Origin of the sequence: Acinetobacter sp. TTH0-4 (assembly GCF_015602665.1) — a bacterium.
In the GTDB taxonomy this organism is placed as follows: domain Bacteria; phylum Pseudomonadota; class Gammaproteobacteria; order Pseudomonadales; family Moraxellaceae; genus Acinetobacter; species Acinetobacter albensis.
Map to the genome: position 1 here is coordinate 459,797 of NZ_CP059079.1, position 230,686 is coordinate 690,482.

General features: G+C 40.3%; 184 protein-coding genes, 7 tRNA genes, 3 rRNA genes, 6 pseudogenes, 1 riboswitch and 2 other annotated features (2 of these 203 cut by a window edge). Of the genes and pseudogenes, 122 read left to right on the plus strand and 78 right to left on the minus strand.

Going from position 1 to position 230,686, the window contains the following annotated elements:
- Together H0S58_RS02210 and radC are read right to left on the minus strand one after the other, a co-directional pair.
- On the minus strand, positions 1-305 hold the 5' end (the start) of the coding sequence (locus H0S58_RS02210) for a bestrophin family protein (RefSeq protein ID WP_053579568.1). The gene continues 607 nt to the left of window position 1, outside the view; the window shows 305 of its 912 coding nt (coding positions 1-305); the start codon lies at positions 303-305; the stop codon falls past the left edge of the window.
- A 72-nt stretch (positions 306-377) separates the two neighbouring features.
- Positions 378-1,070, minus strand: a complete 693-nt coding sequence (gene radC, locus H0S58_RS02215) for a RadC family protein (RefSeq protein ID WP_195727003.1) — start codon at positions 1,068-1,070, stop codon at positions 378-380.
- 109 nt (positions 1,071-1,179) lie between these two features.
- Here radC and coaBC point away from each other — a divergent pair, with 109 nt between their 5' ends.
- Together coaBC and H0S58_RS02225 are read left to right on the plus strand one after the other, a co-directional pair.
- A complete protein-coding gene (gene coaBC / locus H0S58_RS02220) occupies positions 1,180-2,448 on the plus strand; it encodes a bifunctional phosphopantothenoylcysteine decarboxylase/phosphopantothenate--cysteine ligase CoaBC (RefSeq protein ID WP_195727004.1) in 1,269 nt (422 codons plus the stop codon).
- A 135-nt stretch (positions 2,449-2,583) separates the two neighbouring features.
- A complete protein-coding gene (locus tag H0S58_RS02225) occupies positions 2,584-2,961 on the plus strand; it encodes a cytochrome b562 (RefSeq protein ID WP_195727005.1) in 378 nt (125 codons plus the stop codon).
- 106 nt (positions 2,962-3,067) lie between these two features.
- On the opposite strand, the gene dusA is transcribed toward H0S58_RS02225, so the two are convergent.
- From dusA to H0S58_RS02240, 3 genes are all read right to left on the minus strand, one after another.
- Positions 3,068-4,093: a tRNA dihydrouridine(20/20a) synthase DusA gene (dusA, locus tag H0S58_RS02230; protein ID WP_195727006.1), complete on the minus strand. Its 1,026-nt coding sequence runs from the start codon at positions 4,091-4,093 to the stop codon at positions 3,068-3,070.
- 163 nt (positions 4,094-4,256) lie between these two features.
- On the minus strand, positions 4,257-5,447 hold the full coding sequence (locus H0S58_RS02235; protein ID WP_195727007.1) for an MFS transporter: 1,191 nt from the start codon (positions 5,445-5,447) through the stop codon (positions 4,257-4,259).
- A 180-nt stretch (positions 5,448-5,627) separates the two neighbouring features.
- Positions 5,628-6,554: a DMT family transporter gene (locus H0S58_RS02240; protein ID WP_195727008.1), complete on the minus strand. Its 927-nt coding sequence runs from the start codon at positions 6,552-6,554 to the stop codon at positions 5,628-5,630.
- Between the two features lie 939 nt (positions 6,555-7,493).
- Here H0S58_RS02240 and H0S58_RS02245 point away from each other — a divergent pair.
- From H0S58_RS02245 to H0S58_RS02255, 3 genes are read left to right on the plus strand one after another with little or no spacing between them, the layout of a single operon-like run.
- Positions 7,494-8,621: a Re/Si-specific NAD(P)(+) transhydrogenase subunit alpha gene (locus H0S58_RS02245; protein WP_092720860.1), complete on the plus strand. Its 1,128-nt coding sequence runs from the start codon at positions 7,494-7,496 to the stop codon at positions 8,619-8,621.
- Positions 8,622-8,632: 11 nt separating this feature from the next.
- Entirely contained in the window at positions 8,633-8,959 is a 327-nt protein-coding gene (locus tag H0S58_RS02250; RefSeq protein ID WP_195727009.1) for a proton-translocating transhydrogenase family protein, read from the plus strand.
- Positions 8,960-10,414: an NAD(P)(+) transhydrogenase (Re/Si-specific) subunit beta gene (locus tag H0S58_RS02255; RefSeq protein ID WP_195727010.1), complete on the plus strand. Its 1,455-nt coding sequence runs from the start codon at positions 8,960-8,962 to the stop codon at positions 10,412-10,414.
- Between the two features lie 62 nt (positions 10,415-10,476).
- Here H0S58_RS02255 and H0S58_RS02260 read toward each other — a convergent pair.
- The 6 genes and pseudogenes from H0S58_RS02260 to H0S58_RS02285 form a co-directional block, all read right to left on the minus strand.
- Positions 10,477-11,298: pseudogene (locus H0S58_RS02260) on the minus strand (SDR family NAD(P)-dependent oxidoreductase).
- A 157-nt stretch (positions 11,299-11,455) separates the two neighbouring features.
- A complete protein-coding gene (gene rsfS / locus H0S58_RS02265; protein ID WP_053579598.1) occupies positions 11,456-11,857 on the minus strand; it encodes a ribosome silencing factor in 402 nt (133 codons plus the stop codon).
- Between the two features lie 77 nt (positions 11,858-11,934).
- Positions 11,935-12,729, minus strand: coding sequence for a hydroxypyruvate isomerase family protein (locus H0S58_RS02270; RefSeq protein ID WP_193891439.1), 795 nt, complete (start codon positions 12,727-12,729; stop codon positions 11,935-11,937).
- Between the two features lie 31 nt (positions 12,730-12,760).
- Positions 12,761-13,627 carry an NAD(P)-dependent oxidoreductase gene (locus tag H0S58_RS02275; RefSeq protein WP_195727011.1) on the minus strand — a complete coding sequence of 289 codons (867 nt, stop codon included), beginning with the start codon at positions 13,625-13,627 and terminating at the stop codon, positions 12,761-12,763.
- A gap of 38 nt (positions 13,628-13,665) precedes the next feature.
- A complete protein-coding gene (locus H0S58_RS02280; protein WP_195727012.1) occupies positions 13,666-14,454 on the minus strand; it encodes a crotonase/enoyl-CoA hydratase family protein in 789 nt (262 codons plus the stop codon).
- Between the two features lie 117 nt (positions 14,455-14,571).
- Positions 14,572-17,382 carry an ATP-binding protein gene (locus tag H0S58_RS02285; RefSeq protein ID WP_195727013.1) on the minus strand — a complete coding sequence of 937 codons (2,811 nt, stop codon included), beginning with the start codon at positions 17,380-17,382 and terminating at the stop codon, positions 14,572-14,574.
- A gap of 417 nt (positions 17,383-17,799) precedes the next feature.
- Between H0S58_RS02285 and cysM the strand changes: the two genes are divergently transcribed.
- The 4 genes from cysM to H0S58_RS02305 are packed head-to-tail and all read left to right on the plus strand — an operon-like array spanning position 17,800 to position 23,311.
- Entirely contained in the window at positions 17,800-18,729 is a 930-nt protein-coding gene (gene cysM / locus H0S58_RS02290) for a cysteine synthase CysM (protein WP_053579603.1), read from the plus strand.
- Positions 18,730-18,752: 23 nt separating this feature from the next.
- Positions 18,753-19,577 carry a 3'-5' exonuclease gene (locus tag H0S58_RS02295; protein ID WP_195727014.1) on the plus strand — a complete coding sequence of 275 codons (825 nt, stop codon included), beginning with the start codon at positions 18,753-18,755 and terminating at the stop codon, positions 19,575-19,577.
- Between the two features lie 6 nt (positions 19,578-19,583).
- Entirely contained in the window at positions 19,584-20,987 is a 1,404-nt protein-coding gene (gene rlmD, locus H0S58_RS02300; protein WP_195727015.1) for a 23S rRNA (uracil(1939)-C(5))-methyltransferase RlmD, read from the plus strand.
- A gap of 17 nt (positions 20,988-21,004) precedes the next feature.
- Positions 21,005-23,311, plus strand: a complete 2,307-nt coding sequence (locus H0S58_RS02305) for a RelA/SpoT family protein (protein WP_053579606.1) — start codon at positions 21,005-21,007, stop codon at positions 23,309-23,311.
- Between the two features lie 253 nt (positions 23,312-23,564).
- Here the strand turns inward: H0S58_RS02305 and secF are convergent, their stop codons facing one another.
- From secF to queA, 7 genes are all read right to left on the minus strand, one after another.
- Positions 23,565-24,536, minus strand: coding sequence for a protein translocase subunit SecF (secF, locus tag H0S58_RS02310; protein WP_053579607.1), 972 nt, complete (start codon positions 24,534-24,536; stop codon positions 23,565-23,567).
- Between the two features lie 11 nt (positions 24,537-24,547).
- Complete coding sequence (gene secD, locus H0S58_RS02315; protein ID WP_195727016.1) at positions 24,548-26,449, minus strand: protein translocase subunit SecD; 1,902 nt, start codon at positions 26,447-26,449, stop codon at positions 24,548-24,550.
- Positions 26,450-26,501: 52 nt separating this feature from the next.
- Positions 26,502-26,831, minus strand: a complete 330-nt coding sequence (gene yajC / locus H0S58_RS02320) for a preprotein translocase subunit YajC (protein WP_053579609.1) — start codon at positions 26,829-26,831, stop codon at positions 26,502-26,504.
- A gap of 103 nt (positions 26,832-26,934) precedes the next feature.
- Positions 26,935-28,065, minus strand: coding sequence for a tRNA guanosine(34) transglycosylase Tgt (gene tgt, locus H0S58_RS02325; RefSeq protein ID WP_195727017.1), 1,131 nt, complete (start codon positions 28,063-28,065; stop codon positions 26,935-26,937).
- Between the two features lie 339 nt (positions 28,066-28,404).
- Positions 28,405-28,971, minus strand: a complete 567-nt coding sequence (locus H0S58_RS02330) for a LemA family protein (protein WP_195727018.1) — start codon at positions 28,969-28,971, stop codon at positions 28,405-28,407.
- Between the two features lie 27 nt (positions 28,972-28,998).
- Positions 28,999-30,027, minus strand: a complete 1,029-nt coding sequence (locus H0S58_RS02335; RefSeq protein WP_195727019.1) for a hypothetical protein — start codon at positions 30,025-30,027, stop codon at positions 28,999-29,001.
- A gap of 26 nt (positions 30,028-30,053) precedes the next feature.
- Complete coding sequence (gene queA, locus H0S58_RS02340; protein ID WP_195727020.1) at positions 30,054-31,091, minus strand: tRNA preQ1(34) S-adenosylmethionine ribosyltransferase-isomerase QueA; 1,038 nt, start codon at positions 31,089-31,091, stop codon at positions 30,054-30,056.
- Between the two features lie 192 nt (positions 31,092-31,283).
- Here queA and H0S58_RS02345 point away from each other — a divergent pair.
- The 9 genes from H0S58_RS02345 (at position 31,284) to H0S58_RS02385 (ending at position 41,241) form a co-directional block, all read left to right on the plus strand.
- Positions 31,284-31,370, plus strand: a tRNA-Leu gene (locus tag H0S58_RS02345).
- Between the two features lie 243 nt (positions 31,371-31,613).
- Positions 31,614-32,885, plus strand: coding sequence for a sensor histidine kinase (locus H0S58_RS02350; RefSeq protein WP_195727021.1), 1,272 nt, complete (start codon positions 31,614-31,616; stop codon positions 32,883-32,885).
- Positions 32,886-32,952: 67 nt separating this feature from the next.
- Positions 32,953-35,712 carry a bifunctional [glutamate--ammonia ligase]-adenylyl-L-tyrosine phosphorylase/[glutamate--ammonia-ligase] adenylyltransferase gene (glnE, locus tag H0S58_RS02355; protein ID WP_227592251.1) on the plus strand — a complete coding sequence of 920 codons (2,760 nt, stop codon included), beginning with the start codon at positions 32,953-32,955 and terminating at the stop codon, positions 35,710-35,712.
- Positions 35,713-35,746: 34 nt separating this feature from the next.
- Complete coding sequence (locus tag H0S58_RS02360; protein WP_195727023.1) at positions 35,747-36,673, plus strand: branched-chain amino acid transaminase; 927 nt, start codon at positions 35,747-35,749, stop codon at positions 36,671-36,673.
- 89 nt (positions 36,674-36,762) lie between these two features.
- The gene (locus H0S58_RS02365) at positions 36,763-37,656 is read left to right on the plus strand and encodes an ELM1/GtrOC1 family putative glycosyltransferase (RefSeq protein ID WP_195727024.1); all 894 of its coding nucleotides are present in this window, start codon (positions 36,763-36,765) and stop codon (positions 37,654-37,656) included.
- On the plus strand, positions 37,657-38,685 hold the full coding sequence (locus tag H0S58_RS02370) for a glycosyltransferase (protein WP_195727025.1): 1,029 nt from the start codon (positions 37,657-37,659) through the stop codon (positions 38,683-38,685).
- Positions 38,682-39,437 (plus strand): polysaccharide deacetylase family protein, encoded by a 756-nt coding sequence (locus H0S58_RS02375; protein ID WP_195727026.1) that lies wholly within the window; start codon positions 38,682-38,684, stop codon positions 39,435-39,437. The genes H0S58_RS02370 and H0S58_RS02375 overlap by 4 nt, the downstream gene beginning before the upstream one ends.
- The gene (locus tag H0S58_RS02380; protein ID WP_195727544.1) at positions 39,431-40,210 is read left to right on the plus strand and encodes a glycosyltransferase family 2 protein; all 780 of its coding nucleotides are present in this window, start codon (positions 39,431-39,433) and stop codon (positions 40,208-40,210) included. The genes H0S58_RS02375 and H0S58_RS02380 overlap by 7 nt, the downstream gene beginning before the upstream one ends.
- Positions 40,207-41,241, plus strand: a complete 1,035-nt coding sequence (locus tag H0S58_RS02385; protein ID WP_195727027.1) for a glycosyltransferase — start codon at positions 40,207-40,209, stop codon at positions 41,239-41,241. The genes H0S58_RS02380 and H0S58_RS02385 overlap by 4 nt, the downstream gene beginning before the upstream one ends.
- Here H0S58_RS02385 and H0S58_RS02390 read toward each other — a convergent pair whose 3' ends face one another.
- Positions 41,242-42,126 (minus strand): hypothetical protein, encoded by an 885-nt coding sequence (locus tag H0S58_RS02390; protein ID WP_195727545.1) that lies wholly within the window; start codon positions 42,124-42,126, stop codon positions 41,242-41,244.
- A gap of 79 nt (positions 42,127-42,205) precedes the next feature.
- On the opposite strand from H0S58_RS02390, the gene H0S58_RS02395 reads away from it, so the two are divergent.
- From H0S58_RS02395 to H0S58_RS02425, 7 genes are read left to right on the plus strand one after another with little or no spacing between them, the layout of a single operon-like run.
- Positions 42,206-42,967 (plus strand): glycosyltransferase family 25 protein, encoded by a 762-nt coding sequence (locus H0S58_RS02395; protein ID WP_195727028.1) that lies wholly within the window; start codon positions 42,206-42,208, stop codon positions 42,965-42,967.
- Between the two features lie 22 nt (positions 42,968-42,989).
- A complete protein-coding gene (locus H0S58_RS02400; protein WP_195727029.1) occupies positions 42,990-43,763 on the plus strand; it encodes a glycosyltransferase family 25 protein in 774 nt (257 codons plus the stop codon).
- Positions 43,764-43,796: 33 nt separating this feature from the next.
- Positions 43,797-44,864: a dTDP-glucose 4,6-dehydratase gene (gene rfbB / locus H0S58_RS02405; protein ID WP_195727030.1), complete on the plus strand. Its 1,068-nt coding sequence runs from the start codon at positions 43,797-43,799 to the stop codon at positions 44,862-44,864.
- Complete coding sequence (gene rfbA, locus H0S58_RS02410; RefSeq protein ID WP_195727031.1) at positions 44,861-45,733, plus strand: glucose-1-phosphate thymidylyltransferase RfbA; 873 nt, start codon at positions 44,861-44,863, stop codon at positions 45,731-45,733. The genes rfbB and rfbA overlap by 4 nt, the downstream gene beginning before the upstream one ends.
- 2 nt (positions 45,734-45,735) lie before the next feature.
- Positions 45,736-46,596: a WxcM-like domain-containing protein gene (locus tag H0S58_RS02415; RefSeq protein ID WP_195727032.1), complete on the plus strand. Its 861-nt coding sequence runs from the start codon at positions 45,736-45,738 to the stop codon at positions 46,594-46,596.
- Complete coding sequence (locus H0S58_RS02420; protein WP_195727033.1) at positions 46,593-47,720, plus strand: DegT/DnrJ/EryC1/StrS family aminotransferase; 1,128 nt, start codon at positions 46,593-46,595, stop codon at positions 47,718-47,720. Before H0S58_RS02415 ends, H0S58_RS02420 begins: the two co-directional genes overlap by 4 nt.
- A complete protein-coding gene (locus H0S58_RS02425; RefSeq protein ID WP_195727034.1) occupies positions 47,720-48,544 on the plus strand; it encodes a glycosyltransferase in 825 nt (274 codons plus the stop codon). The genes H0S58_RS02420 and H0S58_RS02425 overlap by 1 nt, the downstream gene beginning before the upstream one ends.
- Positions 48,545-48,575: 31 nt before the next feature.
- Here H0S58_RS02425 and H0S58_RS02430 read toward each other — a convergent pair whose 3' ends face one another.
- From H0S58_RS02430 to H0S58_RS02445, 4 genes are all read right to left on the minus strand, one after another.
- Positions 48,576-49,445 carry a lysophospholipid acyltransferase family protein gene (locus H0S58_RS02430; protein WP_195727035.1) on the minus strand — a complete coding sequence of 290 codons (870 nt, stop codon included), beginning with the start codon at positions 49,443-49,445 and terminating at the stop codon, positions 48,576-48,578.
- Positions 49,446-49,637: 192 nt separating this feature from the next.
- The gene (locus H0S58_RS02435) at positions 49,638-49,859 is read right to left on the minus strand and encodes a hypothetical protein (protein WP_053579628.1); all 222 of its coding nucleotides are present in this window, start codon (positions 49,857-49,859) and stop codon (positions 49,638-49,640) included.
- A gap of 120 nt (positions 49,860-49,979) precedes the next feature.
- Positions 49,980-51,764 carry an aspartate--tRNA ligase gene (gene aspS / locus H0S58_RS02440; RefSeq protein ID WP_195727036.1) on the minus strand — a complete coding sequence of 595 codons (1,785 nt, stop codon included), beginning with the start codon at positions 51,762-51,764 and terminating at the stop codon, positions 49,980-49,982.
- Positions 51,765-51,929: 165 nt separating this feature from the next.
- Positions 51,930-52,694, minus strand: a complete 765-nt coding sequence (locus H0S58_RS02445) for a DUF4184 family protein (RefSeq protein ID WP_195727037.1) — start codon at positions 52,692-52,694, stop codon at positions 51,930-51,932.
- Between the two features lie 143 nt (positions 52,695-52,837).
- Here H0S58_RS02445 and znuD point away from each other — a divergent pair, with 143 nt between their 5' ends.
- Complete coding sequence (gene znuD / locus H0S58_RS02450; RefSeq protein WP_195727038.1) at positions 52,838-54,907, plus strand: zinc piracy TonB-dependent receptor ZnuD; 2,070 nt, start codon at positions 52,838-52,840, stop codon at positions 54,905-54,907.
- 106 nt (positions 54,908-55,013) lie between these two features.
- Complete coding sequence (locus tag H0S58_RS02455) at positions 55,014-56,477, plus strand: phospholipase D family protein (protein ID WP_195727039.1); 1,464 nt, start codon at positions 55,014-55,016, stop codon at positions 56,475-56,477.
- 83 nt (positions 56,478-56,560) lie between these two features.
- Here H0S58_RS02455 and H0S58_RS02460 read toward each other — a convergent pair whose 3' ends face one another.
- The gene (locus tag H0S58_RS02460) at positions 56,561-57,019 is read right to left on the minus strand and encodes a hypothetical protein (RefSeq protein ID WP_195727040.1); all 459 of its coding nucleotides are present in this window, start codon (positions 57,017-57,019) and stop codon (positions 56,561-56,563) included.
- A 197-nt stretch (positions 57,020-57,216) separates the two neighbouring features.
- Between H0S58_RS02460 and H0S58_RS02465 the strand changes: the two genes are divergently transcribed.
- The gene (locus H0S58_RS02465; protein ID WP_195727041.1) at positions 57,217-57,675 is read left to right on the plus strand and encodes an RcnB family protein; all 459 of its coding nucleotides are present in this window, start codon (positions 57,217-57,219) and stop codon (positions 57,673-57,675) included.
- An 81-nt stretch (positions 57,676-57,756) separates the two neighbouring features.
- On the opposite strand, the gene H0S58_RS02470 is transcribed toward H0S58_RS02465, so the two are convergent.
- The 4 genes from H0S58_RS02470 to H0S58_RS02485 form a co-directional block, all read right to left on the minus strand.
- Complete coding sequence (locus H0S58_RS02470) at positions 57,757-58,254, minus strand: phosphate-starvation-inducible protein PsiE (protein WP_053579635.1); 498 nt, start codon at positions 58,252-58,254, stop codon at positions 57,757-57,759.
- A gap of 165 nt (positions 58,255-58,419) precedes the next feature.
- On the minus strand, positions 58,420-60,201 hold the full coding sequence (locus H0S58_RS02475) for an acyl-CoA dehydrogenase C-terminal domain-containing protein (protein WP_195727042.1): 1,782 nt from the start codon (positions 60,199-60,201) through the stop codon (positions 58,420-58,422).
- A 162-nt stretch (positions 60,202-60,363) separates the two neighbouring features.
- Entirely contained in the window at positions 60,364-62,166 is a 1,803-nt protein-coding gene (locus H0S58_RS02480) for an acyl-CoA dehydrogenase C-terminal domain-containing protein (protein ID WP_053579637.1), read from the minus strand.
- Positions 62,167-62,464: 298 nt separating this feature from the next.
- Entirely contained in the window at positions 62,465-63,103 is a 639-nt protein-coding gene (locus H0S58_RS02485) for a hypothetical protein (RefSeq protein ID WP_195727043.1), read from the minus strand.
- A 136-nt stretch (positions 63,104-63,239) separates the two neighbouring features.
- On the opposite strand from H0S58_RS02485, the gene baeS reads away from it, so the two are divergent.
- Together baeS and H0S58_RS02495 are read left to right on the plus strand one after the other, a co-directional pair.
- Positions 63,240-64,901 (plus strand): sensor histidine kinase efflux regulator BaeS, encoded by a 1,662-nt coding sequence (gene baeS / locus H0S58_RS02490; RefSeq protein WP_195727044.1) that lies wholly within the window; start codon positions 63,240-63,242, stop codon positions 64,899-64,901.
- Positions 64,902-64,913: 12 nt separating this feature from the next.
- Positions 64,914-65,600, plus strand: a complete 687-nt coding sequence (locus H0S58_RS02495) for a response regulator (RefSeq protein ID WP_053579640.1) — start codon at positions 64,914-64,916, stop codon at positions 65,598-65,600.
- A 53-nt stretch (positions 65,601-65,653) separates the two neighbouring features.
- Here the strand turns inward: H0S58_RS02495 and H0S58_RS02500 are convergent, their stop codons facing one another.
- The 6 genes from H0S58_RS02500 to H0S58_RS02525 form a co-directional block, all read right to left on the minus strand.
- Complete coding sequence (locus H0S58_RS02500; protein WP_195727045.1) at positions 65,654-66,025, minus strand: MmcQ/YjbR family DNA-binding protein; 372 nt, start codon at positions 66,023-66,025, stop codon at positions 65,654-65,656.
- 74 nt (positions 66,026-66,099) lie between these two features.
- On the minus strand, positions 66,100-67,545 hold the full coding sequence (locus H0S58_RS02505; protein ID WP_195727046.1) for a protein adenylyltransferase SelO: 1,446 nt from the start codon (positions 67,543-67,545) through the stop codon (positions 66,100-66,102).
- 304 nt (positions 67,546-67,849) lie between these two features.
- On the minus strand, positions 67,850-69,016 hold the full coding sequence (locus H0S58_RS02510) for an acyl-CoA desaturase (protein ID WP_195727047.1): 1,167 nt from the start codon (positions 69,014-69,016) through the stop codon (positions 67,850-67,852).
- Between the two features lie 373 nt (positions 69,017-69,389).
- A complete protein-coding gene (locus tag H0S58_RS02515; protein WP_195727048.1) occupies positions 69,390-70,106 on the minus strand; it encodes a glycerophosphodiester phosphodiesterase in 717 nt (238 codons plus the stop codon).
- A gap of 113 nt (positions 70,107-70,219) precedes the next feature.
- Complete coding sequence (locus H0S58_RS02520; protein WP_195727049.1) at positions 70,220-70,798, minus strand: cob(I)yrinic acid a,c-diamide adenosyltransferase; 579 nt, start codon at positions 70,796-70,798, stop codon at positions 70,220-70,222.
- Positions 70,799-70,897: 99 nt separating this feature from the next.
- Positions 70,898-72,718, minus strand: a complete 1,821-nt coding sequence (locus H0S58_RS02525) for a TonB-dependent receptor plug domain-containing protein (RefSeq protein ID WP_195727050.1) — start codon at positions 72,716-72,718, stop codon at positions 70,898-70,900.
- A gap of 36 nt (positions 72,719-72,754) precedes the next feature.
- A riboswitch (cobalamin riboswitch) is annotated at positions 72,755-72,963 on the minus strand.
- A gap of 154 nt (positions 72,964-73,117) precedes the next feature.
- On the opposite strand from H0S58_RS02525, the gene H0S58_RS02530 reads away from it, so the two are divergent.
- The 4 genes from H0S58_RS02530 to H0S58_RS02545 all read left to right on the plus strand — a co-directional run bounded on the left by H0S58_RS02530 (position 73,118) and on the right by H0S58_RS02545 (position 77,018).
- Positions 73,118-73,762, plus strand: a complete 645-nt coding sequence (locus tag H0S58_RS02530; protein WP_195727051.1) for a phosphoribosylanthranilate isomerase — start codon at positions 73,118-73,120, stop codon at positions 73,760-73,762.
- The gene (gene trpB / locus H0S58_RS02535; protein ID WP_092720919.1) at positions 73,758-74,987 is read left to right on the plus strand and encodes a tryptophan synthase subunit beta; all 1,230 of its coding nucleotides are present in this window, start codon (positions 73,758-73,760) and stop codon (positions 74,985-74,987) included. The genes H0S58_RS02530 and trpB overlap by 5 nt, the downstream gene beginning before the upstream one ends.
- A 344-nt stretch (positions 74,988-75,331) precedes the next feature.
- Positions 75,332-75,841, plus strand: a complete 510-nt coding sequence (locus tag H0S58_RS02540; protein ID WP_195727052.1) for a DUF1543 domain-containing protein — start codon at positions 75,332-75,334, stop codon at positions 75,839-75,841.
- Positions 75,842-76,025: 184 nt separating this feature from the next.
- Complete coding sequence (locus H0S58_RS02545) at positions 76,026-77,018, plus strand: DUF2804 domain-containing protein (protein ID WP_053579650.1); 993 nt, start codon at positions 76,026-76,028, stop codon at positions 77,016-77,018.
- A 63-nt stretch (positions 77,019-77,081) separates the two neighbouring features.
- Here H0S58_RS02545 and H0S58_RS02550 read toward each other — a convergent pair whose 3' ends face one another.
- On the minus strand, positions 77,082-77,960 hold the full coding sequence (locus tag H0S58_RS02550) for a metal-dependent hydrolase (protein WP_195727053.1): 879 nt from the start codon (positions 77,958-77,960) through the stop codon (positions 77,082-77,084).
- Between the two features lie 145 nt (positions 77,961-78,105).
- Here H0S58_RS02550 and H0S58_RS02555 point away from each other — a divergent pair, with 145 nt between their 5' ends.
- From H0S58_RS02555 to H0S58_RS02575, 5 genes are all read left to right on the plus strand, one after another.
- Positions 78,106-79,158: an AraC family transcriptional regulator gene (locus tag H0S58_RS02555; RefSeq protein WP_195727054.1), complete on the plus strand. Its 1,053-nt coding sequence runs from the start codon at positions 78,106-78,108 to the stop codon at positions 79,156-79,158.
- A gap of 437 nt (positions 79,159-79,595) precedes the next feature.
- A complete protein-coding gene (trpA, locus tag H0S58_RS02560) occupies positions 79,596-80,399 on the plus strand; it encodes a tryptophan synthase subunit alpha (protein WP_053579653.1) in 804 nt (267 codons plus the stop codon).
- Positions 80,396-81,292: an acetyl-CoA carboxylase, carboxyltransferase subunit beta gene (gene accD, locus H0S58_RS02565; protein ID WP_195727055.1), complete on the plus strand. Its 897-nt coding sequence runs from the start codon at positions 80,396-80,398 to the stop codon at positions 81,290-81,292. The genes trpA and accD overlap by 4 nt, the downstream gene beginning before the upstream one ends.
- Positions 81,289-82,572 (plus strand): bifunctional tetrahydrofolate synthase/dihydrofolate synthase, encoded by a 1,284-nt coding sequence (gene folC / locus H0S58_RS02570; protein WP_195727056.1) that lies wholly within the window; start codon positions 81,289-81,291, stop codon positions 82,570-82,572. The genes accD and folC overlap by 4 nt, the downstream gene beginning before the upstream one ends.
- The gene (locus tag H0S58_RS02575) at positions 82,563-83,594 is read left to right on the plus strand and encodes an SPOR domain-containing protein (protein WP_413784409.1); all 1,032 of its coding nucleotides are present in this window, start codon (positions 82,563-82,565) and stop codon (positions 83,592-83,594) included. Before folC ends, H0S58_RS02575 begins: the two co-directional genes overlap by 10 nt.
- Positions 83,595-83,640: 46 nt before the next feature.
- Here the strand turns inward: H0S58_RS02575 and H0S58_RS02580 are convergent, their stop codons facing one another.
- From H0S58_RS02580 to H0S58_RS02590, 3 genes are all read right to left on the minus strand, one after another.
- A complete protein-coding gene (locus H0S58_RS02580) occupies positions 83,641-84,222 on the minus strand; it encodes a dual specificity protein phosphatase family protein (RefSeq protein WP_195727058.1) in 582 nt (193 codons plus the stop codon).
- Positions 84,219-85,034, minus strand: coding sequence for an MBL fold metallo-hydrolase (locus H0S58_RS02585; RefSeq protein WP_195727059.1), 816 nt, complete (start codon positions 85,032-85,034; stop codon positions 84,219-84,221). Before H0S58_RS02585 ends, H0S58_RS02580 begins: the two co-directional genes overlap by 4 nt.
- A gap of 384 nt (positions 85,035-85,418) precedes the next feature.
- Positions 85,419-86,060: a peroxiredoxin gene (locus H0S58_RS02590; protein ID WP_193892167.1), complete on the minus strand. Its 642-nt coding sequence runs from the start codon at positions 86,058-86,060 to the stop codon at positions 85,419-85,421.
- Between the two features lie 341 nt (positions 86,061-86,401).
- Between H0S58_RS02590 and secA the strand changes: the two genes are divergently transcribed.
- The 20 genes from secA to hisC all read left to right on the plus strand — a co-directional run bounded on the left by secA (position 86,402) and on the right by hisC (position 106,313).
- Positions 86,402-89,131, plus strand: a complete 2,730-nt coding sequence (secA, locus tag H0S58_RS02595) for a preprotein translocase subunit SecA (RefSeq protein WP_092720914.1) — start codon at positions 86,402-86,404, stop codon at positions 89,129-89,131.
- Between the two features lie 186 nt (positions 89,132-89,317).
- Positions 89,318-89,677 carry a hypothetical protein gene (locus H0S58_RS02600; RefSeq protein ID WP_195727060.1) on the plus strand — a complete coding sequence of 120 codons (360 nt, stop codon included), beginning with the start codon at positions 89,318-89,320 and terminating at the stop codon, positions 89,675-89,677.
- A 330-nt stretch (positions 89,678-90,007) separates the two neighbouring features.
- Positions 90,008-91,228, plus strand: a complete 1,221-nt coding sequence (argJ, locus tag H0S58_RS02605) for a bifunctional glutamate N-acetyltransferase/amino-acid acetyltransferase ArgJ (protein WP_195727546.1) — start codon at positions 90,008-90,010, stop codon at positions 91,226-91,228.
- Positions 91,229-91,376: 148 nt separating this feature from the next.
- Complete coding sequence (gene nadA, locus H0S58_RS02610) at positions 91,377-92,444, plus strand: quinolinate synthase NadA (protein WP_195727061.1); 1,068 nt, start codon at positions 91,377-91,379, stop codon at positions 92,442-92,444.
- 151 nt (positions 92,445-92,595) lie between these two features.
- Positions 92,596-92,672, plus strand: a tRNA-Pro gene (locus H0S58_RS02615).
- Positions 92,673-92,715: 43 nt separating this feature from the next.
- Positions 92,716-92,792, plus strand: a tRNA-Arg gene (locus H0S58_RS02620).
- A gap of 36 nt (positions 92,793-92,828) precedes the next feature.
- Positions 92,829-92,904: transfer RNA gene (locus tag H0S58_RS02625), tRNA-His, on the plus strand.
- Between the two features lie 4 nt (positions 92,905-92,908).
- A tRNA-Pro gene (locus tag H0S58_RS02630) sits at positions 92,909-92,985 on the plus strand.
- Between the two features lie 735 nt (positions 92,986-93,720).
- Positions 93,721-95,260 (plus strand): 16S ribosomal RNA (locus tag H0S58_RS02635).
- A gap of 58 nt (positions 95,261-95,318) precedes the next feature.
- Positions 95,319-95,395, plus strand: a tRNA-Ile gene (locus H0S58_RS02640).
- An 86-nt stretch (positions 95,396-95,481) separates the two neighbouring features.
- Positions 95,482-95,557: transfer RNA gene (locus H0S58_RS02645), tRNA-Ala, on the plus strand.
- 405 nt (positions 95,558-95,962) lie between these two features.
- Positions 95,963-98,856 (plus strand): 23S ribosomal RNA (locus H0S58_RS02650).
- Positions 98,857-99,046: 190 nt separating this feature from the next.
- Positions 99,047-99,161, plus strand: a 5S ribosomal RNA gene (gene rrf, locus H0S58_RS02655).
- The 16S, 23S and 5S rRNA genes sit together here with 2 tRNA genes alongside, the layout of an rRNA operon.
- Positions 99,162-99,347: 186 nt before the next feature.
- Positions 99,348-100,808, plus strand: a complete 1,461-nt coding sequence (locus H0S58_RS02660; RefSeq protein WP_195727062.1) for an RNA polymerase factor sigma-54 — start codon at positions 99,348-99,350, stop codon at positions 100,806-100,808.
- A gap of 166 nt (positions 100,809-100,974) precedes the next feature.
- Positions 100,975-101,310: a ribosome hibernation-promoting factor, HPF/YfiA family gene (gene hpf / locus H0S58_RS02665; RefSeq protein WP_053578677.1), complete on the plus strand. Its 336-nt coding sequence runs from the start codon at positions 100,975-100,977 to the stop codon at positions 101,308-101,310.
- A 134-nt stretch (positions 101,311-101,444) separates the two neighbouring features.
- On the plus strand, positions 101,445-101,696 hold the full coding sequence (ibaG, locus tag H0S58_RS02670) for a BolA family iron metabolism protein IbaG (RefSeq protein WP_053578676.1): 252 nt from the start codon (positions 101,445-101,447) through the stop codon (positions 101,694-101,696).
- A gap of 6 nt (positions 101,697-101,702) precedes the next feature.
- Positions 101,703-102,962, plus strand: coding sequence for a UDP-N-acetylglucosamine 1-carboxyvinyltransferase (murA, locus tag H0S58_RS02675; protein ID WP_092720923.1), 1,260 nt, complete (start codon positions 101,703-101,705; stop codon positions 102,960-102,962).
- On the plus strand, positions 102,959-103,654 hold the full coding sequence (gene hisG, locus H0S58_RS02680; protein ID WP_195727063.1) for an ATP phosphoribosyltransferase: 696 nt from the start codon (positions 102,959-102,961) through the stop codon (positions 103,652-103,654). The genes murA and hisG overlap by 4 nt, the downstream gene beginning before the upstream one ends.
- Positions 103,655-103,849: 195 nt before the next feature.
- Positions 103,850-105,151: a histidinol dehydrogenase gene (hisD, locus tag H0S58_RS02685; protein WP_195727064.1), complete on the plus strand. Its 1,302-nt coding sequence runs from the start codon at positions 103,850-103,852 to the stop codon at positions 105,149-105,151.
- A 73-nt stretch (positions 105,152-105,224) separates the two neighbouring features.
- A complete protein-coding gene (gene hisC, locus H0S58_RS02690; RefSeq protein WP_195727065.1) occupies positions 105,225-106,313 on the plus strand; it encodes a histidinol-phosphate transaminase in 1,089 nt (362 codons plus the stop codon).
- 75 nt (positions 106,314-106,388) lie between these two features.
- Here the strand turns inward: hisC and H0S58_RS02695 are convergent, their stop codons facing one another.
- On the minus strand, positions 106,389-107,726 hold the full coding sequence (locus tag H0S58_RS02695) for an anthranilate synthase component I family protein (protein ID WP_195727066.1): 1,338 nt from the start codon (positions 107,724-107,726) through the stop codon (positions 106,389-106,391).
- A 258-nt stretch (positions 107,727-107,984) separates the two neighbouring features.
- Between H0S58_RS02695 and H0S58_RS02700 the strand changes: the two genes are divergently transcribed.
- The 6 genes from H0S58_RS02700 to H0S58_RS02725 all read left to right on the plus strand — a co-directional run bounded on the left by H0S58_RS02700 (position 107,985) and on the right by H0S58_RS02725 (position 116,197).
- On the plus strand, positions 107,985-109,019 hold the full coding sequence (locus H0S58_RS02700) for a DUF6160 family protein (RefSeq protein ID WP_195727067.1): 1,035 nt from the start codon (positions 107,985-107,987) through the stop codon (positions 109,017-109,019).
- 196 nt (positions 109,020-109,215) lie between these two features.
- Positions 109,216-110,049: a C39 family peptidase gene (locus H0S58_RS02705; protein ID WP_053578669.1), complete on the plus strand. Its 834-nt coding sequence runs from the start codon at positions 109,216-109,218 to the stop codon at positions 110,047-110,049.
- A gap of 46 nt (positions 110,050-110,095) precedes the next feature.
- Positions 110,096-111,310 carry a hypothetical protein gene (locus H0S58_RS02710; RefSeq protein ID WP_195727068.1) on the plus strand — a complete coding sequence of 405 codons (1,215 nt, stop codon included), beginning with the start codon at positions 110,096-110,098 and terminating at the stop codon, positions 111,308-111,310.
- A 12-nt stretch (positions 111,311-111,322) separates the two neighbouring features.
- On the plus strand, positions 111,323-112,987 hold the full coding sequence (locus tag H0S58_RS02715) for an OmpP1/FadL family transporter (protein ID WP_092720928.1): 1,665 nt from the start codon (positions 111,323-111,325) through the stop codon (positions 112,985-112,987).
- Positions 112,981-114,225 carry a putative pilus assembly protein FilE gene (gene filE / locus H0S58_RS02720; protein WP_195727069.1) on the plus strand — a complete coding sequence of 415 codons (1,245 nt, stop codon included), beginning with the start codon at positions 112,981-112,983 and terminating at the stop codon, positions 114,223-114,225. Before H0S58_RS02715 ends, filE begins: the two co-directional genes overlap by 7 nt.
- 22 nt (positions 114,226-114,247) lie before the next feature.
- Positions 114,248-116,197 carry a hypothetical protein gene (locus H0S58_RS02725; RefSeq protein ID WP_195727070.1) on the plus strand — a complete coding sequence of 650 codons (1,950 nt, stop codon included), beginning with the start codon at positions 114,248-114,250 and terminating at the stop codon, positions 116,195-116,197.
- A gap of 68 nt (positions 116,198-116,265) precedes the next feature.
- On the opposite strand, the gene H0S58_RS02730 is transcribed toward H0S58_RS02725, so the two are convergent.
- Positions 116,266-116,814, minus strand: a complete 549-nt coding sequence (locus tag H0S58_RS02730) for an NUDIX hydrolase (protein WP_195727071.1) — start codon at positions 116,812-116,814, stop codon at positions 116,266-116,268.
- A 125-nt stretch (positions 116,815-116,939) separates the two neighbouring features.
- Between H0S58_RS02730 and H0S58_RS02735 the strand changes: the two genes are divergently transcribed.
- The 7 genes from H0S58_RS02735 to fghA all read left to right on the plus strand — a co-directional run bounded on the left by H0S58_RS02735 (position 116,940) and on the right by fghA (position 122,939).
- Positions 116,940-117,557: an NUDIX hydrolase gene (locus H0S58_RS02735; RefSeq protein WP_053578664.1), complete on the plus strand. Its 618-nt coding sequence runs from the start codon at positions 116,940-116,942 to the stop codon at positions 117,555-117,557.
- A gap of 23 nt (positions 117,558-117,580) precedes the next feature.
- Positions 117,581-118,111 (plus strand): gamma carbonic anhydrase family protein, encoded by a 531-nt coding sequence (locus H0S58_RS02740; RefSeq protein ID WP_195727072.1) that lies wholly within the window; start codon positions 117,581-117,583, stop codon positions 118,109-118,111.
- 130 nt (positions 118,112-118,241) lie between these two features.
- Positions 118,242-118,907, plus strand: a complete 666-nt coding sequence (tsaB, locus tag H0S58_RS02745) for a tRNA (adenosine(37)-N6)-threonylcarbamoyltransferase complex dimerization subunit type 1 TsaB (RefSeq protein WP_195727073.1) — start codon at positions 118,242-118,244, stop codon at positions 118,905-118,907.
- Positions 118,908-118,919: 12 nt separating this feature from the next.
- Positions 118,920-119,744: an undecaprenyl-diphosphate phosphatase gene (locus H0S58_RS02750; RefSeq protein ID WP_053578661.1), complete on the plus strand. Its 825-nt coding sequence runs from the start codon at positions 118,920-118,922 to the stop codon at positions 119,742-119,744.
- Entirely contained in the window at positions 119,738-120,556 is an 819-nt protein-coding gene (locus tag H0S58_RS02755; RefSeq protein ID WP_413784410.1) for a class I SAM-dependent methyltransferase, read from the plus strand. Before H0S58_RS02750 ends, H0S58_RS02755 begins: the two co-directional genes overlap by 7 nt.
- 121 nt (positions 120,557-120,677) lie before the next feature.
- A complete protein-coding gene (locus H0S58_RS02760) occupies positions 120,678-122,090 on the plus strand; it encodes a C13 family peptidase (RefSeq protein ID WP_092720934.1) in 1,413 nt (470 codons plus the stop codon).
- A gap of 12 nt (positions 122,091-122,102) precedes the next feature.
- The gene (gene fghA / locus H0S58_RS02765) at positions 122,103-122,939 is read left to right on the plus strand and encodes an S-formylglutathione hydrolase (RefSeq protein WP_195727074.1); all 837 of its coding nucleotides are present in this window, start codon (positions 122,103-122,105) and stop codon (positions 122,937-122,939) included.
- 54 nt (positions 122,940-122,993) lie between these two features.
- Here fghA and H0S58_RS02770 read toward each other — a convergent pair whose 3' ends face one another.
- Positions 122,994-123,269, minus strand: a complete 276-nt coding sequence (locus H0S58_RS02770; RefSeq protein WP_195727075.1) for a DUF2218 domain-containing protein — start codon at positions 123,267-123,269, stop codon at positions 122,994-122,996.
- A 189-nt stretch (positions 123,270-123,458) separates the two neighbouring features.
- On the opposite strand from H0S58_RS02770, the gene rpe reads away from it, so the two are divergent.
- The 7 genes from rpe to H0S58_RS02805 all read left to right on the plus strand — a co-directional run bounded on the left by rpe (position 123,459) and on the right by H0S58_RS02805 (position 129,587).
- Positions 123,459-124,145 carry a ribulose-phosphate 3-epimerase gene (gene rpe, locus H0S58_RS02775; RefSeq protein WP_053578656.1) on the plus strand — a complete coding sequence of 229 codons (687 nt, stop codon included), beginning with the start codon at positions 123,459-123,461 and terminating at the stop codon, positions 124,143-124,145.
- A gap of 410 nt (positions 124,146-124,555) precedes the next feature.
- Positions 124,556-125,008 (plus strand): hypothetical protein, encoded by a 453-nt coding sequence (locus H0S58_RS02780; RefSeq protein WP_195727076.1) that lies wholly within the window; start codon positions 124,556-124,558, stop codon positions 125,006-125,008.
- Positions 125,009-125,053: 45 nt separating this feature from the next.
- Positions 125,054-126,907, plus strand: a complete 1,854-nt coding sequence (locus H0S58_RS02785) for a copper resistance system multicopper oxidase (RefSeq protein ID WP_195727077.1) — start codon at positions 125,054-125,056, stop codon at positions 126,905-126,907.
- Positions 126,894-127,838 (plus strand): copper resistance protein B, encoded by a 945-nt coding sequence (locus H0S58_RS02790; protein WP_195727078.1) that lies wholly within the window; start codon positions 126,894-126,896, stop codon positions 127,836-127,838. Before H0S58_RS02785 ends, H0S58_RS02790 begins: the two co-directional genes overlap by 14 nt.
- A 215-nt stretch (positions 127,839-128,053) precedes the next feature.
- Positions 128,054-128,371, plus strand: a complete 318-nt coding sequence (sugE, locus tag H0S58_RS02795) for a quaternary ammonium compound efflux SMR transporter SugE (protein ID WP_193892332.1) — start codon at positions 128,054-128,056, stop codon at positions 128,369-128,371.
- Positions 128,372-128,404: 33 nt separating this feature from the next.
- Complete coding sequence (locus H0S58_RS02800) at positions 128,405-128,884, plus strand: methylated-DNA--[protein]-cysteine S-methyltransferase (protein ID WP_195727079.1); 480 nt, start codon at positions 128,405-128,407, stop codon at positions 128,882-128,884.
- A gap of 52 nt (positions 128,885-128,936) precedes the next feature.
- The gene (locus H0S58_RS02805) at positions 128,937-129,587 is read left to right on the plus strand and encodes a nuclease-related domain-containing protein (RefSeq protein WP_195727080.1); all 651 of its coding nucleotides are present in this window, start codon (positions 128,937-128,939) and stop codon (positions 129,585-129,587) included.
- Positions 129,588-129,657: 70 nt separating this feature from the next.
- Here the strand turns inward: H0S58_RS02805 and H0S58_RS02810 are convergent, their stop codons facing one another.
- The 5 genes from H0S58_RS02810 to H0S58_RS02825 form a co-directional block, all read right to left on the minus strand.
- Entirely contained in the window at positions 129,658-130,596 is a 939-nt protein-coding gene (locus tag H0S58_RS02810; RefSeq protein ID WP_195727081.1) for a tRNA dihydrouridine synthase, read from the minus strand.
- Positions 130,597-131,045: 449 nt separating this feature from the next.
- Positions 131,046-131,630 carry an MFS transporter gene (locus tag H0S58_RS13855; RefSeq protein WP_265088233.1) on the minus strand — a complete coding sequence of 195 codons (585 nt, stop codon included), beginning with the start codon at positions 131,628-131,630 and terminating at the stop codon, positions 131,046-131,048.
- A gap of 20 nt (positions 131,631-131,650) precedes the next feature.
- Positions 131,651-132,199 (minus strand): MFS transporter, encoded by a 549-nt coding sequence (locus tag H0S58_RS13860; RefSeq protein ID WP_265088234.1) that lies wholly within the window; start codon positions 132,197-132,199, stop codon positions 131,651-131,653.
- A 76-nt stretch (positions 132,200-132,275) separates the two neighbouring features.
- Positions 132,276-132,878, minus strand: coding sequence for a TetR/AcrR family transcriptional regulator (locus H0S58_RS02820; protein WP_195727082.1), 603 nt, complete (start codon positions 132,876-132,878; stop codon positions 132,276-132,278).
- 227 nt (positions 132,879-133,105) lie between these two features.
- Positions 133,106-133,915 carry an inner membrane protein YpjD gene (locus H0S58_RS02825; RefSeq protein WP_195727083.1) on the minus strand — a complete coding sequence of 270 codons (810 nt, stop codon included), beginning with the start codon at positions 133,913-133,915 and terminating at the stop codon, positions 133,106-133,108.
- A 137-nt stretch (positions 133,916-134,052) separates the two neighbouring features.
- Between H0S58_RS02825 and ffh the strand changes: the two genes are divergently transcribed.
- On the plus strand, positions 134,053-135,462 hold the full coding sequence (ffh, locus tag H0S58_RS02830) for a signal recognition particle protein (RefSeq protein ID WP_053578645.1): 1,410 nt from the start codon (positions 134,053-134,055) through the stop codon (positions 135,460-135,462).
- A 164-nt stretch (positions 135,463-135,626) separates the two neighbouring features.
- Positions 135,627-136,193, plus strand: coding sequence for an RBBP9/YdeN family alpha/beta hydrolase (locus tag H0S58_RS02835; protein ID WP_195727084.1), 567 nt, complete (start codon positions 135,627-135,629; stop codon positions 136,191-136,193).
- Here the strand turns inward: H0S58_RS02835 and H0S58_RS02840 are convergent.
- Entirely contained in the window at positions 136,179-136,928 is a 750-nt protein-coding gene (locus H0S58_RS02840) for a type III pantothenate kinase (RefSeq protein WP_195727085.1), read from the minus strand. The genes H0S58_RS02835 and H0S58_RS02840 overlap by 15 nt on opposite strands.
- A gap of 9 nt (positions 136,929-136,937) precedes the next feature.
- On the minus strand, positions 136,938-137,696 hold the full coding sequence (locus H0S58_RS02845; RefSeq protein ID WP_195727086.1) for a biotin--[acetyl-CoA-carboxylase] ligase: 759 nt from the start codon (positions 137,694-137,696) through the stop codon (positions 136,938-136,940).
- A gap of 29 nt (positions 137,697-137,725) precedes the next feature.
- Here H0S58_RS02845 and H0S58_RS02850 point away from each other — a divergent pair, with 29 nt between their 5' ends.
- The 6 genes from H0S58_RS02850 (at position 137,726) to ftn (ending at position 147,436) form a co-directional block, all read left to right on the plus strand.
- Positions 137,726-138,535: a sulfite exporter TauE/SafE family protein gene (locus H0S58_RS02850; protein WP_195727087.1), complete on the plus strand. Its 810-nt coding sequence runs from the start codon at positions 137,726-137,728 to the stop codon at positions 138,533-138,535.
- A 418-nt stretch (positions 138,536-138,953) separates the two neighbouring features.
- A complete protein-coding gene (locus tag H0S58_RS02855; protein ID WP_053578640.1) occupies positions 138,954-139,649 on the plus strand; it encodes a GntR family transcriptional regulator in 696 nt (231 codons plus the stop codon).
- Between the two features lie 10 nt (positions 139,650-139,659).
- Complete coding sequence (gene smc, locus H0S58_RS02860) at positions 139,660-143,115, plus strand: chromosome segregation protein SMC (protein ID WP_195727548.1); 3,456 nt, start codon at positions 139,660-139,662, stop codon at positions 143,113-143,115.
- Position 143,116: 1 nt separating this feature from the next.
- Positions 143,117-144,115 carry a cell division protein ZipA C-terminal FtsZ-binding domain-containing protein gene (locus H0S58_RS02865; RefSeq protein WP_195727088.1) on the plus strand — a complete coding sequence of 333 codons (999 nt, stop codon included), beginning with the start codon at positions 143,117-143,119 and terminating at the stop codon, positions 144,113-144,115.
- A gap of 92 nt (positions 144,116-144,207) precedes the next feature.
- Entirely contained in the window at positions 144,208-146,244 is a 2,037-nt protein-coding gene (ligA, locus tag H0S58_RS02870) for an NAD-dependent DNA ligase LigA (protein ID WP_195727089.1), read from the plus strand.
- A gap of 727 nt (positions 146,245-146,971) precedes the next feature.
- Positions 146,972-147,436 (plus strand): heteropolymeric bacterioferritin subunit Ftn, encoded by a 465-nt coding sequence (ftn, locus tag H0S58_RS02875; RefSeq protein WP_195727090.1) that lies wholly within the window; start codon positions 146,972-146,974, stop codon positions 147,434-147,436.
- 70 nt (positions 147,437-147,506) lie between these two features.
- Here the strand turns inward: ftn and H0S58_RS02880 are convergent, their stop codons facing one another.
- A complete protein-coding gene (locus H0S58_RS02880; RefSeq protein WP_195727549.1) occupies positions 147,507-148,097 on the minus strand; it encodes a peroxiredoxin in 591 nt (196 codons plus the stop codon).
- Between the two features lie 539 nt (positions 148,098-148,636).
- On the opposite strand from H0S58_RS02880, the gene H0S58_RS02885 reads away from it, so the two are divergent.
- From H0S58_RS02885 to bioD, 5 genes are all read left to right on the plus strand, one after another.
- Positions 148,637-149,356, plus strand: a complete 720-nt coding sequence (locus H0S58_RS02885) for a hydrolase (protein WP_195727091.1) — start codon at positions 148,637-148,639, stop codon at positions 149,354-149,356.
- A 95-nt stretch (positions 149,357-149,451) separates the two neighbouring features.
- On the plus strand, positions 149,452-150,747 hold the full coding sequence (gene bioA, locus H0S58_RS02890) for an adenosylmethionine--8-amino-7-oxononanoate transaminase (protein WP_195727092.1): 1,296 nt from the start codon (positions 149,452-149,454) through the stop codon (positions 150,745-150,747).
- Positions 150,744-151,901, plus strand: coding sequence for an 8-amino-7-oxononanoate synthase (locus tag H0S58_RS02895; protein ID WP_195727093.1), 1,158 nt, complete (start codon positions 150,744-150,746; stop codon positions 151,899-151,901). The genes bioA and H0S58_RS02895 overlap by 4 nt, the downstream gene beginning before the upstream one ends.
- Before the next feature lie 7 nt (positions 151,902-151,908).
- Positions 151,909-152,682: a malonyl-ACP O-methyltransferase BioC gene (gene bioC / locus H0S58_RS02900; RefSeq protein WP_195727094.1), complete on the plus strand. Its 774-nt coding sequence runs from the start codon at positions 151,909-151,911 to the stop codon at positions 152,680-152,682.
- Positions 152,679-153,320, plus strand: coding sequence for a dethiobiotin synthase (gene bioD / locus H0S58_RS02905; RefSeq protein WP_195727095.1), 642 nt, complete (start codon positions 152,679-152,681; stop codon positions 153,318-153,320). The genes bioC and bioD overlap by 4 nt, the downstream gene beginning before the upstream one ends.
- Before the next feature lie 538 nt (positions 153,321-153,858).
- On the opposite strand, the pseudogene rluB reads toward bioD, so the two are convergent.
- The 3 genes and pseudogenes from rluB to H0S58_RS02920 form a co-directional block, all read right to left on the minus strand.
- A pseudogene (gene rluB / locus H0S58_RS02910) lies at positions 153,859-154,716 on the minus strand (23S rRNA pseudouridine(2605) synthase RluB); the annotation flags it as partial.
- Between the two features lie 41 nt (positions 154,717-154,757).
- The gene (scpB, locus tag H0S58_RS02915) at positions 154,758-155,348 is read right to left on the minus strand and encodes an SMC-Scp complex subunit ScpB (protein ID WP_092720959.1); all 591 of its coding nucleotides are present in this window, start codon (positions 155,346-155,348) and stop codon (positions 154,758-154,760) included.
- Positions 155,345-156,139 carry a segregation and condensation protein A gene (locus H0S58_RS02920; protein ID WP_092720960.1) on the minus strand — a complete coding sequence of 265 codons (795 nt, stop codon included), beginning with the start codon at positions 156,137-156,139 and terminating at the stop codon, positions 155,345-155,347. The genes scpB and H0S58_RS02920 overlap by 4 nt, the downstream gene beginning before the upstream one ends.
- 292 nt (positions 156,140-156,431) lie before the next feature.
- On the opposite strand from H0S58_RS02920, the gene H0S58_RS02925 reads away from it, so the two are divergent.
- Positions 156,432-157,163 carry a GNAT family N-acetyltransferase gene (locus H0S58_RS02925; RefSeq protein ID WP_195727096.1) on the plus strand — a complete coding sequence of 244 codons (732 nt, stop codon included), beginning with the start codon at positions 156,432-156,434 and terminating at the stop codon, positions 157,161-157,163.
- A gap of 138 nt (positions 157,164-157,301) precedes the next feature.
- Here the strand turns inward: H0S58_RS02925 and H0S58_RS02930 are convergent, their stop codons facing one another.
- Both H0S58_RS02930 and H0S58_RS02935 read right to left on the minus strand, forming a co-directional pair.
- Positions 157,302-157,919: an L-threonylcarbamoyladenylate synthase gene (locus H0S58_RS02930; protein WP_053578618.1), complete on the minus strand. Its 618-nt coding sequence runs from the start codon at positions 157,917-157,919 to the stop codon at positions 157,302-157,304.
- A gap of 82 nt (positions 157,920-158,001) precedes the next feature.
- Positions 158,002-158,664: an elongation factor P hydroxylase gene (locus H0S58_RS02935; RefSeq protein WP_195727097.1), complete on the minus strand. Its 663-nt coding sequence runs from the start codon at positions 158,662-158,664 to the stop codon at positions 158,002-158,004.
- Between the two features lie 97 nt (positions 158,665-158,761).
- Here H0S58_RS02935 and H0S58_RS02940 point away from each other — a divergent pair, with 97 nt between their 5' ends.
- The 5 genes from H0S58_RS02940 (at position 158,762) to acpP (ending at position 161,779) form a co-directional block, all read left to right on the plus strand.
- Positions 158,762-159,319, plus strand: a complete 558-nt coding sequence (locus H0S58_RS02940) for a YceD family protein (RefSeq protein ID WP_053578616.1) — start codon at positions 158,762-158,764, stop codon at positions 159,317-159,319.
- A 77-nt stretch (positions 159,320-159,396) separates the two neighbouring features.
- The gene (rpmF, locus tag H0S58_RS02945) at positions 159,397-159,579 is read left to right on the plus strand and encodes a 50S ribosomal protein L32 (RefSeq protein ID WP_004279227.1); all 183 of its coding nucleotides are present in this window, start codon (positions 159,397-159,399) and stop codon (positions 159,577-159,579) included.
- 158 nt (positions 159,580-159,737) lie between these two features.
- Complete coding sequence (gene fabD, locus H0S58_RS02950; RefSeq protein ID WP_195727098.1) at positions 159,738-160,724, plus strand: ACP S-malonyltransferase; 987 nt, start codon at positions 159,738-159,740, stop codon at positions 160,722-160,724.
- Positions 160,721-161,458, plus strand: coding sequence for a 3-oxoacyl-ACP reductase FabG (gene fabG, locus H0S58_RS02955; RefSeq protein WP_195727099.1), 738 nt, complete (start codon positions 160,721-160,723; stop codon positions 161,456-161,458). The genes fabD and fabG overlap by 4 nt, the downstream gene beginning before the upstream one ends.
- An 84-nt stretch (positions 161,459-161,542) precedes the next feature.
- Positions 161,543-161,779: an acyl carrier protein gene (gene acpP / locus H0S58_RS02960; RefSeq protein WP_004651013.1), complete on the plus strand. Its 237-nt coding sequence runs from the start codon at positions 161,543-161,545 to the stop codon at positions 161,777-161,779.
- Positions 161,780-161,972: 193 nt separating this feature from the next.
- Here acpP and H0S58_RS02965 read toward each other — a convergent pair whose 3' ends face one another.
- From H0S58_RS02965 to H0S58_RS02975, 3 genes are all read right to left on the minus strand, one after another.
- Positions 161,973-163,448 (minus strand): amino acid permease, encoded by a 1,476-nt coding sequence (locus H0S58_RS02965; protein ID WP_195727100.1) that lies wholly within the window; start codon positions 163,446-163,448, stop codon positions 161,973-161,975.
- 9 nt (positions 163,449-163,457) lie between these two features.
- The gene (locus H0S58_RS02970; RefSeq protein WP_195727101.1) at positions 163,458-164,483 is read right to left on the minus strand and encodes a class I SAM-dependent methyltransferase; all 1,026 of its coding nucleotides are present in this window, start codon (positions 164,481-164,483) and stop codon (positions 163,458-163,460) included.
- A 65-nt stretch (positions 164,484-164,548) separates the two neighbouring features.
- On the minus strand, positions 164,549-165,919 hold the full coding sequence (locus H0S58_RS02975; RefSeq protein WP_092720967.1) for a uracil-xanthine permease family protein: 1,371 nt from the start codon (positions 165,917-165,919) through the stop codon (positions 164,549-164,551).
- Between the two features lie 175 nt (positions 165,920-166,094).
- On the opposite strand from H0S58_RS02975, the gene typA reads away from it, so the two are divergent.
- Together typA and mscL are read left to right on the plus strand one after the other, a co-directional pair.
- A complete protein-coding gene (typA, locus tag H0S58_RS02980) occupies positions 166,095-167,930 on the plus strand; it encodes a translational GTPase TypA (protein ID WP_053578610.1) in 1,836 nt (611 codons plus the stop codon).
- 215 nt (positions 167,931-168,145) lie between these two features.
- The gene (mscL, locus tag H0S58_RS02985) at positions 168,146-168,583 is read left to right on the plus strand and encodes a large conductance mechanosensitive channel protein MscL (protein WP_195727102.1); all 438 of its coding nucleotides are present in this window, start codon (positions 168,146-168,148) and stop codon (positions 168,581-168,583) included.
- 120 nt (positions 168,584-168,703) lie between these two features.
- Here mscL and H0S58_RS02990 read toward each other — a convergent pair whose 3' ends face one another.
- Together H0S58_RS02990 and mutM are read right to left on the minus strand one after the other, a co-directional pair.
- Positions 168,704-168,985 carry a peptidylprolyl isomerase gene (locus tag H0S58_RS02990; RefSeq protein ID WP_195727103.1) on the minus strand — a complete coding sequence of 94 codons (282 nt, stop codon included), beginning with the start codon at positions 168,983-168,985 and terminating at the stop codon, positions 168,704-168,706.
- Positions 168,982-169,839, minus strand: a complete 858-nt coding sequence (gene mutM / locus H0S58_RS02995; protein WP_195727104.1) for a bifunctional DNA-formamidopyrimidine glycosylase/DNA-(apurinic or apyrimidinic site) lyase — start codon at positions 169,837-169,839, stop codon at positions 168,982-168,984. The genes H0S58_RS02990 and mutM overlap by 4 nt, the downstream gene beginning before the upstream one ends.
- Positions 169,840-170,135: 296 nt before the next feature.
- On the opposite strand from mutM, the gene H0S58_RS03000 reads away from it, so the two are divergent.
- Complete coding sequence (locus tag H0S58_RS03000) at positions 170,136-170,576, plus strand: GNAT family N-acetyltransferase (protein WP_195727105.1); 441 nt, start codon at positions 170,136-170,138, stop codon at positions 170,574-170,576.
- 77 nt (positions 170,577-170,653) lie between these two features.
- Here the strand turns inward: H0S58_RS03000 and H0S58_RS03005 are convergent, their stop codons facing one another.
- From H0S58_RS03005 to H0S58_RS03020, 4 genes are all read right to left on the minus strand, one after another.
- Complete coding sequence (locus H0S58_RS03005) at positions 170,654-170,989, minus strand: hypothetical protein (protein WP_195727106.1); 336 nt, start codon at positions 170,987-170,989, stop codon at positions 170,654-170,656.
- A 200-nt stretch (positions 170,990-171,189) separates the two neighbouring features.
- A complete protein-coding gene (locus H0S58_RS03010; RefSeq protein ID WP_195727107.1) occupies positions 171,190-173,325 on the minus strand; it encodes a 3-hydroxyacyl-CoA dehydrogenase NAD-binding domain-containing protein in 2,136 nt (711 codons plus the stop codon).
- 11 nt (positions 173,326-173,336) lie between these two features.
- Positions 173,337-174,542, minus strand: a complete 1,206-nt coding sequence (locus H0S58_RS03015) for an acetyl-CoA C-acetyltransferase (RefSeq protein WP_195727108.1) — start codon at positions 174,540-174,542, stop codon at positions 173,337-173,339.
- A gap of 257 nt (positions 174,543-174,799) precedes the next feature.
- The gene (locus H0S58_RS03020; protein WP_092720974.1) at positions 174,800-175,810 is read right to left on the minus strand and encodes an AraC family transcriptional regulator; all 1,011 of its coding nucleotides are present in this window, start codon (positions 175,808-175,810) and stop codon (positions 174,800-174,802) included.
- 210 nt (positions 175,811-176,020) lie between these two features.
- Here H0S58_RS03020 and H0S58_RS03025 point away from each other — a divergent pair, with 210 nt between their 5' ends.
- The 5 genes from H0S58_RS03025 to H0S58_RS03045 all read left to right on the plus strand — a co-directional run bounded on the left by H0S58_RS03025 (position 176,021) and on the right by H0S58_RS03045 (position 183,517).
- Positions 176,021-177,139: a CaiB/BaiF CoA transferase family protein gene (locus H0S58_RS03025; RefSeq protein WP_195727109.1), complete on the plus strand. Its 1,119-nt coding sequence runs from the start codon at positions 176,021-176,023 to the stop codon at positions 177,137-177,139.
- Positions 177,140-177,320: 181 nt separating this feature from the next.
- Positions 177,321-178,502 carry a carbohydrate porin gene (locus tag H0S58_RS03030; protein WP_227592268.1) on the plus strand — a complete coding sequence of 394 codons (1,182 nt, stop codon included), beginning with the start codon at positions 177,321-177,323 and terminating at the stop codon, positions 178,500-178,502.
- Positions 178,503-178,667: 165 nt separating this feature from the next.
- Complete coding sequence (locus H0S58_RS03035) at positions 178,668-181,070, plus strand: glucose/quinate/shikimate family membrane-bound PQQ-dependent dehydrogenase (RefSeq protein WP_195727110.1); 2,403 nt, start codon at positions 178,668-178,670, stop codon at positions 181,068-181,070.
- 325 nt (positions 181,071-181,395) lie between these two features.
- Positions 181,396-183,039 carry a nitrite/sulfite reductase gene (locus H0S58_RS03040; RefSeq protein ID WP_053578599.1) on the plus strand — a complete coding sequence of 548 codons (1,644 nt, stop codon included), beginning with the start codon at positions 181,396-181,398 and terminating at the stop codon, positions 183,037-183,039.
- Positions 183,032-183,517, plus strand: coding sequence for a DUF934 domain-containing protein (locus H0S58_RS03045; protein ID WP_195727111.1), 486 nt, complete (start codon positions 183,032-183,034; stop codon positions 183,515-183,517). Before H0S58_RS03040 ends, H0S58_RS03045 begins: the two co-directional genes overlap by 8 nt.
- A gap of 65 nt (positions 183,518-183,582) precedes the next feature.
- Here H0S58_RS03045 and H0S58_RS03050 read toward each other — a convergent pair whose 3' ends face one another.
- From H0S58_RS03050 to H0S58_RS03060, 3 genes are all read right to left on the minus strand, one after another.
- Positions 183,583-184,029: a VOC family protein gene (locus tag H0S58_RS03050; RefSeq protein ID WP_195727112.1), complete on the minus strand. Its 447-nt coding sequence runs from the start codon at positions 184,027-184,029 to the stop codon at positions 183,583-183,585.
- 132 nt (positions 184,030-184,161) lie between these two features.
- The gene (locus H0S58_RS03055) at positions 184,162-185,337 is read right to left on the minus strand and encodes a thiolase family protein (RefSeq protein ID WP_195727113.1); all 1,176 of its coding nucleotides are present in this window, start codon (positions 185,335-185,337) and stop codon (positions 184,162-184,164) included.
- Positions 185,338-185,452: 115 nt separating this feature from the next.
- Positions 185,453-185,974, minus strand: coding sequence for a GspH/FimT family pseudopilin (locus tag H0S58_RS03060; RefSeq protein WP_195727114.1), 522 nt, complete (start codon positions 185,972-185,974; stop codon positions 185,453-185,455).
- A 371-nt stretch (positions 185,975-186,345) separates the two neighbouring features.
- Here H0S58_RS03060 and omp38 point away from each other — a divergent pair, with 371 nt between their 5' ends.
- Positions 186,346-187,383: an outer membrane protein Omp38 gene (gene omp38 / locus H0S58_RS03065; protein WP_195727115.1), complete on the plus strand. Its 1,038-nt coding sequence runs from the start codon at positions 186,346-186,348 to the stop codon at positions 187,381-187,383.
- A gap of 215 nt (positions 187,384-187,598) precedes the next feature.
- Here the strand turns inward: omp38 and H0S58_RS13865 are convergent, their stop codons facing one another.
- On the minus strand, positions 187,599-188,069 hold the full coding sequence (locus tag H0S58_RS13865; RefSeq protein ID WP_265088219.1) for a transposase family protein: 471 nt from the start codon (positions 188,067-188,069) through the stop codon (positions 187,599-187,601).
- Entirely contained in the window at positions 188,017-188,475 is a 459-nt protein-coding gene (locus tag H0S58_RS13870) for a transposase family protein (RefSeq protein ID WP_265088218.1), read from the minus strand. Before H0S58_RS13870 ends, H0S58_RS13865 begins: the two co-directional genes overlap by 53 nt.
- 169 nt (positions 188,476-188,644) lie before the next feature.
- Between H0S58_RS13870 and lysM the strand changes: the two genes are divergently transcribed.
- Complete coding sequence (lysM, locus tag H0S58_RS03075; RefSeq protein ID WP_092720981.1) at positions 188,645-189,118, plus strand: peptidoglycan-binding protein LysM; 474 nt, start codon at positions 188,645-188,647, stop codon at positions 189,116-189,118.
- A 233-nt stretch (positions 189,119-189,351) separates the two neighbouring features.
- Here the strand turns inward: lysM and H0S58_RS03080 are convergent, their stop codons facing one another.
- A complete protein-coding gene (locus H0S58_RS03080; protein WP_227592252.1) occupies positions 189,352-189,951 on the minus strand; it encodes a helix-turn-helix domain-containing protein in 600 nt (199 codons plus the stop codon).
- Between the two features lie 121 nt (positions 189,952-190,072).
- Between H0S58_RS03080 and H0S58_RS03085 the strand changes: the two are divergent.
- A pseudogene (locus H0S58_RS03085) lies at positions 190,073-191,306 on the plus strand (IS3 family transposase).
- Positions 190,348-190,464, plus strand: a sequence feature (AL1L pseudoknot). (Overlaps the previous pseudogene by 117 nt.)
- 40 nt (positions 191,307-191,346) lie before the next feature.
- Complete coding sequence (locus tag H0S58_RS03090; RefSeq protein WP_195727551.1) at positions 191,347-191,922, plus strand: M48 family metallopeptidase; 576 nt, start codon at positions 191,347-191,349, stop codon at positions 191,920-191,922.
- Positions 191,923-192,098: 176 nt separating this feature from the next.
- Here H0S58_RS03090 and H0S58_RS03095 read toward each other — a convergent pair whose 3' ends face one another.
- Positions 192,099-193,136 (minus strand): L,D-transpeptidase family protein, encoded by a 1,038-nt coding sequence (locus tag H0S58_RS03095; protein ID WP_195727116.1) that lies wholly within the window; start codon positions 193,134-193,136, stop codon positions 192,099-192,101.
- Between the two features lie 99 nt (positions 193,137-193,235).
- Entirely contained in the window at positions 193,236-193,889 is a 654-nt protein-coding gene (locus tag H0S58_RS03100) for an IS1595 family transposase (RefSeq protein ID WP_195727117.1), read from the minus strand.
- A gap of 247 nt (positions 193,890-194,136) precedes the next feature.
- On the opposite strand from H0S58_RS03100, the gene H0S58_RS03105 reads away from it, so the two are divergent.
- From H0S58_RS03105 to H0S58_RS03120, 4 genes are all read left to right on the plus strand, one after another.
- Positions 194,137-211,206: an immunoglobulin-like domain-containing protein gene (locus H0S58_RS03105; protein ID WP_195727118.1), complete on the plus strand. Its 17,070-nt coding sequence runs from the start codon at positions 194,137-194,139 to the stop codon at positions 211,204-211,206.
- Between the two features lie 100 nt (positions 211,207-211,306).
- Positions 211,307-212,701 (plus strand): TolC family outer membrane protein, encoded by a 1,395-nt coding sequence (locus H0S58_RS03110; RefSeq protein ID WP_195727119.1) that lies wholly within the window; start codon positions 211,307-211,309, stop codon positions 212,699-212,701.
- 266 nt (positions 212,702-212,967) lie between these two features.
- Positions 212,968-215,103, plus strand: coding sequence for a type I secretion system permease/ATPase (locus H0S58_RS03115; RefSeq protein WP_195727120.1), 2,136 nt, complete (start codon positions 212,968-212,970; stop codon positions 215,101-215,103).
- The gene (locus tag H0S58_RS03120) at positions 215,100-216,539 is read left to right on the plus strand and encodes an HlyD family type I secretion periplasmic adaptor subunit (protein WP_195727121.1); all 1,440 of its coding nucleotides are present in this window, start codon (positions 215,100-215,102) and stop codon (positions 216,537-216,539) included. Before H0S58_RS03115 ends, H0S58_RS03120 begins: the two co-directional genes overlap by 4 nt.
- A 126-nt stretch (positions 216,540-216,665) precedes the next feature.
- Here H0S58_RS03120 and H0S58_RS03125 read toward each other — a convergent pair whose 3' ends face one another.
- Positions 216,666-217,283: a CAP domain-containing protein gene (locus H0S58_RS03125; protein ID WP_195727122.1), complete on the minus strand. Its 618-nt coding sequence runs from the start codon at positions 217,281-217,283 to the stop codon at positions 216,666-216,668.
- A gap of 356 nt (positions 217,284-217,639) precedes the next feature.
- Between H0S58_RS03125 and H0S58_RS03130 the strand changes: the two are divergent.
- The 5 genes and pseudogenes from H0S58_RS03130 to H0S58_RS03150 all read left to right on the plus strand — a co-directional run.
- Positions 217,640-217,792: pseudogene (locus H0S58_RS03130) on the plus strand (erythronate-4-phosphate dehydrogenase); the annotation flags it as partial.
- A 77-nt stretch (positions 217,793-217,869) separates the two neighbouring features.
- Positions 217,870-218,046: pseudogene (locus tag H0S58_RS03135) on the plus strand (helix-turn-helix domain-containing protein); the annotation flags it as partial.
- 149 nt (positions 218,047-218,195) lie between these two features.
- Positions 218,196-218,324, plus strand: a pseudogene (locus tag H0S58_RS03140) (IS21 family transposase); the annotation flags it as partial.
- A gap of 54 nt (positions 218,325-218,378) precedes the next feature.
- Positions 218,379-219,311, plus strand: coding sequence for an IS5 family transposase (locus tag H0S58_RS03145; protein WP_195727123.1), 933 nt, complete (start codon positions 218,379-218,381; stop codon positions 219,309-219,311).
- A gap of 79 nt (positions 219,312-219,390) precedes the next feature.
- Positions 219,391-220,167, plus strand: a complete 777-nt coding sequence (locus tag H0S58_RS03150; protein ID WP_195727124.1) for a hypothetical protein — start codon at positions 219,391-219,393, stop codon at positions 220,165-220,167.
- Here the strand turns inward: H0S58_RS03150 and H0S58_RS03155 are convergent.
- Positions 220,118-221,283 (minus strand): IS3-like element ISAba21 family transposase gene (locus H0S58_RS03155; RefSeq protein ID WP_085940850.1). Its coding sequence is split into 2 segments (ribosomal slippage): positions 220,118-221,025 and positions 221,025-221,283, totalling 1,167 coding nucleotides; the frame shifts between segments, so codons are not numbered across the junction. The genes H0S58_RS03150 and H0S58_RS03155 overlap by 50 nt on opposite strands.
- Positions 221,284-221,351: 68 nt before the next feature.
- Here H0S58_RS03155 and H0S58_RS03160 point away from each other — a divergent pair.
- Positions 221,352-222,248, plus strand: coding sequence for a hypothetical protein (locus H0S58_RS03160; protein WP_195727125.1), 897 nt, complete (start codon positions 221,352-221,354; stop codon positions 222,246-222,248).
- Positions 222,249-222,419: 171 nt separating this feature from the next.
- Here the strand turns inward: H0S58_RS03160 and H0S58_RS03165 are convergent, their stop codons facing one another.
- Positions 222,420-223,283 carry a hypothetical protein gene (locus tag H0S58_RS03165; RefSeq protein ID WP_195727126.1) on the minus strand — a complete coding sequence of 288 codons (864 nt, stop codon included), beginning with the start codon at positions 223,281-223,283 and terminating at the stop codon, positions 222,420-222,422.
- 91 nt (positions 223,284-223,374) lie between these two features.
- Positions 223,375-224,594, minus strand: a protein-coding gene (locus H0S58_RS03170; RefSeq protein ID WP_195726236.1) for an IS3 family transposase whose coding sequence is annotated in 2 segments (ribosomal slippage) — positions 223,375-224,318 and positions 224,318-224,594 — 1,221 coding nt in all. Because the reading frame shifts where the segments join, the coding sequence is not laid out codon by codon here.
- Positions 224,203-224,319 (minus strand) — a sequence feature (AL1L pseudoknot). Its footprint overlaps the gene before it by 117 nt.
- A 398-nt stretch (positions 224,595-224,992) precedes the next feature.
- Here H0S58_RS03170 and H0S58_RS13875 point away from each other — a divergent pair.
- Together H0S58_RS13875 and H0S58_RS13880 are read left to right on the plus strand one after the other, a co-directional pair.
- A complete protein-coding gene (locus H0S58_RS13875; protein WP_265088218.1) occupies positions 224,993-225,451 on the plus strand; it encodes a transposase family protein in 459 nt (152 codons plus the stop codon).
- Positions 225,399-225,869 (plus strand): transposase family protein, encoded by a 471-nt coding sequence (locus H0S58_RS13880; RefSeq protein WP_265088219.1) that lies wholly within the window; start codon positions 225,399-225,401, stop codon positions 225,867-225,869. Before H0S58_RS13875 ends, H0S58_RS13880 begins: the two co-directional genes overlap by 53 nt.
- A 657-nt stretch (positions 225,870-226,526) precedes the next feature.
- Here the strand turns inward: H0S58_RS13880 and H0S58_RS03180 are convergent.
- From H0S58_RS03180 to H0S58_RS03190, 3 genes are all read right to left on the minus strand, one after another.
- Complete coding sequence (locus tag H0S58_RS03180) at positions 226,527-227,810, minus strand: ribonucleotide-diphosphate reductase subunit beta (RefSeq protein ID WP_195727127.1); 1,284 nt, start codon at positions 227,808-227,810, stop codon at positions 226,527-226,529.
- Positions 227,811-227,951: 141 nt separating this feature from the next.
- Positions 227,952-228,080, minus strand: coding sequence for a preprotein translocase subunit YajC (locus H0S58_RS03185; protein ID WP_092717440.1), 129 nt, complete (start codon positions 228,078-228,080; stop codon positions 227,952-227,954).
- 163 nt (positions 228,081-228,243) lie between these two features.
- Positions 228,244-230,686 carry the 3' portion of a ribonucleoside-diphosphate reductase subunit alpha gene (locus H0S58_RS03190; protein WP_195727128.1) on the minus strand. Its footprint extends 389 nt past the window's final position, so only the last 2,443 of its 2,832 coding nucleotides appear in the window; its start codon lies beyond the right edge, outside the window; it ends in the stop codon at positions 228,244-228,246.

Here is a 230,686-nt window from a genome sequence, read left to right on the forward strand (position 1 = left end):
ATTCGACAATCCCGATCAAAATGTCGGGCATTGGCAATTAACATTCCCCAGAGCTTACGCGCTTCCCACCAACGGTCATAGCATGCAGTATTTTTAAAGCCTAAGAAGATAGACAGGACTACGCCAATTAAAGTAAAGCCGACCAAAGGAAATTCTGGAAAGTGAAAATAACCAATATAAGATAGTCCACCAATTAAAGCCGAGATCAGCATGACCACGCCTAAAGGAGGTAAGACCTTTGGAAGGATCGTCCCTCGCCAAGAAAACAACAGCTTAAATACGCTGGGTTGGTCACGCACAATCATGTTTTAAGAATCATTTATATTTTGAATGATCTTCAGTGTTAGAGGGCTTTTTGTCAATCGTTGTTCGTATGATTATGGCGCTTGAATCAAACCATGCTCGGCAAATGAGCAAGTTCCTTCGGGTGAAACAATACAGTGATCAATTAAGTGAATGTCGACCAAATGGCAGGCCTGTAAAATTCGCTCGGTTAACTCTAGATCTGCTTGCGATGGAGTAGCTTTACCCAAAGGATGATTATGTGCAATTACAATATGACTGGCATGCTCATGAATGGCATGACGTAGCAATTGGTTAATCGAAATTTCACATGAATGTACTGAACCATAAAACATTTTTTTAAAACTAATTTTTCTTAAATGTGCATCTAAGCAAAGCACTGCAAAAACTTCTTGACACTCCCCCAATAATTCAAATTTTAAAAAATCTAATAAGAGGGTGGAGTGATTTAATTCGATTTTTTCCTGTCTTAAATGTTGAGCAATATAACGTCGCCCCAACTCTTTAACTGCCATAAGCTGTGCGTATTTCGTTTCTCCAATGCCATGAAACTGACTTAAATCTTCAAGTCTGGCATCAAAAATAGGATTTAAGCCGCCAAAATGCTGTAACAATAGGCGGGCAAGCTCAACTGCAGAATGTTGTTTTGAGCCTGAGCGTAGAAAAATAGCCAATAACTCGGCGTCAGATAAACTTGCTGCACCTTGCCGAATGAGTCTTTCGCGTGGTCGTTCTTGTTCTGGCCAATGTTTAATCGATAAGTTCATTATTTTTAGACTTTTTTATAAGTAATAGTGGTTGACCCAATGCGGATACTTGGGGCTAACATTATTTAATGATATTGTGGGCGCCACTGCAATAGAAAGGTAGCTTGTTGTGAGCTTCAATTTGAGTGTAATTTCCAACAAAAATATTGTATTGGCTGTAACTGGTGGTATTGCCGCGTATAAAAGTGCAATTTTAGTTCGCCGTTTAAAAGATGCGGGCTTTAATGTACGCGTCGTCATGACACAAGGTGCTCAAGCTTTTATTACACCACTCACATTTCAAGCTTTATCTGGAAATCCAGTTCATACAGAATTACTTAACCCAGAAGCTGAAGCGGGAATGGGGCATATTGAGCTGGCGCGTTGGGCAGATTTATTATTGGTTGCACCTGCCAGTTGTGACATCTTGGCAAAATTTGCAGCAGGTTTGGCCGATGATTTACTCAGTACCTTATATCTTGCGACTCCTTGCCCAGTTTGGGTTGTACCTGCAATGAATCAGCAAATGTGGGCAGCCAAAGCCACGCAGCGAAATTTAAACACCTTGGTTGAAGATGGCGTGCATGTGATTATGCCAGACGCAGGTTCACAAGCTTGCGGCGATGTGGGGTTGGGGCGTATGCCTGAACCTGAAGATTTGGCTGTGCAAGTCACACAATATTTTCATCAAGCACAACGCGCGATTGCTGAAAAGTTTGGTTTGTTGGCTGATAAGCATGTGGTCATTACAGCAGGTCCTACTCGTGAGGCAATGGATCCGGTCCGTTATATTTCCAATCACAGTACAGGAAAAATGGGCTTTGCTTTAGCCGCAGCATGTTATGCAGCTGGTGCAAAAGTCACCTTAATTGCAGGGCCTGTAAGTCTAGATACTCCGAATGGGGTACACCGCATTAATGTCTCTTCTGCAATCAAAATGTTAGAAATCAGCATGCAGATGCTTGATGAAGGTTGTGATATTTTTATTGCGACAGCAGCGGTGGCAGATTATCGCGTTGCAGAAGTGGCTGAACATAAAATTAAAAAATCGGGTGACGAATTAAATGTTGCCTTAATCAAAAATCCAGATATCGTGGCAACGATTGCCCAACAACAAAAACGGCCATTTATGGTGGGATTTGCTGCGGAAACCCGCAATGTCGAGCAATATGCGGCTGGAAAATTGGTGGCAAAAAAACTGGATATGATTGCCTGTAATGATGTGTCACGTTCAGATATTGGTTTTGCATCAGACGAAAATGCCATGACGGTATTTTTTGCAGAACGCTATCACATGGAAAAACGGGATTTAGATAAAGCATCGAAACAAGAGATTGCTCAACAGTTGGTTGATGCCATACATGATGCTTTAAATCATGCTCTAGCACCTACTTTGTAACAGGTTTTATGGTATAAAATTCAGTGATTCGGTTGCATGGTTGATAAATTTTAGACTCTGTTTTAAGACTTAAATTTCAAAATAATTCAACAACAAGAGCCACAGTTTTAAATTGATCTAAAAAAGGATATCCGCATGATTAAAAAAACGTTAGCCATCGTTATTTTTGCAACGACTTTGTCGTTCAGTAGTTTCAGTTTTGCCGCTGATCTTGAACATAATATGGAAATATTGGGGAAAAACTTTAAAGCATTTAACACGACGGATAATCAAAAAGATGCTCTAAAAGCACTCAGTAATATGAAATCAGCTGCTTTAGATGCAAAAAAAGTGAAATTAAAAACCAAAGATGCTAAAGCACCGACTTCAGATGCTTTATTTGATCAATTGGTGGCACAGATTGATCAAACCACTAGCCTCGTGCAAGCAGGCAAACTGGATCAAGCTAAAGTTGAAGCTAAGAAAATCGCGGTGATGAAAGCTCAAGGACATGGAATTTATAATCATCACTGATGTGAAGCAGATTCAAGCTTTGAAGGGTAAATACAGATTGAAAGCGATATTAAAAATGCCCGTCAGTTTAAAAACGGATGGGCATTTTTAATGACCATGAAAATGATTAAACCTCTTTCACTATTTCTTGGACTTGATTTTCTTTTAAGTAGTCTTCAGTGCGTTGTATCGCATCTTGAATATTTAGCAATGCAATTTCTACATCTTTTAGGGTTTTGGCATTTCCCCCACTTAAAGCCTGACGCCATTTTCGTGCACCTGGTAAGTTTTGAAATAAACCTAAAATATGACGGGTGATGATGGAAAGTGGCGCACCTTCTGCCATGCGCTTAGCAATATAAGGCATCATTTCTGCCATAATATCAAAACGATTGGGAGTATTTATATTCCATAATTGCGTCAATTCTGCCAATAAATAAGGATTGTGATAAGCCTCGCGTCCAATCATGACCCCATCAACATGTTTTAAATGTTCTTGAGTTTCAGCAAAGGTTTTTATACCACCATTTATCTCAATCATTAAATGTGGACGATCTTGTTTTAAGCGATAGACATCTTCATAACGTAAGGGGGGAACATCACGGTTTTCTTTCGGTGATAAACCTTGTAATAAGGCAATGCGGGCATGCACGATAAAATTATTACATCCCGTTTTAGCAACGGTATCAACAAAATGCAGCATTTCTTCATAGGAGTGCATGTCATCAATGCCAATACGATGTTTAACTGTGACAGGAATATCGACAGCATTTTGCATTTCAGCAATACACTCTGCAACCAAGTCAGGTTCTGCCATTAAACAGGCACCAATTTTATTATTTTGCACTCGATCACTCGGACAACCCACATTGAGATTGACCTCATCATAGCCCCAATCCTGTGCCATTTTGGTACATGTGGCTAAATCTTTTGGATTTGAACCACCAAGCTGTAACACAATTGGGTGTTCTTCAGTATTAAAGTCTAAATGACGTGCTGCGCCGCCAAATAAAATCGCACCTGTCGTGACCATTTCGGTATACATGATGATATTGGGATTAAATAAGCGTGCAAAAAATCGGTAATCACGAGTGGTCCAATCCATCATCGGTGCAACGGATATGCGAGGCTGTAAAGATGGGAGAGCAGTCATGAATAAACCTAAAAATAAGGAAAAAACCAAAGCAGAGATTATACGTGCTTTCGGATGAAAGAAACACCAAAGGTGGCCGACCAATACAATCGACTGAGCTCAATAAAATTATTTTTACCCAAGACATGATAAGCCACTTTGATAGAGTTGAACGCTACATAGATTACGCTGCGAGGGATTTAGCATGATAGCGCATATCGATAAATGCAAATAAGGCTGAGCAAATCACCAGACAAAGACCGGCAATACAGGTCATCAGCCACCCGCCGTGATGCCATGAATAAACCCCAACAGCAGAACCACACGCCCCCCCAATAAAATAAGTGGTCATATAGATGGAGTTGATGCGTGATTTAGCATCGGGATGTAAACGGAAAATAATACTTTGATTGCTGGTATGTACAATAGTTAAGCCCAAGCTAATTAATCCATAGCCGAAGATGTAACTGATTAAATGCTGTCCGCCAAAATAAAGGAAAATCCAACTGATGGCTAAAATAAATAGTCCAATCCAAGTTAACACCAAGGTATGACCTTGATCTGCAATTTTACCAATTTTAGCAGTAGAGAGTGCGCCAAAGACTGCCACTAAGGTGACCACACCAACCAATACATCAGAAAAGTTATACTGAGGCGACGTTAATAAAATGGCAATCGTAGAGAATAAAATACTCATTGCAGCAAAAGCGAAACCACCAATGATTGCACGAAAACCTAAGCGGGGTTGTTGCTTTATTAGGAGTGCCATCGATTTGAAAATATGAATATATTTTATTTTTGAAATAGGAATATTGGGCAATTTAGCTTTAAGTAAAACGGCTAAAACAATCATCATCACTGCACTGATTGCATAGATAACTTTCCAGTGAAATAAATGAGACAAGAGTCCAGCAAGGCTTGTGGAAAGTAAAATGCCGACTAATAAGCCACTCATCAGAAAGCCCACCACTTCACCCGTTTTTTCAGGTTTGACCAGAATGGTTGCAAGCGGAATTAATATTTGAGCAGCGACTGAAAATAGACCCGCTATAATCGTTCCGATCCAAAGCATGGGTAAATTGACTGCAAAAGTACACAGCAATAATCCAACAGCTGCTAAAAGCATCAATAAAGGAATAAATTTGGTTTTGTTAACAATATCGCCAATAGGCACGATAAAAAGTAAACCGAGTGCATAAGAGATTTGAGCAAAGGTGACCGTTAATGCCACTTGCGACTCAGGCACATCAAAATACTGTTGGATAGAGTGAACTAAAGGCTGGCTATAATAATTTGCTCCTGCACAAATACCGCAAGCAATAGTCATGAGCCACAATAATGATTTGTCTCGGCTAATATCGAGAGGAGCAGACATAAAATCCCTTGTTGGTTTGATGAAATGAGCATATTTTAAAATAGGTTCAGTACTATAAAAGCTTTGGATATTTTTAACAAACATTCAAAAAGACTTTAATGGCAGCATTATGTTTTAAGCTCATATGCAAGGTGATTGCATAATGAAAATGTGCTCAATACTTCACTGACTCACTTGTTTTTAATGGGCAAGTTTCTTCTTGGAAAGCGTAATCATCATGACGCCAATAATATTCAAAGCACAGCCGAGCCATTGAATATTATTCATTTTTTCACCTAAAAAAAATGTGGCTAAAATAAGCGTGAGAATAGGCCCAATCGATGCAATCATGGCAGACTGTGAAGCACCTAAGCGTTCTATACTTTGAATTAGCAATACGGTTGGCAATACGGTAACTAAAAAACCCAACGCAACACCGTACCAAATAACAGTACTTGGAAGTTGAGTTAGAAGCAGAAAGGGCTGCGGAATTGCAATAAAATAATGCACCAGTGTTCCCATGCAGGCGATCATAAGTGCCAAACCCGTAAAGTTCCAAGAGCCAAATTTTTGAATTAATTTTGGGGTTAACAGTAAATAACCAGCAAAAGCCACGGCACTCGCAAAAACTAAACTCGCGCCCAACCAGAAATTGCCTTGATGCGGAACATTACTTTGTTCTTGCAACATGACCAAAACAGTGCCGCCATAACTCAGACCAATGGCGAAAAAACTTTTCCAATTTAAGCGTTGTTTATAAATGATGCTCGAAGCCAACACCGTTAAAGTGGGATATAAAAATAAAATAATGCGTTCTAACGAAGCGCTGATATACATTAACCCAGCAAAGTCGAGCCAACTGGCAAAGTAATATCCGAGTAATCCTGCAATAATCAGTAATATCCAATCTTTTTTCTCAATCTCGCGGGCTTGACGGCGCGAAAATAAATAAATTAAGAAAAAGAAAGGCAGTGCACTGACCATTCTTAAGGCCATTAATACTGTACCGTCGACCAAGGGAGAAAGTGCGTAGGTCTGCTTAATAAAAATAGCTTTGGTACTAAACAAAAAAGCGGCACAAACAGCAAACAATGAACCCAATTGTGTTCTTGTGAGATGAAGTTTCATTTTACCTACTTCATCAGAGTTTTTTACTCGAATGAATAAAGAGAAGAAGCGTGAATTATAAAGTTTTTAGTCGGGCAGGTGAAATGCAAAAATATGATGGTGGTAATTCCAGAATGGAATGAATCAAATTTTATTTAATCACATAGATTCTTGAGTCAGATTTCACTGGCGAGAAAAGCTCAAAATATGGATTTAAAATTTAGATTGAAGCAATCATCAATTCTAAAACAAGTTAAAACAGCTAAACTTCAGAGAAAAGAGTATGGATAGAGCAAAGCGCACCAAAAAAAGGCATTTTTTGTTTTTTTATGCTATTTTGTCTAAATCATCATCAACCGAAATGACCAATAAAAAAGATAATTTATTTTTTTCATAAAATAAAACATTTGGAGTTCCATTTTAGAAAATTTAAATAAAGAAGAAGACTAAAGTCACAGTCATTAAAAAATAAACCATTTGTATCTTTGTTAACGTGAAATACTGTCTTAAATTCAAAAAAATTGTTCATACTGACAATGTTGAAATTTGTCATTTCGGTCAATTGAGCAAAAAATTATAGTAACTGACTACGAATATACCAAGTTATCTATTTAAAAGTTAAATGCGGGTCTCCAGTGGTGGATCGGCAGAATCATCAATTTGAAGATTTAAAGGTTTTTAAAATTGTGTTATCTGCATCTTAAAATTGATCACTTATGCAACTTCTAAGTACAAATATGAAGATAATTTTTGACTTTCATTAAAGCAAAACGAATGAATGATATATCGAATGATCATATTTATGAATCATCAGTTCAAAATATAGGTATTTATTAAATAAATATTGGGTGGTAATTTACAGAGGTTCAATTAGAATCCAAAAATTCAATAAGAATGTGTCCTGCGGGAATATCGCTCATCGCGATGTTTACTTAAGAAAAATTAGCTTGAGGAAGGCTCATGCAAATCGGAATCCCAACCGAAACTGTGATCGGTGAAAGCCGTGTGGCAGTTACGCCAGAAACAGTAAAAAAGTTGATCAGTACTGGTCATACCGTTGTCATTGAACGTAGAGCAGGTGTAAAAGCAGCTTATATTGACAGTGCCTATGAACAAGCTGGTGCCAAAATTACGGATGATGCCTATACAGGCAGTCAAATTATTTTGAAAGTTCGTGCACCTCAAGGTGAGGAAATTAAAAAAATTGCAGCCAATACAGCCGTTATTGCAATGTTTGATCCTTACCGAAACACTGAACTTGACCAATTTGCTTCGAGCCAAATCTCTGCATTTGCGTTAGAACTTTTACCGCGTACACTTTCTCGTGCGCAAAATATGGACGTGTTGTCTTCTCAGGCAAATTTAGCTGGTTATAAATCAGTGCTTTTGGCTGCAGCAGAATATCAACGTATGTTCCCTATGTTGATGACAGCAGCAGGTACAGTAAAGCCTGCGCGTGTCGTCATTATGGGTGTTGGTGTTGCAGGTTTACAAGCCATTGCCACTGCAAAACGTTTAGGTGCTATTGTTGAAGCAACCGATTTACGTCCAACCGCTCGTGATCAAGTCGAGTCTTTAGGCGGTAAATGGCTTGATGTACCGATGTCGGATGAAGAAAAGCAAAAAGCTGCGGATGCCGCTAAAAACGGATATGGCTGGATGCCTGGTGAACAATACATCAAAGACCAAGCGACTATTGTAGATAAAGCGGTTTCTAATGCAGATATTGTGATTACCACTGCGCTATTACCAGGTCGTGATGCACCACGTTTAATCAAAGCTGAAACAGTCGCAAAAATGAAACCAGGCTCAATCATCCTTGATATGGCAGTTGAATCTGGTGGAAATGTCGAAGGCTCAAAATGTGGCGAAAATGTCTTTACCGATAATGGTGTGACTATTTTGGGAATTCCGAATATTCCAGCGACAGTTGCAACTGAAGCTTCGGCACTTTATGCACGTAATGTCTTTAATTTCTTAGAAACGCTTTTTGATCAAGATAAAAACTTTAGCATCAATCCTGAAGAAGAAATTCAAAAAGCATTACTGGTCACTCATGGCGGCCAAGTGCTGTTAAAGCGTGGTTAAGGAGAGAGATCATGGTTGAAACAATTACAATTTTCGTCCTTGCCATCTTCGTAGGTTACTACGTCGTTTGGGGCGTAACACCTGCTTTACATACACCGCTTATGGCTGTGACCAATGCACTGTCTTCCATTATTGTGGTGGGTGCAATGATTCAAACTGTAGGCCTGCCAGTCATTGGGATGGAGGCAAACGTCGCTTTCCAAAGTGTAAATATCGTCAGTATTTTGGGTGCGATTGCTGTGTTCTTAGCCAGCATCAATATTTTTGGTGGCTTTGCTGTGACTGCGCGCATGCTTGAAATGTTTAAGCCGAAGCAAAAGAAAAAAGAGGGTTCATAAATGGAATTTATTCGAGACTATGCGGATTGGTTCTACTTAGTAGGCGCCGTACTTTTTATTTTAACGCTTCGTGGTTTATCTGGCCCTAAAACAGCTATTCAAGGTAACCGTTACGGCATGATCGCGATGGCAATTGCTGTACTGACGACCTTCTTTGTTGCTGATCATCCTGTTGTCTGGATGATTGTTGGTGCGATGGTATTGGGTGGGGTAGTGGGTATTGCACGTGCGCGTACAGTGCCAATGACACAAATGCCAGAAACCGTAGCACTCATGCATTCACTGGTGGGTTTGGCTGCTGTTTTGATTGCAATTGCTGCGATTTTGCATAACAACCAATTGACAGATTTGTTCACTCAAAATGAAGCAGCTTTAACTGCGGCAGGTGTTCAACATGCGCATATGAGCAAAGTTCATTTATTTGAATTGTTTGTGGGCTGTTTCGTCGGTGCGATTACCTTTACTGCTTCTGTATTTGCCTATGGTAAATTGGCTGCAAAAAAATGGGCAAAAACGATTTCTGGTGCTTGGGTTAAACCAGTACAGGCCATTATTTTCCTTGCGATGTTAGCCACAGGTTTCATGTTCTTCTCCACAGGAAACATGCAAGCTTTCTGGGCAATGACTGCTTTGGCACTTGCATTTGGCTGGGTGTGGATTGCACCTGTCGGTGGTGGTGATATGCCTGTTGTGGTTTCATTGCTGAATTCATTTTCAGGTTGGGCAGCAGCAGGAATTGGTTTTACCCTTGAAAATAACATGCTGATTGTTGCAGGTTCACTGGTCGGTTCTTCTGGTGCTATTCTGTCTTACATTATGTGTAAAGCGATGAACCGTTCAATCATTAACGTTTTGTTTGGTGGTGCAATGGGCGGTACAGCAGTTGCAGCAGTAGACAATGGCGAGAAGGCACAACGTAATCATCGTTCAGGTTCAGCGGATGACGCAGGCTTCCTGATGTCAAATGCTGACAGTGTTGTGATTGTACCGGGTTATGGTATGGCACAAGGTCGTGCACAGAATGCAGTGAAAGAATTGTGTGAAATTTTGAAAGAACAAGGTGTGAAAGTTCGTTTTGCCATTCACCCAGTGGCAGGTCGTATGCCGGGTCATATGAACGTTTTGCTGGCTGAAGCAGATGTAGCGTATGAAGATATTTTAGAAATGGATGAGATCAATTCAGACTTTCCAGCAACCGATGTAGTTTTGGTGATTGGTGCAAATGACGTGGTCAATCCTGCAGCAAAAGATGATCCAACTTCACCGATTTACGGTATGCCCATTTTGGAAGCACATAGAGCACGTACGATCATGGTGATTAAGCGTTCTATGGCAACAGGTTATGCAGGTCTAGATAATGACTTGTTCTATAACGAAAAAACCATGATGGTGTTTGGTGATGCGAAGAAAGTCGTTGAAGATATGACCAAAGCCATTAATGGTTCAGGTCACTGATTTAACAGTCAATCAGAATTAAAAAAGCCACCTTTGAGTGGCTTTTTTATTTGATGGCTTGTTTAAAGAAATTTTTCAACCAGCGTCATAGATTGAGCATATAATTCACGTGCAAGTTGCTGGTTTTTGGCATGAGGCGATTTCCAGTTTGGCATATGTGCACTGACATATTCAGCATTACGATTGGCCCATTCATCTCCAATCGCCATTTGGCAAATCAGCTTTGCCGGTACAGAGGTGGGTACTAATCCGAGTTTCATCACTCCATATACAGGTTTAGGTAGGTCGCGATAAATATCAGAAGCGACACCACCAGGGTGGAGAGCATTATTGGTAATCGAACTGCCTGCCATTTGCTCTGCCAGTGCGTTACTGAACAGTAAGTTTGCCAATTTAGATTGACCATAATAGAACACAAGATTGTAAAACCCTTTAGCATGAAAAGTATGAGGTTTAATTGAACCTGCCCAATGCGCAATTGAAGCAATATGAACAATACGAGCTTGTGGTGCTTGTCGTAAAACAGGAAGTAATTTTTGGGTCAGTAAAAAATGACCGAGATAATTCACTCCGAACTGTTGTTCAAAACCATCTTTAGTTCGTTGTTTAGTTTTGGAAAATATCCCCGCATTATTGATCAAAACATCGAGTACACCATAACGATCAGCAATTTCATCTGCCGTTTTCTGAGTCGATACAAGGCTATTTAAATCAAGTGAAACGATATCGACTTGTCCCTGATTGAGTGAGCGTAATTTTTTCTGTGCATCTTGCGCTTTTTGTAGGTTTCAACAGGCTAAAATGACATGTTGCCCTTGTTTAACCAGTTGCTCTGCGCTAGCAAAGCCGATACCTGTATTGGCACCCGTAATGAGTATTTTCATGCACGATTTCCCGTTATTATATTTTTAAGGTGTATTGTTTTAATCGAAAATATAATGCTTGAGTTTTAATCATTTGTCATTGCAATTCATTGAATATTTGTAGGTTTATAACACATAAAAAAGCGACCTGATTCGGTCGCTTTTTTATTGGATCATTTTAAGCTGTCGCTTCTGGCGTTGTACGCCATAAGCTTTCAAGGTCGTAAAATTTACGTGCAGCTGGCAGCATAACGTGAACGACCACAAAACCGAGATCAATTAAGATCCATTCTGCATCACTTTCACCTTCAACACCGATAGGGCGAAAACCTGCTTTACGTGCTTCTTCAGCAACATTATTCGCAAGGGCTTTAAGATGACGGGTCGATGTACCGCTAGCAATAACCATGACATCTGCCACGTTGCTAATTGCGCTAACATCTAATTCAAGGATATCTTTTGCTTTTACATCTAATAAGGCTTCATGTACAACTTTTAAGCAAGCTTGTACATCTTGAGCTTGAGAATTCATTGTGAGATCGAGAGAATTAGAAGCGCTGGGCGATGGTTCTAAATTCATAAAGGGTTTTATTTCCGGACTATTACTCATCGTGTAATATAGCGGTTTTGGAGCAGAATTTCAATTCTGTAGAGAATTTAACTTTGCGGATGTTTTGCAAAATATTTATCTTTCCAAGCAAAAGAATCTTGGGAAGTGACCTGCGGTCGATACTCCGCAGCGACATAACCTGTGTACGCACTTTGATCAAGCCATTGAAAAATTTCAGTATAAGCAATTTTTGCTGTATCAGGCTCATGTCGTCCTGGACAGTCTGCAAATTGAATATGTCCAATATTCTGAATATTTTCTTTTAATGTTTCTAAAATATTTTCATCCATCATCGCCATGTGATAGCAGTCATATTGCATCTTTAGGGCGGGATGTTGAACAGCTTCAAGCATTTCTTGTGCCTGAGCAATATTCTGGACTAAAAAACGTGGCATATCTGTGCCATTAATCATTTCAAAAACGGGTTGAATTTGATGGTCAGACAACATAGAACAAGCCAGTTTTAAATTTGTAGCCAAGGTCTTTAAACAAGGCAGAAGGTCGCAGTCAAGTGGTTGCTTCCCTGCGAGGATGTTAACACTAGGCACATTTAAAGCTTTGGCATATAAAATGGCTTTTTCTACCCCACGATGAAACTCAAGTTCCATTCCCGGTATACCTGCAAGCCCATTTCCACCTTGCATTAAATCGCCAGCAGGAACATTGATCAGGCAAAGCTCAAGATTATGTAAGCTCAGTTGGGTTTGAATTTGTTCGATACTCAGTTCATAAGGAAATTGAATTTCAACAGATTGAAAACCATGTGCCCGTGCCTGTGCAAAACGTTCAATCAGCGGCATTTCAGTAAAAATCATCGATAAATTAACCGCTAATTTCATCATCATTTATTCCTTTGCTTCAAATTGATGTGAATTAAGATTCAACCACCTGAATCACTGTGGCAAGATCTGCTTCAGCATAGCCTTTATTTTGGTGGGCTTTCAATTGTAAAAGTGCTTGTTTTGCGACAGGAATATTTAACTTAAAGTGCTCAGCCAGTTGTACCGCATTATTTAAGTCTTTAGATAAGGTTTGTACCTTCCACTGTACAGGTTCAAAAGTGTGGCTTGCCATGCGTGGGGCTAAAATTTGAAAAGGTTTAGAGTCAGCAAAACCTCCAGCAAGTGCAGGCGCGAGAAGCTTAGTATCAACACCTGCTTGTGCAGCAAGTGCAACCGCTTCAGCAATCAAAGTGCTATTTGCGGCAACAATCAATTGATTACAAATTTTGGTGGCTTGGCCCGTGCCTGTTTCACCCATTCGGGTGACACGTTGTGAAAGTACATTATAAATCAGCGATAAATTTTGGATGGTTTGCAGATCACCTCCTGCAAATATCACCAAAGTGCCTTGTTCAGCCCCCATTATTCCACCTGAAACGGGGGAGTCAATCCATTTGACCTGACGAACTTGTGCTTGAGAGGCTAATTTTTGGGTTTGTGCCACGGAGAGACTCGAAAAATCTACAAGCACTTGATCAGGTTGGAGTTGATTTTGAATATGTTCATAAACGGTTTGTACCGCACTATCATCCGCAAGACAAGTCAAAAGAACAGGGTAGGCTGCAATATCTTGCAAGTTTAGAAGTGTAGCCCCCATATCCACCAGTATGTCGCAGCTTGACAGAGTTCGGTTCCAGACAGCCACTTCAAAACCTGCCTGAATCAAACGGGCAGCCATTCGGCTTCCCATGAGGCCCATACCTAAAAATGCAATTTTTGTATTACGGTCAAAACACATGTATTTTTTCTCTGGATGAATCCAATTCTCTGGTTATTTTACTTATATTGGCGGGGTAAAAATTGAACCTCTGGTTTTTTGTCTTTTTGACGCGCTAACTTACTATTTTTACCCAAAAGTAATTTAAGTTGCCAGATTTTTTCTAAGCGTAACGATTTTTTCGGTGCATGTTGCATGGCATCAAGAACGCGTTTGGCTGCAATCAGCGCATCTGGAGAGCGTTGTTGCATTTCTTCTGCAAGCAGTTGGGCTCTGTGCATCGGTGATTCATCTAAATGCGTTACTAAACCAATTTCTTTGGCATATTTGGCATCGAAAATACGTCCTGTTAGTGTAAGCTCTTTGGCAAGGTCAAGGCTAATAATGCCTTTAATCGAGCGAGTCAGTCCCATATCTGGAACCAATCCCCAACGACTTTCCATAATTGACATTTTGGTGTCAGGATGAGCAATACGAATATCTGCAGCTAATGCCAGTTGCATACCTGCGCCTAAACAATAACCTTCAATCGCTGCAATAACAGGAACAGGTAAGTCTTGCCAAATTAAAAATGCTTTTTGAAATAAGCTTTGTCCCGGTTTAATCAGTTCCCATGCCGCATACACCGTATTTTTAGGTGCATTTAAATCCGCAAGATCAATTCCTGCACTAAAGACATCTGCTTCACCTGTTAAAATGACACAACGAATAGATCGATCTTTTTTTATCTGATTGGCTGCACAAACCAGTTCACGTAACAGTGCAAAACTCATGGCATTACGTTTTCCGGGACGGTTTAAAAAAACTGTTGCAATTCCATTGTTTTTTTCTATACGCAGTAATGTCATTGGATTGACCTATATTTTTCTATGGCTTTGAGCATAACAGAGTCATTGAATCGATTCATGACAGATGAGTCACATCTAAAAAGTGGATATGCTTCACCTCTTTCAGTTCTCATTCGATTATATATTTTGTTTATTCAAAACTTGTTGTGCTGCCTGTTCAAATTGTTGCATCACGGATTGCAGTTCATCAAAGCGTTTTAAGGTTTCTTGAATGAAACTTTCATCTGCTTTACGCCGTTCTTTGCGTAAAGAGGAAACAAACTGTTCAAATCCGCCTGTAACTTGTTGCAAATTTGGAGCGCCGACGTAACGCGTTGCACCATACAAACGGTGTAAAACATGCTCTAATTGAGGAAAGTCTTCCATTTCAATTAATTGCTTCATTTCATTCAATTCGGTTGTAAAACTGTCCACCAGCATATTGAGTAAGTCGACAGCCAAATCTTCTTTATTGGCCGCAAGCTGTAAGCTTTGTTGCCAGTTTAAAATTTCTGGATCGAGGGCTTCAATGAGAATAACTTTCTCGACACTTTTGGTTTTTTTGAAATTTTCTGAGGTCCATTGAGTCAAAATTTGAATGATCTGTTCCATCTGAATAGGCTTGGTTACATAATCATCCATACCCACTTGGAGTAACTTTTGTTTTTCATCCGCCAATGCATGTGCGGTCAAGGCAATAATGGGTAAGCGTTTATGATTTTCTAAAGTTGATTCTAACGAGCGTATAGCACGTGTCGTATCAATACCGGACATCACGGGCATTTGAATATCCATAAATACAACGTCAAATGCAGCCAAATTTTGGTCGATTCTATTTTGAATAATGTCTAGTGCTTGTTGACCGCTCAATGCTTTGGTGGTTTTAACATTCAATTCACCCAAGAGTGCTTCTAAAACAATCAGGTTAGGCAGATGATCATCCACAGCCAAAATATGTAGGCCTTGTCCATTAAATTCTTGATGAACCTCATGATCGAAAATCGGCTGATTACTTAACAGCTGCATCAATGCACTACGACTGAGAGGTTGATAGAGAGGACGAGCCCGATACACATTCAACATGTCGGGATCCAGTGACATCTGATAGCCATAGACTGCAATATTGCCCGTATAGCGGTTACGAATTTCTTTAAGTAAAGCTTCCCCATCACCACTGTGATCAACAATCAACCAAGTATTTTCATCACAGTTTGAAAGTTGATTGAGTTGACTGAATAAATCTAGAATAGAACTGGTTTCAATATGATCAACTGCATAATTTTCAAGATAATGACGCAGAATGTTGGCGGTTGCAGGATGTGCCAAATAAGACACAATTTTCATCGTATTAAAGCGAGGATGGATGGTTTCAATTTCATCATCTACGCTAAACATTGCAGTAAACCAGAAGGTAGAGCCTTTTTCCGTGGGTGCGCGTTCTTGGTTATCTTCAAAACCAATTTGACCTTGCATCAGATGCACCAATTGTTTGGAAATGGCCAAGCCCAAACCGGTTCCGCCAAATTGACGAGTGACCGAAGCATCCCCTTGTGAAAATGATTCAAATAATTTTTTACGATCTGTTCCACTTAAGCCGATGCCGCTGTCTTGGACACTAAAGTGCAATAAACATTGTCCAATATCGTCGTGTTCCATGCGAGCCCGGACGATAATTTCTCCATCGGGAGTAAATTTAATGGCATTGGAAATTAAGTTGGTTAGGATTTGTTTAAAACGTAAAGCATCGCCCACGACCTGAGTCGGAATATTATCGGCATAGTAAAATGCCATATCGATGTGTTTTTGCGCAGCCAGAGGCGAGAGCATATCCATCACATCAAAAATCGCTTCTTCTAGGTCAAACGGAGCGGTATCGAGTTCCAATTTGCCTGCATCAATTTTTGAAAAATCCAGTACGTCATTAATCAGCGCTAAAAGATGTGCGGAAGATTTACGGATAGTTTGCAAATATAAATTTTGTTCATTACTCAGATTGCCCTGACGCAGCAATAAATGAATAAATCCATCAATACTATTTAACGGAGTACGTAATTCATGACTGATATTGGCCAAAAAAACTGATTTGGACTGATTTGCTGAAATAGCTTGGTCGCGTGCTTGGCGATAGGTAATATTTTGAACTTCTAAAGTATCTAAGGTTCGACGTAAATCATCTTCTGTTTGTTCGGTGTGTTCTTTTAATTCTAAAAAACTAAAATGCAAACGTTTCACGACATTGGCAATATCACGTTGTAATAAACGCAATTCACCTGTGCTGTTAATGACCATATGCTGATCAAGTGTATCGGCACTTAAGCGCTGTAATTGCATACGAATTTCGTACATGGGCGCAATCCAGCGACGTGAATAAAAATTCAAACACAGTAAAAGTAATAATAAAGTAAGTAGGCCCGTGGTGATCAACACAATCATGACCCGATAATGAGCAATTTGTAAGGGTTGATTATCCAGCTCAATGATCAGTCTGGCAGGACTTTGCGAATTTTCATTAATTCTTAAGGCATAAATATTGTTTTGATGATAGGTAATGGGTCCTGTAAAAGCATTTTTGTCCTCAATTGCAGGCCATGATTCTTGATCCTGAAACCCGATACTTAAGCGCGTCCGACCTTTTTGATCAATAATCGCTGCACGGACTAAATGTTTTTCATTCAGCATACTCTGCATTGCATTGCGAGCTTGATCATATTGCCAAGGATAACGATCCAGTAAATCTAGAGCTGCTTCAGAGGTAAGTTGATAGCGGGTCATAATGGCAATCGCCATTTGTTTTTGTTGAGCGCGTGAAGCATTTGAAGTTTCTGATAAAACCAGCAAGGCACCAACGCATGCCAAAACCATAATCGGCACAAAAATCAATGCAATCAGTTGTCCATAAGCATGATTTAAGTGAAGACGTTTAAATAATTTTTTATTGATATTTGACATGGTTAAGCAGTTTATTTCCTGTGCAATGCAGTTTAGCATGCTTTAAACAGCCTGTTAAAAATTCATGGAATAATTGACTGACTGAGTTAATTCTAACTTTAAAATCAAAGTCATAAACAGTGAATAAGCAAGTGTAATTGACCAAAAATATTTCAAGGACTCCGAGTTTTAGTCAAGTATTTTAAATGAGTATAAAACTGTCTGAACATCACCACAGATTAAGTATTTTAATATTTATCATTAATCTTGAATATCTGATAAAAATAAATTTTCTTACTTTATGGTGAAATTGGATGGCGTGCTAGAAACGGCAAAAATCATTTGTAATTTCAACAGTTTTAATAAAAAGACTGCTAAATGGGTGCAGCACGGTACATTTTTTCATACAATAGCCGCACCTCGATATAGGTACACACCATGATGAAGCCGATTCCTAATTTTCAAGCAGACGAATTTTTGTTAGACCACTATGTGGGAAATACTCCGTTGGTGCGTTTACAGCGTCTAGCCAGTCACACTCAAGCAACGGTATTGGCCAAACTTGAAGGAAATAATCCAGCTGGTTCGGTCAAGGATCGCCCAGCCTACAATATGATTATGCAGGCTGAAAAGCGCGGTCAAATCACACCTGGTGATACCTTAATTGAAGCAACCAGTGGAAATACAGGTATTGCCTTGGCCATGGTTGCAGCGATGCGCGGTTATAAAATGACGCTCATCATGCCCGACAATATGAGCCAAGAACGCAAAGATGCTATGCAGGCTTATGGTGCGACTTTAATTGAAGTGACTAAAGCACAAGGCATGGAAGGTGCACGTGATTTAGCGTTGCAAATGGAAAAAGACGGCAAGGGTTTTGTGCTAAATCAATTTGGTAACCCTGACAATGTTGAGGCGCATTACCTCACGACGGGGCCAGAAATTTGGCAACAAACTGGCGGAAAAATCACTCATTTTGTTAGTTCGATGGGCACGACTGGCACGATTATGGGCGTGTCAAAATATTTAAAAGAACAGAATCCTGAGATTCAAATTGTGGGTTTACAACCTGAAGATGGGGCAAGCATTGCAGGTATTCGTCGCTGGCCTGAGGCGTATTTACCGACCATTTTTGATCGTCGCCGTGTTGATTTGGTGATTGATATTCCACAAATTGCTGCAGAAAAAACCATGCGTAAACTTGCACAACAAGAAGGTATCAGCGCAGGTACATCTTCTGGAGGCGCAGTGTGGGCAGCGATTCAATTGGCGCAAGAAAATCCTGAAGCTGTTATTGTGTGTATTATCTGTGATCGAGGAGACCGTTACTTATCTACGGGTTTATTCTCGGTACAAGATTCCGAATAACACTGGCATTTTTGTGAGTAGATATGCGCTTACCTGTTTTAGTTTTCGATATTGAAACCCTGACCGATTTAAAATCGGGAGCGCATTTATTTGGTTTAGATTTGCCAGAGGCAGATTTGGCGCAAGCGTTGATGAAATTACGTCGTCAAGAATCGGGAACAGATTTTCAGCGTTTGGCTTTACATGAAATTGTCTGTATTTCTGGTTTCTGGATCGATGAACAAGGCAGTATGAAAATATTTTCATTTAGCCGAGAGCAACATAGTGAATCTGAAATTTTGACCAAATTTCTTTCTATTTTTGATAAGCGCAATCCTACACTGGTGAGTTGGAATGGTTCGCAATTTGATTTGCCCGTCATTTTATTTCGTGCCATGTATCATGGTTTATCTGCTCCAAGTTTGTTCGATCAGGGCGAAATAGATCAGCAAAAGCGCTATAATAACTATCAGAATCGTTATCATCATCGACATGTCGATTTAATGGACATCATGGCGATGTTTAATGGTCGCCATTTCCAGAAATTAGATGATGTTGCGCATTTACTCGGCTATCCAGGTAAACGCGGTGATGGTGCTTATCATGTCCCCGAATATGTGCATCAGCAAGAATGGCAAAAATTGACCAGTTATTGCGAAGCTGATGTATTAAATACTTGGTTGGTATATTTGCGGTGGTTATTGTTAAAAGGTCAGCTTTTACTCAATGATTACCGTGATTTGGTTCAACAGACCATTCAATTTTTATCTACTCAAGCTCAACATGCAGATTTTTTAGCTATTTGGCGTGACACATCGCAGCGAACTGAATTTACAGCCGTTGATTTTATTTCTTTTCCTACACATTAGGTATTCATGAAACAGAGAAGCAAGCCACGTCCAACTCAACATCCTATTTATACTTTTAAAGTTGAGTCACTTTCCCATGAAGGACGAGGAATTGCACACTACGGTACACATCCTGATCATCCCAGTGAGAAGCAGGGTAAAAAGGTATTTATCCGCTACGCTTTGCCAGGCGAAACCGTAAAAGCGCAAATTACCCATGTGGCAAAACGTTTAGAAGAAGCAGATTATCTTGAGTTGTTAAGTGAACCTGCTGCTATTCGTATTCAACCTGAGTGCCCACACTTTACAGTGTGTGGGGGCTGTAATATGCAACATATTCAACAGGATGAACAAATTAGACTTAAACAAGAGGTCTTGAAGTCACATCTGCAACATTTTGCAGGTATTCAGCCTGAACAGTGGTTAGCGCCTTTACGTTCAGAACGTCAGGACTACCGTCGTAAAGCCCGAATTGGGGTACGTTATTTTCCCGCCCAAAATAAATTAATCGTGGGCTTTCGTGAAAATCAAAGCAATAAATTGACTTCAATAGATCGCTGTATGATCTTGGATCAGCAGTTTTGTTCTATTACGGCACTTAGGCAGTTACTCGAAAGTCTAAAAGCCAAAAGCAGCATTGGTCATATAGAATTAGCAATGGGTGATAATGATATTGCACTGGTGGTGCGCCATCTGGACAAATTGTCACCAGACGATGTCAACCAATTGAAACAATTTGCGTTAAGTAAACAATGGCAACTGTATTTGCAACCTACAGGTAGCGATAGTTTGCATCGTGTGGATGATCCTCACGCTGCAATGCGTTTACATTATCGGTTGGATGAATTTAATTTAAATTTTGCTTTTAATCCACTCGACTTTACTCAAGTGAATTCGACAGTTAATCCACAAATGGTCAAACTGGCATGTGATTTGCTTCAACTGCAAGCAGGAGAACGTGTTCTCGATTTGTTTTGTGGGTTGGGGAATTTTTCGTTACCACTTGCACGTTGCGTGGGTTCGACCGGTGAAGTGATTGCGGTTGAAGGAAGTGAAGAAATGGTACAACGCGGTCAAGAAAATGCGAAAAGCAATCATATTGATCATGTCCATTTCTATTCACAAGATTTAACAAAAGATTGTTCGCATCATTCTTGGGCAAATCAAGGATTTGATGCATTATTGATTGATCCTCCGCGCTCAGGTGCAGAAGAAATAATGCTTTATGTACCGCAATTTGGTGCAAAAAGAATCGTTTATGTGTCATGTAATCCTGCAACATTGGCAAGGGATGCTGGTGTATTGGTGAAACAAGGTTATCGATTAAAAAAAGCTGGGGTAATGGACATGTTTACTCACACTGGACATGTCGAATCTATTGCCTTATTTGAAAAAGACAATCAAATAAACGATTTAGAATATGATAAGTAAAGAGGTAGGAGAAGGGTATGGTCACAGTACGTGAACAACTTCCAGGACGACTCAATGAGTTGTCTGAGGAAGCGACTGTAGAGCATGCCGAACAAGCTCGACAAGATTTGACGCAATGGTTAGATCGTGTACGTGGCATATTAGATGACGCAGCCCTTAAACAACTCGAAGAAGTTGCGCATTTGACGTTACACAAAGAGTTACAGTCGAGGCTAAACCACCGTTCAAATACTTTTTATACCGGTATTGAAATGGCGGATATTTTGGCCCATCTGCATGTTGACGAAGATACTTTATCCGCTGCGATGCTATATCGTAGTGTGCGTGAAGGTGTGATGACCCTTGAAGAGGTGCGGAATCATTTTGGAGAGCAAGTTCATAGTTTAGTCCAAGGCACACTGGCTATGGGTAAACTTTCAGAACTGATTGAGAAAAACAAACGTCTAGAAGATCATTTCAATAATAATCAGAGAGAACATTTGAACGGCATTTATAAAATGCTGATTTCTGTCACGGAAGATGTTCGGGTAGTATTGATTAAACTTGCGGAACGGACGTATGCATTACGTGAACTGGCCAATTCTTCTAAAGAACGTCAGGAACGGGTAGCACGCGAAATTCTCACGATTTACTCACCATTAGCACATCGTTTGGGAATTGCCCAGTTAAAATGGGAACTTGAAGATTTAGCTTTTCGTTATTTAGCGCCTGAGCGTTATAAAGAAATTGCCTCTCTTTTGAATGAAAAACGTTTAGAGCGCGAACAATATATTCAGTTTGTAATTGATAAGCTCAAAAAAGAACTGGCAAACTATGATATCGAAGCTGAAATTAATGGCCGAGTAAAACACATTTATTCGATTTATCGAAAAATGAAAAGTAAAGATCTGAGTTTTGATCAGCTTTATGATATTCGTGCTGTGCGTGTTTTGGTTAAAAATGTGCCTGAATGTTACCACTCACTGGGTATCGTACATCAAATTTGGCGGCATATTCCACATCAATTTGATGATTATATTACCAATCCTAAACCCAATGGGTACCGCTCATTACATACAGCTGTGATTGCAGAAAATAAATCGCTTGAGGTACAAATTCGTACTAAGGCGATGCATGAGGAAGCAGAGCTGGGTGTTTGTTCACATTTCAATTATAAAGAAGGCGGAAAAAATACCGACCATTCTTTTAATCATCGTTTGCATTCTTTACGTGCGGTTTTAGAACATTACCAAGAACGTAATGATGCCAGTGCACATAAATCAGATTCTGAAGAGGAAAGTTTTGAGCAAATTCAGGACTTGGAAGGTTTTGAAAAAATTTATGTGTTTAGCCGTGATGGAGATATTAAAGAATTACCGCGTGGTTCAACCGTTTTAGATTTTGCCTACCATGTACATACTGAAGTAGGGAATAAGTGTTATGCGGCACGGGTCAATCAGCGTTATGTACCTTTAACCTATACGCTCAAAACTGGCGAACAAATTGAAATTTTAACTAAAAAAGATCGTGAACCAAATCGAGATTGGCTGGTTAATTCGCTCGGTTATATCAAAACCTCGCGTGCACGTGACAAACTGCGTCATTGGTTTAGACAACAAGATCGCAGTAAAAATTTGGAAGTTGGACGTGATATTCTCAACAAAGAACTTTTACGTTTGGCTATTCATCCAAAAAGCATTGATTTAAATGATTATTGCAATCATTTTAATGTCAAATTGGGTGAAGATATTCTGATTGGATTGGTCAATGGAGACTTAAGTCTGCATTCATTGATTAATCAAGTCAATCGACATATGCACTTGGGGCAAGATGAGCCCGAACTGGTACTTAAACCGACATTAAATCCACGCGCCAGTCATACGTTGTCTGCGCATGGCATTTTGATTGATGGTTTAGATAATGTGGAATTGCATGTGGCTCAATGTTGCCAACCTGTACATGGTGAATCGATTGGTGGATATATCACTTTAAATCGTGGTGTGAGTATTCATCAAGTTGTTTGTCCTGACTATGTGCGTATGATTTCTCAGGAGCCTGAACGTGCAGTTGAAGCTGACTGGGAAATGCAGCCAACACGTGGTCAGAGTGTACAGATTGTAGTAGAGGCTTACGATCGTCGTGGATTGCTTAAAGATTTAACGCAAGTGATTTTTTCTGATCAAATCAATATTCGTCAAGTAAATACCATTTCGGAGTCCGATGGAATTGCGAATATGAAGCTTTTGATTGAAGTCAAAGGTCTGGCACAATTGTCACGCTTATTGGCGCGTTTAGAGCAGCAACCAGGAATTATCAGTGCACGTCGAGTGGTGCAGGGCAATTAAGCTAGAGATGAAGTGCAGATGAGAAAATTGCTATAAAGTTTGTTTTTTCATCGTGTGAAATGAATGGAAAAGGTCTCACTTGAACGTGGGACTTTTTTATTTCTTAGATTTTAGTTTGTGTTCACATGACTATTTTTATACTACAGGATAGAGATAAGATTTTTTAGTCGAATTTAAAAGAAAGAGGCTCAAAAAATAAACCCCTTCAAATGAAGGGGTTTATTTGCTTATTAGGCACAGCTGTCCAAGATTTTTATCTCGGAATTTCTTCTTCCTCTTCAAATTCAGGTTTAACCTGAACAATGAAGTCTTGACGATTTAGCCCGCGCCATAAGGCAAAAGCAGTACCAATATAAATAGAAGAATAGGTACCTACAAATATCCCGACAAACATTGCCACCGAGAACCATTTCAAACCATCACCGCCCAAAAGCATCATTGCAACAACCACCAGCATTAATGTCATAGAGGTGTGGATGGTACGACGGAGCGTTTCGGTTAAAGCGATATTAATAATTTCAACAGGCTCTGCACCACGAATTTTTCGGAAGTTTTCACGGATACGATCCGATACCACAATATTATCGTTCAGTGAAAAACCAATCAGGGCAAGAATAGCGGCAAGAACCGTTAAGTCGAATGGCCATTGCATCATCGCAAAAATACCCACTGCGACAATAATGTCATGGAATAATGAAAGTACTGCTCCCATCGCGAGTTTAAATTCAAAACGGATGGTCACGTAAATCAACATTAAAATGAGGGCCAAAGCGACCGCGCCTGCCGAGCGAACATAGAGTTCATTACCCACCTGACCACCGACCGAGTCAACTTTATGGACTTGGGCTGGGTTATTCGGTAATTGAGCGGCTTTGGTAATAGCATTACTCAAATCTTCCACTTCAATATCTTGAACTGGCATACGCACTAAAAGGTCTTTATTACTTCCTAACGTTTGAACGACTGCATCTTTAAAACCAGCTTGGTCTAAGGCTTTAACCACATCAGTTTGACTAGCCGCTTGTGCATAATTCAACTCGGCAGAAACACCACCCGTAAAGTCTAAACCGAGGTTAAGCCCTTTGGTGGTGATAAAAAAGATACTGGCAATGGTCAAAATGATGGAGAAAATTGCTGCTGGTTTAGCAATTTTCATAAACGGAATGACCCGTTCATCATCTGGACGACCGTATTTTCTAGAATCGGGTTGAGTCATATCAGTCATTGTAGATCTCCTTAAATGCTCAACTTCTTCAAGTTACGTTTTTTGCCATAAATGAGTTGTACCACTGCACGAGTAACAGTAATCGCTGTAAACATTGAACAAACAATACCAATCATTAAGGTCACGGCAAAGCCTTTAATCGGACCTGTACCAATCGCAAATAGAATGAAAGCGACCAAGAATGTAGTCAAATTCGAGTCAAAAATGGTGTTATAGGCACGATCATAACCCGCCACAATCGCTTGCTTGGGCGATGCACCCCACTTCATTTCTTCTCGTATTCGCTCACAAATCAGAACATTGGCATCGACCGCCATACCAATGGTAATAACGATACCTGCAATACCCGGTAGGGTAAGAGAGGCGCCAATCCAAGACATCACCGTTAATAGCATTGCTAAGTTAACCACAAGGGCAAAATTCGCAATAAGACCGAATAGACGGAAGAAAACCACCATCCAAATGGCCACGAGAATGAAACCAATTTGGGTAGAGAGTACACCTTTGTCAATATTTTCTTGACCAAGACTTGGACCGACTACGCGTTCTTCTACAAAGTACATCGGTGCAGCCAGCGCACCTGCACGAAGCATTAAGGCAAGTTCAGCCGCTTCTTGTGGTGAATCTAGACCAGTAATACGGAATTGTGAACCCAGTACAGCTTGAATAGTAGCAGCATTAATCACGACAGATTCTGCATAAGGGGTACGTACTTCTGTCTGTGCACCTGTTACAGGATCTGGGACATAACTAATTCGTTGTTTATTTTCAATAAACAATACTGCCATGCGTTTACCCACTGCATTACGGGTTGCATCAGCCATCAGCTTGCCACCAGCACTGTCTAAGGTAATGTTAACCTCAGCGCCGCCCGAATCTTGACTAAAACCAGAGGATGCATTTTGTACACGCTCACCTGTCAAAATACGATTACGGTTTAACAATAATTGGCGACCACTCTCAATGGATTCATAAGCAAACGCTTCTGTACCTGGTGGTAATGCTTGACCATTCAATTTACCCGTATACGGATCAATATATTGGTCATTTAAGTCAGAAACTAAACGGAATTCCAAGTTTGCAGTACGACCTAAAACACGTTTTGCTTCAGCGGTATCTTGAACCCCTGGAAGTTCAACCACAATACGATTACTACCTTGAGTTTGAACCAAAGCTTCGGCAACACCTAACTCATTAATACGGTTACGTAACGTGGTTAAGTTCTGATTAACAGCATACGACTGAATTTCTTGTTTGCGTACATCGGTATAGTTCAAACGTAAGGTGGAACCAGAGCTAGCTGCAATAGCCTGTTGTGTAAACTCATTGCCATTACGACGTAGGAAGTCCATAGCCACATCACGGTCAGCATTATTGGCAAACTGTACAGTAATGGTGTTGGCATTTAAGGCTAAACTGTTAAATTTCAGTTTGTTGTCACGGAACTGTCGACGTAAGTCTGTTGCTGAGGTTTCCATACGCTGACTAATGGCTTTATCCATATCCACTTCAAGTAAGAAGTGAACACCACCACGTAAGTCTAGACCTAACTTCATTGGTTTTGCACCAATTTTTTGTAGCCATTCTGGTGTGGTAGGCGCAAGATTCAGTGCAACAACATAATTATCACCAAGACCACGACGTAAGACTTCTTTGGCTTTTAACTGTGCTTCGGATGAGTCTAAACGTAAAAGGGCAGCATTATTACTAAAGCTGTTGTCATGACTGGGAATGCTTTCACTTTTTAATAATTGCTCTGCTTTTTGTACGATGCTCTGGTCAATTTGGGTACCAGCTTTGGCACCCGAAATTTGAACAGCAGGTTCATCTGGATACAAACTAGGCAGGGCATATAATGTACTAATCACCAAGACCACAATGATCAGCAGATATTTCCATGCTGGGTAACGCATTTGTTTTCTTCTTAAAATGAAAAAGTCGTGCTAGGGCACGACTTTTTTTTGATTAAAAGTTATTTAAAGTGCCTTCAGGCAAAACTGAAATCACACTTGCGCGTTGAACTTTTACTTCTACGCCACGGCTTAATTCAACCACGACAAAATCACCTTCAATTTTAGTGATTTTCCCCATAAGACCGCCAGCAAAAACCACTTCACTTCCTAGCCCTAAACTTTCAACCAAAGAACGGTGTTCTTTGGCACGTTTTGCCTGTGGGCGCCAGATTAAGAAGTAGAAAATTGCAACAAAAACGGCAATCATTAAAAGGTTAGTCATTAGACCGGGTTGTTGTGATGCTTCACCTGCTGCGTGTGCAGTAGAAATAAAAAGGCTCATTTCAATTTCCTAAACTAAAAAATGTATAATCAACTTAATGATAAATAAACGGACTTGCTGTGCAATTTACCTTGTCTTTTTCCTCAGCGCAAATGCTGAAAGATTAATCTTCAGGACAAGGCGGAACTTCTAGACCACGACGTGCATAAAAATCGTGAACATAAGCATCAAAAGTACCATTATCTAAGGCATCACGAATATCTTGGGTAAATCTTTGGTAATAACGTAAATTGTGAATAGTTCCAAGCATAGAGCCCAACATTTCACCGCATTTTTCTAAATGGAATAAATAAGCTCGCGTGAAATTTTGGCAGGTATAACAATCACAATGTGGATCGAGTGGGCTTTGATCATGGCGGAATTTGGCATTGCGAATACGAACCAAACCATCTGTCACAAAATAGTGACCATTACGTGCATTACGGGTTGGCATGACGCAGTCAAACATGTCTACACCACGACGAATGGCTTCTACAATATCTTCTGGTTTACCCACACCCATTAAGTAACGTGGTTTTTCTTCAGGCATTTTTACAGGAAGATAATCTAGAACCTTAATCATTTCTTCTTTCGGTTCACCAACGGACAAGCCACCAATCGCGAACCCATCAAAATCAATTTCTTTTAAACCGTTTAAAGATTCGTCACGTAAATCTTCATACATGCCGCCTTGGATAATACCAAACAAGGCATTTTTATTTTTTAATATCTCATGATGCTGTGTTTTGCAGCGTTTTGCCCAACGAAGTGACAATTGTAGTGATTTTTGCGCTTCTTCATGGGTCGCTGGGTAAGGCGTACATTCATCAAAAATCATCACGATGTCAGAATTCAAAGTATATTGAATATCCATTGAAATCTCAGGGGATAAAAAGACTTTTGAACCATCAATTGGAGAGCGGAAAGTTACGCCATCTTCTTTGATTTTACGCATAGCGCCTAAACTAAAAACTTGAAAGCCGCCTGAATCGGTGAGAATGGGTTTGTTCCATTTCATGAATTTGTGTAAGCCACCATGTTCACGAATCACATCTAGACCAGGACGCAAGTAAAGGTGAAAAGTATTACCTAAAATAATTTGCGCTTTAATATCTTCAATGTCACGCGGCAACATGCCTTTGACTGTACCGTAAGTACCGACTGGCATAAATACAGGCGTTTCAATGACGCCATGTTCAAGCGTTAAACGACCACGACGGGCACGACCCGACTGACCTAGTTTTTCAAACTTCATACATTATCCTGAACGAGAGCAAAGCACTGTCTTACTTCCAGTGCAAAGGCGAATAAACAGTTCGCTGCTAAAAGTTCGCTATTTTCCTAGATTACGCAGATAAACACCAGTGTTGTCGAGTTTTAACTCAATATTTTCTTTGTAAACAGAAGAGATGATGGGTGACTATTTTATTGAAAAATCAGGAAGTAGTTTAGAGTGGAAGGTTTTTGGTTGCAGTAAATTCGAATAAGTTAAGTATAAATAATTGAATCGCAGGGAATTAAGATAGGAAAATATTGGTATAAAAGAGGAAACTTCTTGCTTTTCTCAGAATCGAAAAATAAGAAGTCTGATGTCTTAAAAATTAGGACGATAATCAAAATTTTGAGTTGCAGCATGATCACGAAAAGGGCGAATGGCTTTTTTACCCAATGTCATGGTGTTAACGATATTGTTTGGGAAAATTTGAATGTGATTGTTAAAGAGCTCTACATTACGGTTAAAGATGGTAATGGCTGCACCAACATTTTCATTTTGTTCTTCAATTTCACTCATCATTTTAAGATAAATTTCATTGGCTTTTAGTTCAGGATAGTTTTCAACCACTACATTTAAACTGCGCATCAACTCTTTATTTAGGCTTTCAATACGCTGTAATTGAGAAACATCTGCGCTATTGATGTTTAGGTTTAAAATATTTTGACGTAGTTCGGTCACTTTTTCTAAAGTACCTTGTTCAAAACTCGAATATTGTTCCACAAGTGGTTGTAAATCGTCCAAAATTTTAATTTTCTGGCGTTCATAGGTAGCAACATCAGACCATGCACGAATTGACGCATTATGATGACGTACAATATTGTTACGAATCATGATACAGGTAATGACTATTGCAATGATCAAGACGAAAAAAATCAACAGTCCCATCAATATTTCCCCAAAAATAAATATTTTCTATTTTAAAAAATGCGTTAAATCATCTTGTAATCTTTCAAGATAAGGTAATTTAAAAGTTCGTAAGTGTCCACGTAATGTCGAAATATCTTGAATATTTTTTGCTTGAGTCGAAATTTTAAATAAATTCAAAGGACCTAAAAAACACAAAGTAGAACGGGTAGGATGAAACATGAGATCGCCTTGACGCTGCTCAAAAAAATCAGCCAGTTTTAACACAAAGGCAGGGGTGAGTAATTTAGCGGTTTGCATTTCATCACTACCAAAAATATTTAGTTTTTGATTGGTTTGAATATCACTGGTATGCCAAGGAAAACGATAAGAATGATCAAAAGTTTTGTTGCCTGTGGTGACAGCAAGCCCTTGTATGGCTATGTCAAAAATAAACACGCCCCATAAATCTTTATGTATTTCTTTAACTTTGACATCATTCCCATTTTTATCCCTTACTCGGACTTCATTGACATAATGATATTGAAAAACCATGACTTGGTGTTGCTGCTCATTTTCATCTGTCCAAATGGTGCTGGCGTAATAGGGGAAATGATTGGAAATACTGCCCTGATTAAATACAGGGAACAAACGTTTTAAATGTGCAATAAATAAAACGGGTTGCAATGGAATGGAAATATGTTGTGGTTGTTGATGTGAGGCCAGTTGATATTTTTTAGCTATACTTTGTTGTTCTAAAAATTGTATAACTTCATGGATCGGGGCTTTGTCTTCATAACTGATATAAGCCCAGAACACCATCATCAATCCACAAAAACAGCTTACTTGGGTCCAAATATTCGCTGGATTGACCCATAAAATGAGAATAAAAAATACGCCTGTGGCAGCCAAAAATAACGGCAAGACATTTTCAAATTTAAGTATAATCGGGGCATTCCATGGGTGAAGTGCATCTAAAATATCTTGATGGCTTTGTGCCTTACGCCCAATTTCCCAAAGCCGCGTAATATTACTAAAAACCCGTTCATTTTTCTTTCGACGTATATGAATGGACTGTCTAACAGTATCAAGCGGCATGGTCTGCTTCTTTTTATCAGTAAAGTTTAAGGATGGATTTGATCAATTAACATGGCATCGCCATAACTAAAGAAGCGATACTGTGCTTCTACCGCATGCTGATAGGCATTCAAAATAGCATCACGATTAGACAAGGCAGAAACCAACATTAACAAGGTGGATTCTGGTAAATGAAAATTGGTAATTAAACGATCAATGACTTTAAATTGATAGCCGGGATAGATGAAAATTTGAGTATCACCTGTCCATGCAGCGAGTTTTCCACCATGGGCTTGCGCTGCACTTTCAACAGCACGTGTTGCAGTGGTGCCCACTGAAATGACTTTATTACCACGTGCTTTGGTTTGACGAATCAATTCAACTGTGTGTTCTGGAACATCACACCATTCGCTGTGCATAATATGATTGGCAATATCGGTGGTACGTACAGGTAAAAAAGTGCCTGCGCCGACATGTAAAGTGACAAAAGTTTTCTGAATCCCTTTGGCTTCTAATTTTTCGAGTAAGTTCTGATCAAAATGTAGACTCGCCGTCGGTGCTGCAACACTGGCCAGTTTGGTTGGGTCATTAAACACAGTTTGATAACGTTCTGTATCAATTTCTTCTGCTTCACGGTTAAAGTAAGGTGGGATGGGTAAAGCACCATACTGATCAAGTACATCTAAAATCGGTTGTGAAAATTCGACAATAAATAAATTTTCATGACGACCTTGTATGGTTACTTTTATTTCGTCTTCACCTACAAAAAGTTCAGCACCTGCTTTAGGGGAGTTACTGGCTTTAATATGACAATGCGCAATAAATTTATCTTGCATGCGTTCAACTAAAACTTCTACTGCACCGCCTGTTGCACGTTTGCCTTTTAAACGCGCTTTCATGACTTTAGTGTCGTTAAGGATGAGTAAATCACCTGCATCAAGTAAATTCAAAATATCGGTAAAATGACCATCGTGATATTGCCCTTGAGCATCTAAGTGTAAAAGACGTGAAGCACTACGCGTATTTAAAGGGTAGCGAGCAATGAGCGCATCAGGGAGAGCGAAGTTAAAGTCAGAAAGTTGCATTTTCACTAAATAAGAATAAAAAAAACAGCTGTATTATAGTCTTGAAAAAGCAATACAAGATCATATCTGGCGTTTTTTAAGACAAAGTTTTTGATTTTGCTTTAAAAGTGAACGATTGATGAGGCTGGATAATTGACAATTCAAAGTTTGATAGTAATATAGCCTCACAAGTTAACAGCTTGCAGCCCCTTTCCCGAGGTGGTGAAATTGGTAGACGCGGCGGACTCAAAATCCGCTGTCAGAGATGACGTGTCGGTTCGAGTCCGACCCTCGGGACCAGATTCAAAACCCCAAACCCGCACTAAAGGTTTGGGGTTTTTATTGGCCTAATGAAAAATTTACTAAATTTAAAAAACTCAAATATAGTGAAAATGATCAATACAAAATAAATCTGACTAAATTTTTCACCTTAATCTGCTTACACTGTTTTTGATTGTAATTTATGTGAAAATTTGTTAATACAGTTAAGGTGAGAGTTCGGTTTTTTATCCATAAAAAGTAAAACAGTTTGACGAGGCCGAGATGAATATGCAGTTACTTGAAATAGGCTTAGAAACTGAGCAGCTCAGTGCATGTCAAATATCATTATTGCTGGGTGTATTTACTTCAGATAATCGTATTGATCGTTTTTTAAAAACTGCCTGCAAAATGTTAGATGCCCAGAATGGTTTTCTTGCTTTTCACAATGAACCCTACATTTGGTATTCTTCTTCTGACTGTTTTAAAGCATTTCATACGAAAAAAGAAGCCAACTTACTCTCGTTTTTTGATGGGCAAAGTGTTCTGACCCAGCAACATCAGAATTATGCAGCATTTTCTGAACATGTGCAGGATTTAGGCGTACCTCATCAACGTATTATGGCTTTTGATTTAAAAATCAATGAAACAGAATCGATTGGCCAATTTTTGTTATTTGATGATCAGTTAAAATCTTTTGATGATCAAAATTTAGAGTTTGTTCAAGAATTTGCTGCAAGCCTCATTCAGTCAATTGAGTTGGGTTTAGAACATTCACAATTAAAAGAAATGTATGAGCAACAATCTGCTTTAAATATCAGTAAAACCAAGTTTTTTCAAATTATTGCCCATGATTTACGTGCACCCTTTCATGGGTTAATTGGTTTTTGTGAAGTTCTGGCACAGGAACGCGATACGCTCGATGATACCAATATTCAGAGTATTGCCGATTATTTACTCGATACATCACAATCGACCTATAACCTTTTAGAAAGTTTATTAAATTGGGCAATGGCAGCGGGTGGCCGTTTTGTGTATCACCCAATCAATTTTAATTTAAAACAGTCCTCTAAAATTGTTTTTGATGTCTTGAATACTTTGGCCATCAAGAAAAATATTCAGTTAATTGATTTGGTGCCAGATGATTTAAAAGTTTATGCCGATATCAATATGGTAACTTCTGTTTTACAAAATTTAGTTTCAAATGCGCTGAAATTCACCTATGTCGATGGTTCGGGTACAGTCACCATTCGTGCAGAGAAGTCTGAATATACCGTCAATATTTATATTCAGGACACGGGTTTGGGTATGTCGCAAAGTCAAATTGATGCACTTTTTCAACCGCGGCTAACAGCAAGTTTTAAAGGTACGGCAGGTGAAAAAGGCATGGGCTTGGGCTTGGTTTTGTGTCAACGCTTTGTCGACTTGAATCAGGGTAAAATTTCCGTACAGTCTAAAGAAGGTGAAGGAACTACGTTTAAGGTGTCTTTACCGCTGGCTTTGAATGAGCATCAAGCTTTGTCAGTAGAAAATATCAAACACGTTGTTCTTGAATAAAAAACATAAAATTTAAGATTTATTTTCCACGCATTCATTTTCAACTGCTATAAATAGAAAAAACCAAGTGGAAGATGTGAAAATGAATGCGGAACAATTGCATAGAACATTACGTGCGAGCCAATATGCCGAGTTGGTATTGGGAAATCACGCAGTTTTATTAGAACAAGACTATGCTGTTGACCAATTTCTAAGTCCGTTAAGCACGACTCAAATTCAAAATTCCGTTCAAATCTGTTTGCATCAAATTACCGATGAAACTGTATGGATGCGAGAAATTCGTATTCTACGTGCGCGACTGATGTTTCGTTGGATTTGGCAAGATGCAAATCAACTTACCGATGTCGTCACATTAACACGTGAGCTTTCAGACTTTGCTGATGCTGCTATCTGTGCTGCCAAAGATTTTGCCCGTATCCCATTAGTTGCTAAACATGGTGAACCGATTGGATACAATGGGGCAATGCAAAACTTAATTGTGATTGCAATGGGGAAATTGGGCGCACAAGAATTGAATCTTTCGAGTGACATTGACCTGATTTTTGCCTTCGATGAACAAGGAGAAACCAATGGACGTAAAGACATAGATGTACAGCAGTTTTGTATTTTATGGGGGCAAAAACTGATTTATCTACTGGATCACATGACTGCAGATGGTTTTGTTTTTCGGGTAGATATGCGTTTGCGTCCGTGGGGAGATGGTTCAGCTTTGGCGATTAGCCACGTGGCATTAGAAAAATACTTAAGTCAGCATGGGCGCGAATGGGAGCGTTATGCTTGGATTAAGGCGCGTATTGTGACGGGTGGAAAAGAAGGTGTAGAACTGCTCGATATGACACGACCTTTCGTGTTTCGAAAATATGTTGATTACACTGCTTTTGAAGCCATGCGTGAAATGAAAGCCATGATTGAGCGTGAAGTATTACGACGTAATATTGAAGATGATATTAAGCTTGGTGCAGGGGGAATTCGCGAGGTTGAGTTTATTGTGCAAGTCTTTCAGCTGATTTATGGGGGAGCTAAATTTGAACTCCAAGACCGTCAATGCTTGGTTAGTCTGCATCATTTAGGTGAGTTTGGTTTACTCGAAGCGGATGCAGTGACTGAGTTGGAAGATGCATATTTATTCTTGCGTCGTGTTGAGCATGCCATTCAAGCATTGAATGATCAACAAACCCAGTCCTTACCAAGTGAACCAGATTTACGCCATCGCATGATTGAAACTTTAGGCTTTAATGATTGGGAGGCGTTTATTTCTTTTCTCAATCAGAAACGTGCCAAAGTCATTTATCAGTTTGAACATTTAATTAAAGAAAAAGAACCTGATCCACAGCTAGAAAGTTTTAGCCAACTCGAAAAACAATTAGATAACGTGTTGGATGCAAGTGCTAAAAATTTGGTTCATGAATTCTGGCATGGGCATGCCTTAAAAAAATTGCCCGCAAAAGCAGTACAACGTTTAAAAACCTTTTGGCCGCATTTGATTGAAGCTATTTTACAATCCAATAAACCACAAATTGCACTGCTGCGCTTAATGCCTTTAGTGGAGTCGGTGATGCGGCGTACTGTGTATTTGGTGATGCTGATTGAAAGTAAAGGAGCCTTGCAGCGCTTGGTCAAAATGGCGACTGTGAGTCCATGGATATGTGAAGAATTGACTCATTATCCTGTTTTACTTGATGAATTTTTATCGATGGATTTTGAATTGCCTCGACGCAAAGATTTAGAAGATTCTTTACGTCAGCAATTATTACGGATTGAAATTGATCAAGTTGAAGATCAGATGCGAGTATTGCGTTTATTTAAAAAATCTAATGTTTTAGCTGTGGCTGCAAGTGATGTATTGGCTGAAAGCCCACTGATGAAAGTGTCTGATGCCTTGACTGATATTGCTGAAGTATCGGTGAATGCGACCTTGAACTTAGCTTATCAAATCACAGCAAAAAAACATGGCTATCCGCTGGATGCAGAAGGACAGCGTTGTTCGCTCGATCATATGGCATTTGTGGTTGCCGGTTATGGCAAAGTGGGTGGAATTGAACTGGGTTACGGTTCGGATTTAGATCTGGTGTTTATTCACTATATGAGTGAGCAGGGCGATACCGATGGAACCAAGCAAATTAGTGGTTTTGAGTTTGCCATGCGAGTTGGACAAAAATTTATGTCCTTAATGACCACGCAAACTTTAGATGGACGAGTTTATGAAATTGATACCCGTTTACGTCCCTCTGGCGAAGCGGGTTTATTGGTGACCAGTTTAAAAGCTTTTGAACAATATCAGTTGAAAAGTGCGTGGTTATGGGAGCATCAGGCCTTGGTACGGGCACGTTCGATTGCGGGCGAACAAAGTCTGCGTGAAAAATTTGAATTACTGCGTTGTCGGATTTTAATTCAACCGCGAGAGGAAACAAAAGTTCGCGCAGAAGTGCTTAAAATGCGTCAAAAAATGAAAGACCATTTGGGCTCTTCCAAAGAACAGCAAAAAGATGGAATTTTTCATTTAAAACAGGACGCGGGTGGTATCGTTGATATCGAATTTATGGCACAGTATGCGGTGTTAGCTTGGAGTGGGTCGAATCCTGATCTCGCCCATTATTCCGACAATGTACGAATCCTTGAAGATGCCGCAAAAGCCAGTTGCTTATCCAGTGACGATGCGACCGCATTGATTCAAGCTTATCTCAGTGAACGAGCCGAGAGCCACCGTTTAGCACTTGCAAATCAATCCATGCAAGTGAATGCTGCGGATTGGCACGATACCCGCGTGATCGTTTGCAAGTTATGGCAAAGATTAATTGATCCAACTGCAACTATTTGCATTGGATAAACATGACTGTGTATAAAAAAATGGAGAGTGCGCCATGAACTTGGCTGATCGTGATGGTTTTATTTGGCAAGATGGACAAATGGTTGATTGGCGTGAGGCAAAAATTCACGTCCTAACACATACCTTGCATTATAGTATGGGTGTGTTTGAAGGTGTCCGTGCCTATGAAACTCCGAATGGAACCGCGATTTTCCGTTTGCAGGATCATACAAAACGTTTGCTTAACTCTGCAAAAATCTATCAAATGAAAGTTCCATTTGACCATAAAACATTAGAGCAAGCCCAAATTGATGTGGTGCGTGAAAATAAATTAGCATCATGCTATTTACGTCCAATCATTTTTATCGGTTCTCAAAAATTGGGTATTGCTGCAACGGATAATACGATTCATGCCACTGTTGCTGCTTGGAGCTGGGGTGCTTACCTTGGTGATGAAGCGATGGCAAAAGGCATTCGCGTTAAAACTTCATCATTTACTCATCACCATCCAAACGTGACCATGTGTAAGGCAAAAGCCTCGGGTAACTATACCTTGTCTATTCTTGCACATCAGGAAGTGGCTCATTCGGGTTATGACGAAGCGATGTTAATGGATCCACAAGGCTATGTTTGTCAAGGTTCTGGCGAAAATGTATTTTTGGTGAAAGATGGTGTATTGCATACACCTGATATCTCAGGTGGTGCACTCGACGGTATTACTCGCCAAACGATTATCACCATTGCCAAAGATTTAGGTTATGAAGTGGTTGAACGCCGTATTACACGCGATGAGTTCTACATTGGTGATGAAGCTTTCTTTACGGGTACAGCTGCTGAAGTAACGCCAATTCGCGAATATGATGATCGTGAAATTGGTTGTGGTTCACGTGGTCCAATTACCACACAAATTCAAAAAGCATTCTTTGATGCAGTTCAGGGTAAAGACCCTAAATATGCACACTGGTTAACTTACGTAAAATAAGCTGATCGGTTAAGATGAAAAGGCGAAACAATAGTTTCGCCTTTTTTATTGATTGAAATTTGAGTTTATATTCTTTTTAGGACACTTTTATGCATATTGTCTATGTGAGTGATTGTAAAGCAGGGCACCGTTCACAAGCTGTAGGATTGTATAAAGCGATGCAGCGGCAAAGCAATATTGAAGTGACTTTTCAAGAAATATCTATACAGGAACTGTCTATTTTTTCACTTTTAAAAGCGATATGGGCAGGACGCTTTGGGTTATTTGAAAAAAAACCAGATTATATTTTTGGAGTGGGGAGTCATACCCAAGCACGTGTTTTATTGCTGGGGAGAGTTTACCCTAAAGCCAAAACTGTGATTATGATGAAACCTAACTTTCCAGTGAATTGGTTTGATTATGCCATTATTCCACAACACGATCGTGTGAAAGAGTCTATGCATGTCATTACCACACAAGGGGCTTTAAATCCGATTGTGAATGAAAATCGTCATCAACCAAATAGAATATTAATTGCATTAGGTGGAAATTCTAAGCGACATCAATGGAATGATGAAAAAGTTTTATCGAGTATTCAGCGGCTAGTAGAAAATAATGTTCACGCAACGTTTATTTTAACCACTTCACGACGGACACCTGATACGTTTTTGGAAACGTTGGCTCAGCAAAATATTTATTCAAAATTGCAGATTTTTCCAGTTGAGCATACGCCACAAGGGTGGGTGTTTGAAGAAATGCAAAAAGCAGAAACCGTTTGGGTGACAGAAGATAGTGTTTCGATGATTTTTGAGGCTTTGACCGCAGGTTGTCAAGTAGGAATCATTGAAATAGACCGTTTGAAATCTGATAGAATTACCCAATTATTAGATCAGCTTTTATCTAATGATCTATTAGATAAACAGCATATTAAATTATTAAATTTAAAATTGGATGAAGCGTCTCGCGTCGCTGATATTTTATTAAAACATAGAGATGTTTTTTAGATGAAAATTTTACATATCGCAAACTTTGGTTTTAATAAACAAGGTGCACATTTTTATTGTACAGACCGTAAGATTTCCGCTGGTCTCATTGAGAATGGCCATTTTGTTTATGATTTTAGTTTCCGTGATATGGCGCGAATGGGTACGGTCTTTAAAACTAAAAAATTAGGTGCAAGTTGGGCCAATAAAGAAATTTTAAAAATTGTGGATCATATTGAACCAGATTTAGTGCTGATTGGTCATAGTGACTTAATGAGTCCAGAGGTTTTAAAAAAAATTAAGCAACACTATCCAAAAACTAAAATAGCTTTTTGGTATGTCGATCCCTTGTATCTAGAGCATAAACTGGGCTTTGTTCGTGAATTTTCACCTTATTTGGATGCAATTTTTTGTACCACGGGCGGTAAGTATCTTGAAAAACTCAAGCAACCGCATTTAAAAGTGGCGTATATGCCGAATGTTGGACATCGTAATGTTGAACAATTAAAACAATTTGAATCGACCAATATTGATAAAGAATTTATTTTCTGTGGTGTCGTGTATAAAGAGCCTGAGCGTGAAAAGTTCTTAAAAGAATTAGCCGATATTTTAAAAAATAATCATATTCAATATCAATACTATGGTTGTTTTGAGCAACCCGGAGTGTATGGAAAAGGCTATTACAAAGTTCTTGCCCAATCGCGTATGGGCTTAAATTATTCACGCAAAAATGATGTGACTTTGTATAGTTCAGACCGAATTGTGCAACTCACAGGCAATGGTTTATTGACGTTTAGTCCACGCATTCCAGGCTTCGATCAACTATATACTGAACAAGAAGTGGTTTATTTTGATGATCAGTTCGATTTAGCTGAAAAAATTCAATTCTATGCTGCACATCCTGAAGGTGCGAAACGTATTGCCGAAGCGGGTTGGAATAAAACACGCGCCAGTTTCAATGCTAAACGGATTACACAGTTCATGGTTGAGGTGACTTTTGATCAACCTTTGTCTGAAGCCTATGAATGGGCAAATGAGGTTTATGCATGATGTGGCTGCTTTATATGGTGATTGGCATAATGGCTCTGGCTGCGATGCTCTATCTCTTAGGTAACTATACTTTCTGGTTACCTTTTCGTGGTGCGAAGTTACCTAGAATTGTGATGCTGCATCAAGTTACACCCCATGAAGCCGCCTCGGGGATGAATATGCCCCCACAAAAGTTTGAACAGTTACTGCAATATCTGGCTAAAAAAGAAACTCGTTTTTGTTTTGTCTCTGAACTCGATCAGTATCGGGGGCAAAAAAATGTTGTAGCGTTATCTTTTGATGATGGTTTTTTGGATAATTATCAATATGCTTATCCGCTACTGAAAAAATATCATGCCAAAGCGACCATTTATTTAGCCACGCAAATTGAAGGCATTGAAAAATTAGCGCCTGAACACATTCGCGAAATGGCAGAATCAGGTTTAATTGAGTTTGGCGCACATACCCAGCATCATGTGAACTTACTGAAATTAAGTGATAATGAAGCTTATCAAGAGATGCAAAATTCCAAACATGATGTTGAAGCGTTGGTTGGACATTGCTCAAGTTTTGCTTATCCTTTTGGGCGTTTTAATGAAAAACATCAACAAATGGCTAAACAGATTGGCTTTAAAAATGCCGTCTCAACACGCAAAAAAGTTGAAACCTATACTGAATTAAATCAATTTAATATTCCCCGCGTCAGTACCCATGGGGCAATGAATGCGGTGCAAATGCGGATTGCTTTAGCCAAAGGACGTTATAAATTATGAGTATTTCATGTAGTGTTTATATCGTCACTTTGAACTGTGCGGCTTGGCTTGAAGACACTTTAAATAGTGTTGCTGATTTTGCAGAAGTGATTATTTTGGATTCAGGTAGTACCGATGATACCTATAAAATTGCCCAAAACTTTCCAAATGTAAGCATTAGCCATCAAGATTGGCAAGGTTATGCAGCCCAAAAAAGTCTCGCTTTGGCACAATGTCAGCAAGATTGGGTACTGAATTTAGATGGTGATGAAGTTTTATCTGATGAGCTCAAACACGAGATTGAAGCAACTATTCAAGCCAATCATATTGATGCTTTAATTACCCCGATTAATGATGTATTTTTAGCTGTACCGAATAGTAAGCATACGAAAAAACATGCCAAAGTGCGCTTTTTCCGTAAAAGTAAAGGACAGTATGATCTTGCCAATAAAGTGCATGAAAATGTGATTGTTGAAGGGATAAGTGTTCGTGCCAGCGGTGATATTTATCACTATGGTGAGTCGAGTATTTTTGTCAAAGTTGAAAAAAATAACCAATACTCCAACTTAAAAGCCGCTGAAAAATTTCAGAAAGGTAAAAAACCGAGTGTATTAAAATTAACTTTGGTGATGCCTGTCACCTTCTTAAAGTCGTATTTTATTCGACGTAGTTGTTTGAATGGTTGGCGTGGTTTTGTAAATAGCATGATCAATGCTTTTTATGCTTTTTTAAAAGAAGCCAAGCTATTTGAACAGCACTTGCAGTCTAAAAAAAATAATAGAGATGAGAGATGAAGATTGTTCAGGTTTTAGCCACCAGTGGCGGTATAGGAGGGCTTGAACAACACACGTTTAACCTTGTGAATGAACTCTCTTTATTTAATGAGGTGCATATTATTGCGCATCCATGCTATGCCGAAAAATTTAATCCAAATGTTCGATTTCATGCAATTGATTTTTCGCGTAGCCGTTGGAATATTGTTTTACTTTGGCAGCTAAAGCGTTTGATTAATCAAATTCAACCCGAGATCGTACATGCTCAAGCAGGTAAAGCGTCTGAGTTAATCGCACGAATTCATCCATATTTAGCGAATGCTAAAATTGTGACCACAATACATGGTACTAAAAAGAATAAGTCTGCCTATTTAGTGGGTGATGCCGTGATTGCAGTAAGTCAGGCATTGACCCAAGGCATTCCAGTCAGTAAAGCCAAGGTGGTTTATAATGGGGTTTATCCACAACCTATCTTATCCCTTGATAAAAAACTAAATTTAAAAAAAAGCATTGAAACACAATTTCCAAACTTAGATTCCAATAAAAAAATAGTGATGTGTATTGGTCGCTTAGAGTCAGTGAAGAATATTGCTTTACTGATTCAGGCGATGCAGAAAATTGATGCAAATTTATGGATTGTAGGTAATGGTTCTTTACGCCAATCACTGGAAGCACAAGTTAGCCAACAACAGATACAAGATCGGGTCGCATTTTTGGGTTTTAGAACCGATGCACGTGATTTACTGCAACTTGCCCATGTTGTGGCGTTGTCTTCAGATCGGGAAGGTTTCCCTTTGGTCATGGTGGAAGCGCTGCAAAGCGATAAGGTTATGGCGTCAACCAAAGTCAATGGGGTTATTGAATGGTTGCCTGAGATGTATTTAGCCGATATTGGGGATGCGCAAGGTTTAAAGGCTGCTATTGAAAATGCCCTAAATCAAACATCACAATTGGATTTTCAGCCTTTATTTTCCCGTGCTAAAGCGGAGTTAACGGTTGAAGCCATGACACAGCAAACACTACAGGTTTATCAGCATTTGCTGTCTGTATAATTACATTTTAGGTGTAAGACGAATAGCATCGAGAACCACAAAGTTATTTTCAGCATTAATGGTATGACAGCCGTCATCTTCACTATGCCAATGCGGTAAAATAACCTCGAATAACTGTTCTTGATATTCAGTGGGGCTTAATTTAATAATTTCTTTTAGTTCAATATTGCCGCCATAACGTTTTAATGAATCTTGACTCGGGCGTACCAGTTTGCCGTCATAGACAAATGGTTTACCTGCCATGCGGAATTGTTGTTGGCCTGTGCAGACCGGATTTTTAGGATGCTCTTTCCAATCAGGTTGCAAAATATGATGGGTATAAAATAAATCTAAACGATCACCAAATTTTTTACAATTGCGCCGTGTTGAGGTAAATAAATACCACATGCCTTCATGATAAAAAGGCGTTGTATCAACAGCTTCAATACCTTCTAAAAGGTTTGAATGTTTCTCCCATTGCATCGGAAAATCTTTACATTTCCAAAGTTCAACGGTTTTGTTGGCACTGGTTTCAGGAATCATATACCAGTCATTTTCAACTTTGAATACACAGGGATAAGACAGGTGGTAATCCAGTTTTAAAATCGTCTGTGGTTCTGTATAGGTACCATCTTTAAAGACTTCTAAAACCGATAAAAAACCAACAGGGTGTTGATCATCGACCTCTTCAAAAAAGATAAAATGACGATCATCATTTTGTATATAAAAACAATCGGCAAAAGTAAATTTTTGGGGAGAATGAATTTCGAATAAATGAGTTAATTGATTTTGATTATTTAAGGGCTCATTAAGCCAACCAAAACGAATATACCAATGTGAGTCAAAATTTTTGGCCTGTTGATTCTGTTGGTATTTGTACCATTTTTTTAAGAAGATGCGTTTCATTGCCAAGGAAAAATATAAAAAACTATCCATCTAATTCTACATTATATATCATTCAACAAGTGTGAAAAGGTGAGCCTCAATGAAAATTTATGTCATAAGTATTGAAGATGAAAAATCTCTCCGATTAAAGAAATTTTTAGATCAAGATTTTTTTAAAAATGGGCAATTGTCTTTGACAAAAATTGGTATTAAAGGGGGAGATCTTTCTGCAAAAGAATATTTCGAAAAAGCAGTGCGAGGCCGTTCAAAGCCATTAACTCCAGCAGAGCTAGGCTGTACCTTGTCTCATTTAACAGCACTGAAATCCTTTTTAGCTACAGATGATGAGTTTGCTTTAATTTTTGAAGATGATGCTATTTTACCAAAGCAGCTGACTCTGAAGAGTTTAGAAGAAGAAATTAAAAATTTTAATTTACCTAAGAATGTGCTGTTTAGTTTAGGCGGCATACAAATGAAAGAAAGCCTGAAAGTCAGAGGTACTTTAAGAGATCAGCTGTTTCTAGACAAGCAAGTATTAGAGGTACATCCTCATTTTTATAATAGGGTGAATTACGCTGTTGCTTATGTTGTAGATCGTGATATGGCGCAAAATCTACTTGATTATCATCGGCAAATTAGAAAAGCGGATGACTGGAGTTTCTTATTTGATTTTAATAAGAATTCAAATATTTTAATGACTCATATTGTTGATCATCCCGTTATTGAAGCCGGAGAGACAAATACTCAGTTAAGCGCAATCGAGGGTGAACGTGTAAAATCCACCAATTTACCTCAAAGTATTTATGGTAATTCACTCGGGTATAATTTTGCAAAATTAAAGTATAAAACTTATCCCCGATAAGAGTAGATGTGAGAGAGCGAGTTTGAAAAAATATTTAATCAGTATTGAAAATAACGAAAGTCAAAGACTTAAAGTTTTTTTTGATCAGCAAATTTTTAATTCATCCAGAAATGAATTTAAGAAATTTGGTATAAAAGGTATTGATTTAACCGTCAAAGAATACTTTGAATTGGCTGTTGCAGGACATGCCAAAGCACTTACTCCAGGCGAACTTGGCTGTACTTTATCTCACCTTGAAGCTCTGAAAGATTTTTTAAAGACAACGGATAAATATGCCATCATCTTTGAAGATGATGCTCTACAGGATGGAGACTTTTCTTTCGATGATATTGAAAATAATCTAGAGCATCTTGGTTTAGAAAATTGTTTCTTTTTTAGTTTGGGTGGAATTCAATTAGTGCATAGCCAAAAGGTTAAGGGAAATTTTTATTCTAAACCTATGTTGGAACGCAATATTTTAAAAGTTCACCCTTACTATTATCATAAATTTGTGTCTGCATATGCCTATATTGTAGATCGAAAAATGGCAGAACTCTTATTACGTTATCATTCAACGCCACAAGTTTTTGATCATTGGGCTGGAGTGGCTTGTTTGGAACCAAATATTAATCTTTATGCTACATATCTCTTTGACCATCCCCCTGTGAACCCTACTGAAACAGCCAGTTATTTAGAAATGGAAAGAATTCAAAATTTGAGAGTTCTTAATCAAAATCATGATCCGCATAAATTTTATCAACCGCTTTTAAAGCTACTGGTTAAATTATCTTTAAAAAACTATCGCGTGAAATCCTAAGATCTCATTATAAAAACTCTGAATTGGTGTTGTATGAAATATTTAATCACAGGTGGTGCGGGCTTTATTGGTTCGGCCGTAATTCGTCATATTATTCACAATACTAATCATGAAGTATTAAATGTAGATAAACTTACCTATGCAGGGAATTTAGAGTCTCTTATTTCAGTATCTGAAAATCCACGTTACCAGTTTAGTCAAACTGATATTTGTGATCGTTCAGCGCTAGATCAAATATTTAATGAATTTCAGCCAGATGCAGTAATGCATTTAGCTGCTGAGTCTCATGTAGATCGTTCGATCGATGGTCCAGCAGCCTTTATTCAAACTAATATTGTGGGAACTTATACACTTTTAGAAGCAACCCGAAAATATTGGTTAGCTTTAGATGAACATAAAAAGCAAAGTTTCCGCTTTCATCATATCTCTACCGATGAAGTTTATGGTGATTTAGAAGGAACCACTGATTTATTTACCGAAAAAACTTCCTATGAACCAAGTTCACCTTATTCTGCAAGCAAAGCCAGTTCAGACCATCTGGTTCGGGCTTGGAATAGAACCTATGGTCTACCAACGATTGTAACCAACTGTTCGAATAATTATGGACCTTATCATTTTCCAGAAAAACTGATTCCTTTGGTGATTTTGAATGCCCTAGAAGGTAAAGCCTTACCTATTTATGGCAATGGCCAACAAGTACGTGATTGGTTATTCGTAGAAGATCATGCTCGTGCCCTTTATAAGGTTGTGTCTGAGGGCTTGGTTGGGGAAACGTATAATATTGGCGGACATAATGAAAAAGCTAATATTGAAGTTGTCCAATATATTTGTGAATTACTCGAAGAATTAATTCCAATTAAGCCAGAAGGTATAGCGAAATACGAAGATTTAATTACGTATGTAAAAGATCGTCCAGGGCATGATGTTCGTTATGCAATTGATGCGAGTAAAATAAAGAATGAACTTGGATGGGTGCCACAAGAATCTTTTGAAACAGGGTTAAGAAAAACGGTATATTGGTATTTAAGTCATTTAAATTGGTGCCGTAGGGTTCAAGACGGTAGCTATCAACGCGAGAGACTAGGAGTACGTCAATCATGAATACAAAGGGAATCATTCTCGCAGGTGGTTCGGGAACACGCTTATATCCGATTACCAAGGGAATATCAAAGCAACTGCTACCTATCTATGATAAGCCGATGATTTACTATCCGTTATCAGTTTTGATGTTGGCGGGTATTCGTGAAATTCTTATTATTACTACACCCGAAGATGTAGAAAGTTTTAAGCGCTTATTGGGAGATGGTTCAATTTTTGGTATTGAGCTAAGTTATGCGATACAGCCAAGTCCAGATGGTTTGGCACAGGCATTTATTATTGGTGAAGAGTTTATTGGTCAGAGCAATGTATGTTTAGTGCTTGGCGATAATATTTTTTATGGTCAAGGCTTTACACCAATGTTGAGACAAGCGATTACACGTGAAAAAGGTGCAACGGTATTTGGTTATCAGGTAAAAGACCCTGAACGTTTTGGTGTGGTTGAGTTTGATCAAAATAAGTGTGCGATTTCCCTTGAAGAAAAGCCAAAACATCCGAAGTCTAATTTTGCGGTGACTGGCTTATATTTTTATGATAATGACGTTATTCAAATTGCCAAACAGGTGAAGCCATCTGATCGTGGTGAGTTAGAAATTACTACTGTAAATCAGATGTATCTTGAACGTGGTGATTTAAATGTAGAGTTATTGGGTCGTGGTTTTGCATGGCTAGATACGGGTACGCATGAAAGTTTATTAGAAGCAGCACACTTTGTTGAAACCATTGAAAAACGTCAGGGTTATAAGGTTGCGTGCTTGGAAGAAATTGCATTTAACAATGGCTGGCTGACTGCGATACAAGTTTTAGAAATTGGTCAAAGCATGAGTAAAAATGACTACGGTCAATATTTAATTTCGTTGGTAAGTGAATAAAGATGAGTTTGATAGAGTGGATTGAATTACCTAGTTTAGGTGACCAACGGGGTGGATTAGTCGTTGCAGAGTCATGTAAAAACATCCCTTTTGATGTAAAACGAATTTACTATATTTTTGATGCAAAACCGGATATTCCTCGCGGGTTTCATGCTCATAAAGAACTACACCAAATAGCATTTTGCATCAAAGGTAAATGTAAGATGTTGATAGATAATGGTTTTATAAAAGAAGAAGTATGGCTTGATCAGTCCAATAAGGGATTGCGCATTCCTCCAATGATTTGGCATGAAATGCATGATTTTTCAGAAGATTGTGTTCTACTTGTTCTAGCCAGCGAACACTATGATGAGTCGGATTATATTCGTGATTATGCTGATTTTATCAAAGCGGCCCAAAAACCATTTATCCACCCTTTGGCTGATGTGCATAGTTCACAAATAGGTGAAGATAGTCGTGTTTGGCAATATAGCGTGATCCTAGCACAAGCCATTATTGGGAAAAACTGTAATATTTGCGCCCATACACTTATCGAAAATGATGTATCTATCGGTGACAATGTGACTGTGAAATCGGGTGTCTTTATTTGGGATGGCATTACGATTGAAGATAATGCATTTATTGGCCCGAATGTTACATTTACCAATGATAAAAACCCGCGTTCAAAGCAATATCCTGAAGCATTTTTAAGAACAGTCGTAGAAGCAGGAGCGAGCATTGGTGCCAATGCTACAATCTTGCCGGGTATTAAAATTGGCAAAAATGCAATGGTTGGCGCAGGTGCGGTCGTGACAAAAGATGTGCCTGAAAATGCAATTGTTGTAGGTAATCCAGCTACTGTGAAAGGTTTTATAGAAGAATGATCCCATTTTTAGACTTAAAAAAAGTAAATCAACAATATCAAGATGAATTAAAAGCAGCATGTAATCGTGTGATTGATTCGGGTTGGTATATTGGTGGTCAAGAACTCGGAACATTTGAACAAAATTTTGCAACTTACTGCGGTACGAAGTTTGCGATAGGTGTTGCAAATGGACTGGATGCACTTATTTTGGTACTTCGTGCGTGGAAAGAGTTAGGCAAGTTAAGAGATGGAGATGAGGTCATTGTTCCTGCGAATACCTATATCGCAAGTATATTGGCCATTACCGCAAATAATTTAAAAGCGGTATTGGTTGAACCTGACAGCAAGAGTTTAAACATTTCTGTAGAAGCGCTTGAGCAAGCCGTTACTCTGAAGACAAAAGCGATTCTGGCCGTCCATTTGTATGGACAGTTAGCCAATATGCCAAAAATAATGCAGATTGCTAAACAACACAATTTATTGGTTCTAGAAGATTCAGCACAGGCTCATGGTGCTGAAATAGAAGGTATTCGTGCTGGGAATTGGGGGGATGCTTCAGGTTTTAGCTTCTATCCAGGAAAAAACTTGGGTGCTTTAGGGGATGCCGGAGCTGTAACTACCAACGATATTGAATTGGCAAATATGTTGAAAGCCTTGAGAAATTATGGCTCGCATGAAAAATATAAAAATTTGGTTCCGGGAGTAAACAGCCGCTTAGATGATATACAGGCCGCAATGCTAGATGTGAAATTAAAATATTTAGATCAAGAAACGACTCATCGTCGACGGATTGCCGATTTATACTTGTCTAAAATAAAAAACTCATATATTAAATTGCCTTTAGAGAAAACGAATGTACTCCAATATAAGCAACATGTATGGCACTTATTCGTGCTTCAAACTGATTATCGGGATGAGCTACAACAATATTTACTTGAAAATGGCGTGCAAACCTTAATTCATTATCCAATTCCTCCCCATAAGCAACAAGCTTATAAAGAATGGAACGATTTGAATTTTCCTTTGACTGAAAAAATTCATCAACAAGTTTTAAGTTTACCAATGGGGCCGACTCAGACTTTAGAAGAAACAGAAAAGGTGGTTGAGTTATGTAATGGTTTTATACCTCAAGGACTAAATTAATGCAGCCTTTAGTATCAGTAATTATCCCTTGTTATAATCATGAAGCTTATATTCAAGAGTGTATTCAGAGTGTTGTAAATCAAGATTATAAAAATATCGAATTAATTGTGATTGATGATGGATCTAAAGACAGTTCAGTGATTAAAATTGAACAGATGTTAGAGCAGTGCAAAATACGTTTTGAAAATTTTTATTTTAAAGCGCGTGAAAATAAAGGTCTATGTAATACATTAAATGAAGCATTAGCACTTTGTAAAGGAGAGTATGTTAGCATTATTGCATCAGATGATAAAATGACTCAAAACAAAACTCAAATTCAAATTGAATATGCATTAAAAAATCCAGATGTCAGTTCTTTCTATGGCGAAGTGCAGTTAATAGATAATTTAGGTCAGTTAAAAGAAAAAAAAGATCTTCCTCTGCAATATTATAATTTCGAAGATATTTTTATGCATAAATTTATTTTATATGCACCTACTCAAATGCATAAATTAAAAGATTTACAGGAAGTTGGTGGTTTTGATCCAAATGTTAAGATTGAAGATTGGGACTTATGGTTAAGATTAACAAAAATGGGTAAGAAAATATTATGTATCCCAGAGTTTTTAGCTTATTACCGAATACATGAAAATAATATGTCAGCTGATTTAGATTTTATGTTCACTGAGCTTGTTAAAATATTAAACAAGTATAAAGATGAAGTATTATTTAAAAAAGCAAAATTTAATATGGTTAAGCAATATAAGTTAAAACCGATCAAAAAATTAAGTAAACTAAAATATTACTCTAGGAAAATTTCTTATCTAATAACTGGAGATATATAAACTTAAATATATTAAATTCAATAGAATATTACTATTTTATTTTCTGATAAATATTTTCTTGCCCTTCAACTTTACGAAAACGTTTGTATCCCCATAAATATTGTTCAGGTGCAAGATTAATCATTTTTTCCAACTCCTTATTTAAACTATTTACAGAGGTTTGTAAATCTCTAGAAAGAATATCAGAGGAGAGTGGTCTGCAATGGACATTAAATCCAGAAGTGTGATTACGAATACAACTGAGTCCAATGATATTACATTGGGTTTTACTGGCTAATTTTGAAACCAGTGTGGTTGATAATGTATTTTGATCAAAAAAATGAGAATAAATACCGCCCGATTCTTTGGGTAGATGATCGGGTAATATTACAGTCAAACCGCCTTGTTTAAGGTGCTTAAATATTGAACGCACACCATTTTCATCGGTTGGCACGAGGGTAGCATTCAGTCGTTGGCGTGCTTCTAACATAAAGCGATCAAGGCCTTTGTTTTTATTCGGTTTATACATAATCATTGGAGAGGCATACTGATTAAGCCATGCATTTAAAAGCTCCCAACAGCCAAAATGCGCAATTACCACAATTACACCTTTTTTATTAGCCAGAGCTTCAGTAAAGTACTGTTCGCCATAAATATTTTTGAACAAAGCTAGATTATATTCAGCTGGCATACCCCAACATTTAATCGACTCAATATAAGTCATACACTGGCTTTTTAAGCTGTTTTTGATCAATATTTTATATTGCTCAGCGTTTAAATCAGGATAAGCCAATTGCACATTTATACGTGTAGTGCGTTTTATAGAGGATTCAAAGCTATTGAGTAAAAGAGCAAACCAAGAAGCAATAAGCTGTAACAGAGAAAGAGGAAGTAATGCGACTAGCTTTAATAAAAAATACATAATAGCGCAACTCATTTATATTGAATATCATTATAAAAAGAATAATTCTGGAAAGAGTTTTGTCGCATGAATGCGGCCGCACCATTTCTAAAGCATAAAAAATGGGGTTAAAAGTCTTGAGAACAAAATAGAGAAATGAAGTATAACCATTAGGCAATAAGATCAGGTCAACCTAATGGTGTAGAGAAAATGTTATTTAGCTTTATCAGCATTACCTTTTAAAACCATATAAATCAAACTAACGAAAATAATTAAGGCGCCACCTAAACTACTGACACAAAAGTACAAAATTCGTTGATTAGTGTCTATATTAAATAAACCATTGGCTAGAATGTAACGCATAAATAACCACTGAGCGATAGCGAATATCATTAATACAAATGCACGACGACGAACAGCAGGACGCATAGCCATAAGGTTTAGCTCACACCAAAGGAGAAAATAAGACGCTATTATGCCACTCTCGCTGTTCGATCTCAACGCAATAAAAAAACCCCGCATTTTGCGAGGTTTTTTTAATAAAAGAATCCGTTATTATTTAGATTCTTCTGCTTTTGGTTTTTCACGTAAACGAATACCCAAGTCACGTAATTGATTTGCTTCAACTGGTGCAGGTGCTTGAGTTAATGGACATTCCGCAGTTTTCGTTTTCGGGAAGGCAATCACATCACGAATAGAAGTTGCGCCCGTCATCAACATCACTAAACGGTCAAGACCAAATGCCAAACCACCGTGTGGAGGCGCACCAAATTTAAGTGCGTTTAATAAGAAGCTGAATTTTTCTTCTGCTTCTTCTTCATTAATCCCTAAAGCTTCAAAAATTGCTTTTTGCATTTCAAGATTATGAATACGTAAAGAACCGCCACCGACTTCAGTACCGTTCAATACCATGTCATAGGCTACAGATAACGCAGCACCAGGATTGCTCTTGACCTCTTCAACGCTTGATTTAGGGAGCGTGAATGGGTGATGCACAGACGTCCATTTACCATCATCAGTTTCTTCAAACATTGGGAAGTCTACAACCCAAAGCGGCGCCCACTCGCAAGTCGCAAGCTTCATGTCGTGACCGACTTTGATACGAAGAGCGCCCATTGCATCGTTTACAACTTTCGCTTTATCTGCACCAAAGAATACGATGTCACCATTTTCAGCACCTACACGTTTTAACAAATCCAGCACGATTGGCTCGATGAATTTAACGATAGGCGATTGTAAGCCTTCGATGCCTTTTTCAAGTTCGTTGACTTTGATGTAAGCCAAACCTTTCGCGCCATAAATACCTACAAACTTGGTGTATTCATCGATTTGGCTGCGTGGAAGTGAACCTGCACCTGGTACGCGAAGCGCTACAATACGACCTTTAGGATCTTTAGCAGGGCCAGCGAAGACTTTGAACTCAACGTCTTGCATCATGTCTGCAACGTCTACAAGTTTCAAAGGAATACGCATGTCTGGTTTGTCAGATGCATAGTCACGCATTGCATCGTTATATGTCATACGTGGAAATTTATCGAAATTCACGTTTAGAAGTTCTTTGAACATCTTAACGGTTAATGTTTCCATTAAATCCATGATGTCATCGTCACTCATGAACGATGTTTCAACGTCGATTTGGGTGAATTCAGGCTGACGATCAGCACGCAAGTCTTCATCACGGAAACATTTAGCAATTTGATAGTAACGATCGATCCCGCCCACCATCAACAACTGTTTAAACAATTGTGGTGATTGTGGAAGGGCATAGAAACTACCGTTAGAAACACGGCTTGGCACTAAATAATCACGTGCACCTTCAGGCGTTGCACGAGTCAAAATAGGCGTTTCAACATCTAAGAAACCATTGTCTTCGAAGTAGTTGCGAATCAGGTTGGTCAGTTTAGAGCGGAAACGTAAACGATCTAACATTTCTGGACGACGAATGTCCAAGAAACGGTATTTCAAACGAATTTCTTCTGAAATATTGGTATTTTCATCATTCAATGGGAATGGCGGAGTTTCAGAAGCAGCCAAAACTTCAATGTCTTTGCCCAATACTTCAATTTGACCACTGACGATATTTGCGTTTTCAGTACCTTCGTAACGACGACGTACGCGGCCTGTAATTTTTAATACGAATTCTGAACGTGCTTTGTCTGCAGTTGCAAAAGCTTCTGGGGTATCTGGGTCGATAACCACTTGAACAACACCATCACGGTCACGCATGTCAAGGAAGATGACACCACCGTGGTCACGGCGACGATGTACCCAACCGCATAATGTAACGGTTTGGTCAATTTGAGCTTCGGTTAAAGAACCGCAGTAATGAGTGCGCATCATAGCGTTAATAATCCAACTATATGGGTTAAGGAAGCGAATACGTAAACAGCGCATCGCCTAAAAATAATGTGAGATTATGCCTCTTTGGACATTTTGTCACAACAAATAGATGTAAAAATACAGCTAAATTGGCAAGATTGAGGGTTTAAAACAAGATTTTGTGGATTAACCCAAACGACGGTCACGGTCAAAAAATAAGAACATCAAACAGCCCAGGCTAAACACGATTAATGCTGCTTGGCTAAATTCATTAATCGATTTGCCGGTAAAAAAATACAGATTGGATTGCCAGACTGTTGCTGAGAAATAGCGTGCATAATCCCAAGCAGAAAAACAACCCGCTATAACAGTGAAAAACAATAAAATGACCGCAAAAGTTTTGACCTGAAGACTGACTGGAAAATGCTGCTGATGTCGTCGGTAATACTGCATAGACATCCACAATAAAAATGGTAAAGCCAAAATTGAGCTGCCGATTTGAAAAATAAGATGTACAGGATAGGTGTGGCCAAACAAAACCATGTTCTGACTTAAAAAATCTTTAAAGGCAAAAGTTCTAAAGTCAACATGGGTCAAGCCATCCCAAATAAGATGCGTGGCGGTACCTACAAGAATTGCCACCATTACACCAAGTGAAAATTTAATCGCGCTCCAAATACTCTGAATACCCAAATCGTGCTGTATACCTAAAAAACGATACAACACAGGTCGATAGAGCAAATACCATACCAAACAAAAGCTTAAACCAATCCATAGGTTTGGATGGATCATTGAACGCCAAAGGTGGTTGTGCCCCCCTTGATCATGACTAAATAATCGAATTAAATCCGGCACCATACAACCAATAGCCAGAGCAGCAATCGGTAAAATATTGCCTGTTATTTTAGAAAGCGGAGGTGCAAGTACAGCGTGAGATAAAGTAAAAGGCATCTAAACTCTTTAGATTTGAATCGTGATTGAGTGGGTCAAAATGTAGTTTAGTTCAAGCATAAGAAAAGGAATGTTTTTTATTGCAAAAATAATGAAATGTTATATTATAACACAAATTAAAAATGTAGCCTTGAGTCTGTTCCATGCGCCTCCACAAGAATTTTATGACCTTATCTATTTTTGCAGTTGTTGCACCTTCTGTTTTTGCCGATAGTTCTGCTCAGAATCAACAATTAGAAACCATACAATTACAAGCACACCCTTTGGTTCAATCGGCTGCAGATTTTGCTGTTGCAGATCATGTTGTAGAGCATCAGGTTTTAACTGAGCGTGGAGCGACCATTGGCGATGCTTTAGCCGATGAGTTGGGGGTCTATTCTAATCAATATGGTTCGGGTTCAAGTCGACCCGTGATTCGAGGTCAAGATGGGCCAAGGGTAAAAGTTCTACAGCATGCCTCAGAAACGGCCGATGTTTCAGCTTTATCTCCTGATCATGCTGTAACAGTCGATCCAATTATAGCCAAACAAGTTGAAATGATTCGAGGGCCTTCAACTTTATTGTATAGCGCAGGCACAGTCGGTGGTTTGGTCAATGTCACGGACAATAAAATTCCGACTCAAATGCCAGAAAAAGTTATCGAGGGGCAGGCAGGGTTTCGTTATAACTCAGGCAGTGATGAAAAATTAGCCAGTGCTGGTGCCACTGTGGCTTTGGGTCGTCAAGTCGCACTACGTGTAGAAGGGTCTAAACGCGATGCCAACAGTTATATTGTACCGAACTATTTTCATGAGCATGATGGTGAGTTAGAAAAAGAGCGTCGCATGGATAATACTTTTGCGAAAGCTGAAACGGTAAATGTGGGTTTATCCTGGATTCACGACCGAGGCTTTAGCGGTATTTCATATAGTAATCGTCAAGATCAGTATGGTTTGCCGGGACATAGCCATGAATATGAAGATTGTCATCCGCATGACAATGAACTTTTTTGCGGCGATCATTCAGGTCATACGTTAAACCATGATGGGCATGATCATGATGAAGAACACGCTCATGCCGCTGGGCCATGGGTCGATTTAAAATCAGAACGTTATGATTTCCGTACCGAACTCAGCGATCCGTTTGCCGGTTTTCAAAAGCTTCGCGCCCATGCCAGTTATACCGACTATAAACATGATGAAATTGAAGAAAATTCAGTCATGACCAATTTTAAAAGTCAGGGTTATGATGCACGTTTAGAACTGGTCCACAATCCTGTTGCGAATTGGGAAGGGGTAATTGGTGCTCAATATAACCAGCAAAAGCTGAATATTACTGGCGAAGAATCTTTACTTGATCCGACCAAAACCCAAAAGTGGAGCCTGTTTGCCTTAGAGCATAAGCAGTTTAATGATGTTCATGTGGAACTGGGCGCACGTTTAGATCAGCAGAAAATTGCTATTGATTCGAACAAAAAAGATTTTGATGATTATGGTTTCTCTTATTCAGGCGCCGTGAACTGGGAATTTGCACCGAGTTATAAATTGTCGCTGGTTGGCTCTCATCAAGCACGTTTACCTTTGGCGCAAGAACTATATGCCAATGGCAAACATTTCGCGACCAATACCTATGAACGCGGCAATGAAAACTTAACTGCGGAAAAATCGAACAATCTTGAGTTGGGTCTGCATTATGAACAAGATAAGTTAGACTACCATGTGCATATTTATCACAATTGGTTTGATAACTATATTTATGCAGCAACCACAGATCGTTATGAAAACTTCCGTTTAGTCGATTATACCCAAGACAAGGCAAAATTTTATGGGGCAGAAGCACAAGCGTCTTATGCTCTAACAGATGTGTATAAATTAAGTGTGTTCGGTGATTATGTGCGTGGTAAAATTGACAGTGAAAATGCACCACGCGTTCCTGCTGGTCGCCTAGGAACCAAAGTCAATGCCAGTTTTGATGATCGTTGGTCAGGTTTGGCTGAATACTATCATGTGTTTCAGCAAGAGAAGATTGCCAGTTATGAACAAGAAACGGATGGCTATAATATGGTCAATGTAGGCGTTTCTTATACAGGGCAGTATGCAAAAAACAACGACTATCGTGTCTATTTTAAAGCCAATAATTTATTGGATGATCAAGTCTATTCACATGCTTCATTCCTGTCGAATATTCCGCAAGTAGGACGTAATTTCACTGTAGGATTAGAATTTGCTTTTTAAGTTTAGTCATACCAAATAGCATGACTTTAAGTTGAAATCACAGAAAAGCGCTTGAAAAATCAAACCATAAAACCTAGTCTGATACTATTGGATTAGGTTTTTTGTTATGCGTATTTTTCAGCGAATTCATCAAAAATTAAATTGGTCACGTCGTCATTATGTGACTGTGATTGTCGGCTTACTGGCTTTGGGTTATCTCTCTTCAGCCCTTTATCATACGTATAAGCCTTTGCCTGAAGGTTTAAACTTTAAAGGCAAATTGCGGCATGCAGAAGTCAAATTTATTGCAGATCAAACTTATTTGGATGTGCAAGGCAAACAACAACAAAATCATCATATTTTTAATGAAATGTTAAACCTGATTGACGCAGCGCAAACGACCATTGTGCTTGATATATTTTTATTTAATCAAGAAGTCGGTGAGTCAAATCTGAGCCATCGGCCATTGGCTCAGCAGTTAACAGACGCCTTAATTTTAAAACGTAAAGTACAACCCAATATTGATATTAAGGTGATTACAGATCCAATTAACTCGGTCTATGGTGGTGTGGCTCCTGAACATTATCGTCAGTTACGTAAAGCGGGTATTGAAGTGATTGAAACTGATCTTAGACCCTTACGTGCATCGAATCCACTATGGTCTGGCTTATGGTATATCTGCTGTCAAGACATCGGTAATAATGCTGAAAAAGGCTGGCTTGCCAATCCTTTTGGTCATGAAAAAATTACTTTAAGAAGTTATTTAAATCTCTTTAACTTTAAGGCCAATCACCGTAAAACATTGGTGGTTGATACAGAAGAAGGTTGGAAAACTCTAGTCACTTCTGCAAATCCACATGATGGTAGTTCACGTCATTCTAATGTGGCCTTGGTGGTTGCAGGCAATACCGCGATTGATGTATTGAAAACTGAACAAACGGTGGGAAGAATGTCTAAAGGTGACATTCCAATGGTGGTTGTCGGGGAGTTTGAAGCTGAATCCTCTTTACCTCAAGTTCAAGTATTGACTGAAAAAGCGATTTATGAGGCTACTTTAAAATTAATTGAAACAGCGCAACCGCAAGATCAGATTGATCTGGCCATGTTTTACTTATCTGAACGTCACATTGTGAAAGCTTTAATTGCAGCACATCAACGTGGGGTAAAACTTCGAGTGTTATTAGATCCCAACAAAGATGCATTTGGACGTCAAAAAAATGGCATTCCCAACCGTCAAGTGGCGTCTGAATTACATGCTGCTGGTGTCGCTGTGCGTTGGTGCAATACTCAAGGAGAACAATGTCACAGCAAAATGATCATCAAACATGATGCACAGCAGGCAGAATTAATTTTAGGTTCAGCTAACTTCACTGCACGTAACATAAAAAATTATAATTTAGAAACTGATTTCCGTGTGATCGGAACATCAAAAGCGCAGGTTTTTAAAGATGCTAATCAATATTTTAATACCGCTTGGTCAAATTTAGACGGTAAAAATATGAGTGTGGAATATCGCACTTATGCAGATGAATCGAAACTTAAATATACGCTTTACCGCTTTATGGAATGGAGTGGAATCTCTACGTTTTAAAGATCAATTACGCTAAATTGCACCTGTTAAATATAAAGAAAACCCCACTTTAAAAAAGGGGGTTCATTGGATCAAAGGTTTGATTATTTTGAAGGCTGTGGATGAGGTGGAATCAGTTTATCCAAATCCGCATCTTTCATTTTATCCAAATCGGCCAAATCAGTTTTAATTTTCCATTGCTTTTCATCTTCAACAGGCTGCGGTAAGCGTGCTTCGAGCCAGTCACACACTACGTCAGGGCTAAAGTCAGGATGATTACATTGAATCACCCATGCTAAAAAATCTTTCGCTTCACCATTCATGTAGGGTGGAGGAGATACGGGGAGGAATTGTGTAGGTAATCGTTCATTTTTAGAAATGTAATTCAAAACATGACCCAGTTCTTGAACCGTTTGCCAAGCAAATGGATGTTCAATATTAATCTGAAATTTAAACCACCATGCATGCTGACCATCTGACCCATAAGCATCAATTAAAGATTCTTGTACGCTGGGTACTTTACAAAAAAATTGATGGAGGCGATCAAAACTTAAATCAGTCACGCTGTGTCATCCAGTAATAAAAACAAGAGGGAAGTATAAACCCGATCTTTGGCGTGATGTATATAAGGATGAAATTATATAAAATTTTCATTTACAAAACGTTGCACTAGATGGTTTTTTATTCAATTTTTATTCTCATCTTCGGCTTAAAATAGATGTTAAATAAATGATGTGATCAATAGGGTGTGGAGGTTGTTATGAGAACTGCAACTTTAGCGATACTGAGTGGGATGATACTTTTAGGGGCATCTTTACAGGCTCAAGCAGAAAATCAGTGGTCAAAGTATCAAGGGGTTGATAGCAAAAAATATCAGCACAAACCTAGTTATCCTCAAAATAGCGCTCCATACAGCAATAATTTACAACATCATCGCCCTTATCCTCAACCATTCGCACGCCCGTATCCATCTCGCCCACGACCGAATTATTCTCCAACCATCCAAAATGGCGTGAGTATTCAATATCAGGCACCAACCATCATTAACCAACACTCTCAGAGTTATCATTGGGTGAATGGCGACCCCAATACAGCCCGAATTGAGAGCTCAAATGCGATTTTAATTACAGATTGGCAACGTTTGGGTTTACCTGCACCACCGACAGGCACCTATTGGACTTATGAACAAGGTCGCTACGTTTTGGTGCCCAATCGTTAGTCGTGATCGGGCATTTGCCTTTTTATCTCCAGCATAAAAAGCATTGGTGTTTAACGTATTCAGCCAAATGATAAGCCTATATTATGCCAACTCATCATCTTGTGGACGCGGTGTTTTCGCTTCAACCAAGGGTTTTTCACTATGCTTATCTCGAATGACTGAGGGATAATTCCAAGATGCAAAGCGCACCACTAAAATGGCAAAGGCAAGAATTAAAATTGAGCCAGTAATAATCACCAAATCCATATCAGCTTTATGGTCGTGCTGGATGTCTGAAATCAGCAAACGGGTGAGTGCTGTAATAGCGACATAAATCAAAAATCGTACTGGCATATGATTGGTTTTGAAATAAATTCCGACCATTGCTCCCAGTTCTAAATAGATAAATAATAATAAAATGTCATCAATAGTGGCATATTGTTTGACGGTTAAAATATCAATAACGGTATGAACAGCTGACCATGCCACCATACAGCCAATAATAAATAGGGCGATATAATGAAAAGTTTCGACGGCTAAATTGCCTAATTTATCGAGGAATGTTTCAATCATTTCAACTTTTGGATTTCGCTTCGTCATAGTTTATTCACTTGTGTATTACGCCATTTATATTCATTAAAACGCATGCAAATTTCATGCACATGAATACCAGACAATAAAAAAAACATCATTCAACAGGAGGTGGAGGACGAATACGCGCAATAAAAAACGCCTGCATTTGCAGGCGTTTGATGTCATTTTATTTTAAGATTGGTTTGTGAAGTAGTCTTCAGAGAAGTTCATAATTACTTCTGCGCCCGCTTTTACTTTATGAATGCGCATATCCAGTTCAGGCAAAATACGTTGTACAAAATATTGTGCAAGCGCCAGTTTATTTTGATAAAAATCACCTTCTTTGGCTTGAGCAGCATTCGCAATTTTTGCAAACATATAAGAGAAGCTGAGAAGACCGACCGCGTGTAAATAATCTACTGCGGCTGAATTCGGAAACTCAGCATTTTCACGCGCAGCTTCGATAATATACTCAGTTACTGCTTCAACTTCAGTTGCTGCATCAAGTGTCGCATCTTTAATAAAGTTAAGCGTTGCATCTAAACCATTGGCAAAATCGCGAATTTCAGTAATATATTCCGCCATAAAAGTACCACCGCATTTAATGGTTTTACGACCAATTAAATCTTGCGATTGAACGCCATTGGTTCCTTCATAAATTTGTGAAATACGAAGGTCACGTACACATTGCTCCATTCCCCATTCACGAATATAACCATGTCCACCAAAGACCATTTGTGCATCAATGACTGCATCAAATGCGGTATCAGTTAAATAGGCTTTGGCCACTGGCGTCAGCAGGGCTACACGATTATTTGCAGCTTTTACCGCTTCGGCATCAGTAGAGAACTTGGTAATATCCAGTTGTTGACCGACATAAACGGCAAATGCACGCGATGCTTCATTATTTGCTCGTGCATTTAACAACATACGACGCACATCGCCATGTACTAAAATGCTATCTGCTGCTTTTGCAGGAGATTTAACCCCAGTTGCACTGCGTCCCTGAATACGGTCAGTGGCATACTGTGCTGCATTTTGATACGCAAATTCAGATGCACCTAAACCTTGAAGGCCCATAGATAGACGTTCGTAGTTCATCATCACGAACATGGCAGCCAAACCTTCATTTTCTTTACCAACAAGATAGCCTGTTGCACCATCAAAGTTCATCACGCAGGTCGCGGAGGCTTTAATCCCCATTTTGTGCTCAATAGAACCTGGACCTGCCGCATTGCGTTCCCCTACAGTACCATCTGCATTGACGATAAATTTAGGCACGATGAATAAGGAAATACCACGTGAACCTGCAGGTGCATCAGGTGTTTTTGCAAGAACTAAATGAATAATGTTTTCAGCTAGATCATGATCTCCACCTGTAATGAAGATTTTAGTTCCTGTAATCGCATAAGTACCATCAGCATGAGGTTCAGCTTTGGTTTTGATAATCCCCAAGTCAGTACCTGCATGAGGTTCTGTTAGGCACATCGTCCCCGACCATTCACCTGAATAAATTTTCGGCAAATAGGTTTGTTTTTGTTCTTGAGATGCATAACTATTTAATGCCATACCTGCACCGACAGAAAGCAGCGGGTAGAGCAGAAAAGATGGATTGGTCGCGAATAGCATTTCATCAGCAAGCACAGTCAGCATTTTTGGCATGCCTTGACCGCCCCATTCTTCATCTGCACCTAAACCAATCCAGCCGCCATCTGCATATTGTTTAAAGGCTTCTTTAAAACCAGCAGGTGTAGTGACCTGACCATTTTCAATTTTTGCGCCTTCTTCATCACCGCTTCGGTTCAGTGGTAAAGTCACATTTTGTGCAAACTTTGCCATTTCTTCAAGAATAGCTTCAGCTGTTGCTGCATCTATGTGAGCAAGGTTTTCATTGGCTTGCCAGAATTGCTCTGCATTAAAAACATCATTTAGGATAAATTTCATATCTGCAAGCGGTGCATTATAAATTGGCATTGTTTTTTACCTATGTTGTGCGTGTACTAAATAATGAATAAAACGCAATGTCACGTTGTATCGAATGACATAAATGTAGCATTGATTGCATAAAAAAAGGACGGTCAAAACTGACCAGTCCTCCTTTGTTAATTTATCGTTGCAAGCAACATTAAATTATGATTAAAACGCGAAATGTTCAGCATCTAAAGCCAGTAATGGCTCTACACCACCTGCAATCACGTCCACATGTGAACGTACACGTGGCAAAATTTTCTTGAAGTAGAAACGAGCTGTAGTCACTTTTGCATTATAGAAATCAACGTCTGTTGTCCCTTCAGCAAGTTTTTCTTGAGCGACCAAAGCCATACGTGCCCAAAGGTAAGCCAATGTCACATAGCCTGAGAAGTAAAGATAATCTACAGCAGCAGCACCCACTTCATCTGGGTTTTGCATGGCACGCATGCCAATCTGCATAGTTAAATCACCCCATTCTTTGTTAACAGCAGCCAACGGTGCAACAAACTCTTGCATTGCCGCGTTATCTTTATTGCTTTCAACAAATTTATGAATGATTTTGGTGAAATCTTTGAGCATTGCACCTTGAGTACCCAAAACTTTGCGACCCAACAAGTCCAGTGCCTGAATTTCAGTAGTGCCTTCGTACAAGCAGGCAATACGGGTATCCCGAACAATTTGTTCCATACCGTGTTCTGAAATAAAGCCGTGACCACCAAACACTTGAACACCGTGTTTTGCAGACTCAGAGCCAGTTTCAGTCAAGAAGGCTTTTGCAATTGGAGTAAGCAGGGAGAGAATATTGTCAGAAGATTTACGTTCTTCCTCCGTTGCTCCTTTTTCTACCACATCCGCATGTAAAGACAACAAGTACACCAATGCGCGTGCGCCTTCAGCAAAAGATTTTTGCGTTAAAAGCATGTTACGCACAGCAGGATGGACAATAATAGGATCTGCTTCTTTTTCTGGGGATTTAACACCAGAAAGTGAGCGCATAGCTAAACGGTCTTTTGCATAGGCAAGAGCCCCTTGGAAAGCACCTTCAGAGGCTGCAAGACCTTGTACCGCTGTACCAATACGTGCAGTGTTCATAAAGGTGAACATACAGTTTAGACCACGGTTTTCAGGTCCAATCAAGAAACCTTGAGCTTTGTCAAAGTTAATGACGCAAGTTGCATTGCCATGGATTCCCATTTTGTGTTCAATTGAACCACAACGAACGGCATTGCGTTCACCGACTGAACCATCGGTGTTTAAATTGAACTTAGGTACAATGAATAATGAAATCCCTTTGGTGCCCTTAGGCGCACCTGGTAGACGTGCAAGAACAATATGAATAATGTTCTCAGCCATATCATGTTCACCCGCAGAGATAAAAATTTTCTCGCCAGTGATTGCATAGCTACCATCTGCATTCGGTTCAGCTTTGGTACGAATAATCCCTAAGTCAGAACCTGCATGTGATTCCGTCAAGCACATGGTGCCTGTCCAAACCCCTGAAACAAGGTTGGGTAAATAAGCATCTTTTTGTTCAGCAGAACCGTGGTGTTCTAAAGTACGTACTGCACCATGAGAAAGACCCGGATACATACCCCAAGCCCAGTTTGCAGTACCCACCATTTCTGAAATAACGTTGCCTAAAGAGACCGGCAAAGCTTGGCCACCGTACTGCTCTTCCGCAGAAAGAGAAGGGAAGCCCAGTTCGATATATTTTTGATAGGCTTCTTTAAAACCAGTAGGGGTTGTTACAACACCATCATTCCAAGTACAACCTTCACGGTCGCCTGCTTGGTTAATCGGAGAAAGTTCATTTTCACAGAAATCAGCAGCAGCTTCTAAATATTGATCAACCAGCTCACGGCTTACGGTGTCTTGAAAGGCAGGAAGTTTTGCATAATGTTCTTCAGCATTTAATAATTCATGTAGAACAAATTGCATATCACGTAAGGGCGCTTTGTATTGTGGCATATCATTTTCCTCAATACTGGTTTAACCAGCTTATAATCTTAATAAAAATTTGAAACATGCCTAAAAGGACACGTATTTCTATGGCTTAATCGTGCAACATCTTCTGGTTTGGTACAAGCGTTTGCATGCTTTTTCTTGGTGACTGTAAAGTCAAAGATTTATAACTTGAAATAGCTAAGTATATTGAGTGTAAATGCTTTTCTGTTTTTTTGAATGTGATAAATAGTCAAATACGTAAATTTTTATGTCCAATAAAAAAAGGCGCATTTATGCGCCTTTACATATTTGAATTCAATTTTTATAGCATTGCTTTTGCGCTAGGCGAGTGATTGGCCGTAGGTTTTGACTGGAAACGAACTTCACATTTCCCATTAATCGTTTGCGTGTTCAATTTGACCTGAACGGTCTTGCCATGAGTTTGACCCTGACACGCTTTGAATAAGGCTTGTTGTTTCGCTTGGCGTTCAGCTAAACGTTGATCAAACTGCTTGGTCAATTCGGCTCGTTTGGCATCAGTAATCGGTTCACCGCGTTGCAGATGAATGGAACCAGTTTGATCAGCACGCATTGAACGGTATTCGCCTTTTATATGATGTTTTTGTCCATGCTGTTTCATGGCTTTGTGATCAGCTTTAAATGTCATGGCACATGTACCATCCAACGTTTTATCGCCTGCTTTAATTTGCACGATTTGTCCGGCAGCTTTGCCATCACACGCTTTTTTAATTTGCTCGAAAACTTGTTTACGTTCACCCCGTGCTTGGCGGAATTGTTCGCGTTGCTCAGTTGTAAGTTTATGCTCATGTTTCGATGAATGATCTTTCATCATACGCGGATGATGATTTCCTTTGGCCGAATCGGTAGATTGGCAGGCTGTTAATGCACCGATACTGACGATACTGGCACCCACTAAAGCAAGTTTTGTCATGGTATTCATTGTTTTTATCTCGAATGAAAAATAATATAAATAGATGAGTTAAAGAATAAATAATAATGATGAAGAAACAATGAAGAGTTTTTTAAGACAGGGTTCGCTACAATCATAAACTGAGAAAAATACTGAGACCTTGCTTTTGAATATTCGCCGTATTCCAATTGCCCTACGCTTATTTTTGACGGTACTGCTGAGTACATTAGTCATTACCACCATTAGTTTGGGGGTGCTGCATTGGACCATGCAAAAGAATTTTGCCAAATATGTGGCCGATGTTGAAATGCAAAAGCTGGATCATGTCATGAATAATTTGGCAGGGGTGTATACGGTTTATCATGACTGGGGCAATGCCATTCAGGCACAAATTCTTCAAATTGAAGGTAAAGCTGATCCAGATGATTATGACAAGTTATCTCGGTGGTGGTTGCGTCGTCAGTACGATATTGCGTTGCAACAACGATATTTTCAAGATAACTCAATCTTGAATGTATCTCCCAACTTAGACAAAACTGGACAACCTAAGCCGATTCTAGATGAAGCAGAGCTTAAGATGATTGAGTTGAACTTACCCTCAGAATATCAGCCTTTCGAGGGACTCAAGTTTCCTTTAAGCTCCAATAAGAATATGTTTCGCTCGGATAAAAAAGCGGAACAGCCATCGCCTGAAGCCATTCCAAATCAAAACAAAAAAAAGCAGTTTATTTCTTTGCCTGACCGTTTAGGCCTCAGTTCACGATTGTCTTTGTATGATGCCAATAAGCAATTTGTGGTGGGTGAACCTTCAGATATTCCAGTGTCTTATCGCCCCATTTTAGTCGATGGAAAAGTGGTTGGTTATTTGGGCTTAAAGCCAGTGCTTGATCAAGATGATGCCCTAAGTATTAATTTCTTTAGTAATCAAAAACGTTATTTATTATTGGTTTATGCTTTAACCTTTTTAACCAGTTTAATCGCGGCTTTGTTGCTTGCCACCTATTTTAAAAAGCCGATTCAACGCTTGCTCAATGCAACCCGTGAATTGACCAAAGGGCATTATCAGCATCAGGTCAAAATCAATCGTAATGATGAATTGGGTGATTTATCCAATGAAATTAATCAACTGGCTATTATTTTAGATCAGCATGAACAATCACGCCGTCAGTGGGTAGCTGATACTTCACATGAGTTAAAAACCCCACTGGCTGTGTTGCAAGCACAAATCGAAGCGATGCAGGATGGTATTCGTAAACCCACCCCTGAGCATTTTGAGTCGATGCTGCGTCAAGTGACCAGTTTGAAAAAGCTGACACAGGATTTGGCTGATTTAGCGCAAGCTGAAGCACAGCAATTGACCTGTTATTTGGCTGATGTTAATCCATGGCATGTGGTGTTACAGGAAGTTGAAAACTTTAAACCTAAATTTGCCCAAGCTGATTTAGCCATTTCTATTCAAGGCACTGGCGCAAATTTACAATTAGATATAGATCGCTTTAAACAAATTATGGTCAACTTGCTGGGCAATAGTATTCGTTATACCGAAGCGGGTGGAAAAGTACATATTCATACACAACAAACCGCAACGGAATGGAGTGTGATTGTAGATGATACGCCACTGGGTTTAAGTGATGAGCAGTTGACGCGTTTAGGCGAACGTTTCTATCGAGTTGATGATTCACGAACGCGCAGTACAGGTGGCACAGGTTTAGGTTTGGCATTATCTGTTAAAATTACCCAAGCATTGGGTGGGAAATTAAGTTTTGAACATTCTCCATTGGGTGGTTTGCGATGCAGACTCACTTTTCCAAAACAATTAGATTCATAAGGAATTAGATTCATGAAACATGTCATGCTGGTTGAAGATGAAGTTGAACTTGCACAATTGGTGCGAGATTATCTGGAAGCTGGAGGGTTTGAAGTCAGCATGTTTCATGATGGCCAAGAAGCCTATGAGAGCTTTATGCAGCGTAAACCGAGCTTAATGATTTTGGATTTGATGGTGCCGCGTATGGATGGTCTGACCATCTGCCGTAAAGTACGTGAACAGTCAGATTTACCGATTATTATGGTGACTGCACGAACCGAAGAAATTGACCGTGTCTTGGGTTTAAATATGGGTGCGGATGATTATATTTGTAAGCCTTTTAGCCCAAAAGAGCTGGTGGCGCGTGTGCAGGCGGTATTACGACGTTTGGATCGTCAAGCTGAACCTGAGCAAAATAGTCTATTTCGTATGGACAAAGCCCAGCAACGGATTTGGTATCAACAAAAGACTTTAAATTTAACTCCAACGGAATTTCGTTTATTGGAATTATTTCTTGAACATGTGGGGCAAGTCTATTCACGTGCGCAATTGCTTGATCATATTAATCCAGACAGTTTTGATGTTGCAGACCGTGTCATTGATAGTCATATTAAAAATTTACGTCGCAAAATTTCTGATGCTGCAGAAACGGGCAACCGTCATGAATGGATTCAGGCCGTTTATGGGGTAGGTTATCGATTTGAATATCCTGAAGATTGATCGCCTTTAAAGAAGAATTAAAAGGTAGATACGCTATGCTTATCTGCCTTTTTTTATGGCGCCGATTTTAATAGAGCAATCCGTTTTTGCTGCATTTTGTTGAGTTTGTTGACCACCAAATGGTAAGAGTTTAGAACTAAGTCTTGAACCAAATCTTCATCCAAATGCTCATCTTCAAATACAGAAATCCAGTGCTGTTTATTCATGTGCCAACCGGTATGGATGTAAGGATAAATATCTCGTAGCATGGCCCCATGATCAGGATCAACTTTTAAATTGATTGCGGCTTTATTATGTAAATGAAAGCTCAACATAAACACTTTATCAATCACTTTAAAGACATCATAACCCTCACCAAAAGGCTGAGTCACAGTTACTTCAGGTAAGCTTCGTGTTGTTTTTAAGGCAAGTTGATGTAAAAACATAAGCTCACTCTACTCAATGGAGTTGTGGATAATGTCTAAATGATCCACAGTTGATCCAGCTTTTGTGAATAAGTTTAAGATGAACAACTCACCATAATTTCTGCTACATCACTAGGTAAGGGTTTTAAATCTTCAACTCGCTCTAAATCTGATTGTTTTAAATAGGGTTGGCTGAGTAAGTTAAACAACCGATCTACTTCCGAGAAGTCGTTACGTTCTGCACGTTCTATCGCAATTTGTAGCATATGATTGCGTAAAATATATTGCGGATTGGCAAGTTGCATCTCTTGGTCCAATTCAGCAATTTCCTGATGCCCACGAATTGCTTGATATTGTGTCAGGAAGCTTTCAAATTGACGTCGGTCTAAGCAATCATCTTTAATCGCTTCATATTCTTTATTTTGCAAGCGCAGGAAGCTACCTGTGTAATCAAGCTGCTCCGTTTGTAAAATTTGCAAAAATGCTATGCCACAATTAAAACTGTCTTTATGGATGGGTGGAAGTCCCATTTTTTGACATAAACCCAAAGTATAGTGTTCTAAAAAGGTGGTTTCAAAATGTTCTAAACATTGAGCCAAGTCAGCTTTGAATTGCTCTTTTTCAGCAGAGTCTTTTTTGAGTGGAATGAGATTATTCAGCCAGTTCCATACATTCCAGTGTCCGATACTCGGTTGTTGTTGATAAGTATAACGGCCTTGATGATCTGAATGATTGTTGATCCAATTCGGTCGAAATCTTTCCATAAAACCATAAGGGCCAAAATCCAGTGTTGAACCTGTGATGTTTAAATTATCAGTATTCATTACACCATGTGCAAATCCCACCAATTGCCATTTTGCAATCATGACAGCAGTGCGTTGTATCACTTGAGTCGCAAAAGCGAGAACCGGCTGTTCTGCTTTAAGACAATCTGGATAATGCCATTCAATACATTTATCGACAAATTCTGGCAGTAATTCAGGCTGATATTGATTAATCCATTCAAAATGACCCAAGCGAATATGACAGTCTGAAGTCCGTAACATCATGGCGCCAAGTTCTAATTTTTCACGTTGTACCCCTTGTTCTGATGAGGTAAAACCGACTGCATTACTAGAGGGAACACCTAAGGCATTTAAGGCATGACCTGCTAAATACTCTCGAATGACTGAACGTAATACCGCTCGTCCATCGCCCATACGTGAGTAGGGCGTAGCGCCAGCACCTTTTAAATGTAAGTCAATGGTTTGATGGTTTTGATCCAGTATTTGAGCAATCAGTAAACCACGGCCATCACCGAGTTGTCCTGCCCATTGACCAAATTGATGGCCTGCATACACCATCGCGAGTGGTTCAAATTCAGTAAACGTTTTTTGTCCGCTACAAATTTCTACCCATTGGGCTTTATCTTGATCTGACCACTGGAGTTGATGCGCTAGTGCTTCATTAAAATGGCCCGCTTTTGCACTTTTTAATGGTTTCGGCAATTGATGATGAAAGAGCTTGGGATTGAGCAATACATAACGCGGATTAAATTGCATAAGACAATCTAAAGATAAAGAAGATGAGGTTGACTATAGCAAACTTGCAATCTGACGAAAGAGAATTTAGGGATAAAAATGTACAATACAACGTCGCATGATGTGATTTCATTTTATGTTCAAACACAAAGTTGTATTTCTGTATCAATCAAAAAAGTAGGTCGTCATTACTTAGAAGATTTAATCTAAGTTTTTACGTATTTTTGCTCATTTGGACGAACGCCTCAGCCTTATTTTTATGCAGCTTATTTTATTCTATAAATAAATAAGCCCCCAAAAATGGGGGCTTATTCTTATTCTTTATTTATTCAGATGCAGGATTCTTTTTGATGCTACGAACCAAGATTTTTAAGCTATTGCGATGATGGGCCAGACGTTGTTCAACCAACTGATAGTCCACTTTAAGCTTGTGGTCTATTTGGTGAATTTTTTCGGCTACAGATGCTTTTTTGGCTTGAATTTCTTGCTCTTTGAGCTTCGCCCAGTCATTTAAGGTATGTGTAAATGCTTCATACTCTTGTGCGATACGAAGTTTTGCAGTGGCTAAATCTTCATTCACATTATGACCATACACCGCTAAATCTTGTTCTGCGTATTTAAAACGCATCGCCAATTCAGCTTTTTTAATATTGAAGCTTGGAATACGACGTAAGTTTTTGGCTAAGCCTAATTTTGAACATGACCAAATCAGCCATTTCGTTGGATCATACTGCCACCATTTTACGCCATTACGGTAGTCGTATTGGAAGATGTGATGATAGTTATGGTAGCCTTCACCCCAAGTGGCGATGGCTAACCAGAAATTATCACGTGCAGTATTTTCGTCGGTATATGGACGTTTGCCCCACATATGACAAAGTGAATTAATAAAGAAGGTCACATGATGGCTTAAAATGAGACGAAGTAAGCCACCCAATAATAATACACCCCACATATCACCCACAGCCCAACCCACTGTGGTTAAAATAACCGCATGGACTGCAACGACAAGGGGAATATAATATTTATCTTGGAACATGACGACTTTATCATTGAGTAAGTCGGGTGCATTTTTATAATTTGATTCTGCTGCTGGATAATTGCGAAGCATCCATCCAATATGCGCATACCAAAAACCATTATTAATTGAATAAGGATCTTGATCGATATCATCGACATGGCGATGATGCGTACGGTGACCCGATGCCCAGAACAAAATACTATTTTGAACGGCAAAAGTCCCCATTAGCATTAAAATAATTTTTAATGGCAAACTGGCTTCATAAGCACGATGTGCCCACAAGCGATGATAACCCGCAGTAATTCCCAAACTACTCACACCAAGTAGTACAAATAAGCTGATCCATGCGCCTAAGCTAAAATCATGATGATAAGCATACAAAGGGAGAGCAATTACAGCCACGATTGGTAAAAGAACCAATGCGAATACTGCAATCCAGTTAATTGGGGCTTTGGGTAAGGGAGCATTCATCTCCAACAGCACTCCTAGAACCTTTTAAAGGTAAGGTAAATAAATGTCTTAATTCAATACATTTTATAAGGATTAAGATTCATCGATATTAACATGAGCGAATAAATTTTCACTAACATTATTGTACAGTTGTATTGTACTCAACAGTAACAGAATCACAGCAGGAATTGATTGATTTTACCGAAGAATAAGAGGACTTATTTGCATCTCAGCGATAGGACGATAAAGCAAATTAAAAATACAACCACAAGGATTATTTGATTTGAGAGTGTATGTTATTTGATCACACCAAGAGGATCAATGCTTTATCAATGATTGTTGTAACAATACATATAGGTTGTGAATCCAAAAACCAAATATATTTTTATCTTTTTTAAGGGTGTAGGTTCTCTAACATCATTTTGGGGAAATCTGTGATTAGCCCATCAATGCCAAGTTTTTGAAGCTGCTTTGCACGTTGAATATCATTGACTGTCCAAACGCTCATAGATAATCCCGCTTTTTGTGTGGCTTGAATCATCTCATCGGTTGCAAGTTGATTCATCCAGCCTATTTGACAACAACCCAGCTGTAAAGCTTGTTCAATGGCAAGTTCCCTAATATCTTCTTCAATTAACAGGCCGCGTTTAAAGCTCGATTTTTGCTGCTCTAAAGCTTGATGAATTTTTAAATCAAAACTGGTAATTACGGCAGTTTGTTCAAAACCTTGCAGTTGTTTTTGTAACGCTAAAACGAGTTTTTCCGCTTCAATTTTGGTTGCAACAGCTTTGACTTCCACTTCAATATGTTCAAAATCATGAATAATATTTAGAGTTTGCGTTAAAGTTGGAGTGATTTGTGTGTCCCAATCCATCCAGATATTGGCTTGGTTATAGGCCTCTAATTCAGTGCTGTTTAAATCATAAAGTGCTTGATCTATTCCGGTCGTTCTTAAAAAATTATCATCATGCATGATAATGAGTTCATCATCTTTTAATTGTCGAACATCGAATTCAACTGCACGGATGCCTAAAGCGTGAATATATTGAAATCCAGCTAAGGTATTTTCAGGTGCTTCACCACGCGCGCCACGATGTCCGATAATTCTCATAATGAACTCACATATTCATTTTCATCTGTCTAGTAATTGTTTAAATCTTAGTTTTAGCAATAACTTCATTTTATCATACTGTTAAAAATTTACTTTTAGACAGTGATTTATCATTAAATCGTGTCATTGATGTTCTTTTGCCAAAGCACTTCACTGCCACCTTCTGCACGTTGTAAAGCACGTGAAGCGACAAAGAGCCAGTCTGAAAGACGATTTAAAAGTTGTAATGACGCAGGTTGAATGTTTTGGTCACGGCTCTGAACCGTCATGAGGCTTCGTTCTGCACGACGGCAAACTGAACGCGCTTGATGTGCATAACTACAAGACAGACTGCCTGAAGGTAAGATGAAATCTTTGAGCATAGGGAGCGTTTCATTCATACGGTCTATTTCAGTTTCTAAAAACTCTACAGAAACAGGCAAAACCAAATGATAATTTGGAATACACACTTCACCACCAAGATCAAATAACCAGTGTTGGATTAAGCTTAAAGACTTATCCCACATTGTTTTATCTTGAATTGAGCTTGCTGTAATTTGGGCACGTAGCACACCAATACAAGAGTTGAGTTCATCGACATCGCCTAAAGCAGCAATACGCAAATCATCTTTGGCAACACGTGAACCATCACCAAGTCCTGTTGTGCCTGAATCGCCTGTACGGGTGTAAATTTTACTTAAACGGTGGCCCATAGTGTTTCCTAGAATTTTAAAGTTATAAAAAAGGATAATGTCGGTCAAAACATTATCCATAAACTGCGCTGTTTTAAATGTATTTTTTGAGTTTAGATCTTAGTAACGGAATGTCACACCCGCAGAGGCTAGGCGACCACCGTTGATGTAGTAACTGCCACTACCAGAAGCCGTACGATATTTTGAATCGCTTACATTTTGGATATTTGCAAAAATATCTATATTTTTACTGACTTTGTACTGTCCATGCATATCTACGCGGAAATGTCCTGGAATTTGAACATTGTCAAAGGCACTATTATCATAATCACCATTTGCCAGTAAAGTCGTTGAGAATGTATAGCGCTCATCTGCCCAACCTGTTGTTAAAGAAATATTTTGGCGAGGGCGACGACTTAGGTCTTCATCAGTCTTTTTATCTTTAGCACGGACATAGTTATAGCTTAAATTTGTAAACAGATTTTCACCTTGCCATTTTACATAAAGCTCACTACCTTCCATTTTGGCTTTTTCAAGATTTGTCATTTGGTTCAGAACATTATCAAAATCAATTAGATTGTCGACTTCTGTTGTATACAGTGATAAACCCGTTGAAATGTTATAAGCTAGTTTCTGGTCTATACCAACTTCGTATGAAATGCTTTCCTCTGGTTTAAGCTCAGTATTACCACCATAACCGTACATATCATTCAGTGTCGGTGCTTTGAAGGCAGAACCGACATTTGCATAAATACTTGTTAATGGTAAAACTTGATAACGAACAGAGCCTTGAGCAACAGTATGTGTATCGAACTTTTCATTGTCTTCAACGCGGATACCGATTTGGGTATTTAATCCAGCTTGATTATATTTGTGCTGAATATAATAGCCTGTTGAATCAATATCTTCTTGGTAAGGTGAACCAAATGAAAGGATATCACCATCAATATTCCGCTGTGTCAAACCAACTAAGATATTTTGATGTGGTGTAAAGTCCCATTGGCCATAAATTTCTGATTCTTGGGTTTTGCTATGTACAAAATCGGGTGAATTATTTTGATCTATTTCGTCTTTAAATTGAGAAAAACGCGCATGTAGCGCTAGATTTTCAAGAACATTTAAACGACCTTTGATATTAATGATTTCATTGTTGAAGTCTTGAGAAACGAGAGCGCCGTAGTTATCGTAATCGCTATAGCCTTTATTCTCACTATAATCAACGGAAGCTGCATAGCGCTCTTTATCAACACCTACTTTTGCACTATAACCTTTTTGATTAAATGAGGCATCAGGTGCATTCTTTACGTCTTTTACAGGTGTGCCATCAGTTTCTAAGCGTTGACCACGAATTTGTGCGTAGAAACCATTTTCTGCTAAGTCAGCACCAACAACTGATTTATAAGTTTTATCTTCGCCGATTTCACCTGTCACAAAAGCTGAAATTTTTTCAGGTGTTTTTGAAATGAGTTGTACAACGCCAGAAATTGCATCAGTACCATATAAGACAGATGCAGGTCCTTTTAGTACTTCAATTTGTTTAATATCTGTTGTATCAATAAATGCTAGGGATGCAGTACCAGAGGTTGCTGAATTTAGTCGCACACCATCTCTTAAAACAAGGGTTTGATTTGAATTACCACCACGTAGGAAAATAGAAGCTGTTTGCCCATAGCCACCGCTTTGTACCATATTGATAGAAGCATCGGTCTGTAATAGTTGTGGTAAAGAGGCAATAGGTGATTGTTCAAGAATTTTCGGCTCAATAATGTTGATGCGCGCAGGAACCTCACTGATTTTTTGCTCTGAACGAGAAGCAGTAACCACCAAAGTTTCTAAAGAAGCCTTTACAGAAGAATCAGTATTCGCTTGTGCAGATACCGAAAAACCCATAGCAATAGCGATTGCACCCACAAGTGCCGTCGGTTGAAATAAATTAGACATATTTTAGGCTCCATACATTCACCCCCCGTGAATGATTGAGTTAAAGGCGCAACAAGCAGGTTTCCGGACTTAAATGTAATATCTAGGATATTTGCATATCCACCTTCCCACACGGTCGTGCAGTGGTGTCAATCTTAAAAAAGATTTCATTGATATGCTTTTCATTTTTACCGTTGCGGGGGCAGTATTGGACTTTCACCAACTTCCCTAAAGCGAATGCTTAGACTTGCTGCATTTTGCGCGCAGTATAAAGTTTGTATGTGAATTACACAATGTATGTAAATAATATTGAGGATGAACTTTACTCAAGTTTTTAAAATTGCATTACAATGATTTGCCTCCAATCTTTAGACTGGTTGATTTAGGCTAAATTTAAAACCAAAACATAGAGCGACTTGTATGCGGACTCGTGCCAAAATTTGTGGAATCACGCGAATTGAAGATATTCATTCAGCCGTACATGCCGGTGTAGATGCGATAGGATTTGTATTTTATGCGCCTAGTCCTCGTTATGTGACATTCGCGCAAGCGCAACAACTGGCCCATCACATACCCGCTTATGTTCAGTTGGTCGGCTTGTTTGTAAATGCAAGCAGCGACGAAATTTTGCAAGTTTTAAAAAATGTGCCTTTGGATATCGTACAATTTCATGGCGATGAATCTCCAGAACAGTGCCACGATATTGCAAAAATTGTAGGACGCCGTTGGTACAAGGCCATTCAGGTTAAACCAGACCTTGATATTATAAAAATTATAAAAAACTACCAACATGCGGGTGCAAGTGCCGTATTATTGGATGCTTGGCATCCTGATCTTAAAGGCGGAACTGGGCATCAATTCGATTGGTCGCAGTTCCCGAAATTGGATATTCCTTTAATTTTGGCAGGTGGACTGAAACCTGACAATATTGAAGAGGCTATAAAAACGACTGGTGCTTATGCAGTCGATGTGAGCGGAGGCGTAGAATCCGCAAAAGGTATAAAAGACCAACAACTCATTGAACACTTTATGCAAGGAGTCCAACGTGGATCAGCAAAGTATTAATCACGACAATCAGGTGATTGACTATACCCAATTCCCGAATGACAAAGGGCATTTCGGTATCCATGGCGGACGTTTTGTGTCAGAAACACTGATGGCGGCTTTGGAAGACTTAGAAAAGCTTTATTTCCGCATGAAAGATGATCCACAGTTTCTGGCAGAATTCGACCGTGATTTAGCCTACTATGTGGGACGTCCTAGCCCACTTTATCATGCTGAACGTTGGTCAAAAGAGTTAGGCGGCGCGCAAATTTATTTAAAACGTGAAGACCTAAATCATACCGGATCACACAAGGTCAATAATACGATTGGTCAAGCATTGCTCGCAAAGTTGTCGGGTAAAAAACGTATTATTGCGGAAACAGGTGCAGGACAACATGGTGTAGCGACTGCAACAATTGCTGCACGTTTAGGCCTTGAATGTGTCGTATTTATGGGTGCTGACGACGTCAAGCGTCAAGCTATGAATGTATACCGTATGCGTTTACTTGGTGCGACTGTCGTACCCGTACAAAGTGGCTCTAAAACATTGAAAGATGCCATGAATGAAGCGATGCGTGATTGGGTGACTAATGTAGATTCCACCTATTATGTGATTGGTACTGTAGCGGGACCACATCCTTATCCACAATTGGTTCGTGATTTCCAATCCATTATTGGTCGCGAAGCACGTAAGCAAATTCAGGAACAAGCAGGTCGCCTGCCAGATGCACTGGTTGCTTGTGTCGGTGGTGGTTCAAATGCAATGGGCTTGTTTTACCCATTCTTGAATGATGAAGATGTGAAAATGTATGGGGTGGAAGCCGCAGGTCATGGTATTGAGACAGGAAAACATTCTGCACCTTTAAATGCAGGTCATGTGGGTGTATTGCATGGCAACCGTACTTATCTCATGTCAGATGAGCAAGGTCAGATTATGGAGACGCATTCAATTTCGGCGGGACTTGATTATCCTGGAGTTGGCCCTGAACATAGTTTCTTGAAAGATATGAATCGCGTTCAATATGTGCCGATTACTGACAATGAAGCTTTACAAGGTTTCCGTGATTTGACGCAAATTGAAGGCATTATTCCTGCACTTGAAAGTGCACATGCGATGGCGTATGTGACGAAACTTGCACCAACCATGTCTAAAGATCAAATTATTATTGCGACCGTTTCAGGTCGTGGTGATAAAGATTTAATGACGGTTGCACGTATTGATGGTGTAGAAATGGTTGAGATGTAATTTCTTAACATTCTTGAATTTAAGAATCGTGTTGGGTGAAAGCTCAGCACGTTTTTTTTGTCATGTATAGCATTCGGATTAAAAAATTAAAGCTGAAAATTTTGAAAATTAATATGGTTATTGGATGAATGAAAAGACCATTTGCAATTGTTTGGGGTAGACGGTCAGTTGAAATATACAGTTTTTGCGATAGAGTGAGCTGAAAAGATAGGGTGTACCGAGTTTCGCAAACATAAAAAATGTCTTTGACGACTTTGAGCGAAACCAAAGTAATATGATGATCTACTTGAACTATAAATTGTAAAACTTCCGCATGTGCATTTTAATTTAAAAAGGAGCAGAAAATGCCTAGCCTATTTATTGTCATGCTCGGTGGCCGTCATGCTCGTGCCAATACAGAAGTCCACGATGTGGTCTTGGCCGTGGGCGACTCTCTTGAGGATGTTTATCCACAATTAAAACAAGCATGGTTTGCTGAACAAAAAGGTCTACATATTGATGCATGGGCGCAAATAAATGGCATCGAATTTGAAGGTAGACACTACCAAATCCAATTCACAAATACTCAGCCGAATCAGGCCCATGATAAACTTTGGCTGATCAATTTAGGTGGCTATGATTCGCGTGAATTTGGTGAATTACATCGTTATATTTTAGTCGTTGCACAAAACAGAATGGTCGCAAAACAGCGTGGTAAAGCGTATTTTTCTGCGCAATGGCAGAAGCCGCACACTGATCGAGTTTTAGAGATTGATGATTGTATTGCGATTGATCAAATTCACGGACGTTATGTTGAATTAAAAGAAGGCACATTTTGTGGCAATCGTTGGGAAAACACCTATCTCACAATCTAAATGTCTGACTTTGAGTTTGATTTTAGGGTTCAGCCACTTATTTTTATTTAAGTTTGAAATTGAATAACTTAAATTTTTTTGTATTTTTTCGATGAAATAAAAGCAGGAGTCATTTTAAATGCGCATTATCAGGGCATAATTAGACCAACAACTTATAATCTCTTTGCTAGATGGAATTTAATAAATGGATTTGATTGAATCAAATGGGCAACTTAATTATGGACGCTTTAGTACACTTCCTCGAAGTATCGATTTAAATAAGTATCAATATAAAACGCCCTATGGCGATGTACTTAAAGGCTGGCGTAAAAAATTAAAATATAAAAAATTTAAGTTTTGTTGTATTCAGCATGAGCATTACACGATTGGCTTGGCAATTGCCGATATTGCTTGGGCAGGACATGGTTTTATCTATATTTATAATCATCAAACCGATGAAGTTTTAGAATGGAATGCCACACATTTCTTGGCACGTCATACCTCGGTCGATGAGCAACCGTTGTATAGCCAAAGCTTTTTTTCAAAGTCACCTTTTCAAATTGAAATGCAACATGCCAACGGTGTGCGTTATATCCATGTCACCAAACATGGTGAAATTAAACTGAGTGCACGTATTTTTTGCGCTGGAACAGACCCTTTAAGCATGTGTAGTCCAACGGGAACCAATGGTTGGACATATACCCAAAAGTTAACCACCTTAACTTGTGAAGGGTATTTTATGAACAAGCAGGGAAAAACCATTCAATTCAATGAAAAAACCTTTGCTTCTTTAGATGATACCTGTGGTTTTCTGCGACCAGAAACGGCTTGGTTTTGGTTATCTTGCAATTTTTGGGATACACACAATAATCGTATTGGTTTAAATTTAGCCTCGGGTGTCAATGAAAGTTTTGGCAATGAGAATTGTTTATGGATCAATGGGATTTTATATCCGCAAAGTGATGTTTTATTTCAATTGCAATCTGAAGGATGTTGGACCATTCGATCGCTTGATCAAAAACTTAATTTGACGGTAGAAACAGGTTGGCGTCGTTATGAAAACCTCAATTTAAGATGGGTTGGAAGTCAGTTTAGCCAGTGGCAGGCCAAAATTAGCGGTAGTATCCAGCAAGATGATCAAGAAATTATACTTTCCAATGAATATGGTTTAATAGAACAACATTATGCCAAATGGTAATGGATCAAGTTAAACCTAAAAAAACCAAGTGATGAAAACTTGGTTTTTTTCGCTTGGAAATGCTTAACCTTTTGCGGCTTGCCAAAAAGCTTCACCGGCCTGAATTGGATCATTTGTTTCTGCTAAGGTTTTTACCCAAACATCATACTGGGCAATAATAGGATGCTGACTTGGATGAAAGTCTGGGTCAAACCAATCTCGATATTGTTGTTTCATTTGTACAATACAGCCATTTTTCCCAAAAAACCAAGGCAAGCCTTTGATATTCATTTTAAGGCGCTCTAAGGCAGTATATCCATCGTATTTAAGCATAATATTAGTACGGTACAGAGTGAATCCAAACATTAGAAATGTGGTCCAGACCAAGGTGAATTTACGCAATGATTCAGGTACATCACCCACTTGCTTCATGACATCAAAAGCTACATCGCGGTGTTCCATTTCTTCAATGGCATGCCAAGCGAGTAAAGCACGTACATAGGGATGTGCATCTTTGAGGGTATTTTTATTTCCATAAAAAGTTTCTGCCATCAGTGCGGTCAAATGTTCAGCTGCTGCAGTCATAGCAATGTTGTATTGCGGAGAACGCTGTTCCAATTCAAATTTGAATATTTTTTTTAAGCGCTGAATAAATTGGTCCACAGGCATGCCTTGATCTTTCATGACCTGATTCATTTTGTCGTGTGCAATACCATGCTGAGCTTCCTGACGAATAAAATCAGCGACACGCATTTTTAGATCGGGGTCGCTAATTTGGTCACGAAACAAACGCACAGATTGGATGAAATAGCGTTCGCCATCAGGGAAGGTCAAGCTTAATGCATCAAACATACGGGTAATAAATGGATCTCCGCCAAACCAAAAACGGGGAATCTCATCGAGCTTAAAGTCAAGATCACTTCGAACCACAGGATTTACTTGATATTGCATAATGGCATTCATATTATTTTACTTAAATGGCCTGAGATAAACCCAGTATGTCGGGCTTTTAAAATTTTGTTTTGACAGTACTTGCCATTTTTTATACATTTTATGACAAAGTGAAAATGTCGTATGTCAACATTACTAATCAATATTGAGTTGGGTCATGCAAGAAATACAAATACCGAATGGTTATTTTCAACTCTGGCAAATGTATTTGATCGAACGTGGTCTAAATGGCTTACAGCTTGATTTCATGCACAATCAGCGTGAACAATTAGAGTATATTTTAAGCTTGCCGATAGATACTCAGTCTTCGTATACCTTTTTTTTAGAGGTGGTGCAGCGCACCCAACAGCATTTGGACTGTCCGCAACTCATTTTTGACATGGCACGTTATATTCGTCCAGAACATTTTGGATTATTGGGTTACATGGCTTCTCGAAGTCATAGCGTGGCCGAGGCGATTCATTATGTCATGCGATTTAGTCGTTTGGTGATTGATGGTTCGGCTGCAACGACTTTGCAAGTGTATCAGTCGGGAGATGAAATTCATTTATCTTGGCCATGTATTCATGAAAAATACGCTTTAATACATGAAATGACATTTGCCTGTATTGTCGCCTTGGCGCGTCAAATTTTTAATTTTAATCAACCTTTATTGAAATCTATTCATTTTGCCCATGCAGCACAAAACAGTATCTATCACTATCAAAAATTTTATAACGCTGAGGTTTTGTTTAAACAGTCCGAATATCAACTTGTTTTAAGTTTGGAAAGTTTAAAGTTACCGTCACAACAAGCGGATCCTTCGCTAATTCATTTATTGACCAAGCAGGCAGAAGAAGCAATTGCCGCAAAGCCCAATGAGATCAGTTTGGCGCAATATATTCATACTTGGGCGGCTGATTATTTACGGACAGAAAACAAGATCCCTAAAATTGAACAAATAGCGGCAGAACTGTATTTATCGACACGAACATTACAGCGACAGCTTGATCAGCTAAAGACATCATTTAAAAAAATTATTGAAATTGAAAGAATGAAGCGTTGTGAACAGCTCTTATTGCAAAATATGAGTCTGACTGATTTGGCGATGCACCTAGGATATTCAGACCAGTCCGCTTTAACACGGGCTTATAAAGCCTATACGGGGCACACGTTGTTACAACGTAAACAACAAATTAAGCTATTTAGACAAGTGAGAAATGATAAATAAAAGTGCTTAAAAATATAAGAATAAGTCGCAGTGATCATCGATAAGTTGATCATTGAGTGTGAAGATCGCATGTCATAAAAAGGAAAAAAACGAAATCGTGCGCAAGGTAATGCAGGTTTTGCTATTAGATGAAAGATGAAAAGTATGAGCTAACTTAATTATTTTTATCAGATTTTTGTGGATTAAAATAAGTTTATCTTTATATTGAATATTTTTTTAAAGCGCAAAATTAGGCATCTTTGATCATTGAGTAAAAGTCATAAATATCGGTAAATGGGTTTCTCGGATTGTTCTGAAAAAATGAGATTGTCAGTTTAGCGTAGCGTGAATATTTTAAGCTCTATTCAATGGGCAAAAAATAGCGTTACAATGCGTTGTCTTGTATTTCTACAAAGCCAACTCCTCAGTTTTTAAATAATTCAAGGAAAGTACACCTTATGTCACGTTTAGCCACTCGTTTTGGACAGCTTAAATCTCAGCAACGTAAAGCGCTTGTTTCTTATGTAATGGCTGGTGACCCTCATCCTCAAGTAACAGTTCCATTGTTACACCAAATGGTTGAGGCAGGTGTAGATGTGCTTGAGCTGGGTCTTCCATTTTCTGACCCAATGGCAGATGGTCCAGTGATTGCTCTTGCAGCAGAACGTGCCTTGGCAGGCGGAACCAATACTTTAGATGCTTTAAACATGGTCAAAGAGTTTCGCCAAAAAGATACAGAAACGCCTGTCGTTTTAATGGGTTATTTAAACCCTGTTGAAGTGATTGGTTATGAAAAATTTGTATCCATTGCCAATGAATGTGGTGTTGATGGAGTGCTTTTGGTCGATTTACCGCCTGAAGAAGCAAAGGATTTTGATCAAGTATTAAAGAAATTTGATATGGACCAAATCTTTTTACTTGCACCGACATCAACCGATGAGCGTATTCAGCATGTTGCCAATCAAGCCAGTGGTTTTATTTACTACGTTTCCTTGAAAGGGGTAACGGGTGCAGCAACTTTAGATGTGTCTGAAGCTGCGGCTCGTATCCAAAAAATTAAAACTGTGACTGATATTCCTGTGGGTGTGGGTTTTGGTATTAGCGATGCTGCATCTGCAAAAGCAATGGGTGTAGCCGCTGATGCAGTGATTGTAGGCAGTGCTTTTGTCAAACAATTTGCAAACCTAGCGCCAGAACAAGCCGTTTTAGAAACGGTTAATAAAGTCAAGGAGCTTCGAGCTGCGCTCGATGAGTTAGTATGAATCAAGAAGTGAAATCAGGCAAAATCCTGAGCCCAGCGACGCCATGGACGGAACGTCATGTTCCAGGTATTCACATTCCCGATGAGCAAACTGCACTCAAGGCAACATTTACAGAGCCAACAATCGAATGCCCTGAATGTCATGCCTTAGTGACACGTACAGCCATGTCATTTAATGCCTATGTTTGTCCGCAATGTGATGAGCATTTGCGTATGAAGGCTCGCGAACGTTTGAACTGGTTTTTTGATCAGGTAAAAAATGAATTTGGTCAAGAATTTGTCGCGAAAGATCCATTAAAATTTGTAGACAGTAAGCCCTATCCAGAGCGGATGTCTGAAGCGCAAAAGAAAACCGGTGAAACTGAAGCCTTGGTGGTAATGCAAGGTGTACTGAAAGGAATTCCTTTAATTGCATGTGCGTTTGAATTCGACTTTATGGGCGGTTCAATGGGTACAGTGGTAGGTGACCGTTTTGTACAAGCAGCTGAACGTGCGATTAAAGATAAACAGCCTTTAATTTGTTTTGCTGCATCAGGCGGTGCACGTATGCAAGAAGGCATGTTGTCACTGATGCAAATGGCGCGTACTTCAGCAGCCATTCAACGTATGAAAGATGCAGGTTTACCGTATTTAGTGGTTTTAACTCATCCAGTTTATGGTGGTGTAACCGCTTCACTGGCCATGTTAGGTGATGTACATATTGCAGAGCCTAAAGCCATGATTGGTTTTGCGGGTAAACGTGTGATTGAGCAAACAGTTCGTGAAAAATTGGAAGAACCGTTCCAACGTGCTGAATATTTGCTTGATCATGGTGTGGTCGATCAGATTGTTCATCGTCACGCATTACGTGATACTGTATATCGTATTGTCGCGAAACTGATGAATTTGTCTTGAACACAGCTCCACTTGCAACAGATGATTTAAACACATGGCTCAATTATTGGAGCCATGTTCACGTTACGGGTATTGATTTAGGTTTAGAGCGCGTTATTCCAGTTGCAGAAAAACTCGGAGTAACTCGTCCAAATGCCCAAGTTTTTACTGTAGCGGGTACCAATGGTAAAGGATCAACCACCACCACTTTGGCCGCTATTTTAAATGCACAAGGCTATCAAGTTGGATTATATCAATCACCGCATATTTACCGTTTTAATGAACGAGTGAAGTTATCTGGGATTGAAGTGGATGACCAAACTTTGGTGGATGCGTTTGTACAAGTGGATCAAGCACGTCGCGCGTGTGATTTAAGCTTATCGTTTTTCGAAGCAACCACGCTGGCTGCTTTTGTCATTTTTAAAAATAAACAATGTGATGTTTGGGTGCTTGAAGTCGGTCTAGGTGGTCGCTTAGATGTGGTGAATGTTGTTGATCCAGATGTAGCTGTAATTACCAATATTGGACTCGACCACATTGATTGGCTGGGCGATACCATTGAAAAAATTGCTTTTGAAAAAGCAGGGATTATCCGACCAGATATTCCTGTCATTTTTGGTGGTTTACAGTCACTTCCGCATGCTATTCAAAATAAAGTGAAAGAATGTGAGGCGAAACTTTATGTCGCTGATCGTGATTATTTCTATCAATATACCGACGATGGTCAGGCGTGGATGTTTGCATCCTCAGGCACGACCTTAAAACTCCCGATGGGTTCCTTAGCACTTGAAAATATTGCAACAGCAGTTGCTGCTATTTTAGTGAGTGATTTAACGGTTAGCCAAGCCGCAATTACTCAAGGCATTCAGCAAGCACACTTACAAGGCCGTTTTGAAATTCGTCAAATTCAAGGTAAAACGGTGATTTTTGATGCTGGACATAATCCGCATGGCGTTGAGTTTTTGTTAAAGCAGTTGCGAAAATTCTTGGAATACCATAAACAGTACACAGAAGTGATTAGTGTTTTTTCCATGTTGGCCGACAAAGATATTAATTCCGTCGTAAATTTATTGAAAGATACGATTTCAACATGGAAAATTGCACCCTTAATAGCTCCGAGAGCAGCTGAAATAGCGCAGCTTGATGACGCATTACAAGGTGAAACAGTACAACACTTTAAAAGTGTTCAATTGGCTTTTAAATCAGCGCTGAATGAAACAAAGAATAATCAGCTGATCTTGGTATGTGGTTCGTTTCATACCTTAGAAGCCGTATGGGAGTATTTGGAAGAATGTCAATGAATAACAAACAACGCTGGATGGGTGGTGTTGTTTTATTAGGTGGCGGTGTGTTGTTGGCCGCTTTGCTTTTAAAAGGCAAAGAAGAAATCTATCAAAATAATCATTCAGCTCCAGAAAAAGCGGCTTTGATTGAGCCACAAAAACCTGTAGCAGAAGGTGAAATGGTTCAACTACAACCGTTAACAGTGGATGTAGAAACAGAAAAACGTTTGCTTGAAGAACAGCGCCGTGGTCGTGAAAAAGCGGTGGCAGAGCAAGAAGCACGTGCGGCTGAGTTTTTGGTCATGCAGCAACAAGCGGAAGCTGATGCAGCACGAAAAGCTGCCGAAGAATATGCGGCATTAAATGCACATCGTTTAGGTGCACAGCAAAGTTCAGACAATATTCCACCTGAGTTGATAGAAGATGAAAAGGTCAAACAGAAACGTTTGGCTGAAGAAAAATTGAGTGCCGAAAAAAAGTTACAACAACAGCAAACTCAAAAACAAAATACTGAGGCTAATCAGAAACTAGGCGAAGATAAACGTATAGCTGAAGAAAAACGCAAGGCTGATGCCGCAAAAAAGTTAGCTGAACAAAAGGCGATTGAGAAAAAAGCCCTTGAGAAAAAAGTAGCGGATGAAAAAGCCAAAGAAGCTGAAAGTAAACGTAAAGCTGCCGAACAGAAAGAATTAGAGCGTAAAGAAGCAGAAAAGAAAAAAGCACAAACGCAAGAAGCCGCTGCTAAGAAAAAGGCAGAAGCTGAAAAAGCACGTGATTTATTGGAAAATGGTGAGAAGCAATGGATGGTACAGGTGGCTTTGGCTGCCAATGAAGCGAATGCAGATGCAGTTGCTTCTAAACTACGTGCTAAAGGTTATAAAGTCACCAAAAGCCCAACCTCGAAAGGGATTAGAATTATGGTTGGCCCTTCTAAAGATAGAGATGCAGCAGATGCTGCACGTAAAAAAATTAATACAGACGACGGTTTAAATATGAAGTCGGCTTGGGTCATTGAGTGGGTGCCGTTAGATAAGCGCTAAACTGTTTTAAGTCAGTCATTAGGCAGTATTTTGCTTAAATCGACTTTTAAGATGGATTTGACAGATGATGTTGAATCCATTTTATATTTTCAGGGCTGAATAGTTTTTCAATATGGATCCAAATTGGATGAAAACCATAACCACCATGCTTCATTTCATTTAATGCATCTTCAATTGACCAGTCCTCAAAAATAATACGATACATGGCAATCGTAGCACCAGTCCGATCGGAGCCATGATAACAATGAATGAGCACCTTTTTATTCAATGTTTTTGCCTGTTGAATATGTCGCATGACCAGTAATAAATCTTCTCGAGACATGGCCCATGTGTGAATTGGAACATGAATCAATTGAAAGTCAGTATTTGGAAGAATCTTTAAGTCAGGATTTCTCGACCTTAAATTTAGAACGACATCAATTTGGTGGGCTTTTAATTCAGCGATCAATTCTGGTTGCGGTTGCTCACTACGAAAGACTTGCTCACTAATTTGATAAAAATTACGTTCACTATTTAAGGATTTACCCCAGTGGGGTGGACGATGGTCTACTGGTATGCTCGAGGTGCTGACACAACCGCTTAAATAAGCACTACTGATTAAAATGGCAAGAACAGTTTTTTTGATCATGCTTGATACCTTGCCAGTTCAATGGGGTCGTGGGCGCAAATAATCTCAATATTTGTCGTAATTTGAGCCAAGGATTGAATTTTGTGTAAATTATCCAAACGCATAGCGTTATTTTCGGCAAAAATACGTTCCAATGTATCAAGTGTTCGAAGCTTATTTTTAGGGTTGAGTTGTAGGTGTGAATAATACGCATCTCCGCAAAAAAATAACCAGCCCTCCTGTTTTTTTATGGCAATTCCGCAATGACCTTGGGTGTGACCCAATAAGGGAATCATTAAAATTTCATCCTGAAATAAACTAAACCCTTGAACCTGATGTAAGTTAAACCAAGCATCACCTTGAGTAGGTTCAATAAAATTCCAGTAACGATGTTGTTTGAATTGTTGGGGTTTATAGCGCATTCGATTCTTAACAGAGAGCAAATTTTGTGTTGCATTAAATTCATTGGATAATACATGGACGATCGCATGAGGAAAGACAGAAATTCCTCCAGCATGATCAAAATCGAGATGGCTCACAAGGATATGCTTTACATCTTTGGGGTTAAATCCCAAACTTTGAACTTGTGCAATTGCTGTTAAATCGAGATTCTGCTCAATACGTCCTAAGCGTAAAGCCATATGACCTAGACGTGCTTGGGGATATAAATAGTCCTGAATACCTAAACCGGTATCAATTAAAACCAGACCTTGATCAGTTTCAACAAGAAGGCAATGGCAAACTACTTTGGCATGTAATCCTTTTTGACCAAATAAGGGGCCACAAATTGGGCACAAAGTGCCACAATGCAAATGATGAATATTGTAAATCACGCGCTTTATTCTTAACGTTAAGTGAGTCTAGTTATAAACGGACTATCACTGAAATACCAACTTGATTTTGTAATTCAAATGCTTAGTGAAATAAAAAAACCTGTCATTAGACAGGTTTTTTTAAAGAAATCAGGATTTGGCTCGTCATTTAAATCCTCTATTTCAGCAAGTAATACTGGCTTTATTTTGATACTCCGTTTGCTTCACGCTTTAATTAAAGCAGTGTATTTTTATCCGAAACTACGCTCGTCTTGAGACAAAATAAGACAGTGTCTTATTTTTAACTCGAAGCACAGCTTCTTGTCTTGCGTTCAGGTGGAACGGTGCTCCACTTATCCATTACTACGCACTTCGTTTGCCTTGCGCTGCAACCAAAGCAGTGCTTTAGTTTTGCTCAGGTTGCGGGGTTAAGCGTAAATAAGGTGTCACTGCTGTATAACCTTTAGGAAAGCGCTGCTTCAATTCTGCTTCGTCTTTTATAGAGGGTACAATGACAACATCTTCACCTTGTTGCCAGTTTGCAGGGGTAGCGACTTTATAGTTGTCGGTCAGTTGAAGAGAATCGACCACACGTAAAACCTCATGGAAATTACGCCCAGTAGATGCAGGATAAGTAATAATTAAACGCACTTTTTTATTTGGGTCAAGAATGACCAAAGAGCGTACAGTTAGCGTCTCGCTGGCATTGGGATGAATAAAGTCGTACAGGGTAGAGACCTTACGATCTTGATCGGCAAGAATTGGAAAATTGACTGTGGTATTTTGCGTTTCATTAATGTCATTAATCCATCCTTTATGGGATTCGACATCATCCACCGAGAGTGCAATCGCTTTTACGTTACGCTTGCTAAACTCGTCTTTTAATTTTGCGGTAAATCCAAGTTCAGTGGTGCATACAGGGGTATAGTCAGCAGGGTGTGAAAATAAAATCCCCCAACTATCACCTAAATAGTCGTAGAAATTAATCAGACCTTCACTTGAGTCTTGCTCAAAGTTTGGTGCAATATCGCCTAAACGTAATGTCATTTTAACCACCTCAAATGATGTATTTATAATTTTCTTAAGCCTCAATATGGCGTATTTTTTTTTGCAAAGAAAATAGCATTTTTGTATTTCTTTGTGAAAAATTGGAATATAGCGTTATGGAAGAATTTGTAAAATGTTTATAAATGACAAATTTTATGACTATATTGGCTGTTTAAAATTTGTTACATTGTGTTCCCTTGGCTGTCATGTGCTAGATTCTGTGAAGCAAGAATTTTTTGATGGGTTTTGTGCAAAACCCTTGTACTTCAAATTTCTAGCACCATAATAACGACTGAGAAAAAATTTATTCATTCGACAAGCAAGATTTAGAGAGTCTATTCATGTTGGCAAGTCTGATCGGAGGCATCTTCGGTACCAAAAATGAGCGCGAACTCAAACGCATGCGTAAAATCGTAGATAAGATTAATGCGCTCGAGCCGACGATATCTGCACTAAACGATGCAGACTTATCTGCAAAAACCGAAGAATTCAAACAACGCTACAATAAAGGTGAAAATCTCGATAAGTTATTGCCTGAAGCTTTTGCTGTATGTCGTGAGGCTGCAAAGCGCATCATGGGCATGCGTCACTATGATGTGCAATTGATTGGTGGTATTACACTTCACGAAGGTAAAGTTGCAGAAATGCGTACTGGTGAAGGTAAAACCCTGATGGGGACTTTGGCTTGTTATCTAAATACGATTGGTGGTCAAGGTGTGCATGTCATCACCGTGAATGATTATTTGGCACAGCGTGATGCTGAGTTAAACCGCCCGTTATTTGAATTCTTAGGTTTAAGCATTGGTATTATTTATTCCATGCAAAATCCGACCGAAAAAGCAGAAGCTTATCGTGCTGATATTACCTATGGGACCAACAACGAATTTGGTTTTGATTATCTACGTGACAACATGGTGTTTTCACTGGCTGAGAAAAAGCAACGCGGCTTAAGCTATGCCATTATTGATGAAGTCGATTCGATCTTGATTGATGAAGCACGTACTCCGCTCATCATTTCTGGTCAAAGTGATGATTCTTCACAATTGTATGCAGCAATCAATAGCATTCCTCCACAGTTAAAAACTCAAAAAGAAGAAAAAGTGGCCGATGGTGGGCACTTCTGGATTGATGAAAAACAACGTACTGTTGAAATGACTGAAATTGGTTATGAAACAGTCGAAGACGAATTAATTCGTATGGGCTTACTTGCAGAAGGCGAGAGCTTGTACTCATCAGCGAACTTGAACTTGGTTCATCATGTGTCCGCAGCGATTCGTGCTCACTATTTATATCAGCGTAATGTGCATTACATCATCAATGATGGTGAAGTCATTATTGTCGATGAAAATACGGGTCGTACTATGCCTGGCCGTCGTTGGTCAGAAGGTTTGCATCAAGCTGTTGAGGCAAAAGAAGGTCTAGAAATTCAACCTGAAAACCAAACGCTTGCAACCACAACGTTCCAGAACTATTTCCGTCTGTATAAAAAGCTTTCAGGTATGACAGGTACTGCCGATACTGAAGCTGCGGAAATGAAAGAAATTTATGGTTTGGATGTCGTATTGATTCCAACCCATCGTCCGATGATTCGTAATGACATGAACGATTTGATTTATTTAAATCGTAATGGTAAATACGATGCGATTATTCAAGAAATTAAAAATGTTCATGAAGCGGGCGTTGCTCCTATCCTGATTGGTACTGCGACCATTGAAGCATCAGAGATTTTGTCTGATAAATTGAAAGAAGCAGGCATCGTTCACGAAGTATTGAATGCAAAACAACATGAACGAGAAGCAGACATTATCGCTCAGGCGGGTTCGCCTAATGCAGTAACGATTGCCACCAATATGGCGGGTCGTGGTACCGATATTTTGCTTGGCGGTAACTGGAAAGCAAAACTGGCTAAAATTGAAAATTATACCACTGAAGATGAAGCGCGTTTAAAAGCCGAGTGGGAACAGCAGCATGACATGGTGTTAAGCTCAGGCGGTTTGCACATTATTGGTTCTGAACGTCATGAATCGCGCCGTATTGATAACCAGTTACGTGGTCGTGCAGGTCGTCAAGGTGATCCAGGTGTTTCACGTTTCTACTTATCGCTTGAAGATGATTTGATGCGTATCTTCGCTGGTGATCGCGTGGTCGGTATGATGCGTGCAATGGGTCTAAAAGAAGATGAAGCGATTGAACACAAAATGGTTTCACGTTCTATCGAAAATGCGCAACGTAAAGTGGAAGCACGTAACTTTGACATTCGTAAGAACTTGTTAAAATACGATGATGTCAACAATGAACAACGTAAGATCATTTATTCTCAACGTGATGAAGTACTCACCGAAAGTACTTTACAAGATTACATTGAAGGAATGCATCACGAAGTCATGAAAGGTGTGATTGAAAATTATATTCCACCTGAATCAATTCATGATCAATGGGATATTGATGGTTTAGAGCGTGCTTTACGTGATGATCTAAGTATTGATTTGCCTGTAAATCAATGGTTAGAGGAAGATCGTCGTTTAGATGAAGAAGCTTTGGTTGAACGTATTTCAGATGAAATTGTAAAACGCTATCGTGATCGTCGTGGACAAATGGGTGATGAATCGGCAGCCATGCTAGAACGTCACTTTATGCTGAGCGCATTAGACCGTCATTGGAAAGAGCATTTGGCAGCTATGGACTATTTGCGTCAAGGGATTCATTTACGTGGTTATGCGCAAAAAAATCCTGAACAAGAGTATAAAAAAGAAGCTTTCAACTTGTTTGTAAATATGCTTGCTGTGATTAAATCGGATGTCATTACTGATTTATCGCGTGTACATGTGCCGACTGCTGAAGAGCTGGCGGAAATGGAAGCTCAGAAACAAGCACAAGCCGAGTCTATGCAATTGAATCTTTCACATGCTGATTTTGATGGCTTAGCAATTGAAAATAACGACAATTTGTTAAGTGATGAAAGTCAATTCGAACCGATTGATCAACAAAATATTGTTCCACCTGCAAGTCGTAATGCACCGTGCCCATGTGGATCAGGTTTAAAATACAAACAGTGTCACGGTAAAATTTAGTTTAAGTTAAATGAATTGGTCACTTTAGGTATTTCTCTGACTCATGTTGGACGGATATTTAAAGTGGCTTTTTTATGTCTATGGATTGTGAAAGTTTTATTTTACAAATATTGAATGGGATTGCAGCCTATGCGATTAAATGTTATTTAGTGAGTTGCATATCTAACTCTGAAAAGCGGAAAGACAATGAAAAAAGTATTACAGCCCTTGATAATTGCAGCTTTGGCTCTTCCTTCTTTGGCCTTTGCAAACAGTCCATCTCAAACCACGACATTAGATAAAGTTCAAGCAGCTCGTGGTGCAACAACTGCTCAAGCTGTAGTGAAGGATGATAACATCACAGTGATGAGTCCTCGCACAGGAATTAGTTATACTTTTGCTAATCCGAATCAACGTCCTATTGTATTGAAAACTACGGCAATTACTGCTGCAAATGCAGCCAATGTAGGTCGTATCGTAGCCGCTAATCCTGCATTGTCGACTGCAAGCCAAGAAAAAGCGAAACAAACATTGTTAGGTGAATCTGCTCAATTGGCTTCAAATTAAATTTCTTGTGTTGTATTAATTCGTCTTCGGATAAATATCAGCCAGTTAAGCCGTTAACTGGCTTTTTTTATTTTAAAGCCATGTGGTTATTTAATAGCTATAAATATCTTTATAGCTTTTTTGAGTGAAGATTTTGTTGTTAATTTCTCAAAAATGAAAAGCATTTATTATGCTTATTTTTCACTGCTTCACATAACAGGTGGTGACTGATTTTTATCAACATACATCACGCTAAAATAAAAACTAAAGCAAAGCGGGTGTTACGCTCGATTTTTTATTGAATTTCTACTAAGCTGTCTTTTTCTGATGAATTTATTTGGACGTTTAAAAATGGCGGTGGGCGACGTAACAATGCCACAGATGCATGTGGTTAAAGGGGTTAAAATTGGTTCAGCTGAAGCGTATGTGCGCTATCAAAACCGACGCGACCTTGTCATTTTTGAACTTGCTGAAGGTTCTCATGTTGCAGGGGTATTTACCCAAAATGCATTTTGTGCTGCGCCAGTACATGTCTGTAAAGCCCATTTACAGGTCACCAATCCCCGCTATTTAGTAATTAATACAGGGAATGCCAATGCTGGAACAGGAAAAGTGGGCTTAGCAAATGCTGAGGCAACCTGCATAAAACTGGCTGAACTCACGAATATATCTCAAAATGAAATTCTGCCTTTTTCAACAGGTGTCATTGGTGAGCAACTTCCTATTGAGCGTTTGACCGCAGGTTTGCAACCCGCGCTTGATTCTTTAAAAGAAGATGCTTGGTTAGATGCTGCGACTGGTATTATGACCACAGACACCTTGCCTAAGGGTGCATCTGAGCAATTTGAAATAGATGGCATCACTTATACCATGACGGGTATTTCCAAAGGTGCAGGTATGATTCGTCCAAATATGGCGACTATGCTCAGTTACGTGGCGACCGATGCACCGATTAGTCGTGAATTGGTACAACTGTTATTAAAAGAAACGGTTGATGTTTCTTTTAACCGCATTACCGTAGATGGGGATACATCAACCAATGATTCATGTATTTTGATTGCTACCGGTCAAGCGGGTGGAATAGAAATTTCATCTATTGATGATTCACGCTATGCAGTGATTTTGGATGTTTTGACTCGCGTGATGACACGCCTTGCACAACTCATTATTCGTGATGGCGAAGGCGCGACCAAATTTATCACCATTACCGTTGAAGGTGGTTTAAATACACAAGAATGCTGTGATATTGCGTATAGTATTGCCCATTCACCTTTGGTGAAAACCGCCATTTTTGCTTCTGATCCAAATTGGGGGCGCATTCTGGCTGCAATTGGTTACGCAGGCGTTAAAAATTTAGATGTTGAAAAAATTCAAGTTTGGTTAGATGATGTGCAAATCTGTAAAGATGGTGGTGCGGCAGCGGACTATACCGAAGAAGCGGGTGCGCGTGTAATGTCGCAAGCTGAAATGTTGATTCGTGTCAATCTAGGCCGAGGTGATGCAAAAGATACGGTCTATACATGTGACTTATCTTACGATTATGTCAAGATTAATGCAGATTACCGTTCTTAAATTGATGGAATGATAAAAGCCTCCGTTGTGAGGCTTTTTTATAATGGAATGATTTTACCCCTTGGTCAAAAAAGCATATCGCCATTTTGATGGGGGATTAAAGATACTGTTTGTGGTCAAGCAAGTATGAAAATTAGAGAGCATGTTTATGAGTGATGCGACCAACTTAATTGCCAATGACGCTAAATCGATTGTGCAGGCGCATTTAGATCGTTTAGGTGAGCCTAAAAATATTCATTTAAGTGAAGCATATAAACAGGAAAAATTTACGCAAATCTTAGCGGAACTCAAAAAGCGTGATGCTGTTTTGGTCGCCCATTATTATTGTGACCCTGAAGTGCAGGAACTGGCTGAGTTATCAGGAGGATGTGTTTCTGATTCCCTAGAGATGGCACGCTTTGGTCGTGACCATGAGGCATCAACTTTGGTGGTTGCTGGGGTGAAATTTATGGGGGAAACTTCAAAAATTCTTTCGCCAGAAAAAACTGTGCTCATGCCTACGCTAGAGGCAACCTGTTCACTCGATTTGGGTTGTCCTGTAGACGAGTTTTCTGCATTTTGTGATGCACATCCAGATCATACCGTTGTTGTATATGCCAATACTTCTGCTGCGGTTAAAGCCCGTGCTGATTGGGTGGTCACTTCAAGTTGTGCGGTCGAAATTATTGAGCATTTGGATAGTTTAGGTGAAAAAATTATTTGGGCACCTGATCAGCATTTAGGGCGTTATATCCAGAAAAAAACGGGCGCAGAGATGCTACTTTGGGATGGCGCATGTATTGTTCATGAAGAATTTCGTGCCCGTGGAATTACCAATATGAAAGCAATCTATCCAGATGCAGCAGTATTGGTCCATCCAGAATCACCAGAATCAGTGATTGCAGTTGCAGATGCGGTCGGGAGTACTTCACAATTGATTAAAGCTGCAGCAACTTTGCCACAGCAAACTTTGATTGTAGCCACAGATCGAGGTATTTTTTATAAGATGCAGCAAGCTGTACCGAATAAAACCTTGATTGAAGCACCTACCGCAGGTGAGGGTGCGACCTGTCGATCATGTGCACACTGTCCATGGATGGCTATGAATGAGTTGGATGGAATTTTATCTGTTTTGCAAAAGGGTGACCAAGAAATACTGGTTGATCGTGATCTTGCAAAACGTGCAAAACTACCGCTTGATCGTATGTTGGACTTTAGTGCGAGTTTAAAACGTTAAAAATTGATTGAAAAATATCTAAGGTGTTTGATAAATATACATTTGAAGTGGTTTTTTAATTTTTTTTGAATATAGGTGTTGACGTCTTGTAGCGTCACGCCTAGAATGCACACCGTACCGCACAATGTGTAGTACGAAAGCTAAGATGAATCGGAGCATGGCGCAGTTTGGTAGCGCACCTGGTTTGGGACCAGGGGGTCGTAGGTTCGAATCCTACTGCTCCGACCAATTCTTCAAGGCAAAGTTCCGTGGTATTTATATCATTGCTCATGCGCCTGTAGCTCAGTCGGATAGAGCATCCGCCTTCTAAGCGGATGGTCACAGGTTCGAATCCTGTCAGGCGCACCATTGGTAGCTTGATATCATAGAATCTAAGTTGTAATGGTGGATGTAGCTCAGTTGGTAGAGCCCTGGATTGTGATTCCAGTTGTCGCGGGTTCGAATCCCGTCATTCACCCCACTTTCGGAGCATGGCGCAGTTTGGTAGCGCACCTGGTTTGGGACCAGGGGGTCGTAGGTTCGAATCCTACTGCTCCGACCATTTATATAGCTTAAAGTAATCAATCCGCTTAAATGCGGTTTTTTTATGTCTAAAATTTATAAAAATTATCTTTCATATAAAATAACGTTGGTTTTAGGTGGATTCTTTATAGCTCTACTAAGTTAAAAATTTCCTTATATGTGTTTATGCTAAATGAAAAATATTAATTCGACTCTAAATCAGGTATAGAAGTCTATTGTTGCCAAAATAGTATTTATTTATTGACTAATTAAACAAACAAGCAAAAATAAAAGATAATTTTGCACATTCTGTACCTTTTGCATGCAAAACCTAGTATTTAATTTAACAAATAGAAGAATAAATAAACATTTGAAGCATTTTTAATAAAATAAAATAAAAAAGGGGTTGTGTGGTGATTAAAATGCTGTAGAATGCACATCCATCGGCGGTGATGTTGATTAAAACTTGTTGAGAAACAAGGATTTAGCTTAAAGGGTTAAATCTAAGGATCTTAAAGAAGTTTAAAAATAATCAATAAAACCAGTTGACTCTTTATGAATAAAGAGTAATATAGCCGACCTAGCTTGCTGGTGACGAATCAGCAAGAAGATCATTAAGAGCTTATGAAGAACAACTTGTGTGGATTTTTACTGATTGATTGATCGAAATTATTTTCATTGATTGATGGTAGAAATTACTCGAAGTTTATTTGAGAAATATTTGTCAGAAAATTGATGAGCCAAGATTGGTGCCCTATAGGTACTAAGCAATATTAAACTGAAGAGTTTGATCATGGCTCAGATTGAACGCTGGCGGCAGGCTTAACACATGCAAGTCGAGCGGGGAAAAGTAGCTTGCTACTTAACTTAGCGGCGGACGGGTGAGTAATACTTAGGAATCTGCCTATTAGTGGGGGACAACATTTCGAAAGGAATGCTAATACCGCATACGTCCTACGGGAGAAAGCAGGGGATCACTTGTGACCTTGCGCTAATAGATGAGCCTAAGTCGGATTAGCTAGTTGGTGGGGTAAAGGCCTACCAAGGCGACGATCTGTAGCGGGTCTGAGAGGATGATCCGCCACACTGGGACTGAGACACGGCCCAGACTCCTACGGGAGGCAGCAGTGGGGAATATTGGACAATGGGGGGAACCCTGATCCAGCCATGCCGCGTGTGTGAAGAAGGCCTTTTGGTTGTAAAGCACTTTAAGCGAGGAGGAGGCTACTCTAGTTAATACCTAGGGATAGTGGACGTTACTCGCAGAATAAGCACCGGCTAACTCTGTGCCAGCAGCCGCGGTAATACAGAGGGTGCGAGCGTTAATCGGATTTACTGGGCGTAAAGCGTGCGTAGGTGGCCAATTAAGTCAAATGTGAAATCCCCGAGCTTAACTTGGGAATTGCATTCGATACTGGTTGGCTAGAGTATGGGAGAGGATGGTAGAATTCCAGGTGTAGCGGTGAAATGCGTAGAGATCTGGAGGAATACCGATGGCGAAGGCAGCCATCTGGCCTAATACTGACACTGAGGTACGAAAGCATGGGGAGCAAACAGGATTAGATACCCTGGTAGTCCATGCCGTAAACGATGTCTACTAGCCGTTGGGGTCTTTGAGACTTTAGTGGCGCAGCTAACGCGATAAGTAGACCGCCTGGGGAGTACGGTCGCAAGACTAAAACTCAAATGAATTGACGGGGGCCCGCACAAGCGGTGGAGCATGTGGTTTAATTCGATGCAACGCGAAGAACCTTACCTGGTCTTGACATAGTAAGAACTTTCCAGAGATGGATTGGTGCCTTCGGGAGCTTACATACAGGTGCTGCATGGCTGTCGTCAGCTCGTGTCGTGAGATGTTGGGTTAAGTCCCGCAACGAGCGCAACCCTTTTCCTTATTTGCCAGCGGGTTAAGCCGGGAACTTTAAGGATACTGCCAGTGACAAACTGGAGGAAGGCGGGGACGACGTCAAGTCATCATGGCCCTTACGACCAGGGCTACACACGTGCTACAATGGTCGGTACAAAGGGTTGCTACCTAGCGATAGGATGCTAATCTCAAAAAGCCGATCGTAGTCCGGATTGGAGTCTGCAACTCGACTCCATGAAGTCGGAATCGCTAGTAATCGCGGATCAGAATGCCGCGGTGAATACGTTCCCGGGCCTTGTACACACCGCCCGTCACACCATGGGAGTTTGTTGCACCAGAAGTAGGTAGTCTAACCGCAAGGAGGACGCTTACCACGGTGTGGCCGATGACTGGGGTGAAGTCGTAACAAGGTAGCCGTAGGGGAACCTGCGGCTGGATCACCTCCTTAACGAAAGATTGACGATTGGTAAGAATCCACAACAAGTTGTTCTTCATGATGTATCGATGGGTCTGTAGCTCAGTTGGTTAGAGCACACGCTTGATAAGCGTGGGGTCACAAGTTCAAGTCTTGTCAGACCCACCAAGTCTACTAACTGAAATAATGAAGAGATGAGAGTCTTGGAGTTGAGTTACAAACGAGAGATACATAAAGCTAATAAGTGATAAGCTGGGGACTTAGCTTAGTTGGTAGAGCGCCTGCTTTGCACGCAGGAGGTCAACGGTTCGACTCCGTTAGTCTCCACCATATATTGTTCTTCAATATATAAGCTAAGAAGTTAGATTATAGAATTTAATAAATAAGATCATGATTAAATGATTTTTTAATTTATTAAGTTCTGTGATTTATCACAGTTACCTACGGTCTGACGAAGACGTAGTTAATCATTAACAGATTGAGAATTTGAGTTGAAATAATTGTTTGAACTCAGAACTAATTCAGCATTGACTGTAATACGCAAGTATTTCATTTCAATGACGAAGAAGAACTGAGAACTAGCGAAATTAACTGAATCAAGCGTTTTGGTAGATGAATTTAGATTGAAGCTGTACTGTAGTTAAATCTACAGACCACAAACTGTATGAGAAGGTCGTAAGGCTGACTCTGTTGTTACATCACTTGTAGGGTGTTAACGACTGTTTGGGGTTGTATAGTCAAGTAATTAAGTGCATGTGGTGGATGCCTTGGCAGTCAGAGGCGATGAAAGACGTAATAGCCTGCGATAAGCTCCGGGGAGGCGGCAAATATCCTGTGATCCGGAGATTTCTGAATGGGGAAACCCACTTACCATAAGGTAGGTATTGCATGATGAATACATAGTCATGCAAGGCGAACGAGGGGAAGTGAAACATCTCAGTACCCTTAGGAAAAGAAATCAATTGAGATTCCCTTAGTAGCGGCGAGCGAACGGGGATCAGCCCATTAAGTTATCTAAGTTTTAGTGGAATGCTCTGGGAAGTGCAACCGTAGTGGGTGATAGTCCTGTACACGAAAGGGCTTAGATAATGATGACGAGTAGGGCGGGGCACGTGAAACCTTGTCTGAATATGGGGGGACCATCCTCCAAGGCTAAATACTCCTGACTGACCGATAGTGAACCAGTACCGTGAGGGAAAGGCGAAAAGAACCCCTGTGAGGGGAGTGAAATAGATCCTGAAACCGCATGCATACAAGCAGTGGGAGCCGACTTGTTCGGTGACTGCGTACCTTTTGTATAATGGGTCAGCGACTTACATTCAGTAGCAAGGTTAACCGCATAGGGGAGCCGTAGAGAAATCGAGTCTTAATAGGGCGTTTAGTTGCTGGGTGTAGACCCGAAACCGGGTGATCTATCCATGAGCAGGTTGAAGGTTGGGTAACACTAACTGGAGGACCGAACCCACCGTCGTTGAAAAGCCGGGGGATGACTTGTGGATAGGGGTGAAAGGCTAATCAAACTCGGTGATAGCTGGTTCTCCCCGAAAGCTATTTAGGTAGCGCCTCGGACGAATACCATTGGGGGTAGAGCACTGTTTCGGCTAGGGGGTCATCCCGACTTACCAAACCGATGCAAACTCCGAATACCAATGAGTACTATCCGGGAGACAGACTGCGGGTGCTAACGTCCGTAGTCAAGAGGAAAACAATCCAGACCGCCAGCTAAGGCCCCAAAATTATAGTTAAGTGGGAAACGATGTGGGAAGGCATAGACAGCTAGGAGGTTGGCTTAGAAGCAGCCACCCTTTAAAGAAAGCGTAATAGCTCACTAGTCGAGTCGGCCTGCGCGGAAGATGTAACGGGGCTAAAACTATATGCCGAAGCTGCGGATTTGCAATTTATTGCAAGTGGTAGGGGAGCGTTCTGTAAGCCGATGAAGGTGGATTGAGAAGTCTGCTGGAGGTATCAGAAGTGCGAATGCTGACGTGAGTAACGACAATGCGAGTGAAAAACTCGCACGCTGAAAGACCAAGGGTTCCAGTCCAACGTTAATCGGGGCTGGGTGAGTCGACCCCTAAGGCGAGGCCGAGAGGCGTAGTCGATGGGAAATTGGTTAATATTCCAATACTTCTGTGTAATGCGATGAGAGGACGGAGAAGGTTAAGTCAGCCTGGCGTTGGTTGTCCAGGTGAAAGGTTGTAGGCATGCATCTTAGGCAAATCCGGGGTGCTCTATGCTGAGAACTGATAGCAAGCTGTACTTGTACAGTGAAGTGGCTGATACCATGCTTCCAGGAAAAGTCTCTAAGCTTCAGTTACACAGGAATCGTACCCGAAACCGACACAGGTGGTCAGGTCGAGTAGACCAAAGCGCTTGAGAGAACTCTGCTGAAGGAACTAGGCAAAATGGTACCGTAACTTCGGGAGAAGGTACGCTGTCGACGGTGATGGGATTTACTCCCTGAGCGGTTGACAGCCACAGAAACCAGGCCCCTGCAACTGTTTATTAAAAACATAGCACTCTGCAAACACGAAAGTGGACGTATAGGGTGTGATGCCTGCCCGGTGCTGGAAGGTTAATTGATGGGGTTAGCGTAAGCGAAGCTCTTGATCGAAGCCCCAGTAAACGGCGGCCGTAACTATAACGGTCCTAAGGTAGCGAAATTCCTTGTCGGGTAAGTTCCGACCTGCACGAATGGCATAATGATGGGGGCGCTGTCTCCAGCAGAGACTCAGTGAAATCGAATTCGCCGTGAAGATGCGGTGTACCCGCGGCTAGACGGAAAGACCCCGTGAACCTTTACTGCAGCTTGACATTGAACTTTGATCTTACTTGTGTAGGATAGGTGGGAGGCTTTGAAACCGAGACGCTAGTTTCGGTGGAGCCAATCTTGAAATACCACCCTGGTAATATTGAGGTTCTAACTCTGCTCCATAATCTGGAGCGAGGACCATGTCTGGTGGGTAGTTTGACTGGGGCGGTCTCCTCCTAAAGAGTAACGGAGGAGTACGAAGGTGCGCTCAGCGTGGTCGGAAATCACGCGTAGAGTATAAAGGCAAAAGCGCGCTTAACTGCGAGACCCACAAGTCGAGCAGGTACGAAAGTAGGTCTTAGTGATCCGGTGGTTCTGTATGGAAGGGCCATCGCTCAACGGATAAAAGGTACTCTGGGGATAACAGGCTGATACCGCCCAAGAGTTCATATCGACGGCGGTGTTTGGCACCTCGATGTCGGCTCATCTCATCCTGGGGCTGAAGCAGGTCCCAAGGGTATGGCTGTTCGCCATTTAAAGAGGTACGCGAGCTGGGTTTAGAACGTCGTGAGACAGTTCGGTCCCTATCTACCGTGGGCGTTGGAAATTTGAGAGGATCTGCTCCTAGTACGAGAGGACCAGAGTGGACGAACCTCTGGTGTACCGGTTGTAACGCCAGTTGCATCGCCGGGTAGCTATGTTCGGAAGGGATAACCGCTGAAAGCATCTAAGCGGGAAGCCTACCTCAAGATTAGATTTCCCTGTGACTTTATGTCACCTAAAGAGCCGTTGAAGACTACGACGTTGATAGGTTGGATGTGGAAGCATAGTGATATGTGAAGCTGACCAATACTAATTGCTCGTGAGGCTTGACTATACAACACCCAAACAGTTGTATTGCATCATCTAAGTGATTCAAAACCAAGCAATATACCCTTGATTTAGTTAACGCTACAAACTAAAATCTCAACTCAAATTTAATGTCTGTTAATAACTCTTTTGGTACAAAGTAAGGCTTACGAAATAAATCCCGTAAATAAGACCCGAACAAGTCCATAAACAGTTGTGCTGGCGACAATAGCAAGAGTGAACCACCTGATCCCTTCCCGAACTCAGAAGTGAAACCTCTTCGCGCTGATGGTAGTGTGGGGTTACCCATGTGAGAGTAAGTCATCGCCAGCTCATTATTCTAACCCCCCCTCAGTCTTAAGACTGAGGGGGGTTTTTCTATACATAATTTAAAAAGTAAAAAGTGAAATAAATTTAGAAAATGAACAGCATTTGTAGGAATTTTTTAAGTTATATGCTATAAAAATATAATTAGGCATAAAAATTGCTTGTAAATTATTTTAAAAATTTAGGAATTGTATGAAGTTATCGATTGGATTAAAAGTTGCTAACTCTTTATCGCTTACACCGCAGTTACAGCAGGCCATTCGTTTACTTCAATTATCTAGTTTGGAACTTGAACAAGAAATTCAACTTCAACTCGATAGTAATCCGCTATTAGATAAAGTAGAAGATCAGTTAAATATTGAGAGTTTAGCTTCTTTAGAGCAGAAAGAAAATGAACATGAAAATAAAGATCTTACCAATGAATTAAATGCAAATACACTTCCTGATGAATTGGCTGTAGATACAGATTGGGATGATATTTATACCCATCAACCAACAAATTTAGGTTCACCCGAATATGAGGAGCGTGAAGATAATCGTCACGGTCATCTGGGTTTAAAAGAACATATGCTTGAACAAATTAATTTATTACATTTTTCGCCAGTGGATAATTTAATTGCCCATTGTATTGTGGATGCTTTGGATGAAAAAGGCTTTTTAGATGCTGATCTCGATGAAATTACGACATCCGTTCAGTATTTACTGGACTCTATGGATTATGCGGCTGAAGTCGAAAATGATGAAGTTGTTGTTGTCTTAAAGCATATTCAACGACTTGATCCGCCTGGTGTCGCATCGCGTAATTTGGCTGAATGCTTATTGGTACAATTGGAAAGTTTGCCATCAGAAACACCATATCGTCGTGAAGCAATCATTTTATTGGCTCATTATGAGTTATTAATTTCAAATGAATTACAAAAATTGATCAAGCAAACAGGTTTAAATCAAGAACAATTGAAATCTTCGGTGGAATTATTAAAAACGTTAAAAGCTTATCCAGGAATGGAGTTTGAGAATAAAGATTCAGACTATCAAATACCCGATGTAGTGGTGATGAAAAAGAACAATCATTGGCAGGTCAAATTAAATCCTGATGTCATTCCAAAATTAAGAATCAATTCGTTTTATGCCAATATGATTCGACGCGCTGATCAAAGCAATGACAATCAATATTTGCGTAATCAAATGTTGGATGCCAAAAATTTTATTAAAAGTGTAGATGAGCGTCATAAAACTTTATTAAAAGTTGCGACTTGTATCGTGGAGCATCAGAAAAGATTTTTGGAAATCGGTGCTGAAGGGATGAAGCCTTTGATACTGCGTGATATTGCAGAGGAAGTAGAATTACACGAATCTACGGTTTCACGAGTCACGACCAATAAATATATGCTCACTCCGCGTGGTTTATTTGAATTAAAGTATTTTTTCTCCAGTCATGTTTCTACAACCACTGGGGGAGAGGCTTCGTCAATTGCCATTCGCGCTAAAATAAAAAAATTAATTGCTGAAGAAAATCCGCGTAAGCCTTTGTCAGATAATATTATTGCTAATTTATTAAAAGATGATGGTATTGATGTCGCGCGAAGAACAGTCGCAAAATATCGAGAGTCGTTACATATTCCCTCATCATCTGAACGAAAAGTCTTGATCTAAAATTTAAAATATGACTATTCTAGAGATTCATTATGACAACCTAATGAATCTCTTTTTACTTAAGGAATAGTTGCAATGATTTAATGTGAAGCAGATAAAATTTTACTTTCATTAACTCAGCCCGATTATTCTTTTATTATCCTAAAAGAAGGTGAGGGATAGAATTATGCAAATAACAATTCGTGGTCACCATTTAACGATTACTCCTGCCATTGAAGAAGATATTCGCCTTAAATTTGGGCAAATGATCAAACATTTAGATCAAGTTAATAGTATGCAGGTGAAGCTTTCAAAAGATCATCAGATTGATAAACATTCTAAAAAAGGCAGTGCTAACCATATTGCGGAGGCAATTATACGTTTGCCTGGGATTGAAATGTTTGCTCAGGCCAGTGCTGATGATATGTATACTTCGATTAAAAAATTAACAGATAAATTAAAAAGACAACTTCATAAGCATCGTGAAATGCAGGCTATTGTTCCCCCCTTAGTGAATATTTGATTTATTTTGAATAAAAGAGGTTTTATAAAGACCTCTTTTTTTATATATAAAATGTAAGACATTCCTGATTTATTTTACATATTTATAGTAAAATGGCAGGTTTTACACCGTTGATCCTATAAGAGGTCTTTGTGATGAATAGTGAACAGCTCACTGAAATTTTAAAAGCTGCTTTTCCAGAGGCTGAAGTTGCAGTTAGTGGGCAAGGCGGTAAGTTTGATCTTCGAATCGTAGATGCACAATTTGAAGGAAAGCGCCCAGTTGCACGTCAACAAACGGTTTATGCTCCGTTAAATTCATATATTGCCAGCGGCGAAGTACATGCCGTCACTATTCGTGCAATGACTCAAGAAGAATGGCGTAAAGCAAGCTTATTCGGAGCTTAAAAATAAATGGATAAATTTTTAATTCAGGGCGGTGTTACGCTCGAAGGTGAAGTGCGTATATCGGGTGCAAAAAATGCAGCCTTGCCTTTACTTGCAGCTATGATTCTGGCTGATACACCAACGACGTTGACCAATGTTCCACATTTAAAAGATGTAAGTACATTAGTCAAACTGATTGCTGGACTTGGCATTCAGATGTCGTATGAAGGTGATACGGTAAAAGCCGATACTTCAACACTGGATAATCAGTTTGCACCTTATGAGTTGGTGAAAACCATGCGTGCTTCGATTTTGGTGCTTGGCCCGTTGCTTGCACGTTATGGGAGTGCGCAAGTGTCACTTCCAGGTGGCTGTGCGATTGGTTCACGTCCCGTAGATCAACATTTGAAAGCCTTAGAGGCTTTAGGTGCTGAAATAGAAGTTGAAAATGGTTATGTGCATGCCAAAGTTAATGGACGTCTTAAAGGCGGTGAAGTTATTTTTGATATGGTGACCGTGGGTGGAACAGAAAATATTCTTATGGCTGCGGCTTTGGCTGAAGGTGTCACCACCATACGCAATGCTGCTCGTGAGCCTGAAATTACTGACCTTGCACAAATGCTGATTGCCATGGGTGCAAAAATTGAAGGTTTAGATACTGACACTTTGGTGGTGACTGGTGTAGAAAGCTTACATGGTTGTGAATATGCTGTGGTGGCTGATCGTATTGAAACAGGTTCATATCTTGCTGCTGCCGCAATCACTGGTGGTAAAATTAAAACTACCCATACCGACCCATCTTTACTTGAAGCTGTTTTAGATAAATTCGAAGAAATGGGCGCAGAAGTAACGCGTGGTGATGATTGGATTGAGCTGGACATGATGGGTAAACGTCCGAAAGCTGTGAGTTTTCAGACACTTCCACATCCAGAATTTCCAACGGATATGCAAGCACAGATCATGGCTGTAAATGCGATTGGTCGTGGATTTGCCACTATTTCAGAAACGATTTTTGAAAACCGTTTTATGCATGTGCCTGAATTGTCACGTATGGGCGCAAATATTCAGGTTGAAGGTAATGATGCCGTAGTGACAGGCGTAGAAAAACTGTCTGCTGCTCCTGTGATGGCAACAGACTTACGTGCTTCATTTTCTTTGGTTCTAGCGGCTTTGGCTGCGGACGGAGAAACATTGATTGACCGTATTTATCATATTGACCGCGGTTATGAAGATATTGAAGCGAAGTTACAGGGTTTAGGTGCCCGAATTAAGCGAGTAAGTGCATGAGCGATATGAGAAACGATGATCCAAACTTTGACGTAATCGGCAATTTTGATCATGGTTTAACTTTAGCATTAAGCAAAGGGCGTATCTTAAAAGAAACTTTACCATTGCTTGAAACAGCAGGCATTAACTTGCTGGAAGATCCAGATAAATCACGTAAATTGATTTTCCCTACTACACATAAGCAAGTCCGTATTTTGATTTTACGTGCTTCTGATGTACCGACTTATGTAGAGAACGGTGCAGCTGATTTAGGTGTGGCAGGTAAAGATGTGCTGATGGAACATGGCGCGCAAAATGTATATGAACCGCTGGATTTAAAAATTGCCAACTGTAAACTCATGACAGCAGGCAAAGTTGGCATGGTTCGTCCAAAAGGCCGTTTAAAAATTGCAACTAAGTATGTCAATTTAACGCGTCAATACTATGCGAGTTTAGGTGAACAAGTAGATGTCATTAAACTGTATGGCTCAATGGAACTTGCACCTTTAGTTGGATTGGGCGACTACATTGTCGATGTGGTCGATACAGGTAATACATTGCGTGCCAATGGTCTTGAGCCACTTGAAGAAATTTGTAAGGTTTCCTCACGCCTCATTGTGAATAAAGCCAGTTTTAAACGCAAACAAACTTTATTAAGTCCAATTTTGACCCAGCTTGAAAAAGCAGTGGAAGCGCGTGAAAGTAAAAACTAGTATTCATTTATACTACTTCGAAAAACCGTCGCGCTGTGGCGGTTTTTTTATACTCATTTTAAATCGATATCTGAGCCAAAACTTTATTTGCTGTTTCCACCCAGTTTTTTTGCTAAAACTGCATGAATAGATGCGTGATTGATACCCACAAACTTTAGGAAACAAGGTAAACTTAACTTTTCCATATTCAACCTTGTGGGTAAATTGATGCGACGTTTATCGACTCAAGATCAAAGCTTTAAGCAAATATTTGCTGAATTATTGGCTTTTGAAACAGTGAGTGACCCTGAACTTTTAAAAACTGTAGAGCAAATCATTGCTGATGTTCGTCAATATGGCGATGCTCATGTTCTTAAATTGACTCAACAGTTCGATCGACATCCTGCGCATCAATTTTCAGAACTTGAACTGACTCAACAACAATTAAAAATTGCTTTTGATGGTTTGGATCATCACGTCCGTGAAGCTTTAGAATTGGCAGCGAATCGAATTCGTGAGTTTCATCAAGCTCAGAAACAAGAAGGCTGGACTTATATCGATGATTTGGGGAATACCTTAGGTCAAAAAATTACAGCGCTTGATCGAGTTGGAATTTATGTCCCTGGTGGTTTAGCATCTTATCCATCCTCAGTCTTGATGAATGCAATTCCTGCTCATGTTGCGGGCGTACCTGAAATTATTATGGTGGTTCCTGCGCCAAAGGGTGAGTTAAATCCACTTGTGTTAGCTGCTGCCTATTTGGCCGGTGTAAGTCGCGTATTTACCATTGGCGGTGCACAAGCTGTGGCTGCATTGGCTTACGGAACAGAAACGATTCCAAGTGTGGATAAAATTACTGGTCCTGGGAACCGTTTTGTTGCCGCAGCAAAACGTGCCGTATTCGGTCAAGTCGGCATTGATATGATTGCTGGACCTTCTGAAATTTTGGTTTATGCCGAAGGTCAGAATAATGCTCAATGGTTAGCGATGGACTTATTGTCACAAGCAGAACATGACACCGTTGCACAAGCGATTTTTATTACACCAGATGAGCAACTGCTAAATGAAGTTGAACAAGCGATTGAAGAACATTTAGCCAATTTACCCAAAGCTGAAATTGCTCGTACTTCTATTAAAAATCGTGGTGCTTTGATTTTGGTACAAGATCGTCAAGAAGCCATTGATTTGATTAACCAAGTCGCACCGGAACATTTAGAACTTTGTTTAGATGAAGCCGAGCAAATGGCAGAACAAATTCGCCATGCTGGTGCAATTTTTATGGGCCGTTATACGCCTGAAGCGATTGGGGATTATTGTGCAGGGCCAAACCACGTATTACCAACCTCTGGTACAGCACGCTTTTCATCACCACTTGGCGTCTATGACTTTCAAAAACGTTCAAGCTTAATTATGTGCTCGCAACAAGGTGTAAAGACATTGGCCAAAACAGCAGATATCTTGGCGCAAGAAGAAAACTTAGATGCGCATGCACGTTCTGCGCGCTATCGTTATCAATAAGTTTTGATTGAAAAAAGGCTGATTGATCGGCCTTTTTTTAAGCCTATAACAGATTTAATCGAGATATTAAAAAATGAAAATTACAACAGAGCAAATGCGTTTTTGGAGCCCGAGCATACGTGAACTTGAACCGTATATTCCAGGTGAGCAGCCAAAAATTCAGAATTTATTGAAATTAAACACCAATGAAAATCCTTATCCACCTTCACCCAAAGTGGTTGCCGCTGTACAGGGTGTTTTAGAAAATACAGCCGATGTTCTGCGTTTATATCCTGATCCAGATGCATCAGAATTAAAACGAGCCATTGCACAACAACAAAATGTTGATATGAGCAACGTCTTTGTCGGGAATGGATCTGATGAAGTATTAGCCCATATTTTTAAAGCTTTTTTTGTACAAGATTTACCTTTGTTGTATGCAGATATTACTTATAGTTTTTATCCTGTTTATAGTCAGTTTTTTGGTGTTAAAACCAAAGTTTTACCTTTAAATGAAGATTTTGAAATTGAAGTAGATGACTATAAGCAAGCCAATGGCGGCATCATTATTACTAATCCAAATGCCCCGACCAGTATTGCACTTGGTATATCTGCAATTGAACAGTTACTTCAATCAAATCCAAATTCGGTCATCGTGATTGATGAAGCCTATGTCGATTTTGGTGCTGAATCTGCAATCCAATTGACTAAAAAATATGACAATTTGGTGGTCTGTCAAACGACTTCAAAGTCGCGTTCACTTGCGGGTTTAAGAGTAGGTTTCGCGATTGCACAGCCGCATTTGATTACGGCCTTAGAAGCAGTTAAAAATAGTTTTAATTCATATCCAATTGATCGTTTCGCGATAGCAGCAGCAGTTGCTTCCTTTGAAGATCAAGCTTATTTCGAAACACAATGTCAAAGAGTGATTGATAGTCGTGAAAATTTAGTGAATGATTTGGTGGAATTAGGTTTTAAGGTTTTACCATCAAAAGCTAATTTTATTTTTGCAACACTAGCAGAAAAAGATGCCGGTGAGTTAGCTGCAGAATTAAGAGAGCATGGCATTATTGTCCGCTATTTTAATAAGCCGCGTATTAATCAATATTTACGTATTACGGTTGGTACCGATGAGCAAAATCAGCGTTTAATAGATACTTTAAAAAATAATATCTTGGTTTAATTTTATTATTCAGTATCTGATTGCAAAAAGATAAAGATCAATTTAAAGCGAACGCTCATTTGATGGTTCGCTTTTTTATTTCTTTTTTGCATAATGATTGAGTAAATCCAGCATCGCAGAAACTTTATCAAAGCATTCTTGATATTCGGCATCGGCATCGGAAGCAATAGTGATGCCGCCACCGGCCCACAATGAAACATTTTCTTGATATTTTTGAATAGAGCGAATTAAAATATTCCAAGAACCTGTCCCATCAACATTAAAATAACCCAAACTACCGCAGTAAGCACCACGTGGTGCCACTTCAAGTTCATCAATAATTTGCATGGCACGAATTTTAGGTGCACCAGTAATTGAACCACCAGGCAGTGCGGACATCAGTACATCTAACGGGGAAACAGATTCTTTTAGTATTGCTGTAATTTCACTGACCATATGATGAACTTGCTTAAAGGACTCAATTTCAAAAAGTTGAGTTGTATTCACTGAACCTATTTCGGCATAACGGCTTAAATCATTGCGCATTAAATCGACAATCATCAGATTCTCAGCTTGATCTTTTTCAGATTGAATCAGTTTTTGTTTAGATCCTTCATCTAAAGTAGAGTCGCTATAACGAGGCATTGTTCCTTTGATCGGCCGTGTAATTATTTTCCGATCATGTTTAAAATCAATGAATAATTCGGGGGAACAACTGAGTAATTCAAAATCATCAATTTTTAAATAGCCTGAATAGGGGGCATCGGTGAGTTTCCAAAAGTCTTCAGCGGTTGCCAATAATAACCCTTCAGCTTTTGCAGTAAATTGCTGTGTTAAATTGATTTGATAGCAATCACCTGCTTGAATATATTCTTGGACCTGCATAAAAGCATTCAGATAGTTATTTTTATCCCAACTTGGCGTACATGGTTGGTTCAATAAAAAAAAAGGTTTATTTTCACGATTTAATTCTTTCTGAACACGTTCAAATATTGCTTCTCCTTCTTCTTCATCGCTAAAAAATGTCCATCCTTGAGGAGTAAGTTTTAAATAGCTATGATAAACCCCTAAAAATAAGCTCGGTTGTAGTTTTTCTTGAAGGTTAACGTATTCTTGAGCCGCATGATCATAACTAATAAAACCAATTAAACCGCCCTTAAAATCATGTAAATTATTTTGATTGAGAGGTTTGGAAACAAAATTAAAATCTGTAAATTGAGTTTGTTCTTGATATTGACAGAGTGTAATTCTTTTAAAATTTTGAGAAATTTTATTTTTAATCAAAAGATATTCAGAAGCAAAAAAAGCAATAACGGGTTGATTGTTGTTTTTTAAATAAACCAAATGGTTGAAAGATGATAAAGCTGAAAGGATTTGAGCGGCGCTAATTGATTGTTTAATTAATAATTTTTGAAAGATGTGAGAGTGGTGCATATAGATAAAAGTATCAAAGGCTATACAGATATTTTCTATTCTATAACACTATTTATGCACAAAGTACGTAAATACCGTTTGTCGGTAACATAAATATTACGACCAATAACAGTTGAATAAAACATCACACAGATATAACTTTAGTGAGGCAATAAAGATCACTCAAGGAAAATTCACTGTTGACTAAAAAAGAACAGCAATAGTGAATATCGAGTGATTCCTAATCGAAAAAAAATAATACTCTTGGGAGAGTACGAAATGAAAAAATTCACTAAACTTGCTTTAGTTTCTTCATTAGCAATTAGCGCAAACGCGATGGCAATGCAAGCAATGGATGATGCTACATTGGGCGCTACTACTGGTCAAGATGGAATTAACATCGGGATTGGTCTTTCAAAAATTGAAATTGAAAAATTATTTATTCATGACAATAATGGTTTAACTGCAGCGGGTACAGCGGGTACAGCAGGTTTTGGTGGTACATCAACTGCGGGTGCTATTTCAATTAAAGCAAATGGTACAGGTGCAACAGCAACCAATGGTATCGTTATTTCTGCTCCAGTAAATGCTGCGGGTACTGCTTATGATCTAACTCGTATGTTAGCGACTGGTCACTTAGCTGATTTGTCTATCGATTCGGATGCTGGTACAGGTACAGGAAACACTGCATTTATCAATATTGCTGCGAAAGTATCTGGTTTAGATATTGCAGTTGGTGAAATTGGTGTTACAGCTTCTAATGCTGCTCCTGCTGCTGGTGCAACTTCGATTCGTCGTGGTGGTGATGATGCGAACTACAATGCAGTTCTAAGTGGTTTAACCCTTAAAACTGGTAAAATGGATGCCAACATTCAAGTCGGTGCTTCACCTCAAGGTGCGATGATTATTCTTGATACAACGATGATTGGTGGTTTAGAAATCACTAACTTGGGTATTTTGGATAATTCAACTAAGCTTGGTACGGGTGCTGGTACTAGTGCGGCTAACCGTGCAGCTGGTGAAATCCATATCGATAGCATAAAAGTTGCAACTGCTAATACTACTGATTTGGCTGTAGATGCTAAAGTAAGTGTTTATGGTAAAACTGATACCAATAATGGTTACTTACAAATTGTTGCTGGGACAAAAAATACAACAGGTACAGACATTTATGTTTCTGGTGTTAAATTAGGTAGTTCAGCTGCTGCTTCAATTGGTGATATTGAAGTGCAAGGTTTGAAAACTTATTACAACCCAACTCGCGCTTTCGGTGCTAATGTGATTGGTACTGCAATCACAGTATCTGGTCACTAATTTGGTTTGAAAAAAGCGCGTGAATTCACGCGCTTTTTTTTTACAAAAATAATGTTAAATTTTTCAAAAAGGCTAAATAAAAGCTGTTTTTTTTTATAAAAAAGGTTATCTTTCTGTTACATGGATGTAGAGCATAAGCTCTAGAACAATATTATACAAAGGCGCGTCATGCCGATAAATAGAAAAGTTAAAAGATATGTTAGAGATTGCATTAGGCTCGGCATTGATGTACTACTTTGCCACTGAAGCCTTTGATATTAAGAAAAAACCAGCAGAGGCTGTGTATTACACAGAAATGCTCGATTCTCGCCAAAACTCCTTTAATCGCATGCACAGAGAGCCAGTTCTCATTAAGCCTGCTTTAGTGGATCAATTTCGCGGTATTGTTCGTCAAGCTTATGATTATAGCTGTGGATCAGCAGCATTAACTACATTACTCAATGGTTATGTTGGTACGCAGTTATCTGAGCAACAAACCATGAATGGATTGTTGAAATTTGGCGAAACAGAAAAGATTATTCAACGCCGCAGTTTTTCTCTTTTAGATATGAAACGTTTTGTTGGTGCATTGGGTTTAGAAAGCGGTGGCTTTAAGGGCGAATTTTCAGATTTAGTCAAGCAAGCTCAACCTGCAATTGTACCTATTTCTTATGCTGGGTTTAAACATTTTGTTGTCTTTAAGGCGTATAAAAATGGTCGAGTATATGTCGCCGATCCTGCCTTAGGGAATATTAGTTTTGATGAGCAGCGTTTTAAAGAAATTTGGGAAAATAATACGCTGTTCTTAATTAATGTCGCACCGGAGCAAAGAAAAAGTCTATTGGCTTTACAAGATGCTGACTTACGTCATGTCGAGGATGCAACAGTGAATCGCTATGCTTTTGTTGATATGCAATATCCTCAATTTTATAGTGAAAAAATTGCAGATAAAGCCTCAACAATTCGGTTAGATAAAAATTTAAATGAAGATTCAGCCAATTTTGGTGACCCGACATATAATTTCTTAAGACTTTATTACAAAAGTAAATAACGTTTTAACAGTGCAGATTAAAAAAATAAAAATGGTAGGATGAAATATGAATCGTAAATGGATGAACAAAACTTTATTGGCTTTGAGTATTCAAATGGCAATTGGGGTTGTGTATGCAGCAGAAGATCCAGTCCTTGGAGAATATGAGGTTGTAGAGCAACAAGACGTTGCTTCTACACCATCAAGTTCTGAAACTCTAGCAGCATCGCCTACGTTTGCAAAAAGTGAGGCAGCAGATCAGAAAAATACTGATACTGTGGCTGCATCATCACAATCTGAAACTCTTGCGCAAACCGAAGTTCAACCTGTAGATGAACGTTCACAAGCTTCTTCGGCATTACAGCAGCAAGAAGGTGATGCCAGTAAAGAAGCTAATTTACAAGAAGTTTTCACCTCGAATGAAAGACAGTATTCATTAATTAAAAAGGGTGAAATCTCATCTTTTTACGATATTGATTATACGTATTATCGTGATACTCAAATTGATGCGGAAATGGCGAAAGGTCAGCTATATCAACTTCGAGTTCAAGAGAATGCAACCCATTCTATTACTAATAATTTTACTGCACAGTATGGTGTTTTAGATAATTTAACATTTACTGCTTCATTGCCCCTCGTGGCTAAAACAGATTTATTAAAAGATACTTCTACAGCAGGATTGGGTGATATTTCTTTTGGTGCGCGTTGGGAACCTTTCCCTTTAAAAGCGGGAAGACTGCCACTGATTTTATTTGGTAATGTATCGACTAAAACGGGTGATAGCCCTTATGAAATTAATGCCACAGAGGATTTATCAACAGGTAAAGGTTATTACTCTGCTGGCGTAGGTGCAAGCACGCGTAAATATATTGATCCAGTAGTGCTGTTTGCTTCTGTTTCTGCCAATTATGGTTTTAAAGAATCTGGCTTAAATCAGAAGCGTGGTTCACGTATTATTGATGAATTTGAACCTGGAATCAGTGGTGGTTTTGCCTTTGGTTTTGCTTATTCATTTAATTATGATGTATCTATGACCATGTCATATCAGCAAAGTTTTAATACCGGTTCTGAGTTCACTTATAACACTAATGGCATAATTGAATCATACTCGCCTGCTGATCAAACCAGTTCTACACTCGGAATTTCGTTGGGTGTTCGTGTTTCACCAGAAACGATTGTGAATGGCACAGTGGGTATTGGATTAACGGAGGATGCACCAGATGTTTCTCTAGGTCTATCTTTCCCGCTTGATATTTTAGGCTTCGGCAAGAAATTACGCTAAGAGGGTAGTCGTATGTACACAATTCGACTTCGCCCGCTAGCTGTAGCAATTATATTATCGGGTTGTTCAAGTTTGTCTTTTGCTCAATTGGGCACTAACTTATCAGTTGATATTCGGTCACTCAGTATGGGTAATGCTGTTACAGCAGACCCACCTGGGATTAGTGCCATTCATTTTAACCCTGCAGCTTTAACGAAAATTGAAGGTTTACAAACCGATGTGCAGGGAATTCTAGCAAATTTTGATGTAAAAAGAGAATTTTCAGTTCCTCAGGGGTTTAATGTCTTTGGCTACTCTGACGATCCCTTAGTCTGTAACGATGGTCCAGAAGTCGCGGCCGATATTTGTACTGATTTTAAAGGAACCGTCAATGGGGATGTAGAATACGTTAGCCTGTACGTTCCCATTTTAAAGAAAATGGTCGATTTGGGTGAAGGTATTCCGATGGTCGCTCCGACTGCAGGTATTGCTTATAATCCTCCTGGTTCAAAAACCACATTCGCAACTGCAATTTATGCACCCTTAGTTGCTGGTTTTGGTACAGAAAATGGAAATGCTGGTAACTACATGGGGCAACAAGTTGCTTTAGAGCGGATTACCTATTTATCACCTTCTATTGCCTATGAGGTCAATGACCATTTATCTATCGGTGCTTCCGTAGGTATGTCCTATCAAGCGATTGGACTCAAAACAGACTTACGTTTTCCCAATGAGTTAATTGGGATGTTGCGAATGATTGATGAAGTGGTTTGTACTCCTTTTAAAGAAAATCAAGATATTATTACCGACATTTTATTGCTGGGCATATGTAATACAGAAGAGGGTATGAATCCTTTTGGTCGTTTTGGACAAATGCAGGTTGCGTTAGAACAATCCTTAAGTCCAAGTTATAACTTAGGTGTGCTTTGGGAACCGACTGAAGACTTTAGCTTTGGTATGGTGTATCAAAGTTCTGCGAAAATGCGTTTAAAGGGTAAATACCATATTGATAATGCGAAAGCGCCGCGTGAGTTAATCAAAGGATTGATGTCTTCACCTACAGGACAAATTCTTGCTGCGATTCTCGGCTTTCCAAACTCTATTCCTGCCAGTGAATCTGGTTTGGTTTCAATGGACTTTGAATATCCTGCGCATTTTCAAACGGGTATAAAATATAAGATTCTACCTGATTTACAAGTAAATTTTGATATAGGATGGACTGATTATCGGGCTTGGGATAAGTTCAAGTTTGAATTTGACAGACAAATTTCAGCTTTAAAAATTGCAAAATTACTTTCTGAAAATATTGGTGATGCGTCTTTGGCCTTACCTCTGGAATTTACTTCTCCATGGAATTTCGGTATTGGTTTCGAATACTCAGCCACAGATCGTTTAAAGTTACGTGCAGGCTATGAGCCACGTACCAGTGCAATTCCTGATAATAAACGTAATACCATGATTCCTATTAACAATGCACAATTGTTTGGATTGGGCGTAGGGTATCAATTTGATGCAGATACTGATTTAGATTTATCAATCGGATTTTTACGCAGTCGAGATAAAATTCCAGCGAATACCAGTAGCTTAGCAAACCAAACAGGTGTCAATAATATTTTATTAAATCCATATGCGGGTTTAAATATTAAAACCGATACTAAAGTCACGATTCTAGGATTGAACTATAGAACACGATGGTAAATAAATTGAAAAAATTGAAAAGGATTTCTTTAAGAAAAACGATACTTACATTATGTTTGATGCAAGTATCTGTTTCATATGCAGGTGAGTTTTATACCATTATTGGACCTGATGGGCGGCCAATAGTGGTGCAACAACCGAGTCAGCCAAAAATTAAAAAAATAGAAGTGATGCAGTCAAAACCTAGCGTTGCAGTCACATCAGAGAAAAAGCAGCCAGACAGTAATCATAAAGAAACTTATCCACAAAAAGACCTTCAAGAAAATATACCACCAGCAGTGGCCTCTATTCCTGAGCCTGAAATAAAACGGAAGTCTCCTCAAGTAGCGGTAATTCAAGAGCCGTTAGCAAAACCTGTGAAAAAAACAACAATTGACAAGATTAAAAAAGAATCTCATCCGCAGATTCCTGTAAAGTCGCAGCCATTTCAGCCGCTACAAACGGTTGTACCGATTACAGTCGAGCAGAAGCAGAAAAAAACTGAAACTCAGGTAGTAACTTCAACGGTACAACAGGATGGAAATTCACAAGCGAGTGATGCTTTTGTCATTATTGATGATGAAAAATATATTAAAAATGAATATTTAGAAGATAAAGAGTTTAATTTAGAAGGTAAGAAACGTTTTTATGCCATGCCTGAAGGAGTGATTGATATCAAGCATGGTGCAACACGTTTGCAACTTGTTGAAAGAGAAAAAGGGGTGAGTCAGTCCATCCTACAATCACTTTTTAAGAAAAATCAAAAACAAGATACTGGACCGATTACTTTATCTTCCACCTATTATCGAATATCACAACAAAATGCTATAAATGGCTTAGGGCAACAATGTTTTCAAGATAAAAAAATTAAAAATGCCAAAGCTGTGAGTTTGAATAAAGAAGTCAATATTTGGCCTCGTGCACCTTTAAAAGACCAATTTGACTTTGAGATTGTCAAAATATCTGATGCAATTCAAAATATTCAAATTAATTCTTATGCTTCACGCCAACAGAATCCAACATTTTATTGGCCATTTGTGGTTTTTTTGGATGCACAGGGCTGTGTACTTGAAGGTGCTGGTGGCTTTAAAAATCATGATACCGCTGCTTCCTTTCGCTCTCATGAAAAAATTGAAGGCGTAATTCATGTGCCTGTTAACAGTCAATATTTATTATTAACACCTTTGGCCAGTGCCATAGATTTAGAAAATAGAGCACTGACCAATCACGGTCAATTGAAATTAATTGCAATTCGCTAAAGCTATAAAAAGAGAATTTAGGATGAAAAATAAATATTTATTACCTTTTGCACTCACCAGTCTAATGGCTGCTTTAAGCGGTTGTGGTGGAGAAAGTGCCAATGTTGTCCCTGAAGAATATGACTCGAGTACCGAAAATGGTGCTTGTACGATAGGCACAGAAGGATGTGTGCAGTTCGCTTTAGATTATCCAATTGATGGATTAAATTTCACTTGTAGCAGTGACACGATCAATAGCTTTATTTCTATTATGAGTTTAAATAATGGCGCTGCAACGGGGAGTTGTCGAGTTGGGGATAAAGTATCTTTCTTCATTAAAAGTGAAAAAGATAAAAAAATTAATTTGGGTGTAGTCGATTTAAATTCAATTGCTTTAGTCAGTACTGCTCAACCGCCACGCTTAACTATTTTAGATATTGCAATTGGCATGACCAATCAACCTGCTGCTGCTTTATCCCAAGATGATCCAACCGTCAAAGTAGCGATGAAATTAGCCAAGATTTTTCAGGCTTTGGCATTACAAGACAGTAAAATTGTTGAACCTACAGATGTTCAAGTGCTTTATATTACTGATGCAATGCGAACCAAATTAGATCTGATTTTAAATTCAGTGACAGCACAACAAATTATTAATGATCAATATGTTGGTATTATTAAGCCTTGGGTTGATGTTTCAGTCATTAGCGATGATCAAGCTTTTGAAGTGGTGAAAAAACTCATTACAATTTCAAATGCAGCCGTTTACCAACCTGAATTTTCATTATTCTCAACCAGCGGTGCATTTGGTAATTTATTGTCAGGTTCTGATGGTTTGGTGGGCTGTAACAAAGAGGATTGTACTCCGACAACGAACAGTTCTATTCAATATCTATTTGGGCATTTCTTGTTGCTTACCGACCGACAAGGTTATACTTTCGGCAGTGGATTACAGTGGAAAGGGCCTATGACAGGCTCATTATCGACCATCAGTGGAATAAATGCTGAATTAATACGCAAAGTAAAACCTGTCCGTATGACAGCGCAAGCCCAATCACATTGGATTAATCCAGTGAATAAAAGAATTGATCAAAACTATCAATTTGATATTGCAGATGTCAATTCACAACCTTTAATTGTGACTCAAGGCAGATTGTATAATGATTATATGATTGCGGGGAAAGAGAATTTTTATAAATTACTCACGAAGAAAACCACAGTGAGTGCTGAAGATCGTAAAGATTTTGGGAAATGGCAACAGAATTTTACAACAGGTGAAGTTTATAAAGGGTCATTAGATTTATATAAAATTTTCCCAATTACTTATTTAGATAAAAGCGTTTTTAAATCTGTAAATAATGTGAAAGTAGGCGAGAGCTATGTTTTTCCTCTGTATGCAGATTTGACGTTTAAATTTACAGATACGACGGTACCCGAAGTGAAACTAGGTATTGTGATTGATGAAAATGGTGATATTCGCTCGAATATGAAGTCCGGCTTTACAGACAATGATATGTCTACTTCAAATAATGCATGTACTGAAAACAACTTTGATCGTACAACATTTATAGATGGTAATGATGTGCAGCAATATCGCTTAGGAACAGTGGCACGAGCCTTTACTGAGAATAAAACCATTTCTATGCGTATGGTTTTAGCCAATGATGTTTTTAAGAAAATAAATGGTGCTTTGGTTGGCATGAACACCACCATTAAAACTTCAACTGAATCTTCTGGTGCAGATGTCGTTATTGGAGGGGCACTTTTAAACTTATCCGAATTATTAAAAGTGAATAATGGACAAGCTGTAATCAGATTTAAACAATCAGATGGTAGTACTGATGTTAAATGGGGCAGTAGCTTAGCCAGTTTCCAAGGTGTTTATAATACCAATAATAAAGATGCAGTAACGCCTGCGGATACCGCTTTGGCGCAATTAAATGGCGGAAATTTAGAGCTTAAATTAGCATCATGTTATGGTGTAAAAATGAAGTAATTTTGAATAAAAAAAGCTCATCCATGGATGAGCTTTTTTTATACTTTATAACCGTCATTTTTTTAAAATTAGCCCGTATGATCTAAACGTGAACCTAATGTTTCCAAATGCATGTCAAAAGTATTATTTTTTCTATCCGAAAAATAATGTTTTAGTGTGTGTTCTACACTTGGGAACGCCAATTCAGACCATGGGATTTCATGTTCTTCAAAGAGTCGACATTCGATACTTTCTTCACCTGCACCAAATGCCCCATTGATTAGATTGGCTTTAAATAAAACATAAATTTGACCAATGCGTGGAATATTGTACATACAATAAAGATGTTCAATTTCTACTTCTGCCTCTGCTTCTTCTCGTGTCTCACGAGCAGCACCTTGCTCCATGGTTTCAAATAATTCCATATAACCCGCTGGAAGTGTCCACAAACCGTAACGCGGTTCAATAGCTCGACGGCAAAGTAAAACTTTATTCTCCCAAAGTACCAGTGCGCCACAAATAACTTTGGGATTGATGTAATGAATATTGCCACAATCTGTACAAACACGACGCAATTGATGGTCGCCTAGTGGAATTTTTTCCGTTGTTTTATGTCCACAAATTACACAGAAATTCATATTCATCATCAATGATAAAGGTATGATCAGCATAACTGAAAAATCGAACTTTAGCATCATTTCTATCTTTTGGAAGAAAAATTCAGCTATGATGAATCAAAGAAGAAATAATGGAAGAATAACGTATGGATGATGATTCATTAACTCAATTATTACAGCAGAGATTACGTTTTTCTCCACGCGTTAAACCTGCTCAAGCGGCTGTATTAATTGCTATTACCAATGAATCCAATCCCAAGGTTTTACTAACACGCCGTTCTATTTATCTTTCAAATCATGCCGGCGAAGTATCATTTCCAGGTGGAAAAAGAGATCCTCAAGACACCAGTAATATCGTTGTGGCGTTACGTGAAGCCTATGAAGAAACAGCATTAAATCCCTTCGATGTGCAATTGATTGGTGATTTGCCAATGCAAAAAGCACGTAATGGAATGTTAGTCAAACCTGTGGTTGGATTGATTCCACCTGAAGTCAAATTAATTGCTCAACCTACCGAAATTGATCGGATTTTCTTTGCTTCATTAAGTAGCTTGATGAATGCACCTCCTATTCCCTATGAAGTGCGTTATGCCCATCAATCGTTATATTTTCCCAGTATGCGAGTCGAAAATGAGATTGTTTGGGGATTAACAGCTCGTATGCTGGTTTCACTTTTTCAATATGGATTGAATTATCAAAAGGAGTGGCCTTTTTTATTAAATTCACCTGCTTTTCGTATAAATAAAACAAAACGTGATGAATAAGCTCAGAAAAGGAATAGAGAAAAATGTTGTATAAATTTAAAGGTCATGCCCCACAAGCTTTACATCAACCTTGGGATGGTTGGGTTGCAGACAATGCAACAGTCATCGGCCAAGTAGAAATGGGTAGGCAAGTCAGTGTTTGGTTTGGTGCTGTTATTCGAGCAGATAATAGTAAAATAAAAATTGGTGACTTGACCAATGTGCAAGAAAATGCAGTGTTACATACCGATGCTGGAATTGAAATGCAGATAGGCAGTTATGTCACGATTGGACATCAAGCGATGCTGCATGGCTGTACCATTGGAAATAATACGTTAATTGGCATTAATTCGGTCATTTTAAATCATGCAGTGATTGGTAAGAATTGCATTATCGGGGCAAATGCATTAATTCCTGAAGGCAAGGTCATTCCAGATAATTCAGTCGTGATGGGATCACCGGGGAAAATAGTAAAAACTTTAGAGCCTGCCGATGAAATTAAGCTGAAAATATCCGCGCTGCATTATGCAGAACATTTTAAGAATTTTCAGAACTTAGAAAGAGTTGAACTGTGATTTGATGACTTTATTCAGCCAAGCAAATGCTTGGCTTTTTTGTATTCCCCAGATGGAAAATCTCGCCTAGTACGGATGAGTGGAGTATGATATGCATCGTTTTTTATATTTAAATTAATTAAGGTCGTGCATGAAATTGCTGGCGTTGGAAACTGCCAATGAGCAGTGTTCCGTCTCTATTGTAGATGAAACCCAAGAATTGTTTTTCCAATTAGATGCGCGAGCAAAAGCACAAACGCAAACGATTCTCCCGATGATTGATCAGGCATTTACACAGCTTGGCCTATCTGCATCTGAATTAACGGCGATTGCCTTTAGTCGCGGTCCCGGTTCTTTTAGTGGTGTACGAATTAATGCAGCTGTGACTCAGGCATTGGCTTGGGCAAACGATCTTCCAGTCGTTCCTGTTTCAAGTTTACAAGCACTTGCACAAGCGGCTTATCGGGTGCTGGGATTAAAATCAGTTACGGCCGTACTCGATGCACGAATGCAGGAAGTATATATTGCGAGTTTTGAGCTTGATCAACATGGCATTATGCAAGCAGTAGATGAAGAGCAACTTCTGAATTATAGCAATGCCAGTCAAGTGGTTCAGTTTGAAATGGTCGGTTCAGGCTCAGCTTTAATTCAGCCTGAACAAATACAATACAAAGACTTAAGTGCGACTGCGCAAGATATTGCTACCATTGCTCGCTTAAACGTGCAACAACAAAAATGGGTCAGTGCTGAACAGGCATTACCTGTGTATTTACGTGATAATGCTTGGAAAAAAATTCCAGAACAGGGCAAATCATAATTAGGATTTTCTATGGATCTTTTACTGCTGCTCAAAGCGGCAATTATGGGTATTGTTGAAGGTATTACCGAATTTTTACCAATTTCGAGTACTGGACATTTAATTCTCGCTTCGGAACTGATGAATTTCTGGACCAAAGAAAAAAGTGATGTATTTGTGATTGCCATTCAAATGGGGGCAATTGCAGCAGTGATTTATGAATACTGGGCACGTCTTTGGGGTGCAGCAACGGGTATGTTTACAGGTGAACCGAAAGGTCGTCGTTTAGGGTTTAGCCTGATTATGGCTTCAATTCCGATTGTGTTGATTGGACTGACTTTGGGTCAATCCATCAAAGAGCTGTTGTTTAACGACATTGCCGTGGCGATTGGTTTAATTATCGGTGGTTTAATTATTATCTGGATTGAAAAAAATCCACCTGTTGTTAAAGCACAAGAAGTAGAAAATATTAGTTATAAAGAAGCGATTTGGATTGGTTTAATCCAAGTCTTGTCGCTTATTCCTGGAACTTCGCGATCAGGAGCAACGATTATTGGGGCGATGTTTTTAGGCGTATCCCGTAAAGCAGCCACTGAATTTTCATTCTTCTTGGGCATTCCAGTCATTATTGGTGCAGGTCTTTTAGATTTATATCAAAGTTATGATGTGTTCAAGACTAATCAAGATTGGCTTGTGCTTGCTACAGGGACGCTTGTTTCATTTATATCTGCCTTGATTTTAATTCGAGTGTTGGTAGCGTATGTTGCAAAGCGTGATTTCATGATTTTTGCTTGGTATCGTATTGCTTCAGGCCTCCTCATTTTACTCTTTGCATTGACAGGCTGGAAATTATGGTAAGCGATATCCGCTTATTTGTAGAACCAGAATTTCAAGAGAAAGCACAGCACTATTCTGCTGTGCTTTCTGATCGTGGGGTACAAGTCAATCTAAGCGTGGTTGAAAAAATCAATGCTCGCTTCTTACGTTTGAACCCAGAATTGGGCTTATGTGTAGATCATGCTGGACTGTGGCTGTGCGCCGATGGCATGAAAATGCAACCCGACTGGAAAGCTGAAATTCCCCGCTTAAAAAGATCATCAATAAAATCTGAAATGATTGCACGAGCATGTAATTTGGGTGAGAAACCCAGTTTAATTGATGCGACTGCCGGATTGGGACATGACAGTTTACTGATGGCGCATTTAGGTGCGCAGGTCACACTCGTTGAACGGCATCCGATTTTATTTACCTTGCTGGAAGATACGCAAAAAAATGCTGAAAAAGATTCATTTTTAAGTCCAATTGTTGCGCGGATTCATTTGGTTTTTTCTGATTCTGCTGATTATTTGAAACAGCAAGCAGATCAACACAATACGGTAGATGTGGTTTATCTTGATCCGATGTTTCCGCAACGCGATCAAAACCAGCAAGCCATTAAAAAACAGGCTCAGGTTAAAAAGCAAATGCAGTTACTGCATTTGCTTTTGCCAGAGGATGGAGAAATGGATCTTGGGAACAATTTATTGATTCTAGCCCAAAAAATAGCCAAACGTGTGGTGGTGAAGCGTCCACGTTTGGCGGTATTTCTTGCTGAACAGGAGCCACAACATCAATGGTCGGGAGATGCCTGCCGTTTTGATGCCTATTTTCAGCAGCATCTTATAGAGTAGTTTGGTAAATGCCTCAATATTGAGCATTAATTTGTTATATAGTGAAAAATAATATTGATAAAATGACCACTAAGCATACACTTAGGGGGTAAACCCGCGAGCGCAGCTAACTCTAAATCTTATGATCGACTTTAAACCCTCCATTAATTTTTGGCATGATTTTAAAAGTAACCAAACTGCAGGGATGTGGCTTTTTTTGGGGTCGCGCCGATCGTTACAAATTGTCCGTCCTTCGATTTTACAATTGATTTTTTGGGGGATTTTAGGCGGTAGTGCCAATAGTTTATTTAGCTGGTTAAGCTCTGGCGAGGTTGGCGATTTCAACCCGCAAGGTTTGATTAGTTATGCGTTGTGGCCTTTTATTGCTTTAATTGTTGGGATATTTCTTTCGCAACGGATTAATAATCCACGTTTAATGCTCGTGCCTGCATTGCTGTGGCTGGTGCTGGATACCCATATTGCTTTATTACAAAGTTTTATTCAGTACTTGGGCTTCATTGATATATTGCCTTATGTGTTCTATGACTATTTACCCATGATTTTTATGGTGCTATTTGTCTGGCAAAGTTTGGCTGTCGTGTGGGTTTTTTCACGTGAATTAAAATGGCCATGGTGGGAAAGAGCACTGATTGTCGCTGCTACGCTTTTTACTTTAGTCGTTTGGCAAATGTCAGTTAAAAGTCAACCGATTTGGAAAGTTGAGGAAATACCACCAACCTTTGCTGAAGATGCTTTTTATGCGCAAAGTCGACTTTTAAATAAGTCCTTAGAAGCCGTCCAATATGGTGAGTTTGCACAATCGCACTGGTACTTTTTAGGTGTGGCAGGTGCCGGTTATCAAGATGTATTTAAATCTGAAATAGAACGAATTAAAGAACAATTTGATACACGTTTTGGGACTTTTGGTCGTTCACTTGCGTTAATTAATAATCCAGCGACACGAACTGAAACACCAATTGCTTCACGTACTAGCATGGAACTGGCATTACGCCGAATTGGTCAGCAGATGAATCGAGAAAGTGATGTTCTCTTTCTATATATGACGTCGCATGGTTTATCTAACCAGTTTGAGATGGAAAATGCACCTTTAGATTTAAAGGATGTTGATCCCAAATGGTTAAAAGAAACCTTAGATAAGTCGGGTATTCGCTGGCGTGTGATTGTGATTTCAGCGTGTTATTCAGGCAGTTTTGTTCCTGCTTTACAAGATGATAATACCTTGATTATTACTGCATCTGCTGCAGATCGAGCATCTTTCGGTTGTTCAAATGAAGCCGATTATACCTATTTCGGTCGGGCTTTTTTTGATCAGGCCATGCGTGAAAACAATTCAATTGGTGCTGCATTTGAGCAAAGTAAGGCAACCGTAGCGCAATGGGAAACCGCGCAAGGTTTTGAAGCATCTGAACCACAATGGTCAATCGGCAAAAATATGGAATTTATGCTGCCACAATTGGAACAACGTTTATTTCCAGCAGCAACAAACCTGACGCACAAAGTAGAAAACACGTCACTGAATGTTCAACCCCAATAAAGGACAATGACTATGGAATTAACCCAACAGTATCGGTGTTTTGAGGGTGAGCAACGAATTTATACATTGGACTCTCAAGTCTTAAAAACTAAAACAAAATTGGGAGTATTTTTACCACCACAAGCTTTATTGGGACAGCGTTGTCCTGCACTTTTTTATTTGGCAGGTTTAACCTGCACGGAAGAAACCTTTAATATTAAAGCACATGCACAACGTTTAGCCGCACAGCTAGGGTTGATTATGATTACCCCTGATACCTCGCCAAGAGGGGAACAGGTTGCAGAAGGTGATTCGTGGGATATTGGTCAAGGTGCAGGTTTCTATATTAATGCAACCCAAACGCCTTGGGCCGAGCATTATCAAATGGAAAGTTTTATTGCAGACGAACTGTATGATTGGGTCAACCAAAACCTGCCTATTCAAACCCAAAAAATTGGCATAATGGGGCATTCTATGGGGGGGCATGGTGCATTGACGTTGGCCTTTAAATATCCGAAAAAATTTAAGTCAGTGTCTGCCTTTGCACCGATTTGTGCGCCAAGTCAATGTCCATGGGGCGAAAAAGCATTTTCTCAGTATTTAGGCACTGAACAAAGTGATTGGAAAAAGCATGATGCAACAGCTTTGGTTCAAGCCAAAGGTGCAGTATTTAAAGACATTCTAATTGATCAGGGATTACAAGATCAATTTTATGCTCAATTAAATCCTGCATTATTTAAACAGGTGTGCGCGCAAGTCGGGCAATCACTTACTTTGCGTGAACATATTGGCTACGATCACGGCTATTATTTTATTCAAAGTTTTATTGATGAACATTTACAATTTCATATTGTACAACTCGAACATTAAAACTTAAAAATGTATTAAATTTTGATCATAAAGGAGAATCTGATTCTCCTTTATTTATTCATGCTGCCAAGTGACGATAAACTCTTGTTGTGCCATACGATTGAGATGGTCGAGAACTACTCTTTCTAAGTGACTTAAATCGGTTAACGTGCTTTCTATAGATACCCATAGAATATCTGATTTTGGTGTTAAGTTAACCGTTGCATCAGGCATAAAAATACTCAGTTTCTCTGTTGTTTCACTCACTTCAAACTTATGTTTCCAGTGATTCAAGAGGCGTTTAGCGATACGAGCAGCTTCAGAGGTATTAATGGTTGTATTGCTTTTCATTCTCATTTACCTTGTGGTGTACAGCTAAAATAACAGATTAATGCGTTCATAAAAGTAAAAAAATGGAACGCAATGTTGCGAATTTGGAATAATCAATCTAAGGGTGTTAAACAGGATTGAATCACCGAATATGGGTACAATTTGTTATAATGTGCTAAATCAATTTGAATAGATTGTCAGGTTTTCCCTATGTCTAAGCCATATTTAATTGCACCTTCCATTTTATCTGCCGATTTTGCCCGTTTGGGTGATGAAGTTGATCGTGTCCTTGCTGCAGGCGCAGATGTAGTACATTTCGATGTCATGGATAACCACTATGTACCAAATCTGACTTTTGGTGCGGGAATATGTAAAGCCTTAAAAAAATATGGTATTCAAGCCCCGATTGATGTGCATCTCATGGTTTCACCCGTAGATCGTATGATTGGTGATTTCTTGGATGCTGGTGCAGACATTATTACCTTTCATCCTGAAGCGACGCATCATATTGATCGTTCTTTACAGCTCATCAAATCGGGTGGAGCAAAAGCGGGTTTGGTTTTTAATCCAGCGACACCATTACATTATCTGGATTATGTTCTTGATAAAGTTGATCAAGTTTTATTGATGAGTGTTAACCCTGGTTTTGGCGGGCAAAAATTTATTCCTATGACTTTAGATAAACTGCGTGAAGCACGTAAAATGATTGATGCATCGGGGCGTGATATTCGCTTAGAAGTCGATGGTGGTGTCACACCCGCAAATATTCGCGAGATTGCCGAAGCAGGTGCAGATATGTTTGTGGCGGGTTCGGCTATTTTTGGTCAACCTGATTATAAAATGGTGATTGACGAAATGCGTTCAGAGCTTGCAAAAGTCGGTGCTATAAATATCTAATTATTTTTATAAGCGAAATTGAGTCTGTGGATAAGTTTATGGATAACTGTATGGATATCTATGTAGATAACTATATGGATAACTTGTTTATTTTATAAACAATGCACGATCAATGGTTTAATAATTAGACGTTAAATGTATAAAAAGGATTCAAAATGAGTCCTTTTTTATGGTTTAAGTAATTCAAAAATATGGTTGTTTAATCATCGTTGTCTAAAAATAATGCTGTTTAAAAAATAGTTTTATTGTTTAATTAGGCATGATTTTATCTGAGTGTGATGGCATTCATATAAATTTAAAGAAATGTGTATAACTTAAATTTTGGTTCATTGATCAGATGAAGTAGATCAATTTTTTTGTTTAATGTTAAACTGCTTTAAATGTTGAATCGACCCATCAAGGATGAATCATTGCTGACTTCATTACGCAAACATGTTTGGTTTGTGTGCCTCATGGCTTTTGCCATTGGGTGGAGTAGCGCTGTCTTCGCCATAGTTAAACCAGTACATCAATCCATGATGATTGAGTTGAGTGTAAAACAGAGTCATGCAGAAATGTTGGCAATGTCGAATTGTCACGAGGCACAGACTTTACAAGTGCTTATACAACACGATGCTTCGCAGCATACGCAATCGCAAGTTGCTCTAGATTGTCACCTTTCAGCCAATGAGCAAATGCAGCATGCAAGTTGTCATGAGTGCGCGCAGTTGCATTGTCAAAGTTTAAGTACATGGTTAGATGTACAAACCATTAAATTATTCAATTTAGAAGAAATTCAACAATTACAACAATTCAATTTTGACTATTCAGCCCAGCATTTAAACGGTTTCTGGCAGCAAATTTTACGTCCTCCTAAAGCTTAACCTCGATTTAAAAAATATTTTCATTTTTAAATTACAGGTTAAGTCATGTCTATAAAATTAAGTCAAAGTCTCCTTGTGGGCGTATGTTTGGTGACATCCTCTTGGGTATGTGCCGCAGTTAAAGAATATCATCTGAATATTGATGAACAGATGGTCAACATTACAGGCAAGCCACTCAAGCGTATTACCGTGAATGGTCAATTTCCTGCACCGTTTTTAGAGTTTGAAGAAGGGGATGAAGCTGTTATTCATGTGCATAATAAGCTAAAAAATAAAGATTCCTCTATCCACTGGCACGGTCTATTGCTGCCTGGCTTAATGGATGGTGTACCCGGTTTTAACCAATTTAAAGGGATTAAGCCTCAAAGCGATTTTATCTATCGTTTTAAAGTACGTCAGAACGGCACTTATTGGTATCACGCTCATTCAAAAGGACAAGAACAGGACGGTTTATATGGTGCTTTGGTGATTTATCCGAAAGATAAAAAGCCCGTTGCAACACATGAACAAACAGAGCGTGATTATGTGGTGATGCTCTCCGATTTTCATGAATCGACCAGCGATCAGATTATGAAAAATCTGAAAAAATCAGCAGAGTACTATCAAAACGAGCGTGAAACCGTAGCCGATGTTTTAAAACAGGTAAAACGCGACGGTTTAAAAAGCACATGGCAGGATCGTTCCATGTGGAATCAAATGCGCATGTTGAAAACGGATTTGTCTGATGTTACTGGTTATACCTTTCTGATGAATGGTAAAACGCCTGAACAAAACTGGACGGGTATGTTTAAACCGAATGAAAAAGTCCGACTGCGTTTTGTGAATGCCTCCGCTATGTCATTTTATGATGTCAACATTCCAAATTTGAAAATGACCGTGGTAAGTGCTGATGGTCAGCCCGTTCAACCTGTTGTTGTCGATGAATTTCGTATAGGAACTGCGGAAACTTATGATGTTGTGGTGGAGCCAAAGGCCGATCACTATCAAGTTGAAGCAGAATCCATTGACCGTAGTGGATTTGCAATTGGTACATTGCATAATGAAGCCATTGCACAGACACATGCTATTCATATGCCAAAAGCACGTCCACGTGCCTTGCTAACGATGGAAGATATGGGACATGGTTCTTCGGGTGATCATGCCAATATGGATCATAGTCAGATGAACCATAGCCAAATGAATCATGAAAGAATGGATCACTCTATGATGAAACATGATTCTGTGCTAATGGATCGTACGAAAATGCGCCATGCCAAAGTTACTGATCATTCGCAACATCAAGTCAACTCTGATTCTACGCCACAGCAGCAGATGGATCATTCAGCACATGCAGCAGCGAAACCAACAGTGGATGATCAGGAACAGCCAGTTTATGGTTGGGCTAATGCTTCGACACCCGCAGGTCATAAAGCACTGCAATATAGTGACTTAAAATCGTTAACCGCGCAAAAAGATATCCGTCCAGCAGAGCGAGAACTCGAAGTTCGTTTAGGTGGCACAATGGAGCGTTATATTTGGACCATAAATGGAAAAAAATTTACTGAAGTAGAACCTTTACAGGTGAAATATGGTGAACGCATCCGTTTGAAATTTATCAATGACAGTATGATGGCGCATCCGATGCATTTACATGGCATGTTTATGCAGTTGGAAAATGGGCAAAGCAGCAGTCAACTGCCGAATAAACATACTTTGATTGTGCCGCCAGGTAAAAAGGTAACTGCTTTGCTCACTGCAGATGAGTTAGGCGAATGGGCGATTCATTGTCACCTGCTGTATCACATGTCCTCAGGAATGATGAGTAAATTGATTGTCGCACATGTAGATAACAATCAAGCAGCAACGACACCCGCTACCTCAAGTCCATTACAGCAAGGAGACTCACATGCGCATCATTAATTTATTTGCGATGAGTACATTGAGTGCCTCATTATTGTTACTCAGTGGACAGAGTTTTGCTCATGAAGAGCATCATGCCATGTCGATGTCTGGACAGCAGAGACAGCCATCAGAAAACATCCCGATGGATCATTCACAGCATCAAAAGATGTCGATAGCGCCTCAAGTTGTTGTTGAAGAAAAGCAAGTATCACCTCCACAGCATGCACATTCAAACTCAGATGATTTTGCATATAAATCGGATCAGCAGTTTGATCATGCAGCGCATTTGAAAGAACATGGTGGACAAATTTATCAACAAACAACGCTGGAAACTAAATGGCAGCGTAATGATAATGATGAGGGTCAGGGGGCTTTAAAGTCAGAGCTTGAGACTCGAATTGGAACGGATGAAAATAAAATTTTTATTAAAGTTCATGCTGATAAAGTCGAATCACATCAAACTGAATATGATGCCAAACTGTTGTATAGCCGAAAGGTTGCTGATTTTTGGGATCTACAGGTGGGTCTCCGTTATCGTAATGATCCAAATCGTAAAATTGATCAAGACCAAGTCGATGCCGTATTCGGTCTTCATGGTATGGCACCGTATTTTTTTGAAACGGATGCTTATCTATATATCGGGCAAGACCGTCAAGTTTCTTTTAATTTAGAAACTGAACGTGATTTGTTGATTACGCAAAAATTGATTGTTCAGCCATATTTAGATATGAATATCGTGTTGAGTGACGATTCCAACTATGCCAAAAAGAACGGTTTAAACTCAGTACAGGTGGGTGTGGAAACACGTTATGAGATCAATAAAAAGGTGATGCCTTTTATGGATCTGGCATACGGATATAACAAAGGGGTTCAAGAAACAGCATGGCAGAAATCATCGTCTTCTGAAAATGAACTATTCTATGGTGTAGGTATTCGTTTTAAATTTTAGATTAGTTTTTATGCTGAAGAAAATACGACGGGTCAATGCCAGTCGTATTTTTAGTAGAAGAAGTGAGTCAAAAGATGTAAAAATTGTCCCCATTTAAACTCATTATTTATATAATAAGATGTTGTTGGAGGAACGACCTCCCTTGGCGTAGCTTTTCTTTAGCCAAGACAATTCGTCAGGACGACCTGACTCTAATCAAATAGAGCATAGTCGTCATGGCTTGGATTTTACTGGTACTCGCGGGACTTTTTGAAATTGTATGGGCATACACCATGAAAATTTCAGAAGGTTTTACACGGCTTACACCTAGCATTATTACCATCATTTTTATGATTTTGAGTTTTGCTTTGCTGGCCTATGCAATGCGTACTTTACCGCTTGGTACAGCGTATACAGTTTGGACAGGCATTGGTGCAGTAGGTTCATTTCTGGTGGGGATTTTTATTTTGGGTGAACCTGCATCTGCCATGCGTATGTTGGCTGCGGTTTTGATTGTTTCTGGATTAGTGTTGATGAAACTGTCATCATCATAAAACTGAATATGATTTTTACGACAGGAGAAGACAATGGAACTCGCTTTTATGGAAATGCCTTCTCCTGTTGGTATTTTAAAATTAGTTGCGACAAAAAATGCTTTAGTTGCTGTGCTTTGGGAAAATGAAAACCCAAAACGCGTTCGCTTAGCAGAATTGATTGAACAAGTGGATCATCCAATTTTGTTGGCAACCCAAAAACAATTAAGTGAATATTTTGCAGGTACACGACAGCGGTTTGATTTGCCATTAGATTTTGAAGGAACCGAATTTCAGAAGAGAGTTTGGCAAGCTTTACTGGATATTCCTTTTGGTGAAACCCGAAGTTATCGTGACATTGCTGAGCAAGTGGGAAATATCAAAGCAGTTCGTGCTGTGGGTGCAGCTAACGGGAAAAATCCAATTTCGATTATTGCGCCGTGCCATCGTGTAGTCGGTATGAATGGAAAGTTAGTCGGATTTGCAGGTGGGTTAGACAATAAAAAAATTCTACTTTGTTTAGAAAAACAATAATTTAAATCAAATAATCGTTATTATTCTATCTAAAATTAAAGATGGTAAAATAATGGAAACAATATTCGGTCAATTATTTTCAACCTTTTGGTGGATGATACTCCTTTTTGTTGGATTAGGTCTTTTTAAAGCCTTCACGCCATTTCTAAAAGGGAAATTTGGCGAATTCGCTGTGAGTGTTCATGCCAAAAAATACTTAACTAAAGATTATATTTTACTCAATAATTGTACTTTACCCGATGAGCAGTCGGGTACAACACAAATTGATCATATCTTGTTAAGCCCATACGGCATTTTTATTATTGAAACCAAAAACTATAAAGGCTGGATTTTTGGGGGTGAACGCCAAAAAATGTGGACACAAAAAATCTTTAAGAAGAGTTATAAATTTCAAAATCCACTGCACCAAAACTATAAACATCAAAAGGTTTTAGAAGCTGTCCTGAGTGATATTGTTGCCTCTGAATATTTACATTCTGTGATTGTATTTATGCCTGATTGTGAATTTAAAACAGTGATGCCTGTGAATGTGTTTAGAGGAAAGGCGTGGACTGACTATGTAAAATGTTTTAAAGATGAGGTTATTCCAGCGATAAAACTGAAACGAATTCAACTGCGAATAGAGAAAGAGATTCTGGAAAAATCTTGGAAAACAGACCGCTTACATGTTGCTAATCTGCAACAACGCAACGGAAAAAATTGATTATTGAAACATTCGTCTAGCCTATTCGAAACCTTTAAATAGGTTTTGAAGAATAGCGTCTAGGACGATCTTATTTAGCTGAATTACTTTGAAGCAGGTAAATAATTTCACTGAGTTGTTTGATACGTTTGACTTCATTCCATAGCATTTTTGCTTCAGGGTAATGCTTGGACATCATCCCAAGCCATTGTTTATAGCGTCCCACCATATTAATTTCTTTTTTATAAGGGCCATGTAAGAAACGAATTTGTAGGGCTAAAAGCTCATCCCATGTGATGAGCGGTTCATCTAAATTTTGGCGGATACATTGGGTCAAATCAGGAGTGGTGACTGCACCACGACCAATCATTAAATCGTTGCAACCTGATTCTAAACGACACTGTTTTGCATCGCTATTGGTCCAAATTTCACCATTGGCAATCACATTAATTTTCAGTGCTTCACGAATGGGTTGGAGCTGATCCCAAAATGCAGGGGGCGTATAACCTTCGGCTTTGGTTCGCGCATGTACTGTTACCCAAGCAGCACCTGCATCTTCAATTGCATGTGCATTTTCTAAAGTAAAGTTTCTGTCCATATAGCCTAACCGCATTTTTGCAGATACTGGAATGTGGCTAGGTACAGCATCCCGAACGGCTTTGACCAGTTGATAAACCACTTCAGGTTCATCTAACAGCACTGAACCGCCACGGTGACGGTTCACAGTTTTGGCAGGGCAACCAAAGTTCATATCAATGGCAGGTGCGCCAAGTGCTACAGCGCGAATGGCATTGGCTGCCAGCATTTCAGGATCATTGCCTAGAAATTGTACATGTACGGGAGTGCCTGCCGCAGTTTTACCCTCAGTCAATAATTCAGGACAATAGGTGTGGTAAACGTGATCTGGTAAGACTGAATTCGTAACACGAATAAACTCAGTGACACACCAATCAAAGCTGCCGATATGGGTGAGTACATCACGCATGATCGGATCGGTTAAGCCTTCCATGGGTGCAAGGATAAGTTTCACAGAGGTGTTACCAATCAAATCAAAAAGTGGTGTTATACGTTTTTTTCAGGGAGATGTCTAGGAAAAGGGCTTTGAAATATTCTAGAGTGCTATAGGTTTGACTATCGCTCTTATACTGAGGATATTGCAGGTATTTTGTATAGTTGAAACATTAAGTTGTTGAGACGAGTTAAAGTTTTATTTTTTATACTAAGCCCTGTTGTTTCATGCTGTTTAAATGCTTTCACTCATTTTCTAGTATCGATTTGAAAAGCCTTGAATTTCTCGTGCATCATTCGTTTACTAAAACCAGATAAGTAACCGTGAACGAGTTCGGGGCTAAATTCTTGAGAAGATTTAGCTATAAAAATGTATCCAGAAAATTAGAATAGAAGAGTCCAATTTTCTGGATGCAGATGAATTCTGCTGTTTTTTATTTTGCGCTCAGCTTTAATCTGATTTAAATAAGATTAAGACCAACCTTGTTGACGATGACGTATGTAAGGCAAAATTGAAACTAATGCCAACACTGCTAATACTGCACCAATCCACAAACCTGAACGTAATCCATAACCATTTGTAATCGCTAAACCACCAATATAGGAGCCACCACCTAAACCAATATTAATTACTGAGGTGTGAACTGCATTGACCATAGGGCCTGGATGCGCAACACTGACAATTCTCGCCATCATGGCTGGATTCATTGGAACACCAGATAATCCAATCAAAATGATTGCGATGATCGCTACTGTTTTATATTCGGCAAAGATTGCAAAAGCGAACAAGGATATACTTAATACAGTGAGTCCGATGAGCATAATTTTAAGACTGTGATGATGTGCTAAGCGACCTGTAATTGTATTGCCCACAATATTTGAAAAACCAAATGCCATTAAAATAAAGGGTACGACTTGCATGCTAAACCCTGTAATATCGACCAATACAGGGACAAAATAACTAAATGCCGCAAAGCTTGCACCTAAAATTAAGCAACTTGTTGCACAGGCTTTCCAGTAGGCTTTATTTTTAAAGGCTTTGATCTCTTCTTCCATTTTGATTTGCCCACCACCAGTTACCTTAGCAAGAGACGTACTAGAGGAATGAGACAAATAAACACCAACACAGCGACTAAGCCAAAAGTAATGCGCCAGCCCCATTGTTGATCAATCATCGTCGCAAGAGGGACACCAGACACAGTGGAAATCATAAAGCCGCCAATAACAATCGCTGCTGCTTGTGGACGATCATGATTCGGAACCATCGCCATACTGATGGCGAGTGAAAGGCTTAAACAGCCTGCACATAAAACACCCGTGACAAGGCGGATGACGACCAAAATAGCATAACTGGAGATAAAGGCACTTAAGCCTTGGATCACGACATAGAGTGCTAAAAGAATCAGTAAGACTTTTCGATATTGAACTTTATATTTGAGGAAAAAATAGGTGAGTACAGGCCCACCTAGCATGACCCCAAAGGCATAATATGAAATTAAATGTCCAACATCACCGACACTAATTCCAAAGGCATGAGATAAAGTGGCGGTCATACCAGCGACCATCAATTCTGCTGTGCCAATTGAGAAAATTGCCAGACCCAATATATATACTGCTAACGGCATTTTTTTAACGCATTCCTATTCTTTAACGATCATTACAAAATTTGAGGGTTTTATTTCATTTGTGCTGGTGATGCAGTTACAAGTTGGCTAAAAGGCCATTAACCACATCTTCCAGAAAACTTTTATCTGAAATATTTTTATTCAGTACACGTAACCCGTAGTAACCAGCTAAAAAGCCTCGCGCCATTTCAAGTGCTGAAGCTTTGCGACTGAATTCCCCATTAACTTGCCCTTCGACAAATACTGCGAGGAGAGAGTTCTCTAAGCGTTGTCGATATTCTTGATTCAGGCTAGAGACGGCCTGATCTTTATCTCCCATTTCCAAAGCAGAGAATAAGACCATAGCTTCGTGCTGTTCCGATTGTGAAAGATCTTCGGCAATCCCCCAAAGTAAAAGGGATCGTAATCGATCTTTGAACAGTCCTGACTGTTTGAGAATGGATAATTGTGCTGCCATGGTTTGTTCATGACTACGCAATAAAGCTTGTTCATATAAGGCCTGTTTGCTACCAAAAGCATTATATAAACTTCCTCGTCCTAAACCTGTACTATCACACAAATTTTGTGCAGAAGTACCTGCATAGCCATTGGTACTAAAAACGGCTACGGCGGCATCGATGATCTCTTTATCTTCAAACTGTCTAGGACGGCCTGGAAGATTTGATTTTTCATCACTCATGGATGATCCAGAGAGGGGGTGAGCTGAGGGTGCATAGTAGATATTTTGGAACGATTTGTCAAATATTGAATCATTTTTTTTAATATTGGTTGAAATTATACTTATTTTAATATAAATCAATTATTTATTTTTTTGGTAAGAGCCTTATTAAATTATGACGTTTCAGGTTTAATTAATATTTAGCCACTATTTCACAGCTTTCAGTTGGTAAATCTAAACAAAAAGCTCTATTTGCCTAAAACCATTTCTAAAATAAATTTAGAACCAATAAAACCAACCGCCAGTAAGCCAAAACCAATTAAAGTAAAGCGAATGGCTTTTTGTCCGCGCCAGCCAAATTGATAATGTCCCACCAATAACGTGCCATACACAAACCATGAAATAATACTAAATACTGTTTTATGCGCTAGATGTTGTGCAAAGAAATTTTCAATTGTGAAAAAGCCAAAACCGAGTGCGATGGTGAGTAAAATAAAACCAGTAATAATCAAATCGAATAAAAGCGATTCCATAGCTTGAAAAGAAGGCAGTAAATTGACCCAAAAACGTTTCTTTTGTTTGTTTTTTAGTTCGCGATTTTGAAACCATAAAATGACTGCCTGTATGGTTGCCATTAACAATACAGCGTATGCTGACAGGGACAAAATAATGTGAATGTCCAAATCCCAGCTACGTTGTTCAATAAATTGAGTCGGTTGACTGAAGGTAAAACCTAAAATCAATCCTGCGGCAGCAACGGGTACACCAATCAGATTGAGTGCTAAAATAGGGCGGTAGGTACTAAACAGCAGACTCAGAAGTAACATCAGTCCAGATGTAAATGACATCAGTACAAATACATCATAGTTAACGCCCATTGGCGTCAACATGTCATAGTATAAAACTGTGGCATGTAAGGCTAAACCTAAGCCTAGGACAAGGCCAATAAACCAATGGTTTGAATCACGTCTAGCCATGAGGTTAATAAACAAATACCAAAACGACGTGGTATAAGCAATTAACGCTAAGATCGTGTACACCAAGGGGAGACTGATCATGTCAAACCTTTTTCAGGATGATGAATATTCATTTATATAAATTCGCCTCGAACTACAGTATCCTATAGCATTCTATGCATAAATTTTCTATTTTAAGAAAGATTTTTTTGCAACAACCATTTTAAGCGGATTTTGCAATGTTTGATACCTTAACAGAACGACTCACGCAGAGTTTAAGAAATGTTACTGGCTCAGGGCAGCTAACAGAAGACAATATTAAAGATACGTTACGTGAAGTACGTATGGCACTTCTTGAAGCCGATGTTGCCTTACCTGTAACTCGTGAGTTCATCGCGAAAGTTAAGGAAGAAGCATTAGGCCAACAAGTGATGACACAGTTATCACCTGGGCAAGCATTCGTTAAAATTGTCCATGACCAACTGACAAAAATGATGGGTGAGGCCAATGAGAGCCTTGACCTTGCAGCAAAACCGCCTGTAGTCGTGTTGCTTGCGGGTTTACAAGGTGCGGGTAAAACCACCACTGCGGCAAAACTGGCACGTTTTTTACAAGAACGTCAAAAGAAAAAAGTCGCGATGGTTTCTGCCGATGTATACCGTCCAGCAGCGATTAAACAGCTACAAACGGTTGCAGGCGAAGTCGGTGCAATTTTCTTAGAATCAAGTGCTGATGAAAAGCCGATTACCATTGTTACTCGTGCGATTGAACAAGCCAAAATTCAGTTTGCTGATGTATTGATTGTCGATACCGCAGGTCGTTTACATGTCGATGATGACATGATGGACGAAATTAAAGAGCTTCACGCAGCCATTAATCCAACTGAAACTTTGTTCGTGGTCGATGCCATGACGGGTCAGGATGCGGCGAATACGGCAAAAGCCTTTAATGATGCGCTCCCGTTAACGGGTGTCATTTTAACCAAAACTGATGGTGATGCTCGCGGTGGTGCTGCACTTTCAGTACGTGCAATCACTGGCAAGCCAATTAAATTCCTAGGCATGGGTGAAAAGCTTGATGCTTTAGAGCCATTCCATCCTGAACGTGTGGCACAGCGTATTTTGGGTATGGGTGACGTACTGTCACTGGTCGAAGAGCTTGAGCGTAAAGTCGACCGCGACAAAGCCGAGAAAATGGCGAAGAAATTGCAAAAAGGCGGCAGCTTCAACTTTGAAGATATGCTGATGCAATTTGAACAAATGAATAAAATGGGCGGCATGATGGGCTTCTTGGACAAGCTGCCTGGCATGAGCAATTCCGGAATTCAGGATGCGATAGCTCAAGCGAACCCTGAAAAACAAGTGAAAAAAATGGAAGCGATTATCCAGTCGATGACGGTCAAAGAACGCCGTAATCCAGATTTGATGAATCCAAGTCGTAAGAAGCGTATTGCTTCAGGTTGTGGTATGGATGTAGTTGAAGTCAATAAATTGATTAAACAACATGCACAAATGGCCAAAATGATGAAGAAATTTGCCAATCCATCGGGTATGGCCAAAATGATGCGTTCACTTGGTGGAATGCAAAAGCAATTTGGCGGTGGTGGCGGTATGGGGCCATTGTTTGGCGGCAATGATCCAAAAAAATAATTTTTAAAATGATAAGAAGGCGCTTTGTGCGCCTTTTTTCTTAACTAAATATAGATTTTAAATTTTCATACACAGATGTATTAAGAAAAAGCCAACATTTAGTTACCCGAAATCATAGGGGTTTGCGGCACACTCAATGATATTTAAAATAAAAGAGAAGATTAATGACACAAGTCTATGTCATCCACGGCTATACAGCGAGTCCTGAAGAAAACTGGTTTCCTTGGATGTTGAAAAAAGCCGAACAAGAAAAGGTTGGTTTAAAAGTACTGCGACTTGATCCTTCAACTACGCCTACACTTGAGGTGTGGGAACAACAAATGGATGAGCAAAGTGAAGAAATCAATGAAAACAGTATTTTTATTGCGCACAGTTTAGGCTGTATAGCGACCCTACATTTTCTCTCAAAAAAATTGCATCAACAAAAAATAAAGCAATTGGTACTTGTGGCAGGTTTTAATGGTCGTTTAGGTCGGCTTGATGAGGTAAACCCTTTTATCGATGCGGCAGAAATTAATTTTGAGCTTCTAAAAGAGCAGATTCAACATCGTACAGTGATTTACTCTCAAGGGGATGATCGAGTATTGCCCAAATTTAGTTTGGAACAAGCACAAAGTTTAGAGGCGACGGTGATTTCTGCACAGCATCAAGGTCATTTTATTGACTCAGAAGGCTGTACTGAATTGCCCGAAGTTTGGCAGGCTATCCAGCCTTATTTAAGCTTTAGATAAGTTCTGCCGAGAGTGCTGAATATAGCGTTGTAAACCTTTGAGCAATAAATCAGTTTCTATATGTGGTTGATGATGTGATAGAAACTTGGCAAATAAAGGTGCGTCACCACCCGTTAAAATAAGTTTTCGGGGGGATTGTTGCATGACATTTTCAATGCTGCTGACCAACCCCAAAAGAATGCCATGATGAACTGCATCAATGGTATTTCGACCTGGCGTGAGTTGGTCAAAAGCCGCATCAGGAATTTTAATGCCTTTGGTATTTTGAATAAGTGAATCACGTTGCAAATACAGGTTAGGTAAAATATATCCCCCTAAATGCTGTAACCCATCGACAAGATCAATCGTTAACGCGGTGCCACAACTAATAATGCAATAGTTTTGCTGTGGATTGTTGGCTACTGCCAATACTTGCAACCAGCGGTCAATGCCCAGTTGAGTGGTATTATCATAACCACAGTTTAAACCTGCATATTCAGCATGGACTTTGGCAAAAATAATGGGAACGTTTAAGGTTTTTAAAATACGTTGAATACGGTCATTATTTTTTTGATCTTGAACTGAAGAAACACCGACATTGTTCAGGTTCAAATCTTTAAAATGGTGAATCAAGCCTAAAAGTAAATCGGCTGGAGATTGAAGATGCATTTCGGCTGCATGTTGAATAATCTGATGATTGTCGGTAATCCAGTATTTTAGGCGCGTATTCCCAATATCTAGCCATAAATTCTTCATTGTCTTTCTCTAAGTAGAGCTGTCTAAGCAGCGCAAACGCCCTTGATAAAATTGTTTTAAACCTGCGTGAGTATCAATATTGACCGATCCATCATCTTGAATTCCTAAAAAAATGCCTGAACAAAGACCCGCATGATGTTCAAACTCAACAGCTTGATTTTTAAAAGCTGCATAGTGATTAAAACGTGCCGCCAAATTATAGCAATTATGATCAAACCAAGATTTGGCTTGTTGAATTGCCAGATAAAGTTCGGAAATTAACTGAATACGCGAAATATTGTGTAGGCCTAATTCGCGAAGCGATGTTGCATGCTGTTCAATATTTTCTTTGGGAATAGGCTCTAGATTGATTCCAACACCGACAATGACTTGATTCGGAGAGAGTGGTTCGACCAAAATTCCGCCACATTTCCCGTGCTGGCTATACAAATCATTTGGCCATTTGACTTGTAGATTTAAGTCTTTAAAGCTCGGCATTTGTAAGATATTCAGTGCAATTTCAAGAGCCAGTCGGCCATCAATAGGTGTTTCTGTATTCAACAATGTGCTTAAATAGATATTGCCTTCTGGCGAAACCCATTGCCGTTGGCGTTGTCCACGACCTTGGGTTTGCTTTGTACTACAAACCAAAACACTTTGAATGCCGTTGATTGCGATTTCACGCACATCATCATTGGTGGATGTTGTGACGGGTTTGAGTATTAACACTTCGGGGTTTTGCCCAGCATCATCAAGAATTTTTTGCAGTTGACGGGTCTCTAAATCCATTTAAATCAAGCAATAGTGGAATGTGAATCATGGAGTTAATCATATATTTGTGGATTGGTGCAATGGCGGGTTTTGCTGCAGGCCTATTTGGAGTGGGTGGTGGTCTGATCATTGTACCGATTTTATATATTGTATTTACTAAACTCAATTATGATCCCTCCGTGATTATGCACTTGGCTTTAGGCACATCTTTGGCCACCATTATTGTGACTTCAATTAGCTCGGTCTCAGCACATCATAAACGTGGTGCAGTACTTTGGCAGGTTTTTCGTAATTTAGCTCCGGGTTTGGCTTTAGGTGCATTTTTAGGTGCAGGAATTGCTGATTATTTGTCTGGTCAAGGTTTACAGTTATTAATTGGTTTTTTTGCAGTTTGGGTGGCATATGGTATGTTTTTTGGTGCTAGTAAGTCTGTCGATGTGACTCAATCTTTACCTTCTAATACCAAGCAAATGCTTGCCGGTGGCGGAATTGGCGTTGCCTCAGCAATATTTGGTATTGGTGGCGGAAGTTTGACTGTTCCATACTTACTTCGTCATGGTGTGGTCATTCAAAAAGCCGTGGCTACTTCGGCTGCGGGTGGCTTACCTATTGCCGTTGCAGGTGCAATAGGTTTTATGTGGTTTGGCTCAAATACAGCAGTTAAAGTGCCGCATAGTATTGGTTATGTCCATATTTATGCTTTTATTGGCATTAGTGTTATGAGTTTCATCACCGCGAAACTGGGTGCAAAAGTCGCGCATAAACTTTCAGCGGTCATGTTGAAAAAATGTTTTGCCGGTCTACTCACAGCGGTCGGCCTATATTTTATTTATCAAGGTGTTTCGGTCTATTTTTAAATTTAAACTGAGCTATGTAACTAGATTTTAAGGAAAATCAATCAAAAAGGGTTATAAATCAGTTTTATGAGCGCATGAAAGGTTATTTCAAATGAAGTGCAAGATAGAAGGAGTCTGATTCTTTGACGCTCCTTTGTTCTGAATACATTAATTGAGAACAAACAACTCGTTCAAAATACATAAATCTAGAAGTTAACGTCTAAAATGAGCTGAAAATCGCTCAATTGATAGAATAAATTCATGATTTAGTACTCCACCTCGGTCTAATTAAAAACTAAAATTTAGAGTTGGCTTTAAAGACTTAAAATTGTCTAACAATGTCATTTTCTTTCGCTTAAAAAATTAGTACAAAGTACGATGTCAATAATCACAGATGAAATTTTTAAATTTCATCTTATAAAAACAAAATAGGACGAATATGCCAGAACAAGAACGGGAGAGTTTGTCCGAACAGATTGCACAGCATATCAGTGAGCAAATTATTCGTGGCGAATTGGTGGAGGGTGAGCGGATTCAGGAGCTCAGAATTTCGGCTGAGCTGGATGTCAGTCGCGGTTCTGTACGTGAAGCTTTGCTTTTACTACAACGAACCCAGCTGATTGAAATTTATCCAAGACGGGGTGCGATTGTATCCGAAATGTCGGCCCAACAAATGCGTGCCTTATTTGACATGAGTGCTTTATTATTGGGTCAAATTGTTCAGCGTATGGCAGAAACTTGGCGTACCCATGAAGCGGAAAAACTTCAAGAACTTTTGGCTCAATTACATGAGGAGACCCGTCAAGGCAATACTGAAAAATTTTATGATTTAATTTTTAAAAGTATGTCCCAGCAACATGAAATGGTGGCAAATCCTTATTTGATGAAATTTTATCAAGAACTGTTGCCATCTCTGCGCCGTAGTTATTTTTTAACCTTAAATATCTCTCGGCGGGAGCTTCAAGAATCTTTTGATTTATTTAAGTTGGTGACTGATGCAGTTTTGATCCGAAAATCACAACAAGCTACTTTATTTATGGATGATTTTTGTCGACACTTGCGTAACCTTGTGTTGGAATCGCTGACACGGATGAAACAAATCGAACTTGCATGGGCAAGACGTTCACGACGTTGATCAGGACATTATGCGTTTAAGCAGCTTAAAACTTTCTGGCTTTAAATCTTTTGCCGATAGTACGACTTTACATTTCAAGGCGAATCGTACCGCCGTAGTAGGACCCAATGGTTGTGGTAAATCCAATGTGATTGATGCCATTCGTTGGGTCATGGGTGAATCAAGTGCACGCCAGCTTCGTGGCGGTAGCATGCAAGATGTCATTTTTACCGGTACGGCGAAACGTAAACCTGTGGGTGTGGCCAGTGTAGAATTACGCTTTGACAATACCTATGGCAAGCTGGGTGGCGCTTATAATGCTTACAACGAATTGGCAGTGCGTCGACAAGTCACTCGTGACGGAAAATCTGATTACTATTTAAATGGTACCAAGTGTCGTCGTCGTGATATTACCGATATTTTCTTAGGAACAGGACTTGGACCACGCTCCTATGCAGTGATCGAACAGGGCATGATTAACCGTTTGATTGATGCTAAACCTGAAGAAATGCGGATTTTCATTGAGGAAGCGGCAGGGGTTTCACGTTATCAAGCACGTCGTCGCGAAACTTTATTGCACTTAGACCATACCACGCAAAATTTATCGCGATTGGACGATATTGCTGCGGAACTTAAGTCACAGCTCAAAACTTTGAAACGTCAGTCTGAAAGTGCGCTTCAATATAAAGAATTAGAAACTCAGATTCGAACCATTAAAGTTGAAGTTTTGTCTTTTCAATGTGAGCAAAGTAGCCGTTTACAGCAAGAATATACTGTGCAGATGACTGCTTTAGGTGACACTTTTAAATTGGTTCGCTCTGAGTTGAATACACTCGAACACGATTTAACCGCGACCAGTGAATTATTCCAACGTCTGATTCAACAGTCGACCCCTTTGCAACAAGAATGGCAGCAGGCAGAAAAAAAGCGTTCTGAATTGAAAATGACGGTTGAACAAAAGCAATCTTTGTTGCAGCAAAATAGTTCAATCATCACTCAGTTGCAACAACAAAAAATGCAGACTAAAGAGCGTCTACAGTTGCTGGAGTTACAAATAGAAAGCTTACAGGTTCAGCAGGATCAGCAAACTGAGCAATTACAACAACAAGAAAGCCAGAGTCATCAATACACTCAAAGCAGCAGTGAGTTAAAAGCACAAAAGCAGCATGCAGAACAACAATTTGAGGGGGTTAAAACTCAAGTTGAGAAAATGCAACAACAAAAAATGCAAATGCTGGCACAAAGTGAACAATTAGCCAAAAATATTATGCGAATTGAACAGCAAAAACAAAGTTTGCAACAACAGACTGCACAACTTCAACAGCAAGATCAGTTGAATAATATTGAACAACTGGAATTTCAAAAAAGCGAACTGAGTCAACAGATTGAACAGCTAGAACAAGATATTTTAATCCAGCAACAAGATTTAAAACATGCACAGACGCAGTATGCCCAGCAAAAAAATGATGTTTCAAACTTACAATCTGCTATTCATGTGTTGCAAGCGGAACAAAAAAATCTGACGCAATTACTGGTGAAAAATAGCCCAAAAGCGTTGGATAATGTGGTGCAATTGGCACAAGTTTTGAAGTTGAAGGGGCAAGCCAAAGTACATGCCAATTTAATTGAAAAGTTTTTAGCAGAGTGGTTGGGTGCCAATGTAGTGGATGCCGACCATGGCATTATAGAAAATATACCACGTCAACTTCAAATAAATAGCTTACAACAAGATACGATTCAGTTGGCGGATTTACCTTGTTTAGCCAGTTGGATTGAATCACCACAACATTCGCTTTGGCAGCAGGTGGCTGTCGCAGAAAATTTAAATCATGCGTTGTCCTTACAAAACCAACTCAGACACGGGCAATCCATTTTAACGCTAGATGGTTATCAGGTTGCTGCGGATTGGTTGGTGGGTTTGTTTTTCGATGAAACCAGTCAAGCGGGACAAGGGAGCTTAAGTCATCGTATTCGTTTAGATGAAATTGACACTATATTAAGTGTCCAGTTACCGCAGCTTAAAAGTATTGAACAGCAATTACCTGAAGTGATACAACAGATTCAAACACTCCAACAAAATATTCAAGATCAGCAGGAAAACTTAAAGCAACAGCATAAAGCCTTGCAAATGATTGATGTGGCAATGGCGAAGGCTCAAAGTACGCTGCAAGCATTTTCCATGCAGCAACAGCAGTTGCAAAGTCAACTTCAACAACTTGATGAACAGTTGGAAGAAGATGCGATGCAAAAAGATGATTTAGAAATTGATTTACATGTTTTAAATTTAAAGCTTGAGCAACTTTTACCAAATTATAAAAATTTGCAGTTTCAGCTTGAACAGTTCAGTGAACAGCTTGAACAGAATCAGCAGACAGAACAGCATGCTCAACAGGATGTAGAGTTACTGCGCCGTCAGAGTACTCAAACTCAGCAGCAAATGGCATTACTTGAAAAAGATATTTCGTTTTTAAAAATGCAATATCAACAAATTATGCTACAAATAGAACAGGCTAAAAAGTTAATTGATCCGGTTCAGTTGGAATTGCCGATATTGGAAACGCAATTCCATCAACAAGCAGAAATGACTGAGAAATTACAAAAAACTTGGAGCGAATGGCAAGTAGAGCTGAATAATCTGCAAGAAAAACAGCAACAGTTGACCGAGCAGCGTCATCAACATCAACAACAAGATGAAAATTTACGTGGGCAATTAGAAGAAAAACGACTGGCTTGGCAAGTGGCAAAATCCGATTTTCAACATTATTCAGAACAACTCACTGCTTTAAATAGTGAAATGATCTGTGGCTTAAAAATTGATGTCATTTCGCATCAAAAACAACTTGAAAAAGCCCAGCAGCAATTTGATAAATTGGGTCCAGTTAATTTGGCAGCTTCTGAAGAATATGAAGAAATTTCCACACGTTTTGCGCAATTAAGTCATCAAATGCAGGATTTGGAGAAAACAGTTGATCAATTGAAAAATGCCATGAAAAGTATTGATCAAGAAACCCGTAAATTGTTCATGAATACTTTTGATCAAGTGAATTTAGAGCTACAAGATTTGTTTCCAAAAGTGTTTGATGGTGGAGAAGCGAGTTTAAGCCTCGAAGATGATTGGCAGTCAGGTGTAAAATTGATGGCACGTCCGCCAGGAAAGCGTAATAGCACTTTGGCTTTATTGTCGGGTGGAGAAAAAGCCCTGACTGCATTGGCTTTGGTATTTGCGATTTTTCGTTTAAATCCTGCACCATTTTGTGTTTTAGATGAGGTTGATGCGCCGTTGGATGATGCCAATGTCGGTCGGTTTTGTAATTTGGTAAAAGAGCTTTCTGAACACGTGCAATTCATTTACATTACTCATAATAAAGTTGCAATGACCATGGCAACCGATTTGTTAGGTGTTACCATGCCAGAAGCTGGCACATCAAAATTAGTTACTGTCGATTTGGAACAGGCAAAAGAATACGGTTTAGTCGCGGAGTCATAATATGGAAGTCACCACCATCGTTGGTATTGTTATTGCCGTTATCATTATGCTATTCGGCTTAAGAATTTTGTTTAAAAAACCTACTGATGCAGCACCGTCATTAGAATCAAACTTGCATATGGATAAAGATAGCCAGCAACCTGTGATTCCACGTCATGTTCGCGATCAATTGCACAGTAGCAAAGCTGAAGCGGTCGCACGGGTAGAACCAACTTTGGCTGAAGTACCCGTGGTGACGAATGAGAAGCTTGAACATTCTGAAGAGAAAATGGCGGAAGCAGTTGGTGTTCAGCCAACAATTGCCGCAATGCCTGACTCAGTTGAAATCGAACAACAAGCGCTCAGTGACCAAAAAATTCAAGATCAAAACTCTAAAAACCCAAGCGTTGTCCAAGACGGCCTGATGGCAGCTGAAACATTACAAGCTCAATCCGAAAAAGAAAATACGCTGCCAGAATTTAGTTTAAATACTCAGATTGAAAAAGCTGAAATTTCAGAATTTGATGATGAAAGCAGTATTTTAGATGAGCATTTACATGAACAGCAACGTGTGGATGAAGAAAGTGCATTATCGACTGCGGTTGATTTTATTGCCCTCAATATTTATCCAGAACGTCGAGTGCTTTCAGGTGAAAAAACCTTAAAAGTCTTGCTTAAATATGGTTTGCGCTTTGGTGAAATGGCGTGTTTTCACCGCTATAGCCAAGATGAAAGTAAATTGCTTTTTTCAGTGTTGCAAATTACAGATGAAGGTGCAGCAGGTTTTGACTTAGAAACGCTCTCGACTGAACAAGTCAAAGGGCTAGCTTTTTTCTTGGCATTACCGCATAGCGATGTACAAAATGCTTTTGATACGATGGATAGTATTTCGCGTTTAATTGCCCGTGAAATTGACGGCACAGTTTATGATCAAAACAATCAGGAATTTACCCCACAGCTCCGCGAACAATGGCGTCATCAAGCGATTGATTACCGTTCAGGTCATGCAGCAGAAGTTTAGTTTGAAACTGAGTGGCGTGATTTCTATAATAGCAAATAGATTGAATATTTTTTAAGGGCGGAAAATACACCGCCCTTTTTTATGGTGAAGACATGACTCAAAATTCAACGATCAAAGCGCAAATGCGTCAATTGATCCAAATTTTAGCCCAGCATAATCATGCTTATTACGTCATGGATCAACCAACCATCCAAGATAGTGAATATGATCAACTCTTTCACCAACTCAAAGCCTTAGAAGAACAATATCCTGAAGAGGTACACCCAGATTCACCTACGCGTAAAGTAGGCGGGAAAGCTTTATCTAAATTTGAAACGATTACCCATGTTGTACCTATGTTGTCTTTGGGCAATGTCTTTAATCAAGATGATTTATTTGCTTTTGCACGTCGTGCTGAAGAAAGATTACCCAATCAAAATATCCAATACGATGTTGAACTCAAATTTGATGGTTTAGCCATTTCACTTTGGTATGAGCATGGCATTCTGGTGCGTGGTGTCACCCGAGGCGATGGTGAAACAGGTGAAGTCATTACTGAAAATGTAAAAACAATTCGTAATTTACCCAAGTTTCTTTCTTCTTCTCAGATACCTGTCCCTACGCTTTTGGAGGTGCGCGGTGAAGTGCTTATGCCTAAAGCTGGGTTTGAAAAACTGAATGTTGAAAATGCAGCCAAAGGTGAAAAGACCTTTGCCAATCCAAGAAATGCTGCTGCAGGCAGTTTACGTCAGTTAGACCCAGCCATTGCAGCATCAAGACCGTTGGCATTTTATGCTTATGGAATTGCACAGTGTGAACCTCATCATAAACAAACCACGATGTTTGAAAGTTTGGAATGGTTGACGCAGTTTGGTTTTGCTGTAGGCGAATGTCATTTTGTTTGCGATAGTATTCAGGATGTTCAAGAAAAATATGATCAAATTAATTTAAAACGTGCAAAGCTGAGTGTTGAAATTGATGGAATAGTCATTAAGGTCAATGACTTAAAACAACAGCAGCAATTGGGCTTTTTAAGTCGTGAACCACGCTGGGCAACTGCATATAAGTTTCCAGCAGTCGCGGCTTTAACCACGGTTGAAAATATTGATTGGCAAGTTGGACGTACTGGAACGGTAACGCCAGTCGCACGTTTAAATCCTGTAGCGGTAGGTGGCGTCACTGTCTCTAATGTGACACTGCATAATATAGGTGAAATTCACCGTTTAGATGTCCGTATTGGCGATACTGTCAGTGTATATCGTAGCGGTGATGTTATTCCTAAAGTAGAAAAAGTGTGGTTAGAATTTCGTCCTGAAAATACTTTAGACGTTCATTTACCAGAAACTTGTCCTGTCTGTGAGTCACCTGTCGTTATGCCAGAAGGTGAAGCTTTAGCACGCTGTTCAGGCGGTTTATACTGTGCTGCACAGCGTATAGAAGCGATTCGTCACTTTGTATCACGTAAGGCACTGGATATTGAGGGTTTAGGTGAACGCTGGGTAGAATCTTTATTGCACCTGAATTTATTAAAAAATGTCGCCGATATTTATAGTTTGCATGAGCACCGCGCACAATTGCTCACGATAGAAAAAATGGGTGAAAAATCGGTTCAAAATTTATTTGATGCGATTGAAAAAAGTAAAAAAACAACTTTTGCTGCTTTCATCTATGCACTTGGAATTCGTGGTGTAGGAGAAACTACCGCACGCATGCTAGCCAATAATTTTCAGACGCTTGAGGCACTCAAAGCTGCTGATTTGGATACACTAAAGAAAACACCAGATGTCGGTGATATTACAGCTGAATGGATTGTCGATTTTTTTCAGGCCGAGCACAATTTAGAGGTGATTCAGCGTTTAGTGGATGCTGGAATACACTGGGATGCGCCGCTTGCGCCAACGCGTCAGCCTCTAAACGGTGAAAGTTGGGTGATTACAGGCACACTCAGTCAAATGGGACGTGATGATGCTACACATATGTTGCAAGCCTTAGGTGCACGCGTCAGTGGGAGTATTTCGAGCAAAACCAAATGTTTGGTTGCAGGTGAAAAAGCAGGTTCAAAACTTGAAAAAGCTGAAAAGCTAGGCATACGAGTGATGAATGAAACTGAGTTTTTAAGCTTAATGGCAGAATATGGACAAGTTTTATAACATTTTATAAAAGTCTTATGCGTCTAAAAGCATCCTTGATTCAAGAAGAAGTCATTATGAAGGACATAATTTATAACATTATGTCCTTCATTTTCGATGAGTTTAACTATCGAGAAGATTGGGTTTAGTTATTTCATTTAAATGGATAAATGTGGAAAATAGAAATATTAATTTCAGTTAAATTTTATCCAAAAATGGAGCTCGATTGAATAAACCATTTATCTTTTACAGTACAGTTTCTGCTTCATTTTTAAAATAATTTAAGACGGTGGGGTTAATATTGATTCAATCTTTTAGCAGAGTATGTACCGTTGCTTTTGCGATCTTTTATAATGAGTAAAATCATTCAAATGATTTGGGAGTAATCATTTGTCTATATAAGCATCCGTATAAAACTTTAATTTTAATCGCGTGGTACATCTAGGTTGAGCCTACTTCATCCATAATATAAGACTCATAAAGTCTTTCTGCTCAGTCTTCCCATGAATAAGAACCATTTGTAATCGTTACAAATCTTAAAATAATAGTTTTAGATGGAAAACAGATCTATAAAAATGCTCTGAATGACGCAAAGGCTTATTTTTTATATAAAAAGTGAGACGCGGTAAAGTGAAAATGCGTATGCTTCTCATTTTTATTTTATAAAAATCATAAACTTACATAATTTATCTTTTGCATTCAGGAGCTGTTTTGGCCATACTATTGAAAAAGGGTAGGAGAATTTGAAATGCGTGGCAATCCAGAAGTCATAGACTATTTAAATATGTTGATCGGTGGCGAACTGGCTGCTCGTGATCAATATCTCATTCATTCTCGTATGTATGAAGATTGGGGTTTAGCTAAAATCTTTGAACGTATCGATCATGAGATGCAAGAAGAAGCAGCGCATGCCGATTCGATTATTCGCCGTGTTCTTTTCTTGGAAGGCACACCGAATATGAATCGTGATGATATTGAAACGGGTGAAGATGTAATCACGTGTTTGAAAGCAGATTTAAAGCTTGAATATCATGTACGTGAAAAATTAGCGATTGGCGTAAAACTTTGCGAAGAAAAGGGCGATTACATTACTCGCGATATGTTGCGTCAGCAAATGTCGGATACTGAAGAAGACCATACCTATTGGTTAGAAAAACAAATTCGTCTGATTGAATTGATTGGTTTACAAAACTATATTCAATCACAAATGTAGAATGTAAAGTGTTTAGCAAAAAGCCCAGTACATACTGGGCTTTTTGCTGAGAGCAAAATTTTAAGATTATCTATTTAACTGATTTAACATTATTTTTTGAGAGTTTTTGAATATCTGCTAAAACTTGGCCAGCATGGGATTGTGTGTTGACACTATTGTAGTGATAAACAATTGTCCCTTGAGGATCAATCAAAAAACTTTCACGTTTTGCAATTTTAGTTATGCCTAAATTGCGTACTATGCCGAGTTGAGTGGCCAGATGGTGATTGTTGTCGGCCAGAATCGGAAAAGGTAAACCTAATTTTTCAGAAAATTTTTGATGAGATTTAACATCATCTAAACTGGCACCGAGCACCACGGCGTTATTTTTTAAAAATTGTGGATAGAGTGCCTTGAATTGATAGGCTTCTTGCGTACACCCGGGTGAGTTATCTTTCGGATAAAAATAAAGCACAACCCATTTGCCTTTATATTGGCTAAGTGAATGCCATTTTGAATTTTGATCTTGAAGTTTAAAGGCAGGCGCAATTTTGCCCACCCATTCTTTTTGGGAGTTTAGATCTTTTTTTAAAACCGAATTTTCAGCATGACCCAGTGTAATAGCCCCAAAGGTTGTACTGATGCAAACTAGACCGATATTCAATATTTTATTGTAGTTCATCATATATACTTTATAAGATTCATCGAGAATCATTTGATCTTACCAAGATTTAAAATTGAATGTAGATAAGAATGTATGGGTATTTGTTTCTTGATGTATATAACAACAATCGTAAAACTAAAACTTACGACAAAAATCAGAACAGCAAGGAGATTGGCGCAACATGAATCAAGTGAAAACCGAATGTTGTAGCCTCGCTTGAGACATGGCAAGCACAATGAAATATTCGTAACTGAAGCTATCAAAACACGTCACGCGGAGCATGGACGGATAGAAACGCGATCCCAGTTAGACTTCGAAGATCAAGATTATTTATTGGTTTATGTGCGTGTAAAAATATTGCTGATGCTCAGTAAGTAGGCCGAAACAGCACGTTTGATCTGGATAAAATATAGAAACAGTTTTAAAACGCGCTGGCAAAAAAGTTATTTCTACTCAATGATTGCTAGACTGAGCAGATAGGCTCTAGTATTGAAGACTAAAAGCTAAAAATAAAAGCCGTTATACTGCGACTCAATAGATTGAAGAAGAGCTTAGCATTGAAGCAAAAAATTTTATTGATTACAGGTTGGGGGGGCGGAATTCAGCCACTTGAACCTTTGAAACAAGCATTAGAGCAACGAGGACATGCCGTCGAGCTATGGAATATTTTTAATGTTTTAGACCAACATATTTTACAGCAAAAAGTGGCTCTTGCTCATGGCTTTGATGCGATTGTTGGTTGGTCATTAGGTGGTCAGTTAGCAACACTCTTGGTTGAGCAAATTGAATTAAGATACACCGAGCAAAAAGTTCTCATTAGTTTGGCCTCTAATCCTTGTTTTGTAGCCGATACCACTTGGCAAACTGCAATGAGTTCACTCAATTTTCAACAATTTAAACACTCTTTTGAACAAGATCACATTGCGACCTTAAAGAAATTTGGATATATGATGTGTCAGGGCATGAGTACACTTAAACCAGACTTCCTGACTTTACAAAATTTAATTCAACCTCAGCCAATTCTTTTATTAAAACAGGGTTTAATTTTGTTGGAAAAATTAAATACCGTCAGTATCTTAAAAAAATATGCAGGTCATCAATACCATGTTTTTGCAGAGCAAGATACTTTGGTTGATTACAAGATTATGCAAAAAATTGCTGAATTCGAAGCGAAGTTTTTAAAAGTGACAGGAATTAAAGGTTCACATGCATGTCCATTATTTCAAATGCAGCAAATAACTGACAAAATCTGCCAATATTTACAGGAAATAAATTAAACATCAGGATAAGTGGTAAATATCGCAATTTATTTTTTATCTGTGCAGGTTTAAGATCAAGCACCTAGGTTTTTGCTGCATATACGGAGTTAAGGATGACCGAAACAACTGATCTGGAATTTGATCTTGCGCATATTTGGCATCCTTATACATCTATGACTCAGCCTTTACCTGTGTTTAAGGTAAAGCAAGCATATGGAGCGATTATAGAGTTAGAGGATGGCCGTCAATTAATTGATGGAATGTCCTCTTGGTGGTGTGCCATTCATGGTTATAACCATCCAGAATTAAATCAAGCCGTGACCGAACAATTACAAAAAATGTCACACATCATGTTTGGTGGGTTTACCCATGATCCTGCCATTCAATTGGGAAAATTACTGCTCAAAATAACTCCGCCCAGTTTAGATAAAATTTTTTATGCCGATTCAGGTTCCGTTGCGGTAGAAGTTGCTTTGAAAATGGCAGTGCAGTATTGGGTTTCACTGGGTCAACCGATTAAAACCAATTTTGTCACGCCACGTTCGGGCTATCATGGTGATACATGGAACGCAATGTCGGTTTGTGACCCAGTCACGGGCATGCACCAAATTTTTGGCACAAGCTTGCCCAATCGTTTTTTTGTACCCGCACCTAAAGTGGGATTTTATGAAGAATGGGATCAGTCAGATATTGCCGAATTAGCGCAGATATTAAAATTGCAACACAAGAATATTGCCGGCTTAATTTTAGAACCCATCGTGCAGGGTGCAGGCGGGATGCGGTTTTATCATCCCGAATATTTACGTCAAGCCAAATTGCTCTGTGAAAAGTATCAAGTCTTGTTAATTTTTGATGAAATTGCTACGGGTTTTGGACGCACAGGAAAATTATTTGCTTGGGAACACGCTCAAGTTGAACCTGATATTATGTGTATCGGGAAAGGATTAACGGGCGGCTATATGACGCTTTCTGCAACCTTAACCAGTCAAAAAGTCGCTGAAGCCATCAGTCAGGGTGAAGCCAGTGTGTTTATGCATGGCCCAACGTTTATGGCCAATCCTTTGGCTTGTGCTGTTGCCGTAAAAAGCACCGAGATTTTATTGGCACAAGACTGGCAAGCGACAATTCAACGTATCGAAAAACAATTACAACAGCATTTATTGCCACTCTCTACCCTTAATTATGTGCAAGATGTGCGTATTTTAGGTGCCATTGGTGTGGTAGAGCTGACTTTTAATGTTGATATTAAGACCTTACAACAAGAATTCGTCCAACGAGGGATTTGGATTCGACCGTTTGGAAAATTGGTTTATGTCATGCCACCTTATGTGATCAGTGAAACTGAATTAAACCGTTTATTAGAACAGTTGGTTGAAGTGGTCATACTGATGCAAGAAGGTGTAGCATGAACCTATTAAATAATTATGCGGCCAAGCTAGATGAACTGAAGCAGCAAGGTAATCTGCGTCAATTTACGACCAATATACAGGATGGTCGTAACATTCAGATTAATCAGCAAAGTATGCTTAATCTTTCATCGAATGATTATTTGGGTTTAGGATCAAATCTTCATCTGCGTGAACAATTTTTTGATGAAACACCGAATGAACATCGGATTATGAGTTCTTCATCCTCTCGTTTATTAACAGGAAATTTCCCTGAATATGAGCAATTGGAAAACAGTTTAAGCCATGCCTTTCATGGTCGCGCTGTGCTCTTGTTTAATAGTGGCTATCATATGAATATTGGTATTTTACCTGCATTGAGTGACAGCAAGACATTAATTTTGGCAGATAAATTGGTTCATGCCAGTCTCATTGATGGTATTCGCCTATCTACAGCAAAATATCTGCGCTATCGTCATAATGATTTAAATCATTTGATGCAACAGTTACAGAAATATCATGTCGATGAAAGTTTTGATCGAATTATTGTTGTCACTGAATCGATCTTTAGCATGGATGGTGATGAAACCGATTTATCGGAATTGGTGCGGATTAAACAGCAATTTAATAAAGTGATGTTGTATGTCGACGAAGCACATGCAATAGGCGTGCGCGGCGAGCAAGGTTTAGGCTGTGCTGAACAGTATGATGTGGTAGACGAGATAGATTTTTTGGTTGGAACATTTGGTAAAGCTTTGGCTTCGGTCGGTGGGTATTTGATGTGTCATCCAATTGTCCGTGAATATTTAATCAATGCTATGCGACCACTTATTTTTAGTACTGCGCAGCCACCGATTTGCATGGCATGGACGCATTTCATCTTTCAAAAAGCTTTAAAGCTCAGCACACAGCGTCAACACTTACACGCTATTAGTCAATCTTTACAACATACAATCCAGCATAAAGGTTTTGAATGTCCATCCACTTCACACATTGTGCCTGTGATTATTGGGGATTCACAAAAAACGGTAGAAAAAGCCAAACAGTTGCAGCATGCAGGATTTTATATCATGCCCGTTCGGCCGCCGACCGTACCAAAAAACAGTTCCAGATTACGTATTTGTCTAAATACGCAAATCGATCAGACTGATCTTGATCAGTTAGTTGAAATGCTGTGAGTGTTGTATGTTAAATATTGATAAAACTCAAGTCGCGCAGCGCTTTGCTAAAGCAGGGAAAAGCTATACGGAACATGCAGTCGTTCAAAAAAAGATTTGCCAGCAACTTCTGACCTTGATGTTGAATCATTTGCCTCAGCGGTGTTTTAACCAAACTTTTGAAATGGGTTGTGGTTCAGGCAATCTTAGTCATTTGTTGATGCAAAATTTTGAGATGAAGCACTGTGTATTCAATGATCTTTATCCACAAGTAAAAACGCATTTTTCCAATTTACAAAATATAGAATGGTTAATTGGAGATGTAGAGCAACTCGACTTTCCTCAATCGCTCGATTTGATTACTTCAAGTTCTGCTTTGCAGTGGATGAGCCATATCGAGCATATTTTTAAAAAATGTTCTGAGGCGTTAATACCGGATGCTTATTTTTGTTTTTCAACTTTTGGGCCGCACAATTTAACAGAAATTAAAGCGCTCACACGTCAAGGTTTAAGTTATTTAAATATTGAAGAGATTCAGGAAAAAATGACTGCTCAAAATTTTGAAATATTGCATCTTTCTGAACATATAGAAACTTTGACCTTCCCACATCCTAAGTATATTCTGCAACATTTAAAAGCCACGGGTGTAACTGCCACAGCATCCAAACATCGTTGGACAAAACAATCACTGCAAAAATTTTATCAAGACTATCAGCAATTTTCACAGATCAATCAAGCAGGGGAATGCTTGTATACATTAAGCTATCACCCTATTTACTGTATCGCACGGAGCAAGTTATGACTGCACAAGTTTATTTTATTAGTGGTATTGATACTGGGATTGGTAAAACTTATGCAACAGGTTATTTGGCAAAATTATGGAATCAACAAGGGACGAAAACCATTACCCAAAAATTAATACAAACGGGAAATGTAGATAGATCTGAAGATATTGAGCAGCATCGAGAAATTATGCAGATGGGCTGGTTCCCTGAAGATGAAAGTAAACTGACGATGCCAGAAATTTTTAGTTATCCTGCTTCCCCGCATTTAGCCACTCAAATTGATGGTCGTGAAATTGATTTTCAGAAAATTGCCGATGCAACCCAACAGCTGACCGAAAACTATTCATGCGTTTTGCTTGAAGGTGCAGGTGGTTTAATGGTGCCTTTAACGACAGAGCTACTGACCATTGATTATGTAGCAGAAAAAAAATTTCCTGTGATTTTGGTGAGTTCAGGTCGGCTAGGCAGTATTAACCATACTTTACTGAGTCTGGAAGCGATGAAACAGCGTGGTCTAGATCTTTATGCGCTGGCGTATAACTTAAAGGATGAGTCTCAAGATGCGATTATTTCCAAAGATACGGCTGAATTCTTAAAAAATTATCTGATTAAACATTTTCCAAAGGCAAAATGGATCGATATTCCTGTAATTTAAAAATTCTTTTTATTTAAGGAAAAACTGTTTTGAAAATTAGAAACCATTCATCAGGTGTAAGGTTAATTCGTTCATAGTTTTTAAAATAGATCCTTTTCAGTTTGTATAAAAGACATCTTGTATTGTTTATATCTCATCTTTCAAGCAGTGATGAAGAGCATTTCATGTATTAAACAAGATAATGCGTTTAAAAAATGCCAATCAATATTGAACTGATTGGCATTTAATAAAATAAACTACTTTGATTTAAAACTTTGCATCATTAAAACTTTTTAAAGCCTTTATTTATGCCAAAAGGTTTACGTTGAGCAAATTTGTTTTCACCACGGTTTTCGTTATCCATCGTGTTTCCGTTACGTTCATTCGTTACGCGATGACCACGGTCATCATTACGTTGTTCTGAGCGGTCATTACGTTTGTTAAAATGGCTATTGTTATGGCCATCTGTGCGGACAGCGCGAGCGTTAAAAGGCTTATCGCTACGCGTATTCTCAGCACCAGCTTGACGTGGCTCACGACGTTGTTCGGTTTGTTGAGTTTCACCATCTGTATCACGACGTTGCTGACGTAAGTAACCACCACGACGTGCTGCCATGGGTTTATCTTGCATACGTTCGTTACGGCGTTTTGCCATACCGAAAAGACCTGTGCCCTGACGTGGCTTCAACTCAACCGATTTGGTTAAGTTATCGATATCATTTTTATCAAGTTCTATCCATCGACCCGTACGAAGTTCGCGTGGAAGAATGACTGTACCGTAACGAGTACGCAGTAAGCGGCTGACTTTAAGACCTTGGGATTCAAAAATACGACGTACTTCGCGGTTACGTCCTTCTTTGACTACGACTTGATACCAACGGTTAATGCCTTCACCACCAATCTCAGAGAATGATTCAAATTTGGCCGGACCGTCATCTAGAACTACGCCTTGGGTCATATTTTTTTTGATTTGTGGTGTAACTTCACCCATCACGCGCACGGCATATTCACGTTCAATTTCATTTGAAGGGTGCATTAAACGATTCGCCAATTCACCATCATTTGTGAACAGTAAAAGCCCACTCGAGTTAATGTCTAGACGACCGACCATGACCCAGCGATCACCTGGAATAGAAGGAAGCTGTTCAAATACGGTTGGACGAGATTCTGGATCATTGCGAGAGCAAATTTCACCTTCTGGTTTGTAATAAATCAGAACGCGACGACGAATTTCATCTTCAATCTGGAATTGTACCTTGCGACCATCGATGCGAAGCTCATCAGCAGGTTCAATACGTTCACCCACTTGGGCCACTTTTCCATTGATACTGACACGTCCAGCGGCAATGACTTCTTCCATATAACGGCGAGAACCCAGACCAACGCGTGCAAGCACCTTTTGTAATTTTTCACTCATGACAGCATAACCTTAGAAATTATCATCAACAGTTCACCTATTTATGACTTCGGTGCGTGAGCATCGAGCGCCATAAAAGCTTCCTTGGCATCCTGTAGGGGAGGCAGTTGGCTTAAAGACGCTAGGCCAAATGCATTTAAAAATTGTGGCGTTGTAACTAACAACGCAGGTCTTCCTGGGAGTTCTCTAAAACCAGATTCTTTAATCCAGTTCCAATCAAACAATGATCTTAAAATTTGACTATTGTTTGACACTCCACGAATTTGTTCAATATCTGCTCGAGTTACGGGTTGATGGTAAGCAACAACAGCAAGTGTTTCGAGCAAAGTTGGCGATAAACGAGTTGGTCGTTCTGGCCATACTTGAGTAATGACATTGCGATATTTAGCCCGAACTTGAAAACGGAAACCTTGTGCAGTTTCAATGAGTTCAATCGATCGGCCATGTTGTAGCATTGCCAGTTGTTGTAAAAGTTGACGCAACTCAGATTTGTTGTAAGTATTTTGAAATGCTTCTTTTAAGCGTGCAAGAGAAACAGCTGTCTCACTGGCAAAAATAATAGCTTCAAGTTGCATTAAAATTTCATGCTGATTGTCTGCAACCGACAAAGATAAAACTTGATTATTGTTCATGCTAGCACACCTTGAATGCTAAGAGGTGCTTCAATACCAGTGCTAATGATATTCACTTTTTGCTGACGTGTAAGTTCTAAAATAGCCATGAAGGTCACGACTATACCCATGCGACCTTGACTGGGTTTAAGTAGGTTTTCAAAATGTAATATTTCACCTGAGCGTAAACAACGTTCAATAAAAGCGATCCGTTCTTCAAGTAATACCGGTTCTTGTAAAATTTGATGCGTAATTGGTTCTGGACGATTAAATACACATAATAAAGCATCACGTAACTGAGCAATCTCGTAGCCTTCATTATGATGTGTGCTTTGCCCTAAACTAACATTGGTTGGAAAGGTGTCACGTTCTAATACAGGAATTTGACCTAGACGTTCTGCGGCTTGTTTGACTCTTAAGTAGGTTTCTAAACGATCGATCAATTCTTGTTTAGGATCAGTTTCAAGCGCAGAAATATTTTTTGGTTTTGGAAGCAGTAAACGCGATTTTAAGTCAGCCAATAACGCTGCCATCACCATATAGTCAGCAGTTAACTCGATATTGAGCGACTTCATTGCATCCATGTAAGATAAATATTGAGCTGCAATGGGTGCAATATCAAGCTGTAATAAATCAAAACCATTTTTTTGAATCAGATAAATCAGAAAGTCGAGTGGTCCTTCGAAATGTTCAAGCAGAATTTCGAATGCAGCAGGAGGAATGTATAAATCCTCTGGAAATGATTCTTGCCACTCATCCATAACACGGATGTGTGAAGCTTGCTCCATAGGACTATGGATCGGTTGATTCATTACAGTTATAGGCCACGCGAATTTTCAAAGGCATGAAGATGCTATTTCGGATCAGCTTTCAGGATGGATAAGGGTGATGAGAAAAAGCACAGAATTAATTCGCATAGTCTAAAGGAAAATGTACTTCAAATAAATTGGCAAATTCAATAAAACGACGAAAAACCTAAAATAAATAGGGAATATTTATTGAGACAACAACAATCAGCAAAATGTTATTGTTAAATATATCTTTTCTAGTATAAAAGAAAATTTTTGTGCAAAATAAAATGAATGAAATATTTTGTGATTAGATATGAAGCATTATCAAAAAGTACAAGAAAATGAATATGGTCAAATTGTGGGTGTTCCTGTATCTAATTCTTTACCCGTCCATCTCTTAGTCGAAAATCTATATGGAAAGGATGTCACATTACATTATTTGTCAGCAACGACACTCAATGAAGAGCGTGTTCAACAAATTTGGCAGTGTGTAAAAACGGAAGAGGATCGTGGTTGTTGGACATATTTACCGTATTCAAATTTTGAGAGTGCTGAAGAACTACACATTGCTTTAGAAGACTATTTTGGCTTTAAGGGAACTGTGCATTATTTAATTGAAGTCAATCATATGATTGTTGGTTGGATTGGCTTGATTAATGAACGTTCCGCGCATCGTGCTATTGAAGTTGGAAATGTTTATTTTTCACATCAAATGAAGCAGTCAACTGCATCAACCGAAGTGATTTATCTATTATTGAAAACATGTTTTGAGCAGGGCTTTCGGCGTGTGGAATGGAAGTGTGATGAATTAAATCAACCGTCGAAACGCGCAGCTTTACGTTTTGGCTTCCAGTATGAAGGAACTTTTCGTCAAGATCGGATAGCGAAAGGTCGAAATCGCAATACGGCATGGTTTTCCATTTTAGATGAAGAATGGTCAAGCTTAGAAACGGTATATCAACAGTGGTTAAGTCCTGAAAATTTTGATATGGATGGTAAACAGAAGAAACGCTTAAGTGATTTAACCACTCAAGTAGTAAAATAATTTAAAAAGTTCCCCTGAGTATTTGAATAAACAAACAGGGCAAGATGGCGTGATTTTAATGATTACTGGATTATTTGGAGCATTGCATAACATGTCTGTAATTGGTTCTACAGTATTCAACAACGTAAAATAAAGCGCTTATTCAAAAGCGCTTACATCACCCACACCGCGACGAATGACTTCAGGATGCTCACCAGATAAATCGACAATGCTGGTGGTACTTAACGTACCTAGTCCACCATCGATAAAAACATCTATCCGTTTGCCCAGTTCCATCTCAATTTCATAAGGATCGTCTAAAGGGTCTTGCTGATGGGGAAGAATCAGCGTACTTGTGAGTAAAGGCTCATCTAATTCACTTAATAACATTCGACAAATTGGATTGCTTGGAATACGTAAACCAATGGTTTTCTTTTTCGGATGCATTAAACGTTTAGGCACTTCACTGGTTGCAGGTAAAATGAAAGTGGTTACCGCAGGGGTATTGCTTTTAAGTAAGCGATACATGGCATTGTCGACTTTGGCATAAGTTGCAATATCTGATAAATCGCAACACAAAATAGCATATTGATGTTTTGGACCTAAACCACGAATTTGTGAAATACGCTCCATGGCATTTTTATTACCGATTTGACAACCAATTGCATAAGCGGCATCGGTGGGGTAGACCACCACATCGCCTGCTCGGATACGTTCTACTGCTTGGCTGATTAAACGAGGTTGAGGATTATCAGGATGTATTCTTAGATGCAGCATATTATTTTCTCCCGATGTTTATTAAGTATTATCTACTGAGTTTACAAAGTCTTGCATTGAAGCTGTGATGGGTTTATGTAATTCAATCCAACATTTCGCGTTGAAACTCATCACTTTGTAATGTTTTGCCACCTCTGATACAGCTACAGATACACCGAATAAAATATGCAGTATCACGTGGAAGTTGAGCTTCACCTTTAAAATATTGTTGAACTTGAGCATAAACATGGTCTTTAAAATGACTGCCATTGCCACCATCGCCCGTTAAATTATCTAAAGAAACCTGAAATTTTCGACCAAATGCTTTGGAATAGAGCCATTCAATTGCTTGCGGTTTAATTTCGACCTGTTCAAATAAAGCTTGTTGTTCCGCCGTTCGACCGTCGGGTGCATACCAATAACCTAAGTCTGGTAACAGACGCCTTTGATCGCCAGCAATGCTCCAATGACTGATTTCATGCAGAGCACTATTAAAGAAGCCATGGGCAAATTGAATTCGGGCGGGATGATCTGATGTTGCAGGAAAATATTCAGGTTCACAATCTCCACGCACAAGCATCACATTTAGGTGGGAAAACCAGTGATTAAAGTGTAGTATAAGCCAATCGACTTGTTGAACTTCTGTTTGTAGATTAGCCCATGATAAAAGTTGCACATGGTCTAAACACGCTGCAAAATTTGGGGTTGAATGAGTGGTTAAATGTAATGAAGTGGTGACTTCAGGTTGCGGCTGCAACTGATGCATGACTTGTATTACCCAAATGATCTGTCTAAATAAGTACAAAATTGTATCTTAATCTTTGACAGAGTACCCATGAATTTGTAGAATTGCCGCCTTAATTATGTCAGCAAATACCTTTCCGGCACAGATTGAGCCGTTTAAATGGGCTGAGCAAGGCTTTACATGGTCAGGTACCCTGCCATTGTCTCGCTTTGTTCGCATTTCCCGTGAAGCTGTTGGATCAATTGATCATCAATTGATTAACATAGACTGTAAGCTATCAATGGATGCGTATCATCGTATCGTATGGTTAAGTGGTCATGTTGAAACGAAAGTTCCAATGGAGTGTCAACGTTGTCTAAACAGTGTTGAAATTCCGCTCGTTTCAGACTTTCATTTAGCGCTTGTGGATGATGAATCACTGATAGAGCGCTTGGATGAGGATGCTGATTTCATTGTCTTAGGTGAAAGTGAAGCAACGACAAAAGGTAGCATTGATGCGCCTGCGTCGGCTGATTTACTCGCACTGATAGAAGATGAGTTGTTATTGTTGATGCCTTTGTCGCCCAAACATGATGTTTGTAGACATAAGCACCAACCTGCCGATGAGGAGATTGTCGAAGAAAAACGGGATAATCCGTTTGATGTTTTGGCAAATCTGAAGGGTAAACTTAACTAATTTTTGTGTTATACTGTTAAGTATAAGACAACTGAATTTGTTCTGATCCATTTTTTCGATCTTTGTAAGGAGCCATCATGGCCGTTCAGCAAAACCGTAAAAGTCGCTCTCGCCGTGACATGCGCCGTTCACATGACGCTTTAACCGAGAATGCATTAACTGTAGACCAAGCTACTGGTGAGACACATCGTCGTCACCATGTATCTAAAGATGGTATCTACCGTGGTCGTCAATTATTCGCTAAAGCATCTGCTGAATAATTGATGAAGCATTAGGCTTAAAGCTTAGTGAAAAAAATGGGAGCGAAAGCTCCCTTTTTTTATTGCTGTTTTTTGTTGTATTTGGCAATTACCAAAACAAAAATTAAGTGTTAAATTTCGCTCCATAAACGAGCTTAGGTTCATGAAAGGATTTTTATATGTCGTCTAAACGACTCGAGCAAGCTGCTCAAGCGACGAAAACTGCATTTGTTTTTCCTGGTCAAGGTTCGCAAAAAGCGGGAATGTTAGCTGAACTCGCAGAACAATTTAGCACTGTGACTGATACTTTTGCTGAAGCATCTGAAGCGATTGGTTTTGATTTGTGGCAGATTGCGCAAAGCGGTGAAGGTTTAAACCAAACAGAATTTACACAACCTGTATTGCTGACTGCAAGTATCGCGTTATGGCGGGTGTGGTTAGAATTAGGTGGTGTTGCACCTAAATATCTTGCTGGTCATTCGCTAGGTGAATACAGTGCATTGGTAGCTGCTGGCGCGATGAGTCTAGGTGATGCAGTTAAGCTGGTTAATTTGCGTGGAAAACTCATGCAAGATGCTGTTCCACAGGGGCAGGGTGCCATGGCCGCTATTTTAGGCTTAGATGATGAGCAGGTTATTGCGTTGTGCGCGCAGATCAGTGCACAAGGTGCAGGCTCAGTAGATGCGGCTAACTATAATGCACAAGGTCAAGTGGTGATTGCTGGTGAAAAAGCGGCAGTTGAAGCAGTCATGGCTTTGGCGAAAGAAAACAGCGGCAAGGCAATTGCCTTACCCGTTTCAGTGCCTTCACATTGTGGATTGATGAAACCAGCTGCTGAAAAGTTTGCGCAAGCTTTGGAACAAACGGCCATTGAGCTGCCAAACCTCTCTGTAATACAAAATGTAAATGCAGAAATTGCAACAGATGTAGCAGCATTGCGTCAGGCATTGACCGCACAATTATATCAATCTGTGCAATGGACCAAGACCATGCAGTACCTTCAATATCAAGGGGTACAATATATCGTAGAGTGTGGTCCAGGTAATGTACTTGCTAATCTTGCAAAGCGTTTACCACATATCGAAAAAGCATTGCCACTGGACAGCAAAAGCCGTCTTGAAGATGCATTAAATACCATTTTGGTGGCTGAAGGGAAAATCGCATGACACAACAAGAACGCAAAGTTGCCTTAGTGACAGGTGCGAGCCGAGGAATTGGTGCAGCCATTGCTCAGCAACTTATTTTAGATGGTTATTTTGTTGTCGGTACAGCAACATCTGAGGCAGGCGCAGAAAAATTATCTGTAGCATTTGCTGAAAATGGTGCAGGCAAAATCTTAGATGTGCGTGATGGCACAGCCATTGATGCATTGGTAACCGAAATTGAGCAGCAATATGGCCCTGTTTTAGCACTGGTCAATAATGCAGGGATTACCAAAGATAATTTGTTACTTCGTATGTCTGAAGATGACTGGGATGATATTCTCAACATTCATTTGAAAGCCGTTTACCGCTTATCTAAACGTGTTTTAAAAGGCATGACGAAAGCACGTTTTGGTCGCATTATTAATATTAGTTCTGTGGTTGCACATTTTGCAAATCCAGGTCAGGCGAACTATTCTGCAGCGAAAGCAGGAATGGAAGCTTTTGGTCGTAGTCTTGCAAAAGAGATGGGCAGTCGTCAAATTACGGTAAACGCAGTTGCGCCAGGTTTTATTTCAACTGAAATGACTGAGCAATTGAGTGAAGAAATTCGCAAGAAAATGAGTGATCAAGTGGCTTTGAACCGTTTAGGTGATCCACAAGATATCGCAAATGCAGTGAGCTTTTTAGCTAGCGAGAAAGCAAGTTACATCACTGGTACTGTTTTACATGTGAATGGCGGTTTATATATGAGCTAAGCTCAAGTATAAAACTTTCCAAAAACAAGATATTCAATTAAACTAACGGCATTAAAAACGCCACAAGCAATGAGGAGAACTCCTGTGAGCGATATCGAACTACGTATCAAACAAGCGGTTGCAGAACAACTTGGTCTTAAAGCTGAAGAGATTAAAAACGAAGCATCTTTTATGGATGACTTAGGTGCTGACTCTTTAGACTTGGTTGAGCTTGTTATGTCTTTCGAAAATGATTTCGACATCACTATCCCTGATGAAGATTCTAACGAAATCACAACTGTACAATCTGCAATTGACTATGTTTCTAAGAAACTAGGTTAATTGTTGTTTCAGCCTAGCTGAAAAAAAAGCCACCTTTTGGGTGGCTTTTTTATGTCTCATGTTTTGACAAATATCAAATGGATCAGTTAAAAATTTTCTAATCAAGCTTGAAAGATCATAAAATAGCACTCTATCACTGAGAATAAATTTAAAGTGAAGAGTGCTATACATTCAGGCATCGTGTGATGGTAATTTAGTTTTCATCACGTTCAACATGCACTGGCTGAACATCCATCTCTTGATAGGGGATAAGTTTAGTCTTATATTTCCATTTATAACCGAGCCAAATCAACAAAAATAGTGGGATGCTGATATAGGTTGAAAGTAGACCTAGCCAATTAATTTTTCCACCCATTAAGGCTTCGTAATTTTGACCTAGAATAATGATAGAACAAAGAATAAAAGCAAACCACGGTGCAAAAGGGAAGAATTTGGCGGTATAGGCTAAATCTTGAAGCTTATAACCTTGGGCCAAATAGCCTTTGCGAAAACGATAGTGTGAAATTGCAATGCCGAGCCAAACAATAAATCCACACATGCCTGACATATTCAGCAACCAGTTAAATACTTCTTTTTCACCAATAAAAGTGGTTAAGAAACATAATGCAGCAATGGCTGTGGTTGCATAAAGCGCATTCATTGGTACGCCGCGTGGGTCTAACTTAGCAAACCATCTCGGTGCACGACCTTCACGTGCCATATCAAATAACATACGAGTAGATGAATACATGCCCGAATTACCTGCCGATAGAATGGCCGTTAAAATGACGGCATTCATTAAGCTTGCTGCAAACGCAAACCCTGCTTTTTCATACAGAAGGGTAAAGGGTGAAAGAGTAATATTATCGCTGGCTGCTGCCTGTAAGAGGCGCGGATCATCATAAGCCACTAAAGTGCCAATAATAAAAATACAGACAATATAAAATAATAAAATACGCCAGAAAATTTGTTTGATGGCAATAGGAATAGTCTTTTTCGGATCTTTTGATTCACCCGCAGCAACACCCACCATTTCGGTGCCTTGGAATGAGAATCCAGCAATCATGGCGACACCAATCATGGCTTGTAAGCCACCGACAAATGGCGCATCACCTTTAGTCCAGTTAGAAAAAGTGACCAGATTGGGTGTGAGCATGATTTTTGCAATCATGGCGATACCAATAATAATAAACACAATAATGGCAATGACTTTAACCAATGAAAAGAAAAATTCAGTTTCACCAAAGCCTTTGACAGTCAGGGCATTGATCGCAAAAATTACGCCAAGAAACAGCGCACTCCAATAAAATCCGGGAATATCTGGAAACCAGAATTTCATAATAAATTGAACCGCGACCAGTTCAAAGGCAACGGTAATGGCCCAGTTATACCAATAGTTCCAACCCAAGGCGAAACCAAAACCACCTTCAACATATTTTGTACCATAGGTAAAAAATGCGCCTGAAGTGGGATTATGCGTAGCCAGTTCGCCCAAACTCGTCATTAAGAAATAAATCATTACGCCAATCAGGACATAGGCAAGTAATGCACCTCCAGGACCTGCATTGGCAATGGTCGCACCCGAAGCCAAGAATAAACCTGTACCAATGGAGCCGCCAATGGCAATCATATTGAGATGGCGAGCACCCAGCTTACGCTGTAGCTGCATCGTTTGACCTGTATCGCTCATCAATATTCCTTAAGATTTCTTTTGTGTATGGGCGAACAGTACTTTAAAACCTTGCTGATCGGCTTTTGTAGTACATTGACCAAAATTTTGTTCGATTAAAGCGGGATAATTGAGAAAGCGGTTGGATACCATCCACAATTCACCACCTGATTTTAAATGACGACGTGCAGTTTTACATAAGTTTTCACTGACATTGTAGTCGGTGTGAATACCTTGATGAAATGGTGGATTACTGACAATCGCATGTAAAAACAGGGGAGCATCTTCAATACCAGTCACCGCAGTAATTTCCAGTTGCTCTGGTGAAAGATTATTTTTCTCAAATGTCATTTTGGTCGAGGCCAAAGCAAAGGCATCGACATCCATCGCAAAAATTCGATTTTTGGGATTTAATTTCGCCAAATAAGCACTGATTACACCCGCACCACAACCAAAGTCAGCAATTTTACCCGATGTCACTTGAGATAAAAAAGGCAGTAAAACAGCCGTGCCAATATCTAAGCGGTTTTGACTAAACACTCCCGGTAGTGCACAAATCGTGAGCTCACCATGAGGTGTTTGTACTGGATAATATTGTGCCCAATCTTCGAGTTTTTTCGCTGTCACCGTGGCTTTAACAGTCATTTGCCACATCTGACAATGACGCGCACTATCGAGTTTGCTGGCTTGGCCAAAAGGTAGAAGTTGTTTTGCAGCACGTTCTACGCCGCCTTTTTTTTCACCAACTAAGAAAACTGAATCACCTGCTTTTAGACGAGTCACTACACTGTGGAGTAAGTAGTTTAAAAGTTCTTTTGATTTCGGTACGAATATAATCGCTTGATCGAAATCGTTTTCTGGCAAGTTTACGCCAAAATGCACATTGGATTGTTGTGCTTGAAAATATTGGAATTCATTAAAATTCCATGTCCATAAAGACGCAGTAATCTCTGGGTCTAAATGGGATACTAGCTCATCTGTCGGTGCATTGACCAAAAGTACTCGCCCAGAAAGATATTCGTGTTGTCGAATGACAACCTCACTTCTTGGATCCATTTTTTATCTCGCCATTGAAAAACTCTGCCCAGACAATGCTGGGCAGAGTTGATGCTGAAATGAAATTATTTCTTCGACTCTGGAAGAATAATATTTAATAACAATGCTGCAATACCGCCTGTCGCGACACCTGAGCTGAAAATATTACGGAATAGTTCAGGTAAATGTTCCAAAATTTGTGGAACTTGTGCAACGCCTAAACCTAGACCGAGAGAAATGGCAATAATCAATAAAGCGCGACGGTCTAATGCTACACCTGAAAGAATATTAATCCCAGAGGCAGCCACAGCACCAAACATCACCATAACAGCACCACCGAGTACAGCTTGTGGAACAGCTTGAATAATACCTGCAACAGCGGGGAATAAACCTAAAATGACTAAAAGTACAGCAATCCAGATTCCAACATAGCGACTGGCGACACCTGTCAGTTGAATCACACCATTATTTTGGGCGAAAACTGAACTAGGGAAGGTGTTAAAAATACCTGCTAAAAAAGAATTTGCACCATTCACCAACACGCCACCTTTAATACGCTGCATCCATGTTGGACCATCTACAGGCTGGTTAGAGAGTTTAGAAGTTGCCGTAATATCCCCAATGGCTTCTAAAGAGGTGACCAGATAAATAAATGCCATCGGAATAAATAAGCTCCAAGAGAAACTTAAACCAAAGTGCATCGGTGTTGGGACTTGAATAAGCGGAGCATCTTTTAAACCTGAAAAATCTAGATGCCCCATAAAACCTGCTAATGCATAACCAATAATCAGGGCAATTAAGATCGCTGAGCTTTTGACCCAGGTAATACGGATACGATTTAAAATAATAATAATCGCCAGTACTGTGCATGACATGATTAAGTTATCACTATTGGCGAATGTTTTATCGCCCATGGCTTGATAACCGCCACCCATACTGATTAAACCTTCTTTAATTAAGGTTAAACCAATGAGTAGAACGACAATACCAGTCACTAAAGGGGTAATAAGTTTTTTAATCCAAGGTAAAATTTGCGATACGCCCATTTCAATAAATGAACCTGCAATTACTACCCCGAAAATAGAGGCCATAACAGCTTCAACAGGCGTGCCCGCAGCGACCATGGCTGAACCAATGCCAATAATAGGACCAATAAAATTAAAACTGGTACCTTGTACAATGAGTAAGCCTGCACCAAAAGGGCCGACTTTTTTACATTGTAGAAAAGTGGCGATTCCCGAAATGACCAATGACATGGATAAAATCATGTTGGTATCTTGTTTTGAAACGCCTAAAGCCAAACAAATCAATAAGCCAGGAGTAACAATTGGCACAATAATGGCCAGTAGGTGTTGTAGAGCCGCTAAAAAAGCGATAAATGGTTGAGGGCGATCATCTAATCCGTAAACCAGATCGAGATCATCTTTTTGCGCGGGAGAGTTTTTTAAATCAGACATTTGAGAAAGGTACAGCAGCAATTTGGCGTTATTCTAATCGAGTTACAGGACATTACAAACTGAAAAAACTCCGTTTTGTCAAAAAAACTTGTAACTGTCAATAAACTGTCACTACTAAAAGTGAGTATTTTTCTGTATAATTTGCCCTCAGATTTCAAGCATATCGAATATTTAAATGTCAGATATTAAAACTCTCCGCAACATCGCAATTATTGCGCACGTTGACCATGGTAAAACCACTCTTGTAGATAAACTTTTGCAACAATCAGGTGCTCTCGGTGATCGCGCGGGTGAGATTGAACGTGTAATGGATTCAAATGCCTTAGAGTCAGAACGAGGTATTACCATTCTTGCGAAAAATACTGCAATTAAATGGTTAGATAAACGTACAGATACTGAATACCGTATTAACATCGTCGACACCCCAGGACATGCTGACTTCGGTGGTGAAGTTGAACGTGTAATGTCGATGGTTGACTGTGTACTTCTTCTTGTTGACTCACAAGATGGTCCAATGCCACAAACTCGCTTTGTAACGTCTAAAGCGTTTGCTCGTGGTTTAAAACCAATCGTTGTATTAAACAAAGTTGACCGTCCAGGCGCGCGTCCGGATTGGGTAATGGATCAAGTATTTGATTTGTTCGATAACCTTGGTGCAACGGATGAGCAGTTAGACTTCCCAGTAGTTTATGCTTCAGGCTTAAACGGTATTGCTGGTCTTGAAGTAGATAACTTGGCGCCAGACATGACGCCATTGTTTGAAACAATTGTAGACATCGTTGAACCACCTAAAGTTGATGTTGATGGTGCGTTCCAAATGCAAATCTCATCTCTTGACTATAATAGTTTCGTAGGTGTAATCGGGATTGGTCGTATTCAACGTGGTTCTGTGAAAACAAATACCCAAGTGACTGTGATCGATAAAGAAGGCAAAACACGTAACGGCCGTATCTTAAAAATCATGGGTTACCATGGTCTTGACCGTGTAGACGTTGAAGATGCATCTGCGGGTGATATCGTATGTATTACTGGTTTGGATGCTCTTAACATTTCTGACACCATTTGTGATCCGAAAAATGTTGAAGCAATGCCACCATTGTCTGTAGACGAACCTACAGTTTCGATGACATTCCAAGTCAACAACTCACCGTTTGCTGGTCGTGAAGGTAAATTTGTAACTTCGCGTAACATTCGTGAACGTCTTGATCGTGAATTGATTCATAACGTAGCTTTACGTGTTGAAGATACTGATTCTCCAGACCGTTTTAAAGTTTCTGGTCGTGGTGAACTTCACCTTTCTGTTTTGATCGAAACAATGCGTCGTGAAGGCTTCGAGATGGGTGTTTCTCGTCCAGAAGTAATCATGAAAGAAATTGATGGTGAAATCCAAGAGCCGTATGAAAATGTAACTTTTGACGTTGAAGAACAACATCAAGGTTCAATCATGGAGCAAATGGGCTTCCGTAAAGGCGAAATGACCAATATGGAGCTTGACGGCAAAGGCCGTATCCGTATTGAAGCAACTGTTCCTTCACGTGGCTTAATCGGTTTCCGTTCTGAATTCTTAACCATTACTTCTGGTACTGGTATTATGACTTCAAGCTTCTCTCATTATGGTAAAGCGAAAGCGGGTACTGTAGCGAAGCGTCAAAACGGTGTACTTATTTCAATGGTGAACGGTACTTGCTTAGCGTTTGCATTGTTCACTTTACAAGACCGTGGTCGTCTATTTGCTGAACCGCAGTTAGAAGTATATGAAGGCATGATCGTGGGTATGAACTCACGTTCTGACGACATGACGGTGAACCCAACTAAAGCGAAACAGTTAACCAATATGCGTGCATCTGGTACAGATGAAGCATTAACGTTAACCCCAGCAATTCGTTTCACGCTTGAACAAGCGCTTGAATTCATCGAAGATGACGAATTAGTTGAAGTTACACCAAAGTCAGTTCGTATTCGTAAACGTTGGTTGACTGAAAATGATCGTAAACGTAACCGTGGTAAATAATTTTTTAAATTATTAACGATAAACGTTTTGTATCAGAAGTGCCGTCAAAAATTGACGGCACTTTTTGTTTAAAATTCGCAATTTAATATATTTAATACAGGCCATTTCAAGTAGATTATAATGGATTTTGTGCTGTGCCGAACTTATAAGAGCGCAGTCGGGTGTGTTAAGTATCTTAATAAAGAAAATTACGAAAGATAAAACTGGAGAAAATTATGAGTATTATTCAAGAATTCAAAGAGTTTGCCATTAAAGGCAATATGATGGATTTGGCTATTGGTGTCATCATTGGTGGTGCTTTTGGTAAAATTATCGACTCATTGGTGAAAGACATTTTAATGCCTTTAATTTCTGTGATTACAGGTGGCGGCGTCGATTTCACCCAGAAATTTTTTGTACTGGGTGATAACCCAAATAACTTACAATCCTTAGATGCTTTGCAAACAGCGGGTATTAATGTTTTGACTTATGGTAACTTTTTAACCATTCTTTTAAACTTCCTGATTTTGGCTTGGGTGGTTTTCTTACTGGTTAAAGTGATGAACCGTTTACGCAAACAAGAAGGGCCAGTTGAAGAAACACCAACTACACCAGCAGATATTGAATTGCTACGTGAAATTCGTGACGAACTTAAAAAACGTCCACCGTTATAATAGACGTAATCAAAAACGGCACGCGATGTGCCGTTTTTTTATGATTTTTAACATTTCATAATGTGTAAAATAAAATATTCATTCCCAAAAAATCTAATTTTTGCAAAATGAAGCAAATGATTAATCCATTCGAAATTTAATTTCTAATAAATGCCAACCAAATTGGCTTTTAATTGGACCGTGCAATTCACGTTCAGCCAATGTAAATACTGCTTTATCAATCGGGCTGACCAATTGTCCCTTTTTTATCTCCCCGAGTTCACCACCTTTTTTCCCCGATGGACAGGTCGAATGTTGTTTGGCAATTTTGGCAAAATCTGTGCCTGCCTGAATTTTCTTTTTCAGTTGCTCTGCCAATTCTTTGTCTTTGACTAAAATATGACGCACGATCGCAGATTTCATATTTTATTTCCTTTAAGTGTTCTTTGCTTCGCGATGATTTTAACCTGTTTTAAAGGCTGACATTGTGGACAGAATACACTGGCACGTTGCCCGAGCTTTAAATTTTCTAAAGTACTTTCACAATTCACACACATTTCACCCGAACGACCATAAGCAAGTAAAGTTTGCTGAAAATAACCATTTTCTCCCATCGCATTACTGTAATCACGCAGGGTAGACCCACCCAAATCAATCGCTTGTTTTAAGATGCATTTAATTTCAATCACCAATTTTTCGATTTGACTTGATGTCAGACTCGATGCGGGCTGTGCAGGATGAATGCCTAACTGAAATAAACTTTCGGTGGCATAAATATTTCCCACACCCACCACGACATGGTTATCCATGATTGCCACTTTAATACCGACATTTTTTTTATTCAATTTTTGTATTAAATATTCTGCATTGAACGCATCACTTAAGGGTTCTGGCCCTAGAGTATCAATCAGTTTGGTTTGAGAATATTCATCTAACCATAAAATACAACCAAAGCGACGTGGGTCATGATAGCGCAGTTGCATACCATCAAATTGAATGATCAAATGATCATGTTTTCGCAATTCTGTATGAGCATCACAAACGCGAAAACTGCCTGACATCCCCAAATGCCACAGCATCGTATCTTGTTCAAATTCCGCAATAATATATTTAGAACGACGCGTCAATTTCACTAATTTTTGTCCACGCAGTTTTTGTATATTGTCAGGAATAGGCCAACGTAAACTGGACTGACGGACTTCAACAGAAAGGACTTTTTGATCAATTAAAGGCAATAAACTATTTTTAGTGGTTTCAACTTCTGGCAATTCAGGCATGCGAAATTCAAGTATTGATAGATGAGTCTAATATCGGGTTGGAGTGGCTGAAATGCAAGGCTGATTTTTAAATCTAGCGGGAATGTCCATTTAACTTTGCGTAAAGGATAAAAATAAATGATCCAGCCTTACCTTTGAATTTCAATAATCTGATCCAAATGAGAAAGTTAAATCATAAAAAGACTGTCTTTATGGCTTTATAGGATCAGAGAGGCAGCAGGTATTTGAATCTAGAGCGTTGTCTAGTTTAGAATTAATTAAGTGGTTGCAAGGCCACTTTTATTTGAGGAAAACACATGTTGGCGAAAGATTTTAAAATATACGCAGGCAGTTGGGCTGAATTAGAAAAGGATGCCAAACATATTCGTGAGCAAGTGTTTATTCAAGAACAGGAAATCGCTGCTCAGGATGAATGGGATGCTGAGGATGCTCTTTCATTACATTTTATCGTTTATGATGAAAATCAGGCAATTGCGACTGCACGTTTATTGAAAAATAACAGTGTGGGGCGTGTGGCGGTATTAAAGACCTATCGCTGCTTGGGAGTTGGAAAATTACTGATGCAAGCCATCATTGAGCAAGCCAAACAGCAAGAACGTGATTTTTTAAAGTTATCTGCTCAAGTTCATGCCCTACCATTTTATGCACAATTGGGTTTTAAGGAAGAAGGTGTTGAGTATTTAGATTGCGGGATTCCACATATTGATATGCGACAAGGCTTTACCTCATTTAAGTAATGAGTTTAGCTCTAAAATTTTCGCAGAAAAAAGCCACATTGATGTGGCTTTTTTATTGAATGTAGGCTGAGCTTAAATTAATGACCCTGTTCAGTCTTTTCAGTAGGTTGAGCCATATTCATGTCTGCATGTTGTTCTGCATTCATCGCATGGCCTTCAGTCATAACAGGTGCTGTTCCTGCTTCACGATTCGCCTGATCTTGTTTGGCTTTTTCTAATGCTTCTTGCGACATAGAAGGGGCATTTTTAAAAGCATGTTGTTGGGTGTTTTTTTGCTGTTGGCTTGGCATGTAATCGGGTTCATTGCTTACGGCAAGATAGAAAAAACCTAAGAAAAAAGCACTCAGTATGAAAGCAATAATTAAAGCTTTCCAGCCCCATGGAGATTTTTCAGGAGAAGAATTATCAGACATGTGTACATCCTAAAATTGGATAAAAAAGAATCTAAGTAGATGTAATTTTATAACATAAATGAACATGTTTGGCTGAATATTTTATCAATTCAAAAATATAGGAAATAAACCCTAAAAGAGTAAATACAAAACGCCTGATAATTTTCATCAGGCGTTAAGTTGAAAAAGGCGTAATCTACTTTTAAGCTTAGATCATTTGATTATTGAATGGGTTGTCCCGATGCAGCTTGAGTTTGAAGTAATTGTGGCGCATGGAACCGTTCGCCGTATTGTGCTTCTAAAGCATTGGCGCGAATTAAGGCTTTTTCTACACCATACTGATTTAAAAATTGTATTGCACCACCGGTCCAAGGGGCAAAACCGATGCCGAAAATAGAACCGATATTTGCATCAATCACCGATTCTAGTACACCTTCTTCGTAGCAGCGTAAAGTATCTAAAGCTTGAACAAACAGGAAACGATCAATCATGTCTGGTTCAGAAATTGTATTTTCTTTCGTCCAATGATTTAAGCCAGCCCATAAATATTTTTTTCCACCTTCAGGATACTCGTAAAAACCAGCACCTGCCGCTTTGCCTTTACGGTTAAATTGATGAATCATCGTTTCGATTACATCATCTGCACCTGAACGTGCTAAATTTTTGCCTTCTGCTTGTAATGCTTTGCGTGTTTCTGCAGCGACATGCTCTGAAAGTGTAAGTGAGACTTCATCTTGAATGGCAAGTGGCCCTATTGGCATACCCGCCTTGAGCGCAGCCATTTCAATTTTGGCAGGATGGACACCTTCTGCAAGTAAGCGTAAGCCCTCTTGCACAAATGTACCAAACACGCGACTGGTAAAAAATCCACGACTATCATTGACCACAATCGGCGTTTTCCCAATTTGCTGCACATAATCGTAAGCTTTGGCTAAAGTCTCGCTTGAGGTATTTTGCCCTTTGATAATTTCAACCAGTTGCATTTTATCGACAGGACTAAAAAAATGCAGTCCAATAAAATTTGCATCATTTTGACTGGCCTTAGCCAGTTCAGTAATAGGTAAAGTAGAGGTATTGGAAGCCATCACACCACCAGGTGCTAAATAAGCTTCGACTTCTTGAGTCACTTGCGCTTTCAGTGCAGGATTTTCAAATACAGCTTCAATGATTAAATCGCAGCCTTGTAAATCTTTAGCATTGGCCGTGGCGGTAATCAAACTCAAGGTTTGATCACGTTTTTCAGCTGATAAACGACCTTGTGACACTTTTTTATCAAGTAATTTCTGACTATAGGTCTTACCTTTTTCAGCATTTTCAAGTGAGACATCTTTTAGAATCACTGGAATACCTTTACTGGCAGTTGCATACGCAATGCCTGCACCCATCATACCCGCACCTAATATTCCTACTCTGGTCATTTTGGATTTTTCGATATTCTGAGGACGGCTTGCACCGCTTTTAATCGCATTTAAACCATGCCAGAAAGTTCCAATCATATTTTTGGCAATTTGGCCGGTCGCGAGATAAGTGAAGTAACGTGATTCAATCGTTAGTGCGGTATTTACATCTACTTGAGCACCTTCTACTGCTGCTGCCATAATAGCTTCAGGCGCAGGGTAACATCCTTTGGTTTTGTCGCGTAACATGGCAGGGGCAATCGCTAAAACTTGTGCCACGGCAGGAGTTTTTGGATCACCACCCGGAATTTTGTAGCCTTTTACATCAAAGGGTTGTTGTGATATTGGATTTGCTTTAACCCAAGCTATAGCTTTATCAAAAAGTTCTTGCTCGGTTTCAGCAGTATCATGAATTAAGCCTAACGCTTTGGCCTGATCAATTCCAAATTGTTTGCCTTCCATCAGAAAAGGAAATGCATTTTGTAGACCCAGTAGGCGTACCATACGTACGATTCCACCGCCACCCGGCAACAAACCAAGCGTCACTTCAGGTAAGCCGAACTTAGCTTTAGCGTCATTTAAAGCAATACGGCGATGGCAACAGAGCGCCAGTTCCCAACCACCACCCAAGGCCGTCCCATTCAACGCAGCAACAACAGGAATACCGCGAGTCTCGATATAGCGCAATTGCGCCTTCATGTCCTGAATCATGTGAAAGAAAGCGGTCGCATGTTTAGGTTGAGCTTGAATGAGCTCATCTAGATCACCTCCTGCAAAAAAAGTTTTTTTGGCAGAACGAAAAATAATCCCTGAAATTTCTGCATCAGCTTTTAATTTAGAAACTGTATCTTCTAGAGCAGCACGAAAATCTGAATTCATGGTATTGGCAGATTGATTCGGAGAATCTAAAGTCAAAATGACGATATGATCTGTGTTTTTTTCATATTGAATTGCACTCATTTTTATTCTCCTTATACCAATTCAATAATGGTTGCGATGCCCATACCGCCACCAACACATAAAGTTGCTAAGCCGCGCTTTTTGCCTTGACGTTCTAGTTCATCTAATAATGTACCTAAAATCATGGCACCTGTTGCACCTAATGGATGCCCCATAGCAATTGCACCACCATTGACATTGACTTTAGTTGGATCGACTTTCAACTCGGTAATAAAACGCATAACCACCGCTGCGAAGGCTTCGTTCACTTCAAATAAATCAATATCTTCTATACTTAAACCTGCTTTTTCTAAAGCTTTTCGTGCGGCAGGGGCAGGGCCTGTCAACATAATGGTGGGGTCTGAACCGACTAATGCAGTTGATAATATTTTGGCACGTGGTTTTAAACCGTATTCCTTCACTGCTTTTTCAGACGCAATCAAGACTAGAGCAGCACCATCTACAATTCCTGATGAGTTACCCGCATGATGAACATGATTGATTTGTCCAACTTCAGGATATTTTTGTAGGGCAATCGCATCGAAACCCATTTGTCCCATCATGGTAAAGCTTGGGTTAAGTTTGGCTAAGCTTTCCGCAGTGGTGGTCGGTTTAATAAATTCATCATGCGCTAAAATTGTGACACCAGCTTTGTCTTTTACCGTGATGATCGATTGTTTGAAATAACCCTTTGCTTGCGCTGCTGCGGCTTTTTTTTGTGAGTTCTCTGCAAAAGTATCCACATCCTGACGGCTATAACCATCTAGGCTGGCAATGAGGTCTGCACCAATCCCTTGTGGAACAAATTCGGCTGACATATTGGTTTCTGGGTCTAAAGCCCAAGGACCGCCATCCGAACCCATTGGTACGCGAGACATGGACTCAACGCCGCCTGCAACCACGATATCTTCCCATCCTGAACGAACTTTTTGCGCTGCCATATTGACCGCTTCAAGTCCAGATGCGCAGAAACGGTTGATTTGAACACCTGCGACATCATTACTCCAACCTGCCGCTATTGCAGCTGTTTTAGCAATGTCTGAACCTTGGTCACCAATAGGGGTTACACAGCCGAGTACAATATCATCGACTTTTGACGTATCTAAATCATGGCGACTCTTTAGCTCATTGAGCAAAGTGGTTAATAGCGTAATCGGTTTGACTTCATAAAGTGAACCATCTTTTTTACCTTTTCCGCGTGGTGTGCGAATGGCGTCAATGATATATGCCTCGCTCATATTGAATCCTTTTTATGCATTTAAATTGTTATATTTTTGAGTGTAATGATAATTTTTTGAAGTGCAATGACAAGAACGAGTCAGATCAAATGATTTTTTTGGCCAGTTGGAGTGTTTGAATAGAGGGTGGGATTAAGCATTCAAGTTTATTTTTTGTATTGCTTAGATCGAAAATAATAAAGCTTGAAAATTGTTAAATGTTAGCAATTGAAATAAAAAAGCCTGAGAGATCTCAGGCTTTTAGCAATATTTATTTTTTAATGATAACCATGCAATTGACGATATAAACCTGGAGTAACCCCAGTCCACTTTTTAAATGCGCGATGAAAAGTACTGGTCTCACTAAAACCAACTTGTTGAGCCACATCTTCTAAAGTTAACTTTGGATTTAACAAGAGATGAATAGCAGCATCACGACGTAGTGCATCTTTTACCCCTTGGTAGCTTTTGCCTTCCGCTGCTAAGCGACGACGTAAAGTTTGCGGTGAAAGATAGAGCATTGAAGCCACGTCATTAAGCGTCGGCATTTCTTCACCAATTTGACTTTTTAATACGTCGCGAATACGTGAAGTTAAAGAGTTGGTGTTTTTAAATTTGACCAAGAGTTGGGCTGGTGCTGCTTTTAAAAACTCTTCAAGATCTTCTTCAGTTTGACGAATGGGTAAATCGAGATAATCTGCTGCAAATGTAATTTCGGTACGTTGTGTATCGAACTGCATGACCGGTGCAAAAAATAAAGCATCATATTCATCTGCATGCGACGGACGAGCATAACCAAAATGTACACGTTCCAGTGGGATGCGGCGTTCAATTAACCAAGAGGCTAAACCATGCCAAATCATTAGCATACTTTCAGTAATAAAATGATCTGGATCGAGTTCTTTTGGAACAAAAGGAACAAGACGTGCTTCATGTTTGTCACGTTCTAATACGACAGACCACTCATCTCCAAACAATTTGTAAAACTGAGCCGAGAGCTCTAGCGCTTGGCCTAAAGTTTTCGCATGAATAATCAGTTGGCACATAATCGCGAAAGTACCCAAACGGCGGGGCTGTAAACCAAAGCCCATGTGTTCGTCTTGGGTCACCATCCACAACATTTTTATAAAACGAGTGTATTGTTCCGGGGATATTCGTGCTTTAGGTTGACGTAATAATTCCGCCTCAATGCCAACATGTGACAATAAAGTTTCAACATCCATTCCTAGACGTTTAACGCCTGCCAGAGCCGCATTGACGAAGTGGATACTAATTGTATCGCGACTCATATTAAATTCTTCTGTCTCTTTTATATTCACGGGCAATTGACCTAAATGACGCTAAAAATTATTTGATTGGCAATTTACAATATATATTTTAACATAATTACATATTAATTTGCCTGAATTATCAAGGTAAATGGCTGAAAATGACATTGTTTTGTTGTTTGTATCTTTCTAATATCAATAAAAAACTAACACAAATAAAGTGAAAAAAATATGGATGCTGCTTTAAACGGTTTAAAAGTTCTCGATTTTTCAACACTTTTACCTGGACCATTTGCTACGCTTTATTTTGCTGACTTAGGTGCAGATGTTATTCATGTAGAGTCTCCTTTACGCCCCGATTTAATTCGTTTATTTCCTCCTTATGCCAACGGTCAAGCGACCTCACATAGCTATTTGAATCGAAATAAACAGTCGATTGCTTTAGATTTAAAAGATGCAGAAAATATTGAACTAATCAAAAGTAAAATTTCTGAATTTGATATTGTGGTGGAGCAGTTTAGACCTGGGGTAATGAAAAGATTAGGTCTAGATTATCAAACACTTGTAGAAATTAATCCACGTTTGATCTATTGCTCTATAACAGGCTACGGACAAACGGGAGTTTATAAAAATAAAGCAGGTCATGATATCAATTATTTGGCTCTATCAGGTGTTGCGGGGCAGAGTGGTCGAAAACAGAGTGGACCTCCACCTATGGGCATTCAAATCGCTGATGTTGCTGGAGGTTCTTTACATGCCATTATTGCTATTTTAACCGCAGTGATAGAGCGTCAGCACAGCGGAAAAGGTCAATATATTGATATTTCAATGACGGATTGTAGTGCTGTTTTAAACAGTATGGCTGCGGCGGCAACATTGGCTGGAAAAAAGCCTCAGTACAGAGAAGAAGGGCTGTTAAATGGCGGTGCATTTTATGATTATTATCAAACACAAGATGCTCGTTATTTATCCATTGGAAGTTTGGAACCACAATTTATGTCTGGATTAGCCAGCATTCTTGATTTGCCTGTACTTTTGCAGCTGGGCAACTCATTCCATCAAGCAGATCAGCACCTTCTTAAACAAGCCATCCAAGAGAAAATTTCCACTAAAACATTTGCAGAGTGGTCTGCTATTTTTGCAGATCAAGACGTCTGTGTTGAGCCAGTCTTAGACTTAGAAGAAGCTTTTAATTCTGAATTGGCCAAGGAGCGACAGTGGACAGTGGAAGTTCCTCTTTCTGTCGGAAGTGAGCAGACTGAAACGCAATTGGCCTGTCCGATCAAATTTTCCCGATCTAAAACAAAATATCAATATATAGGTCAAAAACTGGGCGCTGGTGAATGGTAGTTGTGATGCATAATATAAATAAATATTGATAAAAAACAATTTACTAACATTTTTTGTAAGTGTTACATAAAAAACAAGAGTACCCTATATCTATTACAAAATTCTATATAGAGTACTTATTGTGAAGAAATTAAGTAGTGCTTTAGGGTTTGCTTTATCTTTAGGGTTATTCAGTGTTGCTGTGCCAAGTGTTCACGCTGCTGAAATGTTCAATTCACAAAGTCCATGGATGCTGGGCGATTGGAACGGTAAACGAACTGCGTTACAGCAACAAGGTTATGATTTTAGTTTCAGTTATACAGGTGAAATGGCGACCTTATTGGATGCAAAATCTGCTTCTGATCATGGTACAGAGTATGCTGACCAATTTGCAGTCGGAGCACACTTCGATTTAAATAAAATTTTAGGTTGGCAACATACTGAAGCACAAATTAATATTACACAGCGAAATGGCCGTTCCCTGTCACAAACGTCTGATGCACTTAATGGGCATTTAAGCTCGACCCAAGAAGTATGGGGGCGTGGGCAAACATGGCGCTTAACTGATTTTTGGATTAAAAAACAATTTTTTGATCAAAAGTTAGATATTAAAGTAGGGCGCTTTGGTGAAGGTGAAGATTTCAACAGCTTTGACTGTGATTTTCAAAATCTAGCACTTTGCGGTTCTCAAGTGGGAAATTGGGTCGGTGACCAATGGTATAATTGGCCAGTGAGCCAATGGGCAGTTCGAGCCAAATATCAACTACGTCCAGATCTTTATACCCAAGTCGGTGTATATGAATATAACCCTGAAAATTTAAAGCGGAGTCAAGGTTTTAATCTCAGTACTGATGGTTCTGAGGGTGCAATCATTCCAGCTGAAATAGTTTGGACACCCAAATTGGGTTTAGATCAGCTTTCTGGTGAATACCGTCTTGGCTACTATTACAGTACGGCTGATGCTCTAGACATTAATACAATTTCACAAACCTCTCACAAACATGGGATGTGGGTCGTCGCGAAACAGCAACTTACTACTCATCAAGGTGATGCAAAGCGTGGATTGACTGGTTTTGTGAATTTAACAGTTCATGATTCAAACACCAATCAAGTCGGCAATATGCAAAATATTGGATTAGCCTATACAGGTTTGATGGATACTCGTCCTCAGGATCAATTGGCTTTTGGGGTTGCACGTATTCGTATGAATGATGATCTGAACGATGGTCGTCGTGAAGAATATGATGCAGAAGTGTATTACGGTTTACATGCCAACAACTGGCTGACTATACGTCCAAATATTCAATATATTCGTCATGTAGGCGCTTATAAAGACGGCGAAAACGTGTGGGTAGGTGGGATTAAATTACAAACAGTGTTCTAGTTTCTAGATGATAAATATTTGAATGAATTCACTCAATAAAAGTGGCAAATATGCCCTTTTTATTGAGATTCACTGAGATATTTAATATCTAAAAACTCATATAAGGCACCTATAGTTTTTAAAGCTATGGGTTTTTCAAAAGAATTTTAGAAATAGGTGGTTCATATGCGTACTCCATCTTCAGGTTCAGGATTAAAAACCATTACAGTGATCGTCGCTGTAATTTTTGGTTTAGTTCTACTGATTGGGGGAATTTGGCTTGCAGTACTGGGTGGTTCTTGGTACTACATTATTGCAGGTCTATTCTTCATCGCTACTGCGGTTTTATTGCAAAAGTTACAAAGTTCGGCGCTGATTGTCTATGCTGTATTTGTGTTAGGTACAGTTATTTGGGGGCTTTGGGAAGTTGGATCAGACTTTTTTGCTTTAGCACCACGTTTAGATATTTTAGGCTTGTTTGGTCTTTGGTTGCTTATTCCTGCAGTGACCCGTGGTTTTGTGAAAAGCAAAACTGCAAAGATAGTTCTAACAGGTTCATTGGCAATCACCATTGCTGTCATGATTTATTCTATTTTTAATGATCCTCAGGAAATTCGTGGCACATTAACCACGAAACAACCCGATACGACACAGGCTATTCCTGGTGTCGCGAATGAAGACTGGCCTGCATATGGTCGTACCCAATCGGGTTTGCGTTATTCCCCATTAACTCAAATTAATGCGGAAAATGTTAAAAACCTTGAAGTGGCTTGGACTTATCATACAGGTGAGATGAAAACAGAAAATGATTCTGGTGAAACCACCAATCAGGTTACTCCGATTAAAGTCGGTAATAACATGTATATCTGTACCACTCACCAGCGTTTGATTGCACTTGATCCAGCCACAGGTAAAGAAAAATGGAGTTTTGACCCAAAACTTAAAGCGGACAATACGTTCCAGCATTTAACTTGTCGTGGGGTATCTTATTATGATGCCAACAATACTGTGGGTTTCGAAGCGAGTTTACAAAATGTGAAATCATCTTCTGCACAATGTCCACGTAAAGTGATTTTGCCTGTCAATGATGGACGTTTGGTCGCGATTAATGCAGACAATGGTCAGCGTTGTAGCGATTTTGGTAAAAATGGTGAAGTCGATCTTCAAAAAGATATGCCATTCCCATATCCAGGCGGTTATGTTCCAACATCACCACCAGTCGTCACAGGAACTACGATTATTATTGGCGGTTCAACCACCGATAACTATTCGACTGAAGAACCATCAGGCGTGATTCGTGGTTATGATGTCAATACAGGCGAATTGCTTTGGGTATTCGACACGGGTGCAGAAGATCCGAACTTGATTCCAGCACCGGGTCAAAAGTATGTTCAAAACTCACCGAATGCATGGGCACCATTGGCCTATGATGCGAAATTGGATATTGTGTATGTGCCAACAGGTGTGGGTACGCCAGATATTTGGGGTGGTAACCGGACTGAGTTGAGCGAGCGCTATGCAAACTCGATGCTTGCTTTGAATGCTTCTACAGGCAAATTAATTTGGGATTTCGAAACCACACATCATGATTTGTGGGATATGGATGTGCCTTCACAACCGACCTTGACTGATATTAAAGACAAAACAGGTAAAATGGTGCCTGCTATTTATGTGTTGACCAAAACAGGGAATGCTTTTGTTTTGGATAGACGTACTGGTGAAGCGATTGTACCGATTACCGAGAAACCTGTTCCACAGACGGTAAAACTGGGTCCACAAACCAAAGGTGAACGTTATTCCGCAACGCAGCCGTTCTCTGATTTTGATTTGGCACCAAAAGAGAAATTAACGGATAAACAAATGTGGGGCGCAACCATGTTTGACCAATTGATTTGTCGAGTGTCATTCCATAAATTGAATTACGATGGCATTTATACGCCACCATCTGAAAATGGCACCTTGGTATTCCCTGGTAACTTAGGGGTGTTTGAGTGGGGCGGTATGTCTGTCAATCCAGATCGTCAAATTGCGGTCATGAATCCGATTGGCTTGCCATTTGTCACTAAACTTATTCCTTCAGATCCAAATCGTCAACAAACCGCGAAAGGTGCAGGGACAGAGCAAGGTATTCAACCTATGTATGGTGTACCTTATGGCGTAGAAATCAGTGCATTTCTTTCTCCATTTGGTTTGCCGTGTAAACAACCTGCTTGGGGTTATGTCGCGGGTGTGGATTTAAATACGCATGAAGTTGCATGGAAACGTCGTATTGGTACCATCCGTGACAGTATGCCAGGCATTCCTTTGCCACCTTTTAAAATGGGTGTACCAATGCTGGGTGGTTCGATTTCGACAGCGGGTAATGTGATGTTTGTTGGTGGTACGCAAGATAATTATATTCGTGCCATTAATGTGACCAATGGTGATGAGTTATGGAAAGGTCGTTTACCTGCTGGTGGACAAGCAACGCCTATGACTTATGAAAGCAATGGTAAGCAATATGTTGTGATTATGGCAGGTGGTCACGGTTCATTTGGAACCAAAATGGGTGATGCACTCGTGGCTTATGCCTTACCTGATCAAAAATAATTGAAGTACTTAAATAGAAAAGCCTGATTCGTCAGGCTTTTTTTATATCAGCTGATTTTCAAAAATATGCTTAAAATGTTTTTAATCCGCATTTTTGAGTTACGGCTCAATAAATTATGTTTATATGATAAATAATGATAAGCAAATGAAAATAATATTACTTTAACTGAAAGTGGCTGGTTTGAACTGTTTATCTTTAACTGTAAAGGGTTTTTGCTAGCCTTATCAATAAAACCGCTATTAAATATGTAAAAAACGCATTTCGTTGATAGGTTAAATCTGGTTATGCTGTGAGCCGTTATAATGAAACTACTAGCTGTCCGCCATGTATTTATATACTGATTTTGATCAGCAACTCATCAATGAACGTGTTGCTCAATTCCGTGACCAAACAGAACGTTATTTAGCGGGTAAATTGACGGAAGAAGAATATCGTCCATTACGTCTGCAAAACGGGTTATATATTCAGCGTTATGCGCCTATGCTTCGTATTGCTGTGCCTTATGGACTGATGAATGCTCATCAGCTTCGCAAAATTGCACAGTTAGCACAAGATTATGACCGTGGTTATGCACATGTTTCAACCCGTCAAAATATTCAATTTAACTGGTCAGCTTTAGAAAATGTACCAGATATGTTGGCAGAACTTGCAACTGTTCAAATGCATGCCATTCAAACATCGGGTAACTGTATTCGTAATACTACAACTGACCAATATGCGGGTGTGGTTGCAGGTGAAGTTGCGGATCCGCGTCCAACTTGTGAATTGATCCGTCAGTGGTCAACCTTTCATCCAGAGTTTGCTTTTTTACCGCGTAAATTTAAAATCGCTGTCTCTGCATTGGCTGAAACCGATCGTGCCGCAGTTTCATTTCATGATATTGGTGTCTATATCGTGAAAAATGACGCAGGCGAAATTGGTTATAAAATTAAAGTGGGTGGTGGTTTAGGTCGTACCCCAGTGATTGGTAGCTTTATTCGTGATTTCTTGCCACGTGAAGATTTAATTGCTTACTTAGAAGCTGTACTACGTGTGTATAACCTACATGGACGCCGTGATAATAAATATAAAGCACGAATCAAAATTTTAGTAAAAGCTTTAACGCCAGCAGTATTTGCTGAAAAAGTAGAAGCTGAATTTGCCCATACGATTCAGACTTTAAAAATTCAGCCTGAAATCTTGAAAAAATTGGATGAAGAATTTACGCCCTTTGATTATCAAGCTTATGCTGATGAAGATTTCACTGAACAGTTTGCGGCTAATCCTAAATTCAAACAGTGGTTCAATATCAACACCAATCCGCATAAGGTTACAGGCTACCGCATTGTGACTATTTCCCTGAAACGTGCGGGTATTGCACCAGGTGATATGACTGTTGAAGAAATGAACCTGATTGCAGATTTAGCAGATCAGTATACTTTTGGTGAACTTCGTACCACACATGAACAAAATATTTCATTGGTAGATGTACCGCAAAAAGACTTATTTGAATTATGGACAATTCTTGAAAAAAATAACCTTGCCCGTGCACATATTGGTTTTATTACCGATATTATTTGTTGCCCAGGGGGTGATTTCTGTTCATTGGCAAATGCGAAATCAATTCCCATTTCAGAAGCCATTTCACGTCGTTTTGATGACTTAGATACTGTATATAACTTGGGTCATTTAGATCTGAATATTTCAGGATGTATGAACGCCTGCGGTCACCACCATGTCGGTAATATTGGTATTTTGGGTGTCGATAAAAAAGGTGCTGAATTCTACCAAATTACTTTAGGTGGTCATGCCGACCATGATGCATCAATTGGTGATATTTTAGGGCCATCATTTGCAGCCGATCGTGTGCCTGATGTGGTTGAAGAGATTTTAAATACTTATTTAGACCTTCGAAACGAGGGTGAAGAATTTATTGAAACGTATCGCCGTGTCGGCATTCAACCTTTTAAGGAGCGTGCATATGCTTAATACCGCATTACAAGTGCTCTCTAAAGAGGGCACAATTGCAGACAACACTTATCAGTTAATTGCTGAAGATGGGATTTTGCCACAAGGTGATGTTGTTTTAACAACAGCTCAATTGGATCAATTGGAAAATGTCCAAGGCAAAAAAGCCTTATATATTACTGTGGATGATTCGCCTGAAGTGAATGAATTTCCACTCGATCAATTTGATACTATCTTGATTGAGTTTGCGGGCTTTAACGATGGGCGCGGCTATTCATTTGCAGCACTTTTACGTCGTCAAGGATATCAAGGAGAGCTTCGTGCGACAGGCGATATTTTTAAAGATGTCTTAAATTATTTGAAGCGTTCTGGCTTTGATAGTTTTGTGGTGAAAGAAGGTAAAGATATTGTTGAAGCTGCTGCGGGTTTAAATGATTTTAAACATCCTTATCAAGCATCAACTGCAGTTACTCAAGCGAGTTATCAAACAGGAGCTTAAGTACCTTTAAGTCCAACATAAAAAAGCCGTCTGTATGTCGGCTTTTTTATTTTTAAAAGAAAATATTACATGTCTTCTAGTTGGCAATTCACCATCCATTTCACTCCAAATTGGTCGGTAAAAGCACCATATAGCGCACCCCAAAAAGTCTTTTCCAGAGGCATTTCGACTTGACCGTGAATAGATAAAGCATCGAATAAGCGTTGTGCTTCTGCTTGCTCACTGGCATCTAAATTAATCGAAATATAGTGATTAGTGCCTTTGGTAAAGACAGTATTTACTGCACAGAATTGTTCATGAATATCAGAGGCCATCAGTACCGTATATTCATTAATCGGCAATGACACATGGAGTATGGCATTTTTTTCGGTTTCAGAAAGATGGACACCTTCCTCAGGTGGTAGATCGCCATAACGCGTGATGACGGAAAATTCTCCACCAAACACTGATTTATAAAAAGTGAAAGCAGCTTCGGCTTCACCTTGAAAATTAAGATAGTGATTGAGTTGCATGTCTAATCATCCATTTTATTGTTTTTTGAGTGTTCCAATTTAACAGGCTCAGACTGAAACCTGAATAAAAAATGTAAAGAAAAAATCCCTCTATTTGAGAGGGATTTTTTATCTTGTTCTACAACAAGCAATTTAAATGATTTCGATTGCTACAGCAGTCGCTTCACCACCACCAATACACAAAGCAGCAATCCCTTTTTTGCCGCCTGTACGTTTTAAAGCATGGATCAAGGTTAAGATAATACGTGAACCTGTTGAACCGACTGGGTGACCTAATGCGCAAGCACCACCGTTAATATTGACTTTGGCTGGATCAAGTTTGAAGTCATCGATTGGGCACATGGTGACCATGGCAAATGCTTCATTGATTTCCCAAAGATCAACCTCTTGTGCGTTCCAACCGGTTTTGCTTAGAACTTTTTCAATTGCACCTACAGGGGCAATGGTAAATTCTGAAGGGTGTTGTGAGTTTGATGCATAAGCCAAAATTTTTGCTAATGGCTTTAAGCCTTTTGCTGTCGCATTTTCAGCAGAAGTTAAGACTAAAGCAGATGCACCATCTGAAATAGAGCTAGCATTGGCTGCTGTAATCGTGCCGTCTTTAGCAAAAGCTGGGCGTAAAGATGGAATTTTTGCAATATTCGCATTGAAAGGCTGTTCATCTTTATCAACAACCACATCACCTTTGCGTGTTGAAATAGTCACAGGAACAATTTCATCTGCAAAATAACCTTCATTCACTGCAGTTTGAGCACGTTCTAATGAACGAATGGCAAATGCATCCATTTGCTCACGCGTATAACCACGTGTATTTGCCATGTCTTGGGCAAAAGAACCCATTAAACGACCTGTTTCAGCATCTTCTAATCCATCAAGAAACATATGGTCTTTAATTTCGCCATGACCCATACGAAAACCACCACGTGCTTTAGGCAAAACATAAGGTGCGTTGGTCATTGATTCCATGCCGCCTGCAACTACAATTTCAGCAGAACCCGCTTTAATCATATCAGCAGCTTGCATCACTGCTTTCATGCCTGAACCACACAGCTTATTAATGGTGACTGCACCTGTTGAATCAGGCAAACCTGCTTGACGCATTGCTTGACGAGCAGGACCTTGTTTTAATCCAGCAGGAAGCACACAACCCATAATAACTTCTTGAACATCTGTAGGTTGTAATCCTGAGCGTGCAATAGCTTCTTTAATAGAGGCTGCACCAAGTTCAGGTGCTGTGACATTGGCTAAGCTTCCTTGAAAACCGCCCATTGCTGTACGTGCACCATTTACAATTACGATGTCTGTCATTGTTATATCTCCGTGATTGACTTTTCTAGTGGATTATTTTTCCAACTTAAGCAGTATATTGAAAAATCCACAGGAATAAAGGCTGATTGTTCTTCAGCTTTGGACTGATGGGTTCTTAGCAATTCACTGGATGTTCAACACGGATATGTCCCATACGGCTCAATACAACCTTAGAGTGAGTGACTTGATCGCTAGAACAATAATAAAAGCTGCCATTTGAACCATTCGGCAGACCATTACTTGCTTGAAAGGTTATACTTGGGATACTTAAAGTTCCTCGCCAATCAAGATTGCCATATTTCAAATTTATGGCGCCTGTGAAAATAATTTTTTCATCTACATCGACTTGTCTATTTTTATTGATATCCATAAAACCAAGGTAGCCTGAGTTCCAGCTATTGGCTTGGCAATTTAACCCATCTGCACTTGGACAAATCACCACATTATTATGTTGAATCGCGGCATGATTTTTGGCCATGTGCATACTCATGATCAAGTTATGAGTGGTGCTTTTAATTTCTTGTTTTGCCATCAATCCATGAAAATGGGGCAGTGCTATCGTTGTAATAATAGCGAAAATAGTGATTGTGACGATAAGTTCAATCAGGGTAAACGCTTTTATTTGTCTAAAAAACATACAAACAGCCTTCTAAGGTATTTATTTTAAGTGGTTTGTGTTATTAATATTTTGTTTTTAATAGTTTTTTTAAGAATAAGATTTATTACTTCATTTTTGATAAAACTGTTAAAATAAATTGCAAGTGACAATAAGCTATTCACAACAAAAAATTGAGTAAAAAATTACCGAATTACAACGGAAATTGTAAGTAATTTTGTCAATAATTCACTTGATTAAAATTATCAAGCACTTGGAAAAAATAAAGTGCTTGTATGATTGACAGTGAATAGCTTAAGAATAAAACTGGGGTATAAGAAAGCCTATCTCAGAAATAGTCAAATTTTAGGCTTAAGTTTGAACAACAATTGTTATCTCTGGAGGATAAATCCATGAAAATGAGTCGTATTGCATTGGCAATGCTTGTAGCTGCTCCTTTAGCTGCTGCAAACGCGGGCGTAACTGTTACTCCATTAATGCTTGGTTACACTTTCCAAGACACTCAGCATAATAATGCTGGTAGTGAGGGAGAGCTAACTACTGGTGCTGAATTACAAGACGATTTATTCGTTGGTGCTGCACTTGGTGTTGAATTAACTCCATGGTTAGGTTTTGAAGCTGAATACAACCAAGTGAAAGGTGATGTAGAAGGTCTTGCTCCTGACGCTGAATACAAGCAAACTCAAATCAATGGTAATTTTTATGCTACTTCTGATTTGATCACTAAAAACTATGACAGTAAAGTTAAGCCTTACGTGTTATTAGGTGCTGGTCATTATAAATATGAAATTGATGGCCTCACTGAAGATAAAGAAGGTACTTTAGGTAATGCGGGTGTTGGTGCTTTCTGGCGCTTAAACGATGCTTTATCTTTACGTACAGAAGCTCGTGGTACTTATAATTTTGATGACAAATTCTGGAACTATACAGCTCTAGCTGGTCTTAACGTAGTTCTTGGTGGTCACTTAAAACCAGCTGCTCCTGTAGTTGAAGTTGCTCCAGTTGAACCTGTAGCTCCAGTTCAACCAGCTCCACAAGAGTTGACTGAAGACCTTAACATGGAACTTCGTGTGTTCTTTGATACAAATAAATCAAACATCAAAGATCAATACAAGCCAGAAATTGCTAAAGTTGCTGAAAAGTTAGTTGAATATCCAAACGCTACTGCTCGCATCGAAGGTCATACAGACAACACTGGTCCACGTGCATTGAATGAACGTTTGTCTTTGGCTCGTGCTAACTCTGTTAAATCTTCACTTGTAAATGAATACAATGTAGATCCAGCTCGTTTGTCTACTCAAGGTTTTGCTTGGGATCAACCGATTGCTGACAACAAAACTAAAGAAGGCCGTGCTATGAACCGTCGTGTATTCGCGACAATTTCTGGTAGCCGTACAGTTATTGCACAACCTACAGCTCAAGCTCAATAATTTATTATTGAATTGATCGAGAAAAAGCAGCCGTAAGGCTGCTTTTTTTATAAGAAAAATGATCAGATCATCAATTTTTATTTGCAAAAAATAATTTTAATCAAGCTAATGATGTCTTAAATACTCTTATTTATGACGAATATATAATGATGGGTAAGTTTTAAAGTGGGTTAAGAAGAAATTTTAAAATTCGAATATTAGACCTCTTTCATAAATCATTTTTTACTCAGCTCCAAGTTATAGATTCCAGCAATTAAATTGAATCTCAAACCGAGTCTTTTACCTCTATTTCGATAACGCTCAGCAAAGATTTTGAAGGTTTTAAGCCTGCCAAATACATGCTCAATTCCTATTCTTCTTTTATTGATTTCCTGATTATAGATTTTTAGTTCAGGATCCAATTTACAACGTCTTTTGGCTTTTAAAGGTAACAGACTATTCGGATGCAGAGCATAAATACCCTGATAGCCTTTATCTGCAAGAACAAAGGCTTCTGAAGGAATCAGCTTTATGTTTCTTTTAAATAGCTCGAAATCATGTACAGCACCGCGACTGGTACATAAACTCAGTATTTGCTGAGTCTTGTAGTGAATCATGGCCTGTACTTTGAAGGTATGGGTCTTTTTCTTGCCGCTATAGCTTTTCTTCTGTTTTTTTAGGCCTTTGTATTGGGATTTCTGTGGCATCCACGATCACAACATTCCAGTCTATGCCTTCGCCCTCGGGTAAATCTTTGGGTAAATTAAAAAGATTGGACTGAATCAGGCAGTCTTCAACATGACGGACAATTCTTGAGGCTGTGGGCTCTGAAACCCCGTAACTCGTTGCAACGTGAAATAAGGTTCGGTATTCCCGCCAATAGCTTAGACAGAGCAGAATCTGGTCTTCCAGGCTTAACTTGGGCGGTCTGCCTTTAGTAGGAACAAGTTTCTTCAATTGCTCAACCATTAAATAGAAGGTTGACCATGAGATGCCAGTGTATCGCTTGAACTGAGGATCAGAAAGCTTGTTTGAATCGATGTATTTCATCCGCAGATTATGCACGAATGCTAAGAAATCCGGAGTGCAAATATCAACCAAAAAGAAGATCATTTTTTGATTTATGAAAGAGGTCTATTATATTAATAAATAAAATTACTAAATTTTCAATTACATATAATTACGTTTAATTTACTAAAGACAACCTTTCTCGTCACAAATTTTAGGTATAAAAAAGAGCAGACTTTTTTAATTGCATTTATAAAAACTACGGAGAAATATAATGGGTCTTTTTGATTTTGTAAAAGGTATTGGTAAAAAGAATACAGCACCAGCTGAACAGCAAGCCGCTCCAACGACACCAGCAGAACCTTCTGCGCAAGAAATTGCGAATAAGTTGCTGGGTCATATTAAAGCTTTAGGTTTACCTGTAACAGGTTTGTCAGTCACTTATAATGGGGCTTCTGATTTAGCGACTGTAAAAGGACAAGTCCAAACTCAGGCAGATCGTGAAAAAATTATTTTAGCTGTCGGAAATGTTGATCATGTTGCACAAGTTGATGATCAGATGACAGTCGCGACACCAGAACCAGAAAGTAAGTTTTATACTGTTAAGTCTGGTGATAATTTATCTAAAATTTCAAAAGAATTTTATGGTGACAGTAACCAATATAATAAAATTTTTGAAGCAAACCGTCCTTTGTTAAAAAATGCAGATGATATTTTTCCAGGACAAGTCCTTCGAATTCCTGCTTAAACAGTAAGTATTCGCTTAAAGTGATTTTGCTTTTAATGTTTATTTCTAAATGAAAAAAAATAAGTAATAAAAAACCGACATAGATGTCGGTTTTTTATCGAAACGTTAAATGACAGATAATGTGAGATTTATTTAATTAAATAAATCAATTATTTATTAGTTTTTTTGACATTCAATCTTAACGAGGTTTTGACACATAAGTTAAGATTTTCTGAGAATCTCTGACACATAAGTCAAGATTTTTTTTGATTACTTTTATAGCCATAACCGGCTTCGAGTAATTTCTCAACGTCCTCCCGTAAGAATAGTCGAACCGAATAAAATTTATTGCCATGAAATTTAGGCTTAATTAATCCCTGAGTTACTAGATTAGTCATATGCGTGCGATGCATACCTAAATAGTCATTAGCCTCTGAAGCTGTAAAATACTCTTGGTGAATCTTCAAGGCTTTATCAAACTCAGTTTTGGAGAAGGACCGCCAATATCCAATATGTCGAAGTTTTAAATGACCTGTCATAATCCAATTTTTTTCAAGTTGGTCATATGAGCAATCCAATGCATTGAGTACCACCTCTATATCAACATACGTAGGGTTATTCTTTTGTTGAATTAATTTGTCGATACTTCTTCTTGGGATACGATACGGGCGTATCTCTAAATTTTCTACTTGAAGCCATTTATGTTGAATAAGTTGAGCTGTTTGTAATGAGGAAATACCTAGAAGTTGAGATGCTTCATTTAGGCTTACATAAGCATCACATTTACTCTTATCTACAGTTCCAACTTTTTTACGCCCTGTATTATTTTTATAAGTAACTATATTTTCAATCATTGACTTATCTAAATACTGAATATCTTTTCTTGCATAATATGCTGGATAAAGTTTGTTTATATATATAGGTTTGAACCGTACCGGGTTTGTCGGAGAGTTAATATTCTGAGAGACTATCCCGATGACAAAATTAAAATATACCCCTGAAATCAGAGAAAGAGCGGTTCAATTATTGATTGAATCTGAAAAAGATTATCCTTCTACTTGGGCTGCAATCACAGCAATTGCACCTAAGATTGGCTGTACTCCTGAAACACTACGTTCCTGGCATCAGAAGTATTTGAATCAACAGAATCCAATCAAAGTACAGCAGCTTTCAGATCAAGAACGCATTAAACAACTTGAACGCGAAAATAAAGAACTGCAACGAGCCAATGAAATTCTACGCAAAGCAGCCGCTTTTTTCGCCCAGGCGGAGCTCGACCGCCCACACAAATAATGGTGGATTTTATCCATAATAATAAAGAGCTGTACGGAGTCGAGGCGATTTGTAGAATTTTACCGATCGCACCTTCAACCTATTACCGGACTTTAGATCTCGCGGACAATCCAGAACATCGAGCGAAACGAGATTTACATGACTTGCATCATGCTGAACAAATTAAACGAATTTGGAAGGAAAGTTCAGGTCGATATGGTGTACGTAAAGTTTGGCAAAAACTGAAACGTGAAGGCTATATTATTGCGCGCTGTACAGTTGCTCGATTGATGCAAAAACTAGGTATACAAGGTGTTTGGCGTGGTAAGAATAAACAAACTACCCGTAGCCGAGATGATCAAAAACGAGCAGATGACTTGGTGAAACGCAATTTTAGTGCTGATCAGCCTGACCCTTGCGAAGCAGTGCTTCTCAGGTCAGTGACTTTACGTATATTCAAACAAATTCAGGCTGGGTCTATACCGCCTTTATTATTGATGTGTTCTCACGAGCAATTGTTGGATGGAAAGTATCTACACGAATGAATACAGATATGGTGCTCGATGCATTAGAGCAAGCATTGCATGATCGAGGCATGCCAAAGAACGTGATTCATCATAGTGACAGAGGCGTGCAATATCTTTCCATTCGTTATACCAATCGTTTAGAAGCAGCAAATTTACGAGCATCAGTCGGTACGACCGGTGATTCATACGATAATGCTTTGGCTGAAACGGTGAATGGCTTATACAAAACAGAGGTGATTGAATATTTAAAAGCAGATTGGCAAGGTTTAGCGGATGTACAACTTGCGACACTAAACTGGGTAGATTGGTTCAATAAAAAGCGTGTACACAGTGCACTGGGTTATGTATCGCCTTTTGAGTTTGAAGCAATGTACTATGATAAGATTAACCCGTTAGGTCAGGTGGCCTAACTTAAATAAAAAAGTCTCCGACAAACCCGGTACGGTTCACATTGAAGCGGTAAAGCAGCGTAGTCGTTGGATCTATAAACAATTACGAGAGTTCCGTGAGCAAAGCAGATTTATCACGCCTCGCCAATATAAAAGTGGTGAAAGCCACTTTTATTTGGGTAAACAGTATCAATTAAAAGTGATTCATGATGATACCAAACCACAAGGTGTAAAACTTCTGAGAGGGAGATTGGAAGTAAACACCTCGGAATCCGATCTTGAAAGTATTAAATTTCTCTTAAACAAATGGTATAGATTTCGAGCAAATATCATGTTCGAAGTACGCTTGCAACATATTCTAGAACAGGCCTTATGGGTTGAAACTAAGCCTGATATTCGATTAATGACAATGCGTACACAGTGGGGTAACTGCTCCCCATCAGGTCTACTTACGCTCAATACTCATCTAGTTAAAGCGCCTACAATCTGTATTGATTATGTGATTCTGCATGAGTTATGCCATTTAGTTGAGCATAACCATAGTGAGCGTTTCTACCAACTTTTGACTCAAGTGATGCCTGATTGGGAGGTGGTGAAAGAGAGATTAGATAACATGGCTGTGAAGTTTTTTGAATAGACTTTTGCGTTGAACGACACATCAGTTGTCATTTTCATAAACGATTATCTGTGTGCTGCAATTATAGATTGGCATAGTCGTAAAGTACTGGCTCATAACATACTTTATAAAATCACGGTTCATCATTCGATCTCAACTATAGTTAAAAACGCAAGTGAGCCTTTAAAAAATAGCTTCTACTCCAAAAATCTGACAGTCATGCCTTTGCGAACAATTTTAGATAAATTATTTGCGTCCCAATTGGTCAATCGAATACACCCATGCGAAGCTGTTTTAGAAATTAAAGCGGGGTTGGGTGTCCCATGAATTCCAAAAGAAGGTCGAGATAAACCAATCCAAATATTTCCAACTGGATTATTCGGTCCGGGCGGTAAACTAAGAGGTTTAAGATTTTTGCCTTGAATAAAATTCTTAGGGTTATAGCTGTAGTGTGGATTTGGCACAATGCTCCCAATCACATGAGTGCCAGATGGTGAGGGATTATCTTCACTACCAATGGTTGCAGGAAAAGAAGCAATCATCTTATTTTGTTGATCAAGCAAATATAATTGTTTTGAGCCTTTGTGCGCGATAATCATTTTTATATTTTTTGGCAACGTGTTTTTCACATTTGCCACAATAATTTTTTCACCAACTTTATTAAAAGTTGCACCTGAATTTATTTTTTGTAAAAACAATTCATCCATATGAAACTTTTCACCCAGCATCTCAGTCACACGGGTGTAATACAAACCTCGCATCTTTGATTGTTCAGCATAATCTACAGGAATAGATTGAGCATAAGGCCCCTTCAAGTCTTGTGCAGTAATCGTGTATTCAATAAATGTTGGTTGAGTTGTATCTTCATTTAAAAGATGCCAAGTATTTGCGTCTAAGATTCCATCACCACTTAGACCCTTCATAATTTGAAAAGCTGAAATCGCTTTAATAGTATTTAGGCCCAATGAACCATCAATCGCCCCTGAGGATGAATAGTGGCGACTCAACAGCACTTGTAACTTTGCGTAAACAGGAAGATAGCCTTTTTCAAGATTGTCTGACCATTCGGCTTTATTTAGATTATCTAAAGACCATGTGCTAGGTTGATTTAACAATGCTAAATTGTTCTGATCATGAGTTGAAATACTAGGTAGACTTTGCGGTTCTCGTGCGTTTGCATAAGTTGAAAAAATACACATATTACTCAAGCAAATAATTAAGAAACGACTCAACATAGTAGCTAATCCCAAGGTAAAACGATTTATCAAAATGACAAAACCAATAGTTTAAATAAAGTTAAAAATAAAAAATTTAAGGGGCTGTAGTAGATAAGGTTAAATTTCAGTCCAATTTAATAGTGTTTTCAACTGTTGTTTTGGACTGCCATAATTAAATTGAAACTCACATTCTTTAATAAACAATGAAAAGGCATTTCGGTCAATACCATTGTATTTTCGAAGCACTCTTTTTGCCTGATTCCAAAAGTTTTCAATTCCATTGATATGATTCTGACCATCTGCAAAATGGCTTGAATGATTGATTCTATAATGACTAAATCCTGCAACATCTAAAGCATTATAACTATGCCAGTGATCTGTATAAACAACGCTATCAGGAGTGATTTTATTTGATATTACAGGCATTAGGGTGCTCGATTTAGTATCGGGTACAATGACCGTATAGACTTTACCATTACGCTTGAGTAAACCAAAAACAATCACTTTACCAGCAGCACCTCTACCACGCTTTCCTTTACGTGCTCCACCCAAATAGCTTTCATCTAATTCAATCTGACCTTGAAACACTTCAATGGCATCTCGGTCAAGGTGAAACATAATGATGTGACGAATTTTCCTATAGAACAATGCTGCAGAATTAGGTTGAATCCCCAATAAATCAGCAGCAGTTCTAGCGGTAACTTCAGCAATGAAAAACTCTAACAACCTTATCTGAATTTTTCTATTTAATTTACATCTAGTTATCTTCATAAAAGTAGATTATCACAAGGCTAATCTACTACAGCCCCAAATTTAAATATGCATATAAAATGCGCCTTTGTAACAATTTTAGTGAAAAAATGCGAACTAAAGCATGCAAATGTATATGGACTGTAGCATTAATATTGTATATTAATTAACTAATCTAGGACGATTTTATGTCTGCGCTAAATAAATTTTGCCATATAGGCATAAATAATTGATATGGCTAAACATTTAAATTTAGGTAAAGTTATAAATGAATACAACAGTAAAAGTAATCTCGGTTGACGGTGATGTTTGGCGCTTTTCCAATACAAATAAAAAATTAATTCTAAAAAAAGGGGCAAAACTTCAGGCAAAGGATGTATTGCATCTTTCTGAAGAAAGCAATGTCGTATTGCAGCTTTCAAATGGTCGTGTAGTCGAAATACACGGCAAAGATTTAATCAATAACGATGGTAATTTCAGTCTTAATTCCTTACTGGTCGAGTCAAATTCAGATATCGACAAAATTGTAAATTTTGCAAAATCATTTCAGCAAATGAATGAATCTGAACAACAAAATGATGTTGTTCGCTTAGACGACGGTCGCGTATTCAAAAAAGAGGGTAAGGACTACGTTGAAATTGCAGGGGAGTCTTTCGAGGGCGATCCTGATGTTACCCAAGGTGGGCATCGTTTTGTTCAACTGACACGGGCAGGTGAAACATCTGTCGCTGATGGTATCAAACCATTAATGTTGAACCGGGTGGTAGATAATATTCCGCCTTTAGGAATTCAATACCCAATATTATCTTCAGTTATTAAGCCATTTGAACATGGTTTGGGTGGTGGTAGCTGGACACCTTTGTCTCCATTTGCACCTACACCAAACACACCACCTCTAGCAAGCGATGACAGCTACACCACGCCATACAACACGCCAGTAACCTTAACTCCATTGGCGAATGACAGCGATGCAGACGGTGGCACCCTGACCATCACGGCAATCAATGGTGTGCCTTTAACGCCGGGCACCGCCCAACAAATCAACACCCCGAACGGTGTGGTGAACATTGATGCCCAAGGCACCATTACCTTCACCCCGAACAATGGCTTTACTGGACAAGAAAGCTTCAACTACAGCATCAGCGATGGCCAAGGTGGCAGCTCAACAGCGACTGAAACCATCAACGTTGCAGCAGCACCAAACACACCACCAGTGGCAAGCGATGACAGCTACACCACGCCATTCAACACGCCAGTGACACTGAGTCCACTGCAAGGTGATACCGATCCAGAAAATGACGCCTTAAGCATTACCAGCATTAACGGCGTCACCCTGACACCAGGTACAGCACAGAGCATTCCTGTAACCAATGGCGTTGTGACTGTTGCTGCTGATGGCACCATCACCTTTACTCCAAATACAGGATTTAGCGGTCAAGAGACCTTTAACTACAGCATCAGCGATGGCCAAGGTGGCAGCTCAACTGCAACACAAATCATTAACGTTGCAGCAGTAGAAACAACAACCCTGACCTTAACGGCAGCAGCGGTGAACGAAGGCGCGGACATCACCATCAGCGCAAGCGTCGACAACGCGCCACAAGACACCGATTTGGTCATCACCCTGGACAATGGCCAGATCATCACCATTGCCGTGGGCACAACCACAGGCAGCGTGACCTTTGCCAACCCGAACGGCGACGACGTCTACCTCGATGGCGAAAGCTACAGCGTGAGCATCAGCAGCTATACCGGTGGCGCAGAATTTGAAAATCTAGTGACCACGGATACTGCGACAGTGACCGTGAACGACACCATCAACCCGACCACGGTGACCCTGAATAACGTGAGCGTGGATGAAGGCACAGGAACCGCGACGATCGGTGCCAGTCTGGACCATGCACCGACTGCAGGCCCTGTGGTCTTGACCTTAAGCAACGGTTCAACCGTGACCTTTACCGTGGGCTACACCCCGGGTGACATCGTGCAATCGACGCCATTTGCGGTACAAGGCGACGACGTCTACCTCGATGGCGAAAGCTACAGCGTGAGCATCAGCAGCTATACCGGTGGCGCAGAATTTGAAAATCTAGTGACCACGGATACTGCGACAGTGACCGTGAACGACACCATCAACCCGACCACGGTGACCCTGAATAACGTGAGCGTGGATGAAGGCACAGGAACCGCGACGATCGGTGCCAGTCTGGACCATGCACCGACTGCAGGCCCTGTGGTCTTGACCTTAAGCAACGGTTCAACCGTGACCTTTACCGTGGGCTACACCCCGGGTGACATCGTGCAATCGACGCCATTTGCGGTACAAGGCGACGACGTCTACCTCGATGGCGAAAGCTACAGCGTGAGCATCAGCAGCTATACCGGTGGCGCAGAATTTGAAAATCTAGTGACCACGGATACTGCGACAGTGACCGTGAACGACACCATCAACCCGACCACGGTGACCCTGAATAACGTGAGCGTGGATGAAGGCACAGGAACCGCGACGATCGGTGCCAGTCTGGACCATGCACCGACTGCAGGCCCTGTGGTCTTGACCTTAAGCAACGGTTCAACCGTGACCTTTACCGTGGGCTACACCCCGGGTGACATCGTGCAATCGACGCCATTTGCGGTACAAGGCGACGACGTCTACCTCGATGGCGAAAGCTACAGCGTGAGCATCAGCAGCTATACCGGTGGCGCAGAATTTGAAAATCTAGTGACCACGGATACTGCGACAGTGACCGTGAACGACACCATCAACCCGACCACGGTGACCCTGAATAACGTGAGCGTGGATGAAGGCACAGGAACCGCGACGATCGGTGCCAGTCTGGACCATGCACCGACTGCAGGCCCTGTGGTCTTGACCTTAAGCAACGGTTCAACCGTGACCTTTACCGTGGGCTACACCCCGGGTGACATCGTGCAATCGACGCCATTTGCGGTACAAGGCGACGACGTCTACCTCGATGGCGAAAGCTACAGCGTGAGCATCAGCAGCTATACCGGTGGCGCAGAATTTGAAAATCTAGTGACCACGGATACTGCGACAGTGACCGTGAACGACACCATCAACCCGACCACGGTGACCCTGAATAACGTGAGCGTGGATGAAGGCACAGGAACCGCGACGATCGGTGCCAGTCTGGACCATGCACCGACTGCAGGCCCTGTGGTCTTGACCTTAAGCAACGGTTCAACCGTGACCTTTACCGTGGGCTACACCCCGGGTGACATCGTGCAATCGACGCCATTTGCGGTACAAGGCGACGACGTCTACCTCGATGGCGAAAGCTACAGCGTGAGCATCAGCAGCTATACCGGTGGCGCAGAATTTGAAAATCTAGTGACCACGGATACTGCGACAGTGACCGTGAACGACACCATCAACCCGACCACGGTGACCCTGAATAACGTGAGCGTGGATGAAGGCACAGGAACCGCGACGATCGGTGCCAGTCTGGACCATGCACCGACTGCAGGCCCTGTGGTCTTGACCTTAAGCAACGGTTCAACCGTGACCTTTACCGTGGGCTACACCCCGGGTGACATCGTGCAATCGACGCCATTTGCGGTACAAGGCGACGACGTCTACCTCGATGGCGAAAGCTACAGCGTGAGCATCAGCAGCTATACCGGTGGCGCAGAATTTGAAAATCTAGTGACCACGGATACTGCGACAGTGACCGTGAACGACACCATCAACCCGACCACGGTGACCCTGAATAACGTGAGCGTGGATGAAGGCACAGGAACCGCGACGATCGGTGCCAGTCTGGACCATGCACCGACTGCAGGCCCTGTGGTCTTGACCTTAAGCAACGGTTCAACCGTGACCTTTACCGTGGGCTACACCCCGGGTGACATCGTGCAATCGACGCCATTTGCGGTACAAGGCGACGACGTCTACCTCGATGGCGAAAGCTACAGCGTGAGCATCAGCAGCTATACCGGTGGCGCAGAATTTGAAAATCTAGTGACCACGGATACTGCGACAGTGACCGTGAACGACACCATCAACCCGACCACGGTGACCCTGAATAACGTGAGCGTGGATGAAGGCACAGGAACCGCGACGATCGGTGCCAGTCTGGACCATGCACCGACTGCAGGCCCTGTGGTCTTGACCTTAAGCAACGGTTCAACCGTGACCTTTACCGTGGGCTACACCCCGGGTGACATCGTGCAATCGACGCCATTTGCGGTACAAGGCGACGACGTCTACCTCGATGGCGAAAGCTACAGCGTGAGCATCAGCAGCTATACCGGTGGCGCAGAATTTGAAAATCTAGTGACCACGGATACTGCGACAGTGACCGTGAACGACACCATCAACCCGACCACGGTGACCCTGAATAACGTGAGCGTGGATGAAGGCACAGGAACCGCGACGATCGGTGCCAGTCTGGACCATGCACCGACTGCAGGCCCTGTGGTCTTGACCTTAAGCAACGGTTCAACCGTGACCTTTACCGTGGGCTACACCCCGGGTGACATCGTGCAATCGACGCCATTTGCGGTACAAGGCGACGACGTCTACCTCGATGGCGAAAGCTACAGCGTGAGCATCAGCAGCTATACCGGTGGCGCAGAATTTGAAAATCTAGTGACCACGGATACTGCGACAGTGACCGTGAACGACACCATCAACCCGACCACGGTGACCCTGAATAACGTGAGCGTGGATGAAGGCACAGGAACCGCGACGATCGGTGCCAGTCTGGACCATGCACCGACTGCAGGCCCTGTGGTCTTGACCTTAAGCAACGGTTCAACCGTGACCTTTACCGTGGGCTACACCCCGGGTGACATCGTGCAATCGACGCCATTTGCGGTACAAGGCGACGACGTCTACCTCGATGGCGAAAGCTACAGCGTGAGCATCAGCAGCTATACCGGTGGCGCAGAATTTGAAAATCTAGTGACCACGGATACTGCGACAGTGACCGTGAACGACACCATCAACCCGACCACGGTGACCCTGAATAACGTGAGCGTGGATGAAGGCACAGGAACCGCGACGATCGGTGCCAGTCTGGACCATGCACCGACTGCAGGCCCTGTGGTCTTGACCTTAAGCAACGGTTCAACCGTGACCTTTACCGTGGGCTACACCCCGGGTGACATCGTGCAATCGACGCCATTTGCGGTACAAGGCGACGACGTCTACCTCGATGGCGAAAGCTACAGCGTGAGCATCAGCAGCTATACCGGTGGCGCAGAATTTGAAAATCTAGTGACCACGGATACTGCGACAGTGACCGTGAACGACACCATCAACCCGACCACGGTGACCCTGAATAACGTGAGCGTGGATGAAGGCACAGGAACCGCGACGATCGGTGCCAGTCTGGACCATGCACCGACTGCAGGCCCTGTGGTCTTGACCTTAAGCAACGGTTCAACCGTGACCTTTACCGTGGGCTACACCCCGGGTGACATCGTGCAATCGACGCCATTTGCGGTACAAGGCGACGACGTCTACCTCGATGGCGAAAGCTACAGCGTGAGCATCAGCAGCTATACCGGTGGCGCAGAATTTGAAAATCTAGTGACCACGGATACTGCGACAGTGACCGTGAACGACACCATCAACCCGACCACGGTGACCCTGAATAACGTGAGCGTGGATGAAGGCACAGGAACCGCGACGATCGGTGCCAGTCTGGACCATGCACCGACTGCAGGCCCTGTGGTCTTGACCTTAAGCAACGGTTCAACCGTGACCTTTACCGTGGGCTACACCCCGGGTGACATCGTGCAATCGACGCCATTTGCGGTACAAGGCGACGACGTCTACCTCGATGGCGAAAGCTACAGCGTGAGCATCAGCAGCTATACCGGTGGCGCAGAATTTGAAAATCTAGTGACCACGGATACTGCGACAGTGACCGTGAACGACACCATCAACCCGACCACGGTGACCCTGAATAACGTGAGCGTGGATGAAGGCACAGGAACCGCGACGATCGGTGCCAGTCTGGACCATGCACCGACTGCAGGCCCTGTGGTCTTGACCTTAAGCAACGGTTCAACCGTGACCTTTACCGTGGGCTACACCCCGGGTGACATCGTGCAATCGACGCCATTTGCGGTACAAGGCGACGACGTCTACCTCGATGGCGAAAGCTACAGCGTGAGCATCAGCAGCTATACCGGTGGCGCAGAATTTGAAAATCTAGTGACCACGGATACTGCGACAGTGACCGTGAACGACACCATCAACCCGACCACGGTGACCCTGAATAACGTGAGCGTGGATGAAGGCACAGGAACCGCGACGATCGGTGCCAGTCTGGACCATGCACCGACTGCAGGCCCTGTGGTCTTGACCTTAAGCAACGGTTCAACCGTGACCTTTACCGTGGGCTACACCCCGGGTGACATCGTGCAATCGACGCCATTTGCGGTACAAGGCGACGACGTCTACCTCGATGGCGAAAGCTACAGCGTGAGCATCAGCAGCTATACCGGTGGCGCAGAATTTGAAAATCTAGTGACCACGGATACTGCGACAGTGACCGTGAACGACACCATCAACCCGACCACGGTGACCCTGAATAACGTGAGCGTGGATGAAGGCACAGGAACCGCGACGATCGGTGCCAGTCTGGACCATGCACCGACTGCAGGCCCTGTGGTCTTGACCTTAAGCAACGGTTCAACCGTGACCTTTACCGTGGGCTACACCCCGGGTGACATCGTGCAATCGACGCCATTTGCGGTACAAGGCGACGACGTCTACCTCGATGGCGAAAGCTACAGCGTGAGCATCAGCAGCTATACCGGTGGCGCAGAATTTGAAAATCTAGTGACCACGGATACTGCGACAGTGACCGTGAACGACACCATCAACCCGACCACGGTGACCCTGAATAACGTGAGCGTGGATGAAGGCACAGGAACCGCGACGATCGGTGCCAGTCTGGACCATGCACCGACTGCAGGCCCTGTGGTCTTGACCTTAAGCAACGGTTCAACCGTGACCTTTACCGTGGGCTACACCCCGGGTGACATCGTGCAATCGACGCCATTTGCGGTACAAGGCGACGACGTCTACCTCGATGGCGAAAGCTACAGCGTGAGCATCAGCAGCTATACCGGTGGCGCAGAATTTGAAAATCTAGTGACCACGGATACTGCGACAGTGACCGTGAACGACACCATCAACCCGACCACGGTGACCCTGAATAACGTGAGCGTGGATGAAGGCACAGGAACCGCGACGATCGGTGCCAGTCTGGACCATGCACCGACTGCAGGCCCTGTGGTCTTGACCTTAAGCAACGGTTCAACCGTGACCTTTACCGTGGGCTACACCCCGGGTGACATCGTGCAATCGACGCCATTTGCGGTACAAGGCGACGACGTCTACCTCGATGGCGAAAGCTACAGCGTGAGCATCAGCAGCTATACCGGTGGCGCAGAATTTGAAAATCTAGTGACCACGGATACTGCGACAGTGACCGTGAACGACACCATCAACCCGACCACGGTGACCCTGAATAACGTGAGCGTGGATGAAGGCACAGGAACCGCGACGATCGGTGCCAGTCTGGACCATGCACCGACTGCAGGCCCTGTGGTCTTGACCTTAAGCAACGGTTCAACCGTGACCTTTACCGTGGGCTACACCCCGGGTGACATCGTGCAATCGACGCCATTTGCGGTACAAGGCGACGACGTCTACCTCGATGGCGAAAGCTACAGCGTGAGCATCAGCAGCTATACCGGTGGCGCAGAATTTGAAAATCTAGTGACCACGGATACTGCGACAGTGACCGTGAACGACACCATCAACCCGACCACGGTGACCCTGAATAACGTGAGCGTGGATGAAGGCACAGGAACCGCGACGATCGGTGCCAGTCTGGACCATGCACCGACTGCAGGCCCTGTGGTCTTGACCTTAAGCAACGGTTCAACCGTGACCTTTACCGTGGGCTACACCCCGGGTGACATCGTGCAATCGACGCCATTTGCGGTACAAGGCGACGACGTCTACCTCGATGGCGAAAGCTACAGCGTGAGCATCAGCAGCTATACCGGTGGCGCAGAATTTGAAAATCTAGTGACCACGGATACTGCGACAGTGACCGTGAACGACACCATCAACCCGACCACGGTGACCCTGAATAACGTGAGCGTGGATGAAGGCACAGGAACCGCGACGATCGGTGCCAGTCTGGACCATGCACCGACTGCAGGCCCTGTGGTCTTGACCTTAAGCAACGGTTCAACCGTGACCTTTACCGTGGGCTACACCCCGGGTGACATCGTGCAATCGACGCCATTTGCGGTACAAGGCGACGACGTCTACCTCGATGGCGAAAGCTACAGCGTGAGCATCAGCAGCTATACCGGTGGCGCAGAATTTGAAAATCTAGTGACCACGGATACTGCGACAGTGACCGTGAACGACACCATCAACCCGACCACGGTGACCCTGAATAACGTGAGCGTGGATGAAGGCACAGGAACCGCGACGATCGGTGCCAGTCTGGACCATGCACCGACTGCAGGCCCTGTGGTCTTGACCTTAAGCAACGGTTCAACCGTGACCTTTACCGTGGGCTACACCCCGGGTGACATCGTGCAATCGACGCCATTTGCGGTACAAGGCGACGACGTCTACCTCGATGGCGAAAGCTACAGCGTGAGCATCAGCAGCTATACCGGTGGCGCAGAATTTGAAAATCTAGTGACCACGGATACTGCGACAGTGACCGTGAACGACACCATCAACCCGACCACGGTGACCCTGAATAACGTGAGCGTGGATGAAGGCACAGGAACCGCGACGATCGGTGCCAGTCTGGACCATGCACCGACTGCAGGCCCTGTGGTCTTGACCTTAAGCAACGGTTCAACCGTGACCTTTACCGTGGGCTACACCCCGGGTGACATCGTGCAATCGACGCCATTTGCGGTACAAGGCGACGACGTCTACCTCGATGGCGAAAGCTACAGCGTGAGCATCAGCAGCTATACCGGTGGCGCAGAATTTGAAAATCTAGTGACCACGGATACTGCGACAGTGACCGTGAACGACACCATCAACCCGACCACGGTGACCCTGAATAACGTGAGCGTGGATGAAGGCACAGGAACCGCGACGATCGGTGCCAGTCTGGACCATGCACCGACTGCAGGCCCTGTGGTCTTGACCTTAAGCAACGGTTCAACCGTGACCTTTACCGTGGGCTACACCCCGGGTGACATCGTGCAATCGACGCCATTTGCGGTACAAGGCGACGACGTCTACCTCGATGGCGAAAGCTACAGCGTGAGCATCAGCAGCTATACCGGTGGCGCAGAATTTGAAAATCTAGTGACCACGGATACTGCGACAGTGACCGTGAACGACACCATCAACCCGACCACGGTGACCCTGAATAACGTGAGCGTGGATGAAGGCACAGGAACCGCGACGATCGGTGCCAGTCTGGACCATGCACCGACTGCAGGCCCTGTGGTCTTGACCTTAAGCAACGGTTCAACCGTGACCTTTACCGTGGGCTACACCCCGGGTGACATCGTGCAATCGACGCCATTTGCGGTACAAGGCGACGACGTCTACCTCGATGGCGAAAGCTACAGCGTGAGCATCAGCAGCTATACCGGTGGCGCAGAATTTGAAAATCTAGTGACCACGGATACTGCGACAGTGACCGTGAACGACACCATCAACCCGACCACGGTGACCCTGAATAACGTGAGCGTGGATGAAGGCACAGGAACCGCGACGATCGGTGCCAGTCTGGACCATGCACCGACTGCAGGCCCTGTGGTCTTGACCTTAAGCAACGGTTCAACCGTGACCTTTACCGTGGGCTACACCCCGGGTGACATCGTGCAATCGACGCCATTTGCGGTACAAGGCGACGACGTCTACCTCGATGGCGAAAGCTACAGCGTGAGCATCAGCAGCTATACCGGTGGCGCAGAATTTGAAAATCTAGTGACCACGGATACTGCGACAGTGACCGTGAACGACACCATCAACCCGACCACGGTGACCCTGAATAACGTGAGCGTGGATGAAGGCACAGGAACCGCGACGATCGGTGCCAGTCTGGACCATGCACCGACTGCAGGCCCTGTGGTCTTGACCTTAAGCAACGGTTCAACCGTGACCTTTACCGTGGGCTACACCCCGGGTGACATCGTGCAATCGACGCCATTTGCGGTACAAGGCGACGACGTCTACCTCGATGGCGAAAGCTACAGCGTGAGCATCAGCAGCTATACCGGTGGCGCAGAATTTGAAAATCTAGTGACCACGGATACTGCGACAGTGACCGTGAACGACACCATCAACCCGACCACGGTGACCCTGAATAACGTGAGCGTGGATGAAGGCACAGGAACCGCGACGATCGGTGCCAGTCTGGACCATGCACCGACTGCAGGCCCTGTGGTCTTGACCTTAAGCAACGGTTCAACCGTGACCTTTACCGTGGGCTACACCCCGGGTGACATCGTGCAATCGACGCCATTTGCGGTACAAGGCGACGACGTCTACCTCGATGGCGAAAGCTACAGCGTGAGCATCAGCAGCTATACCGGTGGCGCAGAATTTGAAAATCTAGTGACCACGGATACTGCGACAGTGACCGTGAACGACACCATCAACCCGACCACGGTGACCCTGAATAACGTGAGCGTGGATGAAGGCACAGGAACCGCGACGATCGGTGCCAGTCTGGACCATGCACCGACTGCAGGCCCTGTGGTCTTGACCTTAAGCAACGGTTCAACCGTGACCTTTACCGTGGGCTACACCCCGGGTGACATCGTGCAATCGACGCCATTTGCGGTACAAGGCGACGACGTCTACCTCGATGGCGAAAGCTACAGCGTGAGCATCAGCAGCTATACCGGTGGCGCAGAATTTGAAAATCTAGTGACCACGGATACTGCGACAGTGACCGTGAACGACACCATCAACCCGACCACGGTGACCCTGAATAACGTGAGCGTGGATGAAGGCACAGGAACCGCGACGATCGGTGCCAGTCTGGACCATGCACCGACTGCAGGCCCTGTGGTCTTGACCTTAAGCAACGGTTCAACCGTGACCTTTACCGTGGGCTACACCCCGGGTGACATCGTGCAATCGACGCCATTTGCGGTACAAGGCGACGACGTCTACCTCGATGGCGAAAGCTACAGCGTGAGCATCAGCAGCTATACCGGTGGCGCAGAATTTGAAAATCTAGTGACCACGGATACTGCGACAGTGACCGTGAACGACACCATCAACCCGACCACGGTGACCCTGAATAACGTGAGCGTGGATGAAGGCACAGGAACCGCGACGATCGGTGCCAGTCTGGACCATGCACCGACTGCAGGCCCTGTGGTCTTGACCTTAAGCAACGGTTCAACCGTGACCTTTACCGTGGGCTACACCCCGGGTGACATCGTGCAATCGACGCCATTTGCGGTACAAGGCGACGACGTCTACCTCGATGGCGAAAGCTACAGCGTGAGCATCAGCAGCTATACCGGTGGCGCAGAATTTGAAAATCTAGTGACCACGGATACTGCGACAGTGACCGTGAACGACACCATCAACCCGACCACGGTGACCCTGAATAACGTGAGCGTGGATGAAGGCACAGGAACCGCGACGATCGGTGCCAGTCTGGACCATGCACCGACTGCAGGCCCTGTGGTCTTGACCTTAAGCAACGGTTCAACCGTGACCTTTACCGTGGGCTACACCCCGGGTGACATCGTGCAATCGACGCCATTTGCGGTACAAGGCGACGACGTCTACCTCGATGGCGAAAGCTACAGCGTGAGCATCAGCAGCTATACCGGTGGCGCAGAATTTGAAAATCTAGTGACCACGGATACTGCGACAGTGACCGTGAACGACACCATCAACCCGACCACGGTGACCCTGAATAACGTGAGCGTGGATGAAGGCACAGGAACCGCGACGATCGGTGCCAGTCTGGACCATGCACCGACTGCAGGCCCTGTGGTCTTGACCTTAAGCAACGGTTCAACCGTGACCTTTACCGTGGGCTACACCCCGGGTGACATCGTGCAATCGACGCCATTTGCGGTACAAGGCGACGACGTCTACCTCGATGGCGAAAGCTACAGCGTGAGCATCAGCAGCTATACCGGTGGCGCAGAATTTGAAAATCTAGTGACCACGGATACTGCGACAGTGACCGTGAACGACACCATCAACCCGACCACGGTGACCCTGAATAACGTGAGCGTGGATGAAGGCACAGGAACCGCGACGATCGGTGCCAGTCTGGACCATGCACCGACTGCAGGCCCTGTGGTCTTGACCTTAAGCAACGGTTCAACCGTGACCTTTACCGTGGGCTACACCCCGGGTGACATCGTGCAATCGACGCCATTTGCGGTACAAGGCGACGACGTCTACCTCGATGGCGAAAGCTACAGCGTGAGCATCAGCAGCTATACCGGTGGCGCAGAATTTGAAAATCTAGTGACCACGGATACTGCGACAGTGACCGTGAACGACACCATCAACCCGACCACGGTGACCCTGAATAACGTGAGCGTGGATGAAGGCACAGGAACCGCGACGATCGGTGCCAGTCTGGACCATGCACCGACTGCAGGCCCTGTGGTCTTGACCTTAAGCAACGGTTCAACCGTGACCTTTACCGTGGGCTACACCCCGGGTGACATCGTGCAATCGACGCCATTTGCGGTACAAGGCGACGACGTCTACCTCGATGGCGAAAGCTACAGCGTGAGCATCAGCAGCTATACCGGTGGCGCAGAATTTGAAAATCTAGTGACCACGGATACTGCGACAGTGACCGTGAACGACACCATCAACCCGACCACGGTGACCCTGAATAACGTGAGCGTGGATGAAGGCACAGGAACCGCGACGATCGGTGCCAGTCTGGACCATGCACCGACTGCAGGCCCTGTGGTCTTGACCTTAAGCAACGGTTCAACCGTGACCTTTACCGTGGGCTACACCCCGGGTGACATCGTGCAATCGACGCCATTTGCGGTACAAGGCGACGACGTCTACCTCGATGGCGAAAGCTACAGCGTGAGCATCAGCAGCTATACCGGTGGCGCAGAATTTGAAAATCTAGTGACCACGGATACTGCGACAGTGACCGTGAACGACACCATCAACCCGACCACGGTGACCCTGAATAACGTGAGCGTGGATGAAGGCACAGGAACCGCGACGATCGGTGCCAGTCTGGACCATGCACCGACTGCAGGCCCTGTGGTCTTGACCTTAAGCAACGGTTCAACCGTGACCTTTACCGTGGGCTACACCCCGGGTGACATCGTGCAATCGACGCCATTTGCGGTACAAGGCGACGACGTCTACCTCGATGGCGAAAGCTACAGCGTGAGCATCAGCAGCTATACCGGTGGCGCAGAATTTGAAAATCTAGTGACCACGGATACTGCGACAGTGACCGTGAACGACACCATCAACCCGACCACGGTGACCCTGAATAACGTGAGCGTGGATGAAGGCACAGGAACCGCGACGATCGGTGCCAGTCTGGACCATGCACCGACTGCAGGCCCTGTGGTCTTGACCTTAAGCAACGGTTCAACCGTGACCTTTACCGTGGGCTACACCCCGGGTGACATCGTGCAATCGACGCCATTTGCGGTACAAGGCGACGACGTCTACCTCGATGGCGAAAGCTACAGCGTGAGCATCAGCAGCTATACCGGTGGCGCAGAATTTGAAAATCTAGTGACCACGGATACTGCGACAGTGACCGTGAACGACACCATCAACCCGACCACGGTGACCCTGAATAACGTGAGCGTGGATGAAGGCACAGGAACCGCGACGATCGGTGCCAGTCTGGACCATGCACCGACTGCAGGCCCTGTGGTCTTGACCTTAAGCAACGGTTCAACCGTGACCTTTACCGTGGGCTACACCCCGGGTGACATCGTGCAATCGACGCCATTTGCGGTACAAGGCGACGACGTCTACCTCGATGGCGAAAGCTACAGCGTGAGCATCAGCAGCTATACCGGTGGCGCAGAATTTGAAAATCTAGTGACCACGGATACTGCGACAGTGACCGTGAACGACACCATCAACCCGACCACGGTGACCCTGAATAACGTGAGCGTGGATGAAGGCACAGGAACCGCGACGATCGGTGCCAGTCTGGACCATGCACCGACTGCAGGCCCTGTGGTCTTGACCTTAAGCAACGGTTCAACCGTGACCTTTACCGTGGGCTACACCCCGGGTGACATCGTGCAATCGACGCCATTTGCGGTACAAGGCGACGACGTCTACCTCGATGGCGAAAGCTACAGCGTGAGCATCAGCAGCTATACCGGTGGCGCAGAATTTGAAAATCTAGTGACCACGGATACTGCGACAGTGACCGTGAACGACACCATCAACCCGACTACTATTACTCTAGATGGTACAACCAATAACGTTACTGGGCAGATCACACTTACTGCGCAAGTAGATCATGCACCGTTGACGACGGATCTTGTCATCACTCTAACCAATGGTGGCCCTACGATTATTATTCTTGCGGGTCAAACCACAGCTACGGTGACTTTTGCAAACCCGAATCCTGCACTGCCGCATACCTACGCGATTAATACGGCAACAGGTGGTCGATACGAAAGTCTGATTACAACCAGTACGGTAACCATTGCTGGGCCGTTTATCGATCTTGATGGTAATGATAGTTCTGGTGTTACGGGTACAGGATATAAGACACACTTTGTTGATGGTGGTGCGCCAGTAACTATTGGTGATGTTGATACTGTGATCACCGATGCGGATGCAGCTGGACAACATATTGCCACGGCAACGATTAAGTTGCAGGGCACAGCGGGTGCTGGGTTTGAATTAGGTGATGTCCTTGCAGTAGGCTCTTTGCCAGCAGGGATTACTGTTGCGTCAAATGATGGAAATACCATTACCTTGACGGGTAATGCAACGCTTGCCGACTATCAAACTGCGATTAAAAATATTACCTTTGCAGCAGACGCGACTACACCGAACAAAGATTTGATTCGTCATGTCGAAGTACAGGTGACTGACGTCGATGGTAACCAAAGTAATGTTGCTGTGGCAGATATTACAGTGAATGTCATCCAAGCACCGGGTACGCCAGGTTCACCAGTGAATAATGGTGACAATACCGTAATCGGTGGTAATGGTGATGACGTATTAGTCGGAGATGGGGGTGGTGTAAAAACCGTTCTCCAACCTGGTACAAACTACAACATGGCCTTCATTCTCGACGTGTCAGGTAGTATGAGGTTTGATCTAGATCAAGGTAGTGGTAATGCTAACGAACGCTTGAATTTATTAAAAGATGGATTAAAGCAGTATATTCAAAATACCGTACTGCCATTTGCAGCAAAAGCAGGTACAGTAGATGGTGGTCACATCAATATTGCATTGATTAAATTCGCAGGTTTAGCACAAACTAGCTTAACGATTAGTATTGGCGATGTGGTAAATGGTGACTGGACAGCATTAGAGGCGACAATTAATAGCTTGGTTGCTAGTGGTGGTACTAACTATGAAGCTGCTTTTAACCAAGCAGAACGGTGGTTTAAAGGCTTATCGACAGGAGCAAATGATACGACTGCTGGTACCGATGCAACTGATAGAGCATCAACAAATGCCGATGGTACGGCGATTGCGGGCTACAAAAACTTAACCTTCTTTATCACCGATGGTAACCCGACGTTTTATATGAATGGTAATACTGAAGCAGGAAGTGGATCTGAAGCTCAAAATGCCGCTGCATTTAATACGATTCTAAGTCAGTCGAAGAGTACGTTTGATCATGGTTATAATCAAACTAGTGGTAATGGTGGGATAGGCTCAATAAGTACTGTAGCAGCAATTGGGCTAGGTATTGGAGTTAAAAAACCTTGGCTTCAAATGTTTGATAATACGGATAGTATTGGCAATATTACGATTGATGTAGGAACGCAGAATGTATCGGGTGTAAATGTCACTGATTCGTCAGCACCTACACCCAACCCTATCGCTAACTTTGACAATGCAACGGGTAATAATGCACCAGCTGCTTGGGTGGCAAGTGCTGATGCTACGGCTGCTACGCTGAATACAAATAAATTGATACTTGCAGATAGCACACAAGGTAATGGCGTGGCTGCAGTGTATCAAGGTCCAAGCTTTGCAGTGACAGGAAGTAGCACATTTGTATCCTTCGAATATGGTCGTAGTAATTGGGTTGCTGGTGATGCCTTCACTTGGAAATTACAACGCCAAAATAGTGGCGTTTGGGAAACTGTTGAAGTGGGTTCAAATGCTGCATCGAATGACCATGCTCCATCGGGAACTAATTCTACAGGGCTCTTTATGCAATCAGGTATCTTGCTTGCGGGAACATATCGTTTGCAGTTTGAGGTGGAGGATAATTCTGGTACGGGTACAGGTGACTATGTTGTGAGAATTGATAATCTGCAACGCAATACAAGTGCGGGAACGGACACTATTACAACGACTGGCGGTCAACCTGATATTGTCTTAACCGCAGATCAATTCCAATATGCTTTAGAGGCTGGTGGATTATCGGCTACTTTGAACCCAGTCGGAAATGACAAACTGTTTGGTGGTAATGGAAATGATGTCATGTTTGGCGATACCATCAATACGGATTGGTTAGACTGGACAGGCCGTAATTTGGATGCAGCCAATCAGCCAGATGCCGCAGGTTCAGGTATGGCAGCATTAAAAGAGTATTTAAGTCTCAGTCCATCCGATTACACCTTGGTGAATGCTAGTTTAGGTGTACAAGATATTGATTTGTACAACTACATTAAAGCGGAATCGAATACGACAACGGGCATCAGCCGTTTCAATGCCACAGCAGATACACGCGGTGGAAATGACGTGCTAGATGGCGGTATGGGTAATGACATTTTGTATGGTCAAGGCGGTGCAGATATTCTTATTGGCGGCGCAGGAAACGATATTCTGTTTGGTGGTACAGGCGCAGATACCTTTGTTTGGGGTAAATCGCTAAATACGACGACAGGTAATCTCGTAACCAATGGTACCAATGATGCAGATGGTTCAACCGATACCATCAAGGACTTTAACCTTGCTCAAGGCGACAAAGTTGACGCTAAAGCACTGCTTGATGCCCTAGGTTGGAATGGCTCGATGGTAACTTTGAGCCAATTTGTGACCGTAACTGGCAATACCATCGATATTCATAACGCCGCGGACACGATAAGTGTCAACATTGTGGTAGAAGGCCAAACATTCACTGACTTAAATGACATGATTGCAAAAACGAACTTCCAAACAACTTAACGGAAACAAAGGGTGAAATTATTTTCACCCTTTGTTTTGCTTTTATAGATAGATGTACGCATCGGAAATATACAACATGATTCTAAAAGAGGGGAAACCTGTGAAAGTATTAGCATTAACAAAAATCGCAAGCATGGTTGCTGGGGCAAGTGTAGCAATGACTGTATCAGCAGCAGATTTAACATCAGTGACTAAAACTGCAATTGAAAATAACCCAGAAGTTCAGGTGCAATGGTCAAACTTTCTTGAAGCCACTGCGAACCAAAAACAGGCACGGGCAGGTTATTTACCATCAATTGATTTAAATGCAGCGTACGGCAAAGGTAATCGTGAATTCGATGGCGATCGTGGTTGGTTCAATCAAGGTCAGGCAGAAATTGCATTAACGCAAGTTTTGTTCGATGGTTTTCGCATTAAGAGCAAAGTTGAACAAGGCGATTATGCTGCATTAAAACGCTACTATGATTTGAACTCAGGGATTGAACAAAAAGCCCTTGAAGCAACGCAAGCGTATTTAGATGTGCAACGTTATCGCGAATTGGTACGTTTGGCAGAAGGAAATTTTGCAAATCATCAACGTGTGTATAATCAAGTCTTACAACGTACTAATCAGGGTGTAGGTAATAAAGCCGATTTGTCTCAAATTACTGGTCGTTTATCGCTGGCACAAACCAACTTGATGACTGAACAAGCCAATTTGAATGATGTATCTGCACGTTTTGCGCGAATTGTAGGTGTTGAGCCAAGTAGTAATCTTGCGCCAGTAAGTGTGAATGTGGCACTGCCAAACAACACACAAGAAGTCGTTACTGCTGCGTACAACAATAACAACAGTTTAAAAGCTGCGTTAAGTGAAATGCAATATGCACGTGCAAGTGCGCAAGAATTCAAAGCCAATATGTACCCGAAACTGTCGTTTGTGGCGCGTACTGGTTTATATCAAAACCGTAATAGTTTTGATGAGCGTAGCAATCCTGATAACGATAAATATGGGCAAGATAGTGCAGTTGAATTAAGACTCAACTACAATCTATTCAATGGATTTGCCGATAGAGCAGCCATGAATGCTGCCAATGCACGTGTTTCATTATCCGATGATTTGAAAAACAAAGCATGTGTCGATATTCGCCAAACTTCTACCGTGGCTTATAACAACGTGAATAACTATAGCAGTCAGTTGCAATGGTTACAGCGTCATCGTGATGAATCTGCTTCAGTTGTAAAAGCTTATAATGATCAGTTTGATATTGGCCGTCGTACATTACTTGACGTTCTTGACTCAGAAAACGAAGCATTTCAAGCCAATCGTGCTTATGTCACTACGCAATACGACTTGAAAGTTGCACAATTCCAAACACTGTATAGCACTGGTCAATTGTTGCCTGCACTCGGTATTCAACGTGATAATTTACCTGCTGTATCAGACGTGAGTCAGCGTGAAATTAATGCAGCGAATATGTGTTCTGCGAACGTGCAAGCACAAGTTGCTGAATAATGAAAGTATGAAATGAAAAATAGGGTGCAACGTGTGCCCTATTTTTGTTCGTAAAATATACATTTTATATAAGAGAAGTTCTTGTTATTGAGCAGTTGAAAGCAATACATTAATTAGACCTCTTTCATAACCACCTATAGTTCCCCCTTAAAAAGGGGGATGAGGAATATATTCCGCAAGTGGGGTTTAAAAACTTATGAGAGAGGTCTATTAATAGCAAGTTTTAGTTCAAAAAATCAAAATGCATTTTGACCCATGGTGAATAAGTGACAACACAAATATTTGACCCTTTAGCGTTATGCCTGATTCGGGTGGCTAAAGATTATGAGGTAAGTATTACCCAAGAAGGGCTACTTTCTGGCTTGCCTTTGCCCAATGGTTTACTAATTCCGAGCTTTGTTGCACGTGCGGCAGATCGTGTCAGTTTGACTAGTAGTGTGGTGCAGCAAGGTTTAACGCAGTTAAATCATTTTGTGTTTCCTGCGATCCTATTGTTAAGAAATAATACAGCGTGTGTGTTGTATCGAATTGATCATGAGCAGAAACTAGCAACCGTTTATTTCCCAGAATTAGCCGATACAGTTAAGCAAATTCCAATTGCAGAATTGCAAGCGCAATATGTCGGTTCAGTGATTTATTTGCAACAACGTCAGTTTATTGTCGATAACAAACTGAAAATGGAAAAAAATCAGCAGCACTGGTTTTGGCGTGTGATCCGTGAACATCGTCCCATTTATAAGGATATTTTGCTCGCGGCATTATTTGTCAATATTTTTGCCTTGTGTACGCCATTTTTTGTCATGAATGTTTATGACCGCGTGGTGCCAAACCATGCGCTAGATACTTTATGGGTGTTGGCACTCGGCATCATGATTATTGTCTGTGCCGATTTTATTTTAAAATTGGTGCGCAGTTATTTTGTCGATCTTGCAGCGACACGTGCAGACAATAAATTATCTGCTTATATCATGGAAAAAGTGCTCGGTCGGCGGATGGAGCAGAATAATATGTCGGTTGGTATGACGGCATCGAATATTCAATCCTATGAGTCGATTCGTTCATTCACCAGTTCATTGACTGTGGTTTCCTTGATCGATCTGCCATTCTTTGTGTTGTTCCTCGCGGTGATTTGTATAATTTCTTGGGTGTTTGTGATTCCGTTGCTGATTGCATCCTTGATTATTTTATTGTATGCGTTGTCGGTACATGTCAGTATGAAAAAACTGTCGGATGCCATGTCTGAAGCCTCACAACAACGCCAAGCCTTATTGATCGAAACCCTCAATAATCAGGAAACGATTAAGAGCTTTAATGCCAATGGGCGGATGCAAACCTTGTGGGAAAAAGCCACACGTTTTACTGTGCATTATTCTGCCAAGTTACGTTTTGTCGGGGGGACGGTCGGTAACTTTGCGGCATGGGTGCAACAAACAGCCAGCGTCGTGATTATTTTAATCGGTGTGTATTTGATCGCGGATGGACAATTATCACAAGGCGCATTAATTGCTTGTTATTTGTTATCAACACGTGCTTTAGCGCCGATCGCGCAGGTCGCAGGTTTACTCACGCAATATTATCAGGCATCCAGTGCATTAACGATGTTGAACCAAACTGTGGAATCTGAACAAGAACGTGAGAATCTAAAAGGCTGGGTCAGTCATACGAATCTTGCAGGCAATATCGAATTTAAACATGTCAGCTTGCGTTATCCGAATGAATCGCGTTCCGCATTAGATGATATTTCATTTTCGATTCGCGCAGGCGAGAAAGTGGCGATTTTGGGTAAAGTCGGTTCGGGTAAAAGCTCGATTGAAAAAATATTACTCTCGCTTTATCGTCCAACAGAAGGCGCGGTATTTATTGATCAAACCAATATTGCACAGATTGATCCTGCTGAATTACGGACTCAAATTGGCTATATTCCACAAGATATTGATTTATTGAATGGTACGGTGTTGTCGAATATTGTGTTGGGCAATCCGCATGTGAGCCGAACCGTACTAGAACAAAGTTTGGTGATTTCAGGTTTAGGACAAATTCTTAAAGCACATGAAGATGGTTTGTCTTTGCAAGTGGGTGAGCGAGGGCACAAGTTGTCGGGCGGGCAACGTCAAGCAATCGCAGTCGCACGTGCAATTGCTCAAAATGCGAAAATTTTGATTTTTGATGAGCCGACCAGTGCGATGGACACACCATTGGAAAATCATGTGATTCATCATTTAAAACAATACATGACAGCCCAACACACATTGATCTTGGTCACGCATAAACCTGCTTTATTGGCTTTGGTCGATCGAATTATCATTCTTGAAGATGGCAAGATCATTGCAAATGGCGATAAAGAAACGGTCTTGAAAACGATGTTTCCTCAACAAGAAAAAGCTGCAGGAGTAACGTCGTGAGCGAAGAACAAAACAAAACCAATCGCGAGAAATTATTTCAAGGCGTAGGCAAAAGTATCGAAAACTCTGAAAAGGTGATGAATCCTTTTTTCGGGCGTTTGCGTTTGTTTAAACAATATCAACCTGCCGATGCAAATGATTGGCAACGTCAGGTTAAGGAAGTCACGCAATCACAAAAACCGCTCAAGACTCGAATGACGCTTTATATCATTGCAGTGACTTTTGTCGGTCTGTTACTTTGGGCAGGTTTTGCCAAAGTCGATGAAATTACCCGCGGTGAAGGAAAAGTGATTCCTTCTCAACAGATGCAAGTTATTCAATCGGTCGATGGCGGTGTGGTTGAAAAAGTCTATGTTCAAGAAGGGCAACATGTCAAAAAAGGTGATTTATTAATTCGTATTGATCCAACCCGTTTTACTTCTAATTTGAATGAAATCAATGCCAAGATTTTCGCCTTACAAACCAAAGCAAGACGTTTAAGCGCACAGGTCAGTGGCTCAGGTTATACTTCTGGCAGCGTGCCAGCCGGTGTTTCACCTGATGCGGCCGCAATCATTATGGCGCAAGAAAGCCAGTATTATGCGGAAAGTTTGCGCGAACTGAGCCAAAGAACGATGACCAATCAAGGTACGGTTTCGACTCGTCAACAGGAATCGCAACGTGCTCAAGCTGCACTCGGACAAGCTGAAAGAGCCTATCAACTTGCAGTGCGTGAACTCAATACCACACGACCTTTGTTAAAGACTGGTGCGGTGTCGGAAATGGATATTTTGCGTTTAGAGCGTGATGTCTCCAATGCCGATGGTGAGCGTAAGCAGGCAGCAGCAAACTTACGTGGTTCGCAAGCCTCAATCGGCGAAGCGCAATCAAGAACCTCTGAAGCTGCGGTCAGTTTGAAAAACCAATGGCGCAATGAATTAGCAGAAGCGCAAGCGCAGTTGGTGAGTTTAAAAGAAAGTATTTCAGGCGTAGCAGACCGAGTGAAAACCACCGATATTCGTTCACCGACCAATGGTATCGTGCAGAAAATTTTCTTTAATACCATTGGTGGGGTTGTGAAACCAAGCGACCAAGTGGCGGAAATTGTGCCTTTAGATGGTCAATTGATCGTTGAGGCAAAAGTATCGCCGAAAGATATTGCCTTTGTACGACCAGACTTGCCTGCGGTAATTAAATTTACCGCCTATGATTTTTCGATTTATGGCGGAATGGATGCGAAGGTGAAACACATTAGCCCAGACACATTTACCGATGAGAAAGGCAATATGTTTTATATTGTCCGTGCAGTGACTGATAAACCAACGTTTGGTAAAGGATTATCCGTGATTCCCGGCATGACCGTTCAATTGGATATTATGACAGGGAAGAAAACTATTCTTTCTTATCTGCTTAAACCAATTCTTAAAGCGAAAAATAATGCCTTAACCGAACGTTAAGTCGAATAAAAACCGAAATCTCTTAAAATCCCTCTTTTGAAAAGAGGGATTTTTGATTTATAAAGTAAATTTTAAACGCGCGAAATTTACATTTTATTGAAGCAGATAAAAAATCTAAATTCATTTTTAGTTTTTTCCAGTGCCAAAATGTTGCACCCAATACGTTCGATGAGTTACATCATTTCGAACGCAGGTAATCGCATAATCTTTAAATTGGGGTTTCATTAAGTTATCGCAATGTCCGGGACTGAGCGCCAGCCAATTTTCTAAAACTTGTTTTAGGTTGCTTTGACCTGTTGCTAAATTTTCCCCACCACCACCTTTGTATCCTGTTTTTTTAATACGAGCTCTCAGATTTTCACCACTTCGACCGACATGACTTAAAATCTGACGTTGCGAAATATCCAGCGCATGTGCAGTTGAACTTGTTTGTAATTGATTATTCCATTTTAGCGAGTGGGTAGCCGAGTAAGCTATTTTTCCACATTGTTGCGGTTGATGCCGAATCACGTTAATGGCATTTAAAACGGCTTGCTGATATTGTGGATTTTGAATGTCATCACAAGAAATATTCGCAAAAGATGCTAAATTTTGTTCAGGCGAATTTTGAGTTTGTGATGGCGTAGATTGAGCCATGCTTTTATTAAAATGATTCTGCAAAGCCTGTTGCGGTTGAGGATTCGAACAGCCAGAAAGAAAACAACACAGACCACATGCAAAAAAATGATAAGCAATGTTTTTCATGGTGATCCTATTTTTAATTTTTAACTGATAAAATTATAATCCAATCGCTACATACTGAATATGAAAATTCAGGAATTAAAGCTTTGATAAAAACAATAGACCTCTTTCATAACCCCCTATAGTTCCCCTTTGAGAAGGAGGATGAGGAATATATTCCGCAAGAGGGGTTTTAAAGACTTATGAAAGAGGTCTAGTATAAACTGAATGAAAACAATCTGATGTTTCATAAGCTATTAATTTCATTTGCCGAATGAATACGCATTTCAAGCAAAATCTAACTCTTTTATTAACTAAATCGTAGTAAGATTCAAAACACTAAAAATTAACGAATTAAATTTCATTTGGAAAATTTGGTCATGAAAATTGTCGCAGATGAAAATTTGGCCTTTACTGATTATTTCTTTGCCGAGTTTGCGGAAATTCAGCACAAAGCAGGCCGCACATTAAGCCATGTTGATGTAAAAGATGCCGATGCTTTGCTTATTCGTTCGGTCACTTTGTTAGCGGCAGTGTAAAAATGACCCCCTAATGGCATTTAAAAACTGACCCCCTTGGTTAATATAGCGGTCATTTTGGACTGCTCAACATGTTAACTTTGGAGCAAGCAGTGACAATCCAAATACTTCATCAACAATGTAAATCTATTAAAGCCATTAGTCGTGAACTGGGGGTGTCCAGAAATACCGTACGTAAATATTTACGGCAAAACACCACACCTCAGTATCAGCGTATACAGCCTAGAATAAGTATCCTTGACCCATATAAACCCGGTGGTGTTTCAAAAAGTATGCTAGTTAATTCTGTCAATAGAGAAATTGAAAATAAGTAAATTAAATTCACTATATTTTTAATGCTTTATGAGATTTCAATTGTGGTTAAAATATAATCAGCATACTTTTTGAAACACCACCTAAACCTTATTTACTCCAACGTGTAAATGCAGCTCATCCTGAATGGATTCCTGCTGTCGTGCTCTACCAGGAAATTTTAAGGTTGGGATATCCAGGAAAGATCAGGATCTTGAGGGAATATCTTGCAACAGGCTTTGTTGCACAAACCTATCTGTAAAGGGTTTTTCAGCGATATAATTTTCAAATGAAGAAGCCTACACACAAAATCTACCGCACAACCAATTGGCCCGCATATAACCGAGCACTCATGAGTCGCGGAAATATTGCCATTTGGTTTGATCCTGCTACGCAATGGTATGCGCCATCAAAAGGCAAACAAGGGCGAAATCAAACCTACTCCGACGCAGCCATCCAATGCTGCTTAATGATTAAATCCTTATTCCGTCTGTCTTTACGTAGGGTCACTGGCTTTGTGCAAAGTCTGATTAAACTTTGCGGATTAAATTGGATAGCTCCAGATTACACCACGCTTTGTAGAAGACAAAAGCATATTGATATTGTAATCAGCTACCAAAAAAGTAGCGATGGGCTGCATCTACTCATGGACTCTACAGGCATGAAGTTTCTAGGTGAGGGCGAATGGAAACGCAAGAAACATGGACCTGAATATCGTCGCCAATGGCGTAAATTTCATATTGGTATAGATGCTAAAACCCTGCAAATACGAGCAGTTCAGCTTACAACCAATAATGTCAGTGATTCACAGGTGCTTGGTGATTTACTTAATCAGATTCCACAAGATGAGCGGATTGACTCTGTTTATACCGATGGAGCTTATGACACCAAGCAATGCCGTCAGGTCATTGCAGATCGGCAAGCGCATGCGGTGATTCCACCTAGAAAAAATGCGAAACCATGGAAAGATACAAAGAGTAGCTCGCTAGAGCGAAATGAATTACTTCGAACAATTAAACGTTTAGGCAGGACACTATGGAAAAAATGGTCAGGCTATCATCGGCGAAGTTTGGTTGAAACTAAGATGCATTGCATCAAATTATTAGGAGATAAACTCAGTGCAAGGAGTTTTGATAGCCAAGTGAATGAGATCCATGCACGTGTAGCAGTCCTTAACAGATTTACGGAATTAGGTCGACCACTTACCCAAGTTACGCCTTAAATTTGGCTCAATTAGGGGCGCTTTGCATTTCAAATCTTTGTGCAACAAAGCCCCTCAGCTATAAAAGTATATTGGCAACTTGCATGGAAAGAGTTGGAGTTGGGCAGAATTAGCATTAATGAGTTCAAGCGCTATAAAAGATAATTATATTGATGAGCAAAAGCTAATGCAATTTGATGGTTGCTTAGCTCATTTATTATTAAATTGTACAATTGATCAGTTAAATGAACTTGAATACCTACCTGATTTTTTAGAAAAATTACAATTTCTTATATCTAACAGTGCTCTTCTATATATTTTAGGATACGAAGATAAGTTGAAAGAGGAATTCAATCAGACATCATTAGATGATTTTGTGAAGACATTGTTTCTATGCCGAGATACTGATACTAGACATCCTACATCCCAAATTTTAGAGACATTAGGAAAGTCCATTATTTACACTACAAAAGTAGCAGGATGTGAATTTAAAGCTCAATTCCCAAATCGCTCTCCTTATATTGAATTGTCTGAATCTATTTTGACTACAATCGAAAACTTTTTTTCGACTAATCCAATTGATAATGTTCTTACAAAAATTAGCTCATTAAGCATGAATATTATTGGGGATGATGATGAAAATTGCACTATAACACATGAGTTTAATAAATCCCCCAAAGGATGGGGTGTAGATATTTTTTGCTCTCACTTTAATTGGGAGTATTTAGATCAAAATAGGCAAGAGATATTTTTTGAATGGTTTGTCCAATTCATAATAGAATGTTTGATATGTGCTGAATTAGCAGGAGACTTTCACTTGGGATATGCTAGGCAGCTAACCGATAAAAGTTCTCTGCTATTTGATTTGGCGTTTTAAAATCCAAACTCTTTTGAATTCTTCGCTGATTATAAAATAACACAATGTATTTTGTAATATCTGCTTTAGCTTCATCTCTGGTTTTATAGTTGCAATGATGCACTAATTCATTCTTGAGTATGCCCCAGAAACTTTCAATCGGTGCATTATCGTAACAGTCCCCACGTTTGCTCATTGAACCTTGAAAATCACATTTTTCCAGTATCTTTCGATATTCATGGCTGCAATATTGGCTGCCTCTGTCCGAATGAACAATTAAGCCTTTCGTTGGTTTTTGATTACGAATCGCCATAGTCAGTGCATTGCAAACAAGTTGTGCGGTCATACGCTCATTTAAGCTATAGCCAACCACTTGTTTCGTGTACAGGTCTTTTACTGCTGCCAAGTATAACCAACCTTCAGCAGTCCAAATGTATGTAATATCGCTTGACCATGCAAGATTGGGCTTAGTCATTGAAAACTGTTGCTCTAGTAAATTTGCGTAGATCGCTCGATTATGATCACTCTTCGTAGTTCTTTTGAAACGCTTATGACGCTTACAATACAGCTGGTTGAGCTTTTTTATTTGACGTACAGCATACGTACTGATTTTGATACCTTGCGCTTGTAAATGCTTAGTTAATCGAATATAGCCATAGCTTTGTTTAGTTTCCTCATGAGCTATTTTGACCAAAATTGTCTGTTGATTTCGCTGAACCAATCTTTTATTCATGCCTCGTTTTAGCCAATCATAAAATCGTGACACTGAAACGTGAAGTAATCTAGCCATAAAGCTAATCGGGAATAAATGTCTTTGCTGTTTCATATAGGCGTACCTTACTGACTTTCTTTCGCAAAGTACGCTGCTGCCTTTTTTAGAAATTCACGTTCCATTTCAGCTGTTTTGAGCTGTTGTTTGAGCTTTTTATTTTCTTCGAGTAAGGCATTTAGATCAGGTGAATATTGTTTAGTGCCTGCTAAGGTGCCAGTCTTTGCTTTATTATTCCAATTTGAAAGAGTTTGCATTGAAATGCCAAGTTGTCTGGCTGTTTCCGATACATTGCCTTGATTGGCTTCAATCAATTTTATTGCTTCAACTTTAAATTCTGCGGTGTAAGTCTTCTGTTTCTTGCTCATGGTAAACTCCTGATGAGTGTCTATAGTTTACCAAGTTAAAACCTCCTGTTTTCTCAGCACACATCAGTTTGGTCAAGGTTTATCATATTCCAAATATTGACGAGTTTTTAGAATCATCTTTTAAAAATGACTTATCAATTACAAGATCAATTGCTTTTAGTACATGTTTTGGTGCGATTTACAATGTTATGGGAAGAGATGCCCATAAAAATGTCTTAGATTGCCTTAATGGTAATAAAGGAACTAGATTCGAACTAATTAGAAAATTGTGTTGGGATGAAAAAAATCCTAAAAATATGCAAAACGAAGCTAAAAAAATTCAGATGGGGGATCACAAAAATACTCCAGATTTTGAAAATCTAGATTCTATACGCCATGATCAAATTGCTATTACTACTCTTATAAAACCTGAATTATGGGATGAAGCAGGATGGTACGGTTTAGCTTTTATGTGTTTCGTAGATAGCCCTCCTATTATCTGTTTAATTTTTAAGAAAGAAGGAGGAGAAAATGTCTTTATGGATTTATACGAGCAATTAGGTCAGGTTGATAATTTGGAAAGACTTAGATTTTCTATAATAAGAGGGGTATCTAAAGATAATCCATATCATTATAGAGTTTTGATAACAGAAAATATTATGATTAATGATAGATATAAACTTATGACTATGCTTAGCCGTATTCATGAGATGACGCCATCTTCAAATCAAAATTGGAGTAACTTTGAAAAAGAATATAAGAAATATGGCTCATATAAGTTAAGTTTCGGTGCATTTTTTAATGGTCAATTTTATCCATATCCACAATTTGAAAAGTTTTCTATTAAGAAGAAAGAACTTATTATTAAAAATGCTTGGGAAGTTGGAGTTAATGATATTGAGAAAATTGTATTAAGGCATGATGATGAGCCTTTAATTCCAAAAGATGTTGAATATATTCCTTTTTGCGAGCTTTTTGAAAAGTAAATATAAGCCATTGGACTGTATTTCAATATACTTAAAGTGTACTAGCTCAAACCTGATCTGACAGTTACCCATTTTTTATTGTGACTATCCGATCAAGTCTGATCTAATACATATTATCTATTCAATTTGTTTGCTATATCTATATATTTATCATAACCTTAAGCTCAGTCTTTAATAATCTTCTTTTAGATAACTTTTTAGCCTATTTTGCACTAATTTTTCAGTTATATTCTCCTTGTAGCTAAAGTAGATAATCTCCACACCATTCGCTTTACTGAGTTGAAGCTTTTCCTTATCCCTTTGCTTTGTCCGTTTTAAGCCTTCTTCTCCACCGAACAGATCGACAGCTATATAATGTTGTTGCCCTTGGTACTCAATCGCTAAATTTAGCTCAGGGATATAGACATCAAACCTTTGTCGATTCAACCAACTTGGTGATGTTTCTCTTTGAACTGAGTATTGAGGAAGTAGCAGATTTATGTAGTTGAACAATAAGGTTTCATTGACCCACTTTTCACCTATTCTTGCTACACCTTTTAACCCTCTGATGTGGTTTTCCGCATCTCTTTCACTGATACCTTCCTGTAAAGCATGTTTAGCAATATACGCACCATATCTGGCTTTAAAAGCCGAGCCATACATTTTGTGGCAATAGATTAAATCTGAATTGGTATTGGTACAGATGTGGCAAATCGAATCTTTAAAAGATTTATATTCTAACGAATATTTAAGGTGAGTGTGCCGTACCGCCTGACCAACTTGATCTTTAGCAAGAGTATCCTTAAAACATGAGCAAAAGAAACTTTCCCCTGTTATTTTGTTATAAAAAGTTTGTCGCCACTCCCAAACACCCAATTTAGACGGTAATAACTCAATCGGTGGTGTTATTTGTGAATAGAGTTTTTTTAGTAAATCTAGTGGAATTTCGATAGAAAGAAGCCGTATTGATGTTTTGTTTTTGGTTTTCAGCTTACTATTCTTGATTTTGAATTTTTGGGTAATACCACCGCCATATTGGAAATCATTCAAGGTCACAAACGAAGGAACCTTGATGTCCGTAACCTCAAGATCGGTGTCTATATCGCTATGAACCGTACCGGGTTTGTCGGAGACTTTTTTATTTAAGTTAGGCCACCTGACCTAACGGGTTAATCTTATCATAGTACATTGCTTCAAACTCAAAAGGCGATACATAACCCAGTGCACTGTGTACACGCTTTTTGTTGAACCAATCTACCCAATTTAATGTCGCAAGTTGTACATCCGCTAAACCTTGCCAATCTGCTTTTAAATATTCAATCACCTCTGTTTTGTATAAGCCATTCACCGTTTCAGCCAAAGCATTATCGTATGAATCACCGGTCGTACCGACTGATGCTCGTAAATTTGCTGCTTCTAAACGATTGGTATAACGAATGGAAAGATATTGCACGCCTCTGTCACTATGATGAATCACGTTCTTTGGCATGCCTCGATCATGCAATGCTTGCTCTAATGCATCGAGCACCATATCTGTATTCATTCGTGTAGATACTTTCCATCCAACAATGGCTCGTGAGAACACATCAATAATAAAGGCGGTATAGACCCAGCCTGAATTTGTTTGAATATACGTGAAGTCAGCGACCCACAGCTGGTCAGGCTGATCAGCACTAAAATTACGTTTCACTAAATCATCTGCCCGTTTTTGGTCATCTCGGTTACGGGTGGTTTGTTTATTCTTACCACGCCAAACACCTTGTATACCTAGCTTTTGCATCAATCGAGCAACTGTACAACGTGCAATCACATAGCCTTCACGTTTCAGTTGTTGCCAGACCTTACGCACACCATACCGACCTGAACTTTCCTTCCAAATTCGTTTAATTTGTTCAGCATGATGAAGGTCATGCAGATCCCGTTTCGCTCGATGTTCTGGATTGTCCGCGAGATCTAAAGTCCGGTAATAGGTTGAAGGTGCGATCGGTAAAATTCTACAAATCGCATCAACACCATATAAGTCTTTATTGTTATGGATGAAATCCACCATTATTTGTGTGGGCGGTCGAGCTCCGCCTGGGCGAAAAAAGCGGCTGCTTTACGTAGAATTTCATTGGCACGCTTTAATTCTTTAATTTCACGTTCCATTTGCTTCATTTTTTCTTGGTCAGATACCTGTTGTACTTTGGCGGGATTTTGTTGATCTAAGTATTTTTGATACCAAACACGTAGTGTTTCAGGAGTACAGCCAATTTTAGGAGCAATTGCGGAAACTGCTGCCCAATTCGATGGATAATCTTTTTCAGATTCAATTAGTAATTGAACCGCTCTTTCTCTAATTTCGGGGGTATAGTTTGGTTTTTTCATCGGAATAGTCTCTCAGAATATTGACTCTCCGACAAACCCGGTACGGTTCACTACTCATATCGAATTCAACATAAGGTAATATCAACTTCCCCGTGTCTATATACTCTTGTAGAGATAAATGGGCATCATAATATTCAGGGTAAAATCTATGCCTTACATCCGTGATCACGATTGAATCAGGAGTGCTCAGAAAGTGTCTAATAGTTTCATATAAATCTTCAAAAATTGTTGTTTTTTTTCGTGCAAGATTTTTCAAACATAATTCTAAAAAGTGATCTTCTGAAAACTCGTATCTCAATTCCATATTATCTTCCTTGCTAATTTCAAATATAACTAAAAGAATATTTAGATTGATTTTTATTAAAATTATTTAATAGACCTCTTTCATAAATCAAAAAATGATCTTCTTTTTGGTTGATATTTGCACTCCGGATTTCTTAGCATTCGTGCATAATCTGCGGATGAAATACATCGATTCAAACAAGCTTTCTGATCCTCAGTTCAAGCGATACACTGGCATCTCATGGTCAACCTTCTATTTAATGGTTGAGCAATTGAAGAAACTTGTTCCTACTAAAGGCAGACCGCCCAAGTTAAGCCTGGAAGACCAGATTCTGCTCTGTCTAAGCTATTGGCGGGAATACCGAACCTTATTTCACGTTGCAACGAGTTACGGGGTTTCAGAGCCCACAGCCTCAAGAATTGTCCGTCATGTTGAAGACTGCCTGATTCAGTCCAATCTTTTTAATTTACCCAAAGATTTACCCGAGGGCGAAGGCATAGACTGGAATGTTGTGATCGTGGATGCCACAGAAATCCCAATACAAAGGCCTAAAAAAACAGAAGAAAAGCTATAGCGGCAAGAAAAAGACCCATACCTTCAAAGTACAGGCCATGATTCACTACAAGACTCAGCAAATACTGAGTTTATGTACCAGTCGCGGTGCTGTACATGATTTCGAGCTATTTAAAAGAAACATAAAGCTGATTCCTTCAGAAGCCTTTGTTCTTGCAGATAAAGGCTATCAGGGTATTTATGCTCTGCATCCGAATAGTCTGTTACCTTTAAAAGCCAAAAGACGTTGTAAATTGGATCCTGAACTAAAAATCTATAATCAGGAAATCAATAAAAGAAGAATAGGAATTGAGCATGTATTTGGCAGGCTTAAAACCTTCAAAATCTTTGCTGAGCGTTATCGAAATAGAGGTAAAAGACTCGGTTTGAGATTCAATTTAATTGCTGGAATCTATAACTTGGAGCTGAGTAAAAAATGATTTATGAAAGAGGTCTAATAAAATCAAGTAAATTACTTTCAATATTCTTGCTACTTTTCACTTCGGTTATTTATAGGAGGATTACCATTGCTTTTTATTCTTATCTTTAACCTCTGATAACTCATTTTCTAACTCTATCCTGAGCTTCTTAAAGTTTTATATCACGAATAGGTTGATTAATACTACTTCCAAATGGAACTAATCAATCATTTAGAGATATGTATTTTATGAAAAAATTCCTCATTATTTGAAAGAAAATTTTTTAACATATTCTTTAAATGAGGGTGCATATATTAAGAATCCAAATTTCACTAATTCTAAAAATGTATTCAAATTGAGTTTTCAATTTTGTAAGGTTGATGTATTAAAAAATCCTGATAATAAAGAGCTATTCGTTAAAAACTATCTTGATCAAAGACAAAGATTGTATTTAAAGATTTCAGAGAAAATTTGGGGGGATTTTTGGAAATAAGATTTTCTAAATGAATTCTATACACATAAGGGTTTGTAATTATATTGCAAGCTTAATTTTCAATAAAAAAATAGAGCCATTAGGCTCTATTTTTTATGCTTTAGCATAGCTGATTAAGTTTGTAACAATCTCGAAATATGTGTCAAAAATCTCGCATTATCTGTCATTCAGCGACGACAAATGATTTACCAGCTTAAAGCTCCGCCAGTTTGATAGTCTGTAACGCGCGTCTCAAAAAAATTCTTTTCTTTGCGTAAATCCATCATTTCTGACATCCACTGGAATGGATTATTTGCGCCCGCAAATTGTTCAGGCAAGCCCAATTGTGCTAGGCGACGGTTCGCAATGAATTTTAAATATTCTTCCATCATCGCAGCATTCATACCCAATACACCGCGTGGCATCGTGTCACGTGCATATTCAATTTCAAGCATGGTTCCTTCAAGAATCATTTGAATAATTTCTTCTTGGAATTCTGCAGTCCAAAGATTTGGGTTTTCATTTTTGATTTGGTTAATCATGTCGATACCAAAATTCAAGTGCATGGATTCATCACGTAAAATGTATTGGAATTGCTCTGCAACACCATTCATTTTATTACGACGCCCCATTGACAGGATTTGGCTAAAGCCACAGTAGAAGAAGATACCTTCTAATACACAATAGAATGCAATCAAATTACGAAGCAAAATTTGGTCGTTTTCAGGCGTTCCTGTTTGGAATGTAGGATCACTTAAAGATTGGGTATACTTTAAGCCCCACGCTGCTTTACGCGCAACTGATGGAACTTCACGGTACATATTGAAGACTTCACCTTCATCCATACCTAAAGATTCAATGCAGTATTGATAGGCATGGGTGTGAATGGCTTCTTCAAAAGCTTGACGCAAAATATACTGACGGCATTCAGGATTGGTAATATGACGGTAAATAGCCAAAACCAAATTATTTGCAACCAAAGAATCTGCAGTGGAGAAGAATCCTAGTGAGCGCATGACAATGGTGCGCTCGTCTGGAGTTAGACCGTTTTCAGATTTCCAAAGCGCGATGTCGTGGTTCATGTTGACTTCTTGCGGCATCCAGTGGTTTGCACAACCATCTAGATATTTCTGCCAAGCCCATTCATATTTGAAGGGTACAAGCTGGTTCAAATCAGCACGACAGTTGATCATCGCTTTATCATCAACCTGCACACGTTGTGCACCCATTTCAAGCTCTTCTAAGCCTGGTGCAACGTCTAGCGTTTCTAAGGCAGCAGATGCTCTTGCCAGCGAATCGGTTGAATGTTTTGTTCCACTTTGACTGGTTCGAGCGGGTTGTGTAGTTGCCACATCCGACGATGTGTTGAGTGCATCAGATACCATCTGCGTATTAAGCGCTTTTTGCGTGTCGATGGGCGCAGACTTGTGTTCAGGTGCAGCCGGTTTTTGCGAATCATCTTCGAAATCGTCCCAACTTAGGATAGACATATTAATTCTCTCTTTGTTGCTTATATCCGTTTTCTGACATCTTACAAAGGAGGATGTCTTACTATACGCTCATTATGTGTAAGCAAAATTAAGTTTTGCCAAGGAAAGCACTAAAGCTATTCGATAGGGCAGAAATCCACACTACTTATTTTGCTTACGTTGTTGTTTACGAATGGCTAAAAAGGCGTAGACCATTGGTACATAAAAGACAATAAAGGCCAAGATCAGCACTGCGAGTCCTAACATGTAGTTATGAGTCATATGTTGCATGATCTTTTCCTTTGATTTTATAAAAATGAAAAATCTATGGGTTGAACAAAAGCCTCAATTAAGAGGCTAAAGTTCTTTTGATGGCGTTAGAATTTAAGTATTCCAACTAGAACTATCATAGAGATTACGAACATAATCACTAAACTCATAGATATATTTTCCATTATTGACAAGCCTCACAATCTGGATTGTCAATTGAGCATGCCAATGGTACTGGTGCTGCTTGCGCGAAATCTTCATCAGCAGTTTCAGTTTTCGCTTCAACTACGGGTGCAGCCACCGCAACAGGTGCAGATGTCACAGCACTGTTTTTAACGGCATTCAAAGCACCCGTATTAATGGTTGATTTCTCAGCAGATGTTGCCCCCAATGCACGAAGGTAGTAAGTCGTCTTAAGACCACGTAACCATGCCATTTTGTAAGTCATGTCGAGTTTCTTACCATTTGCACCAGAGATGTAAAGGTTGAGAGACTGTGCTTGATCGATCCATTTTTGACGACGTGATGCAGCATCCACAATCCAACGTGGTTCAACTTCGAACGCGGTTGCAAAGATTGCTTTTAATTCATCTGGAATACGAGAAATCTTTTGAACAGAACCTTCAAAATGTTTCAAGTCATTCACCATCACAGAATCCCAAAGACCGCGATCTTTTAACGCCCGTACAAGGTACGGGTTAATCACTGTGAATTCACCAGAAAGGTTTGATTTCACATACAAGTTTTGGAAGGTTGGTTCGATAGACTGAGATACACCACAAATGTTCGAAATGGTTGCAGTCGGCGCAATTGCCATCACGTTTGAGTTACGCATACCGTCTTTTTGAACTTTGCTACGTAAAGTATCCCAATCCAAACGTGTGGTGCGGTCTACTTCAAACATACGATCTGGACGAGATTTCGCCACGATTTCTAAAGAGTCGATTGGGAGGATACCTTGATCCCAAAGTGAACCTTTAAAAGTCTCATAAGCACCACGTTCAACAGCCAAGTCGCTAGATGTTGAAATTGCGTAGTAAGAAATCACTTCCATTGACTCATCTGCAAACTCAACCGCCGCATCAGAACCATACGCAAGATTCATTTCATACAATGCATCTTGGAAGCCCATGATGCCCATACCCACTGGACGATGCTTCATGTTTGAAGTGCGCGCTTGTGGAACAGCGTAGTAGTTGATGTCAATCACGTTATCCAGCATACGAACCGCAGTTTTTACTGTGCGTGCAAGCTTTTCACGATCGAGTACGCCACCTTTAACGTGTTGTACTAAATTGATTGAACCTAAATTACATACCGCGATTTCATCTTTATTTGTGTTTAAGGTAATTTCAGTACACAAGTTTGAGGAATGCACTACGCCTACGTGTTGCTGTGGTGAACGTAAGTTACATACATCTTTGAATGTGATCCACGGGTGACCTGTTTCAAACAACATCGACAACATTTTGCGCCATAAATCTTTTGCACGAATGACTTTGTGTAGCATGTTGTTTTCTTTCGCAATGCCTTCGTAGTAAGCATAACGTTCAGCAAATTCTGCACCCATCAAATCATGTAGATCTGGTGTTTCAGATGGTGTGAACAATGTCCATTCGCCATCTTCGAAAACACGTTGCATGAACAAATCTGGAACCCAGTTCGCTGTGTTCATGTCATGGGTACGACGACGGTCATCACCAGTGTTTTTACGAAGCTCTAGGAATTCTTCAATGTCCAAGTGCCAAGTTTCAAGGTATGCACAGACTGCACCTTTACGTTTACCGCCTTGGTTCACTGCAACAGCAGTATCGTTCGCAACTTTTAAGAATGGAACAACACCCTGAGATTTACCGTTTGTGCCTTTGATGTAAGAGTTCAGCGCACGAACAGGTGTCCAGTCGTTACCTAAACCGCCTGCCCATTTAGACAACATGGCGTTATCACGCATTGCGCCATAGATGTCATACAAGTCATCATCAATGGTGGTTAAGTAGCAGCTCGACAACTGAGGGCGTAAAGTCCCTGAGTTAAATAACGTCGGGGTAGACGCCATATAGTCGAAGCTTGACAACAAGTTATAGAACTCAATCGCACGATCTTCACGGTTTTCTTCGTTCAGGGTAAGACCCATCGAAACACGCATGTAGAACAATTGTGGTAATTCGAAACGTACACCATCTGAATGGATGAAGTAACGATCAAATAAAGTTTGAAGACCTAAATAGGTAAATTGGTTTGAGCGTTCAGGTTTGATTGCTGCAGCCAATTTTGCAAGGTCAAAGTTAAGCAGTTCTGGAGATAAAAGGTCAAGCTCGATTCCTTTCTTCAAGAAGGTTTCTAAAGCGTCACCCTCAGGGGTATCTGTCGCTAAGCCTAAGAACTCAAGACCCGTTGCAACTAGGTTGTCACGCAGTAAACGTGCAGTCACATACGTGTAGTTAGGTTCTTGTTCGATACGAGTACGTGTTGCCATCATCATGGTGGTTGAGATGTCAGACTCTTTTACACCGTTATATAAGTTTTTAACGGTTTCATCGATGATGGCCTGAACATCAATGCCTTCTAAACCTTCAGCAGCTTTTTCTATATGTGCTTGTAAGGTGCCAAGATCAAGCGGTTGAAGC

Coding starts and splice junctions, on each gene's coding strand:
- lysM (WP_092720981.1), top strand. CDS start 188,645: ATGGGTCTTTTTGATTTTGTAAAAGGTATTGGTAAAAAGAATACAGCA.
- H0S58_RS03035 (WP_195727110.1), top strand. CDS start 178,668: ATGCGTACTCCATCTTCAGGTTCAGGATTAAAAACCATTACAGTGATC.
- H0S58_RS02465 (WP_195727041.1), top strand. CDS start 57,217: ATGAGAACTGCAACTTTAGCGATACTGAGTGGGATGATACTTTTAGGG.
- H0S58_RS02270 (WP_193891439.1), bottom strand. CDS start 12,729: ATGATGAAATTAGCGGTTAATTTATCGATGATTTTTACTGAAATGCCG.
- H0S58_RS13855 (WP_265088233.1), bottom strand. CDS start 131,630: ATGGAAGAAGAGATCAAAGCCTTTAAAAATAAAGCCTACTGGAAAGCC.
- fabD (WP_195727098.1), top strand. CDS start 159,738: ATGTCGTCTAAACGACTCGAGCAAGCTGCTCAAGCGACGAAAACTGCA.
- H0S58_RS02510 (WP_195727047.1), bottom strand. CDS start 69,016: ATGAATGCTCCCTTACCCAAAGCCCCAATTAACTGGATTGCAGTATTC.
- H0S58_RS02500 (WP_195727045.1), bottom strand. CDS start 66,025: ATGTTTTTACATCAACTTGCCTTAAAAACAACACGAAGCTTACCTGAA.
- secA (WP_092720914.1), top strand. CDS start 86,402: ATGTTGGCAAGTCTGATCGGAGGCATCTTCGGTACCAAAAATGAGCGC.
- H0S58_RS02470 (WP_053579635.1), bottom strand. CDS start 58,254: ATGACGAAGCGAAATCCAAAAGTTGAAATGATTGAAACATTCCTCGAT.
- H0S58_RS02225 (WP_195727005.1), top strand. CDS start 2,584: ATGATTAAAAAAACGTTAGCCATCGTTATTTTTGCAACGACTTTGTCG.
- H0S58_RS02435 (WP_053579628.1), bottom strand. CDS start 49,859: ATGGCTATGCGTCCTGCTGTTCGTCGTCGTGCATTTGTATTAATGATA.
- H0S58_RS02415 (WP_195727032.1), top strand. CDS start 45,736: ATGAGTTTGATAGAGTGGATTGAATTACCTAGTTTAGGTGACCAACGG.
- radC (WP_195727003.1), bottom strand. CDS start 1,070: ATGAACTTATCGATTAAACATTGGCCAGAACAAGAACGACCACGCGAA.
- queA (WP_195727020.1), bottom strand. CDS start 31,091: ATGCAACTTTCTGACTTTAACTTCGCTCTCCCTGATGCGCTCATTGCT.
- mscL (WP_195727102.1), top strand. CDS start 168,146: ATGAGTATTATTCAAGAATTCAAAGAGTTTGCCATTAAAGGCAATATG.
- H0S58_RS02365 (WP_195727024.1), top strand. CDS start 36,763: ATGCATATTGTCTATGTGAGTGATTGTAAAGCAGGGCACCGTTCACAA.
- H0S58_RS02705 (WP_053578669.1), top strand. CDS start 109,216: ATGTTAGAGATTGCATTAGGCTCGGCATTGATGTACTACTTTGCCACT.
- H0S58_RS02295 (WP_195727014.1), top strand. CDS start 18,753: ATGCGCTTACCTGTTTTAGTTTTCGATATTGAAACCCTGACCGATTTA.
- hpf (WP_053578677.1), top strand. CDS start 100,975: ATGCAAATAACAATTCGTGGTCACCATTTAACGATTACTCCTGCCATT.
- H0S58_RS02920 (WP_092720960.1), bottom strand. CDS start 156,139: ATGAATCAACCGATCCATAGTCCTATGGAGCAAGCTTCACACATCCGT.
- H0S58_RS02550 (WP_195727053.1), bottom strand. CDS start 77,960: ATGAATGCCATTATGCAATATCAAGTAAATCCTGTGGTTCGAAGTGAT.
- H0S58_RS02545 (WP_053579650.1), top strand. CDS start 76,026: ATGGATTTGATTGAATCAAATGGGCAACTTAATTATGGACGCTTTAGT.
- H0S58_RS02360 (WP_195727023.1), top strand. CDS start 35,747: ATGAACTTGGCTGATCGTGATGGTTTTATTTGGCAAGATGGACAAATG.
- H0S58_RS02880 (WP_195727549.1), bottom strand. CDS start 148,097: ATGAACTACAATAAAATATTGAATATCGGTCTAGTTTGCATCAGTACA.
- H0S58_RS02840 (WP_195727085.1), bottom strand. CDS start 136,928: ATGAAGAATTTATGGCTAGATATTGGGAATACGCGCCTAAAATACTGG.
- H0S58_RS13875 (WP_265088218.1), top strand. CDS start 224,993: ATGATCTTCTTTTTGGTTGATATTTGCACTCCGGATTTCTTAGCATTC.
- H0S58_RS13860 (WP_265088234.1), bottom strand. CDS start 132,199: ATGCCGTTAGCAGTATATATATTGGGTCTGGCAATTTTCTCAATTGGC.
- H0S58_RS02835 (WP_195727084.1), top strand. CDS start 135,627: ATGACACAAGTCTATGTCATCCACGGCTATACAGCGAGTCCTGAAGAA.
- fghA (WP_195727074.1), top strand. CDS start 122,103: ATGGAATTAACCCAACAGTATCGGTGTTTTGAGGGTGAGCAACGAATT.
- H0S58_RS02475 (WP_195727042.1), bottom strand. CDS start 60,201: ATGCCAATTTATAATGCACCGCTTGCAGATATGAAATTTATCCTAAAT.
- rlmD (WP_195727015.1), top strand. CDS start 19,584: ATGAAACAGAGAAGCAAGCCACGTCCAACTCAACATCCTATTTATACT.
- H0S58_RS13880 (WP_265088219.1), top strand. CDS start 225,399: ATGCCACAGAAATCCCAATACAAAGGCCTAAAAAAACAGAAGAAAAGC.
- H0S58_RS02235 (WP_195727007.1), bottom strand. CDS start 5,447: ATGTCTGCTCCTCTCGATATTAGCCGAGACAAATCATTATTGTGGCTC.
- hisG (WP_195727063.1), top strand. CDS start 102,959: ATGAGCGATATGAGAAACGATGATCCAAACTTTGACGTAATCGGCAAT.
- ibaG (WP_053578676.1), top strand. CDS start 101,445: ATGAATAGTGAACAGCTCACTGAAATTTTAAAAGCTGCTTTTCCAGAG.
- tsaB (WP_195727073.1), top strand. CDS start 118,242: ATGAAATTGCTGGCGTTGGAAACTGCCAATGAGCAGTGTTCCGTCTCT.
- ftn (WP_195727090.1), top strand. CDS start 146,972: ATGCGTGGCAATCCAGAAGTCATAGACTATTTAAATATGTTGATCGGT.
- typA (WP_053578610.1), top strand. CDS start 166,095: ATGTCAGATATTAAAACTCTCCGCAACATCGCAATTATTGCGCACGTT.
- H0S58_RS02855 (WP_053578640.1), top strand. CDS start 138,954: ATGCCAGAACAAGAACGGGAGAGTTTGTCCGAACAGATTGCACAGCAT.
- H0S58_RS02850 (WP_195727087.1), top strand. CDS start 137,726: ATGGAGTTAATCATATATTTGTGGATTGGTGCAATGGCGGGTTTTGCT.
- H0S58_RS02280 (WP_195727012.1), bottom strand. CDS start 14,454: ATGACATTACTGCGTATAGAAAAAAACAATGGAATTGCAACAGTTTTT.
- H0S58_RS02785 (WP_195727077.1), top strand. CDS start 125,054: ATGTCTATAAAATTAAGTCAAAGTCTCCTTGTGGGCGTATGTTTGGTG.
- H0S58_RS02425 (WP_195727034.1), top strand. CDS start 47,720: ATGCAGCCTTTAGTATCAGTAATTATCCCTTGTTATAATCATGAAGCT.
- H0S58_RS02275 (WP_195727011.1), bottom strand. CDS start 13,627: ATGTGTTTTGACCGTAATACAAAAATTGCATTTTTAGGTATGGGCCTC.
- H0S58_RS02760 (WP_092720934.1), top strand. CDS start 120,678: ATGATCGACTTTAAACCCTCCATTAATTTTTGGCATGATTTTAAAAGT.
- bioA (WP_195727092.1), top strand. CDS start 149,452: ATGACCGAAACAACTGATCTGGAATTTGATCTTGCGCATATTTGGCAT.
- hisC (WP_195727065.1), top strand. CDS start 105,225: ATGAAAATTACAACAGAGCAAATGCGTTTTTGGAGCCCGAGCATACGT.
- H0S58_RS02240 (WP_195727008.1), bottom strand. CDS start 6,554: ATGAAACTTCATCTCACAAGAACACAATTGGGTTCATTGTTTGCTGTT.
- H0S58_RS02715 (WP_092720928.1), top strand. CDS start 111,323: ATGTACACAATTCGACTTCGCCCGCTAGCTGTAGCAATTATATTATCG.
- H0S58_RS03055 (WP_195727113.1), bottom strand. CDS start 185,337: ATGACAGACATCGTAATTGTAAATGGTGCACGTACAGCAATGGGCGGT.
- H0S58_RS02970 (WP_195727101.1), bottom strand. CDS start 164,483: ATGGATCCAAGAAGTGAGGTTGTCATTCGACAACACGAATATCTTTCT.
- H0S58_RS02255 (WP_195727010.1), top strand. CDS start 8,960: ATGGAATTTATTCGAGACTATGCGGATTGGTTCTACTTAGTAGGCGCC.
- H0S58_RS02420 (WP_195727033.1), top strand. CDS start 46,593: ATGATCCCATTTTTAGACTTAAAAAAAGTAAATCAACAATATCAAGAT.
- H0S58_RS03125 (WP_195727122.1), bottom strand. CDS start 217,283: ATGAAAAACATTGCTTATCATTTTTTTGCATGTGGTCTGTGTTGTTTT.
- H0S58_RS02975 (WP_092720967.1), bottom strand. CDS start 165,919: ATGTCTGATTTAAAAAACTCTCCCGCGCAAAAAGATGATCTCGATCTG.
- H0S58_RS02495 (WP_053579640.1), top strand. CDS start 64,914: ATGAAACATGTCATGCTGGTTGAAGATGAAGTTGAACTTGCACAATTG.
- H0S58_RS02845 (WP_195727086.1), bottom strand. CDS start 137,696: ATGGATTTAGAGACCCGTCAACTGCAAAAAATTCTTGATGATGCTGGG.
- ffh (WP_053578645.1), top strand. CDS start 134,053: ATGTTTGATACCTTAACAGAACGACTCACGCAGAGTTTAAGAAATGTT.
- H0S58_RS02725 (WP_195727070.1), top strand. CDS start 114,248: ATGAAAAATAAATATTTATTACCTTTTGCACTCACCAGTCTAATGGCT.
- H0S58_RS03185 (WP_092717440.1), bottom strand. CDS start 228,080: ATGCAACATATGACTCATAACTACATGTTAGGACTCGCAGTGCTGATC.
- H0S58_RS02575 (WP_413784409.1), top strand. CDS start 82,563: ATGTCAATGAATAACAAACAACGCTGGATGGGTGGTGTTGTTTTATTA.
- H0S58_RS03005 (WP_195727106.1), bottom strand. CDS start 170,989: ATGTCTGATAATTCTTCTCCTGAAAAATCTCCATGGGGCTGGAAAGCT.
- H0S58_RS02245 (WP_092720860.1), top strand. CDS start 7,494: ATGCAAATCGGAATCCCAACCGAAACTGTGATCGGTGAAAGCCGTGTG.
- H0S58_RS03100 (WP_195727117.1), bottom strand. CDS start 193,889: ATGAAGATAACTAGATGTAAATTAAATAGAAAAATTCAGATAAGGTTG.
- H0S58_RS02940 (WP_053578616.1), top strand. CDS start 158,762: ATGTCAGCAAATACCTTTCCGGCACAGATTGAGCCGTTTAAATGGGCT.
- H0S58_RS03000 (WP_195727105.1), top strand. CDS start 170,136: ATGTTGGCGAAAGATTTTAAAATATACGCAGGCAGTTGGGCTGAATTA.
- H0S58_RS02965 (WP_195727100.1), bottom strand. CDS start 163,448: ATGAGCGATACAGGTCAAACGATGCAGCTACAGCGTAAGCTGGGTGCT.
- H0S58_RS02395 (WP_195727028.1), top strand. CDS start 42,206: ATGAAAATTTATGTCATAAGTATTGAAGATGAAAAATCTCTCCGATTA.
- H0S58_RS13865 (WP_265088219.1), bottom strand. CDS start 188,069: ATGCCACAGAAATCCCAATACAAAGGCCTAAAAAAACAGAAGAAAAGC.
- H0S58_RS02375 (WP_195727026.1), top strand. CDS start 38,682: ATGATGTGGCTGCTTTATATGGTGATTGGCATAATGGCTCTGGCTGCG.
- H0S58_RS02735 (WP_053578664.1), top strand. CDS start 116,940: ATGGATGATGATTCATTAACTCAATTATTACAGCAGAGATTACGTTTT.
- H0S58_RS02825 (WP_195727083.1), bottom strand. CDS start 133,915: ATGATCAGTCTCCCCTTGGTGTACACGATCTTAGCGTTAATTGCTTAT.
- H0S58_RS03080 (WP_227592252.1), bottom strand. CDS start 189,951: ATGATTGAAAATATAGTTACTTATAAAAATAATACAGGGCGTAAAAAA.
- rsfS (WP_053579598.1), bottom strand. CDS start 11,857: ATGAATTTAGAACCATCGCCCAGCGCTTCTAATTCTCTCGATCTCACA.
- mutM (WP_195727104.1), bottom strand. CDS start 169,839: ATGCCTGAATTGCCAGAAGTTGAAACCACTAAAAATAGTTTATTGCCT.
- H0S58_RS02695 (WP_195727066.1), bottom strand. CDS start 107,726: ATGCACCACTCTCACATCTTTCAAAAATTATTAATTAAACAATCAATT.
- H0S58_RS02990 (WP_195727103.1), bottom strand. CDS start 168,985: ATGAAATCTGCGATCGTGCGTCATATTTTAGTCAAAGACAAAGAATTG.
- rpe (WP_053578656.1), top strand. CDS start 123,459: ATGTCTAAGCCATATTTAATTGCACCTTCCATTTTATCTGCCGATTTT.
- H0S58_RS03180 (WP_195727127.1), bottom strand. CDS start 227,810: ATGTCTATCCTAAGTTGGGACGATTTCGAAGATGATTCGCAAAAACCG.
- H0S58_RS02865 (WP_195727088.1), top strand. CDS start 143,117: ATGGAAGTCACCACCATCGTTGGTATTGTTATTGCCGTTATCATTATG.
- H0S58_RS03095 (WP_195727116.1), bottom strand. CDS start 193,136: ATGTTGAGTCGTTTCTTAATTATTTGCTTGAGTAATATGTGTATTTTT.
- cysM (WP_053579603.1), top strand. CDS start 17,800: ATGATGAAGCCGATTCCTAATTTTCAAGCAGACGAATTTTTGTTAGAC.
- aspS (WP_195727036.1), bottom strand. CDS start 51,764: ATGATGCGCACTCATTACTGCGGTTCTTTAACCGAAGCTCAAATTGAC.
- tgt (WP_195727017.1), bottom strand. CDS start 28,065: ATGAAGTTTGAAAAACTAGGTCAGTCGGGTCGTGCCCGTCGTGGTCGT.
- H0S58_RS03020 (WP_092720974.1), bottom strand. CDS start 175,810: ATGAGTCGCGATACAATTAGTATCCACTTCGTCAATGCGGCTCTGGCA.
- H0S58_RS02820 (WP_195727082.1), bottom strand. CDS start 132,878: ATGAGTGATGAAAAATCAAATCTTCCAGGCCGTCCTAGACAGTTTGAA.
- H0S58_RS13870 (WP_265088218.1), bottom strand. CDS start 188,475: ATGATCTTCTTTTTGGTTGATATTTGCACTCCGGATTTCTTAGCATTC.
- H0S58_RS02930 (WP_053578618.1), bottom strand. CDS start 157,919: ATGCTGCATCTAAGAATACATCCTGATAATCCTCAACCTCGTTTAATC.
- H0S58_RS02555 (WP_195727054.1), top strand. CDS start 78,106: ATGCAAGAAATACAAATACCGAATGGTTATTTTCAACTCTGGCAAATG.
- H0S58_RS02660 (WP_195727062.1), top strand. CDS start 99,348: ATGAAGTTATCGATTGGATTAAAAGTTGCTAACTCTTTATCGCTTACA.
- H0S58_RS02935 (WP_195727097.1), bottom strand. CDS start 158,664: ATGCATCAGTTGCAGCCGCAACCTGAAGTCACCACTTCATTACATTTA.
- rfbB (WP_195727030.1), top strand. CDS start 43,797: ATGAAATATTTAATCACAGGTGGTGCGGGCTTTATTGGTTCGGCCGTA.
- H0S58_RS02755 (WP_413784410.1), top strand. CDS start 119,738: ATGGTAAGCGATATCCGCTTATTTGTAGAACCAGAATTTCAAGAGAAA.
- secF (WP_053579607.1), bottom strand. CDS start 24,536: ATGACTGATATGACTCAACCCGATTCTAGAAAATACGGTCGTCCAGAT.
- nadA (WP_195727061.1), top strand. CDS start 91,377: ATGAGTGATGCGACCAACTTAATTGCCAATGACGCTAAATCGATTGTG.
- H0S58_RS03015 (WP_195727108.1), bottom strand. CDS start 174,542: ATGAGCGAGGCATATATCATTGACGCCATTCGCACACCACGCGGAAAA.
- H0S58_RS03050 (WP_195727112.1), bottom strand. CDS start 184,029: ATGCAACTCAATCACTATCTTAATTTTCAAGGTGAAGCCGAAGCTGCT.
- dusA (WP_195727006.1), bottom strand. CDS start 4,093: ATGACTGCTCTCCCATCTTTACAGCCTCGCATATCCGTTGCACCGATG.
- H0S58_RS02805 (WP_195727080.1), top strand. CDS start 128,937: ATGGAAACAATATTCGGTCAATTATTTTCAACCTTTTGGTGGATGATA.
- H0S58_RS03145 (WP_195727123.1), top strand. CDS start 218,379: ATGAAGAAGCCTACACACAAAATCTACCGCACAACCAATTGGCCCGCA.
- H0S58_RS02770 (WP_195727075.1), bottom strand. CDS start 123,269: ATGAAAAGCAATACAACCATTAATACCTCTGAAGCTGCTCGTATCGCT.
- H0S58_RS03105 (WP_195727118.1), top strand. CDS start 194,137: ATGAATACAACAGTAAAAGTAATCTCGGTTGACGGTGATGTTTGGCGC.
- secD (WP_195727016.1), bottom strand. CDS start 26,449: ATGCGTTACCCAGCATGGAAATATCTGCTGATCATTGTGGTCTTGGTG.
- H0S58_RS03045 (WP_195727111.1), top strand. CDS start 183,032: ATGCTTAATACCGCATTACAAGTGCTCTCTAAAGAGGGCACAATTGCA.
- murA (WP_092720923.1), top strand. CDS start 101,703: ATGGATAAATTTTTAATTCAGGGCGGTGTTACGCTCGAAGGTGAAGTG.
- rfbA (WP_195727031.1), top strand. CDS start 44,861: ATGAATACAAAGGGAATCATTCTCGCAGGTGGTTCGGGAACACGCTTA.
- sugE (WP_193892332.1), top strand. CDS start 128,054: ATGGCTTGGATTTTACTGGTACTCGCGGGACTTTTTGAAATTGTATGG.
- argJ (WP_195727546.1), top strand. CDS start 90,008: ATGGCGGTGGGCGACGTAACAATGCCACAGATGCATGTGGTTAAAGGG.
- H0S58_RS02455 (WP_195727039.1), top strand. CDS start 55,014: ATGCGTATTTTTCAGCGAATTCATCAAAAATTAAATTGGTCACGTCGT.
- H0S58_RS02350 (WP_195727021.1), top strand. CDS start 31,614: ATGAATATGCAGTTACTTGAAATAGGCTTAGAAACTGAGCAGCTCAGT.
- H0S58_RS02540 (WP_195727052.1), top strand. CDS start 75,332: ATGCCTAGCCTATTTATTGTCATGCTCGGTGGCCGTCATGCTCGTGCC.
- accD (WP_195727055.1), top strand. CDS start 80,396: ATGAATCAAGAAGTGAAATCAGGCAAAATCCTGAGCCCAGCGACGCCA.
- scpB (WP_092720959.1), bottom strand. CDS start 155,348: ATGAACAATAATCAAGTTTTATCTTTGTCGGTTGCAGACAATCAGCAT.
- H0S58_RS02335 (WP_195727019.1), bottom strand. CDS start 30,027: ATGCCGCTTGATACTGTTAGACAGTCCATTCATATACGTCGAAAGAAA.
- H0S58_RS02530 (WP_195727051.1), top strand. CDS start 73,118: ATGCGGACTCGTGCCAAAATTTGTGGAATCACGCGAATTGAAGATATT.
- smc (WP_195727548.1), top strand. CDS start 139,660: ATGCGTTTAAGCAGCTTAAAACTTTCTGGCTTTAAATCTTTTGCCGAT.
- H0S58_RS02330 (WP_195727018.1), bottom strand. CDS start 28,971: ATGGGACTGTTGATTTTTTTCGTCTTGATCATTGCAATAGTCATTACC.
- H0S58_RS02370 (WP_195727025.1), top strand. CDS start 37,657: ATGAAAATTTTACATATCGCAAACTTTGGTTTTAATAAACAAGGTGCA.
- H0S58_RS02385 (WP_195727027.1), top strand. CDS start 40,207: ATGAAGATTGTTCAGGTTTTAGCCACCAGTGGCGGTATAGGAGGGCTT.
- H0S58_RS03010 (WP_195727107.1), bottom strand. CDS start 173,325: ATGAGTGCAATTCAATATGAAAAAAACACAGATCATATCGTCATTTTG.
- bioD (WP_195727095.1), top strand. CDS start 152,679: ATGACTGCACAAGTTTATTTTATTAGTGGTATTGATACTGGGATTGGT.
- H0S58_RS02895 (WP_195727093.1), top strand. CDS start 150,744: ATGAACCTATTAAATAATTATGCGGCCAAGCTAGATGAACTGAAGCAG.
- H0S58_RS02250 (WP_195727009.1), top strand. CDS start 8,633: ATGGTTGAAACAATTACAATTTTCGTCCTTGCCATCTTCGTAGGTTAC.
- H0S58_RS02305 (WP_053579606.1), top strand. CDS start 21,005: ATGGTCACAGTACGTGAACAACTTCCAGGACGACTCAATGAGTTGTCT.
- H0S58_RS02580 (WP_195727058.1), bottom strand. CDS start 84,222: ATGATCAAAAAAACTGTTCTTGCCATTTTAATCAGTAGTGCTTATTTA.
- H0S58_RS02925 (WP_195727096.1), top strand. CDS start 156,432: ATGAAGCATTATCAAAAAGTACAAGAAAATGAATATGGTCAAATTGTG.
- H0S58_RS02515 (WP_195727048.1), bottom strand. CDS start 70,106: ATGAGAATTATCGGACATCGTGGCGCGCGTGGTGAAGCACCTGAAAAT.
- H0S58_RS02740 (WP_195727072.1), top strand. CDS start 117,581: ATGTTGTATAAATTTAAAGGTCATGCCCCACAAGCTTTACATCAACCT.
- trpA (WP_053579653.1), top strand. CDS start 79,596: ATGTCACGTTTAGCCACTCGTTTTGGACAGCTTAAATCTCAGCAACGT.
- bioC (WP_195727094.1), top strand. CDS start 151,909: ATGTTAAATATTGATAAAACTCAAGTCGCGCAGCGCTTTGCTAAAGCA.
- H0S58_RS02480 (WP_053579637.1), bottom strand. CDS start 62,166: ATGCCACAATACAAAGCGCCCTTACGTGATATGCAATTTGTTCTACAT.
- H0S58_RS02710 (WP_195727068.1), top strand. CDS start 110,096: ATGAATCGTAAATGGATGAACAAAACTTTATTGGCTTTGAGTATTCAA.
- H0S58_RS03040 (WP_053578599.1), top strand. CDS start 181,396: ATGTATTTATATACTGATTTTGATCAGCAACTCATCAATGAACGTGTT.
- H0S58_RS02505 (WP_195727046.1), bottom strand. CDS start 67,545: ATGCAATTTAATCCGCGTTATGTATTGCTCAATCCCAAGCTCTTTCAT.
- filE (WP_195727069.1), top strand. CDS start 112,981: ATGGTAAATAAATTGAAAAAATTGAAAAGGATTTCTTTAAGAAAAACG.
- rpmF (WP_004279227.1), top strand. CDS start 159,397: ATGGCCGTTCAGCAAAACCGTAAAAGTCGCTCTCGCCGTGACATGCGC.
- H0S58_RS02390 (WP_195727545.1), bottom strand. CDS start 42,126: ATGAAACGCATCTTCTTAAAAAAATGGTACAAATACCAACAGAATCAA.
- H0S58_RS02525 (WP_195727050.1), bottom strand. CDS start 72,718: ATGTCTAATTTATTTCAACCGACGGCACTTGTGGGTGCAATCGCTATT.
- H0S58_RS02600 (WP_195727060.1), top strand. CDS start 89,318: ATGAAAAAAGTATTACAGCCCTTGATAATTGCAGCTTTGGCTCTTCCT.
- H0S58_RS03025 (WP_195727109.1), top strand. CDS start 176,021: ATGGATGCTGCTTTAAACGGTTTAAAAGTTCTCGATTTTTCAACACTT.
- ligA (WP_195727089.1), top strand. CDS start 144,208: ATGACTCAAAATTCAACGATCAAAGCGCAAATGCGTCAATTGATCCAA.
- H0S58_RS03060 (WP_195727114.1), bottom strand. CDS start 185,974: ATGTTTTTTAGACAAATAAAAGCGTTTACCCTGATTGAACTTATCGTC.
- H0S58_RS02790 (WP_195727078.1), top strand. CDS start 126,894: ATGCGCATCATTAATTTATTTGCGATGAGTACATTGAGTGCCTCATTA.
- H0S58_RS02730 (WP_195727071.1), bottom strand. CDS start 116,814: ATGAATTTCTGTGTAATTTGTGGACATAAAACAACGGAAAAAATTCCA.
- H0S58_RS02750 (WP_053578661.1), top strand. CDS start 118,920: ATGGATCTTTTACTGCTGCTCAAAGCGGCAATTATGGGTATTGTTGAA.
- H0S58_RS02590 (WP_193892167.1), bottom strand. CDS start 86,060: ATGACATTACGTTTAGGCGATATTGCACCAAACTTTGAGCAAGACTCA.
- H0S58_RS02800 (WP_195727079.1), top strand. CDS start 128,405: ATGGAACTCGCTTTTATGGAAATGCCTTCTCCTGTTGGTATTTTAAAA.
- H0S58_RS02485 (WP_195727043.1), bottom strand. CDS start 63,103: ATGAATACCATGACAAAACTTGCTTTAGTGGGTGCCAGTATCGTCAGT.
- H0S58_RS02285 (WP_195727013.1), bottom strand. CDS start 17,382: ATGTCAAATATCAATAAAAAATTATTTAAACGTCTTCACTTAAATCAT.
- omp38 (WP_195727115.1), top strand. CDS start 186,346: ATGAAAATGAGTCGTATTGCATTGGCAATGCTTGTAGCTGCTCCTTTA.
- yajC (WP_053579609.1), bottom strand. CDS start 26,831: ATGAGCCTTTTTATTTCTACTGCACACGCAGCAGGTGAAGCATCACAA.
- H0S58_RS02445 (WP_195727037.1), bottom strand. CDS start 52,694: ATGCCTTTTACTTTATCTCACGCTGTACTTGCACCTCCGCTTTCTAAA.
- H0S58_RS02700 (WP_195727067.1), top strand. CDS start 107,985: ATGAAAAAATTCACTAAACTTGCTTTAGTTTCTTCATTAGCAATTAGC.
- H0S58_RS02520 (WP_195727049.1), bottom strand. CDS start 70,798: ATGGGCCACCGTTTAAGTAAAATTTACACCCGTACAGGCGATTCAGGC.
- fabG (WP_195727099.1), top strand. CDS start 160,721: ATGACACAACAAGAACGCAAAGTTGCCTTAGTGACAGGTGCGAGCCGA.
- znuD (WP_195727038.1), top strand. CDS start 52,838: ATGCGCCTCCACAAGAATTTTATGACCTTATCTATTTTTGCAGTTGTT.
- H0S58_RS02430 (WP_195727035.1), bottom strand. CDS start 49,445: ATGTATTTTTTATTAAAGCTAGTCGCATTACTTCCTCTTTCTCTGTTA.